Source organism: Sphingobacterium alkalisoli (assembly GCF_005049105.1).
Classification (GTDB): domain Bacteria; phylum Bacteroidota; class Bacteroidia; order Sphingobacteriales; family Sphingobacteriaceae; genus Sphingobacterium; species Sphingobacterium alkalisoli.
In genome coordinates this window covers 1-230,686 of sequence record NZ_SUKA01000002.1, presented here as the reverse complement: position 1 = coordinate 230,686, position 230,686 = coordinate 1, and the positions used below count along the sequence as shown (strand labels likewise).

The 230,686-nt window shown below is 40.9% G+C and carries 192 protein-coding genes and 1 tRNA gene (1 of these 193 cut by a window edge); 80 read left to right on the top strand and 113 right to left on the bottom strand.

The genetic code is table 11. The features are described 5' to 3' along the window. The 5 genes from FAZ19_RS06635 to FAZ19_RS06615 all read right to left on the bottom strand — a co-directional run. A protein-coding gene (locus tag FAZ19_RS06635; RefSeq protein WP_136819942.1) for an alpha/beta hydrolase crosses the window boundary here: on the bottom strand, positions 1 to 432 show its 5' portion. It extends 432 nt beyond the left edge of the window; the window shows 432 of its 864 coding nt (coding positions 1-432); the start codon lies at positions 430 to 432; the stop codon falls past the left edge of the window. A gap of 37 nt (positions 433 to 469) precedes the next feature. Beyond that, the gene (locus FAZ19_RS06630; protein WP_136819941.1) at positions 470 to 1,444 is read right to left on the bottom strand and encodes a transketolase family protein; all 975 of its coding nucleotides are present in this window, start codon (positions 1,442 to 1,444) and stop codon (positions 470 to 472) included. 159 nt (positions 1,445 to 1,603) lie between these two features. Continuing rightward, positions 1,604 to 2,455 (bottom strand): transketolase, encoded by an 852-nt coding sequence (locus FAZ19_RS06625; RefSeq protein ID WP_136819940.1) that lies wholly within the window; start codon positions 2,453 to 2,455, stop codon positions 1,604 to 1,606. A gap of 16 nt (positions 2,456 to 2,471) precedes the next feature. Continuing rightward, positions 2,472 to 3,137: a fructose-6-phosphate aldolase gene (gene fsa / locus FAZ19_RS06620; protein ID WP_136819939.1), complete on the bottom strand. Its 666-nt coding sequence runs from the start codon at positions 3,135 to 3,137 to the stop codon at positions 2,472 to 2,474. Positions 3,138 to 3,321: 184 nt separating this feature from the next. Then, positions 3,322 to 7,437, bottom strand: a complete 4,116-nt coding sequence (locus FAZ19_RS06615) for a hybrid sensor histidine kinase/response regulator transcription factor (protein ID WP_136819938.1) — start codon at positions 7,435 to 7,437, stop codon at positions 3,322 to 3,324. Between the two features lie 560 nt (positions 7,438 to 7,997). Here FAZ19_RS06615 and FAZ19_RS06610 point away from each other — a divergent pair. The 11 genes from FAZ19_RS06610 to FAZ19_RS06560 all read left to right on the top strand — a co-directional run bounded on the left by FAZ19_RS06610 (position 7,998) and on the right by FAZ19_RS06560 (position 24,003). Then, a complete protein-coding gene (locus tag FAZ19_RS06610) occupies positions 7,998 to 11,153 on the top strand; it encodes a SusC/RagA family TonB-linked outer membrane protein (RefSeq protein ID WP_229707419.1) in 3,156 nt (1,051 codons plus the stop codon). Positions 11,154 to 11,164: 11 nt separating this feature from the next. Then, positions 11,165 to 13,054, top strand: a complete 1,890-nt coding sequence (locus FAZ19_RS06605) for a RagB/SusD family nutrient uptake outer membrane protein (RefSeq protein WP_136819937.1) — start codon at positions 11,165 to 11,167, stop codon at positions 13,052 to 13,054. A 24-nt stretch (positions 13,055 to 13,078) separates the two neighbouring features. After that, positions 13,079 to 15,913, top strand: a complete 2,835-nt coding sequence (locus tag FAZ19_RS06600) for a SusC/RagA family TonB-linked outer membrane protein (RefSeq protein WP_136819936.1) — start codon at positions 13,079 to 13,081, stop codon at positions 15,911 to 15,913. Positions 15,914 to 15,937: 24 nt separating this feature from the next. After that, positions 15,938 to 17,710 carry a RagB/SusD family nutrient uptake outer membrane protein gene (locus FAZ19_RS06595; protein WP_136819935.1) on the top strand — a complete coding sequence of 591 codons (1,773 nt, stop codon included), beginning with the start codon at positions 15,938 to 15,940 and terminating at the stop codon, positions 17,708 to 17,710. A gap of 24 nt (positions 17,711 to 17,734) precedes the next feature. Next, positions 17,735 to 18,796, top strand: a complete 1,062-nt coding sequence (locus FAZ19_RS06590) for a DUF5627 domain-containing protein (protein WP_136819934.1) — start codon at positions 17,735 to 17,737, stop codon at positions 18,794 to 18,796. 27 nt (positions 18,797 to 18,823) lie between these two features. Then, positions 18,824 to 20,524 (top strand): endo-1,4-beta-xylanase, encoded by a 1,701-nt coding sequence (locus FAZ19_RS06585; RefSeq protein ID WP_169305587.1) that lies wholly within the window; start codon positions 18,824 to 18,826, stop codon positions 20,522 to 20,524. A gap of 119 nt (positions 20,525 to 20,643) precedes the next feature. Then, positions 20,644 to 21,942 carry a peptidylprolyl isomerase gene (locus FAZ19_RS06580; RefSeq protein WP_136819932.1) on the top strand — a complete coding sequence of 433 codons (1,299 nt, stop codon included), beginning with the start codon at positions 20,644 to 20,646 and terminating at the stop codon, positions 21,940 to 21,942. Between the two features lie 65 nt (positions 21,943 to 22,007). After that, positions 22,008 to 22,358 (top strand): hypothetical protein, encoded by a 351-nt coding sequence (locus FAZ19_RS06575; protein WP_136819931.1) that lies wholly within the window; start codon positions 22,008 to 22,010, stop codon positions 22,356 to 22,358. A gap of 27 nt (positions 22,359 to 22,385) precedes the next feature. Continuing rightward, the gene (locus FAZ19_RS06570) at positions 22,386 to 22,754 is read left to right on the top strand and encodes a hypothetical protein (RefSeq protein ID WP_136819930.1); all 369 of its coding nucleotides are present in this window, start codon (positions 22,386 to 22,388) and stop codon (positions 22,752 to 22,754) included. Between the two features lie 86 nt (positions 22,755 to 22,840). Further along, on the top strand, positions 22,841 to 23,683 hold the full coding sequence (locus FAZ19_RS06565) for a sialate O-acetylesterase (protein ID WP_136819929.1): 843 nt from the start codon (positions 22,841 to 22,843) through the stop codon (positions 23,681 to 23,683). Positions 23,684 to 23,820: 137 nt separating this feature from the next. After that, a complete protein-coding gene (locus FAZ19_RS06560; RefSeq protein ID WP_136819928.1) occupies positions 23,821 to 24,003 on the top strand; it encodes a hypothetical protein in 183 nt (60 codons plus the stop codon). 105 nt (positions 24,004 to 24,108) lie between these two features. Here the strand turns inward: FAZ19_RS06560 and FAZ19_RS24080 are convergent, their stop codons facing one another. Next, positions 24,109 to 25,125, bottom strand: coding sequence for a hypothetical protein (locus FAZ19_RS24080; protein ID WP_211245449.1), 1,017 nt, complete (start codon positions 25,123 to 25,125; stop codon positions 24,109 to 24,111). A 357-nt stretch (positions 25,126 to 25,482) separates the two neighbouring features. Here FAZ19_RS24080 and FAZ19_RS24075 point away from each other — a divergent pair, with 357 nt between their 5' ends. Beyond that, positions 25,483 to 25,749, top strand: a complete 267-nt coding sequence (locus FAZ19_RS24075) for a hypothetical protein (protein ID WP_211245448.1) — start codon at positions 25,483 to 25,485, stop codon at positions 25,747 to 25,749. A gap of 105 nt (positions 25,750 to 25,854) precedes the next feature. On the opposite strand, the gene FAZ19_RS06550 is transcribed toward FAZ19_RS24075, so the two are convergent. The 3 genes from FAZ19_RS06550 to FAZ19_RS06540 all read right to left on the bottom strand — a co-directional run bounded on the left by FAZ19_RS06550 (position 25,855) and on the right by FAZ19_RS06540 (position 32,182). Continuing rightward, positions 25,855 to 27,522: a RagB/SusD family nutrient uptake outer membrane protein gene (locus FAZ19_RS06550; RefSeq protein ID WP_136819926.1), complete on the bottom strand. Its 1,668-nt coding sequence runs from the start codon at positions 27,520 to 27,522 to the stop codon at positions 25,855 to 25,857. 20 nt (positions 27,523 to 27,542) lie between these two features. Then, complete coding sequence (locus tag FAZ19_RS06545) at positions 27,543 to 30,914, bottom strand: TonB-dependent receptor (protein WP_136819925.1); 3,372 nt, start codon at positions 30,912 to 30,914, stop codon at positions 27,543 to 27,545. 248 nt (positions 30,915 to 31,162) lie between these two features. Next, on the bottom strand, positions 31,163 to 32,182 hold the full coding sequence (locus FAZ19_RS06540; RefSeq protein ID WP_169305586.1) for a FecR family protein: 1,020 nt from the start codon (positions 32,180 to 32,182) through the stop codon (positions 31,163 to 31,165). Positions 32,183 to 32,287: 105 nt separating this feature from the next. Here FAZ19_RS06540 and FAZ19_RS06535 point away from each other — a divergent pair, with 105 nt between their 5' ends. Beyond that, positions 32,288 to 32,815, top strand: coding sequence for an RNA polymerase sigma-70 factor (locus FAZ19_RS06535; protein WP_136819923.1), 528 nt, complete (start codon positions 32,288 to 32,290; stop codon positions 32,813 to 32,815). Positions 32,816 to 33,242: 427 nt separating this feature from the next. Here FAZ19_RS06535 and FAZ19_RS06530 read toward each other — a convergent pair whose 3' ends face one another. From FAZ19_RS06530 to alaS, 12 genes are all read right to left on the bottom strand, one after another. Beyond that, positions 33,243 to 35,618, bottom strand: coding sequence for a glycoside hydrolase family 127 protein (locus FAZ19_RS06530; RefSeq protein WP_136819922.1), 2,376 nt, complete (start codon positions 35,616 to 35,618; stop codon positions 33,243 to 33,245). 11 nt (positions 35,619 to 35,629) lie between these two features. Continuing rightward, on the bottom strand, positions 35,630 to 37,378 hold the full coding sequence (locus FAZ19_RS06525) for a glycoside hydrolase family 43 protein (RefSeq protein ID WP_211245446.1): 1,749 nt from the start codon (positions 37,376 to 37,378) through the stop codon (positions 35,630 to 35,632). Between the two features lie 37 nt (positions 37,379 to 37,415). Continuing rightward, positions 37,416 to 39,356 carry a glycoside hydrolase family 97 protein gene (locus tag FAZ19_RS06520; RefSeq protein WP_136819921.1) on the bottom strand — a complete coding sequence of 647 codons (1,941 nt, stop codon included), beginning with the start codon at positions 39,354 to 39,356 and terminating at the stop codon, positions 37,416 to 37,418. A gap of 1 nt (position 39,357) precedes the next feature. Continuing rightward, a complete protein-coding gene (locus FAZ19_RS06515; RefSeq protein ID WP_136819920.1) occupies positions 39,358 to 40,902 on the bottom strand; it encodes a hypothetical protein in 1,545 nt (514 codons plus the stop codon). Positions 40,903 to 40,926: 24 nt separating this feature from the next. Beyond that, positions 40,927 to 42,963, bottom strand: a complete 2,037-nt coding sequence (locus tag FAZ19_RS06510) for an alpha-glucuronidase (protein WP_136819919.1) — start codon at positions 42,961 to 42,963, stop codon at positions 40,927 to 40,929. Between the two features lie 6 nt (positions 42,964 to 42,969). Then, positions 42,970 to 43,986, bottom strand: coding sequence for a glycoside hydrolase family 43 protein (locus FAZ19_RS06505; protein ID WP_211245445.1), 1,017 nt, complete (start codon positions 43,984 to 43,986; stop codon positions 42,970 to 42,972). A gap of 3 nt (positions 43,987 to 43,989) precedes the next feature. Next, positions 43,990 to 45,135, bottom strand: coding sequence for an endo-1,4-beta-xylanase (locus FAZ19_RS06500; RefSeq protein ID WP_136819918.1), 1,146 nt, complete (start codon positions 45,133 to 45,135; stop codon positions 43,990 to 43,992). Positions 45,136 to 45,171: 36 nt separating this feature from the next. Then, positions 45,172 to 46,584, bottom strand: a complete 1,413-nt coding sequence (locus FAZ19_RS06495; protein WP_136819917.1) for an MFS transporter — start codon at positions 46,582 to 46,584, stop codon at positions 45,172 to 45,174. Positions 46,585 to 46,656: 72 nt separating this feature from the next. Continuing rightward, complete coding sequence (locus tag FAZ19_RS06490) at positions 46,657 to 49,149, bottom strand: glycosyl hydrolase 115 family protein (RefSeq protein WP_136819916.1); 2,493 nt, start codon at positions 49,147 to 49,149, stop codon at positions 46,657 to 46,659. A 226-nt stretch (positions 49,150 to 49,375) separates the two neighbouring features. Next, positions 49,376 to 50,065 carry a response regulator transcription factor gene (locus FAZ19_RS06485; protein WP_136819915.1) on the bottom strand — a complete coding sequence of 230 codons (690 nt, stop codon included), beginning with the start codon at positions 50,063 to 50,065 and terminating at the stop codon, positions 49,376 to 49,378. A 106-nt stretch (positions 50,066 to 50,171) separates the two neighbouring features. Next, a complete protein-coding gene (locus FAZ19_RS06480) occupies positions 50,172 to 51,269 on the bottom strand; it encodes a TlpA family protein disulfide reductase (RefSeq protein WP_136819914.1) in 1,098 nt (365 codons plus the stop codon). A 10-nt stretch (positions 51,270 to 51,279) separates the two neighbouring features. Beyond that, positions 51,280 to 53,892, bottom strand: coding sequence for an alanine--tRNA ligase (gene alaS / locus FAZ19_RS06475; protein WP_136819913.1), 2,613 nt, complete (start codon positions 53,890 to 53,892; stop codon positions 51,280 to 51,282). A 192-nt stretch (positions 53,893 to 54,084) separates the two neighbouring features. Between alaS and FAZ19_RS06470 the strand changes: the two genes are divergently transcribed. The 3 genes from FAZ19_RS06470 (at position 54,085) to FAZ19_RS06460 (ending at position 57,291) form a co-directional block, all read left to right on the top strand. Then, positions 54,085 to 54,936, top strand: coding sequence for a universal stress protein (locus tag FAZ19_RS06470; protein ID WP_136819912.1), 852 nt, complete (start codon positions 54,085 to 54,087; stop codon positions 54,934 to 54,936). A 14-nt stretch (positions 54,937 to 54,950) separates the two neighbouring features. Beyond that, positions 54,951 to 55,802 (top strand): universal stress protein, encoded by an 852-nt coding sequence (locus FAZ19_RS06465; RefSeq protein WP_136819911.1) that lies wholly within the window; start codon positions 54,951 to 54,953, stop codon positions 55,800 to 55,802. Between the two features lie 133 nt (positions 55,803 to 55,935). Further along, positions 55,936 to 57,291: an OmpA family protein gene (locus FAZ19_RS06460; protein WP_136819910.1), complete on the top strand. Its 1,356-nt coding sequence runs from the start codon at positions 55,936 to 55,938 to the stop codon at positions 57,289 to 57,291. Between the two features lie 90 nt (positions 57,292 to 57,381). Here FAZ19_RS06460 and FAZ19_RS06455 read toward each other — a convergent pair whose 3' ends face one another. Continuing rightward, complete coding sequence (locus FAZ19_RS06455) at positions 57,382 to 58,857, bottom strand: amino acid permease (RefSeq protein WP_136819909.1); 1,476 nt, start codon at positions 58,855 to 58,857, stop codon at positions 57,382 to 57,384. 264 nt (positions 58,858 to 59,121) lie between these two features. Here FAZ19_RS06455 and FAZ19_RS06450 point away from each other — a divergent pair, with 264 nt between their 5' ends. Next, positions 59,122 to 60,930: a DEAD/DEAH box helicase gene (locus tag FAZ19_RS06450; RefSeq protein ID WP_136819908.1), complete on the top strand. Its 1,809-nt coding sequence runs from the start codon at positions 59,122 to 59,124 to the stop codon at positions 60,928 to 60,930. A 99-nt stretch (positions 60,931 to 61,029) separates the two neighbouring features. Here the strand turns inward: FAZ19_RS06450 and FAZ19_RS06445 are convergent, their stop codons facing one another. The 4 genes from FAZ19_RS06445 to FAZ19_RS06430 form a co-directional block, all read right to left on the bottom strand. After that, positions 61,030 to 61,626, bottom strand: a complete 597-nt coding sequence (locus tag FAZ19_RS06445) for an HPP family protein (protein ID WP_136819907.1) — start codon at positions 61,624 to 61,626, stop codon at positions 61,030 to 61,032. 19 nt (positions 61,627 to 61,645) lie between these two features. Next, entirely contained in the window at positions 61,646 to 62,419 is a 774-nt protein-coding gene (gene rlmB / locus FAZ19_RS06440; protein WP_136819906.1) for a 23S rRNA (guanosine(2251)-2'-O)-methyltransferase RlmB, read from the bottom strand. Between the two features lie 73 nt (positions 62,420 to 62,492). Further along, the gene (locus FAZ19_RS06435) at positions 62,493 to 64,283 is read right to left on the bottom strand and encodes a DNA polymerase III subunit gamma/tau (RefSeq protein ID WP_136819905.1); all 1,791 of its coding nucleotides are present in this window, start codon (positions 64,281 to 64,283) and stop codon (positions 62,493 to 62,495) included. 106 nt (positions 64,284 to 64,389) lie between these two features. After that, on the bottom strand, positions 64,390 to 65,115 hold the full coding sequence (locus FAZ19_RS06430) for an MIP family channel protein (protein ID WP_136819904.1): 726 nt from the start codon (positions 65,113 to 65,115) through the stop codon (positions 64,390 to 64,392). Positions 65,116 to 65,297: 182 nt separating this feature from the next. Between FAZ19_RS06430 and FAZ19_RS06425 the strand changes: the two genes are divergently transcribed. Beyond that, positions 65,298 to 65,954, top strand: a complete 657-nt coding sequence (locus FAZ19_RS06425; protein WP_136819903.1) for a class I SAM-dependent methyltransferase — start codon at positions 65,298 to 65,300, stop codon at positions 65,952 to 65,954. Between the two features lie 43 nt (positions 65,955 to 65,997). Here FAZ19_RS06425 and FAZ19_RS06420 read toward each other — a convergent pair whose 3' ends face one another. Both FAZ19_RS06420 and FAZ19_RS06415 read right to left on the bottom strand, forming a co-directional pair. Further along, on the bottom strand, positions 65,998 to 68,427 hold the full coding sequence (locus FAZ19_RS06420) for a TonB-dependent receptor (RefSeq protein ID WP_136819902.1): 2,430 nt from the start codon (positions 68,425 to 68,427) through the stop codon (positions 65,998 to 66,000). Positions 68,428 to 68,605: 178 nt separating this feature from the next. After that, complete coding sequence (locus FAZ19_RS06415; RefSeq protein WP_169305585.1) at positions 68,606 to 69,409, bottom strand: helix-turn-helix domain-containing protein; 804 nt, start codon at positions 69,407 to 69,409, stop codon at positions 68,606 to 68,608. On the opposite strand from FAZ19_RS06415, the gene FAZ19_RS23810 reads away from it, so the two are divergent. Both FAZ19_RS23810 and FAZ19_RS06410 read left to right on the top strand, forming a co-directional pair. Next, positions 69,400 to 69,540 (top strand): hypothetical protein, encoded by a 141-nt coding sequence (locus FAZ19_RS23810; protein ID WP_169305584.1) that lies wholly within the window; start codon positions 69,400 to 69,402, stop codon positions 69,538 to 69,540. The two genes, FAZ19_RS06415 and FAZ19_RS23810, sit on opposite strands and share 10 nt — an antisense overlap. 539 nt (positions 69,541 to 70,079) lie before the next feature. Further along, positions 70,080 to 70,538 (top strand): DinB family protein, encoded by a 459-nt coding sequence (locus FAZ19_RS06410; RefSeq protein ID WP_136819900.1) that lies wholly within the window; start codon positions 70,080 to 70,082, stop codon positions 70,536 to 70,538. A 138-nt stretch (positions 70,539 to 70,676) separates the two neighbouring features. On the opposite strand, the gene FAZ19_RS06405 is transcribed toward FAZ19_RS06410, so the two are convergent. Genes FAZ19_RS06405 through FAZ19_RS06395 form a run of 3 tightly spaced genes read right to left on the bottom strand, consistent with a single transcriptional unit; the run spans position 70,677 to position 72,893 of the window. Continuing rightward, positions 70,677 to 71,411, bottom strand: a complete 735-nt coding sequence (locus FAZ19_RS06405; RefSeq protein WP_136819899.1) for a metallophosphoesterase family protein — start codon at positions 71,409 to 71,411, stop codon at positions 70,677 to 70,679. Between the two features lie 17 nt (positions 71,412 to 71,428). Then, positions 71,429 to 72,508, bottom strand: coding sequence for an ACR3 family arsenite efflux transporter (arsB, locus tag FAZ19_RS06400; protein WP_136819898.1), 1,080 nt, complete (start codon positions 72,506 to 72,508; stop codon positions 71,429 to 71,431). Between the two features lie 55 nt (positions 72,509 to 72,563). Then, positions 72,564 to 72,893 carry an ArsR/SmtB family transcription factor gene (locus tag FAZ19_RS06395; protein ID WP_136819897.1) on the bottom strand — a complete coding sequence of 110 codons (330 nt, stop codon included), beginning with the start codon at positions 72,891 to 72,893 and terminating at the stop codon, positions 72,564 to 72,566. A 100-nt stretch (positions 72,894 to 72,993) separates the two neighbouring features. Between FAZ19_RS06395 and FAZ19_RS23805 the strand changes: the two genes are divergently transcribed. From FAZ19_RS23805 to FAZ19_RS06380, 4 genes are all read left to right on the top strand, one after another. Continuing rightward, positions 72,994 to 73,137, top strand: a complete 144-nt coding sequence (locus FAZ19_RS23805; RefSeq protein WP_169305583.1) for a hypothetical protein — start codon at positions 72,994 to 72,996, stop codon at positions 73,135 to 73,137. Between the two features lie 544 nt (positions 73,138 to 73,681). After that, positions 73,682 to 73,945: a helix-turn-helix domain-containing protein gene (locus FAZ19_RS06390; RefSeq protein WP_169305582.1), complete on the top strand. Its 264-nt coding sequence runs from the start codon at positions 73,682 to 73,684 to the stop codon at positions 73,943 to 73,945. A 213-nt stretch (positions 73,946 to 74,158) separates the two neighbouring features. After that, complete coding sequence (locus FAZ19_RS06385) at positions 74,159 to 74,401, top strand: hypothetical protein (protein WP_136819895.1); 243 nt, start codon at positions 74,159 to 74,161, stop codon at positions 74,399 to 74,401. Between the two features lie 145 nt (positions 74,402 to 74,546). Beyond that, the gene (locus FAZ19_RS06380; RefSeq protein WP_136819894.1) at positions 74,547 to 74,945 is read left to right on the top strand and encodes a hypothetical protein; all 399 of its coding nucleotides are present in this window, start codon (positions 74,547 to 74,549) and stop codon (positions 74,943 to 74,945) included. A 53-nt stretch (positions 74,946 to 74,998) separates the two neighbouring features. Here FAZ19_RS06380 and FAZ19_RS06375 read toward each other — a convergent pair whose 3' ends face one another. Genes FAZ19_RS06375 through FAZ19_RS06365 form a run of 3 tightly spaced genes read right to left on the bottom strand, consistent with a single transcriptional unit; the run spans position 74,999 to position 81,458 of the window. Beyond that, positions 74,999 to 76,372 (bottom strand): RagB/SusD family nutrient uptake outer membrane protein, encoded by a 1,374-nt coding sequence (locus tag FAZ19_RS06375; RefSeq protein WP_136819893.1) that lies wholly within the window; start codon positions 76,370 to 76,372, stop codon positions 74,999 to 75,001. 4 nt (positions 76,373 to 76,376) lie between these two features. Beyond that, the gene (locus tag FAZ19_RS06370) at positions 76,377 to 79,607 is read right to left on the bottom strand and encodes a SusC/RagA family TonB-linked outer membrane protein (protein WP_136819892.1); all 3,231 of its coding nucleotides are present in this window, start codon (positions 79,605 to 79,607) and stop codon (positions 76,377 to 76,379) included. 9 nt (positions 79,608 to 79,616) lie between these two features. Continuing rightward, positions 79,617 to 81,458, bottom strand: coding sequence for a TlpA family protein disulfide reductase (locus tag FAZ19_RS06365; RefSeq protein ID WP_169305581.1), 1,842 nt, complete (start codon positions 81,456 to 81,458; stop codon positions 79,617 to 79,619). A gap of 24 nt (positions 81,459 to 81,482) precedes the next feature. Here FAZ19_RS06365 and FAZ19_RS23800 point away from each other — a divergent pair, with 24 nt between their 5' ends. The 3 genes from FAZ19_RS23800 (at position 81,483) to FAZ19_RS06355 (ending at position 85,250) form a co-directional block, all read left to right on the top strand. Beyond that, positions 81,483 to 82,067: a hypothetical protein gene (locus tag FAZ19_RS23800; protein WP_169305580.1), complete on the top strand. Its 585-nt coding sequence runs from the start codon at positions 81,483 to 81,485 to the stop codon at positions 82,065 to 82,067. A gap of 815 nt (positions 82,068 to 82,882) precedes the next feature. Continuing rightward, positions 82,883 to 83,158, top strand: a complete 276-nt coding sequence (locus FAZ19_RS06360; protein WP_136819890.1) for a hypothetical protein — start codon at positions 82,883 to 82,885, stop codon at positions 83,156 to 83,158. 889 nt (positions 83,159 to 84,047) lie between these two features. Next, the gene (locus tag FAZ19_RS06355) at positions 84,048 to 85,250 is read left to right on the top strand and encodes a hypothetical protein (RefSeq protein ID WP_136819889.1); all 1,203 of its coding nucleotides are present in this window, start codon (positions 84,048 to 84,050) and stop codon (positions 85,248 to 85,250) included. Between the two features lie 134 nt (positions 85,251 to 85,384). Here the strand turns inward: FAZ19_RS06355 and FAZ19_RS06350 are convergent, their stop codons facing one another. Next, on the bottom strand, positions 85,385 to 88,207 hold the full coding sequence (locus tag FAZ19_RS06350) for a TonB-dependent receptor (RefSeq protein WP_136819888.1): 2,823 nt from the start codon (positions 88,205 to 88,207) through the stop codon (positions 85,385 to 85,387). Positions 88,208 to 88,290: 83 nt separating this feature from the next. After that, on the bottom strand, positions 88,291 to 89,517 hold the full coding sequence (locus FAZ19_RS06345) for a hypothetical protein (protein WP_211245443.1): 1,227 nt from the start codon (positions 89,515 to 89,517) through the stop codon (positions 88,291 to 88,293). Between the two features lie 213 nt (positions 89,518 to 89,730). Here FAZ19_RS06345 and FAZ19_RS06340 point away from each other — a divergent pair, with 213 nt between their 5' ends. Genes FAZ19_RS06340 through FAZ19_RS06330 form a run of 3 tightly spaced genes read left to right on the top strand, consistent with a single transcriptional unit; the run spans position 89,731 to position 92,311 of the window. Further along, positions 89,731 to 90,372, top strand: coding sequence for an ABC transporter ATP-binding protein (locus FAZ19_RS06340; protein ID WP_136819887.1), 642 nt, complete (start codon positions 89,731 to 89,733; stop codon positions 90,370 to 90,372). 8 nt (positions 90,373 to 90,380) lie between these two features. Continuing rightward, entirely contained in the window at positions 90,381 to 91,829 is a 1,449-nt protein-coding gene (locus FAZ19_RS06335; RefSeq protein WP_136819886.1) for an ABC transporter permease, read from the top strand. Between the two features lie 2 nt (positions 91,830 to 91,831). Further along, on the top strand, positions 91,832 to 92,311 hold the full coding sequence (locus tag FAZ19_RS06330) for a hypothetical protein (RefSeq protein WP_136819885.1): 480 nt from the start codon (positions 91,832 to 91,834) through the stop codon (positions 92,309 to 92,311). On the opposite strand, the gene FAZ19_RS06325 is transcribed toward FAZ19_RS06330, so the two are convergent. The 9 genes from FAZ19_RS06325 to FAZ19_RS06285 form a co-directional block, all read right to left on the bottom strand. Further along, positions 92,308 to 93,021 (bottom strand): 16S rRNA (uracil(1498)-N(3))-methyltransferase, encoded by a 714-nt coding sequence (locus FAZ19_RS06325; RefSeq protein WP_136819884.1) that lies wholly within the window; start codon positions 93,019 to 93,021, stop codon positions 92,308 to 92,310. The two genes, FAZ19_RS06330 and FAZ19_RS06325, sit on opposite strands and share 4 nt — an antisense overlap. 5 nt (positions 93,022 to 93,026) lie before the next feature. Next, positions 93,027 to 94,343 carry a hemolysin family protein gene (locus tag FAZ19_RS06320; RefSeq protein WP_136819883.1) on the bottom strand — a complete coding sequence of 439 codons (1,317 nt, stop codon included), beginning with the start codon at positions 94,341 to 94,343 and terminating at the stop codon, positions 93,027 to 93,029. 7 nt (positions 94,344 to 94,350) lie between these two features. After that, a complete protein-coding gene (locus tag FAZ19_RS06315) occupies positions 94,351 to 94,893 on the bottom strand; it encodes an inorganic diphosphatase (RefSeq protein ID WP_136819882.1) in 543 nt (180 codons plus the stop codon). A gap of 7 nt (positions 94,894 to 94,900) precedes the next feature. Next, positions 94,901 to 95,554: a DedA family protein gene (locus FAZ19_RS06310; RefSeq protein WP_136819881.1), complete on the bottom strand. Its 654-nt coding sequence runs from the start codon at positions 95,552 to 95,554 to the stop codon at positions 94,901 to 94,903. A 37-nt stretch (positions 95,555 to 95,591) separates the two neighbouring features. Then, entirely contained in the window at positions 95,592 to 96,005 is a 414-nt protein-coding gene (locus tag FAZ19_RS06305) for an HIT family protein (protein ID WP_136819880.1), read from the bottom strand. Positions 96,006 to 96,140: 135 nt separating this feature from the next. Next, complete coding sequence (gene greA, locus FAZ19_RS06300) at positions 96,141 to 96,614, bottom strand: transcription elongation factor GreA (RefSeq protein WP_136819879.1); 474 nt, start codon at positions 96,612 to 96,614, stop codon at positions 96,141 to 96,143. A 136-nt stretch (positions 96,615 to 96,750) separates the two neighbouring features. Continuing rightward, positions 96,751 to 97,443 carry a response regulator transcription factor gene (locus FAZ19_RS06295; RefSeq protein ID WP_136819878.1) on the bottom strand — a complete coding sequence of 231 codons (693 nt, stop codon included), beginning with the start codon at positions 97,441 to 97,443 and terminating at the stop codon, positions 96,751 to 96,753. Positions 97,444 to 97,446: 3 nt separating this feature from the next. Next, positions 97,447 to 99,120, bottom strand: coding sequence for a sensor histidine kinase (locus tag FAZ19_RS06290; protein ID WP_136819877.1), 1,674 nt, complete (start codon positions 99,118 to 99,120; stop codon positions 97,447 to 97,449). Further along, positions 99,121 to 101,004, bottom strand: coding sequence for a S9 family peptidase (locus tag FAZ19_RS06285; protein WP_136819876.1), 1,884 nt, complete (start codon positions 101,002 to 101,004; stop codon positions 99,121 to 99,123). Between the two features lie 138 nt (positions 101,005 to 101,142). Between FAZ19_RS06285 and FAZ19_RS06280 the strand changes: the two genes are divergently transcribed. Continuing rightward, positions 101,143 to 101,448 carry a DUF4286 family protein gene (locus FAZ19_RS06280; RefSeq protein ID WP_136819875.1) on the top strand — a complete coding sequence of 102 codons (306 nt, stop codon included), beginning with the start codon at positions 101,143 to 101,145 and terminating at the stop codon, positions 101,446 to 101,448. Between the two features lie 11 nt (positions 101,449 to 101,459). On the opposite strand, the gene FAZ19_RS06275 is transcribed toward FAZ19_RS06280, so the two are convergent. Genes FAZ19_RS06275 through FAZ19_RS06255 form a run of 5 tightly spaced genes read right to left on the bottom strand, consistent with a single transcriptional unit; the run spans position 101,460 to position 105,008 of the window. After that, positions 101,460 to 101,720, bottom strand: coding sequence for a hypothetical protein (locus FAZ19_RS06275; protein ID WP_136819874.1), 261 nt, complete (start codon positions 101,718 to 101,720; stop codon positions 101,460 to 101,462). 33 nt (positions 101,721 to 101,753) lie between these two features. Continuing rightward, complete coding sequence (locus FAZ19_RS06270; RefSeq protein WP_136819873.1) at positions 101,754 to 102,458, bottom strand: RluA family pseudouridine synthase; 705 nt, start codon at positions 102,456 to 102,458, stop codon at positions 101,754 to 101,756. Positions 102,459 to 102,471: 13 nt separating this feature from the next. Then, entirely contained in the window at positions 102,472 to 103,470 is a 999-nt protein-coding gene (locus FAZ19_RS06265) for an MlaD family protein (RefSeq protein WP_136819872.1), read from the bottom strand. 5 nt (positions 103,471 to 103,475) lie between these two features. Beyond that, positions 103,476 to 104,249 (bottom strand): ABC transporter ATP-binding protein, encoded by a 774-nt coding sequence (locus FAZ19_RS06260; protein ID WP_136819871.1) that lies wholly within the window; start codon positions 104,247 to 104,249, stop codon positions 103,476 to 103,478. Positions 104,250 to 104,252: 3 nt separating this feature from the next. After that, positions 104,253 to 105,008, bottom strand: coding sequence for an MlaE family ABC transporter permease (locus FAZ19_RS06255; protein WP_136819870.1), 756 nt, complete (start codon positions 105,006 to 105,008; stop codon positions 104,253 to 104,255). Between the two features lie 228 nt (positions 105,009 to 105,236). Between FAZ19_RS06255 and FAZ19_RS06250 the strand changes: the two genes are divergently transcribed. The 3 genes from FAZ19_RS06250 (at position 105,237) to FAZ19_RS06240 (ending at position 108,623) form a co-directional block, all read left to right on the top strand. Then, positions 105,237 to 106,613, top strand: a complete 1,377-nt coding sequence (locus tag FAZ19_RS06250) for a DUF6600 domain-containing protein (protein WP_136819869.1) — start codon at positions 105,237 to 105,239, stop codon at positions 106,611 to 106,613. A 137-nt stretch (positions 106,614 to 106,750) separates the two neighbouring features. Then, on the top strand, positions 106,751 to 107,929 hold the full coding sequence (gene pncB / locus FAZ19_RS06245) for a nicotinate phosphoribosyltransferase (protein ID WP_136819868.1): 1,179 nt from the start codon (positions 106,751 to 106,753) through the stop codon (positions 107,927 to 107,929). Continuing rightward, the gene (locus FAZ19_RS06240; RefSeq protein WP_136819867.1) at positions 107,922 to 108,623 is read left to right on the top strand and encodes a class I SAM-dependent methyltransferase; all 702 of its coding nucleotides are present in this window, start codon (positions 107,922 to 107,924) and stop codon (positions 108,621 to 108,623) included. Before pncB ends, FAZ19_RS06240 begins: the two co-directional genes overlap by 8 nt. Positions 108,624 to 108,690: 67 nt before the next feature. Here the strand turns inward: FAZ19_RS06240 and serS are convergent, their stop codons facing one another. Beyond that, on the bottom strand, positions 108,691 to 109,962 hold the full coding sequence (gene serS, locus FAZ19_RS06235; protein ID WP_136819866.1) for a serine--tRNA ligase: 1,272 nt from the start codon (positions 109,960 to 109,962) through the stop codon (positions 108,691 to 108,693). A 278-nt stretch (positions 109,963 to 110,240) separates the two neighbouring features. Between serS and rsmI the strand changes: the two genes are divergently transcribed. The 4 genes from rsmI (at position 110,241) to FAZ19_RS06215 (ending at position 114,472) form a co-directional block, all read left to right on the top strand. Next, positions 110,241 to 110,906: a 16S rRNA (cytidine(1402)-2'-O)-methyltransferase gene (rsmI, locus tag FAZ19_RS06230; protein ID WP_136819865.1), complete on the top strand. Its 666-nt coding sequence runs from the start codon at positions 110,241 to 110,243 to the stop codon at positions 110,904 to 110,906. 36 nt (positions 110,907 to 110,942) lie between these two features. Beyond that, positions 110,943 to 111,629, top strand: coding sequence for a PH domain-containing protein (locus tag FAZ19_RS06225; RefSeq protein WP_136819864.1), 687 nt, complete (start codon positions 110,943 to 110,945; stop codon positions 111,627 to 111,629). Between the two features lie 67 nt (positions 111,630 to 111,696). Continuing rightward, positions 111,697 to 113,304: an apolipoprotein N-acyltransferase gene (gene lnt, locus FAZ19_RS06220; RefSeq protein ID WP_136819863.1), complete on the top strand. Its 1,608-nt coding sequence runs from the start codon at positions 111,697 to 111,699 to the stop codon at positions 113,302 to 113,304. Between the two features lie 40 nt (positions 113,305 to 113,344). After that, a complete protein-coding gene (locus FAZ19_RS06215; protein WP_136819862.1) occupies positions 113,345 to 114,472 on the top strand; it encodes a cysteine desulfurase family protein in 1,128 nt (375 codons plus the stop codon). A 6-nt stretch (positions 114,473 to 114,478) separates the two neighbouring features. Here the strand turns inward: FAZ19_RS06215 and FAZ19_RS06210 are convergent, their stop codons facing one another. After that, on the bottom strand, positions 114,479 to 114,844 hold the full coding sequence (locus FAZ19_RS06210; RefSeq protein WP_169305579.1) for a copper resistance protein NlpE: 366 nt from the start codon (positions 114,842 to 114,844) through the stop codon (positions 114,479 to 114,481). A 148-nt stretch (positions 114,845 to 114,992) separates the two neighbouring features. After that, on the bottom strand, positions 114,993 to 115,322 hold the full coding sequence (locus FAZ19_RS06205) for a tetratricopeptide repeat protein (RefSeq protein ID WP_136819860.1): 330 nt from the start codon (positions 115,320 to 115,322) through the stop codon (positions 114,993 to 114,995). Between the two features lie 220 nt (positions 115,323 to 115,542). Between FAZ19_RS06205 and FAZ19_RS06200 the strand changes: the two genes are divergently transcribed. The 4 genes from FAZ19_RS06200 (at position 115,543) to FAZ19_RS06185 (ending at position 119,416) form a co-directional block, all read left to right on the top strand. Beyond that, a complete protein-coding gene (locus FAZ19_RS06200; protein WP_136819859.1) occupies positions 115,543 to 116,283 on the top strand; it encodes an electron transfer flavoprotein subunit beta/FixA family protein in 741 nt (246 codons plus the stop codon). Between the two features lie 21 nt (positions 116,284 to 116,304). Then, positions 116,305 to 117,279, top strand: coding sequence for an electron transfer flavoprotein subunit alpha/FixB family protein (locus FAZ19_RS06195; RefSeq protein WP_136819858.1), 975 nt, complete (start codon positions 116,305 to 116,307; stop codon positions 117,277 to 117,279). Positions 117,280 to 117,385: 106 nt separating this feature from the next. Then, entirely contained in the window at positions 117,386 to 118,021 is a 636-nt protein-coding gene (locus FAZ19_RS06190; RefSeq protein WP_136819857.1) for a bifunctional nuclease family protein, read from the top strand. Between the two features lie 9 nt (positions 118,022 to 118,030). Then, on the top strand, positions 118,031 to 119,416 hold the full coding sequence (locus FAZ19_RS06185; RefSeq protein WP_136819856.1) for a nucleoside permease: 1,386 nt from the start codon (positions 118,031 to 118,033) through the stop codon (positions 119,414 to 119,416). Between the two features lie 6 nt (positions 119,417 to 119,422). On the opposite strand, the gene FAZ19_RS06180 is transcribed toward FAZ19_RS06185, so the two are convergent. Both FAZ19_RS06180 and FAZ19_RS06175 read right to left on the bottom strand, forming a co-directional pair. Further along, positions 119,423 to 119,839: a hypothetical protein gene (locus FAZ19_RS06180; RefSeq protein WP_136819855.1), complete on the bottom strand. Its 417-nt coding sequence runs from the start codon at positions 119,837 to 119,839 to the stop codon at positions 119,423 to 119,425. Positions 119,840 to 120,045: 206 nt separating this feature from the next. Further along, positions 120,046 to 120,630, bottom strand: a complete 585-nt coding sequence (locus tag FAZ19_RS06175) for a C40 family peptidase (RefSeq protein ID WP_229707425.1) — start codon at positions 120,628 to 120,630, stop codon at positions 120,046 to 120,048. Positions 120,631 to 120,701: 71 nt separating this feature from the next. Here FAZ19_RS06175 and FAZ19_RS06170 point away from each other — a divergent pair, with 71 nt between their 5' ends. Continuing rightward, the gene (locus FAZ19_RS06170) at positions 120,702 to 121,598 is read left to right on the top strand and encodes an EamA family transporter (RefSeq protein WP_136819854.1); all 897 of its coding nucleotides are present in this window, start codon (positions 120,702 to 120,704) and stop codon (positions 121,596 to 121,598) included. Here the strand turns inward: FAZ19_RS06170 and FAZ19_RS06165 are convergent. The 4 genes from FAZ19_RS06165 to thrA form a co-directional block, all read right to left on the bottom strand. Then, on the bottom strand, positions 121,595 to 122,779 hold the full coding sequence (locus FAZ19_RS06165; RefSeq protein ID WP_136819853.1) for a class I SAM-dependent rRNA methyltransferase: 1,185 nt from the start codon (positions 122,777 to 122,779) through the stop codon (positions 121,595 to 121,597). The two genes, FAZ19_RS06170 and FAZ19_RS06165, sit on opposite strands and share 4 nt — an antisense overlap. Before the next feature lie 158 nt (positions 122,780 to 122,937). Beyond that, the gene (gene thrC / locus FAZ19_RS06160) at positions 122,938 to 124,245 is read right to left on the bottom strand and encodes a threonine synthase (RefSeq protein WP_136819852.1); all 1,308 of its coding nucleotides are present in this window, start codon (positions 124,243 to 124,245) and stop codon (positions 122,938 to 122,940) included. Positions 124,246 to 124,390: 145 nt separating this feature from the next. After that, positions 124,391 to 125,374, bottom strand: coding sequence for a homoserine kinase (locus FAZ19_RS06155; protein WP_373287725.1), 984 nt, complete (start codon positions 125,372 to 125,374; stop codon positions 124,391 to 124,393). Between the two features lie 106 nt (positions 125,375 to 125,480). Next, positions 125,481 to 127,928 (bottom strand): bifunctional aspartate kinase/homoserine dehydrogenase I, encoded by a 2,448-nt coding sequence (thrA, locus tag FAZ19_RS06150; RefSeq protein ID WP_136819851.1) that lies wholly within the window; start codon positions 127,926 to 127,928, stop codon positions 125,481 to 125,483. 489 nt (positions 127,929 to 128,417) lie between these two features. Here thrA and FAZ19_RS06145 point away from each other — a divergent pair, with 489 nt between their 5' ends. Both FAZ19_RS06145 and FAZ19_RS06140 read left to right on the top strand, forming a co-directional pair. Continuing rightward, positions 128,418 to 129,005, top strand: coding sequence for a C40 family peptidase (locus tag FAZ19_RS06145; RefSeq protein ID WP_136819850.1), 588 nt, complete (start codon positions 128,418 to 128,420; stop codon positions 129,003 to 129,005). An 87-nt stretch (positions 129,006 to 129,092) separates the two neighbouring features. Continuing rightward, positions 129,093 to 129,608 (top strand): phosphoribosyltransferase family protein, encoded by a 516-nt coding sequence (locus tag FAZ19_RS06140; protein WP_136819849.1) that lies wholly within the window; start codon positions 129,093 to 129,095, stop codon positions 129,606 to 129,608. Between the two features lie 15 nt (positions 129,609 to 129,623). Here the strand turns inward: FAZ19_RS06140 and FAZ19_RS06135 are convergent, their stop codons facing one another. From FAZ19_RS06135 to FAZ19_RS06115, 5 genes are all read right to left on the bottom strand, one after another. Further along, positions 129,624 to 131,057, bottom strand: a complete 1,434-nt coding sequence (locus FAZ19_RS06135) for a LysM peptidoglycan-binding domain-containing protein (protein ID WP_136819848.1) — start codon at positions 131,055 to 131,057, stop codon at positions 129,624 to 129,626. A 166-nt stretch (positions 131,058 to 131,223) separates the two neighbouring features. Continuing rightward, positions 131,224 to 131,436 carry a twin-arginine translocase TatA/TatE family subunit gene (gene tatA / locus FAZ19_RS06130; protein ID WP_136819847.1) on the bottom strand — a complete coding sequence of 71 codons (213 nt, stop codon included), beginning with the start codon at positions 131,434 to 131,436 and terminating at the stop codon, positions 131,224 to 131,226. 73 nt (positions 131,437 to 131,509) lie between these two features. After that, complete coding sequence (locus FAZ19_RS06125) at positions 131,510 to 132,775, bottom strand: murein hydrolase activator EnvC family protein (RefSeq protein ID WP_136819846.1); 1,266 nt, start codon at positions 132,773 to 132,775, stop codon at positions 131,510 to 131,512. A 97-nt stretch (positions 132,776 to 132,872) separates the two neighbouring features. Continuing rightward, on the bottom strand, positions 132,873 to 133,646 hold the full coding sequence (locus FAZ19_RS06120) for a DUF4292 domain-containing protein (protein WP_136819845.1): 774 nt from the start codon (positions 133,644 to 133,646) through the stop codon (positions 132,873 to 132,875). Further along, positions 133,636 to 135,345, bottom strand: a complete 1,710-nt coding sequence (locus tag FAZ19_RS06115) for a tetratricopeptide repeat protein (protein WP_136819844.1) — start codon at positions 135,343 to 135,345, stop codon at positions 133,636 to 133,638. The genes FAZ19_RS06120 and FAZ19_RS06115 overlap by 11 nt, the downstream gene beginning before the upstream one ends. A 217-nt stretch (positions 135,346 to 135,562) precedes the next feature. Here FAZ19_RS06115 and rplM point away from each other — a divergent pair, with 217 nt between their 5' ends. The 8 genes from rplM to FAZ19_RS06075 all read left to right on the top strand — a co-directional run bounded on the left by rplM (position 135,563) and on the right by FAZ19_RS06075 (position 141,974). Then, positions 135,563 to 136,006 (top strand): 50S ribosomal protein L13, encoded by a 444-nt coding sequence (rplM, locus tag FAZ19_RS06110; RefSeq protein ID WP_136819843.1) that lies wholly within the window; start codon positions 135,563 to 135,565, stop codon positions 136,004 to 136,006. 11 nt (positions 136,007 to 136,017) lie between these two features. Continuing rightward, positions 136,018 to 136,404 carry a 30S ribosomal protein S9 gene (gene rpsI, locus FAZ19_RS06105; RefSeq protein WP_136819842.1) on the top strand — a complete coding sequence of 129 codons (387 nt, stop codon included), beginning with the start codon at positions 136,018 to 136,020 and terminating at the stop codon, positions 136,402 to 136,404. Between the two features lie 18 nt (positions 136,405 to 136,422). Beyond that, positions 136,423 to 137,241 (top strand): 30S ribosomal protein S2, encoded by an 819-nt coding sequence (gene rpsB, locus FAZ19_RS06100; RefSeq protein WP_136819841.1) that lies wholly within the window; start codon positions 136,423 to 136,425, stop codon positions 137,239 to 137,241. A 249-nt stretch (positions 137,242 to 137,490) separates the two neighbouring features. Continuing rightward, complete coding sequence (gene tsf / locus FAZ19_RS06095) at positions 137,491 to 138,327, top strand: translation elongation factor Ts (RefSeq protein ID WP_136819840.1); 837 nt, start codon at positions 137,491 to 137,493, stop codon at positions 138,325 to 138,327. Between the two features lie 135 nt (positions 138,328 to 138,462). Next, positions 138,463 to 139,512, top strand: a complete 1,050-nt coding sequence (locus FAZ19_RS06090) for an AI-2E family transporter (protein WP_136819839.1) — start codon at positions 138,463 to 138,465, stop codon at positions 139,510 to 139,512. A gap of 221 nt (positions 139,513 to 139,733) precedes the next feature. After that, positions 139,734 to 140,477: an SDR family NAD(P)-dependent oxidoreductase gene (locus FAZ19_RS06085; protein ID WP_136819838.1), complete on the top strand. Its 744-nt coding sequence runs from the start codon at positions 139,734 to 139,736 to the stop codon at positions 140,475 to 140,477. Between the two features lie 47 nt (positions 140,478 to 140,524). Continuing rightward, on the top strand, positions 140,525 to 141,388 hold the full coding sequence (locus FAZ19_RS06080) for a methylated-DNA--[protein]-cysteine S-methyltransferase (protein WP_136819837.1): 864 nt from the start codon (positions 140,525 to 140,527) through the stop codon (positions 141,386 to 141,388). Beyond that, the gene (locus FAZ19_RS06075; RefSeq protein WP_136819836.1) at positions 141,375 to 141,974 is read left to right on the top strand and encodes an alpha-ketoglutarate-dependent dioxygenase AlkB family protein; all 600 of its coding nucleotides are present in this window, start codon (positions 141,375 to 141,377) and stop codon (positions 141,972 to 141,974) included. Before FAZ19_RS06080 ends, FAZ19_RS06075 begins: the two co-directional genes overlap by 14 nt. 95 nt (positions 141,975 to 142,069) lie before the next feature. Here FAZ19_RS06075 and FAZ19_RS06070 read toward each other — a convergent pair whose 3' ends face one another. The 4 genes from FAZ19_RS06070 to FAZ19_RS06055 all read right to left on the bottom strand — a co-directional run bounded on the left by FAZ19_RS06070 (position 142,070) and on the right by FAZ19_RS06055 (position 145,041). Next, a complete protein-coding gene (locus tag FAZ19_RS06070) occupies positions 142,070 to 142,516 on the bottom strand; it encodes a PepSY-like domain-containing protein (protein WP_169305578.1) in 447 nt (148 codons plus the stop codon). Between the two features lie 30 nt (positions 142,517 to 142,546). Continuing rightward, positions 142,547 to 142,990, bottom strand: coding sequence for a PepSY-like domain-containing protein (locus FAZ19_RS06065; RefSeq protein WP_169305577.1), 444 nt, complete (start codon positions 142,988 to 142,990; stop codon positions 142,547 to 142,549). A gap of 96 nt (positions 142,991 to 143,086) precedes the next feature. Then, positions 143,087 to 144,367 (bottom strand): sensor histidine kinase, encoded by a 1,281-nt coding sequence (locus FAZ19_RS06060; protein ID WP_136819833.1) that lies wholly within the window; start codon positions 144,365 to 144,367, stop codon positions 143,087 to 143,089. Positions 144,368 to 144,369: 2 nt separating this feature from the next. Beyond that, on the bottom strand, positions 144,370 to 145,041 hold the full coding sequence (locus FAZ19_RS06055; RefSeq protein WP_136819832.1) for a response regulator transcription factor: 672 nt from the start codon (positions 145,039 to 145,041) through the stop codon (positions 144,370 to 144,372). A 456-nt stretch (positions 145,042 to 145,497) separates the two neighbouring features. Between FAZ19_RS06055 and FAZ19_RS06050 the strand changes: the two genes are divergently transcribed. The 4 genes from FAZ19_RS06050 to FAZ19_RS06035 all read left to right on the top strand — a co-directional run bounded on the left by FAZ19_RS06050 (position 145,498) and on the right by FAZ19_RS06035 (position 154,543). Continuing rightward, complete coding sequence (locus FAZ19_RS06050; protein WP_229707426.1) at positions 145,498 to 150,660, top strand: translocation/assembly module TamB domain-containing protein; 5,163 nt, start codon at positions 145,498 to 145,500, stop codon at positions 150,658 to 150,660. Further along, the gene (tamL, locus tag FAZ19_RS06045; protein WP_136819830.1) at positions 150,635 to 152,965 is read left to right on the top strand and encodes a translocation and assembly module lipoprotein TamL; all 2,331 of its coding nucleotides are present in this window, start codon (positions 150,635 to 150,637) and stop codon (positions 152,963 to 152,965) included. Before FAZ19_RS06050 ends, tamL begins: the two co-directional genes overlap by 26 nt. Before the next feature lie 90 nt (positions 152,966 to 153,055). After that, entirely contained in the window at positions 153,056 to 153,994 is a 939-nt protein-coding gene (locus FAZ19_RS06040; RefSeq protein ID WP_136819829.1) for a malate dehydrogenase, read from the top strand. A 105-nt stretch (positions 153,995 to 154,099) separates the two neighbouring features. After that, entirely contained in the window at positions 154,100 to 154,543 is a 444-nt protein-coding gene (locus tag FAZ19_RS06035) for a retropepsin-like aspartic protease (protein ID WP_136819828.1), read from the top strand. Here the strand turns inward: FAZ19_RS06035 and FAZ19_RS06030 are convergent. Next, on the bottom strand, positions 154,514 to 155,752 hold the full coding sequence (locus FAZ19_RS06030; RefSeq protein WP_136819827.1) for an MFS transporter: 1,239 nt from the start codon (positions 155,750 to 155,752) through the stop codon (positions 154,514 to 154,516). The two genes, FAZ19_RS06035 and FAZ19_RS06030, sit on opposite strands and share 30 nt — an antisense overlap. A 252-nt stretch (positions 155,753 to 156,004) precedes the next feature. Here FAZ19_RS06030 and fsa (FAZ19_RS06025) point away from each other — a divergent pair, with 252 nt between their 5' ends. The 7 genes from fsa (FAZ19_RS06025) to rpsJ all read left to right on the top strand — a co-directional run bounded on the left by fsa (FAZ19_RS06025) (position 156,005) and on the right by rpsJ (position 163,637). Then, entirely contained in the window at positions 156,005 to 156,664 is a 660-nt protein-coding gene (gene fsa / locus FAZ19_RS06025) for a fructose-6-phosphate aldolase (RefSeq protein ID WP_136819826.1), read from the top strand. 87 nt (positions 156,665 to 156,751) lie between these two features. Beyond that, positions 156,752 to 157,213, top strand: a complete 462-nt coding sequence (locus FAZ19_RS06020) for a Fur family transcriptional regulator (RefSeq protein ID WP_136819825.1) — start codon at positions 156,752 to 156,754, stop codon at positions 157,211 to 157,213. A gap of 543 nt (positions 157,214 to 157,756) precedes the next feature. Beyond that, the gene (gene rnr / locus FAZ19_RS06015) at positions 157,757 to 159,886 is read left to right on the top strand and encodes a ribonuclease R (protein WP_136819824.1); all 2,130 of its coding nucleotides are present in this window, start codon (positions 157,757 to 157,759) and stop codon (positions 159,884 to 159,886) included. Positions 159,887 to 160,045: 159 nt separating this feature from the next. Beyond that, on the top strand, positions 160,046 to 160,459 hold the full coding sequence (gene rpsL, locus FAZ19_RS06010; protein ID WP_002993550.1) for a 30S ribosomal protein S12: 414 nt from the start codon (positions 160,046 to 160,048) through the stop codon (positions 160,457 to 160,459). Positions 160,460 to 160,478: 19 nt separating this feature from the next. Continuing rightward, complete coding sequence (rpsG, locus tag FAZ19_RS06005) at positions 160,479 to 160,946, top strand: 30S ribosomal protein S7 (RefSeq protein ID WP_136819823.1); 468 nt, start codon at positions 160,479 to 160,481, stop codon at positions 160,944 to 160,946. Positions 160,947 to 161,082: 136 nt separating this feature from the next. Further along, positions 161,083 to 163,206 carry an elongation factor G gene (fusA, locus tag FAZ19_RS06000; RefSeq protein ID WP_136819822.1) on the top strand — a complete coding sequence of 708 codons (2,124 nt, stop codon included), beginning with the start codon at positions 161,083 to 161,085 and terminating at the stop codon, positions 163,204 to 163,206. 125 nt (positions 163,207 to 163,331) lie between these two features. Next, a complete protein-coding gene (rpsJ, locus tag FAZ19_RS05995) occupies positions 163,332 to 163,637 on the top strand; it encodes a 30S ribosomal protein S10 (protein ID WP_002993539.1) in 306 nt (101 codons plus the stop codon). Between the two features lie 154 nt (positions 163,638 to 163,791). Here rpsJ and FAZ19_RS05990 read toward each other — a convergent pair whose 3' ends face one another. Both FAZ19_RS05990 and FAZ19_RS05985 read right to left on the bottom strand, forming a co-directional pair. After that, entirely contained in the window at positions 163,792 to 164,430 is a 639-nt protein-coding gene (locus FAZ19_RS05990; RefSeq protein WP_136819821.1) for an OmpW family outer membrane protein, read from the bottom strand. A gap of 373 nt (positions 164,431 to 164,803) precedes the next feature. Next, a tRNA-Met gene (locus FAZ19_RS05985) sits at positions 164,804 to 164,877 on the bottom strand. Positions 164,878 to 165,131: 254 nt separating this feature from the next. On the opposite strand from FAZ19_RS05985, the gene FAZ19_RS05980 reads away from it, so the two are divergent. The 4 genes from FAZ19_RS05980 (at position 165,132) to FAZ19_RS05965 (ending at position 169,880) form a co-directional block, all read left to right on the top strand. Further along, complete coding sequence (locus FAZ19_RS05980; protein ID WP_136819820.1) at positions 165,132 to 165,509, top strand: START-like domain-containing protein; 378 nt, start codon at positions 165,132 to 165,134, stop codon at positions 165,507 to 165,509. 68 nt (positions 165,510 to 165,577) lie between these two features. Next, entirely contained in the window at positions 165,578 to 167,035 is a 1,458-nt protein-coding gene (locus FAZ19_RS05975) for an LptF/LptG family permease (RefSeq protein ID WP_136819819.1), read from the top strand. A 75-nt stretch (positions 167,036 to 167,110) separates the two neighbouring features. Beyond that, the gene (locus FAZ19_RS05970) at positions 167,111 to 168,325 is read left to right on the top strand and encodes a bifunctional 3,4-dihydroxy-2-butanone-4-phosphate synthase/GTP cyclohydrolase II (RefSeq protein WP_136819818.1); all 1,215 of its coding nucleotides are present in this window, start codon (positions 167,111 to 167,113) and stop codon (positions 168,323 to 168,325) included. A 124-nt stretch (positions 168,326 to 168,449) separates the two neighbouring features. Continuing rightward, positions 168,450 to 169,880 (top strand): NAD-dependent succinate-semialdehyde dehydrogenase, encoded by a 1,431-nt coding sequence (locus FAZ19_RS05965; RefSeq protein ID WP_136819817.1) that lies wholly within the window; start codon positions 168,450 to 168,452, stop codon positions 169,878 to 169,880. 25 nt (positions 169,881 to 169,905) lie between these two features. Here FAZ19_RS05965 and FAZ19_RS05960 read toward each other — a convergent pair whose 3' ends face one another. From FAZ19_RS05960 to FAZ19_RS05935, 6 genes are read right to left on the bottom strand one after another with little or no spacing between them, the layout of a single operon-like run. Then, positions 169,906 to 170,415, bottom strand: a complete 510-nt coding sequence (locus FAZ19_RS05960; RefSeq protein WP_136819816.1) for a hypothetical protein — start codon at positions 170,413 to 170,415, stop codon at positions 169,906 to 169,908. Between the two features lie 20 nt (positions 170,416 to 170,435). Next, positions 170,436 to 170,987 (bottom strand): CopD family protein, encoded by a 552-nt coding sequence (locus FAZ19_RS05955; RefSeq protein ID WP_136819815.1) that lies wholly within the window; start codon positions 170,985 to 170,987, stop codon positions 170,436 to 170,438. Between the two features lie 52 nt (positions 170,988 to 171,039). Beyond that, on the bottom strand, positions 171,040 to 172,074 hold the full coding sequence (gene hemE / locus FAZ19_RS05950) for a uroporphyrinogen decarboxylase (protein WP_136819814.1): 1,035 nt from the start codon (positions 172,072 to 172,074) through the stop codon (positions 171,040 to 171,042). Next, the gene (locus tag FAZ19_RS05945; RefSeq protein ID WP_136819813.1) at positions 172,074 to 172,589 is read right to left on the bottom strand and encodes a tetratricopeptide repeat protein; all 516 of its coding nucleotides are present in this window, start codon (positions 172,587 to 172,589) and stop codon (positions 172,074 to 172,076) included. Before FAZ19_RS05945 ends, hemE begins: the two co-directional genes overlap by 1 nt. Before the next feature lies 1 nt (position 172,590). Continuing rightward, positions 172,591 to 173,313: a response regulator transcription factor gene (locus FAZ19_RS05940; protein WP_136819812.1), complete on the bottom strand. Its 723-nt coding sequence runs from the start codon at positions 173,311 to 173,313 to the stop codon at positions 172,591 to 172,593. Then, positions 173,303 to 174,178: a sensor histidine kinase gene (locus tag FAZ19_RS05935; protein WP_136819811.1), complete on the bottom strand. Its 876-nt coding sequence runs from the start codon at positions 174,176 to 174,178 to the stop codon at positions 173,303 to 173,305. The genes FAZ19_RS05940 and FAZ19_RS05935 overlap by 11 nt, the downstream gene beginning before the upstream one ends. 209 nt (positions 174,179 to 174,387) lie before the next feature. Between FAZ19_RS05935 and FAZ19_RS05930 the strand changes: the two genes are divergently transcribed. Beyond that, positions 174,388 to 175,089: a YjjG family noncanonical pyrimidine nucleotidase gene (locus FAZ19_RS05930; protein WP_136819810.1), complete on the top strand. Its 702-nt coding sequence runs from the start codon at positions 174,388 to 174,390 to the stop codon at positions 175,087 to 175,089. 40 nt (positions 175,090 to 175,129) lie between these two features. Here the strand turns inward: FAZ19_RS05930 and FAZ19_RS05925 are convergent, their stop codons facing one another. From FAZ19_RS05925 to FAZ19_RS05915, 3 genes are all read right to left on the bottom strand, one after another. Beyond that, positions 175,130 to 175,942 carry a 3-keto-disaccharide hydrolase gene (locus FAZ19_RS05925; protein WP_136819809.1) on the bottom strand — a complete coding sequence of 271 codons (813 nt, stop codon included), beginning with the start codon at positions 175,940 to 175,942 and terminating at the stop codon, positions 175,130 to 175,132. A 99-nt stretch (positions 175,943 to 176,041) separates the two neighbouring features. After that, on the bottom strand, positions 176,042 to 178,489 hold the full coding sequence (locus tag FAZ19_RS05920; RefSeq protein WP_136819808.1) for an outer membrane beta-barrel family protein: 2,448 nt from the start codon (positions 178,487 to 178,489) through the stop codon (positions 176,042 to 176,044). Positions 178,490 to 178,584: 95 nt separating this feature from the next. Continuing rightward, positions 178,585 to 178,866: an ATP-dependent Clp protease adaptor ClpS gene (locus FAZ19_RS05915; protein WP_136819807.1), complete on the bottom strand. Its 282-nt coding sequence runs from the start codon at positions 178,864 to 178,866 to the stop codon at positions 178,585 to 178,587. A 74-nt stretch (positions 178,867 to 178,940) separates the two neighbouring features. On the opposite strand from FAZ19_RS05915, the gene FAZ19_RS05910 reads away from it, so the two are divergent. After that, complete coding sequence (locus FAZ19_RS05910; RefSeq protein ID WP_136819806.1) at positions 178,941 to 179,987, top strand: 3-oxoacyl-ACP synthase III family protein; 1,047 nt, start codon at positions 178,941 to 178,943, stop codon at positions 179,985 to 179,987. On the opposite strand, the gene FAZ19_RS05905 is transcribed toward FAZ19_RS05910, so the two are convergent. The 7 genes from FAZ19_RS05905 to FAZ19_RS05875 are packed head-to-tail and all read right to left on the bottom strand — an operon-like array spanning position 179,956 to position 189,143. Beyond that, a complete protein-coding gene (locus FAZ19_RS05905) occupies positions 179,956 to 181,503 on the bottom strand; it encodes an AMP-binding protein (RefSeq protein ID WP_136819805.1) in 1,548 nt (515 codons plus the stop codon). The genes FAZ19_RS05910 and FAZ19_RS05905 overlap by 32 nt on opposite strands. Then, complete coding sequence (locus FAZ19_RS05900) at positions 181,487 to 182,461, bottom strand: hypothetical protein (protein ID WP_136819804.1); 975 nt, start codon at positions 182,459 to 182,461, stop codon at positions 181,487 to 181,489. The genes FAZ19_RS05905 and FAZ19_RS05900 overlap by 17 nt, the downstream gene beginning before the upstream one ends. After that, on the bottom strand, positions 182,458 to 183,135 hold the full coding sequence (locus FAZ19_RS05895; RefSeq protein WP_136819803.1) for a diacylglycerol/polyprenol kinase family protein: 678 nt from the start codon (positions 183,133 to 183,135) through the stop codon (positions 182,458 to 182,460). Before FAZ19_RS05895 ends, FAZ19_RS05900 begins: the two co-directional genes overlap by 4 nt. Continuing rightward, positions 183,132 to 184,217: a DUF3419 family protein gene (locus tag FAZ19_RS05890; RefSeq protein WP_136819802.1), complete on the bottom strand. Its 1,086-nt coding sequence runs from the start codon at positions 184,215 to 184,217 to the stop codon at positions 183,132 to 183,134. Before FAZ19_RS05890 ends, FAZ19_RS05895 begins: the two co-directional genes overlap by 4 nt. A gap of 3 nt (positions 184,218 to 184,220) precedes the next feature. Continuing rightward, positions 184,221 to 186,836 carry a PEP/pyruvate-binding domain-containing protein gene (locus tag FAZ19_RS05885; RefSeq protein ID WP_136819801.1) on the bottom strand — a complete coding sequence of 872 codons (2,616 nt, stop codon included), beginning with the start codon at positions 186,834 to 186,836 and terminating at the stop codon, positions 184,221 to 184,223. Positions 186,837 to 186,877: 41 nt separating this feature from the next. Continuing rightward, entirely contained in the window at positions 186,878 to 187,852 is a 975-nt protein-coding gene (locus FAZ19_RS05880; protein WP_136819800.1) for a UbiA family prenyltransferase, read from the bottom strand. Between the two features lie 10 nt (positions 187,853 to 187,862). Beyond that, entirely contained in the window at positions 187,863 to 189,143 is a 1,281-nt protein-coding gene (locus tag FAZ19_RS05875; RefSeq protein ID WP_136819799.1) for a hydroxymethylglutaryl-CoA reductase, read from the bottom strand. A 267-nt stretch (positions 189,144 to 189,410) separates the two neighbouring features. Here FAZ19_RS05875 and FAZ19_RS05870 point away from each other — a divergent pair, with 267 nt between their 5' ends. The 8 genes from FAZ19_RS05870 (at position 189,411) to FAZ19_RS05835 (ending at position 195,386) form a co-directional block, all read left to right on the top strand. After that, on the top strand, positions 189,411 to 189,770 hold the full coding sequence (locus tag FAZ19_RS05870) for a hypothetical protein (protein ID WP_136819798.1): 360 nt from the start codon (positions 189,411 to 189,413) through the stop codon (positions 189,768 to 189,770). Continuing rightward, a complete protein-coding gene (locus tag FAZ19_RS05865) occupies positions 189,767 to 190,264 on the top strand; it encodes a hypothetical protein (RefSeq protein ID WP_136819797.1) in 498 nt (165 codons plus the stop codon). The genes FAZ19_RS05870 and FAZ19_RS05865 overlap by 4 nt, the downstream gene beginning before the upstream one ends. Next, the gene (locus tag FAZ19_RS05860) at positions 190,261 to 190,881 is read left to right on the top strand and encodes a toxin-antitoxin system YwqK family antitoxin (protein WP_136819796.1); all 621 of its coding nucleotides are present in this window, start codon (positions 190,261 to 190,263) and stop codon (positions 190,879 to 190,881) included. The genes FAZ19_RS05865 and FAZ19_RS05860 overlap by 4 nt, the downstream gene beginning before the upstream one ends. After that, positions 190,848 to 192,128 (top strand): hypothetical protein, encoded by a 1,281-nt coding sequence (locus FAZ19_RS05855; protein WP_136819795.1) that lies wholly within the window; start codon positions 190,848 to 190,850, stop codon positions 192,126 to 192,128. The genes FAZ19_RS05860 and FAZ19_RS05855 overlap by 34 nt, the downstream gene beginning before the upstream one ends. Beyond that, positions 192,125 to 192,511, top strand: a complete 387-nt coding sequence (locus FAZ19_RS05850; protein WP_136819794.1) for a type II secretion system protein — start codon at positions 192,125 to 192,127, stop codon at positions 192,509 to 192,511. Before FAZ19_RS05855 ends, FAZ19_RS05850 begins: the two co-directional genes overlap by 4 nt. A gap of 250 nt (positions 192,512 to 192,761) precedes the next feature. Further along, entirely contained in the window at positions 192,762 to 193,256 is a 495-nt protein-coding gene (locus FAZ19_RS05845) for a prepilin-type N-terminal cleavage/methylation domain-containing protein (RefSeq protein WP_136819793.1), read from the top strand. Positions 193,257 to 193,261: 5 nt separating this feature from the next. Beyond that, on the top strand, positions 193,262 to 194,407 hold the full coding sequence (locus tag FAZ19_RS05840; RefSeq protein ID WP_136819792.1) for a type II secretion system F family protein: 1,146 nt from the start codon (positions 193,262 to 193,264) through the stop codon (positions 194,405 to 194,407). A 70-nt stretch (positions 194,408 to 194,477) separates the two neighbouring features. Then, positions 194,478 to 195,386, top strand: coding sequence for a hypothetical protein (locus tag FAZ19_RS05835; protein WP_136819791.1), 909 nt, complete (start codon positions 194,478 to 194,480; stop codon positions 195,384 to 195,386). A 119-nt stretch (positions 195,387 to 195,505) separates the two neighbouring features. Here FAZ19_RS05835 and FAZ19_RS05830 read toward each other — a convergent pair whose 3' ends face one another. The 22 genes from FAZ19_RS05830 to FAZ19_RS05725 all read right to left on the bottom strand — a co-directional run bounded on the left by FAZ19_RS05830 (position 195,506) and on the right by FAZ19_RS05725 (position 225,764). Continuing rightward, positions 195,506 to 195,703: a hypothetical protein gene (locus tag FAZ19_RS05830; protein WP_136819790.1), complete on the bottom strand. Its 198-nt coding sequence runs from the start codon at positions 195,701 to 195,703 to the stop codon at positions 195,506 to 195,508. 29 nt (positions 195,704 to 195,732) lie between these two features. Beyond that, positions 195,733 to 196,134, bottom strand: a complete 402-nt coding sequence (locus FAZ19_RS05825) for a hypothetical protein (RefSeq protein WP_136819789.1) — start codon at positions 196,132 to 196,134, stop codon at positions 195,733 to 195,735. A 22-nt stretch (positions 196,135 to 196,156) separates the two neighbouring features. Beyond that, positions 196,157 to 196,441: a hypothetical protein gene (locus tag FAZ19_RS24070; RefSeq protein WP_211245442.1), complete on the bottom strand. Its 285-nt coding sequence runs from the start codon at positions 196,439 to 196,441 to the stop codon at positions 196,157 to 196,159. 780 nt (positions 196,442 to 197,221) lie between these two features. After that, the gene (locus FAZ19_RS05815; protein WP_136819788.1) at positions 197,222 to 198,136 is read right to left on the bottom strand and encodes a pentapeptide repeat-containing protein; all 915 of its coding nucleotides are present in this window, start codon (positions 198,134 to 198,136) and stop codon (positions 197,222 to 197,224) included. A 7-nt stretch (positions 198,137 to 198,143) separates the two neighbouring features. After that, positions 198,144 to 202,103 (bottom strand): RHS repeat domain-containing protein, encoded by a 3,960-nt coding sequence (locus FAZ19_RS05810; protein WP_136819787.1) that lies wholly within the window; start codon positions 202,101 to 202,103, stop codon positions 198,144 to 198,146. A gap of 8 nt (positions 202,104 to 202,111) precedes the next feature. Beyond that, entirely contained in the window at positions 202,112 to 202,543 is a 432-nt protein-coding gene (locus FAZ19_RS05805; RefSeq protein WP_136819786.1) for a hypothetical protein, read from the bottom strand. Between the two features lie 10 nt (positions 202,544 to 202,553). After that, entirely contained in the window at positions 202,554 to 208,217 is a 5,664-nt protein-coding gene (locus FAZ19_RS05800; RefSeq protein WP_136819785.1) for a carbohydrate binding domain-containing protein, read from the bottom strand. An 8-nt stretch (positions 208,218 to 208,225) separates the two neighbouring features. Then, positions 208,226 to 208,828, bottom strand: coding sequence for a hypothetical protein (locus FAZ19_RS05795; protein ID WP_136819784.1), 603 nt, complete (start codon positions 208,826 to 208,828; stop codon positions 208,226 to 208,228). Beyond that, positions 208,828 to 209,373, bottom strand: coding sequence for an OmpH family outer membrane protein (locus tag FAZ19_RS05790; RefSeq protein WP_136819783.1), 546 nt, complete (start codon positions 209,371 to 209,373; stop codon positions 208,828 to 208,830). Before FAZ19_RS05790 ends, FAZ19_RS05795 begins: the two co-directional genes overlap by 1 nt. A 326-nt stretch (positions 209,374 to 209,699) precedes the next feature. Then, positions 209,700 to 210,188: a hypothetical protein gene (locus FAZ19_RS05785; protein WP_136819782.1), complete on the bottom strand. Its 489-nt coding sequence runs from the start codon at positions 210,186 to 210,188 to the stop codon at positions 209,700 to 209,702. Beyond that, a complete protein-coding gene (locus tag FAZ19_RS05780) occupies positions 210,175 to 211,425 on the bottom strand; it encodes a hypothetical protein (protein WP_136819781.1) in 1,251 nt (416 codons plus the stop codon). Before FAZ19_RS05780 ends, FAZ19_RS05785 begins: the two co-directional genes overlap by 14 nt. A gap of 10 nt (positions 211,426 to 211,435) precedes the next feature. Next, on the bottom strand, positions 211,436 to 213,397 hold the full coding sequence (locus FAZ19_RS05775; RefSeq protein ID WP_373287727.1) for a secretin and TonB N-terminal domain-containing protein: 1,962 nt from the start codon (positions 213,395 to 213,397) through the stop codon (positions 211,436 to 211,438). A gap of 2 nt (positions 213,398 to 213,399) precedes the next feature. Then, positions 213,400 to 214,824, bottom strand: coding sequence for a GspE/PulE family protein (locus FAZ19_RS05770; protein WP_136819780.1), 1,425 nt, complete (start codon positions 214,822 to 214,824; stop codon positions 213,400 to 213,402). A 12-nt stretch (positions 214,825 to 214,836) separates the two neighbouring features. Continuing rightward, positions 214,837 to 215,337: a hypothetical protein gene (locus FAZ19_RS05765; RefSeq protein WP_136819779.1), complete on the bottom strand. Its 501-nt coding sequence runs from the start codon at positions 215,335 to 215,337 to the stop codon at positions 214,837 to 214,839. Then, positions 215,337 to 215,759 (bottom strand): type IV pilin protein, encoded by a 423-nt coding sequence (locus FAZ19_RS05760; protein WP_136819778.1) that lies wholly within the window; start codon positions 215,757 to 215,759, stop codon positions 215,337 to 215,339. Before FAZ19_RS05760 ends, FAZ19_RS05765 begins: the two co-directional genes overlap by 1 nt. 440 nt (positions 215,760 to 216,199) lie before the next feature. After that, on the bottom strand, positions 216,200 to 216,784 hold the full coding sequence (locus FAZ19_RS05755) for a hypothetical protein (protein ID WP_136819777.1): 585 nt from the start codon (positions 216,782 to 216,784) through the stop codon (positions 216,200 to 216,202). 16 nt (positions 216,785 to 216,800) lie between these two features. After that, positions 216,801 to 217,007 carry a hypothetical protein gene (locus tag FAZ19_RS05750; RefSeq protein WP_136819776.1) on the bottom strand — a complete coding sequence of 69 codons (207 nt, stop codon included), beginning with the start codon at positions 217,005 to 217,007 and terminating at the stop codon, positions 216,801 to 216,803. Between the two features lie 124 nt (positions 217,008 to 217,131). Beyond that, positions 217,132 to 217,593, bottom strand: a complete 462-nt coding sequence (locus FAZ19_RS05745) for a DUF4279 domain-containing protein (RefSeq protein WP_136819775.1) — start codon at positions 217,591 to 217,593, stop codon at positions 217,132 to 217,134. 69 nt (positions 217,594 to 217,662) lie between these two features. Next, complete coding sequence (locus FAZ19_RS05740; protein ID WP_211245441.1) at positions 217,663 to 218,049, bottom strand: DUF4279 domain-containing protein; 387 nt, start codon at positions 218,047 to 218,049, stop codon at positions 217,663 to 217,665. A 144-nt stretch (positions 218,050 to 218,193) separates the two neighbouring features. Then, entirely contained in the window at positions 218,194 to 222,054 is a 3,861-nt protein-coding gene (locus FAZ19_RS05735) for a DUF6443 domain-containing protein (RefSeq protein WP_136819773.1), read from the bottom strand. A 22-nt stretch (positions 222,055 to 222,076) separates the two neighbouring features. After that, positions 222,077 to 224,938 (bottom strand): hypothetical protein, encoded by a 2,862-nt coding sequence (locus tag FAZ19_RS05730; protein WP_136819772.1) that lies wholly within the window; start codon positions 224,936 to 224,938, stop codon positions 222,077 to 222,079. 118 nt (positions 224,939 to 225,056) lie between these two features. After that, positions 225,057 to 225,764, bottom strand: coding sequence for a tail fiber domain-containing protein (locus tag FAZ19_RS05725; RefSeq protein ID WP_136819771.1), 708 nt, complete (start codon positions 225,762 to 225,764; stop codon positions 225,057 to 225,059). 889 nt (positions 225,765 to 226,653) lie between these two features. Here FAZ19_RS05725 and FAZ19_RS05720 point away from each other — a divergent pair. Together FAZ19_RS05720 and FAZ19_RS05715 are read left to right on the top strand one after the other, a co-directional pair. Then, positions 226,654 to 227,928, top strand: coding sequence for an aminotransferase class I/II-fold pyridoxal phosphate-dependent enzyme (locus FAZ19_RS05720; RefSeq protein WP_136819770.1), 1,275 nt, complete (start codon positions 226,654 to 226,656; stop codon positions 227,926 to 227,928). Between the two features lie 69 nt (positions 227,929 to 227,997). After that, complete coding sequence (locus FAZ19_RS05715; RefSeq protein WP_136819769.1) at positions 227,998 to 228,642, top strand: TetR/AcrR family transcriptional regulator; 645 nt, start codon at positions 227,998 to 228,000, stop codon at positions 228,640 to 228,642. A 66-nt stretch (positions 228,643 to 228,708) separates the two neighbouring features. On the opposite strand, the gene FAZ19_RS23795 is transcribed toward FAZ19_RS05715, so the two are convergent. The 4 genes from FAZ19_RS23795 to FAZ19_RS23790 all read right to left on the bottom strand — a co-directional run. Next, positions 228,709 to 228,873 (bottom strand): hypothetical protein, encoded by a 165-nt coding sequence (locus FAZ19_RS23795; protein ID WP_169305576.1) that lies wholly within the window; start codon positions 228,871 to 228,873, stop codon positions 228,709 to 228,711. Then, positions 228,866 to 229,168: a hypothetical protein gene (locus FAZ19_RS05710; RefSeq protein ID WP_136819768.1), complete on the bottom strand. Its 303-nt coding sequence runs from the start codon at positions 229,166 to 229,168 to the stop codon at positions 228,866 to 228,868. Before FAZ19_RS05710 ends, FAZ19_RS23795 begins: the two co-directional genes overlap by 8 nt. Positions 229,169 to 229,436: 268 nt before the next feature. Next, the gene (locus tag FAZ19_RS05705; protein WP_136819767.1) at positions 229,437 to 229,850 is read right to left on the bottom strand and encodes a DUF5675 family protein; all 414 of its coding nucleotides are present in this window, start codon (positions 229,848 to 229,850) and stop codon (positions 229,437 to 229,439) included. Positions 229,851 to 230,062: 212 nt separating this feature from the next. Next, positions 230,063 to 230,686, bottom strand: a 624-nt coding sequence (locus tag FAZ19_RS23790) for a DUF6266 family protein (RefSeq protein WP_169305575.1), incomplete at its 5' end; no start/stop codon positions are given.

Genomic DNA, 230,686 nt, shown 5'->3' with positions numbered 1-230,686 from the left:
TAATAGATCTTTCTCAAACGTCGCAAATGCCTCAACCTTATCCCTGTCCATTATATTTCCGGTAGCGCGGTCGCCCTTCATGGCACGACCGTTAGGCAATACGACGATCATTTTTTCTAACTTACCATCCGCATATAGATTATCTAGGATAATATGTGGCACTCCATTATTAAACCACTCCTTTTCGTCTCCACCAATGCCGTGCAGTAGATATAAAACTGGATATTTTTGTTCAGGAGAATATCCGGGGGGAGTATATACTAAAGCTTTACGGTTTACGCCGACCGTATTAGATGGATAAGATATCGTATCCATCTTACCTCGTTCAATATTCTCTCTACGGATATCAAATCCAATAGGAGCAGCCTTTATTTGTGCATGAGATCCTGTAGACAAGATCACAGCAAGCGTCAATAACACTATATTTTTCATATCAGGATATGTTAAGTTATATGGTTTATAAATAATTTTATAGCTTCTTTTTCGTCGTTCTACTTCTTAATAGTACTTTCTGGGTCGCAATAAGTATGGCTTCGGCATTCAATCCGTATTTTTCCATCAATTGGGTAGGCGTTCCCGATTCACCAAAGCTATCATCAACAGCCACATATTCTTGTGGTGTTGGCAATTGCTTAGCCAATACCTGCGCCACACTATCTCCCAGCCCACCTATACGGTTGTGTTCTTCGGCCGTTACCACACATCCAGTTTTCTTTACGGAAGCCAAGATAGCCTCTTCGTCCAATGGCTTAATGGTATGGATATTAATAATTTCCGCATCAATTCCTAACCGTTCCAATAATTCTCCAGCTTTTATAGCTTCCCAAACCAAGTGGCCAGTAGCAATAATGGTCACGTCTTTTCCCTTGTTAAGCATTACCGCCCTTCCAATTTCGAACACTTGATCACTCAGTGTAAAAATGGGGACAACAGGACGTCCAAAGCGTAAATAAACCGGTCCCCGATGTTTAGCTATTGCAATAGTAGCAGCTTTAGTCTGGTTGTAATCGCACGGATTAATCACTGTCATGCCCGGAAGCATTTTCATTAGGCCAATATCTTCTAAAATCTGATGGGTTGCACCATCCTCTCCAAGGGTGAGCCCGGCATGAGAAGCCGCTATTTTTACATTCTTATTGGAATAGGCTATAGACTGTCTAATCTGATCGTAAACCCGTCCTGTTGAAAAATTAGCAAATGTTCCAGTGAAAGGAATTTTACCTCCAATAGTCAGACCTGCAGCAATCCCCATCATATTCGCTTCAGCGATACCAATTTGAAAAAAACGTTCTGGGAACGCATGGATAAAATCATTCATTTTTAAGGATCCAATCAAATCCGAACATAATGCCACGACATTTTCGTCCTGTTTACCAGCTTCCAGCAACCCCGCACCAAAGCCTGAGCGCGTATCCTTCGATTCTGTATAGGTATATCTTTTCATCCGTATAATTTTTGGAAGCTATCAGATTTATTCATCCCGCTGCGTGGTCTTAAAAAACCCTGATGGTTTCATTTTGCTTTTATAGTATTTTAGATGTTAGCGATTCAGATTCAGAAATTTAAAAATCTTATATCTAGCATCTCATGTCTTATATCTAAATTAATAATCCCCTAACGTTTCGGGCAATTGCTCCAAGGCTGTTGCAAGCTGTGCATCATTTGGTGCCACGCCATGCCATTTGTGCGATCCCATCATAAAATCTACGCCACTACCCATCTCCGTGTGTAGTAAGATCATCACCGGTCTTCCTTTTCCCGTGCGCGATCTAGCCTCTTCCAGTCCCGATATCACCGCAGCCATATCATTTCCCTTTTCTATTGCCAGTACATCCCAACCGAACGCTTCCCATTTTTGTTGCAGATTTCCTAAGGACAAAATCTGCTCCGTCGGTCCATCAATTTGTGCGCCGTTGTAGTCGACTGTCGCGACAAGGTTGTCTACTTTATTATGCGGAGCGTAAAGTGCCCCTTCCCAAATTTGTCCCTCCTGTAATTCACCATCCCCCATTAGTACATAAACAAGGTGGTTATCTTTATTTAATTTTTTGGACTGGGCAGCGCCAATGGCAACCGACAAACCCTGACCCAGGGAGCCCGAAGCAATACGTATACCCGGAAGCCCTTCATGCGTTGTTGGGTGTCCCTGCACCCGGGAATTAATCTTCCGAAACGAAGCCAATTCACTCGGATCAAAATAACCCATACGTGCTAAAACGCTGTAAAAAACAGGAGAAATATGGCCGTTTGACAAAAAGAATAAATCTTCACCAATTCCATCAATATGGAAACCAGCCCTTCTGTCCATAATCTCAAAATATAAGGCTACAAAAAAGTCAGTACAACCTAAAGAACCACCAGGGTGGCCCGACTGGCAGCCATGCACCATTCGAACGATGTCACGCCTCACCTGAGAAGCTATTGCCTCTAAATTGTGAATACTATATTTGCTCATTACCATGCGTGTATGTTTAATTATTTCCTTCCGACACCCGTTTATGATCCGCAAGAAATTGTGCTAGACCAGAATCCGTCAGTGGATGCTTCAAAAGGGCGGTAATGGCCGATAACGGCGATGTGGTAACGTCAGCACCAAATTTGGCACAATTCACGATATGCATCGCGTGCCGCACGGAAGCCGCTAATATCTGCGTAGGGAACTCATAATTGTCATAGATAAGACGAATATCGCTGATGAGTTCCAAGCCATCTGTCGAAATATCGTCTAGACGTCCCAAAAAAGGGGATACGTAGGTCGCGCCCGCCTTAGCCGCCAGCAAGGCTTGTCCAGCAGAGAAAACTAGTGTACAATTTGTCTTAATACCGGCGTTCGAAAAATACTTGATCGCTTTTATCCCCTCTCTAATCATCGGAACTTTGACCACAATCCGGTCATCCAGCTTAGCGAGTTCCAGTCCTTCACGAATGATTTCATCATAATGAACAGCAATAACCTCTGCACTCACATCACCATCTGTAATGGCACAGATCGCTTTATAATGGTCGACGACATTTTCTGCTCCGCATATACCTTCCTTAGCCATCAGTGAAGGGTTGGTGGTAACACCATCCAATACGCCCAGATTTTGTGCTTCCTGTATATCTGCCAAGTTAGCTGTATCAATAAAAAATTTCATATTATTTGTTATATAGTTTATTTGGTCGTGTCCATTGGCCACAGTTTCAAAACTATAAAAACAAGTGTGGAAAGAAGGGTAAGAATAATGAAAAAACTAGAACAAATGTTTAAAATACACTCATAGTCTCCTCAGCTCATCGTATACGATAAAAAAACAGCATTGGTTGTTCAAAAGCGTCGACTTAATTCTTGAACGCCTGCACATATTCGGAGGGTGTCCGTTGATACTTCGCTTTGAATACCTTGGTAAAATAGTTTGGGTTGGCAAAGCCTGTTTCGTAAGCAATTTCCGCAATCGTTTTATCGCTTTTTTCCAACAACACGACTGCACGTTCCAACTTCGCAGAGCGTATAAAATCGACGGGAGACATGCCGGTGTAGTCGAGTAGCCTGTTGTAGAGCGAGGCCCGGCTGATAGAAAGGTGTGCGCTCAAATTTTCGACCGACAGTTGCGGATTATTCATATTGTCATAAATATAGGCTAAGATCTTTTGCAGAAAAAGATCCTTTTCAGAAACTACTTCTATTTCGGGTGCCACGACCGATACCTGCCGCGTATAAGCCTCTTTAAAGGCTTGGTTTAACCCCAATAAACTATTAATTTTAGCCTGTAATACTGCGACATCAAATGGTTTGGTCATATAATCGATGGCACCCGCCTCCAATCCACACACCAGTCCATTTTTCACTTGCGCAGCCGTTAGCAAAACAATCGGAATATGTTTCGTCCGTTTATCCTGTGTAAGCTTCTGTGCAAGTTCCATACCGTTCATAATAGGCATTTGCACGTCGCAGAGTATAATATCGGGATGATGAAAAAGTGCCTTTTGCCAACCTTCTTTTCCATTCGCCGCCTCAAACACTTGAAAGGAAGACAACAAACTATCTTTCATATAAAAACGAAAATCATCATCATCTTCCACGATCAATATGGACGGTTGTCGGCGTACATCAAAAGTATCTACATTCGTAGCATCACCCCCAGCATCCGCGACCTCATGCATTGCCGGAATAGGCTCTGCTCCCTTTTCGGTTCTGGCACTGGACCGTTCCATACGTAGGCTAAACGAAAAACAACTGCCTTTGCCCTCCTCGCTTTCCACTGAAATTTCGCCGTTATACATCTTCACAAAAGTCTGGGCAATAGACAGCCCTATGCCCGTACCCTGATTAATGACAGCTCCGGCCGTATCATGTTGAAAAAAGCTCTCAAAAATACGTTGCTGAACATCCCTCGGTATACCAATACCCGAATCCTTAATAGTAATGCACGCGGTGCAATAGGTTGCATCGGAGGCTATTTCACTGGTTGCCAGATGCACGGCGATGTTTCCACCTTTAGTCGTAAATTTAAATGCATTCGACAAGATATTGAAAAGAATACGTTCTATCTTATTTTGATCAAACCGAACCTGTAGCTTCTCCACTGCACTTGTAAAGGAATACGAAATACCTTTCTGTTGTGCCATATCGGTAAATGAGTTACTTACCTCCTCAACGAAAGAAACCAGTTCACCATCGGCATCTTGCAACCGCAGCTCCTGTTCTTCCATTTTGCGAAAATCCAGCAACTGATTCACGAGGTTCAACAAGCGCCGTGCATTTCGCTTCACCAGACCCAACTGCTCAGACGCCTTGATATCTTTTATTTCGTTCATCAGATTATCAACGGGACCAACAATTAGTGATATCGGTGTTCGGAACTCGTGACTTAAGTTTGTTAAAAATTTGATTTTCAGCGTATCCAACTGGTGTAGCTGTTCCGCCTCCTTGCGTTGTTGTGCTATCAGTTGTTTAGCTTGTATCCGTTCTTGTTCTAACGCAAATTTTGCTTGTAGTTTTTGTATTCCCCGATGTCTAATGTAGAACAACCCACCCACAAAGACTACACAATAAAGGGAATAAGCATAGATTGTGCGCCAAAATGGAGGTGCTACATAGATGGAAATAGATCTAACTTCTTCATTCCATATGCCATCGTTATTACTGGCGCGTACATGAAAAGTATATTTTCCAGGATCCAAATTCGTATAGTAAGCACTATGCGCTACACCTCCCGGAATCCAATCTTTATCAAAACCCTCCAACATATACTGATATTGATTCTCTTCAGGTATCGTAAAATTTAACGCCTCAAATGATATGGAGAAGTTTTGCTTGTATTGGAGGTCAATTCGATCAGCCAATAGTAATGAAGTACGTATAGCTCCTTCTTCAGATGGTCCAATCACTTTGTTGTCAATTTTCAGTTCCGTAAACACGACATTAGCTGGATTGGAGTTTGTTTTCAGCTGCTTGGGGTAGTAGTGGTTAAAGCCATTTTGCCCACCAAAAAAAAGCTCGCCGTCCGGCATGCAGATACCCGCTCCTCGCATAAACGCGCCAGACTGTAATCCAGCGAAATAGGAATAATTTTTAAAACGCTTTGTCTTTTGGTCATAGCAACTCAACCCCTTGTTAGTACTGAACCATATTTTGCCCTCCACGTCTTCAACAATACTTTGTACAACTCCATTAATCAAACCATCACGTTCAGAAATAACATTGAATTTCTTAGCCCCTTTTTTCAATAAACCCACACCACTTCCGTTGGTTCCCACCCAGATATTACCTTCCCGGTCTTCCTTTAACGAAAGTACGTAATCACTGGGTAGATCATGTGTGCTTTTATTAAAGAAGGAAAATGTGTCTGTCCCTTTACGGAATACGCATACACCAGAACCAAAGGTACCAATCCACATGTCCTGATTTCCATCCTCTTCAAATGCGCGTATAAAATTGCTGTTCGGCTCCGGACCACCATCTCCCACAGTAGTTTTGCGCATATATTTTCGCACAGTCCCATCACTCGCCTGCAATACGTTGATACCTCCACCGTTGGTACCTATCCAAAGGTTACCTTCAGAATCTTTTTTTAAACAGAAAACATCACCATTGTTAAGCTTGTCTGCACCATCCCCTATGCCATACTGAAAACTTTTGCCGGTGTTCCTGTCATAGTAAAACAGTCCCTCTTTATAGGTCCCCAGCCATACCTGATGGTCATTTTTTTCTTCGAGCGCCAGTATGGTCAAGTTATGACCGCTATGTTCCTTACTAGCTGTTAGATCTAATGCTGTTGTCACATCCCGCTGTCGGTCGTAGAGATGAATACCTCCACCGTCGGTACCGACCAATACATTATTTCTATAGATCAATAGCGAAGTAATCATACGCGAATTCAAGCCGTATTGATCTACTGTACGAATATCTTTTAACCTGAATTGACTTAAGTTGGTATCAAACTTATTTAACCCGCCCTGAAACGTACCGACCCAATAAATACCAAACTTATCAACCAATATAGATCGGATAGATTGATGGCTTATGCTCTGCGGGTCGCGGACATCCGGCTGATATGTTTTTAAGGTATAAGTAGACACATCCAGCACCTCCAGCCCCCTATCTGTCCCAATCCATAAACCACCCTTTTTATCCATTGCCAAGGCATAGATCCGCCCACTTAGGGATCGCATGGCGGGATAGTCGTCAAATCGCTTAACGGTCCTACTTTGCTCGTCAAAAACATAAAGACCTGACAATGAACCCACCCATATCCGATGTTGTGCATCTTCAATAATAGAAGTGATCAGGTTATCTGTACGTTCACCTCCCCCCTTCTGAAATATGCCGTATCGTGACACCTGCTTATAGTTATCCGAATACATATAGAGTACGCTATCTGTGGCGATCCACATCCGTTGCTTGCTGTCCTGAAATGTAAAACTAGATACTTTTCCAAGAAAGCTAGTACTTATAGCAGTATAGTGATCGTCTACATGCATACCAAGCTGTTGCACATTAAGCACAAATAGCCCACCGTACGATGTAACCCATAGTTGTCCGGCATTATCCATTGCAAGAGAAGTAATCGCGGTACTCAACCAACGTTTGTCGGGTGCTTGTTCGTAGTGAACGATTTTATCTAATTTGCGGTCATAATAGCTAAGCCCCCCTCCGCTGGTTCCAATCCAAATTCTACCCGCACCATCTTCAGCTAAAGCGGTGATGTGATTTACTTTTAACGTTCCCGTGATATCCGGATTATGTCGGTATACCTTATAATTAATCCCATCAAATCTATTTAAGCCGTCTTCAGTTCCGATCCATAGAAAACCAAAACTATCGCGGCACATGCTAAATATGGTGTTCGATGAAAGGCCGTCTTTGGAATAGTACCGTTGAAAGTCCGTGGGATATTCTTGCGCAAATGCAAAACATATCTTAAGAAATAAAAGTAGAAGTATATATCTAATCATTACGGCATATAAAATTACGATTGGCTAGCTGTCTTTCCCTAGTTGAATTACTAAGGTATAAAAATAATATTATTTTATTTGCAAATATAGCTTTAGCAGAGTAATTATTGTTAAATGGACAATTATTTGTACAGTACAGATAAATAAACTGTCTAAATACCTCCCAATTCTCCATTATTTATATTTGAATTCACTTACAAAATAGGCCTTAATCGTTCGATAAAGGCGCTAACGAGCATATTTGACATTCTTACCTATCATTTAGACATTCGTTCTATTCATGTAAAATATTCATTACATACCTTAGCATAAATTATAAACGATAATGTTTTCAGCGCGAATCTAATTCAGTTTGAAAACAGCATGCTTAACCATAAATAAACTATATAACATGAAAAAACTGATTAGAACTTAACCGTATCTTACATTTCGACCGGCACTAATGCAATCGCTTGCATACTATTCGCATCATTGCACCTGATCAGCATGTATACAGTGTATATGCTTTCGCCAGACATTAAGAAATAAAAGTACATTTAACCATTTTATATTATTAAACTATGATGCTAACATCTACATGTTCTCTTTTGAGACACTGGAAGAAACTTTGGGGCTTAACGAGTCGCTCATCACTATTAATTATTCCTATCCTCTTATTTATTGGCAGCATGCCAACGCTCAGGGCGCAGCAATATCGTCAATTAAATGGACTGATTCTAGATCAGCAGAATACACCTGTAGAGAATGCATCTATTTCGGTCAAGGGTGGAAGTGCCGCGACCTCTTCGGAAGCAGACGGAACATTCTCCTTAAGGGTACCTACTACTTCTCAGACGCTTGTGGTAACTAAATTGGGTCATGAACGAGTCGAAATTGAGATCAGGAACCAAGATCAGCTTCGCATTATCCTTAACAATAATAACATTGAAATTGAAGAAACAGTAGTTGTTGGTTACGGCAAGCAAAAGAAAGAAAGCTTAACTGGTGCTATCGTACAGACCACCGGAGAAGTTCTTCAACGAGCCGGAGGAGTTACTAACCTCGGTATGGCACTTACAGGTAATCTTCCAGGTCTAGTGACAACATCGTCCACAGGTATGCCGGGTGCTGAAGATCCACAAATGCTAATACGTGCACAGACGTCGTGGAATAACAGTTCTCCACTTATACTAGTCGACGGTATTGAGCGATCTATCAGCTCAGTTGACATTTCCTCCGTAGAGACAGTTTCCGTATTAAAAGATGCATCTGCCACAGCCGTATTTGGTGTTAAAGGAGCTAACGGAGTTATTTTAATTACAACTAAGCAAGGTAAAAAGGGGAAAGCCAATATACAGCTCCGATCAAATATGACGACAAAAATGGCTTCAAAGCTTCCTGAAAAATATGACTCCTATGACGCGCTGTCTTTGAAAAATCAAACCATAGAGCGGGAAATACTAATCAACGGTGGCGCATGGACATCATACCTACCTGAAGAAATCCTTAATAAGTACCGGAATCCCGCCAGTGAGCAAGAAAGAGATCAATATCCTAATGTGGACTGGGAAAAAGAACTATTTAAAGATTATACTATGTCGCACAATACCAGTGCAAGTGTATCAGGAGGGTCTGACTTTGTAACCTACTTTGCTAATGTTGATTTTGTCTCCGAAGGCGATTTATTCAAGACCATTCAAAATGGGCGTGGCTATGCGGCTGGTTATGGTTATACACGTACTAATGTACGTAGTAACTTAAATTTCAATCTAACTCCCACGACAAAATTCTCCACCAAACTATTTGGTTCAAACGGTGTACGTAAATTACCTTGGGGAGCAGCAGATGGTGATACCGGCTACTGGGCATCAGCCTATCGCACCTCTCCTGACGCGATGTGGCCTGTCTATTCGGACGGCACTTGGGGTTACTATGAGCCAAAAAACGCGGACGTACCTAATTCCGTGTACATATTAGCTATGTCGGGCGTAGAGAAAAAAACCAGAAATCAATTAACTACCGATTTCACATTAGAGCAAGATCTCAAGATTTTTCTCAAAGGTTTAAATGCTCGAGCTAATTTTTCTTTGGACAATACTTTTCAAGAAATTGACAGAGGCATAAATGATTTATACAACAATGCGCAACGTAAATGGATAGATCCAGAAACAGGAGTTGTATCGTATGAGGGAAAAGTCGATCTAGGTACACAGCTAGACTTCTCCGATGGCGTAAGGTGGTCTACAGAATCCGGAGCAGTAGATATCGGAGCTACGTATAGAAGAGTGAATTACTCTTTTCAGTTAAACTATGCTAACAAGTTCGGAGATCATGATGTTTCTGCTATGGGCGTATTTATGCGAGAGCAGCTTGCTACCGGGAGTATGTTTTCTAGGTATCGCGAAGACTGGGTCTTCCGTACAACCTATAATTACGCTATGAAATACTTTTTAGAAGTCAACGGTGCTTACAACGGATCTGAGCAATTTGGGCCAGATTATCGATTTGAATTCTTTTCAGGACTATCCGGCGGGTGGACACTATCCAATGAAGAGTTCATGAAAAATATATCCTTTTTAAGTCTATTAAAATTCCGCGGTTCCTGGGGTAGAATTGGAGATGACAACGTTAATGGTCGATGGCTCTATGCAGATCAATGGTCATACGGAGGTAATACAGTAATGGGAGATATCCCTTCTAATACCCCATATACATACTATAGCATTACGCAATTAGGTAATCCTAATATATCTTGGGAAACAGCAGAGAAAAGGAATCTAGCACTAGAATTTGGCTTTTTTAAAAATAAAGTGACAGGTAGTATTGATTTTTTTAAGGATCATCGAACCGATATCATTATCGGAGGAGGTTCTCGTGCTATTCCTTCTTATTTTGGTGTCAGCGCCCCCAATGCAAATCTAGGGGAAGTAAAAGGAAAGGGTTATGAAATTGAGTTGGGTATAAACCACACTTTTAGCAATGGGCTTAGATTATTTGCAAACACTAACATGACACATGCCGTCAATACGGTTATATTCAGAGACGACCCCAAATTACGGCCTACCTATCAGCAAAATGCAGGTTATCCATTAGGGCAGAATAGAGCATACTTGGACAACGGATTTCTACAAAGCTGGGATGATGTCCTCGGTAGCACACAACGTAATGTAAATAATGATGATAAATTACCAGGTGACTACAATATCGTCGATTATAATGCTGACGGCGTTATTGATAATCAGGACGTAGTACCATATAAATATTCGTCTTCTCCACAAAACACCTACAATGCTTCCATCGGATTTGATTGGAAAGGATGGAATCTGTTCCTACAATTCTATGGTGTAAACAATGTGACCCGTGAAGTATCGTTCCCAACATTTCATTCGACTTCCAATGTCGCTTATGTCGAAGGCACTTACTGGAGTGTAGATGAAGGGGGAGATATACCTTATCCAAGATGGTCTACCACTGTTGGACCAGAGGCATCTGGTACACGCTATCAGTTCGACGGATCCTACATTCGTCTTAAAAACGCAGAGATAGGCTATACATTACCCAATCACTTTACAAATAGATTTGGCGTCAACTTGTGTAAAATTTATCTGAATGGAAATAACTTATGGCTATGGACTCGAATGCCTGATGACCGTGAATCAAACTTTAGCGGTAACTCAAGCTTTGGAGCTTACCCAACCATGAGACGTTTTAATGTAGGATTAGACATCACCTTTTAAACCAATTGAAGATGAGAAATTATTATAATAAAACACTATTATTTACCCTATGCATTATGTTGACCTCATTCGGGTTAAGCTCTTGCAAAAAATATCTGGACAAGGCTCCAAATAGTGATATAGAAACTGAAGAAGTTTTTAAGAATTTTAGAAATTTTCAGGGATTTACGGAAGAACTATACAATAGTATCCCCCTAGTCAGTGCCTCAGAATATCACAACAACTGGAACTATGGCGAAGAAGAATATTGGGAAATAGGTGAGACACGGCTGATGGCCAATGCTGTAGATCAAGGTGACTCTTGGGGCTGGAACACAAGGTATTACAGCTGGTTTAAAACAGGTGGATCAGCTTCGTCAACTTCTCGTTTTGAAAAAGGCAAACTTTGGGGATTGTCTTGGTATGCGATCCGTAAGGCTAATGTGGGCATAGCAAATCTCGATCTCATGGTCGATGCAACACAGGAAGAAAAGAATCTTATAGCGGGACAACTTTATTTCTTTAGGGCTTGGTTTCATTTTATGCTTATGCAGTATTGGGGAGGTCTTCCTTATATTGACAGTGCCCTTCCTACCGATGAAGTAATCGAAGTACCAAGACTCAACTATCGTGAGACAGCGGAAAAAGTCGCAGCGGATTTCCAAAAAGCTGCTGAGCTTCTCCCGATAGATTGGGATGCAACTACCGCAGGCAAACAAACTTTAGGTAATAATAATTTCCGCATCAATAAGATTATGGCATTAGCATACGCTGGTAAGAACTATCTTTGGGCCGGCAGTCCGCTGATGAATCAAGAATCAACTGGAGCTAGCGGATATAATACAGAATACTGCAAAAAAGCTGCTGATGCATTTGCCGAAGCCCTAAATTTAACGGAATCGACTAACAGATATGAATTAGCAAGCTTCTCGCAGTATACACAAATATTTTATACCTATAATCAAAGTGGCAAGATACCTGGGCTAAAAGAAGCCATTTTTGTGGAAAATCTGATCGAAAGTGGAGCTAGATGGCGTTGGAACCAAGTCAATGATTACCGTCCGCCCACAATTAATGCTTCTGGTATTAAAGTTTACCCTACGGCAAATTATGTAGACTATTATGGTATGTCAAATGGACTTCCTTTGCCAGCAGATATTACTCAGGCAGATCCCGAGTCTGGATTCGACCCACAGTATCCTTGGAAAGATAGGGATCCTAGATTCTATCATGATATTATTATTGACGGAGAAAAATGCGTATCCAGAGCAGGTAGTGTTGGAAACGATGAATATAGACAATACGCGAGCTTATTCACGGGTGGGTTATACAGGACAGCCAATCCGGCAAAAGCGGTGTTGACCGGATATATGAATTCTAAGTTCACGAATAAGCTCGTGAATGATTACGATGGATATCAAGACAATAACGTATTTGTTTTAAGCTTCATGCGTTTAGCAGATGTTTATTTAATGTATGCTGAAGCAACATCGATTGGCTATGGTTCGCCGCAAGGCAAAGCTGCCACTTATAACCTCACGGCAGCAGACGCAGTTAATAAAGTCAGAGAACGTGCAGGAATTGATCCAGTACACAGTAAATTTTTGGGGTCTACTGATGCTTTCCTGCACGAGGTCAGACGAGAACGTGCCGTAGAATTAGCCTTTGAAGGGCATCGATTTATAGATCTTCGCAGATGGTTGCTATTAACCGAACAACCATACACACTAAAAAAAGCTGTTCAATTCGATCGCGGAATGTCGAATGATGATGTCTATGCAGACCCAAAAAACGCAAGGGTATTGAACTTTAGAGAAACGGTCTTAGTGGAACGCAAGCTTGAACAAAAACACTATTGGTTTCCGTTCCTTCAAAGTGATGTAACCATGTATGAGGGTTTTCAACAAAATCCAGGTTGGTAATTCATAAAACATAAGAGAACAGTAATGAAAAAAAATAAGAAAACATATAATATTCTCTTTGCATTGCTATTAAGCGGCTCTCTGAGCTTATATGCACAAGAAAGTAAAGACAGTCTGGTGAATGTAGCATTTGGCAAAACTGCAAAAACAGATCTCTTAGGAGGTGTATCGAGCGCTAGTATAACCGAAATACTAACTAAAAGCTATGGTACATATAGCTTAGATAATCTAGAGAGCTTTGTCGGAGGATATACGAGTAATGTTTGGGGACAGAGCCCGTTGATATTGGTAGATGGCGTACCTCGTAGTGCCGGAGATGTCCGTATGGTTGAAGTAGAATCTGTAACCGTATTGAAAGGCGCAAGCAATGTTGCACTTTATGGTAGCAACGCAGCCAAAGGGGTAATATTGATTACCACCAAAAGAGGTGTGGTAGAGCCCATCAGCATAGATGTCCGAGCAAATACCGGTTTATATTCGCCTAAGCGTTATCCTACCTATTTGAATGCAGCAGAATACATGACGTTTTTCAATGAAGCATCACGCAACGATGGCATTTCGGAAAGATATACAGCAGAGCAAATCTACCATACTTCCACTGGCGAAAATCCTTACCAATATCCAGATGTCGATTTCTACTCATCCGAGTACCTTAAAAAGGTATATTCAAGATCAGATCTTACCACGGAGATTTCAGGAGGAAATGAGCGCGCGCGTTATTACACAAATTTAGGATTATCCTATGATAATGACATCTTAAAATATGGCGATACAAAAAATAATAATGCACTCAATTTCAATGTTAGAGCCAATGTAGACATGAATCTAACAAACTGGCTCACGGCATCCACAGACGCTGTAGCTATCGTTTCTGACACATATAGAGCAAGAGGAGATTTTTGGGGAGCAGCCGCTACGCTTCGTCCAAACTGGTTCTCTCCTTTGGTTCCGATCAACATGTTTGACCCCGAAAATACAACTTTACAAACTATCGTGCAAAGCAGCAATAATATAGTCGATGGTCAATATTTATTGGGAGGAACTTCTAATGATCAGACTAATACCTTTGGCGACATGTTGGTAGCAGGTTACATTAAATCCAAAAGCCGACGATTTATGTTTAACGTAAACGCCAACGCGGATTTAAGGGATATAACACAGGGACTATCCTTAAATGGAGGTTATAGTCTGGACTACCAAACTTATTACAATGAGGCCTTTAACGAAGATTATGCTGTATACCAGCCAACTTGGTCCAATATTGATGGCAAAACAATGATTACCTCGCTAACCAAATTTAACAACGACGTTAATTCTACTAATGAATACATTGGTGAGGCCAACTATAATCAAACGATGTCATTCAGAGCGCAATTAGATTACGACCGAACATTCAATTTTGATCATAATATAAACGCTTCGCTATTGGGTTGGGGATATCATATCCAACAAGCCAAAGATGCGAACCACGATGGCAGCACATATCAACCTGTAAGAAATGCCAACCTAGGTCTACAGGTCGCTTACAATTACAAGCATAGATATTATGTGGACTTTACGGGTGCGGTAGTACATTCGGCGAAACTGGCTCCTGGCAATCGGACAGCCCTCTCCCCAACCATCACACTGGGATGGCGTATAAGTGACGAAACCTTTTTCAAAGAAAATATTTCCTTCTTCGATAATCTGAAGTTAGCGGCTTCTTATGGCTCGTTAAATCAAGATATCGATATCAGCAATTATTACATGTACCAAGGATATTTTGTAAATGATGGTGGCTGGTATCAATGGCGAGATGGCGTGGCGGGTGGTTGGACGACTGGTTCCCGACAGGGGGAAAATTTAGGCCTTTCCTTTATAAAAAGAAACGAGTTTAGGATCGGGCTAGATGCAGCTATGTTCAATAACCTGATTACAGTAGATGCCAACTATTTTAGACAGGATACAAGAGGATTATTAACACAAGGCTCAACAATATTTCCATCGTATTTTTCAAATTGGGATTTTTCCTTCCTTCCTTACTTAAATTACAACAATGATCGCCGATCTGGTGTCGATTATTCCGTCAATTTAAACCATAAAGTTGGAGAATTGAATTACTCAGTTGGGTTGACTGGCATGTATTTCAGCTCTCGGGCTACCCAACGAGACGAAGTATATGAAGATGATTATCAATACAGATCAGGGAAAGCACTTGACGCCTACTGGGGTTACATCAGCGAGGGCATATTTATGAACCAGGCGGAGATCGACAACCATGCAAGACAGACCTTCGGAGAGGTGTTACCTGGCGACATCAAGTACCGGGACGTCAACAACGACGGTCTGATTGATTCCAGAGATCAAGTGGAGTTGGGTCAAAATGGATGGGCCGTATCACCATTTACCTACGGTGTCAATGTGACTTTAAAATGGAAAAACGTTACACTTTTTGCTCTAGGAAATGGTCAATCGGGTGCCATAGGGTTCAACAATACAGCCTATCATTGGATTAGAGGTTCTAGCAAGTACTCAGATGTCGTCTTAGATCGTACAACAATTGAAAAGAACACAGCTGGCGAATGGGAAGTCGACGATCTAGGATCATATCCGCGACTAACAACGACTTCTAATAGCAACAATTTCCTAAACTCTACCTATTGGATGTACAAAAATAATCGATTCAACTTAAGTAGAGTACAACTGACATACGATTTTGACAAAAGCACGCTCAACAGTTCGTTTCTACGTGGCCTAAGTATATATGCCAACGGGGATAATTTACTGGTCATCTCTAAAGAAAGTAAAATGATGGAAACCAACATTGGATCAGCTCCTCAATATCGCTTCTATAATATTGGATTTAAAGCTTCCTTTTAATTAATTCATTTAACAACGTACATTATGAAAATTAGAATATTAATACTTGGGTTGTTTCTCTTTATTCTATCCGGTTGCAAAAAACTTTTGAATCCTGATCCTGAAAATCTAAAAACAATCGAACAGATGTATACCGATGCGGGCTATGCGCAAGGTTTTCTGGTGAATGCATATCGCTCCATCCCGACTTATTATGACAATAGTGAGTATGCCACAGACGATGCTGTAACCAACCAGAAAGACAACGATTATCTCAAAATGGCGACCGGAACTTGGACCGCTGCCAACAATCCAGTTAATCTTTGGCAGACTGCATTCGGCGCCATACAATACCTAAATCTCTTTTTAGAGAATGTAGATAAGGTAAAATGGGCCGAGGACCAAGAAGCAGCCCAATTATTCAATATGCGTATGAAAGGTGAGGCGTATGGCCTCCGCGCTTTATTTATGTACTATTTATTGCGTAATCATGCAGGATTTACTAGCGACGGCCAATTATTGGGTGTACCTATCGTTACAGCTTTCCAAACTATAGATTCGGATTTCAATCAAGGTCGAGCTACATTCGCGGATTGTTTAACACAGATTTACAGCGACTTAGATAAAGCACTAGAAAACCTCCCCTATGAATATAATAATTTAAGTTCGTCGACGCAAATCCCTGAAAAATTCCGTGCAGTTACGAGTAATTTGGAAACTTACAATCGCGTAATGGGCGAATACTCACGTCAATTGTTCAATGGGCTAATTGCAGACGCTTTCAGGAGCCGCACAGCTTTATTGGCTTCTAGTCCCGCCTTTCAAGACGCCGGTAATTCAACAAGTTGGGCCGAAGCAGCAAATTATGCTGCAATCATCATCAACTACAAAGGCGGAGCAGATGCGTTACCAAGCAATGGCATGAGCTATTACACCAATCAAACGGAAATTGATGGGTTGAGTGGCGGCGTTAACCCTCCCGAAATTATCTGGCGGGAAAACTTATCCACGAATAACACGACACAGGAAGCACAACACTTTCCGCCTTCCCTGTTTGGAACAGGTTTTATGAATCCCTCGCAAAATTTGGCTGAAGCTTTCCCTATGGCCAACGGCTACCCAATTACCGATGAAGACAGTGAGTATGAAGCAACAAATCCATTCGTTGGGAGAGATCCACGACTCGCGCGATACATAATCTACAACGGCAGTACTGCAGGGGTAGAAAATTCTGTCATTTACACAGGTACGGCTACAGGAATGGCAACTGGAGATGGTATCAATATTAGAGAAACCTCTACCCGTACAGGTTATTATATGAAAAAACGTTTGCGTATGGATGTCAATGTCAATCCTTCTTCGACTACAGGAAAGACGCATTATAACCCCAGAATTCGCTATACAGAGATGTATTTAATATATGCCGAAGCTGCCAACGAAGCATGGGGGCCGACCGGTAACGGTGGGAACGGGTTCTCAGCCTACGATATCATTAAAGCTATCCGTAAAAGAGCTGGTGTAGGAGGCACAAATGATCCCTATTTAGAAAAATGTAAAGCTGACCAAGACAAAATGCGGGAACTCATTCGTAATGAACGTCGTTTAGAACTGTGCTTTGAAGGATTCAGGTTTTGGGACTTGCGTCGTTGGAAAGTAAACTTAAATGAAACGGCCAAGGGAATAGATATCAATGGAAATTCTATTGTTCCGATCAATGTAGAAAACAGGTCGTTTCAGGATTATATGTACTACGGACCTATTCCTTATTCGGAAATCCTTAAATATAATAATATACAACAGAACAAAGGTTGGGATTAACCTAGTTATAATGAATATAAGCATATGAAAAAGAAAAGAACTATATTAGGAATTCTGGGTGTACTTTTGTCTACCTTGTTCTCATGTGGAAATCAAGAGATCGTACATCCGGATTTTGACTATCAAACTGTATATTTTGCATCACAATATCCGATCAGGACACTGGTACTGGGAGAAGATTCGCAGGTTGACAATTCGCTGGACAACGACCACAAAGTCAGTATAAAAGCGGCTCTAGGAGGCACACGTAATAACACCAAGCAAATTGAAATAGGAATAGCAGTCGAAGAGAGCTTAACCGACCACCTATACTTCACTAATGGTGTAACCAAAGTGTTGCCCATGCCATCTTCTTATTACAAATTAGAATCGGATAAAATCGTCATCACGCCCGGAAATATTCTTGGTGGTGTAGAGGTACAATTAACCGATGAATTCTTTGCAGATCCACTTGCAATACAAAGTAACTACGTTATTCCTTTAGTAATGAAAAACGTTACAGGAGCTGACTCCATCTTACGCGGAAAATCTACATTGAATGATCCAAACAGATATATCGATACCGATTGGCAGACAAGACCCCAAGATTACGTACTGTATGTTATTAAATACGTCAATACCTGGCATGGAAACTATCTTCGCCGAGGCGTTGATATAATGACCGGAGATGTATCCAGAAACGTCACACGCCATGCTGCTCATGTCGCAAATGACGAAGTAAATTTATTAAGCACTAAGTCCCTTAATTCGATTGAATTTCCTATACAGCTTAGGGATGCGGTAGGTGGAAACATTTTTACGTGCACATTGCTATTGAATTTTGATGCTGAAGGCAACTGTACTGTTTCTACAAATTCTCCGGGATATACGGCTACAGGAACAGGTTCATTTGTGAAGAAAGGAGACAAAAAGAGCTGGGGAAATCAGGATAGGGATGTATTGTATCTCGATTATCAAATCATTTATAATAATATTGCTATTGGGAATAACCCAAATACAATTAGTGGTCAAATTTTGACAAAAGATACCCTGGTGATACGTGATAGAGCTGTTGTTGCCGATTATTTCAACCCTATACTTAAATAACCCCCATTTTACTAAGCTATTATGAATATGATAAGTAAACAAATTTCCAGAGGAATTGCATTCTATTTTGTGACCTCACTTCTATTCAATAGTTGTGCTAAATTTGAAACAAGAGAACAATATATTGATAAGCCCCAAACCATTATTGATCAGGAAGAGCTAGATGCTTACAATGAGCTAAAGACATACATAGATTATAGTAGCCAGCCCAATTTCAAATTAGGCGCCGAACTCAGTTTAGCAGACGTTGCGAATAATAGTCTGCTATACCGATTAACACAACGTCATTTCGACGAAATCGGTTACACCGAATTACATCACATGAACTTTATACAGGCAGATGGTAGTATTTTCATAACAGATCTGCAGGCCGCATTAGAAACTAACAGTGCCGTAAGTATGCCTATACATGCAGGACATTTGCTTTGGCATGAAAATCAACAAGCAAACTATCTGAACGGACTAATAGCAGATATTATTATTCCCGGCGAATCTGGAAAAGACATCGTTGAAAACTTCGAAGAAATTGCATTAGGCTCATCCTTTCCAGTTAGAGGTTCAGGCAGTAACATTGTAGTGAATGACCCAGATGGCAAAAGCGGAAAAGTATTAAATATGAAAGGAGCGCAGACATTTCCGCAGTTCCAGATCAATCTACCCGAAGGACGCAAATTAGGCGATTATAAAACTGTTACAATTGATTTTAAAGGTGGCGGATGCTGTGGTCTATATGGAGCTGGTATGCGTATGGCTATTACGACAGCGATAGGAGATGTAACCTTGAACAATTTCAATAGCCCATCCAGTTTTGGGGTAGGAGATAATGTTTGGGGGAGAGGTCTGATTACATTGCCGCTAGCTAATCTTAATTTGACCCCGGCAATGAAAGAATTCACGAGCTTTGTTCTTACAATAGGTTCTGCTACCGGATCGGCAGATTATCTCATCGATAATATCACTATGAACTGGGAAAAGATCGGCGAAATTATAGTAAAAACCCCCGAAGAACGAACACAGATATTTACCAACGAGTTAGATAAGTATATCAAGGCTATCGGCGAAGCTGGTAAAGACAAAATTAAATCATGGAGTGTTGTTTACCAGCCTATTGATGAAGCCAATCCTTCTAAATTACGAACCGGAATCGGTACCACACCCCCTGCAAACACCTTTTACTGGCAAGATTATCTGGGAAAAGATTATGCGGCGATGACCATTGAAAAAATTAAACAATATGCAAGCGCGGACGACAATATATTTTTTACGGAAACGAACTTATTTAATAATCCAGCTAAAATACAGGGATTAATGGACTTCATCACCTATACGGAGGAAAAAGGCGTAAAAGTCGACGGTATTGCAACAGAGCTCGCGTTAAATTTGGATGCTGATAAAGCAAAAATAGAGGCTATGTTAACAAGCCTAGCCGAAACGGGAAAGCTTGTAAAAATAACAGGGTTGGATATCGGTACAGGTACCAGTACAACACAGACTACCTCAGTCATGTATCAGCAACAGGCATCAATGTATAAATGGTTTGTTGAAGCCTATTATACGATAATACCTGCCAACCAACGGGCGGGTATAACATTCCGTAGTCCAATAGATCAAGCTAGTAACTCGACTTGGCGGCCAAATGAGCCCTTAGGCCTATGGACAAATACAGCAAACTATTTGCGTAAATTATCTTATCAGGCTGTAGTAGAAGCTCTGGAACAACAAAAATAACATAATTAGACCTGTTGTTTATTTATTTAACTGAGGGGAGTGTTGAAGAAATTATAACCTCCCCTATTTTTTAAACCCTATATGATCCCATCTTCTCCCATATAATCACTGCGAGCTTTATGAAAAGAGTAGTAATATACACGTATCTATTGATTTTTTTGATTAGCTGTAATGATGACACCTCACCAAAAGAGGGTGAAAATACTATCTTACATGTAGGAGCATTTTCACTTAGCCAGGACGAATATCTATATCTAAAAGAAAAGCAAAAAAGAAATAATCTGGATTCGAACCAATTACAGGCGCAAATACGGGATGAAGCTTATATCCTGGCCTTCGCAAAAGATAATCGCTTTGACACAATACCCGAACTCAATAAACGTCTAGATTATGCGCTAAAATTTTATGTATCCCAAGTTGACGGCTATCTTTGGAACAAAAATATAAAACCGAAGCTAGAAATCACGGATAGTCTACTCAATACAGCATATAGAAAACGAGACCACATCTACCACCTTGATCTTCTCCGATTACCAAAAACTAGTGCATCAAAGGAAGATAAATACAATAAAAGTGGATTCGATGACCTCAAAAAAAAGATAAATAAAGATCAATTTTATCAAATAAGCTTATCTTACCCATTCTTCCCATACGGATCGTTTACAGATCAACTTGATAACGCAAAGTCTGGCGATATTATCGGGCCATTTGATACCGACCAGGGATCGTATATGATTTATATACGAGACGTAGAAATTACCAGCCGTCCCCCCTTCGAAGAAATTAAAAACACGCTACATCAGCAATTAACGTTGACGTTGACGAATAAATATATTTGGGAAAGCCAACAGCATATCAAGATACAGACTCGTCCCAATTTTCATGTTTCGGCTATCGCAGACCTATGCAAGCAATATAAAGATACGGAACGTGAATGGCCAAATACAATGGACGACTCACTCCTAATGGAATATACGCTCAACGGCCATAGAGTGCAATTTTATGGAAAAGATTTTCGGGAATTTATTCGATATCAACCTATGTTTGTGGGATCTCTTAAGCACACAGATGATGTGATGAACATGCTTGAGACTTATCTGATCAATCAGTTCTTATATGAAGAAGTGCAAAAGCTCGAGCCCGAAAACGACAAAGAATACACGCTATTTGTAGGGTGGCTGCGAAACCGCTTTTATTTGAATTATTTCCGAGAGAAATACATACATCCTGCTATTCAAGTGAGTGACCAAGAGGTCGTGTCCTATTATCATACTCAAAAGGATAGTCTGAAATCTTTTGAGCAGGTAAAAGACATACTAAAACAACGATTGTATACAGATAAGGAAAAAGAAGAATATATAAGACAACTGGACCTTCTAAAATCCATGTATCGGGTTAAGGTAGATAAAATAATCTAGCAGTGGCCATTTTCGAAAAACCATTATAAATTATCCATATTTAATCATTTGTAAATTTAAAAATCATGAAAAAAATCATTTTAATCGTCAGTTTATTTTTTGGCAGTTTTATTTCTGCCTACGCGTACAATTCGCAGTATGTGACAGCTATTGCTAACACACCCAATAGTACTGCACATATGGTAGTAAATGTTAACCAATATTGTAACCTACTACAATTTAATTGTGTCTGGGAAACGGGAGCCAGTGGCAGTGCCGTAGCCTATGGTGACATCTTAATCGGTGAAGTTTACGGGGTAACCAGCGGCAGCTACTCTGCAACAGTGTCCAATAGATATTGGGATAATATTACGGTCTACATAAGTGTATCTGGCGCCACAGGCGCAGCAGGAACTGCAACTATTAGTTGGGGGTAACAATTTCTAAATTCAAAATCAAATACTATGAAAAAAATCATTTTAATCTTAAGCTTATTATTTGCTAGTGCAACAATGAGCTTTGCTTATACCAATGGTATAGGCCTAATGGCATCAACAGTACCTGGTATGTACCCTTCCAGCAACAGTCAAGTTGTGTCGATAAATAGCTATTGTGAAATTGCATTTCGATGTACGTATACCAACGGAGGCGAACCCGCATATATACCCACTTCTGGTGCGGGTTATCTAAAACATGGTAGCACATTAATTCACGACTACAACTTTGGAGCTTCCACAGGAGCTTATCAAACCTTTTTAGGTCATTGGTATGCTATCGAAGTCGGAATTGTCTGCTATTCCAACTCTATTGGATTAGTTGAATTTATGTGGTAAACTGTAGCAAAAACACAGGGTAATTTATTTGGCAAAAGAGAGGGGGAAATCCCCCTCTTACTTAAAAAACACTAATAATCGACACGATGCAAAAAAAAGTACTTCGACTCCATTTCTTATTCTTGTTTTTGTCTTTTTATATGCTGGGGTATTCCCAAGACAAAAACTTTCATATCTACTTGTGTTTTGGGCAGTCCAATATGGAAGGTCATGGCAAATTTGAAGATCAAGACACTGTCGGCAATGACCGCTTCTATGCGCTTCAAGCCGTAGACTGCCCTGATCTTGATCGCAAAAAAGGAGAATGGCATCTTGCACAGCCTCCGATCACACGTTGCACCAATGGTCTTACTCCCGCTGACTATTTTGGAAAAATCTTGGCTCAAAACCTACCCGATAGCATTCGCATTGGCGTGATCAATGTATCGGTGGGCGGATGCCACATACAGTTATTTGACAAAGACAGCACGGCTAGCTATGTAGCGAAAGCGCCTAACTGGATGAAAAGCATGCTGGCAGCCTATGGCAACGATCCTTATGGGAGACTCGTTGAAATGGCAAAAATCGCGCAGAAAAGTGGTGTGATTAAAGGGATCTTGCTACATCAAGGGGAATCTAATACAGGAGATCGCGACTGGCCAAACAAAGTAAAACGGGTTTATGATAACCTCTTGAAAGATTTGACATTACATGCTACAGAAACGCCCATCTTGGCAGGAGAAATGCTATCGGCCGAGCAAGGTGGGAAATGCGCCAGTATGAATACCATTATTCAAGTCTTGCCACAGACTATTCACAATGCACATATCGTTTCGTCCGAAGAGTGTGAAGGAGTACCTGACGGATTGCATTTTAGTGCCGCAGGCTACCGACAGCTCGGAACCAACTACGGAAAAAAGATGCTACAGGTTATGGGGGCCATTCGCTAAAAGCCATTGTCCATACCTGTAACACCTAGGATCAACTGAACATTTCGCACTGCCAGCTGTAACGTAGCGTTAGAAAGCGAGGGGATCAAGTAATACATTTATGTGTTGTCAATCATCTTCGAAAAAACACTGGCCTTATGTTTCGTCAATCAGTGCAATGCCCTGATCAAACGCTATGCGGAATCGGGAAAGTGGCACGAAGCTTTGTTTTTACTTTGGTTACCCAAACAAAAGGTAAGTACACAACTTTGGATGGTTATTCCTACTTAACCAAACGGACGTTGGTACCAAAGGCTAAAGCGGCTGAAGACAGCTCCTAAACTGTATGTCATTACGATATTCCACCAAAAAGAGGCTGCCCAATTCAAAACTTAGACAGCCTCTTGGTGATTAACCGGTAATAAAAACTTCGGCTAGGTATTGGGTCATCGATGGGTAGCGATGATAATCTGGTGGCGTTTTGGTATGATGCGGAATGCGGTCCCTAACTCATCATGGACTGGTTCAAACGTCCCCTTCTTGCTATAAAGCGCATATGAAAAGTCACGGAAAGTAGCATCAATCTTTTTCTTGTGGATGGCTTGAAAAGGGAACGCCGTTGGTTTTGGTCCCCGAAGTTCTAACTGCCACAACAGGTCTTTTTCTTTTGGCGAACAGCTGATTTCGATATGCGACTCATGGAACTGGATAGTAAAGACGTTTCCTTGATCATCTGCGCAGCGTACCTGGAGCTGATCCGCGGCTATTTCGGTGACTTCTGGATCATCGATCAGGACTTCAGACGCCTGTCCTTTGCCGTCCAATCGCATAATACGAAGGCCTGCACGATCATCGGACGTACTCCATTGAAAGCCATCTACTACCGGCAATGCATAGTAAAAAAACTGGTTGCCCGTACCGGCTGCCTTTAGATAACTCGACACAAACCGCTCGTCGAAGAGGTGGATATCACGGAAACGGAACGTGCCTTTTTCCCAAAGGAGGTTTGCCCGGTAGAACCGGCTGTTGTACCAAACCGTTTTCCGCCCCTCACCCCGCACATCGGACAGCGCAGTGACCGCCGTGGCCGGTGTTACCGAAAACCGCTTCTTAAACCACAAGCCCGACTCGGATAGGGTCTCTAAACGAATCTTATTTTCCCGCCGAAGCGAGTCAAACAAGGGAAACTGCATCAGTAGTCCTTTTTTCATTTCCCGCCACGTAAAGGAGTTTTCCTGCCCGGCTTGGGCATAATTAAAAGCTAGGCTGGGTTGGTTCACGATGGCATCTAAGTAATACTCGACCCAACGTTGGTCCATACCCGACTCGTGGTAAACTGGTTCGAGGGAGATTACGCCCTGCCGGCTACGCCCCAAGCCGATATCATACTGGTAGATGGGGTCGCTCCCGAGCATACGGAATATGGGTACCGGAATCTGGGATTCGGCATGCTGGGCTGGCATATAGGCGTTGTGGCGACTGGGGTAATAGGCTTGATTCCAATAGCCTCCCCATAGCGTATAACCGTCCGTGCCGATTTGGTCCTTGCAATTGCTTGAAGCCACGATGCCGTACTTCTCATAAAGGTAGGCCAGCGTGTGCGAGTCGATGAACCAAGATCCCACAGAGCGTGGGAAAAACCCGTATATTTCCTTAAACTTAGCCATAAACACATCCGCCAGTTTCTCGCGTTCCTCCGGGGTATATCCGGTGGTGAAGGCAATATTGGCGTGGGATACCCACGTATGTTCGCCTCGCCATGGTATACCCGCAGCTTCTACATGAGGTTGGGTGATTTCCCACCAAGCGCCAATCTCACAATGGGCGTTGAGCTGTGTTTTCATCAGCTTCTGGTAAGCTGGATTAATCAGGGCATCATATTGGAAGAGAAACGTGGCCGGAAAGTTATACTGATTGACAAGTTTGATCTGCTCCTCCACCACCTCGAACAAAAGACTGTCTGCGTGCTGCACACGGTAATCCGTTTGCCGGATAAAATTGACGATGTTGATGATACGGGGAGAATCGTCGACTTGTCCGTATGCCATGCAGGAGATGAAACAAAAAAGCAAGGCAGGTATGTTTAAAGACTTCTTTACAGGTAATTTCATGTTATTTTTTAGCTTAATAAATAGGTAATAAAGCTGCCGGAAAATCCGGCAGCTCGATAGTTATTCGCCAACGAGGCTTTGTTATTGCCATCCAGGATTATTGGGCAGCAAGTTTGGGTTGAGATAGGTCTCGTCCAACGGTACCGGATAATAGTAGTGTTTCGGGGTGTCAAAGAATCGCGCGCTTGCTGGATCGATAATAAGGAAGCCCTCACTATCCACCACACCGGGATTCCCTGAATTTAGCACCTGTAAATCCTCATACTCGGTACCTTGGTATTTGATTCCCCTTAACGCCGGTTTCAACTCGGTTTCCGCAGTTTTCCAGCGCCGGAGATCGTCACGGCGAAACCCCTCAAAGGCCAGTTCTACGGTGCGTTCCCGACGGATTTCGGTAAGCATATCCAAACCATTTGCTATGGCAAAACCGTTGGTAAGCGGAGGCATTTCGACACCCACACGTGAACGGATCACATTGATGGTCTGCTGGAGTAGATCATCGCTGATTAGTCCGTCTTTCTCGTACGTGGCTTCAGCCCAAATGAGCAACACTTCGGGGTAGCGAATGATATGGTAATCGTAGGACGCATTGTTTGACTCTTTCATCAACTCGCCCATAAACTTCCATAGCTTGTACCCCGTACGGGTTTCTGGCCGAGTGGTGAATGCAGCCACACATGAATCGGGACCGTGCTGGGCATTGATATAATGAGTACCTGGCATTAGGATGGTCTGTGTCATCCGTGGGTCGCGGTCGGTGAACTCATGGGCAATACGCTCATATCCGTGGAAACCTGAGCCCGGGTTTTCAATGGGCAAACCAGTACTTTTGCTCAAGTACATATCGGCCAACTTTTTGGTAGGCGTACCCCGCCAGCCCCAGAAGACCGAATGCGCCGTAGAGTGCATCCGGATGTCTGTAGCAAACCGGCTGGAGAAAATGGCCTCTGGCGCGTCATCGCCATCGTCAATGAAGAGCTTGCGGTAGCTTTGGCTTCCAGCTCCTTCAAACAGGCGGTATTCGTTGCTCTCAGCCACGCGCTTGGCCGCGGCGATAGCTTGATCCAACAATTGTACATGGTCAGTGCGGTGTTGGTGGTATTTGGCCCACGTGCCCGCAAACAGAGCTACCCTGGCTTTCAACGCTAGAGCCGCCCCTTGTGTGACCCGGCCTAGGTCGTCGGCAATCAGCTCACTTTGCTTGGGAAGTGCAGCAGCAGCGGCTTCCAACTCGGCCAAGATGAAGTCTTCTACGACTGGCTGCTCATCGCGGCTGGCGTAAAGCGCCGGCGACTCCGTCGTGAGTACCTCGGTGATGAGGGGGACATGGTTAAACCGCCGCAAAAGCCGCCAATAATTGTACGCCCTAAAAAAACGGGTTTCCGCCACAAAACGAGTAATGTCAGCCGCATTACCGGCATACGACTGGCTGCTTTCCAAAATTTTGTTGCAATCACGGATATCGGTATACCGATCGTTCCATTCGCCGTCAGAATTTGGTGCATTCCATGAACCGTTACTTACATTATTGGCGCTCATTTCAAAACCGATATCACTGTCAGTATCTTTGGTACCGTGCACTTCCGTACGGCTATACAATCGGTTTACTGCCTTCATGTAGTCACTGGGATCGTTCCAGAATAGCCGATCGTCCAAATCGTCTTTTGGCGTCAGATTTATATCTTGGCAACCGGAGATGACCACCATGACCATGGCCACCTTGCATATCGAAACTAAATATTTTTTCATCGTCTTCTCTTTTTAAACCATTAAAATACCAAACTGACACCTAGGGCGTAATTACGTGCGAAGGGGTAACTGACATAGCCCCCACCTTCTTCAGGATCCCAACCTCCGGGGGCATTATGAATCTCGAATAAATCTTCCCCACTAAAGAAAAACCGGATTTTCTCGATTTTCATCCGTTGTGCAATACTGCTGGGAATCGTATAGCCCAACTGCACATTCTTCAATCGGATATACGCAACATTATGCGTGGTATTGGTCGAGACTTGGTAGTTGTAATTACGCTTTCCGGTCATGGTGATAGCGGGATACTGCGAATCGGTCCGTTCGGGTGTCCATGTTTTGCCATACCAATACTCGGCCGACTGGAACCAAGGTTGGTAGAATGGCATGCTGGCCTCACCTGAAAGCACGATGGTGCGGCTGCCCACGCCTTGCACAAACCCGCTCAAGTCAAATCCCTTATACGATGCATTGAGGTTCAAACCGAAGGTGTAGCGGGGGTTGGTATTGCCTAGGTATACGGCATCACCGGCACCTTCACTACCATCGCCGAGTGCGGTAAGCCTACCGTCTCCGTCCAGATCCTTGTACATGGCATCGCCAATGGTGACCTCTGTCTGGATAGTCCCTTCATTGGGAAAACGGGTACGGTAGTCAGCCAGTTGTTGTTCGTTTTGGATAATTCCATCAAATTTATAACCGAAATAGGAAGACATTGGGTAGCCCAAGGGCGTATCGTTCAAACCAATACCGATGAGGTTATTGCCGATGCGGCTCGCTACGGTATTCCGTGCATCCCCTACATTTGCGCGCACCGAGTAACTTAATTCTTCTGCTTGGTCCCTCCACCCCAAGGAAGCTTCCCAGCCTTTTACTTCCAGTCTGCCACTATTCGTCGCCGGAGCAGCCATCCCGAGCATGGACGGATAGGTGATCGGAATCAACATATCTTTATTGACCTTCCAGAAATAGTCAAAAGATCCGAATAGCCGTCCGCGGAGCAAGGTGAAATCGGCACCAAGATTCTGCGACACAACGGTCTCCCAAGTGCGGGATAACGAAACCATATTGTCCTGCCGAGCCATTTGTCCGCGGAGTCCACTACCAAACGGGTAATAATCTGTAGCAATAGCTACGCGCTCGATGTAGTCATAGTAGCCAATACCGGTTTGGTTACCGACTTCACCGTATGACGCCCTGAATTTCAGGTCATCAAAGATATCCAGGTTTTTCAGGAATGGTTCTTCACTGGCCCGCCATGCGAAATTGACACCTGGGAAAAACCCCCATCGGGTACTGGGGTCAAACCGCGAACTGCCGTCTGCGCGCAGCGTGGCTTCGAAAAGGTATTTGCCTGCAAATGCATAGTTGACCCGGGAGAAAAAGGAATTGATGGTCCATTGGTTGCCCGAGCCTTCAGCCACCTGGTCTTCTGGACTTCCCAAACGCAACGGCATAATAGCCTGCTGGTCAAAGTTAATACGCCGTGCCAGGAATGTATCATAATCCGACGACTCATGCGCCGTACCGACCATCACACCAATGTCGTGTTGCCCTAGTGTCTTCTTGTAATCTGCATACAACGTAAAATTCCGATATAACGTTTTAGCATAGTTGCGTTCTGCACTGTTCGGATTCCTAGACACCCGATGATTTACATTGTCCCAGTTATAGCTGTATAGCATTTTCTGCATGATGTAGCGGTCTTCATCAAACTTACGGACAACAGCACGGCCTACTAGATTAAGATCCTTGAAGACTTTCCAAGTCAATTGGTTGTTAAAGGTAAAGTTTCCAGACAAGCGTTCGGACATACCACCTTCCTCTAGCACCTGCGCGGGGTTGTCAAACCCCTCAAACGTATAAAAGTTGCCAGCAGGATTGCGCAATGGCGCCCAGCTACGGGTTTTGTAGATGAGCTCCCAAATATTTTGGCCATGTTCAATGGCGGAGGAATAATTTCGGTTTGCTGCCTCATATGAAAGGTTAAAATCATACTGCAAGTTCTGGGAAAGGTCTATAGTCGACTTGGCGCGCACGAAGTAGCGTTTATCATTGTCTGTACCAAACTTAGGTAAGCCTTGTTCCACGGTGTGGCCTAGCGATACCAAGTACGTGTGTTTCTCACCGCCGCCGGAAAGTCCGAGGTTGTAATTCTGCAGGCTTCCGTTTCCGATGATCATGTCATTCCAATCCTGATCCTTATAGAATTTGGGGTAACCCGACCACCGGCCCCAGCTAGAAGCAGGAAGCACCTGATCGCTACCCTCTTGGATAAACTGCAATTCCTCCTGCGTATATTCGATGGGAAAGGAGCCATCCCGGATTTCCAAGGCCATCTCTGCATGTTGGTAAAGGTTAGCCGCCTGCCTGAGCATTGCCGGCGTCTTGACCGATTGAAAGGCGTCAAACGTGATTCGGCGATCTTGATTGCGGTGGGCACTCCGGGTGGTGACCAAGATGACGCCTGAGGCGGCCCGTGCGCCATAGATGGCGGCCGTACCATCCTTGAGCACCGAAATATTCTCAATATCTGCGGGGTTGATCTGGTTCAGGTCGCCCTCGGCACCGTCAATTAACACGAGGGGAGAACCTTGGTTGATGGAAGCTACATCACGGACACGGATCGTCGGACTACTGCCCGGGGCACCACTGGTGCGGATCACGGTGAGGCCAGGTATTGCACCCTGCAAGGCATTAGCCGCATTACGCACGGGTCGTGCTTCAAACGTACGCCGATCTATCGAACCCACGGCCCCGCCCAGATTGGTCCGTTTGACAGTGCCATACCCGATGGCCACCACCTCTTCCATTTCCATAGTTTTGCCGCTTAGCACCACATCAATACGCCTGCGCTCACCTACAGCCTCCTCACGGGGGGTGTAACCCATGAATACAAAAATCAAGGTAGCACCCTCATCAGGCACGGTAATCGCGTACTTGCCCTCGGGGTCGGTGACGGTGACCCCGGATTGTCCCTTAAGCAGTACGCTGACGCCTTGCATAGGTACTCCTGTGTTTTCATCGGTGACCAAGCCCGAAACCGTATGAAGCTGCTGGACCAATTGTGCACGGATTCCGGGAAGTCTATTTTTTGGAGTAAGGATCACGTCTTTGTTTACGACCGTATAAGTGATATCCGAACGGGAAAATAATTCGTCCAAGATATTAAAGACCGGCTTCCTTCTAACCTTAACGGAAACATGACGCTCCACATCCACGAGCTCGTTATTGTAAAAAAATTGGAATTCGGATTTTTTTTCAATTTCTCCCAATACATCGGCTACTCGTTTGTCCTCAAGGGATAGGCTGAGCATGGTGCGCTGGGCATAAGAATGGTCGCATAGTGCGATATTGATCGATAATAAGGTGAACGCCAATATTAATTTCATTGTCATCAATATTTTTCTCCAATGGACGAAACGACAATCGTCACTCCAAACAAATTGGAGACGAGTAACTTTTTTCATAATTTTGTAATACTTTAATAATAAATAAAGAGAAACTATTCACTAGTTTTTTTTGCACGGAGATATGCTGGTAACATATTTCCGTGTTTTTTTGATGGATTATTTTATCATAAGCGCTGTCATTTAGATATAGGTTTACAACTTCAGTTTATGCTACCTCCCCCGTGTAGCTAGTTAATTTCGCAAGTCACCACCGGCTTGTCGCCGGGGCTTTCTCTCTTTATCGAATATTTCATCTTGGACGATATTTTCATGTAGTTCAGTACATCGTCAAGGGTTTTCCCCTCAAATGAACCCGTAAACTTATAGGTGTGAATAACAGGGCTTTCGATTTTGAATACCACATCGTAAAACTGGGCAACCCTGCGTAGCACTTCATCCATGGGTGTATTTTTAAAAACCAATCGGTCTTTACGCCATTCGATCTCGTCGCTCACATCGACGGTTTCTAACTTGAGCTTGTTGTCTTTCGGTGAAAAAAGGGCTCGTTGTGTTGGCTTCAGAAAAATTTTTTCCTTGACGCCCGGCACTTGCAATTGTACACTCCCGGATACCAAAGTGGTCCGAATCATCTGTTGACCAGGGTAGGCATTGACGTTAAACACTGTTCCCAGCACGCGAATGGTCAACTCATCGTGGGCGGTACGGACCAAAAAGGGTCTGTTGGCATCTGCAACAACCTCAAAAAATGCTTCTCCTGTGATCGAAACCAGTCGATGGTTTTCGGCAAATGGCTTGGCGTAGGTGAGCTGGCTGCCAGCATTGAGATATACAATCGTTCCGTCTGGCAGTGAAATTGGTGTGCGTAAGTGGTCTTTTGCATATAGTGTGACCATCGTGGTATCTGCGATGGCATTTCCGGATTGCTGCCGTGGAAAAAAGTAGATGCCAATGGTAAGGATGCCGAACAGGATGGCGGCTGCCACAGACACCCGCTTCAACATACGCACTAAAGATCTTCTTTTGATTTGGTGTGTCAGTTTCATCAATGCGAGCTTCGGATCACGGCCGGAGATGCGCACAAGTGTTTGTTGAGCGTGATCAAGCAACGCTAGTTTGGCGACAATCTGCTTATTTTCAACACGTTGATCAATCCACGCTTCCACTTGCTGGGCTTCAGACGGCGACGCGTGGCCCCGCAGATAGCGGATCAATACTAATTCTTCTGGCACTGTTGGCTCCATCATCATTGTTTTATTTGCTATACGACACATAGAATTTGAGTAACCCTAAACATGAAAGCTTTTTTTTTAATGTAATGGAAAAATCTATCTTTGTTAAGTTTTGACCAAAATATGAATAAGCGGAAAAGGTTTGAAGAGCTATTTTTGACATACTATTCGCCGCTCGTTGAGTACGCGTACCAATATGTGAATGAAGATGATGCCCAAGAGCTGGTGCAGGATTTGATGATGCATATGTGGGAAGAGTACGAACGGTTGATCATAACGACTTCTTTAAAATCTTATCTGTTCGTCTCAGTCAAAAACAGATGCCTTAATGCCATACGCAATCAGAAATACCGCCAAAGGGTACGGGCCAAACTCTACGATTACCTTAGTGAAAACCAGCTCGATGACCCAGATTTTTACATGGTAAACGAGCTCGGCGAAAAGATTGACCGAGCCATCCGTGAGCTTCCACCCAATTACCGAACCACGTTTGAAATGAGCCGACTTGAGGGAATGTCCAATGCACAGATCGCAGAGGCGCTTGAAATTTCAATCAAGACGGTAGAATACCGAATCTCGCAGTCATTGAAAATACTGCGGATAAAACTTAAGGATTACCTACCTGTTTTATCATTTTTGTTTTTGAGATAACCAAAATTTGACCAGCATCTTTCAGTCCGGCTAAAGCTTTGTATGCATCTAAGATATACTGGTAATAAGCGTCTTCCTTGATAAAAATGCTCCACTATACCCTGGTAACTGATACGTTGCACTGCATCGTACGCTAGTCCTTTCCATACGCTTATCCCACTTTATTGCTAATTATCAATTCAGAGGGATTAATTCCCAGTTCAGATAGACAACAGGTACCCAGCGATTCGAGCGCGAGACCTACTCCATATTTTCCAGCTGTATCAAAGACAACTGATCATTGCATATGCACACCACACTCTCTTACAATGGGCAACTTAGTCTCATGCGACACTAATTCGTACAAATTACCGAGGCTACTGTCATAATAGCTGTTTGTTTTTCCATCATTGACACCAAAGCTAATGAGAAGATCTACATAAAACAGTTACTGCTCCATCAAACGCACACTAAAAATTCGCCCCGCTTTGTTTCCTTTCTGTGGCCGAAATTTGACAGTGATCTGATCGCGACCCTTGAGGAGTGTTTGGGGGATGGGATAACTGACATCGAAAAAACGGCTTTGTTGCCATTTTTTTGAAAGATTTTCGGTGGTCAGAATTTGGTCATCGATCAAAATATCGAATGTCCGATCGCCCGACTCGTAACCCCAATAATTCACCAAAAGCGATAGTTCTTGCTTACCGGAAGTCTGCATATCCATTGTAAAATATCCGTCTAGATCGGCTTCACGCCAAGACTGCCCGTCGTGTATACCTCGATGTGTATTATGTTCTTTGAAGTTGTGATCTACTTCCGGTTGTTGTTCGCCCAACTTAACCACATCTACGGTAAGCTTATCCAATTGTAGTTTCAAACGTTCCTCTTCTTGTTTCTCTTTTTGTAAGGAATCAAATTCTTTTTCTGACAACGCCAACCAGTACATCATATAGCGACTGTCGTGAATCTGGTAGAACGGCTGTAAGGTGATATGCGCAAACTTACTGTCGACAAAGGTTCCGGGAATGGGATACTTTAGGGATTCACCATTCACAGCTTTTGTTGTGTTTAGAGTGGCTAATAGCTGGTCACGTTCACCTAATAAAATTGGTGTATCGAACAGGGATACCAGTTGTCCACTAGCAATATGTCCCCACCTATGATCACCAGCTACTAGACCATGTAGATCCGGTCCATCTACTTTCGCGCCCATTAAAATTGGCCCTCTAAATATAGAAATGTATTCGGGATGGTTTTTTAGCTCCTCCACATCGAACTCCATAGCCATAGCCACATGGATTTTGTCTCCTTTCTTCCATTTTCGATCGATCGCGACATATGACCCTGGTGTTGCGTTCTGGGCATAATTTACACCCGCAACCGAAATATTCATCTTACCCCTCGGTACCCATCCCGGATACCTTACCAATATCTTAAAATTCGAAGATTTCGCCACGTCAACGGTGATAACACTATTACCCTCTTCTGGAAAGGAAGTCTGCTGGATGAGTTTAACATCTTTTTCTTCCCAATTTAATTCGGAGGGCACGAATAAATTAACATATAATGAATCGCTGACATGACTATAAATTAGTTCCCCGTATTTACCATGGTTTTCCATCCCAGTTCCAACGCAACACCACATCGCACTGTTCGTTTGTGAATAAACACGGTAATGGGCAGGCCTCGCTGACGTAAAGTAAACGTAACCTCCGTGTTCTGGATGCTGGGTAGACAAAATATGATTATACATAGCCCGTTCATAATAGTCTATGTACTTTACATCTGGCTTCATCCGAAACAAACCACCGACTAACTTAAGCATGTTGTTGGTATTACAGGATTCGGGCCCCTCCCTCTCCTCCATATAACTCAAGAGGTCATTTTCCGAAGGAAAATGCTCCCTTCGGCTATTTCCCCCTACAGCAAGTGACCTGTTATTAACCACGGTTTCCCAAAAAAAATTCGCCGCTGTAACGTAATCCTTGTCTTGAGTAAATTCAGCTACCCGCTGATATCCAACAGCTTTAGGAACCTGTGTGTTAGCGTGTTTATTATCAAGATTATCTTGCTTACTGGCCATGTTATCAAATATTTCCTTGTGCGAAAAGCGAATCGCCGCGGTAAGGTATCGTTCATCACCAGCTATTTTGTACGCATCGGCATAAACCTCATTCATGCCACCAAATTCGCTTGCAAGCATAGCTTCCATCTGCTCTGTACTCAACTTTTCGATCAGATTTACGCCCCAGTCGCATAACTTGATAAACATCTCCTTAGCTTGTTCATTATTACCGTATAACCACGCATCGCGTAGACCAGCATAGGTTTTATGTAAGTTATACCAAGGCACCCAATATTTGAAAACGATACCAACATTTCCATTTTCAATTTCTTTCCAAATATTTGCACCATTCGGAACACCTCCTACATATCCGTTACCGTGTTTGTCTTGACACTTCTTGAGTTCTGCAATCATGTATTCCATTCGTTCTTTACACCTAATATCTCCTGACGCCGCATAATGAATTGCCAGTGCTGTCAAGTAGTGTCCGCCAACATGACCATCGAGTGCTATCCAATTGGGAAAACTAGGGGCTTTAGGTGTTAGATTTGCTTCTTTAAGGTATGGTGCTAAGAGACGGTCTACGTCATATTCCAAAAGCACATCAATGTTGAGATCGCGAGCATGTTGAAAGGGACTTTCTAGTAGCTTTATATCCTGCAACGCAAAAGTATTCTCGTAGATCTTATCCTGCGCATTAGCTGCAAGTGCCATTGCTATAAAAAGAGCGGCAAATGCAAGGCGATGTCTGTCTATCATATGTTGTTGTTTTATAGTTTCATATTATTTGCGGAGGTGCTATACAAGCCAATCATCGACCCTGTAAATCCACCAGCCACGTCCGTAGAAAGAATGTCACCGGACACCGTTCCACCTATATTTTTATAATCCGAATCGGTTGAAGCATAGGAAAACTGATAATTATCGCCTTCTGCTTGAACACGTAATTTAATTTTACCGGATTCGGTGAGCTTCTCCTTCGCCACTACTTGCGCACTTCCTTTTTCCGTGCGTTCTAATACCAAGTAATAGTCGTTACCAGATCTGGTCACGCCAAATACATAATTGAATGCTTCACTTTGCAGGCAAGTAATACCAGCCAAATCGCTTTCAGACCTTGGAGTATAGTCCATCTCTACCTCGGTCGTAAATGCCCTATGTTGCTGCCGGTAGAAAAGTGCTGAAATCGGTTTTTGTTCCCTTATACTTACTTCAAATGGTTTAATGGCCAGTCCGGCCTTGCCCTCCAAAACAAACTTCTCACGAGGTCCGCGCAGTGCAATCCAGCGCAAATCCAAACCTTTTCCTTCAAATTTATCTATAAACGTAAAGTTGCCATTCGCAAAATATGCCCCTGTATTCATTTCGTTCTTCACGCCTTTGGGCATACGAATCGATGGTTTAAGTGGTTCCATTCCGCCTTCAAATACAGGCCATTCGCCCGACCAATCTACCGGTAAGATAAAGGTTTCACGTCCCGTGTTAACCCGTTTTTTTTCGTTGGGTCTAACCGCCAAAAACACCCCATACCACTCCCCTTCTGGAGTTTGCACTAAATCAGCGTGCCCTGCCCAATCTACTTTATTCGATCGGTCTTGTGGAAGATGACGTTGCGAAAGAATAGGATTCGTCGTCGCGGGGACATATGGCCCCATAGGATTGGTACTGGAAAAAACCACCTCGCTGTGATTACTCCCCGTTCCTCCTTCAGCACACATCAGATAATATGTCCCATTTTTCTTATAAATATGTGGTGCTTCAATCCAAATCGGTTTTGTCGAAAGATCCACACCGCCATCAACAATAATCTTACTGGTACCGGCGACTACCTGATCTTTATCAACATCATATTCCCATATTTTAATGACGCGGTGCCCTTGATACAACTCTTTCCCGTCATCAGGGGCATCGTTGTGCACCACATACGCTTTGCCGTCATCATCAAAGAACAGCGCAGGATCGATACCTCCAAAGTTCAGCTGTATGGGGTCTGTCCAATTTCCTTTTTGCGGATCCTTGGTTTTAACGACCATATTACCAATACCAGACGCGATCTGTGTAGTGATCATGTAAAAAGTATCATTGTATGGGTTGTACATAATATCAGGAGCATATATCCCCTCACTAATACCCGCTGTTCCGACTTTCAACTGTGATTCCCGGTCAAGTACATGCCCGATCTGTTTCCAATTTACGAGGTCTTTCGAATGAAAAATGGGTACACCCGGAAACATCACAAAAGAGGAATTTACAAGATAAAAATCATCACCCTTTCGTGTAATACTTGGATCGGGGTAACAGCCTTGTAAAATAGGGCTGTAAAACTGTCCCGCTGTGAGTGGATTTTCATCATATATCTTGTCGTTTCCGCTGTATTTGAAGTTACTGTATATAGGTTCTCCATCTACTTTTTCATCAGCAGCACGCATCGATTGGCATGAATAAAGTAAAGTAAGAGCGAGCAGACAGGATCCTATCCCTATTTTCCGCTTTGTTCTTTGTTTTGTTTTCCGCATCATATATATCGTTGTTGAGTAGTTTAATTTTTATATTTTCCTAATAAATGATCACACCGCCATTCGGCATGATGTTTACTTCAAGCTCTCCGGATTTGTTAACAGCGACATTTGTTAACACCGTTTCCCCATCTGATTTGTCCGTAATCATGCGAAAACTTTTGTGCATTGATAAGGGAAGCCTTAGCCGTAGCTTCAAGGATTCGGTCTGTGCATTAACACCACCGATGTACCATTTATCCTTATGCCTTCTGGCAAGGACTACATATTTCCCAGGTTGCCCTGCTAATAATCGCGTCTCGTCCCAAGTGGTTGGTACTTCTTTTAAAAAATCGATTTCAAACAGGGGTACTTCACTCAGGTTATTAGGCGTTAAGGCAAAAGGTTGTACGGGATTTTGGAATAATATTGCGGTTGCCAATTGAAAACCGTTTGTCGTTAACCGCTTATTCCGATCGCGATTTTCGCGGGTCAAGTATTTATTTAACAAGACGCCACCAAATTCCATACTTCCGACCGCATTGCGGATGAAAGGATGTAAGGTGGCATAAAACGCTTCATTTTCGCGTGCATGCTGCGAAAAGATCAACATTTCGGATGCGATCACTGCTTCGCTACCAACAAAATTCGGATACATCCTTTCCCACCCTCTAGGTAATGTCGCACCATGAAAAATAATCATCAAACCATAGTTATTCGCATCAGACAAAATATCTTCATACATTCGCATGGTTTCTTGTTTATCACCGCCAAAAAGATCCACTTTTAATCCTTTCACGCCAATATCCTGAAGCCATTTCATCTCATGTTTGCGCACTATCGAGGTGTTCATCCTATTACGGGGCCCTTGAGGTGCATCGTTCGCTGATCCATTGGAGTTATACCAAAGAAATACGTCTACTTCTTTGGAATTGGCGTATGCAATAAGATCCTTTATTCGATCTCTACCTATATTGGTATCCCAAAGTGCATCAATCAAGATGTATTCATAACCAAGGCTAGACGCCAGATCAATGTATTTGACCTGATCATCCCAATTCATACTATTATCCTGCCATACGATCCAACTCCAGGTAGATTTCCCAAATCGATAGGCTGTTGATGCTTCATAGAGCGGTTCAACAACATCAAACGGAATCGTGGTCTCGACGATGGGTTTAAGATCCTGGCCGACCGTAATAGTACGCCATGGTGTCACAGCAGGCAATGACAATGCTGCGCCGGTACTACCAAAACCATTATTTTCTTTTATATCAGGATAGGCTACATGAAACAATCCATCTGTGCTAATCGGGCTAAGATGCGAAGCACAGTATAAGCTCGTTACACCGGTTTCGGACAAGAGTACCCAACCATCTTCACCAATTTTAAACAGTGCGGGAAATACATAGCCGGTTTTGCCTTTTGCTTCGAGAATTGGAGCATCTGCACTATATCCACTCTCATAACTTGGAGCCGTTCGCGCAAAACCGGTCATGGGCGTCATCACACTGGAAAGGTAACTCGTTGCTTTAGCGGGAAACCGGTAACCAGTAGCCTCGCCTTCCACAACCACACTACCTCGGTCTTTCCACATAGGTAATTCATATCGAAAAGCTATGTCATTATTGCTCACCTGAAAAACAATAGATATTTCCTTCTCATCAGGACGCTTCAATATGGTTTTTAACGTATTTGCTTTATAGTATATTGAGGATTGCTTTATTCTGTCTTGTTCATACTGCTTATCAATCTTTCCTCTTTCCGAACCGACATAGATCAAATTCTGGTTAAAATCGCCCTCATTAGTAGTAAGTCCAAGAGGCGACCTTTGTAAAATAGACATTCCATCGTACCCAACTGTATATGTAGCTTTTCCTCCATTGAAAAAAATGTCTACTCTCAATCGCTTATCAGGACTTTCTACTGAAATATCTTGAGCCATTAGATCCAAGCTGGCGAATGCCAACGATATAGATATAATCAGTCGAATACAATACATACTATTTAATTAATTTTATAGAAATAATGGACATCGGTAGCACATTAACTACTAACGAATTTTTCGCTAGAGATAGGGCGACGTTTTTTTTACGCATATTTTGACTTTCGCTAGTTTCGATAGCTTCTAGGCTATTGACAGCTACAGGAAGATCAAACTGTACCGCAGGGATGGAATTTATCCCGTGGTTCTGAATAATAATAGTATAGTCCTTATCTCCCTCATAAGCAGTAACTAGAAAATCGTTATTATCCGTAATTTTACCGACCGCAATCCGCTGCCTCCCTGTAGCATACTTCGCGTAATGTGCCATGACATAGCCTCTTTTTTGAATCGCTCCGTTAGGTGATCCATACTCGCCATCTCCCAGCATGCTATAGTGCCTTTTGAGATACCACCACACGTAGGCATTAAAATTAGCTTCCATACAATCGTGTACTTCTTTACCAAATATCATGGCATGCTGCCACGAATAATCGTCTGCGCTATTTGTATTCATCAGATGCTCTGTCATCCAGATTTCTTTGTTGTGTTGCCGGGCTAGTGGATAATCGGTAATACCGCCGCCATACAAGTGCGTACCGATAATATCTAGATTATTGACCGCCGTGGCATCACTTAACGTGGGATCTGTATAGATTTTTTTAAAATTCACGGCTTCAGCAGCAATCACCTTCACCTTAATCGCTTGACCATGATCTCTGATAAAATCACGGATTTGTTCTCCCGTCCATTCACAGCCGTCATACTCAGGGCTCCAGTCCGGTTCGTTTTGAATAGACACCGCTTCGATGGTAACTCCACGTGCAGTCATGAAATCAACAAAATCATTTAAGTGTTTGGCATAGGCCGCATAATGCGCTGGCAGTAGATATCCGTGCAAATTACTGTTATTACTCTTCAAAGCGCGAGGGGGTGTCCAAGGAGATGCAAAAATTCGGGCACCCAAAGACTGGGCTTTTAAAGCCACGGCGACATCTCTATCCCATTGCGTTGGATCTTCGTAGATCATCATTCGCAGCATATTATACCCCAATCCTGTCATAGAATAGAGCTGCTGAATCTCGTCGGTAGTTAACTGATTATTGCCTTGCCACAAAGCTGGGTTCAACATACCACCAAAACCAGTGACGTACTGATATTTTACAGCTGAATTGAACGATAGCACAACTGGCGGCTTTGTCGCCTGAACAACTTTAACAACCTGGGTCGCTCCGGTAGCAACATTTTTAATTACAATTTCCTGGATACGTTCTTCTACTGTATTGTTTTCGGTATAATTGAAACTAACCCGTGTGGTATTACTTTGATCGGCACTACCTCCTTTTCTATACGTAAAATCCGTTAAGAAACCGTTCTGGGCCGTTTCTAGTTCCCATTGCGCATAAGACCATCTTACTGCAATTTCGGCCTTACCGGTGGTATAAGTAACGGATATCTCCGTTTTGTCGACCTCGATAGCAGACACTTTTGACTCCTCACCGTCTTTTTTACAGCTTATAAGTGCAAAAAGACACAACAAGAATAAATGGACGACTTTTCTCATAATTTATTATTGGTTTATATTTATCTAGTTATGGTATGACATATTCAATTTAATCTTCTTAAGGTCTTCCAGTTCGTGTATGGGTCTCTCGATATCATAAGGAATAGGTTGTTTGGAGAACGTCTGAAAATAAAGCAGGCAGGCATCCTTCCACCAAATAGCGTCTTGAGCTTGGATCCTGAGCTTCGACTGTACAGCTGCAAACCGCTGACTGTCGACGTGGGACTCTAACCCATCCCAAACTTTTTGAAATTGACGTACTTGCTGTACACCTTCATCGTATTTGTAGCAAAGCTCTTCCCACATGGTATGACCATTTTTCATCTTATGAGACCAAGGCACCTGATGAAACCAAAGCAATAAATTCTCTGGGCAGGTTTCAAGATCGCCATATATACGATCCAGAGGTGGAAAATACTGGGACACGGCGTTACTTCCAGTGGCTGATCGGTCAAATCCGAGACCTGCACTATTCGCATTGTGATAATACCATGGCATCCAATCTGGCCTTCCCCCTTGGCGATCGCCCCAAGGTTCGGGGCCATAGTGATGATCGAAAGCAAAAATGTGGTGTAGTCCTAATGGCATCATATAATTAACCGCAGCTTCGCGCGATGTCATCATCATATGGATCATCGGCTTTAAAAATTGTTGCTCATCTGTAAAAGTCTGCTTTAGCCATTCTTCAGCAATCTGCTCCGAGGACAACGCATGATTCCATGCCAATCGACCAAAGGCGTACCAGTTTGCCTGTGCAAAATGGTGTCCTGTCCAATTCTCATCTTCACCAATATTAGCTACACCAGCAATAGCAGTCTTGTAGGCTGGTCGTAGCGTCCCGTCCGTGATCTTAGCTACGGTCGAACCCGATCCGTCTGCATATGTATCACTATCTAATGTTTCTTTGAAAAGTGGCGCCAGATAGACCAAATGATTCGAAAAACCTAAATACTCTTGTGTTATTTGAAATTCAACCATTCCGGCCGTTTGGCGCATAGCCCCGAATAAAGGGGTAAATGGTTCGCGGGGTTGAAAATCTACAGGACCATTCTTAATTTGGATAATCACATTATCCCTAAACTGTCCGTCTAATGGCATGAACTCCAGATAGGCTTGCTTTGCACGGTCTTCTTTCGTAGGACTATAAACGAATGCGCGCCACATAACAAGTCCGTTATAGGGCTTCAATGCATCTGCTAACATATTAGCACCATCAGCGTGTGTCCTACCATAATCCTGCGGTCCGGGCTGGCCTTCAGAATTTGCCTTGACAAGAAATCCTCCGAAATCCGGAATAAGTGTATAGATCTCCTTAACTTTACTTTTCCACCAGCGTTGCACCTCCTTATTCGACGGGTCAGAATTTTCTAATCCATCGAGAATCTTTGGGGAAGAAAAATTTATCGATAAATATACTCTTATGCCATATTTCCGAAAAATATCCGCTAAAGCTTTGACTTTAACAAGATAATCTGAATGTAAAATCTGCGGAGAAGCATTGACATTATTCAATACGGTCGCGTTTATGCCTATCGATGCATTTGCGCGCGCATATTGCGCATATCGCGGTGAAATCGTACGAGGCAAGTCCTCCCATTTCCACAGGGATTGGCCGGCGTATCCACGCTCAATGGAGCCGTCTAGGTTATCCCAATGATTTAGCATGCGCACGTCATAATCTGGAATTTCCTCGATAGCGATGCGTTGCAGATCTTTTCCTTCTTGCTGCAAACGCAACAAATGATAGGCGCCGTACAGTAGACCAATTTCTTCTCCGGCACAGATTGTCAAACCTCTGCCGGATGAACTGATGGTATAGCCGTCTTTAAGTTTCTTTAATTTCTTATCAACAATTAATTCTACCGAAGAACCGGCCCAGTATTGCTCGAGCTCTTTACTAGCTAACCCTACGACTATCGATTCCGAATGGATGACGATCTGTCGTTTGGCAGCTACCTCAGCGCTTACCGCTTTACCACGCAACCATAGCTTACTCCCATCCTCTGCAGACACAAGAAAAGAAACCATTAAAAAAGCACAACAAATAACCATCTTATTCATAGTATTTTATTTATTTTGAACCTTTCCTTCGATCGTCTTTATCAACCCGTTGTCATCATACGTCAATTCCACAACCTTCATACTCCGCAGCCAGGTTTTACCACCTGAAGGCACGGAGTCGTGATAAAAAAGATACCATTTACCTTTATATTCAGTTATACTGTGATGGGTAGTCCATCCGACGACGGGAGTAAGGATCACACCCTGATAAGTAAACGGGCCGTAAGGATTGTCACCAGTAGCATAGCATAGTAAGTGCGTATCACCTGTCGAATATGAAAAATAATATTTGCCTTGATATTTATGCATCCACGAAGCCTCAAAGAAACGTCGATCGGTATCACCTTGTGTTAAGGGCTTCCCATTTTCATCTAAAATAACTAATTCATGGGGGGCTTCCGCGAACTCTAACATATCGTCGGATAGGCGCGCTACCTTGGCAGACAATGCATTTTCATGAAAATGCGGAACGTCCGCCCCGGCTACCATCTTGTTATCTCTATAAAATTGTAACTGCCCTCCCCATATCCCTCCAAAATAGAGATAATGCGTTCCGTTATCATCTTCAAAGGCACAGGGATCTATGCTGTAACTTCCTTTTATGGGGTTATTTTGTGGCACAAACGGCCCATAAGGCGTATTACTCACCGCCACGCCGAGCCGGAAAATGTCCGTCTTGTCCTTCAATGAAAAATACATATAGTATTTCCCTTTCCGGTGCGCGACATCGGAATCCCACAATTGCCTGCCAGCCCAAGGAATGTCTTCTATGGACAGGACTTTACCATGGTCTACGACTTCACCGTCCACTTCCTCCATTGAAAAAACATGGTAATCCCGCATATCAAAATGATCCCCGTTATCGTTCTCTGCGATCCCGCTTTCCCAATCGTGAGACGGGTAAATATATATTTTCCCATCAAAAACGTGTGCAGAAGGGTCTGCCATGTAGTCACTAGGAAACAAATATTTTGCTTGGTTCATCTTCTTAAAGATCGTTTGATGTGCATCGATATCATTCATAAGTCAGTCATTAGTATGTTGTGTAAGTGAAATAAGATCTGCAACTACAGACTTAGGTTTATACTCCCGGTCAAAAAGCAGTGGATAATCTGTTCTTCCTCGCATGGGCCATCCGTTGCGCCAGGAATCACCATCTCCCACACCCCATACGGTAACACGGCTAATTTTATCTTGATGTTTTAAGTATAGACGAAAGAAATCTACATATCTGCCATTCAATTCGCTGAGCTTATCGTCAGGCAATCCATCGGGATAGGGATTCATTTCCTTGTTATAGGTAAAATTCTCACTGATTTCAGCCCCAATATTGCGTCGTGGTGATGGTAGCACCGTAATATCCATCTCGGTAACCATCACGCGGACCCCTAAGCTAGCAAACGCCAAAATCGTATTCTCAACCTCTCGCACAGAGGGGTTATCCAATTGATGATGTTCTTGCATACCGATTCCGTCTACACGAATACCCTGCGTAATCAGATCGCTAACCATATTGACGATACCGTCACGTTTTTTGGGTACTGCTGTGGAATAATCGTTGTAGTACAGCTCAGCTTCCGGATCAGCCGCGTGTGCAAATTCAAAAGCAAGTTTTATAAAATCTTTTCCGATAATCTTGTAAAATTTACTGTCGCGCCATTCGCCATTATCTAGTATGGCCTCGTTCACCACGTCCCATCCTTTGATCCGGCCCTTATAACGCGACACCACAGTAGTGATGTGCTGACGCATCCGCTCGATCAACACATCCCGTGAAACCTCATTTCCCTGTTTGTCCGTGAAAAACCAATTCGGAGCCTGCGAATGCCAGATCAAGGTATGTCCTACGAGGTGCATATTGTTCTTTTCACCAAATTCGACAAATTGATCCGCGTCTTTAAAATAAAACTCTCCCTCGCGAGGTTGCAAGTACATACTTTTCATGCAGTTCTCTGCTACAATAGAGTTGAACTGCTCTTTCACGACTTCGACCGCCGCGGCGTTACGCTCCCAAATTTGATCGAGATTCAGGGCTGTGCCGATGTAAAACTTATCTTTAAATGCGGCCTTCAATGTAGCCGTCTCCGTCTCATTCTTAAGACCAGCCTGCGAGGAGCACGCGAGTAGTGCACCTATCGTGCAAACAATTAGTAGTGTGTTACGTATTCTCATTCGTGTTTAGTATTGTTATTGATCCCTTTACTATTATTAATTTTTATGTCTCGCTTCAATTTCAAGATTAATTTTATCGATTAGATCATCTTCCAGTTCATATTTAGAGATGACAAACATCGCTACAATCAGCAGCAGCGCCGGAATAATAGCCACCAGCCATAAAATTCCTTGTTCAGCAAATGCGGACTGTACCGTCGTGTTATCCTTATCAAAACCGACGTAGGCCAAAACCAATCCTGGTACAATACCTCCCAACGCCATTCCTGCCTTGTAGAAAATACCGGTTAAGGCATTGACAATACCCGAAATACGTTTACCTGTAGCGTGTTCTCCGTAAGAAATCACCTCTGGTACTAGCGCCCACATATATCCTGTAGCAACGATTACTCCCGTTGATTTTACAAACTGTGCCACCAATACCAACCAAATCTGAGTTTTTAAGGCCGGTACAACAGAAATAATGTAAAGCATTGCCATTCCAGCGATGGCAATGGTCAAAAACACGTAGAACATCTGCTTCTTTCCTATTGCACGTTTAATAGCAGGAACCAAAGGCATAAAAATGAAAGCGGGAATAGATCCCAAGGCCATGAAATAAGGTAACATATCTGGAGCTTGCACGTTATAAATCATATAATATGATCCAGCCGAATTTCCTATTGCCATCATCGCGAATGCGGTGATAAAAAAGAATGCAAGCACGCGCAACGGGCCATTATGTTTAAATTCAGTCCATAAATCGGAAACCTTTACGTTCTCGGTCTCCTTTTCGTTCATCACCACACGTTCCCTGGTCTGTGTATAACAAAAAATCAGCATCGCCAAGCCCACGACAGCATATATCGTCATTGTAATAAACCATGCTTCTCCAGACTCTTTGGAGTTAATCTTTCCATCCGGAGAAAAATGTTGAACAACAATTGGCACCCCATATCCAACGGCCAAACCACCGAGGTTTGCCATAAACATCCTTACAGCTGTCAGCTTCGTAATTTCATCTGTATCACGCGTTAATGACGCGTTCAAAGCACCATAGGGGACATTGATTAGCGTGTACAGCATAGAAAGGCCTACATAAGTTATATAAGCGTAGAGCAGTGAGCCCGAAAAGCCGTTCCAAAAACAAAGTATAGCAAAGCCGGTAAGTGGTACGCCTCCTAAAATAAGGTAAGATCGATATTTACCCATTTTTGGGTTACTCTTATCGACAAATGCCCCTACAATCGGATCCCAGATTACATCTACTATCCTTACTACTAAAAACATGACACCTGCGGCGGCGGCGGATATCCCAAATACATTGGTGTAAAAAATAAGCAGGTACATCGAGACAGTTTGGTAAATCAAGTTTTGAGCCAAATCCCCCGAACCAAACCCGATGCGTTGCACTTGCGAAAGTTTATAAAAACCTTTCAATTCATTTGATATTTTCGTTTCAGCGTTCATTATATCGGTTAAGTTATTCTCAGATTATTGCTAGATGGATTCGCCATCGGATACATGCAATATTGAAGTCAGCTACTTCAGTGCACTTTGTGGCGGGCCCAAATAAGACGGTTTTAATCCACCTAGATCCAACAACAATTTCTGTATCACGATACCATGCTCCAAGGGGCGTATACGAATAGTATATTCACCTGCTTCCTTGAATTCATGATCTGTTTTGCTCGCTATTATACGGTTAGCCTGCCACCTCCCCAGTTCACCTTTATAATGCCCGTTGATATTAACAATCTGCTCCGGTTCGTCGTTGATTGTAATCGCATAACGTAAACCCTTATTGGCATTAAAATTCAAGGTAGGTGATGTCAACACAGTGAGCTGTCCTTTTCCAGACGTTGCGACATCTACTTTGTACTCGACATATACCTGTTCATCCAGTGCTGCAGTTACCGGCATGGTTGTCAGCGCCGATTCAGTCTTTCCTAGATTAGGTATCTCCGTCCATTTCACATCTTTTGAATCATGTGCCTCCGCATAGTTCATCACTTCTATAGATACATAGCCATCATTTTCCACAAAAACTTTTTTCGCTACCTTCACCGCCCCAGAATCTACATAAGTTACGCTTGGTATAATACTATGCGGTGGATTGTTCCAACTTTTATACCCAATCCTCACCTGATCCATCATGTGTTTCCATTTACCATCCGCTATGCTATTGAAATGCTGGGTCAACAACGAATCACGCTGGAAACCTTCTTTCACTTTATCGGCCCAATAGTTTGCTTGAACATCCTTCTTTGAAGCATGATATTCATTTTTAGCTTTTGCATAATATAGATCATACAGATTCGACATACCGTTAATCGGAAACAGCACCAATTGATCAAAAGCGTCCTTATATTGATTCGGGATGATGTTGTATAGGCGCATCGCGTCGATTAGCAAGCTGCGATAATCGGTTACTACCCGTTCAAATTCATCATAATGCTGTAGGCTAAATGTTCTGTGGTCTAAAAGTTCTGGTGTAATACGATGATTATACTTCGAATAGGTATCGATAAGGCGAGCAGCCTCCTTCGCATATTTCTCTCCAAATTGCTGTGCACACCATTCCTCTGTATGCGTCAATAAATTGGAAGGATTAAATTGATTGGGATTCCAAGCCATATCCAAAAAAAATGAAATCGGATATTCCATCGGTTTCAAATCACCGACATTGACGATCCATATTCGATCTACTCCGTGTTGATAGGTTAGGTTCATCTGTTCCCACACCCGCTGCGTCTGAGTTACATTTAACCACTTTGAATTGCGTGGCGCACCTACATAATCAAAATGATAATACATGCCATAACCACCTTTTCTCTTCTTCGCATTCAGCTCTGGTAATTTTCGTACATTTCCCCAGTTGTCATCGCAAAATAGCAAGGTCACATCGTCGGGTACGCGCATCCCGGCATCATAATAATCTTGCACTTCTTTATATAGGGCCCATACTTGAGGTGTTTCCTCCGCCTTTTTGCCGGTTACCTCTTCAATTATCTTTCGTTGATCTTTTACTATTTTCTCCAGCAGTCCTATATTCTGGTCTTCACTCATCGGCTCATCGCCATCTCCTCGCATCGCAAGGGTGATAATGCTTTCCCAATCTTTCGTCCGTTGCATTCCGCCGCGCCAAAATTCCTGCAGTCCTTTTTCGTTCTTACCGTAGTCCCACGCACCTGCATTTCCGTATCGTTTCCATTCCTGTTGTGCACGTGCCATAGGTTCGTGATGCGAAGTACTCATTACAATCCCTATTTCATCTGCCAATTCACCATTACGTGGGTCATCGTCATAAAAAGCATTTCCCCACATTGCGGGCCATAAAAAATTAGCTTTTAGGCGTAGCAAGAGTTCAAATACCTTTTCGTAGAATTGATGATTGTATCCTCCGAAAGTAGCTCGTGCCCAGCCACTAAGTGCCGGTGCCTCGTCATTTAAGAAGATGCCGCGGTATTGCACAGCAGGTTCGCCCTGCGTATAGAAACCAGGTTTCACGTACAGATCAGAATGCTTTTCGACGGGTACATCTGCCCAATAATACCACGGCGAGACCCCAATTTGTGCTGATAATTCGTAGATACCATATATGGTACCCCGTTTATCACTGCCGGCAATGACCAAGGCTGAATCAATTCCAGTCGTTGGGTTGGCAATCGTCTGGATAATAAATTTCTCATTCTTTCCGTGTAACGATTCCTTTTCTATTTTTTTCTCTTTAATAAGCCTATCGATCATGGACGAGTGCCCTACAGTTCCGATAATAATACTATAGCTATATCCATCTTCACTTGGATAATTGTTTGTCACCCGCTTAAAATCTTCTTTGAGGTTGTCTATCGCTCTGATAACACCCTTGTGATCATTCGAGTCATATATAAAAGGGATTGGTATCCCATTCTTTGCCAACGGCAAATAACCCGGAGTTCTAAACGTCTGGACGAAGGACTGGATTTGTTGGCCATGTACGTCAAAGGTCGCACATATAAAAGCAATGCCCCATACCAAACTCTTAAATAGCATCAGCAAAATTTTCATTACGATTTATTACAACAGTTTATAATTCCATACGAATAGCTTAAATACTACATCGTACAAGGGTAAAGGTAGGAAGAGTTGCTTTGGAAAATGTGATACAGATGTTTTAGAAAACAGTAAAAATGTTTACAAATGGCTGTTTTTAGGTAAGATTTTCACCCACAAAAAAAAACCACCTCTAAGGAAGGTGGTTCTCAAGTAGTTTATGTTTCTAGTTTAAATCGAATTTATATCCGACACCTTTTACGGTGGAAACGTAGTTTTCGCCTATTTTTTCACGTAGCTTCCGTATATGTACATCTATTGTTCTATTCGTCACCACGACAGAGTCTTCCCATATCGCCTTCAAAATCTGTTCTCGGGTGAAGACCTTGTTGGGTTTCGATGCCAGTAGATAAAGAAGCTCAAATTCTTTTTTTGCTAAAACAATTTTTCCAGCACCACGGTAAACGACGAACGAATCCCGATCAATGACCAAGTCCATGATTTCAAGTTTATCCGTTTCGTCTTCTACGGACTCTGAGGTATTTCTTCGTAGTATGGCATTAATACGAGACATCAATGCACGTGGCTTAATTGGTTTTGCGATATAATCGTCGGCGCCCACATGGAAACCCGCAATTTCAGAATACTCCTCGCTTCTCGCTGTCAAAAACACCATAAATGTATGTTTGAATTCAGGCAAAGAACGCATAATGCGACATGCCTCGATGCCATCCATTACAGGCATCATAACGTCCAAGATAATCAAATCAGGATTGACTTCTTTAGCCCTTTCGATCGCTAACTTTCCATTAGCAGCCGTATAAACCTGATAACCTTCTCTTTCTAAATTGTAAGATACCAAATCCAAGATGTCTTTCTCGTCATCTACCACAAGTATTTTCTGCTTGACGCTCATATTTGTTTTTTTATTAAAAGTATGTACTTTATGGTAAGATAAAGTTAACAAAATGTTATGAAATTGTTAAGCCTTAAAATAAACTTAATAAATTAATAAAGCGTCTCTAATTTAATGCATTATCTAAAAAAACTTCCAGTTCTTTACCTCGTAAGTTTTTAGCAACTATATTTCCGTTCGCATCAACTAAAACAGATGCCGGGATTGCTTTTATCCGGTAGGTGATCACGAGATCTGAACTCCAAGCCTTCAAATCTGAAATATTTGTCCATATTAGCTTGTCTTCTTCGATGGCTCGTATCCAGGAGCCTGGATTATTATCAAAAGAAACACCCAATACTGTAAATCCCTTATCCTTATACTGATTGTATAAACGTACGATATTTGGATTCTCTTTACGACAGGGTACGCACCATGATGCCCAGAAATCTACCAATGTTAACTTGCCTTTGTAATCAGACAGCTTCACGACTTTATTATCCGGTGTATACGCCTCAAAATCGGGCGCCCGTTGCCCTACGGCGAGTAACTTTAACTTAGCCGCCTCTTCTTTGAATTGGTTTACATATCTATTTTCGGTAAATTGATCGTCTATCTGTTCCGCATACGCAATGATTTCCTGCTCTGCGATCTCGGGATCCAGGGTGCGTATAGCGTAGAATCCTGCTAGGTTTTGATTTTGACGCGCAAAATCGACAACGCTCTTCGTATAGTAACTCAGCTCTTGCTTAAAAGACGCCAGGTATTCCGCGCGCAAATTTTCAATTTCAGTTTCCGATTTTCCGGCGGTAGCTTTGACAAAGGAAGCCTGCAGGGAGTCCTGAATAAACTCTTTTCGACGTTTGACAGGTGCAAATTCCCGTAATTTTAATGACAGTTCAGATCCAACAATATCATATTGTTCTGGGTCTTGAAGATCCGTTACAAATTGCACCTTTTCACCGGGACTCAATATAATAGGATATCTATTTTTCCCTACTTCGACAGACAAAAGTCTCGGTTGCGTCGCTGCCCGTTCAAATTTAAACTTATTCTGGTCGCCTAAGAAGACAGAATCCAATTTACGATCACCTTCATAAAAAGCAACTACCTTCGTATTACCCGGATTATTTATTTGTCCTGAAATGGATATAACATCCTGTTGACCACAACTCCATAATGCGAAGAGTCCTACTAAACCTACCACAAATCTCCTTGCTTTCATCCTTATATGATTAATCCACAAACGTTCTTGCCCGTTGGATAGCTTTATCCAATCCTGATGCATCCTTCCCTCCCGCCGTAGCGAAAAAAGGTTGCCCACCGCCGCCGCCTTGTATATCCTTAGCCAGATCTCTAACAACATTACCCGCGTTCCATCCTTTTTCCTTCGCTAATTCATCCGAGATAACTACAGTCAAACTTGGCTTCCCTTCAAAATTTGCACCCAGCACCAAAAACAAATTACTTATCGCTCCTTTCAAGGCATAGGCTAATGTTTTCACGGCCTCGGCGTTCGGAAGATCCACCACGGTAGATAAAAAACTAACGCCGTTTATATTTTCGAATTTTGCTTCAAGATCATTTTTCAGGGCTAACGACCGCTCTCGTATCGTATGTTCGATCTCTTTTCGCAACGCACTGTTCTCTTCCACGATTTTACCAATAGCCGACACAAAATCTTTGGGGTTATTTAAAAGATCTTTCACATGTTGAAACAGTTCAAAGTGCTCCCTAATTACCGCAGCAGCTTTTGTACCTGTAATTGCTTCGATACGTCTTACTCCGGCTGCTACTGCCGATTCAGAAACAATCTTAAAAAATCCAATCTGCCCTGTCGCTTTCACATGTGTACCCCCGCAAAGTTCTTTAGAAAAGTCGTCCTCAAATGTGATGACGCGTACATAGTCTCCATATTTTTCACCAAATAAAGCGGTAACCCCAGCGTTGACCGCCTGCTGATAAGGTACCTGCCTTTCCTCTTTCAGTACGATATTTTCACGAATCTTGGTATTGACTATATCTTCAACTTGCTTGATTTCCTCCTCGGTGACTTTTGAAAAATGAGAAATATCAAATCGTAAAATATCAGGAGAGACTAAAGACCCTTTTTGGTTTACATGTTCACCCAGCACCTGCTTCAACGCAGCATGCAATAGATGTGTAGCAGAGTGGTTACTCTCCGAATCCAATCTTTTATCCCTATCTACACTTGCCTCAAAAAAACCTTCGAAAGATGCTGGCAATTTATCCACGAAATGGATAATAAGGCCATTTTCTTTTTTCGTATCTGTCACATATATCGTCTCACCTGATTCGGAAACAAGTACTCCTGTATCTCCAACCTGCCCACCGCCTTCGGCATAAAAAGGTGTAACCGATAACACCAATTGATACTGATCTTTCCCTTTCGCGGTGACTTTACGGTATTTGATGATTTCAGTTTTTGCAGTCAGCAGGTCATAGCCAATAAAATCCACATCGGTTTCCTCTCCGACAACAATCCAATCTCCGGCATCAATAACCGTGGCCGCTCGAGACCGGTCCTTTTGTCTGTTTAAGGCTACATGGAATGCGCCCATATCTACCGAGATACCTTTTTCGCGCGCCAGAAGATCTGTTAAATCGATGGGGAATCCATATGTATCGAACAATTCAAATGCAAAATCGCCATCGACTGATATGTGGTCTGCTGCATAGTTTTCAAAACGTTGGATGCCTGTCGTCAATGTACGTAAGAACGAAACTTCTTCCTCTAATATTACTTTCGCTACAAAATCCTGCTGTTGGTAGAGTTCGTCAAATACACCTTTAAATTGGTCTGCTAACAGGGGGACCAACTCGTGAAAGAACGGATTTTTGAAGTTTAAGAAGGTATAGGCATAGCGCACCGCACGACGGAGGATTCTTCGAATAACGTACCCCGCCTTATTATTGGAAGGTAGCTGTCCATCTGCAATAGCGAAGCTCACGGCCCGAATATGATCCGACAGGACCCGCATTGCGATATCGGTTTTTTCGTCTGTACCGTATTTTATATTTGCTTTATCTGCTATATAAGTTATCAATGGCTGAAAAACATCCGTATCGTAATTGGAGGTTTTGCTCTGTATGGCACGCACAAGCCTTTCAAACCCCATACCGGTATCAACATGCTTTGCCGGAAGAGGTTCGAGATTTCCACTTTTCAAGCGATTAAACTGCATGAATACCAAGTTCCATATTTCAATAACCTGCGGATGATCTGCATTAACCAGTTCTTGTCCGCCAATCAATGCCCGCTCTGCATCCGGACGCATATCGTAATGAATTTCGGAACAAGGTCCACAAGGTCCGGTATCACCCATCTCCCAAAAATTATCCTTTTTGTTCCCTAAGAGAATACGATCCTCCCCTATATGTGTGCTCCAAAATTCAAAGGCTTCATGATCACGTTCCAACCCTTCCGAAGCATCACCTTCGAAAATGGTGACGTATAATTTGTGCTTATCCAGTTTATATAATTCTGTAAGCAACTCCCAAGCCCAAGCAATAGCATCCTTTTTAAAATAATCACCGAAGGACCAGTTCCCTAGCATTTCAAACAAGGTATGGTGGTAGGTATCTATCCCCACTTCTTCCAAATCGTTATGTTTTCCGGAAACCCTGAGGCAGCGTTGTGTATCTGTAACACGCGGATATTTAACGGCGGCTTCTCCTAAAAACAAATCCTTAAACTGATTCATTCCCGCGTTGGTAAACATCAGTGTGGGATCATTCTTTACTACAACAGGTGCTGATGGCACAATATGATGGGATTTACTTTTGAAAAAATTCAAATAAGCCTCGCGTATTTCTCTACTGGTCATGAACTGTATCTATTTGATAAACGATGCAAATCTACTTAAAAATGATTGCTCTTCCAACGGAAAATCCACGATCGTACAGGGGTATAAAATGCGGATAAGGTAACGACGATACAACTAAAACGTAACAATAGTCATTTATTAATCATTTATTTTTAGTACATTTATATGGATCATACGTATAGATAAGATTTCATGAAAAACAAGATTTTAGTTCCTACAGATTTTTCCGAGAATGCATTATTCGCTGCACAATATGCCTGCAAACTGGCGCAGAAAAATGCTTCAATTGTCACCTTATATCATTGCTATACGGCCTTATCGTCCAATTTTGATTCAGAAGAGCTGGCGGAGAAATTTGAAGACGATCAGATTTTTAAAGCAGACCTCTTAATTGAAGAATTGGGAAACAACCTTAGGGAGGAGTTCGCTGGCATCGGTATAGAAACACAATGTGAGAGAGGTCTTTTAATAGAAACCCTCCCCGGATATGCAAGACGAGAAAACGTCGGACTTATTATAATGGGTACAACAGGCCGGGGAAGTAATAAATCGTTTGTATGGGGAAGCAATACAAGTCAGATTAGTGCCCAATCCCCTGTTCCCGTAATAGCCATACCCAATAAACATACGAATTTTAAGCTGGAGAAAGCCGCTATTTTAACGAATTTTAAACCGGAAGAATTAGAGACGCTTAAGGACTTCTTAGACGTATTCCAACAGGTCCGACATCTTGAAATCATCCATGTGGTAAAGGATGAAAAAGATATAGACCAACGTAAAGAAAAATTGGCTTCCTGGTTATTTATCATTCAAGAACTAAATGGGATAGAAGAGGTATCAAGCACATTGGAATGTATTGACGAATCGGACAAAGAGTTAGATACCGTTGCAGAAGTGATCAATAACACAATCAATAGAGAAGATTTTGATATGATAGTAGTTACCAAAACACGCAAAAGCTTCTTTGAACGCCTATTTAAAAAGTCGGTTTCAAAAGAGCTTACGCTCAACCTCAGGAAGCCTACATTCTTTGACAACAATTAAAAACTCATTAAGCCATGACAAGTAAAATACTCATTCCCGTCGATTTCTCCGAATATTCCCAAAATGCTATTGAAGTGGGCTGCGAAATTGCTAAACAAACCTATCACGATATAGATTTGGTCCATATTTTCACGGACCACACAAATATCTATAGCAATGCGATTGACACACCAGATTTAATCGACCCTCGGGTTGGTATGGCAAAACGGGATATGCAACATGTGATTTCAAGAATAATAGAAAAGTATCCACAAGTAAACATAAATACCATCTTTAAAGATGGAAACTTATATGAAGAAATCAAAAAGCTAACGCATTCAAATGCGTATGATGCTATTGTTATGGGCACGAAAGGTTCCTCTGGGCTTGATGCGCTATTAATCGGATCCAACATGTATGATGTGTTCCAGAACTCGATGACCCCGGTGTTAGCGATACCTTTAAATTCAAAGAAATTTAAAAAAGATAAAATAGGCTTGCTATGTAATTTCAAAGACGGGGAAATAGATGCATTAAAGCAGGCGATAAAAGTATTTAATACCGATTTCGAATTAATATTGATACACATCAATACCGATAATAGCCCTATGTCTAGCATAGACAAAAAATTCGACTCCTTTATACCTCAAATCATCGAAGAGACCGGCATAGACAATATTTCCTATGTCGTGAAGAATCAATCCTTCTTTATTCAATACAAAGAAAACATCTCATCCGCTATCGATTCGGTCATCTCCGATGAGTTAATAGACATCCTGTTGGTTACAAAAAGCAAAAAGAGTTTCTTACGACAGATTACATCAGAGAATATTGTCAAAAGAATGGCTTATCAAATTAAAATACCGAAATTTTTCGCCAAGTCGTAGCCTACCGAAGAATGCAGATATTGTAGCGTATCGGCTACAGATAACTATTTTTTATGCATTGTTAGCACTAAAAGTTGGCGATGGAATAATTTGGCAGCAGATTTGCCATAGACTTTGTACTAAATTAAATTTTATGGAAATTAAAAGTTTACAAAAAGTATCTATGTTGATTGCTGCGGGTATGATTACCACTGCATCATTCGCCCAAGAAAGAAACAAGACTTCGATTGAAGGCACTTCTCCTCTGGGTTCGACTTCAGAATACAGAACATGGTCTGTAGGGATCAATGCTGGTCTTCTGAATCAATCCAACATCTTTGGTTTTAACCGCGATGGTTTTGATAAATTAAACCACAACTTGGGATACAGCGCGTATATCAAAAAACAAATTTCTCCCTCATTTGGATTAAAAGCACAATATATGGGCGGAAAAGTAGGTGGTGTAAATGAAAATGAAATATCTGCCCTGCCCGGTACAGTTGCCGAATTTGAAACCGAAATGCCATGGTCTGCAGCCTTGTCTGCAGAATGGACCATGGCCAACACCAATTGGCGGTTTTTCAATAGTTTTATCAAACCTTACGTCGCTGTCGGACTAGGTGGACTGAACTTTGAAACCACCACCAAAGATGTAGGCGGCAATGAAACCATGCACGAATCGCAGACAAAATTGTATGTACCCGTAGACGCAGGATTTAAGTTTGCCATCGCAAAAGGCATCAACCTTGATTTAGGATACCAATTAAATTGGGCTAATCAAGATTTTGACGGCAAACCCGGTGGAACGTTTAAAAATGATTTGTTCTCTTACGCGCATGCCGGTTTAGAGATTGCTTTAGGAAACGGAAACAAACCTTACTTAGGCAACAGTAACCCCGTCGCTACCTTGGTGGATGATTATACCAAAAAGTATGATGAGCTGAAATCGGAGCGTGACGCACTGGTCGCTTCCAATAATGAATTAAAATCTCAAATGAACACGTTGAATGACGCGTTAAATGATGATGACGGAGACGGTGTAGCAAATAAATTTGACAAATGCCCCAATACTCCTGCAGGAGTTAAGGTAGATGGCTCAGGTTGCCCACTTCCAGAAATGAAAAATGAAACGAAAGTAATCGAGAAAATTGTCGTTACCGAAGAAGATAAAAAGGTAGTAAATGAAGCGATCAAAAATCTCGAATTTGATCTTGGCAAATCTACGATCCGCTCTACGTCATTTTCCTCTTTGGATCGCGTAGCCACATTATTGATTGAGAAAAACTTCAGTTTGAAATTAGCTGGTCATACAGACAACACGGGCTCTATGCAAACCAACTTACGTTTGTCAAAAGAGCGTGCAGAGGCGATAAGAGCTTATCTAGTTTCTAAAGGAGCTAACGCATCCCGTATAGAAGCTACAGGCTATGGACCAAACCAACCAATTGCTACTAATGCAACAGCGGAAGGCCGTCAACAAAATCGTCGAGTAGAATTCACACTCTATTAATAAAAACGCTATGTCGTGAAAAGGGAGCCCTCGAGCTCCCTTTTTTATTTTAAACCATATTGTTATAGCAATACGATCGTACTACGGAGTTTAGTCTCCATCTTCAATCTCCTTGCGAAGTACGCTGTGTTTTTTTCCGTACAAGAAATAGATAACCACACCGATAATCATCCAAATGGCAAGACGTTCCCAGCTTTCGAGCGGAAGGGAGGCCATCATCAGCACACAAACAATGATACCCAGTACAGGTATTAACGGAACTAACGGTGTTCTAAAAGGACGCTCTGCCAATGGATCTTTTTTCCTAAGCACCAATACGCCGATACATACTAAGGTGAATGCGAGTAGCGTTCCAATACTTACCATATGCCCTAAATCGGACACAGGCACAAAACCGGCGAAAATACTAACGAAAACCATAAATATTAAGTTTGTTTTCCACGGAGTCTGTCTTTTAGATAGATCAGAAAATATTTTTGGCAATAAGCCATCTCTACTCATGGTGTAAAAGACACGACTCTGCCCCAGCAGCATCACCAGAATAACAGAAGTATACCCGGCAATAATCGTAATGATCATAGCCGTGTTCAAAAAATGATAGCCTGTATTCTCAAAGGCAGTAGCAACAGGTTTTGCATCTCCCTTAAAATCTGTGTACGGTGCTAGGCCAGTCATCACGTAAGAAAAAAGTACATATAAGATTGTACATATGATAAGTGATCCTATAATTCCAATGGGCATTCCCTTTTTAGGATCTTTCGCTTCCTGTGCTGCAGTGCTAACCGCGTCGAACCCGATAAATGCGAAGAAAACAACCCCTGCGGCACGTAAAACCCCACTAATTCCATAGTGACCAAAATACCCATCTTTGAAAAAATCAAAGAATCCTATTTCCCCGTTTCTAAGTAAAGTCTCTCCTTCGTTTACAGGGATAAAAGGAGTATGGTTTGCAGGATCTATAAATTGCCAACCCAGCGCGATAAACAACAATACAACTGCAACTTTAAGCACAACTAGAATATTATTTACAAAAGATGATTCCTGCGTGCCGCGCATCAGTAATAAAGACAGCAAACAGACAATTACAATGGCCGGAAGATTTACCATGCCGCCTTCCCATGGGCCAGTTAGTAATTCCGCCGGCAGTTCTAGCCCAAAGATGAGCAACAATTGATTGAAATACTGAGACCAACTTGCCGCTACAGTAGCCGCGGCTAGTGCGTACTCCAGTACCAAATCCCATCCGATAATCCACGCCATGAACTCCCCCATTGTCGCGTAAGAATAGGTATATGCACTTCCTGCTACCGGTATCATAGACGCAAACTCGGCATAACATAGCCCTGCAAATGCGCAACCCACCGCCGCAATAATGAACGAAAGCATCACCGCTGGCCCTGCATGATCCGCTGCGGCTATCCCTGTTAGCGAAAACAACCCTGCTCCGATAATTGCGCCAACCCCTAGAGCGACCAGTCCTCTGCTTGATAGGGTTCGCTTCAACGTGCCTTCGCCACTTTGCTCAGCCTCCGCGACCAATTTAGAAATCGATTTTTTATACCACATAATTAAGATTAATATATTTACAGACTCAAAGCTAAAAAAAAATAAAAAAAACCAATGGCTTATTGAAAATTTAACAATTCTACCAGCAAATAGCCCTCCATGCTATTAATTACAGCTAAGACGTATTGCAGTTACCTTCGGTGTATCCTATTTGTACCACAAGATGTTTTTATAATTATAATATACTGAACACTAGGATTATTCATTTAATGTTTTTATCTTTGCATCGCCTTAGGCAATAGAGCCTATTGTATAATTTATTTCATGAACCCATTTTTAGAACTGGGAATCCGTCATGAGGTTGTTAATGCCATCACAGAGTTAGGTTTTGAAAAACCTTCCGAGATTCAGGAAAAAGCCATTCCTGTTTTATTGACTGGCAACGATGATTTTGTCGGATTAGCCCAAACCGGCACAGGTAAGACAGCGGCATTTGGTCTTCCATTATTAGAGCAATTAGACTTTTCTCAAAAACACCCACAAGCCTTGGTCTTATGTCCAACACGTGAATTGTGTTTGCAAATCGCAAAAGATTTAGAAAAATATGCTAAGTACATCGACAACGTGAATGTTGTGGCTGTATATGGAGGTGCAAATATCAGCGACCAACTACGTCAGATTAGACGTGGTGTGCAGATTGTAGTAGCGACCCCGGGTCGTATGTTGGATATTATCGGTCGTAAGGCGATTGATTTTTCCCAAGTGAATTATGTTGTTTTAGATGAAGCGGACGAAATGTTGAACATGGGTTTCCAAGAAGACATCAACAACATTTTGTCAGAGACTCCTGACACTAAAAAAACATGGTTATTCTCGGCCACCATGCCGACTGAAGTTCGCCGTATAGCTAAAAACTATATGACCGATCCAGTAGAGATGACAGTAGGTACCAAAAACACAGGTAACGCAAACATCGAGCACAACTATTATTTAATTAGAGCAAAAGATAAATACGCCGCCTTTAAACGTATCGTGGATTCTAATCCAGAGATCTTTGGTATCGTATTTTGTCGTACAAAAATTGAAACGCAAGAAATTGCCGAAGCCTTAATTAAAGATGGCTACAATGCAGATTCGCTTCACGGAGATTTATCTCAGCAACAACGTGATAAAGTAATGAAACGTTACCGTGATCGCAGTTTACAATTGTTGATCGCTACAGATGTTGCGGCGCGTGGAATTGATGTTAACAACGTAACACACGTCATTAACTTCTCATTGCCTGATGAAATTGAAAACTATACTCACCGTTCGGGTCGTACAGCCCGCGCTGGTAAGACAGGTATTTCAATCTCTTTAATAAACCTTAAAGAGCAGAGTAAAATCCGTCATCTGGAAAAAGTAATTGGCAAATCATTTGAGCGTAAAGAAGTTCCGCAAGGTTCTGCAGTCGTTGAAAAGCAATTATTAACTATTGTTGATAAAGTTCAAAATGTAGCAATCAACGAAGAACAAATCAATCAATTCTTACCTGCTATCATGGAAGGTTTTGAATCTTTATCTAAAGAAGATATCGTGAAAAGATTTGCTTCTCTTGAGTTCAACCGTTTCTTAGAGTATTATAAAGATGCTCCTGATTTAAATATCGATGCACGCGATACAGGAAGAGGCGATCGTGATTTTGATAGAGGAGAACGCAGAGAACGTGGTGGTTCTAAAGGATTCACACGGTTATTTATGAACTTAGGTTCAGTAGACGAATTCAATCGTGGGGAGATCTTAGGCTTCATCTGTAACACAACGAAAATATCCGGAAAATCAATTGGTAAAATAGATTTAAAAGGCGTTTATACTTTCTTTGAAGTACAAGATGCTGATGTAGATAAAGTAATCCAAGGATTTAAAGGTGTTGATTTCAACGGCAGAAATGTTCGTATAGAAGTATCGGGCGAAGGCGGTTCTTCGGATCGTGGTGGCCGTTCACGTAGTGGTGGCGGTGAACGCAGCGGACGCTCACGCTTTGGTGGTAGCGCCGGAGGCGAACGCCGAAGTGGTGGTGAACGTAAAGAGCGTAGTAGCGGTGGTTTCCGCGACTTCTCTGGCAAACGCCGCGAATCTAAAAGTAAATACTAGTAATTAGCATTACTACTTTAATACTAAAAGCTCCCTCGATAAAGGGAGCTTTTATGCATTACAGACTTTAATATCCGTTTATTATTTCGAAAGAGATTATTAAAATCTTTTACGCAATTGCCTTCTCCTTGACAGGCGCAGGCGTGAGTTTTTTGCCGGATAGTGTCTATTTTTGGTAATATTATTAAATAGCAAGGCTACAAGAAACAGAATTAGTGCTCCCGATAACACTGGATTCAGAACATACCAGTATCCCATCGAAGCAATCTTTGTTCCACCGGTTACAGCTATTAATGCAGTTGCGCCACCAGGTGGATGTAACGTACGGGTCACCTGCATTACGACAATAGATAATGCAACTGATGTAGGAGCAGTTAGCCATAAGATATCGGGCATAATCTGTGCAACCGAAACTCCAATCAGAGCAGAAACGACATGACCACCAATCAAATTACGCGGTTGCGCCAACGGACTTTCTATAGCCCCATATATCAATACACTCGACGCGCCAAAAGATCCTATCAAAAAAACATTCTCAATACTTGGGAGACTCAATGATTGCATAAAAGCGATGATACTTATCCCTATAAATGCACCTACGAAGGACCAAAAGTGCTCTCTGGGATCCACTAAGGTCTCTCTATAGAACACTATGCGATAAACTCGTAATTGCCTTTTGAATTTTTTGGGCGACATTCTTGTACTAATATTCACATTATTTAGTACGTTGACGGATTGCTTCATACATTACAACAGCCGCTGAAACAGATACGTTCAAAGAAGCAATTTCGCCAAACATCGGTATTTTGGCCAGCTTATCCGAAATGCGAATCAAGTCGTCTGAAACGCCTACATCTTCTGCACCCATTATGATACAGGTCGGGCCCGTATAATCAATACCGTAGATGGAATCCTGTGTTTTTTCTGTACTTACGACCAACTGAACCCCCGACTCTATCAAATAGCGTCCTACCTTACCCAAACTGTCTTGTCGACAGACAGGAATTTTATATAACGCTCCCGCAGATGTCTTAATTGCATCTGGATTAATCTCCGCCGAACCTTTCCGTGGCACTATGATCGCGTGTACCCCCGCACATTCCGCAGTACGTGCTATCGCGCCCATATTACGCACATCCGTAACGCCATCCAGCATCAACAAAAAAGGTGTTTCACCTTTCTCATAAATTGTAGGCAGCAAATCTTCTATCTGATGATAAACAATAGGTGAAATGACAGCAATAACACCTTGGTGGTTCTTCCCTGTAATACGGTTCAGCTTTTCGATCGGAACCTGCTGATAGCCTAGATTATGTTCCTTGAGTAAGGATTTCAGCTCTAAAAACAGACTTCCACTTAAGCCACGCTGTACAAATAGGGATTCAATTTCTTTTCCACTATCTATTGCCTCTATAACTGCGCGGATACCAAAAACCATCTGGTTGGTTTCTCTTTTTTCACCCCTGTTGTCTCTAATATGGAAAGCCATGTTACTCCTTATAATAAAAAAATAGCCACCGTATTGTGCTATTGTGGCAAAGATAAGAAAAGAAATTTTGGTTTTAACTTAGTCCTAAGTTAAAGGTTTTACGCAAGGTTTCTAATGCAGGATTCTTTGTGGCCATTACCTGATATTTCTCCTGCGAGGTATACGGCTTTCGAATTTTAGATTGTTCTATTTGAATACCCTCCAGGTCTAACGAAAAATTCCGTAACGCTACCCGAAGATAATTAAGTATATCTATCTTGCCTTCTCTAAGCTGATCCATCTGTACCGCATTTTCTACATCAACTTCGATTAGATTTCCATTCAAACGGGGCTGACTTGTCGTCATAATCGTATAAAGGGTGATACGATTTCCTACTTTTAGATTTTCGGCTAACACGTTCCATTTTTCCAAGAAGCCATTAAACGTGATTTCAAGAAATTCATCTCCTTTTACCAGTTCTTCTTCATCTTCCTCTAAGGCCTTCTCTTCAAAAACCGTATTTAAACTTGGGATAGTCGTTGAGGGCTTATAGCTTCCCCATCCTTTTACCGGTGTGCCCGATTTGACTGCTGTCGACGATGGAACAGAAGGGGCTGGCACATTATTCGCCGTGATCGCGGAACTGGCAACAGTGCTGGGCACGACAGGGGAAGGAATAGTGTTATTGGTGATATTAGGAGCGTTACTTTCAGCAACCTTTACTGATTCAGGGAGTTTTTTTTTTAATTCAGCACTTGATGCTGATATACCGTTTGTGCCTAATTTGATGGCGGAAGACAAATGACAGAGTTTAAGCAAGGTCAATTCCACCTGCAATCGATGATTCTTACTGGTGCGATAGTTTACTTCACATTGATTTGCAATATTCAACGCCGATAACAGTAAACCGGTGTTAATTTTCTGAGATTGGTCCAAATAACGCCTTTTTATATTATCGCTTACTTCGAGTAGCTGAAGGGTTTTTGGATCTTTTGTGACCAATAAATTTCGAAGGTGCGAAGATAATCCGGCAATAAAATGCCCTCCATCAAAACCGCGATTCAAAATATTATCAAAAATCAATAATGTATCAGCTGCATTTTCTTCGGCAACGGCAGCCATCAATTGAAAATAATAATCGTAATCCAAGATATTGAGATTATCGATTACAGCTTGATAAGTAATCTGTTTATTCGAAAAACTAGCAATCTGATCAAACATCGATAACGCATCCCGAAGACCGCCGTCCGCCTTTTGCGCAATAATATGTAACCCATCTTCTTCGTAGCTGATGGATTCTTTTTGCGCAATAGTCGCTAGATGCCCAGCCATATCCTCTACTTTGATTCGATTAAAATCAAAAATTTGACAGCGCGATAATATCGTCGGTAATATTTTATGTTTTTCTGTTGTAGCGAGAATGAAAATTGCATATGCAGGAGGCTCTTCCAAGGTTTTAAGAAAAGCGTTGAAAGCCGCCTGGGAAAGCATGTGCACCTCGTCAATAATATAAATTTTATATTTACCTACCTGGGGTGGGATACGTACTTGCTCTATAAGACTCCGGATATCTTCGACGGAATTGTTCGATGCAGCGTCTAGTTCATGGATACTAAATGAAGCCCCATTTTGAAACGACTTACAGCTTTCGCATGTACCACAGGCTTCAGACGATGCCGATATATTTTCGCAATTTATTGTCTTGGCCAAAATACGCGCGCACGTAGTCTTACCAACACCCCGAGGTCCACAAAACAGAAAGGCTTGAGCCAGTTGATTATTATGAATCGCATTCTTTAGGGTATTCGTCACGTGCTGCTGCCCCACGACAGAATCGAAGGTAACAGGGCGGTATTTACGAGCAGAGACAATGAAATTATCCATTGCTACGAAGATACGGATTTTAGGAAGTAAAAGTAAAAATTAAAAAGTAAAAAATCGGAACCCCGCATTTCAGGATCCCGATTTTCTACGATCAAAAAGAAAAAGATTAATATACCGTTTCTTTTGGTTCGATTGCCTTCCAAACAACGGCAGCAAGTATTGCTCCGGCCACTGGAGCGACGATGAATAGCCACAACTGCGACAATGCCTGTCCTCCAGCCAATAAAGCCGGACCGAATGAGCGAGCTGGATTCACCGAAGTGCCCGTGATAGGAATTGCAACTAGGTGAATTAACAACAAGGTAAAACCAATGGCTAAACCAGCCATTGTGGCATTACCGACCTTAGAAGTCGTTGCTAAAATCACAAACAAGAAAATAAAGGCCAAAACGGCTTCTGTTAGAAAAGCAGCCCCGGTACCATATTCATTTTGATACCCCTCTCCCCATCCATTCGAACCGTATGCCCACTCTCCTGCTGTGAATCCGGCCAATTGCCCACTCAACAAGGTTTGCAAGACAAAAGCACCTAATAATGCTCCAACAAGTTGCGCTACAATGTATATAGCAGCATCTTTCGCGGATATTCGCCCAGCAACGAGAACGCCGATTGTAACGGCGGGATTAATGTGGCATCCCGAGATACCACCAATTGCATAAGCGAATACCACAACGGATAGACCAAAAGCGACAGAAATACCCAGTAATCCTAGCCCGGCTGTACCTGCTAAAGTGGCACCCCCTGCTACTGCAGCGGCCCCACATCCAAACAATACCAAACCAAAAGTTCCAATCAGTTCAGCAATAAATTTTGATGATGTTTTAATTTCCATTACATAGTAAGTTTTATAATACACTTAAAATTAGTAAATTTTAAGCAATCACACTAACAATAGAGTAATTATTTAATCTAAATTATATATTGGGGTCATATTTCTGCGTCTATCCCATTTTAAACGACTATTTTTCATACCATTTTCAACCAATATTCATACTTTTACATAAAAAGACAACAATGCCAAATGAACAAGAACTAAGTGAGTTGGCTGCCCAATTGAGGCAGCCACACGGAGAAAAGGGAATTGAAGTAGCCAGTATGATGAATGAAACCAATAAAAAGATGACCCGCCATGCGATCGATCTGTTAAAAATTGGTCCCCGCGAAAACGTACTGGAGCTTGGCCATGGAAACTGCGGACATCTTTCCTATTTGCTTCATCAGCAAAAAGACAGCACTTATTATGGTCTAGAAATGGCTGAGCTAATGACCGAAGAAGCGCAACGAATTAATCGAGATTTCATCGATTGTGGGCGAGCCTCTTTCCATTTATATGACGGTGTGAATATCCCCTTTTCAACCGATTATTTTGATAAAATTTTCACGGTAAATACGATTTATTTTTGGACAGAACCTACCGCATTGTTTGTCGAGCTGTATCGGGTTACCAAACCGAACGGCATCGTTAACATTACGTTTGCGCAGCGAGATTTTATGGAAAAACTTCCCTTCACCCCCTTTGGGTTTGAACTATACGACACGAACAAAGTGACCAGTTTAGCTGAACAAAGTGCCTTTAAAATTAGCGATGTGCAGTCGTTGCATGAACAGATCAAAAGCAAAACGGGAGACTTGGTAACAAGGGAATTTACTACAGTTACACTTTCTAAATAGCAAGTACCAACGTTTGTTTAAAAGATCTATGTTGGCCATTAAGCTAAAATTCAATTTTATAACTGATGTTAGGGATTAACAGCCGATCGTATTTTGTATCTACTGTCTTTGTTTTTAGGTTGTAAAAATCCATTACGTATTCTTCGGTACCGGTAGCATTAAGTATCTGAAGGGACCATAATGATGAATATTTACTTCTGTTGAGCCGGTATGAAAGTGTTAACGAAAGTAAAGGAAGATCCCTACGCTTTTTGCTAAAAGCGATATTTTCTTCCGTCTCACGATACACTACCTCTTTGCGTTGCAGGGAAGCTTCCCTATCGATAGGTTCTATACGGTCTCCTCCTAAATAATTCAGCCGGATGTTCGCGCTGAAAATATTATTTTCGCGAAGTCGCCACTCTTTTCCCCCTAAGATATTAAAAACAAAATTCCTATTGTACAGCGTATTTCTTTTAATGCCATCTGCCCCAGTATAGTTAGAATCGAAAAGAGAAGCGGTAAACATACCGTAGTAGCCTTTGCTTAGGTGTTTTTCCAGCGTAAAATCAACACCGATATTCCTCCCCTTCCCTTCGCTTACAAGCGCCTGGTTAAAGAAAAGATTATTGCTATTGTTCAATGTTGAAATATAGCCCTTTGAAGATACAGGCACACTACTTAGATATTGGTAATAGGGTTCGATGTTTAGACGTAGGTTATCGGCGATCTTCACTTGGTATGAAAATACATAATGCGCAGATTTGGCAAAATCAAGACTCGTATTGGGATAGCTGCCTTGTACAGATGCAAAATAAACAGACAGTTGCTCCATTCTACTGTGGAGACCATAGGCAAATCCAAGGTTCTGTTTGTCGTTGATGTGGTATTTCACACCCAATCGAGGCTCGACAGAAAGAGCGTTATTAAGTAGCAGATATTGCATATTGACACCTGCATTGAGCACCAAGCGTGGTGTTAAATTAAACTTCGACTGAGAGAACACTTGCATAAATCCGGTATTACCTGTTTGATTTGTAATTGGGATAGGCGGTTCACCGCTTGCAAGCGACTGCCCTACATCTAGAGAAAAGTAGTTCTGGCTATAACGTATTCCTGTTTTATTAGCGTGTTGTTTATGAAAGTTTGTGGTAATTTCGCTTTGTAAAGTAATAGTGCTCGTATTGTTTCTTGCTTTCGATTGCGGATGTGCCTGCATCATATAATCCAGCCAATCTTCAGAAAAATCCAATCCGCTGCCTGTGACAGAAGCTATTGTTTTAAGGAATGCATTACCAGGTAACATCGTTTTATGAGACAATGCCAATGCATACATATACATGGCAGTTTTTGAATTGGTCCGCTGAGAATCCGACTCCCACTCAGCACTGTCAATAGCGTTATTCTTTACGCCATCCAGGACACCTATTCCCCAAATGGTAAATTGGCCAAGTTTTTTTGTTGGAAAATCGGTTTTGAAGGAGAGATCCTGATATTTCAAAATACCAGCATCGCTAGGTAAAAGTGGGGCAAGTAAAGCCATTGTCGAATTACGGTAATTGATAATATATGTGCCATCTGCATTTTTTCGAAGTGGCCCCTGCGTCATTGCTTCAACCCCCAATACCCCAGCTTTAAATGCAGATTGGCATTTGTAGCGGTTACCTTCCAGCAGTTTTATATCAAATACACCCGACACAGCATTACCATATTCTGCAGGAAATGCCCCCGTAAAGAAATCGCTATTGCCCATCATTTGGCTGCTAATGGCCGAAAGCATGCCCCCTCCGGCTATGGAAAGGTTTGCAAAGTGGTTAGGGTTTGGTACTTCGACTCCTTCAATCCGCCACAAGAGCCCGTCAGGATTATTGCCGCGTACCGAAATTCCATTGTCACTGATGGATGGATTGGCCACCCCTGCAAACGATGCTGCCAATCGTGCCGGATCGTCCATACCCCCTGCATACCGCTGCGTTTCTTCTACAGTAAATGGGCGGCTGCTTAGCGTAGCCATACTATTTAAAGGTGTGAATTTACTAACCCGAACCACCACTTCATCAAGCTGATTATTGCTGGGCTGCATTCCAACCTTCAAATCAACAACCTGCCCTGAGCCTACCAATAGTTCTTCAATTACATATGTATCGTATCCAGTTATTGAAAATGAAAGGGTTTGACGTCCTAATTTTATCTTTTCTAAGTGGAAACGCCCGTATGTATCCGTTACCGTTACGACTGAAGGGTTTGTATTTTTTAAAATGACGGTTACCGACGGCAGCGGATTATTGGTTATCGCATCATACACTTTTCCACTGATACTTGTGGTGATCTCCTGTGCAAACAATCTGGTTATAGTTCCAAAAGAAAGCATCAAAAAAACAACCAAACTAACCCAAAAACGGATATCTAGTCGCTTATTGAAAAACCGGGCTTCTATTCTACAAAGAAGAGATGTGATAATGTTGGTGTTCGCTTTAAAATTATTGATGTTCATGATTTCTGTATTCTGAAATATTTATAGCGCAAATATTCTACAGAAATCTAAGTACATCGCCCTAACGTGAAAGACTAGACGTTTAAAAGTATACCCCTATAGGACAGGACATGTTAGTCACTCGTTATCAATACATTGAAGGGTTTTATTTTAAAAAGAAATTTTGCTAAATATCGCCCTAATCCTTCCGTTTAGCTAAATATTGGGAAGGTGTTTCGGATTTAAGCTTCTTAAAAACCGAGTTGAACGCTGATTTTGAGTTAAAACCTGAGTCAAGGGCATGAGCGAGAAGGCTAAAATTAGTATTAGAGTTCGCCCTTCTTATAAACTCTTCCACCCGGTATTTATTAACAAAGTCATAAAAGTTTACTTGTTCATATTGGTTGATTAATTGTGACATATTGTTGGGCGACATTTCTAAGCGATGCGATAGTTCACTTAAAGTAAGTTTTGGATTGATATAAGGTTTTTCATTTTCCATCACGCGCAATAGCTCTCTGTGTTTGATGACGGCAATATCTTCTTTTAGTCCTGATTTTTTATACCCACTTTCCGCATTCACTAGTTCATGTCCGCTTTTTAGGTTGTTTGAAAACAGGTCTTGCTGGCGAATCCCCGAATATCCAATAAAAACAACAAACCCAACAATGATCGAATAAAATAAAATATCGGCATTAAAAGGAAAGCTAAATCCAAGTCCTTCACGGAATATGGAAACCAGTGCTGCCATTATAAAAACAAATGCAATTGCTAAAATTGAATACCGAAGCCAGCTGAGACTAATGCGGTTTTCATATGAAAAATTATCCAAAAGCAGATTTTTTCGCTGATGCAATTTTCTGTACGAGATGATGGAGTAAACCAAGCCGGAAACAATAAAACCAACAAGTAAAATAGTAGAAAATACACTATAATCATCAACAAGCCCTTTATCTACCGCTACCTTTTCATATGCTGAATAGGAAAAATAAAATGGCAACATATACAAATACGATAAGACTGCAGGTACAAAATGCAGGTAATCAAGAGATTTCAATTGATGGCTGTTCTGTGTCGAATAAACAAGGTAAAGGTATAAAAATGGCCCATACAAGAGTGGAATCGGCGTTGTAATCCCAATTAAGTGTGGATAACGTTCCCAATATCCTTCGAGATTCAAAAAATACCCCGTTAGATGAATGCCGATAGTAGCTAGCCACAACGATAAGATATTGTCAGTAAGCACCTTGTTCTTTTTGGAGAACAAAAGAATACCCAGAAAAAAAGACAATATAATCCCGATGTTTAAAATTACTGACATTGTTTCCTATATATTTTTTAGAAGAGGTGTACCTCCTATCTCTTACCTAAGCCAGCAATAACTGGCGATCTCAGCGGATAAAATTACGGAAATTTTCTATTTTATCGTTGTCAGTACATTTACCAAATTACCTTACTTTTTAAGATATAGTAAGCAACACGGAGCCCATCATGAGTTAATTGAAATGCACTACAAGGTTTATCATTCTAAATAAAGGCTGGAATATCTGTTCGATCGAAGCTCAACTATGTTTCGTCCAAGGTACCATGCGTCTGCACTTTTATTCAATGGGATTATAATTGCATCTAAGCAAATTTATCTAAGTTTGTGAAAGGTTAATAAATAGATGAAAATGAAAACAAAAACAGAATTGTTACTTGAACTTTGGTTAGAAGCCCGAACACGATTTTCCAACCAGTTAGACAATCTCACTACAGAAGATTTAAAAAAGAAATTGGGTAATTCGCCTAATTCGGTAGGGTTTTTAATTCGTCATATTGGAGAAGTAGAGCTATTATTTGCCAAAAACGTTTTTGGCGATAGCACGGTTAAAGTAACCGCTAAGACCGTTATCGAAAAAAGAGACTCAGGCGAATGGTTAGATTTAGTTGCTTTGAAAAACTACGTTTCTGAATCGCTTGAAAAACTCAAAGGTATTGTCAAAATACAAACAGACAGTGATTGGGAAGCCATAATTACAACCAAAGAATTTGGCACCAAGACCAAAGCAGAAGCTTTCGGACGGATTATTTCCCACACCGCCTATCACGCAGGACAATTGGCGATCGTGAACAAATACGGAATAATTTAAACATATTTTGGGGAGTCAATGATCCAGACCAAGCAGCACCTTCTTAAAATTTAGTGTTATATTGTATAAACAAAGTTTGGCATATGGGATACCTACCAAAATACGCCATATGTAATATCTACCTAATTGAACGAATGATCAGTATGCATCCCTTAACATATCCGCGAACTCATTTGGTAGAGGACTCGCTTCAATCGCTGCTATAGCAGTCCGAAGGTCGTAGTCAAACCTGATAAACTCTACCTTGATGGATTCAGGTTTTACTAACGTAGTTTGCGATGATAGTTCTAAAATAACATAGCCTCCCTGTGGATTGCCATCTTTTGGCTTTCCGACCGACCCCGTATTGATAATATGAACACAATGCTGATCTTCCAATTTTATGATACGATGATAGGGCTTATGCGAGTGCGCTACGCATAGTATCGACGCGCCGGCCTCCTGCATCATTTGGAGCACCTCTGACTCGGGCGTATCAGACAGTACATATTCGTCATTACGTCGCGGACTACCATGAACCATCAGTAAATTAATTTGCTCTTTGATCGAGCGATATTCAAGTCTGATATGAGCCGGTAGATCGCGAAGATAGCTTGCGTTCTCGTCATTGATAAGGTTATATGCGTAATTTTTTTCAGACGGTTCCTTTTCTCCCCTCGCTTTTATTTTTTCCACTTTTGCATCATGGTTTCCTGAGATTACAGGTATCCGTCTTGCGCGGATAAGTTCGATCACTTCATTGGGCCATACGTGGTATCCAACAAGATCACCGAGGCAATATATAGCGTCGACTTTTCTATCGTCAAGATCTGCAAACATGGCGTTAAGTGCTGGCAGGTTCGCATGTATATCTGAAAAAAGTACTATTTTCATTTACAATAGTTGTATGTTTACTTTACGGCCTCGGTGCCACTATAATATTTCCTTCTAAACCAAAAGGCGACATTGACCAAAGCAATCAATGCAGGCACCTCAACAAGGGGGCCAATTACTCCGGCAAAGGCTTGTCCGGAATTAATACCGAATACACCAATAGCAACGGCGATAGCCAGTTCAAAATTGTTGCCTGTGGCCGTGAAGGCGATAGCGGCGTTTTTTGAATAGTCGGCTCCAAAACGCTTTCCTATAAAAAAGCTAAAGATGAACATCAGTGCGAAATAGATCACCAATGGGATAGCGATCCGCACCACGTCCATCGGGATCTGAACAATTAGTTCACCCTTCAAGCTAAACATGATAACGATGGTAAAAAGTAGTGCAATTAAGGTAAAAGGAGAAATAATGGGAACAAACTTTTCGTTAAACCAACGCTCACCCTTCAGCCCAATCAACGAATAGCGTGTGATAAGGCCCATCGCAAAAGGTATCCCTAAATAAATGCCAACACTCTTGGCTATCTCACCAATGGTAATATTTACTTCTGCACCTTCGATACCAAATAATGGAGGCAGCACCGTAATAAAAATATAGGCGAACACGCTGTAAAAAAGAACCTGAAATATACTATTCAGTGCTATTAAACCGGCGGCATATTCCCGATTACCCTCTGCAAGCTCGTTCCAAACCACTACCATCGCGATACAGCGGGCTAAACCGATCAGGATTAATCCCACCATATACTCCGGGTAATCCCTCAAAAACGTAATAGCTAAGAAAAACATCAGTAATGGCCCTATAACCCAGTTAAGTATCAAAGAAACGCTTAATACCTTCACGTCCTTAAAGACTTTTCCTAGATTTTCATATTTCACTTTGGCCAACGGAGGATACATCATCAAGATCAAGCCGATAGCCAATGGAATATTGGTCGTACCACTACTATAGGAATTAATAAAAGTAGCCGAAGAAGGCACAAAATGCCCCATACCAACACCGAAAGCCATCGCTAAAAAGATCCAAAGGGTAAGATAGCGATCTAGAAATCCTAGTTTTTTGCGCTCGGATGCTGGCGCACATTTATTTGTAGACATAGTAGTTGATTTAATCTATTATATTGCAATTTAACGATGATTTAGTTTAAAATTTTTATTTACAATCTTTCGCCACCTGGTATGCATTTAAGAAATGGCCTAGCTGTTTACAAAGCAACTGCCAATTTTCGGGTTGGATACAATAACACACACTTACCCCTTCGACTGTTCCTTGGATAAGGCCTGCGTTTTTCAACTCTTTTAAATGCTGCGAAATGGTAGCTTGGGCAAGACCGAGTTCACTCACCAGATCGCTATTAATACAAGATTCGGACGACATAATTTCCTGTAAGATGGCGATACGTGCAGGATGCGCCATCGCTTTTAACAGCACTGCAAGTTTATTCTGCTCTTCTGAAAATATATCTGTTCTTGTTACGCCCATTTTTTGCTTCCCTTTAACATCGCAATACTACGATAAATAAATTATAAATACAAGGCATATTGTACATAATATGTAAAGGAAATTAGAACGGAGAAAACGTATGGAAAATATCAGCAATAATACCGACAAGATGACGAACAAGGTGCCCGGCTTATCAGTGCGAATGACAACAGAGGAAACTCTTGACGCACTGTATAGCTATAATGGAGAGCTATCGACAAGAGTACCTCGATCCGCTGTATAACAAGTGTAAACGTCTGAGACACATGTTGCGTCTGTGCCCTTTTCAGACCGAATCGGTGTCAATCTTGATGCACCAAGACAACAACTTGGTGCATCAAGTTTAGATGAGGGCCGCAAGAGTTTCAAACTTGATGCATAAAGATTCAGCCCGGCTGCGTCCAAACTGAAACTTGATGAACCAAGTTTCAGACATGCGTGCAAAAGTTGCAAACTTCATGCATCAAGTTTCGAAGAGGATGCACCAAAAACCAAACTTTCCCCATCAAGTTTTCATCCGGTTAATGCCCGATCGAAACCTGATGCCATAAGATTCAAACTTCCCCCATCCTCCGTCATACTTGTGTATGCCTCCTTCACACTTGATGGATCAAAAATGGCCAACTGTGCCCCCTCCGGGTTAATCCACTAGTCTCATAGAGGCCAATTCGGGGCATCATAAATAAAGTTACGCTCCAAAAAGGACAACAACTAGGGGTAAAGCACAAAAGCAGCTCAATAACGAAGCTTTTATCTACGCTAAGCTGATCCAACTGATCGAACTCTCTTTGCAAAAAGTTGGGCATTTAAAGCTCGATTCGGATACCATAAGCCGGTCTCACAAGCGCTATTTTGGAACGACCTTAAGCGACCTACGAGAAGAACTATTAGTGGAAAAAGCAAAAGAATATCTCCGCGAAGGTCAGACCGCTACCCAAACTGCTTACTCCCTCAATTACAGCTGTCTTGATGCATTCTCCCGATTTTTTAAAAAGCACGCCGAGATGCGTCCTAGTGAATACTTACGTCAATTGCTGGAAAGAAACGAATAAAAAACGACGTCACCTTGAGGGAAGCATGACTGAAGCGATCTTACTAAACGAAATACGACTACGTGCTGGCACAAGATCCTCTTTAATTACCTAAAACCTGTCGTGTCAAGAAATCGGAATCTGTCGGTTCTGCTTATAAGCTGTGCTATACCTTTGTTTTAGACAATCGGTACTAATTAAGTAACCGTATCTAGAAAAAAAGATATAGCAAAAATGAAAACAAGAAAAAGACATATAATTCTTTACAGCCTGCAGATTTGTCTGATGATCTTTTGGCTGTACGTTGCACTGGATAAATTGTGGGGACTAAAAGACGTACGCTATAAAAAATCCATCAAGCTGTTTTGCACCTTCCTATTGTTCGTCTCGATACCGGTCTACCATATTGTTTTAGTCGTTCATAAAAGGTTTCCAAGAAAGTTTGCGCTGTTCCCGGGCAGGCCGGTATGGGAATAAATTATGATACGTGCTGATATACCCCGTAAAAAGTATATCCGGGGCTTAATGATCACTCCACCCCGCTAAAGATCGAAGAGAGATCAAACTTGACATAAAGTTTTTTGAGGCAACCTTTTTTTGCTATTATAAAAAAGACCATAAGATGAATAAATTCATCAAAACACAATTTTTAGCTATCGCAGCGGTAGTTACAATACTCGGATTCTCAGCTTTTAAAATGGTTGATCGAGGAACAAAAACATTATTAGCACCCGTAACAATTTACTTTCATGGGGATTCAACAGATCCCAGTGAAGTACAGGATGAGTCGTTCTGGACGGATCAGCCGAACGGGCAACCTTGTAATACAGGAACAAATAATGCTTGCGCGATGATCGTAGAGGATAGTGATCTGATTCCAAATCCGGCAGATCCAAGCGAAAGGGAATTGAATCCCACAGCGTTTCAACTTGGAGCGCAGGAAACAACGTCCGGCAACTACGTGCCGACCAAAACCGGAGGTTCGAGTTCCACACCTCTGAATTCGCAAAACAGGAACTAGATTGTTCTTCAATTGCCATTACAGCCCCCATCTCCGGGGGCTGTTTTGTTCTTTTACCTTTCATTCTGCGGTATTCCCGTTATCGTGATGATATCTTGCGGAAGAGGCAACGCGTAGCGCAGGTCATTAGGTTCTAGTGTATAAATCTGTCCTTTCATCTTTCGGATCATGGTAATTTCCGGCGCCATCAGATTCAGCCTTTTGATATCTATCCATCGTAAACCGCGCATCAACAATTCTTTCCTCCTTTCCTGCAAGATAACATCGATGACTGCTTCTTTGCTATCTACTACATAGGGAACATACGTACCGGTACACCACCTTGTGACCAGTAAATTATTTAGATCAGCTAAAGCACCTTCGGTGTCGCCCAGACGTGCGCTGCATTCGGCACGGACAAGATAAAGTTCACCTGTTGTGATACCTGCAAAAAGATCTGTTGTATTGCTATAGCTCCCCTTGAAACTGACGTACCCATCAATTCCCCTGTTAAAATATAGCGTTTTGCGTAAATCGCCGTCCTCATACGAATCGTAAAGCGCACTGTCGATCAGTCCATAAAACGGATTCAGATGTGGATAGGTGTTTGCAAGCTGCACATAATAGATCGTTTCCGCATTAAACCGGGAGAAGGGGAATGCAGCCGTAGGGTTGATTTCAGCGCTGCCATTGAAATCCAATAGTCGACTGTTGATGTCCAGCGCTTTGTCCGCGTAGTGGTATGCGGAATCAAACTGACCCATCGAAAGATAGGCCCTCGCCAGCGAACCATACGCCGCAGCCTTCGACGGGCGCATGACGTGCGCAGCGCTAGTTGGAAGATGTTCGCCAGCCGCCTTGAGATCCTTGAGGATAACATCGTATGTTTGCCCGATTGTAGCACGCTCCGATGGTACATTCGGATCCGATGTCTCACGTATGACGATGCCGAGATCAGTAGCAGCGGTCGCTTCTGTATAGGCCTTCCCGAACACCCATACCAGACTCAGGAACTGACTGGCTCTGACGTAAAGTGCCGATCCGTACACCTGATCCCACAACAGCCCGTTATCAGAAGTTCTGCCAACATCTTTTAGACCATCCAAAATCAGATTGGTCGTATATACCGGAATATAAGCTTTCGCCCAATCGTTGTTGTAGACATAGTTCTCGTTACGCCATAAATAGATATCCCGTGCATCCTCACTGATCATGTCATACGATGTCTCCTTCAGGAAATAGTCATCCGCCGACACCTCCCCATTGGAACACATATTCACGTTTACAAAATAGGAAGCGTCCAACAATTTCTGGAAACTTTCGAGTGTATTCGGCACCTGCAGGCCACTGTTGGACTGCACATCGAGATATTTGTCGCAGGATTGGAACATACCTACGGATAATGCCAACATCGTGGCAATGACTGTGTGTAAAAGCTGTTTTTTCATAATATTATAGATTAGCTTTGATACCAAATGCAATAACCCGTTGAGGCCCCATACGGTATGGGAATTCCGGGTCTATTTTATTTCCATTTTTACGCCATATGATGCCTAGGTTGCTCATGTTCGCATATAGCTGAATGGATCGCGTATTGCGCATAAAATTAAGCATCGGGGAATAGGATAGATTAATGTATTCCAGTCGGATATGGTCGCCACGTAAAACGTTGATCTCCGAATTCGCATAAAAATTATCGCGATTGCTCGCGCTTGGATATACCAATGAGGGAACAGCTGTGTGCCCCTCGTCGCCGGGCTTTAGCCATCTGTCTTCAAAATCGGGATATGCTATGCCACGGGAAAACAGATTTGTATACGAGGTTGTTGGTTTCCTAAAGTAATAATCTCCTTTAAAACTAAAATTGACCGAGAGCGTGACCTGATTGTACTGGAACGTATTTATAATAGATCCAAAGATCTGTGGTTTGGCCGAACCGTAATAAATGATACCCTCGTCGCTAGCACCTTCCTCCGCAGCCTGCCGGCGTATCCCGTTATAGTCGACGCTCGGTTCGCCATCTAGATACCCCATCGGATTACCTAGATCATTTAGCCCGGCCCATCTGTATGCGGCGAGGGCATTAAGTGGCTTGCCAACTATCGGTGTGATTATATTTCCGTCAGTGAGAAATGAAGTGCTGCCGCTCGATGTTGCATTGTAGTATGCGGTCGTCTTGTTCCTGTTCTGACTGAACAGCACAGCGGTCTGCCAAGAAAATTCTCCCAACAAATTATTCGAGTTCAGCATTATATCAAACCCTGTACCCAGCATCGATGCCGTGTTTTTTGTGATCGTTTGCTGTACTCCCCAAACCGTATAGTCGTAAAGGTCCATACCATAGAGATCCGTGCCATTTTTAATATAATAGTCGACATTTCCGCTGATACGGTTATTTGCTAATGCGAAATCAAGTCCAAAATTGGTTGTAGCAACTTTCTCCCATCTTAGGGTGGGGTCGTTGAGGGTTCCTACAACCAGGGCAGGGAAATTGGTGTACATCCCACTGGTAACATTCGCGATGGGCAGCGGCGTTTTCCGCAAATCAACGTTTCCGCTCCTGCCGTAAGTGCTTCGAAATTTCAGCATCGAGAAAATCTCTTTTGGTATAAATTTTTCTTCCGATATGTTCCAAAGCATACCCATAGACCAGAAGGGGTTCCATTGGTCGTTCGTCTGTGCACCGAAAATATTGGCGCCGTCCCGCCTTAAACTTAGCGAAACCCCATATCTCTTTTGGTAGAGATAGCTTAAGTTACTGTACATCGACACGAAGCGGTTCTGGGTCTGCGAATACCGTGGGTCACCCGTAATACGCGCAGCTCCATTACCCGGTATCGTCGGATGTACCGTCGTATAGTCTACCGGTACGGTCTGTAATGGTAGTGCGGAATATCCATAAACCGTAAAGGACTCTCCTTTATTTGCATTTTCTCTGATCTCACTTCCAAAAATCCCGATCAGATGGTGGCTGTTCCACTTCTTATCCAAATTTACCTGAGAGCGCAGGGTATACGAAGAGACTTCGCTACCTGTATTGCTTCTCACCCCGCCGACCGGAACCTGGTGGACCACGGCCCCGGTTGTAGGGTTTACACTCGTAAACTGGTTGACCAGGAAACGTGCTGCATAACTCTCGGCTTCATCGGTCTTTAGCGACACATTCTTCTGATACTGATATTGCCCGCCAACATTGATATCCAGAAAGGGCAGGATTTTGTACGATAGATTGACCGTAGGATAAAAGTCGGTTAGATTCGTCCCCGTGGTCGACTGTTTATAATCCTCCAACGGATAATAGCTCCAGTCGAGAAGCTTTCCGGTCATGTACGAATCCAGAAAAGCTTCCCTATAGGCCGTATAAAAGGGCAATCCATTTTGGTTTTCGTCCCGGAAACGAAGGTATGGCACCTGCTTGCCGGCATAACTAAAAGAAGAATAACTGGGCATGCCCGAGTATCCCTTTTGATTCGTAAACATGACGTTCAGATCGAGGCGAAAATTTGCAAACGGCCGGAACGAATTGCCCATCAGCACATTGATCTTATTCATACCTGCCGCATTTTCATTTCTGTCACTGGTGTAACCAAACCCAAAGTTGTAAGCATTCAAGCTGCTGTTTCCAGTGATATTTGCAGCATACTGCTGCACGAGCGGCCTTCTGAAAAATTCGTCGGCGTATGCCGCCCTGCCATCCTGCGCGATGAGCTGATGCATGGCGGCGAGCGAATCTGCAGAAGATATCAGGTTCTGCCGACGCTGATAGAGGATTTCCGTCGCCGGTGTCAGTGCAAGGTGGGGTGTCCGCGTGATCTGCCGGTCATAATACCCCGATTTGAAGAGCATCTCTTCCACAGCGATATAATCTGCGTTCTCCGGCTGGTAGAGCGCGTACAGATCAGGGATTTGTCTGAGCGATACCGTACTGTTAAAAGAGACACTCGGTTTCTCCCCGGCTTTTCCTTTTTTGGAGGTGATCACGATCACGCCGTTACCTGCACGGGCTCCCCAGATCGAAGCTGCCGCAGCATCCTTTAAGATGCTGATGTTATCGATTGTGTTGGGATCAATATTCGAAATATTGCCCTCGTAAATAAATCCATCCAAAACGATCAGTGGATCAAGGTACCCATTTATTGTACTCAGACCGCGTACGGAAACATTGGTTTTCTGCAGATCCGTATTATTTATAGCCTGATTGTCAAAGCGTACAGCTGTTGCGATATTGTTGATCCGCTCAAGGATATTGATCCCCACCTGCTGATTTAGCGCCTTATTGCCAAGTACCTGCACCGCGCCCGTGACTTCGTTGGCCCGGAGCGACTGGTAGCCGGTATTGATCGCTACTTCTTCGATCGTATTTACTTTTTCCATCAGTACAACTTCGATCGCATCATTGACCATGGCAGATGTTGTTGGCATAGAAGTCGGTTCATGACCGATATGGTTAAATACCAGCGTATCGCCGGGCTGATCGACCAGCAACCGGAACTGCCCCTTTAGGTCTGTGATGCCTAGCTGCCCACTGCACCTGGCCGATACCCGCACGCCGGCAACGGGTCGATCGGTAACCGCGGATATCACGATCCCGCGAACGGCAGACTGCGCGTTGGTGCGTTGCGCATATAGATTTTGTACAGCTGCCATGCTACATAGCAGTAGTACCAATATTGTCTTTTTCATACCGTAGCGCTAGTTATTGTAAAATTTACGGAAGACGGCCAGCTCGACCGTTCTCTTTTCTTTTGTCAGAATTAAACCCTTGTCTGCATAAAAGGCTATAACAGCCTCTTCGGGCATCGCTCCCCAATTTTCAGGAAAGTATAGATCCACGTTCATCCGGGGTATGTATTTGACAACTATCGGAAGCGAAACATGTCGTCTCATATCATTAATCTGGGATTCGAGTGACACGTTTTTGATGTACTGGCGTCCAAGAGCGGGATCCCGCTGTATTTCTTTGATGCTTCCCTTCGTCTTTATGGCTGCGATATGTTCGTCCGCTTCTACGACATAAACTTCTCGCTCTTCGACCTTTCGCTCCACCGTCAGATTGAGTATATGCTGGAGATAGGCACGGAGAAATTGTTCCCCCTCAGTTGCTGTCAACATGGATCGTTTTGCTACCTGAAAGCAGTACATATCATAGGGAAGCGGATTAAGTAACTTCTGTTTTAGTATAGGATCGAATGCATCATCAAATACCTGTAATGTGAGCTCCACATCTCGCAATTCTTCACTGAAAGCTAATGCGCAGAGATAATTCAACTGGTTGTTTGTTACCTGATATAGCGTGTGGTTATCTAGGACGGATATGCTACCTGCATCCTGTCGAAGACCTTCGACGTAAGGTTTCAGTGCAGAAGCAGCGAATACATCGGTGGTGTCTACAAACAATTTTGGTCCATCCGCGAGTGTCCGGATTTTCGTTTTCTGATGGATTTTCCCCGCTCTGCCGTTTATTACATTTCGGATGTTTGCGACATTGACTTCATTGGGATGTGTCACCGCTTTCAGCTTGCCAGAGGGATCGATCCATACGAAGTGTGGGATCGCATCATGCGGAAATAATTGCTGAAAGATTGTATCGCCGATCAATAAAGGATGGCTAGGTACATACCCAAAATTTGCTTTATACCGTTCGAAAAACTTTAGGACGCCATCGTTGGTATCTTTGGTCTGTGCGCTATTGACCAATAGGAACTGTATGTCCTCACCGAAGGCGGCTTTCAGCTTGTCCAGCTTAGGGAACCCCTCAATGCAGCTTTTACACCAGGTCGCCCAAAAATCAAGGATAATCAACTTTCCCCGATAATCATTTAGCGTTCTGTTGTCCCTTATGCCGTCTGCATCGCTCACTTGGAGAGGCATTTCCCAAAGCTCTTCGGGCACCCTATCCCCTATTTCCAAAGGCTTGATCTTGTTTAGCCCTTCGGCAGCCCGCTCTCCAGCGAACTGCGCCTGGGCATCACTAAACAACACAACGAAACACAATATAAACACACAGCAGACTGCTGATCCCTCGCTTAATAACATTCCGCTGCGTCGCAATGAGGCTACCGTTAAGCTACCAAATGCATGTAAATTATCAGAGGCATTCCGGTACAGAGCCACTAGCTTGTTACCGACTTCCCGGTATCGGGTTGGTAGCTTTTTAGTAAGTCTCTGGTAAGTCTTTAGTAAGTCTAGGGTATACTTTTGGTAAGTAACCCGTATACTAACAGTAGCTTTTTGGTATGTCGACCATAGGTAAACCGTATTTTTTTCGCTCGTAGTTCTGACTTTCTTTTGCCTTTCTTCTCCCCTTCTTTTACTTGTTTTCTGCATTTTCAGCTGCTGGCAACCTTCCGGCTTCAGGCCCGCTTCGGCCAGGAACGTGGCACGACCGAAGTCCAATCGAAGCCGGCTCCAAGAGATGTAGGAAATGGGGCGAAGAAAGGACGAAGTTGACTGGGAAACGGACAGAGCAGGTCCAACAGATAATATGGCATTTTCGCGGTTGCGTATGCGCGGCTCACGTTTGCTTTTACGCAACTCGCAATTGCGAATGCTGCTAACGTGTTCACGAATGCCGCTAACGTGTTCACGAATGCCGTGTTTGTGTTTGCTTTTGCGGCACTTTGGTTTGCAAGCCACGTTTTTGAAAACCCATGTGCCGCTTTTGCGATTGCTAATCACGCTGTTCCAACTGCATATGCGGCTAATGCGTTTGCAAGTGCGGCTAATGCAATTGCTAACGTCGTATTTAGGTTTGCAAATGCCGCACTCGTGTTTTCTTGTGCCGCTTTTGGGATTGTAAGTGCGGCTAATGCAATTGCTAACGGCGTATTTAGGTTTGAAAATGCCGCACTTGTGTCTGCGTATGCCGCTTTTGGGATTGCGAGTGCGGCTAACGCAATTGCGAATGCGGCTAACGTGTTCGCAAATGCCGCACTCGTGTTTGCTAACACCGCTTTTGGGATTGTAAGTGCGGCTAACGCAATTACTAACGCCGTATTTAGGTTCGTAAATGCCGCACTCGTGTTTGCGTATGCCGCTTTTAGGATTGTAAGTGCGGCTAATGCAATTGCTAGCGGCGTATTTAGGTTTGCAAATACCGAGTTTGTGTTTGCGTTCCAGTTCCTTTTTCCCGTTCAATTTTGATACCAAGCTCTCTTTTAACCAGCGAGTATTCGGGACTTCTTTAATATTAAAGGATTCTCGTCCTTCTAATATGTTGTCATTTGTCTTTGGGAATAGGACATACCTCTCCCCTTTGCGTAATTTTCGCATTCTTTTAATGGTTAGTGTAAAGGTTTATAAAGAGCAGCTCGGCTTAGACGCCTATCACCTAACTCCTAGAAGTTCCTTTACAGTTAAAAAAATAGTTTGTAAAAAATCCGAATGCGGTTTGAGCGGTATTCATAATCAGGTTACACGGTTTGATTTCTCGCATTAACGGATGGCCAAATTGGCGTTTTGCGCGCGAGTTACTCCGGCGCGGCGATGATGTTTTTATACAGTTGTTTTTTTCTTTTCATAATGGCTTTGTTTTTTACAAAGCCCCGTATAAGCAGGTACCAACCCCGAGGGGCCCAAACCTATCTTGCAACGCCAAACGATCCCGGGTAGGAGCCGGGGAAATCTAGGCAAAGCCTAAGTTTCAGAAGCTAATCACAAGAAGGTCTGGTACCTGAAGATAAACCACAGGATATCTTACCAGACGCTCACTTGCCCTCTATTAGCTTCCAACAAATTTCCTACGTTCGTTCGGCTGTTTCTGAGGCAATTGTTAAGTGAGCACCTATTTATTCCGATTAAGGTGCATCAAAGTTATCTAATCATATTCATTATCTATTGATTACTCATCAAAAATACAAATAAAATTACAAAAACAAAATTTATATTTACGATTAGTAAATATTTAAGATCTTATCGTATATAAAAACAAATATTTACTCCATAAAAATTTACAATTTATGGAGAAGAAGAAAAAATCCAAGGACATCGATTCTGATTTCCTGTCAATCAAATCTCTATTTGAATCAGGCATAATAAAGTCCATGAGGCTATTGGAAAGCCAAGCTCCTACTAATATGGCAAAAGCTTTGGGACTTAATTACAACTCGTATTTGGATAAATTACAACACCCTGATAAGTTCACTTTTCGCCACATTTTTAAAATGGCAAATTTATGTAATTTAGATGCTGATTTGATATACGAACTTATCAAAAAGCAAACGAAACATTTATAATATGTGCGCTTGTCTTTATATAACCCAACGAGCACATTCTAGAACGATGTTTTAAAGCTACGGCTAGTGCTAACTTTGTAAATAGTACATCAAAACAACAGCTATTTCAAGTTATATAAGCAAACGATCCTATTTACGAAATAATAAACAGCCGCTCGGGATAACCGAACGGCTGTTTATTTAATATCTGTCAACTCTACTGCCATAACCGTTCACCGAACACTCGTGGTGTCTTTCCCCTTGATTGTACTTTGTGACATCTAAATTTAGAAATTAATCCTTAAAAAAGCTCCAGTCAAATGTTATCCTTTTTAATAAACACCAGAAAAGTGTGATCTCTCAAACTTTTATCAGCAACTACTGGCACCTTCAAAGTCAACTTATTCTCATTAAATCTAACATTGTTATGATTTGACTCCTCGAAAACAGCCTCTACCTTTTCACCATTGCCATTACTATCATCGATCTGATCGTTTTTATTACATGCGATCGCTGTCAACACAATCAAGACATTTAAGTAGAATAGGTTACTTTTCTTTATATTGTTACATTTATTGATTAATTTTCTTTATATATTTTATAGGAATAACTATAAAATACTATTTCTTAATTTTGCTTGGCACCTACTTAAATTCATCTTTAAATACTCTAATGCCGTTTGCACAATTTCAATATACAAAATAATAAATATGATATTATCCAACAGTTACCCAATTATTATCAAAATATAAATTTATATTTATGTTATATTTGGGTTAAGGAATGAACAACAAGAATCTGTTACATCATCGATGTACTGATGTTCGCAAACATAATATTATAAAAAATCAAATCAAATTCCAGTTTTATTTGTTTCATCTATAAACAATAGCATCTTAAATGGTAAAAAATGAAAGCGTTGACCACATATATTGGCTGTATCCTGACAGCTGCATGGAGCATCGTCTTTCTTCCATTGATAGGTGCAGGACAGGTACGGAGTATTGAGTTTTACACTGGAAACCTCCAATTTGAAGCAGACAGCAGTATAGACATACCGTTCTCGGATACGCTATCAGCGAGTTCGATACGACAATTTTATACGAAAATGAATACGGGGAGCTACCAGAAGGTGGTCAACGCCCTTCTTACCTATCAAACTGAACACCAATTGAATGACTGGCTATATTATCAGTTGGTACGAAAGGTTGCCCAACATTTGAGCGCGAAGTCCGAAAATTACGCACGTTATACCCTATACAAATGGTTTTTGATGAGCAAATCCGGTTATGATTCTCGCATTGCTATTCGTGATGATCAGATTATACTTTATATCCGAAGTGACGAGGATATCGCTGAGCTGCCTTATTTTACTATAGACAAGGGCACCTATATTTGTCTCAATTACCACGACTATGGTAAGCTTTTTAATATACATCAACCGTATTCGCTGGTCGATATTTCAATACCTGAAGTGTACAAAGGCTTTTGTTACAAAGTAACACGATTACCAGAATTTAAATCCGAGAAATATGTCGAAAAAGCGATCTCTTTTAAATATAAAGGAAAAGGATATCATTTTAACGTGAAAGTGAACCAAGAGGTGAATGATATATTTGCAAACTATCCGATTGTTGATTTCGGCACTTATTTTAATATACCCCTAAGCGAAGAGACCTACAAATCCTTAATACCGGTACTTCGCCAGTACGTACAAGGCCTGTCTCAAGAAAAAGGCGTGGAATATCTTATGCGTTTCACACGATATGCCTTTTTATATGAAGATGATCGACTGATTTTTGGTAAAGAAAAACGGCTTTCTCCTGAGCAAACTTTAATGAATAAGGCTAGTGATTGCGATGACCGGGCGGCGCTCTTTTTTTATCTCGTCAAGGAGATCTATAATCTGCCTATGATTGCATTGCGGTTTCCGACACACCTTACAATTGCTGTACAGTTTGACCGTCCAATAGGAGAGCGTATTCTATACGAAGGACATTATTATTCGGTATGCGAGCCCACTCCTCAAGCCACAAACTTGAAACTGGGTGAAATATCGGAAAAGCACAAACAAGAACAATACGATGTGGTTTACCATTATACCCCGCATTGACATATGTATTAACTTCTAGTTTTCGAGAACATTATTCTCAAGTCAATTGCTGGCACGCTGGTTTTGTTATATTAAAATATAAAGCTTCCCTACGAAAATATTTCGTAGGGAAGCTTTGTCCTTGTATTAGTCTATTAAAAATTATAGCTATACCCTATAGAAAAAGTACGACCGGGAGCTCTAAATAAAAACTCTTGTGTGTTGGCTTTATACGACTCATATAAACTTTTCCGTTCTGCCCCGAGTATATTCTCTGCTTTAACACTGATCGAACCGTGTTTGCTTGCGCCAACTCGTTTGCTGAAATTAAAGTTTAGACTGTTAAATGGCTGTACATATACATCCGGGTTTTTTCCAAATCCGACGACATCCAACGTCTTTCCTTGAACATTATAAAATACCCCAGCTTCTAAACCATTTTCAGTATTGTTATAACTTAACCCCGCATTAATTAGATACGGTGATTGTCCTTGCAGTGAACGCGTATCCTCGATCTCTTCGTCGGTTCTTGCAAAAGCTTGTCTAGATTCATATTCGCCTCCTACTACCTTACTCATCTCTATGACTGAATGAACTAAAGAAACATTGGCATTCAAACTCAGGTCTTTCAATCCCTCATGCACAAATTCAAAATTCTTTCTAACTTCAAATTCTACACCATACACCTGTGCTTCGGAAGTATTTCTAGGTGTAAAATCATTAGGCGCTGCTGAAGAATAAGCGACAATCTCAATTGGATTTTTAAATTGCTTATAGAACGCGCTTACGGCAAACATCTGGGCACGATCCCCATACATCTCATAGCGCAAATCAAAATTGTTGATATAGGCAGGCTCCAAATCGATATTACCTAAAAAGTTGACTCCAGTCAATAAATCAGGAATTTGTACAATGGAAAGCTCTTTAAAGGATGGGCGGGCAGTAGTTCTGGAATATGAAAGACGTATATTGTTTTGAGCATTTAATCCGTAAATCAAGTTAAGCGACGGAAATAGATCCAACTTATCAATTGTTTTCTCGTTATCATATACCTCGGTACCGCTATTATTTTGACCAGTAAAATAAGTCATAAATTTCTCGACACGCAAACCAACAATTGTTCTCAATTTTTCAATAGGCTTGAATTCCGACGACACATACGCCGCTGCTGTATGTTGAGCTGCATCAAAGGTATTCTGAGCTTGAAAATCACCTCGTATAAAATAACCTAAATTAGTTTCAGGTGTCCAGACATTTTCATCTTTTAAAATATTATTAGGATCTCCTTGAAGATCGCGTGTTTCTACACCACGAGTTCCGATATCATAGTTATTTATACTGTAATCACGCTGTTTGTAACTATATAAAGCGCCGAATTTCAAAAATGCACTGTTATCAAAAAGTGTGTGCTTTTTAGTAAAATCAACCTTGTTAACCGCATTTATTTCGTCTAGATTACGCCACAAACGGGTAGGAAACCCGCTATCAGAGTTTATCGTAAATGTTCCATCCGGCTCCCTCTTGAAACTGGTGAGACGCAAGTCTTTATCATTGACCTTTGAAAAAGTAGGAGACAGCTTCCATTCGGTTAAAAAGCTTGCATCCGCATTACTGTGCTTACCGCTTACTAAAATATTGCTAATGGAACGTTGTGTATACTCCAGGTTGTTCCGAACGACATTAATATCATTTGATATTCTTGTCTCTTGATCAAAGATTGCCGCTCTCGATTCGCCATTTTGGACATGTAAAACGTTCAAAGTATATTTTGCACGATCTGTTTTGTAATTCAATCCTAACAATGCAGAACCGAGTACGTTATTAAGTCCTAGACTACCTCTTTGTCTACGATCGACTAAAATTTCGTAATCGGTACGCTCTTCTGGCTTTTGGTAAATACCGTTACGAAAGTCTTTATAATACTCCGTGGTATTTCTGTAATCTATGGACGCGATAACCCCTAACTTATTATCACCTAACTGATATTGATTACCAAAATTAAATCCCAAAGAAAAATTTGGCAGACTCGTTTTTGTATTCGCACCCAATATGGGGTCAAATGATCTGGTAATACCTTCGAGCGAATTATTATCGGACGAAGCTGGTAAAGGAATAGTTGCATTTGGTGAAATCGGCAACTTGCGTGTTCCATCGTCAAATCCTAAAAAATCTGTCTTCCCCCCGCTGTAAGTCAAGTAATCGCTATTAAAATTCATTGCCGGATTTGCTCCTAAGGAAAAATTGATACCGACCTGCTTTCTTGAAGGAAAGTCCTTGGTAACAATATCGACTACGCCACCCGTAAAATCGGCCGGTAGCTCAGCTGACGCAGACTTGGTAACAACAATATTCTCCAAAATACTTGTTGGAAAGATATCCATCTGTATGGTATTTTTATCTGGATCTAATCCTGGAATATCTACTCCATTCAGAATTGATTTTGTATATCGATCTCCCAACCCCCTAACATAAATAAATTTACCTTCTTGCACCGATACCCCCGGCACAGTGCGGATCGCGGAAGCAATATCAGAAGCACCGGATCGCTTTATGCTTTGCGCCGATAATCCATCCATGAGTACACCTGCACTTTTCTGCATATTAAGAATAGAGGCTTCCGTATTCTTTCTAGCCGATACCGAAACGACCACCTCATCCAATACATCGGATTCCGGCAACAGTGTAATATCCAATTCGGTAACTTTGCCGCTTCGCACAGCGATATCTTTTATCTCTTTTGCTTCGTAACCTACGTAGCGAACAACAATGGAATAACTCCCCTCTGGTAGCTCTAAACTGTAATCTCCCTCAAAGTCGGAACTAGCAGACACCTTCTGCAACGAGGAAACTATACTTGCGTTTGCTAGTGGCGAGTTATTTGATTCATCTTTGATCTTTCCTGTAATCTTACCAGTTTGTCCAAACAAGGCAGTTCCGCACAAGATCGACACCAAAAAAGAGACTAAATATTTTTGCATTTTCAATTGAATATTGATTATTGTTTTTATATAAAATGTCCATCTTCTCACGAAGATGGACATCAACGAGTCGCATTCTTTAATTAAAACGCGCTTTTAGATTTTGCATATGTCCAACCAAATACGGAAACATTAGCTCCTACTGTAGCTTGAGAAGCTGATGTAAGTACTGCAGCATTGGTCACAAACTTCGGTGCATTGACTCCAGCACCAGTGATCAACTCAGTAAGGGTTGTAGTCCCAGGTACAACAATCTCCCATTTTGAGAATTTAATGCGATCAGCAGCTAATTCCTTCAACGATTCTTCTCCATTTACCTTCACAGATGATCCAGCTGCAATATTATAGACAAAAACATTGTTTAAGTTAGCTATTAGACCATCTCGCAAATCAGCGATCAAAGTAAGTTTATTATTACCATTAATCGTAATATCCTGTAACGTAAATCCATTTTCGGTAGCTGCTGAACCTTCTGGCCCGTCCAATTCCAAAGCCGAACCAGACTCATTTCCCTGAATAATCAATGCATTTTTAGCAGTTCCAGAATATGACATATCTGTATCCAAACCATCGTCTCCACATGCCCAAACCAAAAGATTGGTTGCATTTACAGAACCACCAAACCATTCTATTCCATCATCTTGGTTGGCAACTACCTCAATGTTTTCAATAACAGTTCCTGTTCCAACACCGCCCAACGTCAATCCATTAATTTCGTTATCTTGACCAATTAATATACCGCCGTGTCTAATAGAGATGTATTTCAATGACCCAGAGTTGTCGGCAACGTTTGTACCACCGTACTGACCGTAGGACTCATTCGCAGGAATGCCTTCTATTTGTTTCGTTTCTAAATCACCTGAAACAGAAATAGGCGCTCTTCCTAAAACGATAATACCGCCCCAAAGACCCATATCTTCAACCGTCAAGTTTGTTCCAGCTTTCTCACCATGCTTAATATTATCTAAAACCGATGTAAAAATAATAGGCTTGTCAGCAGTACCATTTGCCATAAGCTTACCTCCCTGATCAACAACTAACGCTGACGCATTCGCTTCCCTTCCTTCAGCACCTTTGATTATTGTTCCGGCTTCTATTGTAAGCGTAGCGCCTTCGGACACGACCACTTTTCCATCTAAGATGTATACATTATCGGAATCCCATGTTTCGTTAGCAGTAATAAAACCACTTTTTTTCACTTCTGTGCCCTGTGGGGTTTCATCAGGCCCGCCGTTATCATCATCAGAACAGCTGGTAGCAAACCCAAGCGAGGCAATCGCAAATACGGAGAATAAAAATTTTTTCATCATTTAAATCGTTATGTTTAACATTACAAAGATTCGGGTATATTATTAATACTGTGTTAACAAACGATTATTAAAACATTAGCAATAGGTTAATTTAATGTTAACAACCGAATGGCGTCCTGTATCAATTTCGTTAATTCACAAAGTCAACGTAGATTTGATTCCTACAATCAAATCATAATGATTAATTTGCATGCGTAATCTTGCTTAAGTGACATGAACGAAACTATTCTAACAGCTAAGGACTTAAAATTCACGTACCCTACCAGCAATCTGGAATTAATTTTCAATAACATACATATTAGTATAGGGGAACACACCCTTCTATTGGGCGATTCCGGAACCGGAAAAACAACACTATTACACCTCCTTGGTGGATTATCTAAACCTACATCGGGTGATGTGCATATCGGTAGCCAAAATCTGTATAAATTGTCCGAATCCAAGCTAGACGCCTTTCGGGCAGAAAACTTGGGCTTTATATTTCAAGAGGCACATTTGCTGAAAAACCTTACTGTTAGTGAAAATATCCAGTTGGCGCAATCTCTCGCAAAAAAAGATGTGGATAAAAATAGGATCCGGGAGGTATTAACAAAGCTCCAGCTCGACGATAAAGCGGATGCGTATCCCAACGAACTCAGTAGAGGCCAGCTCCAACGGGCGGCTATAGCACGAGCAATCATCAATAGACCCCGCTTGCTACTTGCCGATGAGCCTACGGCAGCCTTAGACGATAAAAACACGACACATGTGCTAGACCTTCTATTGGAAACGGCCCAAGATTACAACGCCACCTTATTGATCGCTACCCACGATAAACGCATTAAGGATCATTTTTCAAATACGTATCAGTTATAATAAACAGAATGAATACTTTACAATTGGTTTGGAAAAACATAAGCAGACAATTAGGGACCACCTCCTTAAGCATATTGCTAACTGCCTTCGGAGTGGCCATCCTTACCGTTATATATATAACCAACGATACCTTTGAAAAGCAGCTGAGTAATAATAGCAAAAACATCGATCTCGTAATCGGGGCAAAAGGTAGTCCGCTCCAATTGATATTAAGTTCGCTGTATCATGTGGATAACCCCACGGGCAATATATCATTGGCGGAGGCGGAAAAAATTTCGCAAAATCCATTTGTACAGCTGGCAGTACCCATATCCTTAGGCGATAACTATAAAGGTCACCGGATCATCGGAACGGATACGTCATTTTTATCGCTGTACGAATTGCAAATAAAGGAGGGTCAAATCTGGACGAAAACATTTGAAGTGGTTATCGGCCAGGAGGTGGCGCGCAAACAGCAGTTAAAAATCGGCGACCAGATCCACAGTGCTCATGGCTTATCGGCAGACGCACATGTACACGATGAACACCCTTTTACCGTTGTTGGTATCTTACAACGGTCTAATAGCGTAGTAGACAATTTGATGTTATGTAATCTAGCCAGTATTTGGGATGTGCATGGTATAGCCCACCAAGAAGATCATCATCATGAAGACGACGACCATCATGATCACGCTGGACATGATCACGCTGGACATGATCATGAAATACATGACCACGAGCATGAAGCGGAATCTCCTCATCACGAACATGACGATGCACACGCTGGGCACGATCACTCAGGTCACAGTCACTCAGATACGGTAATATTAACAGATCACGAACAAACAAATGCATCAGAAGAAGAGTTGGTAACCGAAAAACCGCAACCGGAAGGATTTATAAAAAGTATAGGCCAAGACATGATTGCTGATCAGGGTGTTGAAATCACCGCCCTGTTAGTCAAATATAGTTCACCAGCTGCTATTGCCACGATCCCACGACTTGTGAATCAGACCACGAATATGCAGGCTGCATCGCCGGCAATTGAAAGCTCGCGTATCTTCTCTTTACTGGGTGTAGGTCTTGACTCCTTGGCCATTCTCGCTTATATCATCATGATTATAGCCGGACTCAGTGTGTTCCTCAGTCTGTATAATGCATTGAAAGAACGAAAATATGATATGGCAATTATGCGTACTATGGGCGCTTCGAAGACTAAACTTTTCGGACTGGTATTAGTCGAAGGATTAATTATTACATTGTTGGGCGGAATCGTTGGGCTATTGCTAGGACATGCGGCTTTATATTATATCAGTAGCCAAACATCTCAAAGCGCAGATTTTATTGAGGCCTTCCAATTGCATCCCAACGAAATCTGGATTGTATTGGCAGCAACAGCGCTAGGCTTGGTGGCAGCACTGATCCCCGCTATTAAAGCTTACAGAACAACCATATCAAATACATTAGCATCAAAATAAAAATGAAACACGTAATCATATTTTGCTTTAGCCTCTTTTTTCTATCCGCTACACATGCACAGATCGGTTCTTATCCGAATATGAATGCGCCGGACCATACTCCGATGATGAACAGTACCTGGGAAGCGGTAGACAAAATGATGTACAAAGTTAGTACAGAAGGAAATAAAAAGGTCTATACGCCTCATTATCCAGCAGAATTGAAAAAACTGGAAAACAAAGTAGTCGAATTACCGGGCTATATGGTACCGTTGACCAGCGGCCGCAATCACAGTACATTTATGCTATCGGTACTACCTATTACACAATGTCAGTTTTGTGGTACAAATGGGATACCGCCCATGGTAGAGATCTTTATGAAAAAAGGAACCGTTAAGTTTACAGATGAACCGATAAAAATAAAAGGGAAGATGGTATTCAATCCCGAACCGTTAAAAGGAAATGCTGAAATTCAAATCGTGGATGCCGTGCTCTTAGATTAACGATTAAGCAACGATATTTCCAGTACGGAGGCCAATGCTGCAGTTTCCGTACGTAACCTCGCCTCGCCTAATGATAATGGCGTGTAGCCAATATGTAAAACCTGTTGGATTTCACTTTCTGAGAAGTCTCCTTCAGGACCTACCAGAATCAAATAATTTCCTTCTTTCGAGAAAGAATTCACGATGTGCTTTTTATCGCCGTCTATACAATGTGCAATCGCCTTCGTAGATTGCATATCTTGTTGGCTATCGACAAATCTGGAAAAAGAAACTGCAGGATTTATTTTGGGAAGATAGGCCTTTAGGGATTGCTTCATCGCAGCCACGGCTACTTTTTCCAACCGTTCTATCTTTACCTCCTTACGCTCCGAATGGGCACAAATAATGGGGGTAAACTCCTGTAGACCTATTTCGGTCGCTTTTTCTAAAAACCATTCGATCCGATCTATATTCTTTGTAGGCGCTACCGCAATATGAAGGTGATAGGTACTCGGTTTATAATTTTCTTCCACATGAAGGATTCGAAGGCTTGTTCTTTTGGGATGTGCTTCGATAATCTCAGTTTTATACCGGCCTCCTCTTCCGTCTACCAAATGGATAATGTCTCCACTGGAGAGGCGCAATACACGTACGGCATGTTTACTTTCTTCTTCGCTCAATAAAAAAGAGGTATGATGGGGTTGTATTTCAGGTGTATAAAAAAGATTCATCGTTCTTATCGCTCGTCCTCCTCGTCATGAGCTGTTTCGACTAAATCCAATTTTACAAACTCGATATTCTGCTGTGTTTTTTTCATAATGGTGAAGTTATACCCAAATTCTTCGGTAGTCTCCCCCACATCTGGGATTTTATCAAAAACATGGCTTACCAAGCCCGCAATAGTATCGTAATCCGAGCTTTCAGGTAATTCTAAGGGAAGGTGACCGTTTGCATCATGCACACTTGCTCCAGCGTCTACCATATACTCTGTGTCCGAAATCCGCTCTACCACCGGTGTTTCCTCATCGTACTCATCTTGGATTTCACCGACCAGCTCCTCTACAATATCTTCCAATGTAACCATACCTGCTGTTCCGCCAAATTCATCCAGCACAAACGCAATCTGTATACGTTTTAATTGAAACTCCGCCATCAAATCATTGATTTTCTTTGTTTCTGGAATAAAATACGGTTTACGCATGATGTTGCGCAACACGACATCTTTGCCTTTTACAATCAGCGGAAGAATATCTTTGGTGTGGACAACGCCCACAATCTGATCAATATTGTCGTCATAAATCGGAATCCGAGAATAGCCCTCTTCGGTAACCGTCCGGATAAATTCATCAATCGGATCATTAACCTCAACGGCAACTATCTTTGTACGGGGTACCATGATATTTTTAACGATTCGCTCGTTAAAATCGAATACATTTTTAATTAATTCATGCTCCGAATTATTCAATGCGCCGCTTTCCTTTCCTTTTTCCAACAAATACTGCAATTCTTCCGAAGAGTGGTTTGCTTCGCCGGAATGCGTTTCAATACCGATAAGTCTTAATAAAAAGTTCGCGAACCCATTGAGCAACCAAATAATCGGTCTAAAGAGATAGTAAAAAAACTGAAGTGGCAACGCAATACGCATAGTCGTCGCGACTGGCTTTTGAATAGCGATCGACTTAGGCGCCAATTCGCCAAATACAATATGTAAGAAAGTAATAATAGAGAATGCAAGTATATGTCCGGAATATTTTGCCCACCATCCAACTAATTCAATATGGAACACTGCAAACAGATTGTGTACTATTTCCGTCATCACGCGCTCTCCTACCCAACCTAGGGCAAGGGAAGCTAACGTGATACCTAACTGTGTAGCAGCCAGGTATCCGTCCAAATGTGCGGTAATATTTTTTGCTATTTTAGCAACATTACTTCCTGATTTTGCCTGAAGCTCAATTTGAGAAGCCCTTACTTTGACAATAGCAAACTCTGCAGCAACGAAAAATCCATTTGCAAGCACCAAAAATACAGTCCAAAAAATATCAAGCCCCATCTACTTGTTATAAGTTTCCAAATTCTTTCTTATACAGTTCGATACTCTCTAAAATGACATTTTGAGCGTAAGAGCGTCCGTATAAATTTTCGATTGTGACGTTTTTTTCTTCTAAGGCTTTGTAATCTTGGAAAAAGCGTACAATTTCTTTCATCGTATGCGGAGGAAGTTCAGATAAATCATTGATATAATTTACAGACATATCATTATTCGCTACTGCAATAATTTTATCATCCTGTTCGCCACCATCAATCATATGCATTACGCCTATTACCTTTGCTTCAATTAAACTCATTGGATACACATCCACTGAACATAATACTAAAATATCTAATGGATCTTTATCATCACAATATGTTTGAGGGATGAATCCATAATTAGCAGGGTACATAACGGAAGAGAATAAAACTCTATCTAACTTTATTAAACCACTGTCTTTATCAATTTCGTATTTCGCTTTTGAACCTTTGGGAATTTCTATAATCGCATTTACAGAATTTGGCAGGTCCTCGCCGGGAGAAACTTGATGCCAAGGATGTTGTGTACTCATTAATTTTTTACTGTTTGTTATGTTTATTTGTTTTTCTGTTTTTAAGCCATCTTTTTAGCAGTGCAATTGCTATAGGTAAAAATGCTATAGCTATAAGCGCTACAATTATGTATTCGACATACTCTATTATCCAGGGGAACTGAATCCCTAAAAAATAGCCCATAAGTGTCAATAAAGAGACCCACAAAACTGCGCCTATTACATTGAATAGCACAAATTTCCGAAAATTCAACTTGACCACTCCGGCAAATATCGGCGCAAATGTACGAATAATAGGAACAAACCTACCTATAACCAACGCTGTTCCACCATATTTCTGATAGAATTCCTCCGCCATGATTACATACTTCCGTTTGAACAGAAAGGAATCTTGCCGCTTGAAGAGCATAGGCCCCGTTCGATAGCCAAACCAATAGCCTACAAAATTACCCAATATACCCGCAGCTAATATTCCGAAATACATGGTCGTAATGGTAACGTCAATTTTTCCCAATGCACAAAACAAGCCTGCAAGAAACAATAAATAATCACCAGGAAGGAAAAAGCCAAAAAACAAACCGGTCTCCGCAAATACAATCAGACAAACAATGTAAAATCCACCATGACTTAATAGGTACTCGGGATCCATCAATTGCTGAAAGGACATTAAGAACTCTTGCATATTTATTTTTTAAATTCTCGAATAGTTGATTTCAAACTTAATTGGAATTTGTAATACGAGCGATAGATTCGCGGATATCCTCTGCAATCTTATTCATTTCGTCCGCTGGTAGGGAAAGCTTTGGCTTTTCAAAATTCATGTCATGTACATGATTTAAGGGGATCAGATGTATATGTGCATGTGCAACCTCCAGACCTACTACAGCAATCCCCACCTTACGGCAAGGGAACACACTTTTTATACCTTGGGATACAATTTTTGCAAAAATCCACATTCCAACATATCCCTCATCCTCCATTTCAAAAATATAATCTGTCTCCTTCTTCGGAATGACGAGAACGTGTCCTCTCGTTAAGGGATTAACATCTAAAAAAGCCAAATAATCATTACTCTCTGCAACTTTATAAGCAGGGATTTCTCCCGAAATAATTTTTGAAAAAATGGTAGACATATATCTAGCAATGTTAAAATAAGTAACAAATATAGCAAAAAGATATCAGCAAAAAAGGAGCTCCATTTTTTAGAGCTCCTTTTTCTGTTATTGATGAGCGGTTATGGCAATACCGCTCATAACCTAATCGTCTAATTATCTTGAAATATCTAATACTTCCAATTCTATTTCGCCCGCCGGCACAGATACTTTAGCGACATCGCCTACCGAAAGACCTAATAACCCCTGGGCAATTGGCGATTTTACAGAGATCTTACCTGATTTTAAATCAGCCTCTGTCTCCGAGACTAATTGATAAGTCATCTCCGCGCCATTTTTCTTATTTTTAAGTTTCACAATGGAGAGTGCCAATACTTTTGACGTATCCAATGTAGATTCATCAATCAATCGCGCACTTGACAACACTTCTTCTAGCTTAGCAATTTTGGCTTCGTGCAGACCTTGTGCTTCTTTTGCAGCATCATATTCTGCATTTTCCGATAAATCACCTTTGTCTCGTGCTTCAGCAATTGCGTTTGCTATTTTAAGCCTCCCCTCAGTTTTCAAATACTGAACCTCTTCTTTTAGCTTTGCTAATCCTTCTTCTGTGTAATAAGTTACTTCTGCCATGATATTAATTTAACTTAGTTATTTTTCAATTTCTTTTAAAAAAAGAAACAAGACCACATTATCCACCGAAGGACAATATGGTCTTGCTCTCTTTACGAAGATAAGAAAGTTCTTTTACATTTCCAAACTCACAGTACTAATCTTCGTCGACGAATTTATACCCCAGTCCCCTTACCGTCTGTAAGTAAGTAGGCTTATCTGGATTGTGTTCTATTTTTTTTCGCAGGCGCACAACATGCATATCCAATGTACGGGTATTCACATTAGAGCTGTAGCCCCACACGACTTCCATCAACTCTTCGCGTGTTATTTCTTTCCCCATATTCTGAAGGAAGTGCAACAAAATTCGATTTTCCAATATGGTAAGTTCGATTTTCTTACCATCTCTTAGCAGCGAATGGATTTGTGGATGATGCTCGGTACTCCCAAAGTTGTAGATATCTTTGCTGCTTTTCGGCACGAAAAAGCGCACCTTATTCTCAATCATAGCAACTAGGACATCCATATTAAATGGTTTAGTGATATAATCGGTAACACCGTAGCTATAGGCGTCGATTTTATCCACATCCTGGGATTTGGCGGTCATCATGATAATGATCTTCTCAAACCCTGCTTTACGCACAGCTTCACATACTTCGATTCCCTCCTTCCCCGGAAGCATCCAATCCAAAAGTACTATATCAGGCTGTTCTTCTAGAATCATCTTTTCGGCTTCCAAGCCGTTGCCGCTCTGAATGACATAATAATTCTCAGTTTGCAACCTATGACTGACCAAAAATCTTAAATTTTCGTCGTCTTCTATGACCGCCACTGTAATATCTCTATCCATAAATTAAAGTTTTTTAACATCTAATGGAAACGTAAGTGTAAAAATCGTACCAATACCAAGTTGGCTCTCTACTTTTATTTCTCCACCCATAAATTCAGTTATCTCTTTACAAAAAGCTAAACCTAAACCAATGCTTCCTTGTTGATTGAATTGGTTCTTTACGCGGTAAAATTTCTTAAAAATACTATTAAATTCCTTTTTATCAATACCAATTCCTTTATCTTCAAAGGTAATAACAAAATTTTTCTTGTTTTGTTGAACCACAACTTCCAAAACTTTCCGATCGACCGGCGAATACTTATATGCATTGTCGATTAAATTCTGAAATACACTATTCAGCAATACCGGATCAGCATACAATTCGTTTTCTACCTCAATGGAATAATCAAGCTTTAAATCCGAATATTTTAATTTAAATGCATCGAACACACGCTCACAAAATTCCTTCACATCGATATACTCGCCATTGAATTTCATCGACTTATTTTCTATCTGTGCAAAGGAAAGGAGTTTATTCATTAAACTATTCAATTTATCGGCTTCCTGATCCAATATTCGTCCGTACATTTCCCGCTCCTTGATCGAAAGGTTTTCAGCACTCTTAATGTTGTTGCCTGCGATCTTAATTACGCTAACAGGTGTTTTAAACTCATGGGTTAGATTATTGATAAAATCGTACTGAAGCTGATACAGCTTGCTGTTAATCATCACATTGCGATATATCAAGTATCCAATCGACAACATAATAAGGTATAAAGCGGATAAAGCTGCTATTACCGGAAAAAAGCGCTTGTTCACCTCTCTTCGGATATATTCACGAGACGTATCAAACTGCAATTTATAATCCGACAGTGCACCAGGCAATGGAAGCTCTGTACTGAGGTAGGGCTCACTTTCCATCACACCTTGTTCTACGATAGGCTTTATATAAATATCTTCATATAGGTTTGGATACTTATTTACAATTTTAATTTTCGTTGGGTTAATGGAGAACACAAACATATCCTGCTCGTATGTGCTTTTAGGTAAGTTTGCCTCTCCCATCATTGCTTTGTAAGCGACCAGATCCGAAATTCGTGGAATATTCATATACGTAATTTTACCTGGCTGTACGGAATAAAACACTTTATAGATTTCATTATCTGTAAGGCGGATAGAATCGGTAACCCGATCTAAATAGCCGACAAGTTTTAATACCATATTATTAAATTCGTCTGAATAGCTACGGTACTCATCTATATTCTGACGTTCGCTGATAAGCTTGTTATCTTTATTCAGGTAATAATCATAGCTCGATTTTGAAGAGATCACCAAATTATTAAATTTCACTCCCTTGGTCAGCGAATCTTTATTTGTGAAGATAATATCGAAGAACACTATTTTATCGACGAACGGAAATTGGCGTAAAACCGAACTAGATAACCCGGAAGCCTGAGTGGAATCAATATATCCTTGAAAATAAGAAACCTCCGGTATTTTTGTACTAAAAAACTCATTAAAGGGTTTAATGGATTCGTCAAATACTTCTACTTTACGATTGTTGAAATCGGTCTCCACAAAATTGACCGTCATGTTACGGGCTAGAAAACCTGACACAACAAACAATGTCGTCACCAACAGCAAAAATGCAAGTAGCAAGCCAAGATTTTTCCGATATCTAAAATCGAATTTATTCATTTAATTTAGATATGTAGCTAAAAATGCTTCCACTTCTTGGTAGTATTGAATTATATTTTCGTCCTTTCTAAAACGCTTACCCTCTTCCTCTTTATAAATATAACGAACAGGCACATCTCTATTTTTTACTTTTTGAACAAATTGATTAGCATCCGTCACACTACTATGCCTATCTTTTCCACCTTGAAAAAACAAAATTGGAATATTGACCTTTTCAGCGTGAAATAAAGGTGAGATCGCTTTAAATAGTTCATATTCGCGCGTGGGATGACCAATGATCTGATGGTATAACTTAAGATACTGTTGGTAATACGGCGGTATTTCTTTAAAATAGGTAAACAAATTGGTATATCCCGAGGAAGAAATAGCGCATTTATAGAGCGTAGGATTAAAGCAGGCTGCGTATAATGCGGAATATCCCCCAAATCCAGACCCCATAATTGCTATACGGTCTTTGTCTGCAATACCTTGATGGATAAGCCAAGTTACGCCATCCGATATATCATTTTGAATCTCGCCCCCCCATTGTTTAAATCCCGCGGTAAAAAATTCTTTTCCAAATCCTGTTGATCCCCTATAATTTACCTGAAAAACAGCATATCCTCTATTCGCCAAAAATTGAGCTTCGGCATTAAACCCCCAAACATCTCTCCGATTTGGGCCATCATGTACCAAAACAACAATAGGATATGATTTTTGTGCTTTTAATGGATAAGTCAGATAACCCTTTATTGTTCTACCATCTCTCGAATTAAAAGCAACCTCTTCCATTTCTCCGAAAGATCTTTCCGTCAACTTTGGATTTTGGGTAGTCAGCTCTACGATCTTGTCTTTATCCGCATGATAGTAATAGATGCTTCCTGGATTACGATCTGTATATGTCTTAAAAATAAGTGTATTGAACATAGAGTCAACGTCCAATATGTCTATACTGTAGTCGTCAAACTTCTTTTGGATACGATGGTAGATCCGCGCTAGCTTGGGATTATGAACAGTGACTTTCTTATGGTTTTTATAAACAGCGCTAAATAGAGGCTCTTGGTTAGAAAAAAAATACCCTTCTCTATTGACATCCGCGTCTTTATCTTCGAATATAACTTTTGTTTCCTTACCATGTTGAATCTCCATCTCTACCAAAGCAAGCTTATCTCGCCCCAGATTGGATAGGGCATACATACTGTTCACATTTCCTTTTACAGGGCCTAAAGGAAAAACGGTTGATTCAAAGTCAGTTTTGATTACACTGTTAAAAGGCATTCCTTCTTCCGTACGATGCCAAAAGGTCTCTTCCACACTGTCGCTACTCATCACCAACCGAACCTTGCCGTCATTTGACGCAAACCACGACGAAAAATTTCCTGGATTCTGATCGATCAATGTGGATCCTGCTCCGTCCAATCGAATACGGTATAAGTCAAAAACGGAAGAATCCCTTTTGTTCATCAAAGCCAAGATCGTACCGTCGAAAGAACGCGTGGTATTGAGCCATCGAATTCGATGGTCATCAACGGGGATCAACAGCTTTGAAAGCTCATATCTGACATCTATGGTGTACAAACGGAGACTGTCTTCAAATGACTGCGAATTGGAATAGACAATAGAATCATCGGTCGCCCAAAAAAAGTATTGCACATTCATATTGTCTTGGTAGGTCAACTGTTTGGAAGAATCGGGGTTTACAATATCTAGTACAAAAATATTCCGGCAGTGATCTTCCAATCCCAAATACGCGATCTTTTTTCCGTCGGGAGACAGCTTAAAGCTACTTTTCTCGGTTTTCTCAAAAAAATCTTGTATCGGTATAGTCCTTTCCTGAGACCCACCACAGGAACTAAGGAAAAATAGTATGTAAATATAAATAGTAAGTTTATTCGTCAACCACATCTTAAACACCTCTTATCCTCCAAATATTAGAAAATTTTAACACTTCTATTGCATTGCAACCTTAATTTTACAGCAATCTATAGGCTAAAGATAAAAAAACACGAAACCGAAAAGTAAAAAATATTGTATTTTTACGGCATGTACTTATACAACATTTCTATTATCGTAGACGACGAGAACCATCAACAGCTGATAAATTGGGTAAAAACAACTTGGCTTTCGAAAATCGAAAACGAGGTGAAATTTTTAAAAATGCTAGATACACCGCACGAAGGTTGGACCTACTGTGTACAAATTATTACCGATAATAAGCAAGCTATTCATTCTTTCCAACAAGACCACGTATCCTTACTTCAAGAACACATCGCGTTAAACTATCTAGAAAAAGCATTTATATTCGACAGTATTATGGAGTATATCGTCGGTAACAGCGAAAGCAATTAAAATAGAAGTCATTAATGTTGGAACGGGGACACTCTTTCTTCTTTGTTACGGTATTTTTTGTACCATAACACACCAACGCCAGCGCCTACAATAAAAGGAATCGATAACAGGAACAAAATACCATCATTTAGCCCTTTGCCTTGTGTGTTTTCACCCTGTGTGCTATTTTCCGCATTCAATGAACACATGGCACATTGTGCAACCGCTGTATTCGGCTGAATAGTTATTGCAAAATAAACTAAAAGAAGAACTAATAATATCGATCCCTTCATGATACAAACTTACAAATTAAAACTCAATTGGTATTACGGACTAGTTTTTAAAAGGACATCGAATTTCTCCCAAAAACCATCTATTGGCAATGGCGCTGTTAACATGACGGACTCTTCTTTTATCGGATGAACAAATTCCAATGACCTGGAGTGCAAACAAATGGTACGACGAATACTGCCTCGAGGGTACCCATATTTGTTATCTCCGACAATAGGGCATCCCATATAGGCTAGCTGACATCGAATTTGGTGCGTACGGCCGGTAAGTGGTTTTACTTCCAATAAATAATATCCTTCTAAGTGCCCGACAATCCGATAATCCAACTCTGCATAAGTTCCATTTTTCACTTCACGATCATACGCTTTGGTAATCATTTTTTTACGATCCCGGAGCAACCAATTGGTCAGCTTACCGGAGATTCGCTCTGGCTTATTCTTCACTAACGCCAAATAGGTCTTTTCTATTTTCCTATCGTGAAAAAGACGGTTCATGCGATCCAGTCCTTTGCTTGTTTTAGCCAGCAAAATCATACCACTAACAGGACGGTCTAAGCGGTGAATAACCCCGACAAAAGCTTCATTCGGTTTGCTATATTTAATCTTTAGATACTCCTTTACCATTTCTTCGAGCGATTTATCGCCAGAAGGATCTACCTGCACAATATCACCACCCCGTTTATTGACAGCGATATAATGATTATCTTCAAATAAGATGTCTTTGTCGGTAATTTTTTCCATTGCCTCCATGCCGCTACTTCCCTTCCTGCAGACTATCTAGCGGCTTTGCTTCCTCCTTTGCTTTTTTCTTAAAGAATCCTCTTAGCAAAAAGTTACTTTGTAAGGCTTCCATATTCTGATCTAGCTTTTGCGTACTCAGATTCAGATTTCTTAAAATTTGCTTGATCTCATCGGCGGCAGCAGGATCATTTGTCAATACACCAATTGCATTATCCGGACTATTTAACCTTGCCGAGGTTTCATTCAGGTTATTCATCAAAGCTGTTGCAGTCTGTGTAACACCTTGTAGTTGAGCAGCGGACTCCCTTAGACTTGCAAACACTTCGGTATCCGTTGTCAAATCATGGATTAAGCCTTCGTTATTGTTAAGCTTTTTCGTCAAGACTGCCAAGTTTGCAGAGGCTTGACTGGCATCAGACATTACTTTATTCAAACTATTGAGTGACCCAGCTAACGATGCAGTAATAGTTGAATCGGTAAGTAAAGCGCCTACAACCCCTTTTCCCTCGACCATATCTTTGGATATCAATGCAAAGTTTTTCGTGATTTCCACTAAATTCTCATTGTTGGTCTGCAATGTGGCGAACATCGCTTCCGTATCCGTTCCTTTTTCAGAATCGATTACATCCTCATTTTTAATCGGCGGAGCTTCGTTCGATCCTCCAACAAGGTTTACGATAGAATTACCGATTAAACCATCTGAACCCAATTTAGCGACTACGTCTTCACGGATAAACTCACTGGATTTCTCTTCGATATGCATTACGACTTTCACATCGTCGATACTTTGAAATTTAATCTCTTTCACGATACCGACCTTCACTCCCGAAAACCACACATTATTCCCAACCTTTAATCCCTTGACATCATCAAAATAGGTGGTAACGACTAGATTCTTACTGAATTTATTTTGTTGCGTACCTAAAACAAGTATTCCTGCTACCAGTATAACTAACCCTAATAACACAAATAATCCTACCGTTATCGACCGCTTTTTTTCACTTGTACTCATATGTTTTATACAATAAAATTATAATCATAAAATGGCTTAACACGTTCATCTTCCGTATCAAAAATTTCTTCAAACGTACCCTGTCGTTCAAATTTTCCGTCAAGTAACATAACCATCCGATCCCCAACCATCTTCGCACACGCCAAATCATGCGTAATGATAATCGATGATGTATTATACCGTTCCTGAACTTCGTTTATCAGGGAATTGATATCCAGGCAGGTTATTGGATCCAAGCCAGCAGTAGGTTCATCATACAGCATAATATCGGGTCGCAAAATTAACGTCCGTGCGACGCCAATACGCTTGCGTTGTCCTCCCGAAAGCTCTGAGGGCATTTGGTTGATCGCTTGTGAAAGCCCGACGCCTTCCAACACCTCCTCTACTTCCTTATCAATTTCTGCCCGCGTTAAGTTTCGCTTATTTCTGACCAACGGAAATTCAAGGTTTTCACGAACAGTCATACTATCATAGAGTGCACTATTTTGGAACGAGAATCCGATACGTTGACGGAGCGTTCTTAACTCCCGTTCATCCAATTTATTAACCAGCTCCCCCAATACCATAAGATCGCCTTGATCGGGTTTCAAAAGACCAGAGATTAATTTAATCAACACAGACTTTCCGGTTCCAGATCGACCCAGTACGACTAGGTTTTCGCCATTATAAAGCTTCAAATCTACGTCACGGAGAACATGCAAATCGCCAAATGATTTACTGACCTTATCCACATGGATGACTACATCTTCGAAGTTTATGTTTTTAATCGCCTTTTCCATGGTTTAAAAGAAAGATAAAACTTGTACAATTAGTAGCTCTTCAATGAAAACCAAAAACATGGAGGATACAACTGCGGAATTCGCTGCTTTACCAACACCCTCGGTTCCTTTAGAAGAATAATAGCCGACATAACAACTTGCAAAACCGATTGTAAAACCAAATACGACTGCCCGTATTACCATCGCAAATACATCTTTAACGGCTATCGATTCAAAAACCTGGTTAAAGAAGCTCAAAATACTGATATCATCCTTGGCTATAATACTGAGGTATCCACCAAATAACCCAATACCTGCAACATAAAAACATAGTACAGGGATCATAGTGGTGGTTGCAATAATCCGACTTACAATTAAAAATTTGGTTGGATTGGTACCAGACACTTCCATAGCGTCTATCTGTTCCGTCACATTCATCGAGCTGAGCTCTGCTCCGATTTGAGAGCCGACCTTTCCAGAAGCAATCAACGCCGTCACTAAAGGAGCCAGCGCTCTTACAATAGCAATTGAAATCAAAGAAGGCAACCACGAGGTCGCCCCAAACTCTTCCAAGGAAGGACGTGATTGTTTAGTAAATACGAAACCAACGATAAATCCAGTCAAACTGATCAGTGGAAACGACTTCCAACCAATTTCATAACATTGCCTTATGATCTCTTTAAATTCAAAGGGAGGAGTAACCAATTCACGTAAAAATCGAATAAAAAAACGATGTATTCTCGCGAATTCAATAAGTAGACTTTCTATTTTCCTTCCCATTAATTTTCTGAAGTTAGTATTTTAACTAAATATAATCACACAAAGTTGGGCAAATGTACAAACTTTTTATGTTCTTAATGAAGGCATTTAAATGATTAAACAACTTAAGAATATCAATTAAAGGTAAAATGTTTTATGATTGTACAAAAAAAGCGCATTAAACCTTCTCTCTTATTTTGTGGTCATATTAAGAAAACAGAGATTATTTATTTCAAATAAAAGGATATTATGGACACTCGGATAACAATACAGCGGATTCTCGTAATCGTCTTCCTAATAATAGGCACCTTCTCCGTTAACAAGATTAAGGCGCAAGGATATGGAGCAATGTCTTTAGACGTATTTTACAATGAACTATCACCTTATGGATATTGGGAAAACGACCCATCGTATGGAGACATTTGGTTTCCCGATGCCGGCTCAGATTTCCGTCCTTATAGTTCCAATGGATATTGGACGATGACCGAGTATGGTAACACGTGGGTATCAAACTATCCATGGGGATGGGCTCCTTTCCATTATGGCAGGTGGGTCTACACCAATTACAGAGGGTGGGGCTGGATACCCGGATACGAATGGGGACCAGCTTGGGTAGATTGGCGTTCGGGAGACGGTTATTATGGATGGGCTCCGATGGCGCCACGTATCAATGTAAGCGTGTCGATCGGTTTACCTGTAAATTTATGGATATTCGCACCTACCCGTCATATTTTTGCGAGAGATATGTACAGATATTGTTATCCAGGAAGATCTAACTTCTTTAACCGCACAACGATCATACACAACACCTACGTTGTCAACAATCATCACTACTATGGTGGCCCTTCACGTAGGGACTTAGAGCGTAGACTTGGTCGTCGCGTTGCTGTGCGGAGCGTACGGCATTCAGATCGCCCGGGAGCTTCACGTACCGACAGTCGTTCGGTCTCTATCTACAGACCTGATCGTGACAACAGCAGAAGCACACGCTCTTCGTCGCGTAGCAATACAGTTTCCGGAGATAATAGCCGTCGTCCGGAAGCAAACACTTCTCGCACGAATGGTCGCAATAATACTGCTGGACGAGTGGAAAGTAGTAGGACACCGAATCGTCAAGATGCAACCACGGGTCGCACTAACGAATCGAGGACAAATAACACACGGGAAATGAGGATAGACCGAAATGGGAATGCAACAATTACAAACGGAAACAGCCGCAGATCCAGCAACACAGCAAATCAGTCTGCACCACGAACGGAACAGTCAAATCGTGTTGGCACAAATACAAACCGGAATGCTCCCGTTCAAAATCAACAACGAGCTAGCAGATCGGAAAAAGCTACAACTACTCCTCAACGGGAGGTTAGGGAGCAGAATCGGTCATCCGCGGAGCGGAACAATAGGCAGCAAGCTACACCTCCGGTTCAGCGTCAGCCACAACAGAGAGAGCAACGGAGTCAACCTCGCACCAACCAAAATACTCCGCAAAGAGTACAACAGGCGAGTGTGCGTGAATCGCGTCCGTCTCCTACTCGCGTGCAAAAAAGCTCAACGGTGAGCCGCCAGACCACATCTTCCAATCGCAGCAATAGCAATGAAAGAAGCAACGGAAGAGGACGTCGATAGTATTACATCTTAATAATTTAATTGAAACAAAAGCGGGCTGGATATAATTCAGCTTGCTTTTTTCGTAAAAAATCGTTATTATTAGCTAAGTTTGTGTGTGATTCATTCGCGGATAAAAGTATAGCATAGCTTAATATATGGCAAAATTCAGTTCCATTTTAGATAATGACTTTTATAAATTCACCATGCAATATGCGGTCGTGAAATTGTTTCCCAAAGCAAAAGCGAAATATCAATTCATCAACCGCGGGAAACACAGGTATCCTACTGGATTTGATATACTGCTTCGTACGGCAATAAATGATATGGCACTCCTGAAGCTGACCAAGTCTGAAAAAGATTTTTTTTCGCAAACTTGCCCTTACATCGATCCGACCTATTTTGATTTCTTGCAAGGATATCGATATAATCCAGATGAAGTTGTCATTCAGCAAAATGGAAACGAGCTCACGGTAAATATTGAGGGCTACTGGTACAGAACAATACTATGGGAAGTCCCTATTCTTTCTTTGATAAGTGAATTATACTACGAAGCCACAGGTACCATCCGTGTTTCGGATGAGGAAGTAAGAGGTATCGTCGAAAATAAAATGGACAAATATGATAAACTCGATATCACAATTGCTGACTTCGGAACCCGCCGCCGCCATTCGTATGACGTTCATGACCTGGTAATCAAAACTTTGAAAAAGCACCAATCCACTACCTTTATCGGAACCAGTAATGTTCATCTTGCCATGAAGTACGATACAAAGCCCATTGGTACACATGCGCATGAATGGTTTATGTTTCATGCGGCCAAATACGGCTATAAAATGGCAAATCTATTAGGGCTTGAAAACTGGGCCGACGTGTATCGTGGCGACTTAGGAATAGCACTATCCGACACCTATACAACGAACATATTCTTCAAACAGTTTGACAAAAAACTCACTAAACTTTTTGATGGGATACGTCACGACAGTGGTGATCCAATCGAATTCGCAAAAAAAACAATAGATCACTACATACGTAAAGGAATAGATCCACTATCCAAGACCATTATTTTTTCGGATGGTCTTGACTATAACAAAGTAGAGAAAATTGTAAAATACTGTTCGGGCAAGATTGGTCATTCATTTGGTATTGGCACTGATTTCACCAACGATGTAGGATTGGAACGCATGAACATTGTATTAAAAATGACGGACGCGCTCCCAGATGAAGGTGAATGGACTCCGGTCATCAAGTTATCTGACGAACCATTCAAACATACTGGGGCTCCTACTGAAATTGCAATGGCCAAGAAGTATCTTCAAATCGACGAGCATGCATAGAGACGTATACGGAGAAGCCCTATTTGATTTCCATACAAATGGAGCTTTGAAAAACCCACTTTTACTGCATAGTAGCTACGGCGATATTGAAGAAATGCCGGTAGAAGTTTTTTATCGTGACGAAGAAGACTTCCCCGAACTTGAATTCATTGCCTTATCACTTTGCGATGGCAGGGTATTAGATGTGGGCGCAGGTGTTGGTTCCCACGCATTGTTCCTTCAAAAAAAAGGTTTTGAAGTAACGGCACTGGAAGTTTCAGTTACGGCCTGCAATATCATGCGCGAACGAGGTGTACAGCATATCCTACAGGACGATTTTTTCCAATTAAAAAATCAGCAGTTTGACACGTTGCTCTTCTTAATGAATGGAATAGGACTCGCAGGCAACACAGATGGCTTTCGGAACTTGCTACAGCACAGTAAATCATTATTGAGCGAGAAAGGTCAACTTCTATTTGATAGTTCCGATATTTCGTACCTTTATGAGGAATACCGCATTCAAAGACCAGTCCACTATTTTGGCGAAATCACTTATCAATACGAATATAAAGGGAATAAGGGAATACCGTTCAACTGGTTATACCTTGATCAAAAAATGCTTATAGACATCGCTAGAGAAGAGAATTGGGTTGTGCAGATTCTTTTCGAAGATGATAGCGACCAGTATCTGGTACGGATGGAACCTAGGAAGTAATTGTATGGTGCGGGTATTTATATGAAGTAGTGGGGCGTATGCATCGCCCCACTACTTAAGTTTGTCTTTAATCAATATAAGCAAAGCCTACATACGGCACCAGTACCTCAGGTATCTTGATTCCTTTATCGGTCTGGTTATTTTCCAACAATGTCGCTACGATACGTGGCAAAGCTAATGCAGACCCATTCAAAGTATGCGCCAACTGCATTTTTCCGTCTTCATTTTTGAATCGCACTTTCAAGCGGTTAGATTGATAGGTTTCAAAATTAGAAACAGACGACACTTCTAACCAACGCTTCTGCGCACTACTATATGTTTCCATATCATACGTTAATGCGGATGCAAAGCCCATATCCCCCCCGCAAAGACGCAGCACGCGGTACGGCAATTCCAACTTTTGCAATAACGATTGCACATATTTACTCATCTCTTCCAATACGCCATACGATTTATCGGGATGAACGATCTGAACCACTTCCACCTTATCAAATTGGTGCAAACGGTTTAAACCCCTTACATGGGCACCATATGATCCTGCTTCACGACGGAAACAAGGTGTGTACCCACAGTGTTTGATCGGAAAATCTTCTTCCTTCACAATCACATCGCGATAGATGTTCGTGATAGGCACCTCTGCGGTCGGAATTAAGTATAAATCGTCTTGCGTTACATGATACATCTGGCCTTCTTTATCCGGTAATTGGCCTGTCGCATAAGCAGATGCTTCATTTACGACAATAGGAACCTGCACTTCCTTGAAACCCACTTTTTCTGCTTCGTCCAAAAAGAAATTAATCAAGCCCCTTTGTAGACGCGCTCCTTTACCCTTGTAAACCGGAAACCCTGCTCCTGCTACTTTTGTTCCCAACTCAAAATCGATGATATCATATTTGGCAGCCAACTCCCAATGCGGAAGTGCATCATCTTTTAAATCAGGAAGGGCGCCATGCTCAAATATGGTCTCATTATCCTCTGCAGCTACACCCGTTGGCACCGAAGCATGGGGTAGATTGGGTAACTGAAGCAGTTTATCATTCAATTCCTTTTCCGTAACTTCTAGATCGGCCAACAGATTCTTTATTTGCTCTTTATATCCTGATGATTTCGATTTTACGGCCTCAGCTTCTTCCTTCTTTCCTTGGCGCATCAATTCCCCAATTTGCTTTGCGGAAGAGTTGGCCTCTGCTGATAATGCGTCTGACTCACTTTGAATCTTGCGACGTTTCTCATCTAATAAGATGATTTCGTCGACTAAATTCAAATCCTTGAAATTCTTAACGCCCAATCTTTCGATTACCGTATCCTTGTTCTCACGGATATAATTTAATTGCAACATAAATATATATTTTTTTATAGGCACAAAGATAAGAAGACAAAGCGAGAAAGTTAATATAAAAACGAACCCTCCAACACCGGGCGGTGAAAGAGGGTTACCAAACCAATTATTAACCTAAATATTTATCATCAAAACGCATGCCAAAAACAACCTGATTCACATTTTATTATAATTTATTTTTCAGTTTAGTAATGTCCTATCATAACGGCATTCCATAGGGATCGTTTTTACTTTTAATACACTGATCGTATAATCCGCACTATTTATTACCTTTGGCTATGCTATACTTAGTCCCTACACCTATTGGTAATTTGGAAGACATGACGTTTCGTGCTATTCGTATTCTGAAAGAATCAGATCTGATCTTGGCGGAGGATACCCGCACGAGTGCCCCCATGTTAAAACATTTTGGCATAGACAAAAAAGTATTTTCTCACCATCAGCATAATGAACACAAGGCGGTTTCCGAAATTATCCGGTTCTTAAAAGAAGGCCAACAGATCGCACTGATTTCAGATGCCGGTACACCTGCCATATCCGATCCCGGATTTCTTTTGGTTCGGGAAGCCATTAAAGAAGGGATTACTGTGCAGTGCTTACCTGGGGCAACAGCTTTCGTGCCCGCATTGGTCAACTCCGGTTTACCTAACGACAAGTTTTGCTTTGAAGGATTCTTACCTGTAAAAAAAGGCCGACAAACTCGCATGAAGATGCTCGCAGCGGAAAAGAGGACGATGATATTTTACGAATCGCCACATCGTCTCTTAAAAACCATTGAAGAATTCATTCAACATTTTGGAGCAGACAGGCAGGCTTCCATATCGCGGGAATTGAGTAAACTGTACGAAGAAAACGTGCGTGGCACACTCGAAGATCTAAAAAATCATTTTGAAAACAATCCAATAAAAGGCGAATTTGTATTTTGTGTAGCTGGTTTAGAATAAGTAAATTTACAGAAGGATAATTACAAAATCACAGCGATGCAAATAGACAAATACATACAAGACGGTCAAGACCCAAAAGTAATTGAAAAAATATACACCAAGATCATTGACATGCTCACGCATGGCGAATCGATAAACTACATCGCTCTGCAAAAAAAACCTGCAGTGACATTATTACCCGACAGTATTACCATCAGTAATAAACGCATTTTTTTAGGTGAGTTTACCAGACTCGGCTTAGCGACCAATTTTGAAATTTTCTCATGGCAGGACATCAAAGATATTGCGTTCAAGGAAGAAATTTTTGGATCTAAGGTTACCGTTATTCCATTTACGGGAGAAAACCTCAGTATCGATTACATCCCAAAAATACAAGCTCGCAAGTTGTATCAATTAATTAAAGATGCACTGGAAAGCAGTAAAAATCCAGCGGAAAAAAGCACTCCTATCGTAAAAACTTCAAACCCTTCCAAATCCAACACATTTACGGAAACAACAGCAGACAGACCACTGTATACAGATACTTCGAAAAATCAGGAGCCTGCTGTCCCTCTTTCTACAGCGACACCGCCAGCGCCTTCAGTTCCGCCGACCCTGAGCAAACCAGAAGAAGAAGATGAATTAACATTGAAATTGAAAAAGTTGAAAACGCTTTACGACAAACAGCTGATAACGCAAGCGGAATACGAGACAAAAAAAGCGGAAATCCTGTCGAAACTGTAGCAAAATCAACATGGAAGCGGCCTTAGTGAAACCGAGGAGCCCGGTGTATAGATGATAATAACAACAGATGAAGAACAACTATCTTTTGGCCCTGTTAAGTGCCTTTATTCTTTGGTTGGCCTGGCCACCGATACCATTTAGTAGTATATTTCTTTTTATAGGCTTTGTTCCGCTATTGATTGGCTGCGAAAGAGTCATGCGTAGTACACTTACAAAAAAAGGCAAAAAGATCTTTACACTGGCATTTATTACCGGCTTTTTCTGGAACACGGCCTCTATATATTGGGTATTCAATGCCATGAATGCGTATTTACCTACATGGATATCCATACTAATTTCTTTAATTCCATTCGGACTGGCACCGCTGTTGATGGCCATTGTGTTTAGATTGTACTATCAATTACGCAAACGCAATTCGATCTTTTTAAGCTCTTTAGGGTTAGTATCTTTTTGGATAACCTATGAATACCTCCACCAAATGTGGGATCTTTCTTTCCCATGGATGACCTTGGGCAATGGTTTTGCTAATTTTCATCAACTGATACAGTGGTATAGTATCACCGGTGTATATGGTGGTACATTGTGGATATGGCTGATCAACCTACTTGTTTTTCTTGTGGTATGGCAGCGTATCAGCAAAACAACATCCGTATCTACTAAAAAACTCCTTATTTCCATTTCCGCTGCGATCTTAGTACCGAGTGTACTATCTATCATACAGTATACAACATACGAAGAACATATCAATCCTTCGGAAATTGTTGTCGTACAACCCAACATCGATCCTTACGGTAAATTCGGATCGATCCCCCCAGAAGAGCAACTACAAAATCTAATCAGCTTGTCAGACCGTGTAGCAAAACCAAATACAGAGTACTTCATCTGGCCGGAAACGGCTATCTCGGCCCGGGGAAGAATTGACGAAGAAGAATTCAGAACACACGCGGCTTATGACCAGATCACCAATTTTCTGGAAAAGTATCGGAATGGAAATGTGCTTTCGGGCATTGAAAGCATTCGTAGGTTTGCGTATCAAGCTACCCCGACAGCACAACCTTACGGAAACATTTTTATAGATAGCTACAATGCGGCTGTGCTCGTTGATGGCTCATCCAAGCTCCAATTTTACCATAAGTCGAAATTAGTACCGGGAGTCGAGCGGATGCCATTTGGCGGTGCATTATCATTTATGAAGCCTCTGTTTGATCATTTTGGGGGAACTACAGGTGGGTATGGCAGTGACCCAGCTCCTACAGTTTTCTATTCAGCTAGCGGCATCGGTGCCGCTCCGGTGATTTGTTATGAATCAATTTGGGGAGATTATGTTGCACAGTACGTAAAACAAGGTGCTCAGTTTATTGCTATTGTAACGAATGATGGATGGTGGAAGAACACGTCCGGCAAAGACCAACACCTGCAATATGCTAAGCTTCGTGCTATTGAGAATCGACGCTGGGTAGCGCGATCTGCTAATACAGGGATTTCTGGTTTTATCAACCAACGTGGCGACATTATCCAAAAAACAGCGTGGTGGACCCCTACCGCTTTGTCTCAGGAGATTAACTTAAACGAAGAACTTACCCTCTACACTAAATTGGGCGACGTACTCGTGTATTTATCTCTAATTGGCAGTTTATTGTCCGTTGTCTTGCTGCTCAAACCAAAAAGCAAATAAATGGTATTAAAATTACTTTACATTACTTAAATTTGCGCCCATGCACGTATATTTAGATAATGCCGCTACAACACCTTTGGATCCTGAGGTACTTGAAATAATGGTAGAAACCATGAAAAACGATTTTGGAAATCCTTCTTCAATTCACGCTCACGGACGCCAGGTAAAAACGATAATCGAAAAAGCAAGAAAAACCATAGCAGGCTTGTTACATGCCTCTCCTTCCGAGATATTTTTTACTTCTGGGGGGACCGAAGCGGATAACATGGCTATTGTACGCTCGATCGAGGATTTCGGCATTACGCATGCAATCACCTCTCCGATAGAACACCATGCGGTACTGCATACATTAGAAGAACTCGAAAAAATAGGAAAGATACACTTGGATTTTTTGCAGCTGGACGAGAAAGGCAATATCGATCTGTCTCACTTGGAATCACTCCTTGCTACTAATCCACGGACTTTCGTCTCTATTATGCATGCCAACAATGAGTTAGGCAATTTAACGGATATCACGCGTGTCTCAGAAATCTGTGAACAATATAATGCCATTTTCCATTCAGATACAGTGCAAACAATGGGACATTACGTACACGACTTGTCCGAATTGAAAATTGATTTTATTACAGGAGCCGCGCATAAATTCCATGGTCCCAAAGGTGTGGGTTTTTTATACATCAATGGGAAGAATAAAATCAAACCATTTATCTACGGTGGGGCGCAAGAACGTAACATGCGTGGCGGAACAGAGAATGTATACGGCATTGCGGGGCTGTCCAAAGCATTGGAAATAGCTTACCGCGATATGCACGAACACCAATTATATATTCAGGAGCTAAAGGATTACATGAAATTGGAATTACAAAAGGCCATCCCTCTTATCAAATTCAATGGAAATACAGAAGCTGACAAATCACTATATACTGTATTGAACGTCTCTTTACCCTACTCCGATATGAATGATATGTTGTTATTTAACTTAGATATCTCTGGGATATCAGCGTCGGGAGGAAGTGCTTGCAGTTCGGGATCTGACATTGGTTCTCATGTATTACGTGGCATTAAAGCAGATAGTTCACGGCCTTCGGTTCGGTTTTCTTTCAGCAAGAACAACACTAAGGACGAAATAGATTTTGTGGTGACGAAGCTTAAAATGCTTTGTGAATAAGTTGTATTATTTTACTTTTTCGAGTTGATAATTTTCGGCTAGATCCCCAATTATGGTGTTACCTGCTAAATCAAGTTGCCAAAGTACACCATCAACGATCTTATATTCATAGTCCAGCCCCTCTAGAATGAGGTTATTTTTTTCTATTTTCCAGTTTCCGTTTTTTATAAACTTATCAGAGGATTTCCCTACGTAAGTGTAGACCAATTCGTATGAGTGATCTTTACCTAATTCTAAGACGGTATTGATAGCTTCACAATCCGCGCAAGGTAATTTACCCGAATAGTGACCAACAACATTTGCAGAAAGAAACTCTAAATTTTCCTTTTTGTCAAGGGTGTTGGAAGACTTCTTATTATTTATACAGCTCATAAATAATAAGAAAGCGCCTAGTATAGAAAACAATATCGTTAAAAATATACGCATTTACTTCATTTGCCTATACCATTCAAAAAGAATACCAAAGTTTAGTAAAAGCATGATTTTTCCGCTATAAACGGAATTCACCCACATTTAGCCATTAGTAATCATCATCTTCAAACCCCAATGCCAGATTGTACGCGTTCTGTAATTCTCCCAGAGCGTGCATATTCCTCATTTCACGAGCCACTAGCATTCCCTGCTGATAGATATTTAGCGCCTCCTCTTTCTTGTCTTGTTTTTCCAAAAACTTCCCATAATGATAATATGTCCCTACATAATCCGAAAAATTTTCTACCAAATCTCTAAATCCCTGTCCTGCTTTTTCCATATCCTCGACTTTCAGGTATTCCATAGTAAGTGCATATCTCAAGAAAGGATCTTGAGGACTTTCTGCTACAAACGACAACAGTTGTGTTAATCTATCCATAAAATATAATCTCTACGATGTTCGCAAATTAACTTAATCCAATATAAAAACAAAACGACGATTGATGAAGTATTAAATCAGGCAGATTTGCAGAAGGACGGAATTGAACTAAACTACTTTTAGAAATTACTATGCTAGCATACAAAATGACAAAAAATTGACGTAGACAACGAAGGTAAATTCGGATAAAATAGTAGGTTTGTATAAAACGCTATTAATTATGAAGATATTAGTTTGCATCAGCAATGTTCCCGACACAACATCTAAAATAACTTTTACAAATAACAACAGCGAATTTAATAACGCTGGCATTCAATACATTATCAATCCATATGATGAAATCGCACTTTCTAAAGCTGTAGATCTTGTGAATGGAGGAGCAAACGGAACAGTTACCGTAATCAATGTAGGTGAGGCTTCGACAGAGCCCACCATACGTAAAGCGCTTGCCATTGGTGCTGACCAGGCAATACGTGTAAATGCGACGCCTAAGGACGCCTGGTTTGTCGCCAACCAAATTGCCGAATACGCAAAGAAGAATGATTTTGACTTAATTTTAACCGGACGGGAGTCGATTGACTACAACGGAGCACAGGTACCTGCGATGGTCGGCGAGCTTCTTTCCATTCCTTCAGTGTCCATTGCTAAAAAGTTGACTATTGAAAATAAGGAAGTAACTATCGAACGCGAGATAGAAGGTGGGAAAGAAGTTTTGACGGCAAGCTTCCCTGTTGTTGTCGGTACTGCCGAGGGGGTTGCCGAGCCAAAAATCCCGAATATGAGAGGCATTATGGGCGCTCGTTCGAAATCGTTGGAAGTGATCGAACCGATCGCTGTAGAAGCCTTAACATCCTTCAGTAGTTATGAAACGCCACCCACCCGTGGTAGCGTCAAATTGATAGAAGAAAGCAATGTACATGAGTTAGTAAACTTATTACATACCGAGGCAAAAGTTATTTAATCACGTAAATTAAGAATCGACATGTCAGTAATAGTATATATCGAAAATACAGAAGGGTTACTAAAAAAATCAGCTTTTGAGGTGGCATCCTATGCGGCACAAATAGCCAATCTACGACAAGTACAAGCCATAGCTATTTCCATAGGAGATGTCTCCAATTCCGAATTGCAAAAGCTGGAAAACTACGGAATCAGTAAAATCTTAACAGTGACGAGTGATAACCTTAAATCGTTTGTCAATCAGGCATATGCTTCTATAATTGCCGTTGCTACACACAAAGAGCAAGCAGATACTGTCGTATTATCTAACTCATTTACTGGAAAAGGTCTAGCTCCGCGCATCGCAGCAAAGCTGGAAGCGGGGTTAGTATCCAATGCAATAAGTATCGCCGCTTTTAACGGTGAAGCAGTGGAGATCAAGAGAACGGCTTTTTCAAGTAAAGCGATCGTCACGGTAACCCTGAATTCGCCAATTAAAGTGATTACCTTATCTCCAAATTCATTCGAAGTAGAAGAGCGTAAAACGTCAGCACAAATAGAAAATTTTGTTCCTGACATCGCAGCGACAGATTTTAACACCGTAGTAAAAGAAATCGTACGTGCTACGGATAAAATATCTCTTCCTGAGGCGGAGATTGTTGTTTCTGCAGGACGGGGACTTAAAGGCCCGGAGAATTGGGGAATGATAGAGGAGCTTGCAAATGTACTAGGTGCAGCTACAGCATGCTCCAAACCCGTGTCTGACGCTGGATGGAGACCACATGCAGAACATGTCGGTCAAACCGGAATAGTCGTAAGTCCTAATCTTTATATTGCAATAGGCATTTCAGGGGCAATACAGCACCTTGCTGGCGTAAGCTCCTCCAAAACAATTGTCGTGATCAATAAAGACCCTGAGGCGCCATTCTTCAAAGTAGCGGATTATGGGATAGTTGGCGATGCTTTGGTTATCGTACCCCAGCTTATTGCTGCGCTTAAAACACACAAAGGAAATTAGCATACGACGTTATAATAATTATGGAGAGACCTGCGCAAAAAACTGCCCAGGTCTTTTTATTTGCCACGAATATTTTACATCTTTGTAGTACCGTAAGGTGTTTAGAATGAAGAAAATTAAGCTAGATATTGTAGGCTTGTCATATAGTCAGACACAGTCAGGCGCATATGCGTTGGTATTGGGAGAGGTGAATGGTAACCGTAGACTACCTATTATTATTGGAAGTGCTGAAGCGCAGTCTATTGCAGTCGAAATAGAAAAGATGACACCAAGTCGTCCGCTCACGCATGACCTTTTTAAATCCTTTGCTGAAACTTTCGAAATCAATATCAACGAGGTATTAATTTACAATTTGGTGGATGGAATCTTTTTTGCCAAAATCAGTTGTGTAAGAGATGGAAAGACGACAGAAATTGACGCACGTACGTCAGATGCCGTTGCCTTAGCGGTACGCTTTGATTCTCCTATTTTCACTTACGACTTTATCATGTCTTCTGCCGGAATCGTCATAGAAAGCAACGATTTCGCTTTTTTGGAGAACATCAGTTCTCCGGCAGAGGCAGTTACACCTCCGACACCAAAAGAAAAACAAAAGGAACAACCGCTTAGTAAGCCTGAAATATCCCCCTACGCCTCTCTAACTGACGAACAGTTAGAAAACACACTCCAAAAAGCTATTGAGAATGAGCAGTATGAAACTGCAGCTAAGATTCGAGACGAAATCGACCGTAGAAAATCATAACATATATATATGTCTATAAAGTTAAGGCTGACCATCATGAATTTCCTGCAATTCTTTGTGTGGGGAGCTTGGTTAATTACAATAGCAAATTATTGGTTTGGGACAAAGCAATGGGACGGAACACAATTTGGAGCTATTTTTTCCACCATGGGGATTGCCTCACTTTTCATGCCCACATTAATGGGTATTATTGCAGATCGATGGGTCAATGCCGAACGCCTATATATAGTACTCCATTTTTCATATGCCTTATGCCTGATCTACCTTACACAGATTGACGATCCTTCGACATTCTTTAACATCATGCTTGCAGCCATGTGCTGTTACATGCCTACCCTAGCGCTATCCAATTCTATTGCATATACGGCGCTAACACAAGGTCACTATAATCTCATTAAAGCTTTCCCTCCTATTCGAGTATGGGGAACGATAGGTTTCATCGTGGCGATGTGGATAACCAATTTAACTGGAAATAAGGCAACTGAATATCAATTTTATATCGCAGCAGGGGGATCTATTACGCTCGCTGCCTATTCACTTTTCTTCATCCCGAAGTGCCCTCCTCAACATCTGACAAAAGACAACGCAAGTATCGCCCAGTTGCTTGGCTTGGAAGCATTTAAATTGTTCGGAAATTATAAAATGGCTTTATTTTTTATCTTTTCCATGTTTTTGGGGGCGGCTCTACAATTAACCAATGCATATGGGGATGTTTTTCTCGATGAATTTAAGTTTTACCCGAAATACGCGAATGCTTTTGTGGTGAAGTATTCCACAATTATTATGTCTATTTCTCAGATTTCGGAAACACTATTCATCTTAGCGATCCCTTTCTTTCTACAAAAGTTTGGAATAAAACACGTGATGCTTATATCGATGGTCGCCTGGGTACTAAGGTTTGGGTTATTTGCTTACGGAGATCCCTTTGATGGATTATGGATGATTATCATGTCCTGCATCGTATATGGGATGGCATTCGATTTTTTTAATATTTCAGGCTCTCTTTTCGTAGAGACCACAACAGATTCAAAAATAAGGTCTTCTGCACAAGGCTTATTCATGATGATGACCAACGGATTTGGAGCCGTATTTGGGTCGCTCGTATCGGGATGGCTTATTGATAAGTATTACACCTTGTCTTTTGCTGATCTCAGCTCCATATCACGCTACCTTGATACCACAGCCGACAATCCCAATTTATTAAATTTCATCTCTTCAAGAGGTGTAAGTATTTCAAATGGAAATGGCGCGTTTGATCGCGCCATCCACTTAAAAGATTGGTATCATATCTGGATTGCATTCGCTATCTATACGCTTGTGATTGCCATTGCATTTGCAGTGCTATTCAAACACAAGCACCAACAAAGCGAACAAATTGGCAAAACCCATCACTAATACTGCTTATCTCGCCTTCACTTCTGCGAGCATAGTCATTAAATGATCAATAGTGGACTTAGCGGCATCTTTCATTTTCGGATTACCTTCGTAATCTGCATCTAAAACAACTTCTTTTGATTTATCTTTATAGGTGAACTTTAAAATGTAACGAGGTATACTTGATCCTGGATTATCAGCATCCCGCTTAGTCGTCATATCGTCGTCTACGTTCCAGAATCCTAATTCCTGAGCCTTACGATGCAGATACAATAAATCATCGTCTCTCATCTTCAACGTATCCTTTACGAGCTTGTTATCATTTGTCAAATATTGATAGTCACCACTTTTAGAATCGAAGCTATTTAACAAAGAATCTGTTGTACCGTAAGTCAATTCGATAGATTCAAAGTCAGAAAAGCGAAAGGGTGCATTTTTGATCATTGAAGAATAATAAACGACACAGTACACAACAAAGGGCACTATGATACAAATAGCTAAAAAAATTCTCTTGGTTTTATCCGACATAACTAAAATATATTGTATACAAAGCTACGATAAAGTATTTAGATGTGAGATGTTAGAGTTGAGATATTAGACTTATTGAATAGCTCCTAAGATAGTAGCAGCATTTCAGACGAACACAGTCCTTAAATACTGGGTGTACCGCAACGTGTTAGATACTTATAATACCAAGCCTCTTTTAAATTGGAAATCATCACACCCTTCTTCGTAGAAACATGGACAAATTTCCCGTTGTGCAAGTAAATCCCCACATGATCTATATTCTTTCCTCCAAAGGAGAAAAACACCAGATCTCCCTCTCGTAATTGATCATCATATTTACGTTTTATTATTTCCGCCATATCTCTAGAGGTGCGCGGTAGATTCTTGCGATACACTTCCTGATATATCATACCTACAAAAGCCGAACAATCCACACCATTTTTACTCAATCCCCCTAGACGATGTGGTATCCCCATCCAATTATCGATAAATGAATACAGGGAACTGTTCATCTCTCTGGGATTCACTCCCAATACGTCTGCGTAATACGACAAAGTATTTCCCGAGTGTTTTGTATCCCTCGGTGAGGGTTCTGTAGTATTTCGACCTGTCGGAGGTTTTCCATAGGAATACGTTTTTTTCCTAGCCCCACAAGAGCTCACCAATATACAAAGTATAACACATGCCGCAATAAACGTAATTCGTTGAATCTTATTTCTATTCATCATCGCAAATGTATTGGCTCAACACGGAGAATAAAACTGTCTTTTTTCCACAATTGTTATTTAATTTAGCAGACATGGAACAATTTAAGGGTGCTATTGCTGTTTTTTTGGGAGCGGCTAGCTTTGGAATTTTGTCTACTTTTGTTAAGCAGGCCTACGCTCAAGGCTTTTCATTAGCTGAAGTTACAGGAATTCAAGCTGTTTTCGGCATGTTATTTTTGTGGGCATTACATTTTATCACTCGCCGATTCTCCAGAAAAATCAAACTGTATTCAAAAAAAACGAACTACTGGAAGATCATTTTTGCAGGATTTTCCACGGGCATGGTCAGTATTCTATATTATAAGTGTGTAGGGCTCATACCTGCTTCCGTAGCTATTGTCTTATTGATGCAATACATTTGGATCAGCGCACTCATCAACCTATTGATCCTTAAGCAAAAGCCCAGTCAAAAAGAAGGTATTGGGATCATACTAATCCTTTTCGCAACATTATTCGCAACAGGAGTTTTTCAGGATACCGTCGAAAAGCTGGATCTTGCGGGCGTAGTCTATGGACTCTCGGCAGCTACAGCATATGCCATTTTTATAATCGTAAATGGTAAGGTAGGAAACGACTACCCCCCTATCCAGAAGAGTGCACTTATGGTGACGGGTGCATTTATTTTAATTGCGCTAATACTACAACCCATTTCACTATTGCACTCTTCCACCGACATATCAATAGTTCAATATGGCTTACTTTTGGCTTTCTTTGGCACCATTTTTCCACCTGTACTGTTTGCATATGGCATGCCCAAAACGGGTGTATCACTAGGTAGCATACTATCTGCCGTAGAGCTACCTGTAGCAGTAGGCATGTCTTTTTATGTATTGCATGAACAAGTAAGCACCTTACAATGGGCCGGGGTATTGGCCATTTTAGGCATAATTGTCTGGATCAATATCAGGAACAAACCGCAGCATAATTAAACCACTCGCACCAATAACCCTTTAAGATATTCCCCTTCTGAAAATGAAGCTCGTACCGGATGGTCTTCGGGTTGATGGAATTGCCTGATAAACTGTATCTCTTTGCCAGCATCTAAGGCTGCCCAGGCAAGTACCTGTTTGAAGGTATCGATATCCATTGCCCCAGAACAGGAAAACGTGGCCAACAGTCCTCCACTTTCGAGGAGCATCAGCGCTCGCCGATTCAAATCTTTATAGGCTCGGGAAGCTTTTTCCAACGCAGATCTCGAAGGTGCATATTTAGGCGGATCAAGTACAATAAGGTCAAACCTTACCTTATCTTCTCCTAATTGACGTAAGTATTTATTAACGTCGGATTGAACAGCAGTGTATTGAAGGGCATCAAATCCATTCAATTGTATGTTTTGTCGTAGGGTATCGATTGCCAGCGCTGAGCTATCTACTGCTGTAACATGAGAGGCTCCTCCACGTAGCGCATTCAAGGTAAAACCACCTGAATACGAAAAACAGTCTAAAACATCTTTCCCTTTTACATACTTCGCCGTAAGTAATCTATTATCACGTTGATCACAATAGAATCCCGATTTTTGCCCTTCAAGAATATTGACCTGATATTTAATCCCGTTTTCAACGATGGCAACAAACTCTGGAGGCACTGTTCCATACAACAGACCGTTACGGTCGGACAATCCCTCGTGCTCTCTGGATTTGAGATCGCTTCGCTCATAGATACCGTTCGGTTTCAGCAGCTGAACAAGCTCATCGATAATAATTGCCTTTACCTGTTCTAGGCCGGCCGCATGAACCTGCACCGATATATAATCAGCATACTTATCTGCAATTAATCCAGGCAGAAAATCTGCTTCTGCAAAAATCAAACGCACGGTATCATTCTCTTCGGATAACAAATGCAAACGGCTATTTACAGCATTGCGCACGCGATTACGCCACCATTCTTCGTTAATTTCGCGGTCTGGATGCCATTCCAATAAACGCACAGCCACCCTGGAAGTATTGTTATATATACCAAATGCTATAAACTCGTCCTCGTTATTATACACTGATACCACATCTCCATTTTTTGGCTCTGCTATAACTCGGTGTACTGCTCCGGAGAACACCCAAGGATGCAACTGCCAAGCAGCTTTATCTTTTCCCTTATTCAGGATTACTTTTTTCATCCGTAAAAATTACTTCGTGAGCTCGCAAGCTCGGTTTATTTATCCCACTGTGTAATCTGAATAATCATGGTGGTTTCTTCGACACAAAAGTAGGATATGTTTTTATCTCAACCAAATAGCTTTATAATGGGTGGAAAAGTTCCCACCCATTATAGTATTTAGTTATTTTCAAGGAGAAAGCTTTTAAAGCTTTCGTAGTCTACTTCAAGTTCCTCTACAAGTTTCTCTTTACCGTATAAGGATTTTGCCCCTTCTGGAAGTTCTATTTCAGAAAAAACGGTCTCTGATATCGCATCTGGAAATTTACAAGGATGAGCCGTCGACAAAAATACGGATGCATACTCTCCATGGTTTTCGATTTTATACGCTTTGGAGGCTAAATAAGCGATTGCGGTATGAGGACACGCGATGTAATTGTACTTCTCATATAATTCATCCATAGCCTCCTTGGTTTGTTGGTCATCATAGGTATACGAGGAGATCATTCCTCTCAGCTCGTCTAAATTACCTGCAAATAGATCTTGTATTCGTACCCAATTACTTGGATTGCCCACATCCATGGCATTCGCCAGCGTCTGGATAGAAGGCTTTGGATCGTACATACCTGACTTTAGGAAGCGGGGAACCGTATCATTTACATTGGTAGCTGCCACAAAGTGCTTAACGGGAAGTCCCATTTTATACGCCAACAGACCTGCACCTATATTCCCAAAGTTACCACTTGGTACGGTAAAGACAACATCTCTCACTCCCTGTGCCTTTAACTGCGCATAGGCCCAAAAGTAATAGAACGTCTGTGGAATCAAACGAGCTATATTAATGGAATTGGCGGATGTCAAACGTAATTCTTCATTTAAGGATATGTCATTAAAGGCCTGCTTTACCAAGGCTTGGCAGTCATCGAATGTTCCGTTTACTTCTAACGCCCTTATGTTTTGTCCATTGGTAGTAAGTTGTTCCTCCTGCACTTTAGACACTTTCCCTTTAGGGTATAAAATGGTGACACGTGTACCCTCTACACCTAGGAAACCTAATGCTACTGCGCCGCCAGTATCCCCGGAAGTGGCGACTAAAACGTCTAATAGTTTTTCACCTTTCTTCGAGAAGTATGCCATCACACGACTCATAAAACGTGCACCAAAATCTTTAAAAGCGTAAGAAGGTCCGTGAAATAACTCCAAGACAGCAGTTTCTGCGCTGAGGAATTTTACAGGGGCATCAAAATTAATGGCATCTTCGACAATGGCTTTCAAATCGCTCTCGGGAATATCATCACCTATTAAGGCATTCGCGATATAAAATGCGATCTCTTGCAATGAGTATTGTTGTATATCCCTGATAAATAAGGGATCCAATCGCGGTATTACCTCTGGCATATAAAGTCCGTTGTCTACTGGCAATGCATTGAAAACAGCTTCCTGAAAAGGAACGCGTAAATTTTTATTGTTGGTACTGTATAGTTTCATTTTTAGTTATTTTACTCATATCAAATAAAAAAGCAGCTGGTTCCAGAAAAGAACAACCACTCCGTAGGAATACATCTTTTTAGTAAAAAGATTGCGTCACCATCGTGCCTCCTGTTCGCAATGACGGTGCTATAAGTACATTTACTTATAGTAAAACCTTCGGTCCTTCTACGTTAACAGAAGAAACATATTTAAAGCTATCGATTTCGTTTTTTGTCAAATGTTGCTGGATCTTTTCAGTAATTCGTTCCGCTATAGCCTGTCCTTTGGTAATAGCTACTACAGAAGGTCCTGAACCCGAAATACCAAAGCTTAATGCGCCTTCCTCTAGCGCAATACGTTTCATTTCGTAAAATTCGGGAATCAGAATGGCGCGGGTAGGTTCTATAAGTACATCGTGCATACTCCGACTTATCAGGGCATAATCAGATTGATATAAACCAGAGATAAGGCCGGCGATATTACCCCATTGAACAACAGCATCCTTTAGCAGAACTTTTTCTTTTATGAGCTGACGTGCGTCCCGGGTCGGCACATCTACTTGTGGAAAAACAATGCCTGCGTATAAATCCTCCGGAACGGGAAGCTTGATGACATCGAGCGGGTCATACCCACGAATCAGGGTAATACCGCCCATCAATGCAGGTGCAACATTGTCTGCATGCCCATGCCCACAGGCCAAGCGTTCACCTTCTACGCAATAGGGCATCAACTCCTCTTTAGTTAGCGGATTGCCCAATAGCGCATTAATAGCGAATAATCCGGCCACCGTACTCGCCGAACTAGAGCCTAATCCGCTTCCTATTGGCATATGTTTTATCAAATCGATCTCAACACCGATTTCTTTATCAATACCCAAATCCACCAGTAATAGCTTAACACAGGCACTTACTGTATTCTTGTCTGCATCAAGTGGCAATCGTCCATCATCTCCTTCTATAGAGCGAATGCGCACTCCAGGCTCGTCTACACGATACATTTTAACTTCGTCTCCAGGTTTGTCTACTGCAAATCCCAGTATATCAAACCCACATATCATGTTCGCTACAGTCGCGGGAGCAAAAACTCGAACGTTGTCAAGAATTTTAGCAAAATCTATTTTTTTATCTACTTTATTTTTGCTCATCATTTTTACAATTATACAGACTGATATATTCCATAACTACTTACTTTTTCAGACAAAACAATTTTGCCCACACATCTAAATACTCGCTAATAACTACTTAACACTAAATCTAAGCGCCTACATTGACTAAATCAGCAAACACTCCCCCTGCTGTAACTTCCGCTCCTGCACCAGGACCTTTTACTACCAATGGTCTATCTTTATAACGTTCTGTCGTAAACGAGATGATATTATCACTTCCTGACAATGCGTAGAAGGGATGCTTTTCATCCACCATCTGCATCGAAATACTTACCTTTCCATTTTCCAGCTTTCCAATATAGCGAATAACTTTATTTTCTTGTAGCGCCTTATTTTTTAAATCATTAAAATACTGTTCTGCTTTCAATAGCTCGACATAGAAATCATCAACCGAAGTAGCATGAAGGCAAGCTTCGGGCAGAATATTCCCCAATTCGACCTCACTTGGTTCAATCACATTTCCAGCATCTCTAGCGAGGATCAGCATCTTACGCATAAAATCTACTCCACCCAAATCATCACGTGGATCAGGTTCGGTATACCCCAGTTCTTGTGCCTTTTTGACCACATCATAGAACGAAGCATCTCCAGTAAAATTATTGAAAATATAGGATATTGTACCTGAAAGGATGGCTTCAATTTTCAGCAGCCGGTCACCACTCAGCATCAAATCTTTTAAAACACGTACAATGGGTAATCCCGCACCAACATTCGTTTCATAAAAAAAGTCTACGCCATGTCTTCGAGCAGTATCGTGCAATAATTTATATTGTGCGTAATCCCCTGAATTAGCAATTTTATTACATGTTACAATCGATATATTCGCTTTGAAAATCTCTTCATAATACGTAGACGGCAGCTTGCTTGCCGTATTATCGACAAAAACACAGTTTGGTAAATTCATACCTTTCATCCGCTCGATGAATGTAGAAAGATCGGCAATTTCACCATCTGATTCCAATGTATCTTTCCAAGTGGCCAAATCAATACCATTTCCATCAAATAACATCTTTCGAGAATTGGAGACACCAACCACTTTAATCTCAATATCATTACTATCTAAAAGGAAATCGTGCTGCTCATGCAACTGTTTGAATAGCGTAGCACCAATATTGCCCGTTCCGAGGTTAAATACATATAATGTTTTATTCAATTCAGCGAAAAAGGCATCATGCACGGCATTCAACGCTTTGGCGAGGTTATCCTTCTTGATAATAACCGAGATATTAAACTCAGACGAACCTTGCGCTATAGCGCGGACATTGATTCCATTCCGCCCCAAGGCATAGAACAGTCTTCCCGCCATTCCGGGCGTGCGCTTCATATTCTCGCCAACAACAGCAAGAACAGAAAGATTCCCTTCGATTTCCGGCAGATCTAACTTGTTCGCTTCTAATTCGAGTTCGAATTCATTCTTTATTAATGCTAACGCCTTCTGCGCATCATCGGGATGTACCGCAAACGTGATACTGTGTTCGGAAGATGATTGTGTAATTAAAACGACATTAATCTGCTCACGGGCCAATAACGTGAATAACCTTCCGCTAAAACCTGATTTACCGATCATGCCGCTTCCCGACAAATTAATCACTGAAATATCCGAAATGGATGAAATACCTTTTATCGGGTAATCGGATTTTCCGGAATCGAATTGTATTACCGTACCCGCAAATTCAGGTTCAAACGTATTACGGATCACAATTGGAATCTTCTTTAAAAATGCGGGAATCATGGTTGGCGGGTAGATTACTTTAGCGCCAAAGTATGAAAGCTCCATAGCCTCTGTATACGACAAAATAGGAAGAGAAAATGCTTTTTTTACAATCCGCGGATCAGCAGTCAACATGCCATTCACATCTGTCCATATTTCTATCGCACTTGCATTTAAGATTGATCCAAATATAGCCGCGGTATAGTCGGATCCACCTCTGCCCAAAGTAGTCACCCTGCCGCTTTCATTAGAACCAATAAAGCCCGTTACAAACAACAATTTATCAACGTGTGTATGCGCCAGCGCTTGCACGAGTTGATTTGTCAATACTTCATTTACATGCGCATGTCCAAAATTTGAATCGGTCTTAATGTAATGGGAAGCGTCTATAAAAGTTGATTCTGCAATATATTGTTCCATTATCTTAGAAACCATATAATTGGAGAAACGCTCTCCAAAGGAAACGATCAGATCCTTACTTTGATGACTTAGTTCTTTTAGCGCAGAGACACCCTGCAAAATTTCCTCTAATTCATTGATAAGGAGTTTTAACTTTGTAAAAACAGGATTCTGAAATTTGACAGCTATTAATTTCCTGACAACATCAAAGTGACGCTCTTCTAATAATTTTAAATCTGACTCAAATTCCTTCCTTTCTGCAGCATGCTCTGCCATGGATGTTAACAGATTAGTAACGCCAGACATGGCGGACAAAACGACTAACGGTTTCTCTCCAGCATCGTATGCCCCCTTAACGATGTCTAAAACAGATTTTATGCTCTCTACCGAACCGACTGATGTTCCTCCAAATTTTAAGACTTTCATTATTTATTATATTATGTTTTAGTTTGTTTTCCTAATTAATGTAAACTAAAAAAGACCTTCCCGAATGGAGGAAGGTCTTTCTAATATTTACTGTACACTTTTTAAGACAACAGATTACCTCCTCCGAAAACTATAGCCGGTGGTAATAATAATTATTGAATTAATTGTGCTAAATCGCATACTTATTTATAAATTTTGCATAAAGATAAGACTTTACTTGCGAAATGACAATTTTTTTTAAAAAAAATAACACGTCTTCAATCCAGATCATTCAAAGAGGTTAAAATTGAGTATAAATCTATTTCAAACCCGTAGTAACGCGCTACCGTCTCCGTAATAACCATGGTCTTAAAATGTTAAAAATGTTAAAAGTATGTTAAAAAGAGACAAAATGAGTTGCGTAGTATAAACAGATGTAGTATCTTCGCTACAGTTGATGTACAAAATACAATACACCAACGCATTAAGTTGTAAAATTATAGCGATTAAATGAAAACAAAGAAACTAGTAGCAGGAATGCTCTTCATAGGCTTATGTCTAGTGTCGCAAGCACAAACAACAAACAAAAACAAAGGCACATCTGATCCAGATAACCTAGCAAAAGAATACTTCTCTCAAATCATGGGAGTTGCGGTTTCAGCAACTACTAACACCAAACTTTATCAATTTGTATACGACTGGCTTGGCACTCCATACCGATTAGGAGGTTCGTCAAAAAGAGGCATTGATTGTTCTAAGTTCTCTCTTGCCCTATATGAGAATGTATTCAATACAACAATAGGCTATAACAGCCGAAACCAGTATGCTAATGTAACCCCTATACGTAAGAATGATTTACAGGCTGGAGATCTAGTTTTCTTTAAAATTAGAAGTAGAAGCATTACACATGTAGGTGTTTATCTGGGTGATGATAAATTTGCACATGCTTCTTCGAGCAAAGGTGTAATGGTAAGTAACTTAAACGAGCCTTATTGGAGCCGCTATTATTATAATGGAGGACGTCCTAAGAAAGACGAAGTAGATCGTATCATGACTGCTGATATTAATAACACAAATAAAGATAATAATCTAAATTAATCAAATCTTTTAATTTAGAGATTGAAAAGTCCGGATGCTATGCACATTCGGACTTTTTCATTATTTTTACATAGATAAGAAATGACTATGTCGACTAAAAAAACATTGATACTAAATAAGGAGCAGATTAAGCAAAAATCAAGACGTATTGCCTATCAAATTCTGGAGGACAACTTTGAGGAAAAAGCCATTGTCTTAGTAGGGATAGCAGATAGAGGATATGTCTTTGCCCAGCGGCTCTACAGTATTCTTTTAGAGATTGCTCCGGAAAAGGACATCCAACTTATTAAAGTCACCATTGAAAAAAACAAACGAAATTTAGATGCCAATACAGATACTCCAATAGAAGTCGCTAAAAATAGTGTAGTAATTATTGTAGATGACGTATTGAATAGTGGCCGGACCTTAGCCTATGCACTTGGTGTGTTCATCAATGTACCCTTAAAAAAGATGCGTACAGCAGTTTTAATTGATAGAAGCCACCATATATTCCCTATATTCAGTGATTACTATGGTACTAAACTATCTACCATCCTGAAAGAACATGTAGAAGTGGTACTGGAAGAGTTTGATAAAGAAGAAGATGCAGCTTGGCTATCCTAACTGCACCTCTTCCTTTTATCCCTTTTTTATCTTTAATTTCATCCCTGGCTTGATAAGCGAGCTTTTCAAGTTATTATCGGCTTTTAGCTTAGACACGGTAACACCTTTATATTGATTGGCTATTCTATCTAATGAATCTCCTCTCTTTACCGTATATACAATCGTAGTCGTAGCAGCTCTCGAAGAAGAAACTGCTTTTACGTTTTTGGCTAGTGTAGAATTAACCGGCTTTTGGATAAACAATGTCCTGCCTGAAATGGAACTCGCCGTAGAAAGTCCATTCCATGCTCGTAAATTCTGAATAGAAACCCCGAATTTCTTTGAAATAGTAGACAATGATTCGCCACGTTTTACTTTATATCTCTTCTCATCCACATTGGCTAAAGCGAAATTGTCGATATCATGACTAATAGATAAAGAAGACGGCGCATTTAAAGCTAGGTACAACAAGCTGTCGTTAATATTTTCGGTAACAGGAAGAAGAAGTCTTTTTGGCTTTTCAGGCGTACCATTCACAATACCCTTTTTATAAGAAGGGTTAAACTTTCTCACCCGTTCTAATGGCATATTTATCGCTGAAGCGACTTGTCTCAAGTCGACCTGCTTATCAACCATTAATATTTTACTTTCTAAATCCAAGTCGGTTTCCGTCGGTACCAATCCATAATAATCAGCGTTACTAAGCACATAGGTCATCGCGATATACTTAGGGATATAATTTTGTGTCTCCCGCGGCAGGTAAGGTGAAAGTTCCCAAAAACTTGGCGCAGCAATGCCGGAGCGTTGAATCGCACGCATTACACAGCCCCTCCCACAATTATAGGATGCCAATGCCAATAACCAGTCTCCAAATTGATCATGCGCTTCCTTGAGATATTGAGTTACCGCATAACTAGATATATATAAATCCTTGCGCTCATCCACATAATTATTCATATCCAGATTGTAGGACTTGGCCGTAGCATACATAAACTGCCACGGACCAACTGCACCAGACCTGGATACTAAATGTGGGTCCAAGGAAGACTCGACAACAGAAAGATATTTTACTTCTTCCGGCAGTCCCATTTCATCAAATACTTGTTCATAAATCGGAAAAAAGTGATTACTCAGGCCCAATAATTTGTTCATGTAAGGAAGGTAATTTTTCGACGTATATTTATCGATAAATGACTTCACCTGTGAGTTATAATCTAAAGGAATAGTCTTGACAGTTCCATGTAGACGTTTTAGGATTCCAGCGTCCTCTAATCCATTTCCAGTATCCGGATCTATAAATTCACGAATAGAATCTAATTGGGAAAAAGCCTGTTCTTGACTTATGTCGATAAGTTCTATCATGGAATTTTGGATTCCAGTCTTGTAATCTTCGAGTAAAATCTCCTGAGCCATGACGGGCAAGCACGGAATACAAAAAACCAAAGATAACAGCGCATTGTATTTTATCATACTTTCGATATTAAGTAAAAACCTTCCTGACGCATAATGAAGCGAACAGTAATGAAAGTCTATTGAAGGTTCTTTCTGCCCATTGAGATACACAAATCCAGAAAAAACAAAAGAGTTTCATTAAGATTTTAGCTTAGTGAAACTCTCAAACGATCAATGTTATTTTTTATTGATTGTTAACTTTTTCATTGGTATCTCGCGCATCTTTATTTGCGATATCGTCTTCCTTTTGTCCATCTTTGAACTCCTTAACTCCACGTCCCAATCCACGCATCAATTCTGGTATTTTTTTACCTCCAAACAGTAGAAGTACGATAACAAGAATAATGACAATCTCTTGTGCGCCCAATCCAAATAATAATAATCCTGATGTGTACATATCTTAATTTTCTAGCTCACCTAACGTGAGTGTATCTCACAAATATAACTACTTATTTCTATAAATTATAATTTTAACGAGCTATCCATCCGGAAGGGTTCAACTCCCGCGTTCCTTGGAATACACCAAAGTTGACCACTGGATAACCTTCATCTGGGTCGTCACCCGCCACACCAATCTGTTGTCCACGACTCACTTTTTGACCTCTGCGTACCGATACACTTTTCAAATTTGAGTAAGAGGTAAAATACTCTCCATGTTTGATTACGACATATTCGCCAATCACTTGTACTACCTCACCTTCAAAAACAGCTTTTACTGCGGCATTAGAAGCCGTCCGTATTGCAACATCCGGATTATCAGTCACGACACCGTTGACCGAGGTACGGCCAAATTCTTTGACGATATTACCTTGAGACACCGGCCAAGGAAGACGACCTCTATTGGACTGGAAATCGGCAGACAGTTTCGCAGCTTCCGGGGTCGATCTCAATATCTCACTATCCGTTTTTTTAGGCGTTGTCTTCTCTACCTCTGCCACTGTTTTGCCCGTACGTTTTGCTTCTTCTTCCGCCGCTTTTTTTCTCGCAGCCTCAGCCCTTCTCCTTTCTTCTGCGATCTCGCGCGCAATAGCAGATTTGATTGCCGCATCAATACGTTTCTTTTCTTGCTGTTTCTTGGTTAACTGCCCTTTGTAAGAGCGCTCTTCTTTAGCCAACTTGCTTAATTCACTAGCATGAGCTGATCGATCTTTCGCTATCTTGTCACGCTCTCCCTGTTGCTCCCGAAGAAGCGTATTTTGCGTTTTTCTATCTTGCTCTAATTGCGCGATCTTTAACTCTATTTGCTTTTGGGTCTCTTCAATTTCAACTGCTTTAATTTTTCGCGCATCGCTAAACTGCTGCAGATATTTGACACGTTTAAAAGCCTGATTAAAATCTTTAGAAGCAAAAATGAACATCATTTTATTGTATGCGTTCTTATTCCGAAACGCAAACATGACCATCTTTTCATAATCCTGTCGCATCTTCTCAAGCTCCGCCTTCAATCCGCTTACGGCCTTCGTGTTAGAAGAAATCTGATTGTTGATAAGACGCAGCTCACTATTAATCGTACTAATCTTATCTTCCCGCAGATTCAACTGTCTGCTTAGCGCATTGACCTCACGTTGTGAAAGAATTTTTTCCTGGGTCTTCTCACGCAATATCTGATTCAATTGCGTTATTTCCGCGTCAATTTTCTCACGTTGCTTTTTCAGTTCCGCAGAGCTTTGACCGAAGGCGAAGTTTCCGCAAACAAATATAATGACTATACCAAACAGTATTTTTTTTAAATCCATGAAGGGACAATTTCTTTATTTGATTTTTTCGAACTTCCAAAAATAATCATATCTACCTTTCCTGCCTAATAAAACCATCGATTTAACAGCTTTTCTATCAATTTATCACTTTATATCGATTAGGGGCAGTAAATGGAGTCTCAATAGATTGATTAAACTCTACTTTATTATAATCTAATAAAGCTTCTACTTTAATAGTCTGTGCATTTAATGTCAGCTGCTGGGTTTGAGGAAACTCATAGCCCTCAGTAGATACAAAACGTCCATAAACTGCTTCTAGTTTCCCATTAGCACCAATCGTATTTAACCGAAAAACTTTGGGTCTGTCATTTTGGTTCAGGCTGTAATGAAACGCAAGATTATCTTTCACACCTATGAGTTGTACCTCATCCTCGCTACTTGCGACAGTTAAACTTTCTGTTTTTAGCAAGGGAAGCGAAACATTTGCCAACAGTAAATCTTGGAGTGTTGAAAATGTTACGCCTTCGGTAGTATACTTATATATATAGCTAAAAGGTTTAACAATGTATTCACCTTGCAACTTATTCAATATCTTCACACTATCTGCTGTAATCAATATACGGGCAACTTCAATACCCAATAGGGCCGTTACAGAAATCCAAATCGCTTTATCGCGCTGAACTCGAATATTTAGGGTAACATCCTGACTTGAATCTCCAAATAGCACTTTAGTCTTTGCCTTACCAGAAAACGTGTGAAAATCTAGATTATTCAACGTGTAATTGCTATTTGCTGCTATTTTTGTATCTGTTCCGGGATCATCAACGTTCGATTTTGCTACTTTTTTTTTGGTACCACAAGCAGAAAAAAGCGTAAGGCACAAAAATCCAATTATCCATTTATTCCACATATCTCTTTTCTCTAATTTTCATTTTCACTTTATTGCTGTCTGTTCCCGTATCCGAAGTCAACGTCAATGCTTTTTCCCATTGTTTGACGGCTTCTTTAATATCTCCAACCTTACTCAATATATCACCATAATGTTCGTAAAGAACAGCCGAAGGATTTTGCCCCTCCATTGCTTTCTCAATCCAGAGCAATGCATCTTTATAATGTCCCTGTTGAAATAACACCCAGGCATATGTATCTTGAAACGTCGAAGAATTAGGCTCTATCTCATTTGATAGCTTTGAATATTTAGCCGCCTTGTCTAGATCCTTCTTCCTTAACGACAAATAATAAGCAAAATTATTCATCGCCGATACATTTGTACTATCTAGCCGAATTGCCTCTTCATATGCGACATCAGATGCGGCTTCCATTTTCAGTTGATGATACAGATCGCCTAATGAAGCGTAGATAATGGATTGTAGGTAAGTGTTATCGTTCAGACTATTGTCTAAAGCAAGCTCTAACATCTTACGCGAATTATCAAAATCTTCTTTCACCATATAGGCAAGCCCAGTGAAGTACATCAGCATGGCATTACCAGGATTAACATTTAAGGCTTCCATACCATGCTGTACAGCGATATCAGCCTCATTCAATCCTAGATCAGTATTAATGAGCATGCGCCAAGCATCAATGTGCTTCGGATTAATACCTACCGCGGTCAAAAATAAAGAACGTGCTTCTTGCGTATTCCCTCGTCGCCACAGAATCTCCCCTTTCAACACATGACTATCCGCGGTACGCGGATGCCTTAAAACAAGTTCATTGGCCAAAAGTTGTACTTGATCTAATGAAAATTCTGGATTCTTCGGTGCCATCAGCGTAATTAATACGCGATGTTTATCGAAAAAATCTACTTTGTCCGATTTAAATGCGAGCATCAGGGCGTCAAATGCCAATTTATATTTTTTCGATGCTTTGTGCGCATCTGCTAGGTCCAAATATAAAATAGGATCATTAGATTCATCGATTCCTTTCTGAATAATGGCAATTGCTTGCTTCGGATTTTCCTCTTGTAGATAAATAAAACCAAGCGTACTGTACACCTGCCTTATTTTGGATTTACCACGCCATCGGTTTAAAAGCTGCTTCGCCTCTTCGTTTCTTTTTAAATCTACTAATATTTCCGCTTTTATCACATCCAGCGTATCCGAAGACGGTGCTTTCGCTGTCAGTTCATCGTACACGATCAGGGCATCCTGTGATTGTCCGGCATTATGCAGGGTCATGATGAGTTCCCTTGATATATTTGAATCATTTGGATTTTCTGCACGCAAATGCCTCAACAGTCCGATTGCCGCGGGCATATCGCCATTCGTTTTATGCAGCTCTAGTAAAAAATTAGCATAAACTAAGGTAGGCTCTTTATCGTAGGCTAATTTTGCATTATCAATAGCTAAATCAAAATTTTGGGTTTGCCCATATAACAATGCCTTAGCATAATAGACTTCCGCGGCATCGGGATACAGTGAGGTGATTTGATCTAAATCTTGAATTGCACCTCCAAAATCCCCAACTCTTAATTTGTTCTCAACTTCGTTAAGTTGATTTTTATACGGCTTAGCTTGCTCTTGGCCTACGGTAATCGATAAAAACACCCCACAGCACAGACACATCAACAAGAGGCGTAAAGTATAACTTTTAGTTATTTTACTCATTAAATCTTAAATATTCGTTTCTACTAAGGTACATATTGCCTTCAAATAAATGATAGTTGTAAGCCACAAAAGTTTAAAATAAAAAATCCTAAATTATGTTAAACACAAAAAAGCAAAATGCACTTGATTATTTGTAAATAAAAATTGTACCTTTGCAATCCAATTGTAGTGATTACAAACGGAGAATAAATAGTATTAATAAATTAAACAAAAGCAAGTGAATACGTTAAGTTACAAAACTGTCTCTGCCAACAAGAACACCGTTAACAAAGAGTGGATCGTTGTTGACGCTGAGGGCGAGATCTTGGGGCGCTTGGCCAGCGAAATTGCAAAAGTAATTCGTGGCAAACACAAGCCTACATTTACCCCACACGTAGACTGCGGTGATAACGTGATCGTTATTAATGCAGACAAAATTAAGTTGACAGGAAACAAATTAGGCGACAAAGTATATGTTCGCTACACGGGCTACCCAGGTGGTCAGCGTTTTGTTTCTCCAAAAGAATTAATGGCTAAACACCCTGAGCGTATCATTGAAAAAGCGGTACGTGGGATGCTTCCTAAAAATCGTTTAGGACGTGAGTTATTTAGAAACCTTTTTGTTTATGCCGGTTCAGAGCACAAACATGAGGCACAGAACCCAAAACCAGTTAAATTTTAAGGAGATCAACCATGTCAACAACTAATACTTCAGGAAGAAGAAAAACCGCTGTTGCCCGTATCTACTTAGGTGCTGGTAGCGGAAACATTACCGTAAACGGTAAAGATTACAAACAATATTTTCCAACATTGCCTTTGCAATACATCGTTACGCAATCTTTAGCGGTATCGGAGTCACTAGCAATTTTTGATGTGAAAGTTAACGTTCATGGTGGTGGCGTTAAAGGTCAAGCAGAAGCTGTACGTTTAGCAATCGCTAAAGCGCTAGTAGAACTTGACCCAGAAGCAAAACCAGCATTACGTGCGAAAGGTTTAATGACGCGTGATAACCGTATGGTTGAACGTAAAAAACCAGGACGCAAGAAAGCACGTAAAAGATTCCAATTCAGTAAACGTTAATCAAAGGAGGATCAAAAAATGGCAAGAACAACTTATCAAGATTTATTGGATGCAGGTGTGCACTTTGGTCACCTTACACGTAAATGGGATCCGAAAATGGCTAAGTACATTTTCATGGAACGCAACGGTATCCACATTATTGACTTGAACAAAACACTTACGAAATTAGAAGAAGCTTCTTCAGCTATCAAACAAATCGTAAAGTCAGGTCGTAAAGTTTTATTCGTAGCAACGAAAAAACAAGCTAAAGAAATCATCGCACAACAAGCTAGAACGGTAAACATGCCGTATATAACGGAGCGTTGGTTGGGTGGTATGCTTACAAACTTCGCAACAGTGCGTAAGTCTATCAAAAAAATGTCTAACATTGACAAAATGCAAAAAGATGGTACATATGATGTATTATCTAAAAAAGAAAAATTGATGATTCAACGGGAGCGTATTAAGTTAGAAACACTTTTGGGTGGTATCGCTGACTTAAACCGTTTGCCAGCAGCTTTATTCATCATCGATGTAAAAAAAGAACACATCGCTGTAGCTGAAGCTATTAAATTGAACATCCCTACATTCGCAATGGTAGATACCAACTCCGATCCTACTAATATCGATTTCCCGATCCCTGCTAATGATGATGCGACAAAATCTATCAGCTTAATCGCAGAAATTATTGGTAAAGCGATACAAGAAGGTTTGGAAGAGCGTAAACGCGATAAAGAAGAAGATGCGGAAAAAGAAGCAGCAGCAGCAAAAGCAGCTGTAGATAACGGTGGTGAAGCTACTGAAACGACTGAAGCTAACGCTGGAAAACGCACTCGTAAAGCAAAAGACGTAGAATAATATTCTATATTAAGCCGGAATGACAAGTGTTGGTTTCTGGAAGAAATGGCTTCCTTAACCTATCATGTCTTTCCGGCTTTTTTCTGAAAGTGTCTGTATTCGATGGCCATCAAGAACCTTCATATGAGTTTTAGGGCTGTCGGTGTTAGCACAATCATGAAAATTTTATTAAAAAATTAACAAAGGCTTTATATACTATATTGCCAGTGTTAATGTATCAATTGTAATTTTATAAAAAAGAAAAATATCATGTCAGTACAAATTTCTGCATCAGATGTAAACAAATTGCGTCAACAAACAGGCGCAGGTATGATGGATTGTAAAAAAGCATTAGTAGAAGCTAATGGCGACTTCGAAGCGGCTGTTGATTACTTACGTAAAAAAGGCGCTAAAGTAGCAGCAAGCCGTCAAGACCGTGATTCTAACGAAGGTGTAATTATCGCTAAAGCTACGGCTGATGGCAAATCAGGTATCGTAGTAGAGGTAAACTGTGAAACTGACTTTGTAGCAAAAAATGCCGATTTTATTGCTTTTGCAGAATCAATAGCTGACGTAGCTCTAACGAATAGTCCCGCTTCTTTAGAAGATTTAAAAGCATTAGAAATCAACGGTGTTAAAATCTCAGATCTAATGATCGACCAAACCGGTAAAATTGGCGAGAAAATTGAAGTTTCAAAATACGAAACGGTATCCGCAGAGAAAGTTGTTGCTTATATCCATGCCAATTACCGTTTAGGGGTGTTAGTAGGCCTTTCGGCTGATGCTGACAGCGTGGAAGAAGCTGGTAAAGATGTGGCCATGCAAATCGCTGCTATGAATCCTATTGCTATCGATAAAGATGGGGTTGATGCACATACTATTGAGCGTGAAATGGCTATCGCTAAAGAACAAATCATTGCCGAAGGTAAACCTGCGGAAATGGCGGAAAAAATTGCTGCTGGTAAATTGAACAAATTCTATAAAGAAACAACGTTGTTGAATCAAGAATTTGTGAAAGATAGTTCTAAAAACATTTCGCAATTCTTGGATTCAGTGTCTAAGGGATTAACAGTTACTGCTTTCAAACGCGTACAGTTAGGTGCATAATTAGTATGAAGTCCGAGTAGTCAATATGGAGACTTGATACTGCTTAAAAAAACAGCCTGTTCAGTTAATGGACAGGCTGTTTTGTTTTATTCCCGTATTTTTTTTTTGTATTTTGGCATAGAAGTAAATTAACGTATGAGGTACAAACAGATAAATAACAACTCTATTAATCAAATCATGCTGATTTTGATTATTATATTGATTTGTATTTTGATTTTCAAAAACCTGGTATACTATCTACCTGGCTTTCTCGGTGCCATTACTTTGTACATTCTGTTCCGAAATATATATTTTAAGCTCACTATGCATCGAAAATGGAATAAGTCGATTACGAGTATTTTTTTTATTATACTATCTGTCGTATTTATTGTATTACCACTATGGGCAATTATTGATTATTTAGTTCCCAAATTAACTGTTTTTCTCGGAAACCAACAGGACATAATTGCTAAATTCAATACCCTGAAGATATACATGAGTGACAAACCTTTTTTTAAAGATATCGATCTCTCGAATGAAGCACTGCTAGCTTCCCTGCAAAGCCTTACGCGGTATATCCCGAGTGTGCTTAATTCGGTAGCAGAAGTTGGTATAAATATTCTCGTAGCACTATTTGTGCTATATTTTATGCAAGTACATGCTAAAAGAATGGAAACCTATATTTATTCGGCAATTCCTTTATCTCCAAAAAGCAAAAAAGAAATTTGGGCAGAAGTAAAATTAATGGTTAGGTCCAATGCAATCGGAATCCCGATTTTAGGTCTTTGTCAAGGTGTAGTCGCTATGATGGGCTATTGGTTTTTCGATATAGAGAATTATATTCTATGGGGGATTCTTACCGGTGTATCGTCTATTATACCTGTGCTCGGTACGATGACGATATACGTACCAATCTGTCTGATTACGTTAGCTTCGGGGCAAACGACAAATGCCATTGGTCTTTCGATATACTGTTTTCTGCTTGTAGGCGGTATAGATAATATATTACGGTTTACCATTCTTAAACAATTGGGAAATGTACCTCCCTTGATTACCGTTTTCGGCGTCTTATTGGGCTTAAATATGTTCGGAATGCTCGGCCTAATCTTTGGCCCGTTAATACTATCTTCTGTAGGTCTACTTATACGGGTCTATGCAGACGAATTTGGTCGATCGTACGTCGCAGAACAAGAATTTTCAGAGTAGGTTAATATAATATAGTTAAGATTTCCTACACAAAACACGAACTATCACCACACGGTCAATTGCGTTATGTACTGTAATTTCTCAGTCAAAATCAAGACCTTAGGTAATCTCCCCCCTATAAATTAGATAAGTATTTCCGTAACTTGTGTAAATAGGTTGTTAGGAATATTTGAAATGGCCGTTAAAGGTCAAATCTACATAGGAAATAAAATCATAGGATCATGGGAGAATTAAACGATAAAGTTGCTATCGTGACAGGAGGCGCATCCGGTATTGGAAAAGCGATTGTAGAACTTTTTGTAAAAAAGGGGGCAAAAGTAGTCATATCTGACCTCAATGAACAATTAGGACACCAACTAATCAACGAACTTGGCGATGGAAGTACCTTATTCATTAAAGCCGATTCGGCATCTGCAGAAGACAACAAAAAAATAGTGGAAACTGCAATCGAAAACTTCGGAACGTTGCATATCGCCGTCAACAATGCGGGTATAGGTGGAGATACCGCGATCATAGACGATTATCCACTTAATTCTTGGAAAAAAGTAATTGATACTAATTTAAATGGTATTTTTTATGGCATGCACTATCAATTGCCGGAGATAGAAAAAGTAGGCGGAAGTATAATCAATATGGCTTCCATATTAGGCCAAGTGGGGTTTGCACAATCTTCGGCCTATGTTGCCGCGAAACATGGTGTAGTGGGTCTAACAAAATCTGCCGCATGGGAATATGGAAGTAAAGGGGTGCGTGTCAATGCCATTGGTCCTGGTTTTATTGCCACACCTCTTATCAATACAAATCTGGATAAGACAACGACAGATTATCTAGCTACTCAACATGCATTGCAGCGACTAGGGACACCTGCAGAGGTTGCTGAACTCGCCTTATGGCTGGCATCTGACAAATCTTCTTTTGTTACAGGCTCTTATTATCCGGTAGATGGAGGATATTTAGCTAAATAGAGCAAGATTCGGATTTTATCTGTACTTTTCAGTTCCGATATTTGGGTATGACAATAACACAACAGGAGATCAATTACGAACGCATTGCCAAGGCAATAGCCTATATACAACACAATTTTAAGCGTCAGCCTAGTTTGGAAGAGCTAGCGGCCCATGTGCATATTAGTCCGTTCCATTTCCAAAGACTGTTTACCGAATGGGCCGGTACAAGTCCCAAGAAATTTCTGCAATATATTAGTGTATCCTATGCAAAAAATCTGTTAGAAAGCCAGCAACATACTGTTTTCGAAACAGTATATAAAACTGGTCTAACTAGTAGCAGCAGGCTTCACGAGCTATTTATCCACATTGAAGGCATGACTCCTGCTGAATATAAGAATGGTGGTCAAGATCTTACAGTATACTATAGCTTTAGCTTTACCCCCTTTGGAAAAAGCCTAATTGCATCTACTGAAAAAGGAATCTGTTACATGGCTTTTGTGGAAGATACCGTCCAAGGGATATTCAACCTTAAAAGGAAATTCCCCAACGCGACCTATGTCAATAAAGAGTTGGAAATCCACAGCCAGGTCAGTACTATCTTTAGTCGCGAAAACGCTAATTTACCGCAATTGAAACTCCATTTAAAAGGCACTCCCTTTCAATTAAAAGTATGGGAGGCATTGCTAAAAATTCCGATGGGAAGTCTTTCAACTTATGGCACTATCGCTAAACACATTAATCATGAAAAAGCGTCTAGAGCAGTAGGGACTGCTATCGGAAGCAATCCAATTGCCTATCTTATTCCCTGTCATCGGGTGATTCAATCCTCTGGAATATTCGGAGGTTATATGTGGAACCCCACACGTAAAGCAGCAATTATAGGTTGGGAAAATGCGAAATTAAATCCGGAACAAGATGAAATTATTTAACCCACAGGATCCCACAAAAAATCTACTTCCGTATGATGGTACCGTCAACTATTACGGTATAATTTGTAACTTAGCGGACCATTATTACGAACGGCTTATGCATTGCATTGCCTGGAAAAACGATGAGGCCATTATATTTGGAAAGCATATTTATACAAAAAGGAAAATTGCGTGGTATGGTGATCGTGCTTTCGAATACCGTTATTCTGGAATCCAGAAGATCGCACTACCTTGGACCTCCGATCTGCTAACGTTGAAAGAGCTGGCAGAAACGGTTAGTGGAGAAACTTTCAATTCATGTCTGCTTAATTTATATCACAATGGAGATGAGGGAATGGCTTGGCATAGCGACGCTGAAAAAGACCTGAAACCCGATGGCGCGATTGCTTCTATAACATTTGGAGCACAGCGAAAATTTTCTTTTAAACACAAAAAAACGAAAGAGAAAGTTGATATTCACCTTGAACACGGGAGTCTTCTCGTTATGAAAGAGAGTACGCAATCACATTGGCTGCATCGCCTCCCTCCTACCAAAACCGTATTGCATCCACGCATCAATTTGACATTTCGAACAATTGTAAACTAATTCTTAAATCCATGAATTACTTCTACTCACCCTAAAATAAATATTATAAGAAGAGAACACCATCTGCTCCCTTCTTATAGTGGGGATGGTTTACGTTAAGGATCGATACGAAGAAAATCTCCTTGACTATTAAAGACTAACTCCAGTTCGTTCGTCAATTCGACATCAAAGTTCCCATTATCTTTCTCAATACTATTAAAGTCGGCATTTGGGTATTTTTCCGTTACATAATCTACAATAACAGGTAGTATAAACGTAGTTGGAATAGCGATATTATTGGCGCCATCCACGTCTTTCCAGTTTCCGTTCTTATCAAACTTCACTTCCGTACGATTATCTAGTAGCACTTTATATTCCGTACCCGAAAACCCTTCCTTTTCTTTTGTAACACTTAAAACCGTCACATTATTAAAATGCTCTTTCAAAAATGTCGAACCTGTAGCTGGTAGGTCATCTGTTCCAACAATTTTTTCTTTTTCACATGAAACACTTGCAAAAGCGATCGTGAATAATAGCCATACTCCTAAATGTAATTTTCTCATTTTCATTCTATTTATATTTATTTATCGTTTTTAGTCGTCTATGCGTACAAATTCACCCTTTTTATTGTACTCTAAATCCAACCCGTTCGTCAATTCGATTTCGTATTTTCGGATTGATTTCGAAATCTGAACAATATTGTTGTTTGGAAAACTCTTTTTGATATGTGCATGTATCGACACCGGAACAATATTAGGGGGGACAGCATTTAGTTTGGCATCTATTTCTGTCCAACTTCCTTTACCATCGAATTCTATCTTCACACCATTTGCCAATACGACTTTATATTCTTTTTCACTAAGAAATTCACTTTCCAATGTCACATAGGACACTGCCGTTTTGGAATAATAAGTTTTGATAAATAATTGTGCGGGTTGAGGTAATTGCGCCAGTTGAATGATCTTTTCTTGCGTTTTGCCCACTGTAACAACCATAAAGAGAAAGGCTGTCATCATCCATTTAATACTTGTGTTCATATCTGTTTTTTTAAGTAATAGTGCAAGAATCATTCACAGTAGTTCTTACACTTAGTTAACACAAATTTCAGACACGAATTGGGAAAGATTTAGGAATTAAGAATGCATTAATGAAAAAACATGAAAATTATTTTCAAATCGGTAATTGATTTCCAAATTAGGATAGGTCTCTACGATCGATTTGACAATCGACAGTCCTAAACCATTAGATTGACTATCTTGATACCCTTTATGGAAACGTTCAAAAATATATTGTGGATTCAATGCTCCTGAAGTACTGGGATTACGGATCTCCAGTCTATTTGAATTAATCCGTATGTCTATTGCACCAGGAGTGGTATTATATTTAATCGCATTACGAAGTAAATTAGAAATCAATATCGCCGCTAAATCAGGATTAATCGATGTTTTAAATACTGCTTCTTCCGTCATGTCAAATTTTATTCCCTGAAAATCAGCAATATCTTGGACATCATTTAAAAGTTCCTTTGTCAATTTGTTAAAATTTATCTCCTCGATTTCTTTATATTGATGATTATCTATTCTGGAAAGCATCAAAAGAGACTTATTAAGACCTACCATTCGGTGTAGCGACTGTTTCGCTTCTGCTATTTTGATAAGCTGTGGCTCCGAGAGTTCATGATCTTGAAGCAAAAGCTCTAACTTATTAATGGTGATTGCCAAAGGTGTTTGTAATTCGTGGGAAGCATTCTCCAAAAATCGCTTTTGCTCGTCAAATATCATCTCGTTACGTTGGATCATGAGACTTATCTGGCTGTTCAGTTCATTGAATTCTTTAACTTTTGTGGCTACAGGCTGAAAAGAAGATACATATCCAAAGCGGTAATTACTCAGATTGGAAAGAATACGAGTAAATGGAAGCCAAGCTCTAGTTAAAATTAGGTGGTTCACAATCAGAATACTCAAAATAATAACCGTATATAACACTCCTAATGAGATCGCCAAATTAATCAAAAAATCATCTTCTTCTACCGTAGACGTACGTATTTCGAGCAGAAAAGGCTCTCCCTCTTTGCTGTAAAATCCCGTTCTCAATATACGATAAGGCTCATCCTCTTCATCGTAAGGCATATAAATCAACTCATTCGTAAAATGATTCCTGTCTGTAAAGTCATCAACATTTCCGGGTAATATCCGAAACTGATTAATTCCAAATTCCTTGGTATTATGTAGTATCTCGGAATTACCGTACGCCTCTCTGATAATTTCGATTTTTTGATTCTTTAGTCCATCATCTACATTATCATACACTTCATCCATCAATACTGCGTAAAACAACAATGCCCATAATGCCATTACGATCAGTATAGTGATGACGATGTATCTATTTGTATAATTCTTTACTGAAATCTTCATTATTAAATTAATTTATATCCTACTCCATACACGGCTTGAATATCTATTTGAGCATTAGCTTCTTTCAACTTTCGTCTTAGGTTCTTTATTTGTGAATAAATAAAGTCTAAATTGTCGGCTTGGTCGGCATTGTCTCCCCATACGGTTTCCGCAATAGTCGTTTTTTCCATTAATTTATTGGGACGCAGCATCAAATAGTACAACATATCATATTCCTTTCTATTTAATATCACTTCTTTACTACCTACAGTTACCTGTCGTAAATCAGGATTTAATTTGACATCTTTATAAGAAATAACATGATCACCTTGGTGCATATGGCGTCGTACAATAGATTTTATCCGCGCCAATAACTCTGATAGATGAAAAGGCTTAGCTAAATAATCATCGGCCCCGATTTCCAACCCCAACACTTTGTCTTCAACCGAATCTTTTGCAGACAAGATCAATACTGGTTGATCTTTTTTTTCGTTCTTAAGCAAACGCAAAATATCTAAACCGCTTCCTCCTGGCAACATAATATCCAATAAAATGCAATCGTATTGATAAGAAAGCACTTTTACTACTGCGGTTTCATAATTTGTCGCAAATTCTACCAAGTAACTTTCTTGCTCCAAAAACTCCTGCACACTATGCAATAGATCTATTTCGTCTTCTATAATCAATATTTTCATCTGTATACAATTATTTTGCTTTTTCTGTAGGATTATAATTAGTTTAACAGACCTATTAAATAGTTATCGATATTCACAGTAAAATTCAATGCGCTGTTTTCTCTATTAATTTACTTCATGTCTTATCATAAACCGTACAAATCCCTAATGCAGAGTTAGGAAAAAAATCTGTGAATAATGATGGTAAATAAAAATAACGAGGCCTATAGGAAAATGTTTTATGTATTTATTGCAAATCAGCATCAAAAATAACCTAAAACATAAACAATTAATTTATTTTTACGTTATTAAAATTAGTCATCATCGATCAACTTAATATATACACATAAATTGAATAAATTCAGCCGTATTTTTTTAAAAACCATTTTGTGGATTATAGGTTCTGTAATAGCCTTGCTTTTACTTGTTATTTTCTTAATAAGGCTGCCTGCTGTACAGAATTATGTAGTTGGAAAGGTGACAAATTATTTAGAAACCAAAATCGGCACGCCGGTAAACATTGGTTATATCAATATCACGTTCCCCAAAAATCTGGTATTGGAGAATGTCTATTTTGAAGATAGGAGTCAAGACACTCTCTTGGCAGGGGAGAAATTATCTGTAGACATCAATATGTTCAAATTATTTAAGAACACCGTTGAAATTCAAGAACTTGATCTGAAGGGCATCACTGCAAAAATAACCCGTAAAGCACCTGATGGATCCTTCAATTTTGATTACATATTAAAGGCTTTTACAACAGAAAAAGAAAGCACTACTAATGCTGATACCGCGTCGGCATTGGTATTTGACATTGATAAAGTAAATTTCGAACGTATCCGATTTTCCTATAAGGATGATATGATAGGTACATCTGCGGACATTATGTTGTCTCATTTTGAAACTCGCGTAAAGAATTTTGACCTAACTAACAATATGTCTTTTGACATGCCAATTATTCAAATTGCGGGTCTCCGTGCAGATATCAAGCAATGGGCTCCAGCCACGGAAACCACCACTCCTACTGCAGAAAATTTTGGCATTACTGACCAATCTGTCGAGAATTCTTCTCTCCTTCCGAATCTGGCTACGGAGTCGATCATTCTAAAAGATATTTTGGTACGGTATGAAGACAGTTCCTCTGCTATGGATACCAAGTTTGATATCAAGAACCTTTCTGCAAATGTTAAGGAAATAGATTTGAATAAGGAAGTTATTAGACTCAAAGAGATCATGTTAGAGGGTTCGGATTCCTACGTATTCTTCGGAAAGCAAAATAGCGTTAAAGCAGATATCGTCTCAGCAGACACAAGTACGTCGGTTAATTGGGTAGTCTCAGCAGATAAACTTTCGATAGAGAAGACTAACTTTTGGTTTAAAGACGACAATCAAACGCGCACAGAAGGATTCGACTATTCAAATATTAAACTATCCGATCTCGCCGGGGGATTGGATGATCTTTATTATTCTTCAGATTCTATTTCAGGTTCGCTTGCCAACCTTTCTGTAAGGGATCATTCTGGCCTTAACCTCAAACAGTTAAAAGCCGACTTTGTATATTCCGGTACAGGAGCAACGATCGAAAATCTATTAGCAGAAACCGATAAAACAATAATCCGCGATTATATCAAAGTAACTTATCCTTCCCTAGAAACCATAAGCACAAATCCAAGTGCGATGATTATCGATGCGCGCATCAGCAAAAGCCAGATCGATATGTCGGATATACTGTACTTTGTACCCGACCTTGGAAATATGGATGTGATGAAACCGCTGACAACCAAACGGTTTTATATAGATGGACGCATACAAGGCCGGCTAGATGACCTACATATTCCAAAACTGGAGTTTAAAACGCTTGACAATACGCATATTATTGCCAGCGCAGATATTAAGGGATTGCCAGATATGGATCGCATGTATGTTAATCTTAACCTTAAGAAGCTAACCACCAGTAGATACGATATTGAACGACTGGTAGATAATTCGTTGCTGCCTGATAGTATACAATTACCGAACTCAATTTCATTATCAGGAACGCTAAAAGGTGGGATGACTGGCGGAGATGTCAACATGAGTTTGCTAACTGATCGAGGAAATGTTATAGTTAATGGTTCCCTTAACATGAGTCAAAGAGATACTATTTACAATGCGTATGTATCGATAGATGACTTTAATATCGGCCATATCCTCAATCAGGATTCTGTACTTGGGATCATTGCCGCAGAAGCTAACGTAAAAGGGCATGGATTGAACCCGCAGACTATGGTAGCCGAAATCAATGGAACAGTTAATAGATTGGATGCCTTGGGGTACAGTTATCATGGTGTAGTACTTGATATTATTGCGAATGATGGCGATATAGCTGGAAACATCACCAGTCCCGATCCAAATGTTAAATTCAACCTTGATCTCGCGGCAGATATGAGAGGGCAATATCCTAAAGTGAACATGGAGTTGATGATTGACAGTGTTAATCTAAAGAATCTGAATTTGACCACCGACCATATCCGTTATCATGGTAAAATAACTGCAGATTTTGAAACTGCAGATCTGAATTATTTAAACGGAGCAATACATGTTTCTCAATCATCCATTGCATACAACGAGAATAGGTTTGCATTAGATACTGTCTCGGTCATTGCTACCGCCGATACCAGTAGGAATACGTTGGTACTAGCATCTGAATTTTTAAATGCCCATTTAGTAGGAAAATATAGGCTTACGGAGTTGGGAAGTTCCATACAGGATATTGTCCAAGTTTACTACAATCCACAGAACCTCTCCCCAGATACAGCCCGCTATGAGGATCAAAACTTTGAATTTTCTGCTGCAATAAACAATTCCCGATTTATTCGCGACTTTTTCCCGCAGCTTGAAGAGATGCAGGATGTAACATTGGATGGCACTTTTGACAGCAAGACTAAAAGTATCATGGCCAAATTAATTGCGCCAAAGGTCGTCTATGATGGCATGGAAGTAGAAAATGTAGGCGTAGATATCAATACACTAGATAGTACACTATATTATTCGGCCTTGATCAACCGGATAAAAATCAGCAATATTGAATTGATCAATACGGTATTGAGCGGCAAAGTCATCGAAAACAACCTTGATTTTGGCCTATGGATAAAGGATAAACAAGAGAAAGACCGTTATCATCTCGGGGCAAAAATGGCCGTAAACGAAAACAATTACATACTAAGTTTATTTGAAGATGGTCTTATGTTAAACTATGATAAGTGGAACATTTCGCCTGACAACCAAATTTCCTTCGGCATGGATGGTATTCGTGCCCATAATTTCAGACTCTCAAATAACGGACAGGAATTGTTAGTTCAATCACAAGATTCAACGCTGAATGCGCCGATTGACTTGTCGTTTAACAACTTCCGGATTGAAACCTTGAGTAAAATGCTCGAATCCGAAACCTTAAATTTAGGCGGTGGAATAAACGGATCTGCGACCATCTCCCGTTTAGAAAGTAGCCCGGTATTTGTCTCCGACGTCGAGATACAGAAATTTTATTTTGGTCAAGACACCGTAGGTAATGTTCTTATTAAAGTGAATAATGAAATCGAAAATACGTTTGCTGCAGATATTCGCATTACAGAAAACGGAAATGATGTGCAATTAACAGGAGAATATTACACTCCACCCTCCGGTGCATCCAATTTTAATGCCACACTGGATCTAAAGCCTATGAAGCTGAAAACTGTAGAAGCATTTAGTTTGGGATATTTGCAAAATGCAGCTGGGGATCTAACAGGTTCACTCAAAATCTCAGGTACACCGCAAGCACCTAAGATAAATGGTGATTTGGTCTTTCAGCGAGGCAAGCTCAATGTGACTATGTTGAATGCAGATTTTCTAATGGACAATCAAAAAATAACATTTAACAATCAAGGCATACAGTTTAGGCAATTTGAAATAAAAGATCTGAAAGGTAATGCTGCAAAATTAAATGGGACCATACGGACAACTACTTACAGCGATTTTATTTTCAATTTAAATTTAACAACGGCTGATTTTGCAGTAGTAAATTCGACTCGTGAAGATAATGATCTGTTCTTTGGAAAACTATTCGTCACTTCTAACATTCGCATTACAGGAGATCTCAATAAGCCAAAAATTGAGGGAAATGTCAAAGCAAATGAAAACACTGACTTTGTATTCATCGTACCCAATGACAACCCCGGCGTCGCCGAGCGTGATGGTGTGGTAAAATTCGTCGACAAAAGCGACACAGCACGTACAAATGTATTTGCCCAGTTAGACTCCCTGACAACAGCCTCTTCTGTGTTATCCGGATTTGATCTGGCGCTCAATCTGTCTACCGATCGAGACGCTAAATTCAAGGTCATTATTGATGAAGGGTCACAAGATGCGCTTAATATACAAGGTGTAGCCGAGCTCAATACAACGATTGATGCGAACAGTAACATTACCATGTCGGGTACCTATACCGTCGAAGACGGCAGCTACTCCTTTAATTTCGGCCCGGTAAGTCGACAATTTAATTTTCAGAAAGGGAGCACTATCACATGGAACGGCGATCCATTAGATGCTCGGATGGACATCACAGCACTATACAAGGGAAAATTTCCTACATTGGAACTAGTGAGCAACCAAATCGGCGCCGAAAATCAGAACCTTTATAAACAACGTATTCCATTTAATGTCAAATTGATCTTAACAGGGGAATTATTTAAACCTAACATCAATTTTGACATTGATCTGGATGAGAATAATGCAATTGTCTCCCAGGAAGTGGTGAGTAAAGTTAATATAGGTCTATCCGCTCTTCGTGAGGATCCCGCAGAATTGAACAAGCAGGTATTTTCGTTGATTGTTCTGGGTAGATTTATGTCTGCCAACCCATTTGAAAGTCTATCGGGTGGTGGAGGTGTAGAGGGTATGGCACGGAATTCAGTCAGTTCGCTACTAACCGCACAGTTAAATAATCTCGCTTCCGATTTGATCAAAGGTGTGGAGCTGGATTTTAATTTGCAATCAGAACAGGATTATCTGACCGGATCAGGACAGAATCGGACGGATCTCAATGTAGGTATATCAAAAATGCTTTTTGATGACAGGCTTAAAATAACCATAGGATCCAATTTTGAAGTAGAGGGGAATACCCGTCCCGGTGAAAGACCAAGCAACATTGCGGGGGATATTTCCTTGGATTACCAGCTATCCAAAGACGGTCGTTATTTTGCGCGCGTATACCGAAAAAATCAATATCAAGCTACGCTACAGGGGCAATTTGTGGAAACTGGAATTGGTTTCGTGATGACTATGGACTACAATAGGTTTAAAGAACTTTTTATGAATTCCAAAGCTTTGGAAGAATATTACAACACAGATACGAGAAGTTTTCGAAGAAGATTTGATATGGAACGTATGGAAACCGACTCCGTGTATCGAGACAGCGTTCGACTGGTCTTGCGCGACAGTTTGATGAAACATAGCCCCGAATTCCGAAAACGAGTACAGGAACGAGAACAGCAGGAATTGAAACAACAGTCAGATTCAACAACTGAGGATGGTGCCGGTACAGATTCACCAAAAGCGATAAAGGATACGGCAAATACCGTAATAAGAAACGAAGATGAGGAAAGGAATGAAAATGAATAGCCAAAAGATAATAACATTATTAGCCGTTCTTAGCCTTTTCGCAAGCTCGTGTAACTCTACCAAATACTTAGCGGAGGATGAAAAATTGTATGATGAAGGTAAAGTAGAGTTGCAAGTAGATACTGGGGTGGCAAACGATCGCAAAGAAGCTTTCGAAGAACGCTTGGAGTCTATGCTGCGTCCAGAACCAAATGCAAAAATTTTAGGATGGAGATGGAAATTATCGCTTTGGAATATGGGTGGTGGTCCTGACACAACTAAAAACTTTGTTCGGAGATGGCTTAAACGCCAAGGAGAAGAACCTGTATTACTTAGCGATGTAAACCGTGAATACAATGAAAACTTACTCCGAAACCGACTAGAAAATCTAGGCTTTTTTAATGCTACATTTACATCCGACACCACTATACATAAAAAATTAGCAACAGTTACCTATTATGGTATTCCGAGAAACATCTATCGAATTAATTCCGTTAAATTTGATATCGACAGCACGCGCGAAATCGGGAAAGATATATTAGAAAGCAGGGATAAATCCCTCCTACAAAACGGGAAGAATTATAATTTAGATGTAATAGTCAGTGAACGTGAACGGATAGACGATGATCTGAAGAACCAAGGATATTACTATTTCAGTCCTGACAACCTTTTGGTAGAAGTAGATAGTACTATTGGAGACCATAAGGTAGATATGTATGTTAATTTGAAACCTGAAACTTCGGAGAAAGCCATACATCCACAAAAAATCGGAAATATTTTTATTTATCCCAACTATACCTTAAATACCGAAGGGTATCGGCGGCAAAACCGTATCCGTAATTTGGACCTGTTCAATAATAATTATTATATCATTGATCGTAATAAAACCTATCGCCGAAAAGTGCTGGCAAACCATATTTTTTTTGAAAGAGGTGAATTGTATAATCGGCATGACCATAATCAGACTATTAATCATCTTGTCAATTTAAACGCATTTAAGTTTGTCAAGAACAATTTTGAGGACAATTCCGACTCAACAAATACCTTAGATGTGTATTATTATTTGACACCCTTACCTAAAAAATCTTTGCGTTTTGAAGTATTAGGCAAAACCGCAGCGGTATACAACGGGTCAGAAGCAAACGTTACCTGGACATTACGAAATGCCTTTCGGGGTTTTGAAACATTGACGTTGAACTTTTTTGGGGGATATGAAACACAGACGGGGGGCAATGTCAATCTAAATTCTTCCTATTATCGATACGGTGCAGAAGCCGCTATTACATGGCCTCGTCTGTTATCTCCCTATAAATGGGCGCCTTCCAGAAGATTTATTCCGCGTACCTATCTAAAATTAGGATATGAATTTTTAAACAGACGCACGGCGTATACATTAAATTCTACCAGTCTTAATTATGGTTACAATTGGAAGGAAAATGACAGGAAACAACATGACCTGGCCCTTGCAGAAATTATCTATGTACAACCTAGAAATGTGACTCCAGAGTATGAAGCACAAATGGATACTGTCCCTACTTTGAGACACATTATCGAACCTCAATTTTCATTTGGTCCGAATTACAATTTTACCTATACGAACACCATGCAACAGGAAAGAAAACATACCTTCTATTTTAAGGGCGGTATCAACCTATCTGGGAATGTTTTAGGTCTTGTACAGGGTGCCAATGCCCAAGAAGGAAATACAAAAACCTTATTTAATACTGTATATAGTCAATTCATCAAGATTGAAGGTGATTTTAGACATTATATGAAACTGTCTACCAATTCTCAATTGGCATCACGTATTATGATCGGAACAAGTTACTCTTATGGAAATTCACGATCACTTCCCTATCTGAAACAATATTTTACAGGCGGTCCGAATGGATTGCGTGCGTTTCGAGCAAGATCTATTGGCCCTGGATCTTCTCTTCCTGAAAATCTAGGTCAGGATAACTTTTTTGCAGACCAAACTGGCGATTACAAACTCGAACTGAATACCGAGTATCGCGCTAAAATAGCAGGTTTTTTGCATTGGGCAGCATTTGTAGACGCCGGAAATATTTGGTTGCAAAGTAGAGATGACAATAAACCTGGTGGCAGGTTATCAAAAGAGTTTCTATCGGAACTCGCCGTAGGTGGTGGTGCCGGTCTACGATTCGATTTTGATTTTTTAATTTTAAGAACAGACTTTGCCATTCCATTTAGAGTTCCCTACAACGCCAAGTCTGACAGATGGGTCTTTAAAGATATTGATCTGGGTAGTGGAAGATGGAGAGAAAATAACCTAATTTTCAATTTAGCGATAGGATATCCATTTTAAAAGTCAAATCCGAAGAAATTTCTTCGGATTTTGCGTCTATATCATTCGCATTTAGTAAATTTAGCAAGACAACAACTCAAAATAGATGCTATGAAGTTAACTGTTATTGGTGCTGGTGCTGTAGGAGCTACAACAGCAGATAATCTAGTCAGAAGAAATATCGCCCAAGAAATTGTTCTTTTGGATATTAAAGAAGGAGTAGCCGAAGGAAAAGCACAGGATATGATGCAAACCGCGGCTTTATTGGGATTTGATTCCAAAATCACCGGGGTAACCAACGATTATCTACAAACGGCAGGCTCCACCGTGGCTGTGGTTACTTCCGGTCTTCCACGAAAACCAGGTATGACCCGTGAAGAGTTAATTGGCACCAATGCCGGTATCGTTAAGAGTGTTGTTGAAAATTTAGTTAAACATTCTCCGGATATCATTATCCTGATTGTATCAAACCCAATGGATACAATGACTTACTTAGCTTTTAAATCGAGTGGATTACCCAAAAACAGAATAATTGGAATGGGTGGGGCGCTAGATTCAGCACGTTTTAAGTATCAGTTAGCCACAAAACTCAATGCATCTCCTAACGATTTGAATGCGATCGTCATCGGAGGCCATGGAGACACCACAATGATTCCTCTAATTGATCATGCCACGTGGAACAGTATCCCGGTTACCAACTTCTTGAACGAAGTAGAACAAGAGGAGATTGTTAAGAAAACGATGGTGGGCGGCGCTACGCTAACCGCACTGATTGGTACATCCGCTTGGTATGCACCTGGAGCAGCAGCAGCGGCGATGGTAGAGAGCATTGTATTGAATCAGAATCGACTGTTTACTGCCTCTGTATATTTAGAAGGTGAATTTGGAGAAGAAGATATCAATATCGGGGTGCCCGTTCTTATCAATAAGAATGGCTGGGAAAGAATTGTACCTCTTCAACTAAGTGACCGCGAAAAAGAACTTTTTAAAGCAAGTGCTGATGCCGTACGAAATATGAATACGGTTTTAAAAGAAAACAATTTAATATAGAGAACAGATCGTATATACATTAAACACAAACAAACCTATTGGTTTCTGTTTTTAATACGATGGGCTTGTTTACGTTTTTAACACAGAATACAGAAATTATTTTAAATGCAGATTATACCGTTAGAAGCGCTCAATTTAGAAGGAGATGGAATCCACATTATCATAGACGTGACAATTTTTGACAAACCATTTAAAATGGTAGTAGATACAGGGGCTTCCAAAACGGTTTTAGATAAGACTACACTTTTAAATTCGGGAATCGAAGAAAGTAAATTTCAAAATACTAACATTTTATCCAGCGGTCTAGGTACGAACAACATGCAAAGTTTTATATTGGATCTTCCGCTATTTCGTATTCGCGACTGGGCGATAAAGAATCTTCAAGTGGCCGTACTAGATCTTTCCTCTATCAATTATGCCTATGAGCAGATGAATTTCGCTCCAGTGATCGGTGTTTTAGGTGGAGACATTCTGTTAAAATATGGTGCCGTGATCGATTATAAAAAATGTACGTTGCGCTTACGATCCAGAGCCTCTCGACTTAAATAGACGGCGATGGATATGAAACCGTAGATAGGTATAGTAAGCAATTGAGATCAGTACCCCCATTGCCCCCATAAAATACAGTGTGGCTTTAATTCCCATCATCTCCGCAACGCCCCCTATTAGTAAGCTTCCGACAGGGAATACCCCTTGAAAAGCCATCACATAGTAAGACATAATACGTGCGCGATAAGAAGATATCGCATGTGTTTGAATATAGGTATTTATACTTGAGTTCTGCATCATCATCGCAAATGACACACAGGCAGTAAACACAATGGCAGAAAGCAGAAAATGCGAAAAAGCAAGTAAAAGAAGTGAAATCCCCATCATTAAGGCTGCAAAAAGCACGCGATAACGCAGGTTATCACCTGATTTTAACCTCGCCATATTTACCGCACCTATCATCGCCCCTAGTCCGGCGGCACTTTCAAACCATGAAAAAGTCGTTTCATCTCCCAAAAAAAGGTCTTTAGCAACAGCAGGAAGCAAAGAGGTGTATGGAATGACAAATAAACTGGAAAAAACCATAATTACAATTAAGGAGCCAATATGTGGAGATCGTCTAAGATATTCAAATCCATCCACTAAACCTTGCCAATTCGAAATACTTTTGAGATTGGCATTAGATTCCTCTGTTACTTTCATCAATAATAAAGTGATAATAACCGGTATAAAACTCAGAAAATTAACAAAAAAACAGAGCAGTTCGCCGTAATTACTCAACAATATACCACCTATTGCCGGCCCCACCATCCTGGCAGCATTGAATACCGAAGAATTTAATGCTATTGCATTCGGTAGGTCCTTCTTGCCATTTACTAACGAAACAAGTAAAGCCTGTCTTCCAACTACATCGAAAGCATTGATCACCCCTTGGACAAATCCTAACACACTGAGCCAAAAGACAGATTCCTTACCATAAAAAACAAGTAAAGTCAGTAAGCCTGCCTGAAGCATCAGTAAGCCTTGCGTATTGAGTACCAACTTATATTTAGGTCTTTTGTCAATAAAACTCCCTATAAATGGGGTCAAAATCAACGAGGGAAGTAAAGATATAAACGATACAAATCCTAATAAAAAAACCGATTCAGTCAACTCATACACCAGCCAGCTAATTGCAATACGTTGCATCCAAGTACCTAAAAGCGAGAGCGACTGACCAATAGTATGTAATCTGAAATTAGGATGTTTTAAGGATTTGAAAATCTCCATTTACAAAGATAACGAGTCTTTAATTTATATATAGGCTGATTTAGCGCTAAAATTTTATAGTTATAAAAGAATATAACTACCTTTGTAACAGCTTTAAAAACATAAAGTTTTAACAACTTTCATAAAACTGATATTCAATATTATACGAACCATATATCTAAAACAATTTATCTACACATAAGGTGTGCACAATGCTAAAAATACAGTATACGTGGATATTCCGTATGAAAACTAAAAACAATTTATATACATATGAAATTTTTTATTGACACAGCCAATTTGGCTCAAATCAAAGAAGCACAAGATCTAGGTGTTCTTGATGGGGTTACGACCAACCCCAGCCTAATGGCGAAAGAAGGTATCAGCGGAGAGGATAACGTGATTAACCATTACAAAGCAATCTGTGCCATTGTCGACGGCGATGTAAGTGCAGAGGTAATTGCTACTAACTACGAGGATATGATCAAAGAAGGGGTAGCTTTAGCTGCTTTGGACAGCAAGATTGTGGTTAAAGTTCCTATGATAAAAGATGGTGTCAAAGCAATCAAATATTTCAGCAGCAAAGGCATCAAGACTAACTGTACATTGGTGTTCTCAGCAGGCCAGGCTTTATTGGCAGCAAAGGCAGGAGCAACTTATGTTTCACCTTTTATCGGCCGTCTTGACGACATTTCTGTAGATGGGCTAGGGCTTATAGAAGAGATTCGCTTGATCTATGACAACTATGGTTTCACTACACAAATCTTAGCTGCATCCGTTCGTCATAGTGCACATCTTTTAGGCTGTGCGAAGATCGGGGCCGATGTAATGACCGGCCCATTATCGGTGTTTACGGCTCTATTAAAACATCCGCTAACAGATAGCGGGCTTGCTCAGTTTTTGGCAGATCATGCCAAAGCAGCAGGTAAATAAAAGCCAACACTTTTTAATAAATAGCCCGTTCTGTATCGGATATAGAACGGCTTTTTTATGCTCTAAATTTTACGTAATTTTGCTACTATGGACACTCAAAATAACAGCGCAAATACGCAAACAGAGACCGAAGATTTTGCACATCTTTTACGATCAAATAAACTTAAAGTGACACAGCCTCGACTACGGGTTTTGGAGATTGTATCGACTAAGACCGCAGCTATTTCGCAACCTGAATTAGAGAAAATTTTAGGAAACGAGATTGACCGCGTAACGCTATATCGTATACTTGCTAGCTTTGAAGAAAAAGGAATTTTGCATAAAATTTTTGATCTCCATGGCACCGCTACTTATGCGATCTGTTCCACTAAATGCAGTGCGCATCACCATCATGATCAACACGTCCATTTCATCTGCTCGGTCTGTAATAGCATCTACTGCCTGGATGAAATTTCGCTACCACAGATTAACCTACCTTCCGGATTTTCCTTATACTCCATCGCGATCAATGCAGTTGGATTATGTAAAAATTGCCAGTCTACCCACTAAGGAATCAAGTTATTTCACGCTAATACCCTAAAAGTTAAAGAAGCTATTCTAGGACTTATTTGTTCAAAAATTCATATGCTAAAAAAAATAAAACAGACAGCTAAAGTTTTACCGAAAAGAACATTACATTCTATATTACAAATACTTAACATAACATTAGTAATCTAAAAATTAAACAAAGTATTTTTAGCAAAACAGTTAAAATCCGTAATTTTCTAACGCACCAAGCTTTAAACGCGATTTAGAGCACATTCATATTAAAATATTTTAGCAAAAAATAAACATATACAATTAGTAAACAATATATTATAAAAGCTAAAATAGAATACAACTACAGAATGACTGAACGCCCCATATTCCTGTAGCCGCTTCATCAATTGTGATATTAAATTTGATTTTATATGAATTATAATTGCATATAAAATCGAATTTATCTAAGTTTAAAGAAAGTACATGAAACAAGCATTCCACATAAATGTTATGCACATGTAAGTAGAGCAGCTTACTCCTACTTCAACGGAGTGCCATTAAAAAAGTAAACGAATGAGATCACAAAAAGAGAATCCTTATAAGGAAGTTTTAACACGAATGATTGTCGATATTTTCGAGAAATCGGACAATCAAAAACTCAACTACAAACAAGTCGCTGCAAAACTCAACATATCCGATTCGGAATCAAAAGTTGCCGTAGCGGACATCCTCAACGACGCATCAAAAGCAGGTCTTTTTGTCCAACCCGAACGTGGAAAATTTAGACTGAAACAACTCAATGTATACGTGACCGGAAAGGTCGACATGACAGCCGACGGATCTGCCTATATCGTACCCACTGACGAGATGGAAAATGACATCTTCGTAGCCCCTCGAAAGCTTCGTCAAGCCCTTCACAATGACATGGTAAAAGTACACGTTTACGAACGTGGCAAGGGCAAAAAAAGAGAAGGGGAAGTTGTCGAAATTATCCAACGTGCTAAGACCGATTTCACAGGCACGATCGACATCTCGCAAAACTATGCCTTCTTTCTTGCTGATGACCGAAAAATGAATCATGACATCTTTATACCATTAGACAACCTGAATGGAGCGCAAGATGGAGAAAAGGTTGTGGTATCCATTATCGAATGGCCAAAGAACGCCAAAAACCCCATCGGAAAGGTAAAGAACATCTTAGGCAAAAAAGGCGAGAACAATACAGAGATGAATGCGATTCTAGCAGATTTCGGTTTTCCGCTCGACTTTCCGAAAGAAGTGGAAGCAGCCGCAAACCACATCTCCGGCAAGATCACCAAAGCCGAAATTGCCAAACGTCGTGATTTTAGAAACATCCTTACTTTTACGATAGACCCCGCGGATGCAAAGGACTTTGATGATGCAATCTCTTTTCAGACATTAGAAAACGGGAACTACGAAATTGGTGTCCACATCGCTGACGTGTCACATTACGTCATGCCCGATACCGCACTAGACAAAGAAGCTTTTGATCGCGCGACTTCAGTATATCTGGTCGACCGGGTCATCCCTATGCTTCCCGAGCGCCTGTCGAATGACCTATGCTCCTTACGCCCGAATGAAGACAAGTTGTGTTTCTCGGCCGTCTTTGAAATAGATGAAAAAGCGACTGTTATCGACCAGTGGTTTGGTCGCACTATTATACACTCCGACCGTCGCTTTAGCTATGAAGAGGCCCAAGAAATCATAGAGGATAAAGAAGGGCCGTTTTCAGCGGAACTCTTGAAGCTAAATAAGCTTGCTTACATCTTACGTGAACGCAAATTCAAAAATGGTGCAATCAGTTTCGAAAGTGAAGAAGTAAAATTCCACCTAGACGAAAATGGAAAACCATTGGGTGTATATACGAAGGTGAGAAAAGATGCACACAAGCTGATTGAAGATTTCATGTTATTGGCCAACCGCAAGGTGGCCGAGTACATCGGAAAACAGGGGCGCGGAAAAAATAAGCTGGCATTTGTATACCGTTTTCACGATGTACCCAAACCGGAGACCTTAACGAACTTCTCACAGTTTGCACTCCGCTTTGGGCACAAGCTAAATATTAAATCTGATAAAGAGACGGCCAAATCGCTAAATGCATTGATGACAAAGATCGAGGGGTCAAAAGAGCAGAATCTATTAACCTCCCTTGCCGTACGTTCTATGGCCAAAGCCATTTATACCACTAAGAACACCTCGCACTACGGTCTGGCTTTCGATTATTACACCCATTTCACCTCCCCTATCCGTCGTTATCCAGATGTGATGGTACACCGCTTGCTACAATTTTATTTAGACGGAGGAGGCAAGGTAAATGCCGAGCACTACGAAAAAATGGCCGAACATTCCTCGCAGATGGAAAAAAAAGCGGCAGAAGCTGAGCGCGCTTCAATCAAATACAAGCAAGCCGAGTTCCTACTGGATCAGATAGGCGTAGAATACAAAGGCCTGGTATCCGGCGTAACAGAGTGGGGTATGTATGTAGAAATAGCCGAAAATAAATGCGAAGGCATGGTACGCCTTCGTGATATTACCGATGATTTTTATACGTTAGACGAAAAAAATTATGCCATTATCGGTCAACGAAAAAAGAAGGTATATCAACTTGGAGACGAGGTGCAAATCAAAGTAAAGAAAGTCGACTTGGAAAAACGACAGATCGATTTTACACTAATATCGTAATTTAGGTTAAAAATCCTTTCGCATTTACAAATCCGAAATCTTCTACCAGTAGAATAAATGAAAAAAATTAACACTCAACACTTTATACTTCAATATTTTCTAGTTATCTTTGCACACTTTAAAAAATTAATTTACATAAATTAAAAACAGAACAGGTAAATGCCTACTATTCAACAATTAGTTAGAAAAGGTAGAGTAGCTCTGGTAGACAAGAGTAAGTCTCCAGCGTTGGACAGCTGTCCACAGCGAAGAGGTGTATGTACACGTGTATATACTACTACCCCTAAAAAACCAAACTCAGCAATGCGTAAAGTAGCTCGTGTACGTTTAACAAACGGCAAGGAGGTCAACGCTTATATCCCCGGAGAAGGTCACAACTTACAAGAGCACTCTATCGTATTGATTCGTGGTGGCCGTGTAAAAGATTTACCAGGTGTACGTTATCACATCATTCGTGGTGCATTGGATACTTCAGGTGTAGCAGGTCGTAACCAACGACGTTCAAAATATGGAACTAAGCGTCCTAAACCAGGACAAGCAGCTGCAGCTCCAGCAAAAGGTAAAAAGAAATAATTAAACGGAGGGAAAGAAAATGAGAAAATCAAAACCAAAAAAGAGAATCATTTTACCTGATCCAAAGTTTAACGACACTCAGGTAACACGTTTTGTAAACAATATGATGTACGATGGTAAAAAATCTATCGCCTATTCAATTTTTTACAACGCAGTAGAATTAGTAGAACAAAAAACACAAGAGAACGGCCTAGAGACTTGGAAAAAAGCGTTAAACAACGTTATGCCAGCTGTAGAGGTTAAATCTCGTCGTGTCGGAGGGGCCAACTTCCAAGTTCCTATGGAAGTACGTCCTGAACGTAAAATTGCTTTGGGTATGAAATGGTTAATTTCTTACTCACGTAAACGTGGTGAAAAAACAATGTTCGAAAAATTAGCAGGAGAAATCATCTCAGCTTCTAAAGGTGAAGGTGCTGCTGTTAAGAAGAAAGAAGATACGCACAAAATGGCGGAAGCTAACAAAGCGTTCTCACACTTCAGATTCTAATTTTGAAAACAAAGAATCAAATATGATTACACCGGCTCCCGATAACAGAACTTTTCCATTATCGGAGTCGGTGTACTTATTTTTACAAACATTGCAATTAAAGAAAGTCTTAAAAGGCTAAGTGCATAAAAATATTATGGCAAGAGATTTAAAATTCACTAGAAATATCGGTATCGCTGCGCACATCGACGCTGGTAAAACGACTACAACTGAACGTATCCTTTATTATTCAGGTGTAAACCATAAAATTGGTGAAGTTCACGAAGGAGCTTCTACAATGGACTGGATGGAGCAGGAAGCGGAACGTGGTATCACGATTACTTCTGCTGCAACAACTGTATTCTGGCAGTACCGTGGCAACAAATACCAAGTAAACGTAATCGATACACCTGGACACGTGGATTTTACCGTTGAGGTAAACCGTTCACTACGTGTATTAGACGGGTTGGTGTTCCTATTTTCAGCAGTTGATGGTGTAGAACCTCAGTCTGAGACGAACTGGCGTTTAGCCGATAATTATAAAGTTCCTCGTATCGGATTCGTTAACAAAATGGACCGTTCTGGAGCAGATTTTCTAAAAGTCGTTGGTCAAGTAAAATCAATGTTGGGTTCTGATGCCGTAGCATTGCAATTGCCTATTGGTGCCGAAGATTCTTTTACAGGTGTAGTTGATTTAATCAATAACCGTGGTATCGTATGGAATGAACATGATAAAGGCATGACCTTTACTGAAGTGCCTATCCCAGAAGATATGCTTGAAGAAGTTGCCGAATACCGCGAAAAACTACTAGAAGCTGTAGCTGGATACGATGAGTCCTTAATGGAAAAATTCTTCGAAGATCCAGATTCGCTAACGGAGCGCGAAATCTTAAATGCATTACGTGCGGCTGTGTTGGACAACTCTATCGTGCCTATGGTCTGTGGTTCGTCTTTCAAGAATAAAGGTGTACAAACCATGTTGGATCTAGTGATGGAATTATTGCCTTCACCAATGGATTCAGAAGGTGTTAAAGGTACCCATCCTGATACAGGTGCAGAATTATTGCGTAAACCAGATGTTAAGGAGCCTTTTGCTGCATTAGGTTTCAAAATTGCCACTGACCCTTTCGTAGGTCGTTTGTGTTTCATCCGTGCTTATTCAGGTAAATTAGATGCTGGTTCTTATGTCTTGAACACGCGTTCAGGCAATAAAGAGCGTATCTCTCGTATCTTCCAAATGCACGCTAACAAACAAAACCCTATCCCATTCATTGAGGCTGGTGATATTGGTGCTGTTGTTGGTTTTAAAGACATCAAAACTGGTGATACGTTATGTGATGAAAAACACCCTATCGTATTAGAGTCGATGAACTTCCCTGAGCCAGTTATCGGTTTAGCTATTGAACCAAAAACTCAAGCTGACATTGACAGATTAGGTATTGGTCTTGGTAAATTAGCTGAAGAAGATCCTACATTCGTAGTAAAAACGGACGAGGAAACTGGTCAAACAGTTATCTCTGGTATGGGTGAGCTTCACTTAGAGATCTTGATCGATCGTTTGAAACGTGAATTCAAAGTTGAGGTTAACCAAGGTGCTCCTCAAGTATCATACAAAGAGTCTATTAACGGCACTACAGAGCACCGTGAGGTATTCAAAAAACAATCAGGTGGTCGTGGTAAATTTGCGGACATTAAAGTTGTTATTTCTCCAGTAGACGAAGATTTCGATTTAAGTAAATCACCTCTTCAATTTGTAAACGAAATCGTTGGCGGTAAAATTCCAAAAGAGTTTATCCCTTCAGTTCAGAAAGGATTTGAAACATCATTGAAAAACGGTGTATTAGCTGGATATCCATTATCTGGCATGAAAGTTCGTTTGATTGATGGTTCATTTCACGCTGTCGATTCAGATTCCCTATCTTTTGAATTAGCAGCTCGTCAAGCATACCGTGAAGCATTACCAAAATGTTCTCCAGTGTTAATGGAACCAATTATGAAAATAGAGGTTTTAACACCAGAAGAAAATATGGGTGATGTAATGGGAGACTTAAACCGTCGTCGTGGTCAAATGCAAGGTTTGGACTCACGTAATGGTGTACAGGTTATTAGAGCATTAGTACCTCTTTCTGAGATGTTTGGTTACGTAACACAATTACGTACGATTACTTCAGGACGTGCTACTTCTACAATGGAATTCGATCACTTTGCTGAAGCACCTCGTAATGTTGCTGAAGAAGTAATTGCGAAATCAAAAGGCAGAGTAAAAGGATCTGTAGAATAATATTGATTGATTAAAGATCAGGGAGAAAAGATGAAGGACATGGAGTCTTTCATCTTTATTCCAAAGATTAAACCGACCGTTGGTTGCGAATAGCTCTAATCAGGGGTCATCTTAAACAAATAAAAATGAGCCAAAGAATCAGAATCAAATTGAAATCATACGATTACAATTTAGTTGACAAATCAGCTGAGAAAATCGTAAAAACCGTAAAACCTACGGGTGCAGTAGTTAGTGGTCCTATTCCATTGCCTACAGAGAAAAAAATCTACACCGTTTTACGTTCACCACACGTTAACAAAAAAGCACGTGAGCAATTCCAATTGTGCGCGTACAAAAGATTGTTAGATATTTATTCATCTAACTCTAAAACTGTTGATGCATTGATGAAACTTGAGTTACCTTCGGGTGTTGAAGTTGAAATCAAAGTGTGATAGGATTTCAGTACATGAAAAAAAGGCTTCTCGTAAAACAGAAGCCTTTTTCTGTTATAGTACATATAGCGGTTTGATGATCACGCATAAAAAAGGGGGCGAGCAAAAAATTTGCCCGCCCCTTTTTTAAAGCTAATTTGAATTACCTATCAACTTAAAATTTGAATGTCAATCCAAATGTAGCTTCGTTAAAGAAATTATTGAACACGTTAACATTTGTGTTAAATGAAGTTACGGACTCAGCTCCGTCTACATCAGCTTTAGTAGAACCGAAAGAAATTACATTTGCAAAAGCAAAATTAACTGCGATTTTGTCTGTCAAGAAGTAGTTTGCACCAATACCTGCATTTGCGCCGAAACCATTAACTTTAGGAAGATCTTCAGATTCTGCTCCTACCTTAGTTTCTCCGGTTGTATTTACATAACCCGCTCCTACTTCAGTATAGGTTTTAAAACGAGAACCGACCTCTAAAAAGTAATAACGACCAAAAGCACCAATACCAAATGCTTTTTCAGTATCGACAAGTTTAAGGTCATCATTTTCGTAATCAGTTTCTTTGTTTTGTCCAAAAGCAAGTTCTAAACCAACGGCAATCTTATCGGTAACAAAATAACCCGCTTTAGGATTAAAATTAAATGTCGCTGTTTTTTCTTTTGCATTTTTGTCATTCGTATTTGAAGAATTGAAGTTACCCTCAACAAGGAAGTTACCTTTTTCAAAACCAAATTCTTGTGCATTCGAAGCAAATGTCAACCCTGCTACCGCAGTCATAGTAAGTAATAATTTTTTCATATTTTTTATTGTTTTAAATTAAACTGCTGCAAATCTAAACTTTTTGACTATACAAGCAAAAAAATCAAATTAAATTTTAGTCATAAAATTGCAACAATGAAACAACCTCTTAATGGTCAGTTAATTATAATCATTCAATCGAGAGAAATTATTATTTCATCAAACAAAATGAGATTTTTAGCTAGGTATTGAAATAATTCCACTCACACTCAACATATTATCCAATTCTAGGAACATCATTAACAACCTTGCTAATACAAATAAACTTACTTTCAACGGCGAGGGAAGCACTATAAGGGGTTTATGATGGCTATCCTGAACAAAAAAAACGTCAGAAAAAAAAAGCTTCAAAATACTTGAAGCTTTTACTGCGTAGCGGGGAGCAGGATCGAACTGCCGACCTCAGGGTTATGAATCCTGCGCTCTAACCATCTGAGCTACCCCGCCGATTTTCGGTATGCAAATATAGCAATAAGGAATTACTTTCAAAGTAATTTTCGTAAGATTTTAGGAAGTAAAATCAATGCAAAAAAGCCTTGGCAGACAAATTATTAAAAATGAAGGAAATAGATGTGTAAAAAGGCTATAATGTGAATAAAAATATAGCAAGTCATTTTACAATGACACAATTAATATGTATAATTACAAAATACAGTATCATATAACTATACAACTCTTATTGATTATAAATACGTTTAGATATGGCAGAAAAAACCAAAATATCCTTAGAATATATTATAAACTCGTCACCTCGCATCTTATACCCTTATTTGGTCGAGCCGAATGAACTCGCCCAGTGGTTTGCCGACGACGTCAACTACCACGATGGGGTTTATGAGTTCATCTGGGACGGTGAATCTTTTAAAGCTCGTCTCGCCGCTTCCAAAGAGAATAAATCCGTTAAATTCAAATGGATAGACGACGAGCCAAATTTTTTCGAAATGGAAATAGTACAAGACGAACTAACCAATGATGTAGCCTTAGCTATAACGGATTACGCCAAAGATGAAAACGTCGACGACCGTAAAATGATATGGGACAATTCTGTAAGCTATTTGCAAAGCGTAATTGGTGCTTAAAAAATCTTATCTTTGTAGCGTATTATCATACTTCTCGTTTTTGACGTTATAGGAATGGATTCGCTGATATGAAGAAAGTTCACTTATTAATTTTACAAGCATTTATAAAGCCCTTTTTAGTCACATTCTGTATTGTGATGTTTGTGCTATTAATGCTTTTTCTGTTTAAATACATTGACGACTTAATCGGTAAAGGATTTGAATGGTATGTAATTTTAGAGCTCATAGGTTATCAATGCGCTGTACAGCTGTCGATGGCGTTGCCGCTATCGATGCTTCTGTCGTCTATTATGACCTTTGGGAATCTCGGTGAAAGCTACGAATTGGTGGCGATCAAAGCAGCAGGTGTATCCCTACGTAAAGCGATGACCCCGCTGTTTGTACTAGTGGGTATTTTCAGTATGTCGTCATTTCTTTTTTCCGACTACATACTACCTATCGTCAATTTGAAAATGGGCTCTCTTTTGTACGATGTCCGTCAGAAGCAGGCCGATTTTTTGATCAAACCTGGTGTATTTAACAACACTATTCCGGGTTATGCCATACGTGCTAAAAGTAAGAGCGAAGACGGTAAAACATTATACGATCTTACGATCTATGACCATAAAAGTGGGAATGCGTCAAGCAATGTTATGATAGCAAAAGAAGGCCTTATCTACAATTCCCGTGACCAAAAATATATGATCATTAAATTGATAGACGGGGTACGTTACGAAGATGCTAGGGTTAAAAATGCCAAACGATACGATCCCCGTCAACAATTTACACGTTTTTACTTTAAAGAAACCGAACAAAAATTTGACATGGAAGCGTTTAATTTTAAACGCACCGATGAAAATCTATTCAAGTCTCATCATCAAATGATGAACATTCGGCAATTAAAGTTAAAAACGGATTCGAATAAAATGGAGATGGATAGCATGCATAATGCACTTGTAAGGGAATACAATCACTATGTTTACTATAACGCACCGTATTACAGACAGGCAGATGTGAAGCCAGCACAAGTTGATTTTAACGGGGATATTTTGACGTACACTTCAAAAGACACAAAGCGAAATATTATCAACAACGCTTTGGGGCAAGTACAACAGATCACAGATATTAACACAAACAAATTATCCGATTTCAAAATACTGAAAGATAAAGACATTCGGTATAAAATTGAATACCACCGCAAGTTCACGCTCGCCTTTTCCTGTTTACTCTTATTTGCCATTGGAGCTCCTCTCGGTGCTATTATTCGTAAGGGCGGATTGGGCGCTCCAGTAGTCATGGCAATCATCTTCTTTCTGATATATCACATCATTGCTACAGTAGCCGAGAAATCAGCAAAAGACGGTGGTCTAGACCCATTTTGGGGCATGTGGATGGCTATAGTCGTCTTAAGTCCTTTAGCCGTATTCTTAACTTATAAATCAACTACAGACTCCGCCTTGTTTGATGTAGATCAATATAAAATAAAAGCTCTATCGCTTCTGAATTGGATAAAAGAGCGATTTTCTTCCGCGAAGCAACGCTTCTGACCTTTTATGACTTCTTAATTATAGAAAAAAATAAAAACTAATTTACTTTTGTAAAAGAATAAAATACAGATATCAATGGATATTAGATTGAATAAGATTGAGGAAGCGATAGAAGATATCAAAGCCGGTAAAGTAATTATTGTTGTTGACGATGAAGACCGCGAAAACGAAGGTGATTTCGTAACGGCGGCTCGAAATGCCACTCCGGAAGTCATCAATTTCATGGCGACCCACGGCAGAGGGTTAGTCTGTGCGCCATTAACGGAGCAACGTTGCAGAGAGCTTAACTTAGCTCCTATGGTCGGACAAAATACAGCTGTTTACGAAACCAATTTTACGGTATCTGTCGATTTGCAAGGTTATGGCTGCACAACGGGTATATCTGCTTCCGACCGTTCAAAAACGATAAAAGCGCTAATCGACCCCAATATCGATCCGGTAGAGTTAGGCCGGCCAGGGCATATTTTTCCGTTGATTGCAAAAGATGGAGGCGTATTAAGACGTACTGGGCATACGGAGGCATCTGTAGATTTAGCGCGCTTGGCAGGCTTCGAAGCAGCCGGAGTATTGGTCGAAATATTGAAAGATGATGGTGAAATGGCTCGTCTTCCTGATTTAATGGAAGTAGCAAAACGCTTTGATCTTAAAATAATAAGCATTGAAGACCTTATCGAATATCGCTTAAAACACGATTCATTAATTAATGAAGAGGTGAATGTAAAGATGCCGACCGAATGGGGTGATTTTCAGTTAAAAGCTTTTACTCAAAAAAATACGGGAGAGCAACACATTGCCTTGTATAAAGGGGAGTGGGAAGAAGACGAACCTATATTGGTAAGAGTCCACAGTTCATGTTTAACAGGCGACATATTTGGGTCTTGCCGATGTGACTGCGGGCCACAGTTGCATAAATCGATGGAGATGATTCAGCAAGAGGGCAAAGGTGTAATCGTTTACATGAATCAGGAAGGACGTGGCATCGGACTTATTAACAAACTACACGCCTACAAGTTGCAAGAAGAAGGAGTAGACACCGTAGATGCTAACCTTCAGCTCGGCTTTAAAGCCGACCTTAGAGATTACGGCGTTGGCGCACAAATACTTCGCCATATGGGCGTCAGTAAAATGCGGTTGATGTCTAATAACCCTACGAAACGGGCTGGATTAATTGGCTATGGATTAGAAATTGTAGAAAGTGTGCCAATTGAAATTGAACCCAACTCCTTTAATGAAACTTATCTAAAAACTAAAAGAGATCGGATGGGACATACCATATTAAAAAACTTATAAAAATAAAAAGAGGATAGAAATCCTCTTTTTATTTTTATAACAAACATCCTTCCGCTTTTTCTGTTTTCTACATAAAACACGATGTACTATTTCCTTATGGCCATCAAAGGACAGATATATACTTATGAAAAACACATTACTCATTGAGAAAGCATACATTAATGGAAAATTCATCACCACAGAAAACACATTTGATGTTGTTAACCCCTCAACAAATAAATTAGTTGGCCGACTTCCAAATTTATCCGCTACTGATTGCCAAACAGCAATCCAAGTAGCTGACCACGCGTGGAAGAGCTGGAAGAAAACTTCGATTGGTGATCGAACTGCAATCGTGAGAAGACTATTTGAAGCGATACAAGCACACAAGCGCGAGCTTGCAGAGATCATGACCTTAGAAAGCGGAAAACCATTGTGCGAATCGCTAGGAGAAGTAGATTATGGCAACTCCTTTGTTGAGTGGTTTGCTGAAGAAGGCAAACGTTCTTACGGGGAAACCATTCCTTCATTAAAGAACGGATTACGTCTGAGCACAATTAAACAGGGCGTAGGCGTAGTTGCAGCGATAACACCTTGGAACTTCCCATTAGCCATGATCACCCGAAAAATTGCACCGGCACTCGTTGCCGGGTGTACCATCGTGTTAAAGCCTGCCTCTCAGACACCCTTTACTGCTATCGCACTAGCAAAATTAGCAGCAGATGCCGGTGTGCCAGACGGTGTCTTCAATGTTATTACCTCAAAGTATAGCAGCGAAATAGGAGAAGAATTGGCTACGAATCCATTAGTGCGAAAAATAACATTCACGGGATCTACCAAAGTGGGTCAAACACTCATGATGCAGGCCGCAAATACCATTAAAAGAGTTTCTTTTGAACTAGGAGGCAACGCCCCTTTTATCGTATTCGACGATGCTGATATCGATAAAGCGGTAGAAGGTGCCATTGCCGGAAAATTTCGAAATGCCGGACAGACCTGCGTTTCTGTCAATAGATTCTATGTCCAAGATAGCATTTACGAAATATTCGCGACCAAACTGGCCTCCGCTGTATCTGATCTTAAGGTAGGCGACGGCATGCAAGAGGGTGTTCAGGTGGGGCCTTTAATAAATGAAAATGGATTGGAAAAAGTGAAAGAGCACGTTGCAGATGCTCTGCATAACGGAGCTAAAATATTAACAGGAGGCAAATCGATAGAAGGCAATTTCTTCGAGCCAACTGTACTTTCGGAAGTGGCGCATCACAGTTTAATTGCTAGCGAAGAAACATTCGGCCCTATTTGTGCACTTTTTAAATTCAAAACAGAAGAGGAAGCACTAAGATTAGCTAACGACACACCATTTGGATTGGCGGCTTACTTCTACAGCGATAATATTCACCGTTGCCACCGTATTGCTGAACAAATTGAATCCGGCATGGTAGGAATTAACACCGGTCTTATTTCTTATGCAGGCGCTCCATTCGGAGGGATCAAACAATCTGGAATAGGCCGTGAAGGATCAAGATATGGACTTGATGAGTATTTAGAAATCAAATATTTATGCTTTGGAGATTGATTTATCACCCAAACATAAATTATTATTACCAAAGGTGATAACGAATGCCCAACATTACATAGCTAGGCGAATAGGATTCGTCCTCGAAAGTAAATTTGGCTTTATAACCAGAATACAATGAAAGGCCAACCGCAGGAAAGTAATAGCTCAATCCAACTTGCCCATTTCCTATAAAAAGATTTTCTCTAGGCTGCAGCGTTGTGGGCTCGTCCGTATCAAATATGTTATCCGAATCGATGTAGAACTCTTCACCTATACCTGCTCCAAGGAATAGATTAAAATTATTCGTCGTTTTATCAAAAAAGGAAAATAAGTAATCTCCTCCCAGTGCAACTAAACCGCTTCGGCCATACACTTGGGCTTGTACCGCATGTCTATTGGCAAAATCGTATTTTCCTTGTACACCAAATGAACGTGCATAATTAGGATCTTCTAAATGCACGTCGCCATAAAAACCAAACGCCCATTTGTGATCCTGTCCATAACTCACAAAAAACCATGTTGTCAAAACCAGCGCTAATGTAATTTTTTTCATAATAATTTCTATTAAATCAGTTAGTCTACTTTCTCACCTTTACTTTTCCGATATTTTTTATACGCTTTGATCAACAGCATCAATACAACTGTTAATCCCAATAAACCTAATACACCAAAAATCCAATTCAACGCCGACTTTAGGACGACAACAAAAACAATTGCGAACAGAAGTATCGTAGAAACTTCATTCCACATTCTCAACCTCGCAGAAGTCCAGGTTGATCGCTCATCCCGTAATTGATACATCATGTATTGGGTCTTGAAATGATAAAATATCATCCCTCCGACAAACAACAATTTCATATGCATCCACCCCATTGACAACAGCCCCGGATTAACATATAGCATCACCAAAGCCGATACAACAGTAATATACATCGATGGGGTAGCAATCACCCACCAAAGCCTACTTTCCATTATACTAAATTGCTTATGCAAAACCTGATACTCATTATCCACCCTACTTTTGGCTTCAGTATGGTAAACAAATAATCTAGGCATATAAAACAACCCCGCCATCCAACAAATGACGAAAATAATATGGATGGCTTTTGCATAGAGGTAAAGCATGGCTAAAATTAAAAATCCTGCATTGTCGCGCCGTAAGTGCCGTATATATTACTTAGTATCTAAATTCCTTGACCACATCAATCGCATATTTTACGTTATCAAATGGAATATCCGGCATTATTCCATGCCCCAAATTAAATATAAATCCATTTTCGCCACGCATTCGTTCAAATAGCTGCAATATTTTCCTCTTAATCACTTCTTTTTCTGCATATAGCACAAATGGATCCAAGTTACCCTGCACTGCTATTCCCTCTGGAAGCATATTTTTGATGTTTTTCAGGTCCGCATTCCAATCTACCGAAATTACATCCGGGTTAGCTTCCGCCATTATAGGAGCGAAGACTGAAGAGCCTTTACAAAAGGATATCACCGGGACTGTTCTATGGATTCTAGAAAGGATATATTTATTGTACCGGTGCGAAAATTCCTGATAATCATTCCAAGAAAGAGCAAGAGCCCAACTATCAAATAGCTGAACGGCATTCACACCGGCTACTATTTGCATATTTAAATAATCAACAGTCACATCAGCGATTTTCTGCAGAATGGCATGTGCTAGCTGAGGTTCATTGTTTAGCAATAGCTTCGTGAGCTTAAAATCTTTGGACGAACCGCCTTCGACTAGATAGCTTAAAATGGTAAACGGCGCACCTGCAAAACCAATCAAAGGAATTGTTCCATTGAGGCGCTGTTGAATTACCTTTATCGCATCCGCAACATATTGTAATTTATCCAAACAGTCCGTAGACAAGCTTTCGGCGTCTGCGACAGATCGCACTGGATTCGAAAAACGCGGACCTATCCCCTGTTCGAACGAAAGGTCCCCTCCCATTGCTTCGGCCGTTACCAAAATATCGGAGAAAAGAATGGCAGCATCAATTCCCAAAAGATCGACAGGTAGCATGGTGACATCCGCTGCAATTTCGGGCGTTTTACACATTTCTAAGAACGAATATTTATTCTTAATTTCCCAATATTGCGGCATAAATCTTCCTGCCTGACGCATCATCCATACCGGAGGTCGTTCTGTTTGCTGTGATAAAGCAGCTCTAATTAATAAATCGTTCTGTAAAGTTGTACTCACTAACTATGTTTATTTACTTCGTTTTTAATTTTGTCCACTATACTTTTCTGACGAGTCGTCAATATCAACTTATCTGCTAAATCCAGATAGGCAAGCACCCTGTCATACTCTTTTTTACGTAAATTTATATTTGCTAAATTGATCAACACCATGCCCTTTTCATGATCTTTGCGCCAAGGTAGCCGGGAAGCAAGTTGGAAGTGATATTCTGCCTCCTCTATATGTCCCTCATGCATTGCAATATTACCTAACATAAACTCGTAAAAATTTCGACGCCCCTTACGTAAATGATCCGGATTTTTTATTTCTTCCAACAATTGCTTGGTTTTTTCATAGTCTTGCTTATGAAATGCCTGAGTTGCCAAAAAAACAGTACCATCTCGATATTGGGTCCATATGATAAAACCGATAAAACCCAATAGGTATACACAAAGGTAGTAATGCGCTGAAATCACAGCATACGCTAATAAGATTACTGCGATCGCAATCAGTATAAAACGAAACCTTGTGTTCATTTTATTGTTGAGGTTGCCCTTCCGGATTATCTGTAAATTTATACCCTACCCCACGAATAGAATGAAAATATATAGGATGCTTTTGATCGGGTTCAAAATATTTACGGAAAGTAAGAATAAAATTATCTATCGTACGTGTGGACGGATAAACATCATAATTCCATACTGTTTCTAAGATCTGTTCACGTGATACGGCCTCATTTCGTCGTTCAATCAACAATTTTAGCAACATGGTCTCCTTTTTTGTCAACGAAGTGATACTGCCATCTGCTTGGTGCAATTCATACGAATTAAAATAGATAGTTTTATCACCGATCGTGTAGGAGTTCAATTCTTTCAAATCATCTCCTTTCATACCTCTACGGACAAGGTTGCCCACCCGTAAAATAAGTTCTTCCAGATTGAAAGGTTTGACAAGATAGTCATCAGCTCCCTTCTTTAAACCAGTGATGCGATCCTCACTACTATTTTTGGCTGTCAAAAACATAATAGGGACTTCGGTATTCTGAAGACGAATGGTTTCCGCAACTTGAAACCCGTCGATTTCCGGAATCATCACATCAAGAACAACAAGGTTGAAACGTTCTTCCTTAAAAACTTTCAGTGCTTTTTTTCCATCGGTAGCGGTCGTAACACGGTAACCTTCCAATTCGAGATTCAACTTGATAGCCTCTAGCAAGTGTTCTTCATCTTCGACTAATAATATTCTTTGCTTACTTTGCATAATTGTAAAATGTTACTTCAAAAATGCTCCCTGACGGATGATTATCTTTAACCCTAATAGAAGCATTATGTTTTTGCAATACTGTTTTAACTATATATAACCCTAAACCTGTACCTTTAGTTTTGCGAGTAGATTCATTTCCTACGCGATAAAACTTATTAAATATAAGCTTTTTCTCTTCATCGGAAACACCAATTCCATGATCCGACACAGAAAAGACCAATGAATTTTCTTTCGGAAATAGGTTCACCTCAATATGGGCACATGGTGGAGAGTATTTGACGGCATTTTCGATCAGATTCGTAACGACATTCGTTATCGCAAACTTATCGGCATATAAGATAACATCCTGTTCGACATGCGGTTTAATGATCTCTGTTTTACAGGCATTCTTCTGCAGCCTATCCACTACATCTGCCACAAGTTCAGACATGTTGAAATCCTCTTTGGGAAAACTAAAGCTTCTATTTTCCAGCTTTGTAGCCAATAATACATTCTCCACCAGATAGTCTAATCGCTCAATATCCTTTAGCGAGTTAGATAGAAACATCCGTTGTTGCTCTCGGTCCAAATCACGCTTCTGTATCGTCTGTAAGTACAACTTAACGGAGGCTAACGGTGATTTTAATTCGTGCGTCACGGCTAACAAAAAGTTTTGCTGTTGCTGATGTGTTCTATACTCTTCTTTAAATTGTCTTTTAAGGCGCAAGGCCCCCCAAATGAAAATAAACATAAAGATCATCCCCTCCCCAAAAATCATCCCCTTGCGTTCAGGCTCAAAATTAACTAACATATACCCCCACCATATTAACTGGGCAGATGCATAAAAAACAAGAAAATAAAATAAAAATAAAGACTTTTTCATTCTGATTATCAACACCGACAAAAATACTTAAATACCACCTCATTCTAAAACAGCTCGCATTTTATGACACTAATAAGATCGAAGGATCGATACATCTTTAGCCTCTTGTAGATTTGTATTGTAATAATAAGTTTCCAGAGACGCAGAAGTGCCTAGCCTAATTAACGAAGGTATAATTGCATTTAACAACAATTTATATAAGTTTGCATATGTTTAAGGCAAAAAAAGATATCTTCTTTGATCTAGATCACACCATTTGGGATTTTGACAAAAACGCAAAGGAGACACTTCATGATTTATATTTCAAGTACCGATTCCCTGATTTATTCAATCAGCACAATCCGGATTTATTTATTGCAGCATACACGCAGAATAATCATAGGCTATGGGCCTTATATCACCAAGGTAAAATCGATAAAGCGACCTTACGTAAATCCCGCTTTGCAGACACCTTTTTAGCATTGGGAGTAGCACCTGAATTGTTTCCAGAAGATTTTGAAAATGAATATATGGAAATTTGTCCGACAAAAACCAATCTATTTCCGCATGCGCATGAAACATTAACCTATTTAAAAAGCAAATACAACCTGCATTTGATATCCAACGGGTTCAAGGAAGCTTGCGAGAAAAAGCTAGCACACAGCCAGCTGAACTCGTATTTTAAAACTATTGTTATTTCTGAAATATTCGGCATCAATAAACCAGATCCGCGCATATTTGAATATGCTATCTACAATGGCCAAACGCAAAAAGAAAATGCGGTTATGATCGGAGACAGTCTGGATGCAGATGTAAGAGGAGCCCTTAACTACGGGATGGATGCTATTTTTTTCAATCCTATCCGTGCCGACAAACCGGATGACATTCCATTAATGGTACATGGTCTTGAAGAACTGCAGACTATCTTTTAAAAAGTCTGCAATTCTTTTTCTTTAGGCAAACCTTAGATCCTTAGAGAACCTTTACGGTGATATTCCTCAGCCAGACATCATCTCCGTGATCTTGAAATCCAATCACACCAGACTTCGAATCGCCGCCCACATTATTCAACAATTCAAAAGCTAATGGCCATTTTTCTTTGCTAAATTTACTTGCCTGTAATATTTCTGTCCAAGCCGGTGACCAAAGTTCATATTCGACTACTTTTACGCCATTTTGGTAATGAGATACCTTACCCTTCTTCACTACTATTTTCGAACTATTCCATTCGCCAGCAGGTTTAGCATTTTGCGGCTTTGCAGGGATCATATCATAGAGCGAAGCTGATTTCCGGTTGTTGTCCACACCGAGCTTTGCATCTGGATGTCTTTCGTTGTCCAACAACTGAAATTCAGGACTCGAAACATAAATCGGCTGGTCTTTTATTTCTTTTGCCAAAAAGAACACCCCTGAGTTGCCTCCTTCAGATATCTTCCACTCAAATTCCAGTTCAAAATTTTTGAAGTCATGTGCAAAAATCAAGTCCCCTCCTTCCGGAGAACTTACATTAGGTGCTTTTGAGAATTTCAACGTACCCTCATCCAACCCCCATTTATTAGGAATGTGATCCTTGTTATAACCTCGCCATCCCTCTAAGGAAGATCCGTCGAATATGACGTATGCTCCACTTGCATTTTTCTTAAAATTTTTAATATTTACTTTCGGAAGATCCAGCAGTTCGTAGTTTATTTTATTTTCCACAGCATCTGTATTTTTTTGTGCTTTACAGGCAGAAATCGAAAGGACCCCCGCAAGTGCACAGGTTAAAATAGAAGTTTTTTTCATTTTTATTTTTTTTTGTCTTAAGATAGATAATAAAGATAGTAAAAAGAAAAGCCAAATTTCAAATGAAATTTGGCTTAACATTGTATTAACAAACTAAAATTAATATTCTCCTCCCATGTCATCACCTAGCATCTCATCGCCATTTTTCTTATTTCTATTCAAATCCTGAATTCCGAATCGATACGAAAACGATAAGGTGAACATGCGCTTCATCCATCGATGTTCAAAACTTGAATTGACCTGCGGCGTGAACGTTTCTGCTCCAAAGCGGCGTGTATCAAACAAATCGCGCACATTAAACATGATGCTTCCTTTCTTATTCAGAATATCTTTACGAAGTGCGACATCCACGCCAGTCATATATTTTGATTTCCCCTGGGCCATAATTCTAGGCGCGAAGTAGTCGGCACGAGCTTGTATAGCAAGCGTATTTGTAAACTTCAAATTACTTGTCAAATTAGTATCCCAATTAATTCCCTCCTGTTCTTGAATATTATATTCGGGATTACCCTCGAACTTGTTGTACGATAAATTGCCATTCCAAGTTGCATCAAGCCAGCTCGCAAAGTTGATCTTACTGATCAACTCTAGCCCAGCTACATTAGAATTTGTTAAATTTTCCCATTTGCTATAGGTCACACTTGTTTCCTCGTCTACGCGATAAATATAGGGTTGCATCACATCGTTCATTCGTCGATAGTAAGCTGATGATATAAAATTCCATTTCTCATAAAATTTTGCATAGCTCAACTCCATTGAATGAATGTCTTCCGGCATTAGATTTGGATTTCCTTGACGCCTATTCATATCGTCCGATACATTTTCAAATGGATTTACTTGCCATCCCCGGGGTCTTTGAACCCTTCTGGTATAACTAAGCTGTACCTTATCTTCCTTTTCACCAATTTGGTAAGTTAAAAAAGCACTTGGATATACCCTGAAATAATCCAATTTGCCATCCGTAGCAATTTCATCCTCGGGCACAGTAGGATCTTTTGAAAAGTATGTTGTGTTCAGGTCGGCTTGTTCCGCCCGGAGACCAATCTGATACCCTATTCGCTGCGTCAGCTTATCCTGATAATTAACGTAGAGTGCATGCACTCCGCTTCTCATATCAAAATCATTACTAATTGAATAATCAGGCAAATAGCTGTTATCAATGGTGTTCAACGTATCTGAAAACTGTGTGTCAAACGAATTACGGATAATACCCCGATAACCCGATTCAAACTTACGATCCTCTCCTAAAGGAAGTACATAATCGAGTTGTAGATTTATATTCTCACCGTCTTCTGATGTTTTGTTTATCCTACTTGACATTGGGTATAAGTCAGAATAAGTTTGTTCAAAGTCATTTACACCATCTTCCGTGTCACTTCCATAACTAAAATTAGCCGTTAATTCAGATCCCGCTTCATTCAGTTTACGTGAAAAATCAAAATTTATATCATAGCCAAGATCATCTTCGTTTTGCGCGGACAATCTATTGCTGGTACCCGTGAATTGTGGATTATTGAAATAGGTATAGAACAACTCCGAAGTCCTATTATTGTCTCGTATGCTCAAATTACTCGATATACTAAACGTGGTCTTGTCATCCATGTAATAATCTACACCTAGCTTTATCGTATTGTTTAATCCTATTCGAGAAGACTCTTCCGTATTATTGATTTGACTGTTATTACTGCGATAAAAATTCTCGCGCTTGCCAGAACCTACATTATTCCGTCTGTTAAAATTATAGCTCCCGAAGTAATTAAATTTACTGTCTCTGTAATTCAGCGTTGCACCAGCCATATAGTTATGATAGGATCCACCGGAAACATTCACATTCCCGTTTAAGCCGGTACGGATGTTCTTCTTTAATATAATGTTGATAATACCGGATTGCCCTTCTGCATCATATTTTGAGGAAGGATTTGTAATAAGCTCTACTTTGTCAATTGCATTTGCAGGTAAAGATTGTAACAATGAATTGATGTCACTTCCGGCCATTGCAGACTCCTTACCGTCGATTAAGATTCTTACCGAACTAGATCCTCTTAGCGAGACCGATCCGTCCATATCCACCTGTAATGTGGGTACATTCGCAAGCAGATCCGACGCCGTCCCTCCCACACTTACCATACTCTGCGAAGCATCAAATACCTTTTTATCAATATCTAATCGCAATTCAGGCACCTTTCCCTGTACCACCACTTCTTTCAGCCGTTGCCCATCAGATAACATTGCCAGTGTTCCTAATTCAATTGAAGTCGATTTATTCGTAATCACGATATTCTCATGCATGTAGTTCGTTAATCCCACATAGGTAACACGTAGTGCATAGGTACCCGGACCTACATCCTCAAAGTTCAGTTTACCCCCAGCTTCGGTCTGTTGACCCCGAATATAAGCCTTAGTCGATTGGCTCAATAGGGCTGCGCTAGCACCTACTATTGGCTGGTTCGTCTCAGCATCAATCACGATTGCATTAACCTGCGCCTTTTGGGCAAAAGAAATTGTTGGAATAACAATTAATAAAATAAAAAAAAGTTTAAATTGCATATTATCTAATAGTTCCACGTCTTACAAAAGTGGTCATTTTTGTAATAGCAACGGACAACGTAACTGCAATATTACTCGTAGAACAAAAGCGAAATCTACTCTACAGAGACGGTAAGACCTTCTGCTTTAAGGATTTTTCGGTAGATCTCCATCTCGGTAAATGACCCCTCTAAAATCGCACATTTCCCGTCATTGTGTACCTTCCAGGCAATGCGTTCGGATTCTGTTTCAGTATATTGTAGATGGTGGATTAAGCAGTAAATGACATGGTCAAATGTATTGGTTTCATCATTCCACAAAATCAATCTATTGGACTCTTTAAAAGAGGCTAAGATCTCTTCCAATGTAAAGGTTTCTTCTGCGGTTTCGACACTCATACTGCAAAAATAACTTATTTTTCAAAAAAAGCGTAATTTTACCTATAATTGATTACGAATTACGATATAAACTTATGTTTCAGTCCACGATAGCAGGTGTAGGGTATTATGTACCTAAAAACATTTATACAAATACCGATCTAACTCGTTTTATGGAAACAAGCGACGAATGGATCCAAGAACGTACAGGAATACAAGAGCGTCGTTATGCCGACCGCATCGGAGAGACCACCACCACAATGGGGATCGAAGCCGCAAAGATCGCCATAGAACGTGCCAACATTGCAGCTCAAGATGTAGATTTCATCGTATTCGCTACGCTCTCTCCTGATTATTATTTCCCCGGCTGTGCCGTATTGTTGCAACGCGAGATGGGCATGAAAGAAATTGGTGCGCTGGATGTCCGTAATCAATGCTCAGGCTTTATCTATGCACTATCCATAGCAGATCAATTTGTCAAAACCGGTATGTATAAGAATGTACTTGTCGTAGGATCTGAAAAACATTCCTTCGCTTTAGATTATTCTACACGCGGTCGCAATGTATCTGTCATATTTGGCGACGGCGCAGGCGCAGTCGTTATTCAGCCGACTACCGAGGAGGGTAGCGGCATATTGAGTACACACCTTCACTCCGACGGTGCAGATGCTGAAAAACTGGCCATGTATTACCCTGGAGCTTCGGGCGGTATATGGTTAGAAGATCAGCCCAACTGGCCGGATCAGGAACTGGGAGGTATGTTCATGACGACGGAGATGCTAGAAGATGGCACCGCTTTCCCCTATATGGACGGACAGGCCGTATTTAAGAAAGCAGTAGTCAAATTTCCCGAGGTAATCGCCGAAGCCTTAGCCAAGAATAATTTACGAACGGATGAGATCGATATGTTGATTCCACATCAGGCAAACTTGCGGATTTCGCAATTCGTTCAGAAAACATTAAACTTGAGTGACGATAAAGTTTTTAACAATATCCAAAAGTATGGTAATACTACCGCAGCGTCCATTCCTATTGCCCTGTGTGAGGCCTGGGAGCAAGGACGTATCAAAAAAGGCGACCTCGTATGCTTGGCAGCATTTGGAGCCGGGTTTACCTGGGGATCGGCGTTGATTCGTTGGTAAGGGAAAGCAGTTTATTGTACTCAATCTTAGAATGATGTCTCGGATCACGGGGCAACTTACAAAAATGCACTTTATCAATACACAACGGTAAAGAACGAATGGCCTTCTCAACAGGCCCACGTTGCACGCGCCTATTTTCCAGCTCTACAAAAGCGATCAATTGCCCATTTATGTTCAGTATAGTCCCCAGCGAGACGCCATGAATAAATTGCAGGTAATTTTCTACAACAAAGGGAGATATATACGTACTTCCACTTGGAATAAGGGTCTGGCAACGGCCCGTTAAATACAACACTCCTTCTTTCAGGTAACCAGAATCTCCCGTTCGGTGCCAATACACACCGTCCGTAAATATCTTCGTTTTACGGAGGGCTGTTTCATTTTTAAAGTAGGCACTCAAAACATGAGGGCCGGCAACAATGATTTCGCCCCACTCGCCCTCTTGACACTCCATCAGGTTTAGCTGTGCAGGGGTGATATCAAAAAGTAGCTGATCTGTTATTTTTATAATTTTGACCTGTGTAGCCCAATAAGGCCTCCCTACACATAAACCGGTATCATTTCGATAGGCAATATTTTCTTCTGCTATTTGATGGGCATCAATCGAACTGATAGGTTCCGCTTCGGTAGATCCATAAACAATTTTTATCTCCTTATCCCCGAAAGCCTGCGTAAACAAGCGTGCCTCTTTCTGAAAAACCGGTGCCCCTCCAGTAAAGATGCTCCGAAGATGAGGCAGTGCACGAGGATTTGACTTCATCTCTTCAGCCAGCCGCTTGATAAAATAAGGAGAAGCGACAATACGTGAAACACGGTGCACCTCTAACTGATCGATAATCCGTCGGGCATTCATTTTCGTCGGCTTGCTTGATTTAAAATCGGCAATAATAGAAGTTGATCCGATCCCCAGATTAATCAGTAGCACAATTGGCAATACAGACATATCCACATCGGAATCATGAGCCTTAATTTTATCTTCAAGTGCTCTGAACTGCTCGAAAAGAAATCCATGCGTACGTAAAGCCGCTTTTGGTATCCCAGTGCTGCCAGTCGTAAACGTGATCAAAGCTGGATCCTGCGGTTCTGTATCGGATAGAAAAAAGCCATTATCCGCCTGAAACCGTATGGTAAGCTTAATTGGGATTTTTCGTATTTCGGGCGAGAACAGACGTAACAAATGCGCCTTCCAAGTTCCCACAAATGCGTTGCAGTCGGCTATCTGACAACAAAGGTCAAGTCGCCTTCGATTAGTCCATTCGTCCAGAAAGACCACCGTGGCACCCATATAAAATAAAGCCAATACAATACGGTATAGATCTATTCCCATCGGCACGAATACCAACACCCGGTCTCCCTTCTTAATCCCTTTCGCCGCGAAATAACAAGCCGTTCTTTTCATGTCATCACACAACTGCGCAAAGCTTATTTGTGACCGCTTACTCGCAATAGCTACCTTATCCGGATACATTGCCGAAGCACTTAAAAATAATTCGGTGATATTAAATTGCCTTTCCATACAACGAATATGTTTTAAATGGCGTACCAAAGAATTTTTTAGATATAGGCGTAGAGGTACCGTTTTCTTTTAAAAAAGCATGGATAATGCGAGTATATCCCCGTGCATTAGCTGTTTGATATACCTGAGCCGCCATTACATGGCCTAACCCACTATACAGGGGAGCTGGATCACGCGCGATCGTTTTTATAATCAGGGTCTTTTGGGCCTGGTCCAAAAAGTCTTGCACACAAAAGAACACGCCTACCGTTCTTTTCCCATGTTTAGCGAGCAATACAAAAGCAGGATCGAGATATTTTTGTAGAGAAAGATACTTTTCTTTAAAAGAAGTAGCAGATAGCGGTGAATAAAGAAAATTCGACGCAAATGCATTCAGCAGAAAAGGGTATAAATTATCTAGCTCCTCTTCATAACGGCTTAATTCAATAGAATGGATATGAATACCCTCTCGGGCGAGACGGGCTCGATTGGCAGACACAGCCTCGTCATCGTGCTGTAGTTCGAAACTTTCTGACGAATAGTACGATGAAATCGGTCGAAAACCACTTTGCATCCACAGCGTAGGATAGTAGCCGGGGTGTTCCATTTCCATCAGAAAAAGTGGTAGCGCCGGACTATCGTGATATCGATAGTTCTCCCAGGTAGATCCGTCCATGGGGCCGATCAGAAAATTTAAACCTAGTGCTTTTGCGATCTGTTCGATTTCTGCGAACAGTAAAGAAACCCCTTCCGGATTATCCTCCGCCTCAAATGCCCCAATGAATCCCGTTATCTTATCCTCAAATACAATATCCGTGTTCAGATATAATACCGCACTGGCCAATGTGCGATCAAGTGCTTTCACCAAGACACCGTGATAGAAATGTGCTTTTGGTGGTATTTCGGTTGCGTTACGCAGGCTAACGAATGTATTAAAATCTGGCAAGCTATCGCTAAACCGCTGGATTTCCATCATCATACGATCGATCTGGTAAGTACTAAACCAAGAATTACAGAAAGCGGGATTGTTAAATTATCGTAACCATCACGACTAACTGCTTCCGCTATGGTGGCTAGCGAGGCAACGACAAGAACCGTAACAAGAAAAGAAGAGTCGACTACGGCATGACAAAATAGAAACAAATATAATGTAATAAGGAGCATAGCCGAAAGCATGAACATCAAGGAACCCATCAACGTTTTATTTGCTCCAGCAATACGATATGCACCGAGCGGCCATCGTCTTCCGGTTAGCCCCGCAATGGGATCACATATGGCCAAGATCAATATAGGAAGATAATAATATACATAGTGGTTATCGTATAGATGATAGGTTAAATAGCACCCATACACAGAAACCGGATAGGCCAAACTACCTATAGACTGTCGATCGATCGCGTTAATAGACCGGAGCAGATCAAAGCGTAGGCTCACGATCAGGATACCTGCAAAAAGTGTACAAAGCACCAATACACACCAATGATTGGCCAAGAGCAGCGGAAAAGACAAGGCCAACAAGCCCGTTCCTATGTGAACGATTTTACGCGTAATTTCCGCCTTAATCTTAAAACAATAATAAAGAAGCTCTCCCAGTGTGAAAAGCAACAAGTAGCATCCCGCTAAAATAATCGCATTTAGAACAGTTGGGGTCATTTTTGATCGACAATAAACTGGTTGTAAAAAAATCCATTGTCTTCTTGGCTCAATTGTGCGGACAACGTGTTTAGGTATTGGATTTCCGACGGAAAAATTCCTGAAACCCGTCGAGGAACCATCAGGTTCCAATACCCCATACGACCGTTTGCCTGTAAACCTTTTAACAGGCGATCTGCTGTTTTTCGAAAAACATCCTTATCCATATATTCAAAGATATTAGATAAATTCATAGCATCAAAACACCCAAACTCGTCGATGGTCTCCTCTGCAAACCCTCTTCGCAAAATGAGCTTATCTATATTTTGTTTAATACCCTGATAATTATCGGGTTGTAAATAATGTGGTAAAAGATCGCCAAATGTACCGGTAAGATTATAACGTAAGAACGGATTTGTCTGCGCTTGAACTTGTTTCAAATGCCTTTCGGCCTTCTTAAAAATATAACCGCCGACACCTACCCCCACTTCCTTTAAAAACTGTGGATCTCTACCTAATTTTCCCATCACGATCTTACTAAAGAAAATCTTAAATAGAAATCGCCAACGCCAGGTATTCCATCTCTCTTGATAATACTGCGCCTGCGCGAGCCCGTCCTTAATTGCCAACAGGTCTTCGACATCCCGTCGCGTATGGATAAAAGGAAGTACTTTACTTGAAAATAGCTGAAAATATCGCTCAAATTTACCTTGATTAATAATACCGTTCTGGATCTTATCGATGTTATTCGTCCAATATAATTTAGCTTCTGCACTTAGGTGGTCTTTACACTGTTTAAATAGCTCCTTCCGATCCATCCCTTGGCGAAAGCCCAGAAAATGCAGCACCTCATCGTATGCCAGATTTTGAATTGCCTGCTTCTTTAACTCAATAAGATGTAACTGGATCGGATTGACATCCACTGCGACAACAAGAGCCGGTGCTGTCGATAACAGCGAGAAACTATTGTCGCCCGCAGATCCTATCGATAAGACCTTAGATCCCACTGCTGGAGAAAGACCTTTTAACAAAACCTGGGGATCTTCCCAACAATTTGCATAGCGGATGATATTAAAATCAACCTGTGTACTGATATCTGCCATGAATTATTCTTGCGGATCCAAAATTTTTATTTCACCAGTGCTTCCATCCATCTCTATCCAGTCTCCAGTCTTCAATGTCTTCAACAGCCCCGTAATTCCCACAACACACGGAATTCCCATCTCTCTGGAAACAATTGCCGAATGGCTCAACAGACTGCCTCGTTCCACCAAAATCCCAGCAGCACTAGGGAACAGGGTTACCCATCCTGGATCGGTACTACTGGTTACCAAAATATCACCATTCAGGGTCTTGGTTTCACTGGGATTCAACACAATTCTGACTTTTGCGGTCACACGCCCCGGACAGCAACCGATACCTTTCAAATCGCCTTCGATAAGTTCGGTCTTACTATCGCTAAAAAAATCGTTACTCTGATAAACAGCACCATACGTTGCGATCCGTTCGGAAGGTGCCTCCATACGTCGGAAAAGTTCAAACTCATCCTTACGTACCGCTACCAATGACTTTAAATCCTGATTAACACTTCTTCCTTCTATATATGCAAATATCTCGTCTTTTGTCAGGTAAAAAATATCCCGTTCAAATTCGAGGATATCTTCCTCATAAAATCGCCTGCCCATATGGGTGAACAGCTCCCTGACGATCCCGAATGCACGTGTACGCTCGTACCGAAGGTTTTCTCGCGCACTAACCAGCTCCCTTGTTTTCTTTAATGTCTTTTTAAACAACCATTTCTTAAACGGTTTTCGACGCAATACCCCTTTCATCTTTTCTTCTGCATTGCGTCGTAGCTCCTCTTCCACGGTATTATTCGTTTTTGCAGTGGTTATACCCGCTTCGACATACGATTTGATGATCTGTACAAATTTTGTTGGATCCTGCGAATAAGAAATCGTTTCCAGCTTCAGCTCACCCACGCAGCGCTCACCAAAATCAGCGAGATATTGTCGGATCTGTGTCAATAACTTTTCGCTTCCTTCGCGTTTATCATGTTGAACTATTCGCCAGATATCCTCCGGATCTTCCGCTTCAAAAATTGCGCGTAGATAATCAACCTCTTGAACGAAGGTAGCAATAGCTATACTACGATGTATCGGCTGTGTAGAGATAATATCGGCGCTGCCACACAGTAGATCATTATGAATGTTCGGGTATTGGCCATCGGTATAATCTTCCGTACGTTTTTGCAGTAAGCCAAACCAGATCATCGCAAAAAAATCATTGAGCAAAGGAGCTTTCCATTGATTCAACAGTTTTCGCTCGAAATGCAGGTACAGCTGCATCAGTTCGTTTGCGTTCTTACGCTGAAAATCTATCTGCTTATATTTCGCAATGGTCGCATCCAATAGTATTTTAAACGCCGTACGCTTTTGGGGCAGCTTTTTATATCGCCTATACATTTGCAGTAGCATCCATAGCATACTACGCCAGGCTTCTCCGGCAGAAAGTTGATAACTTTTCGGTACGTCAAACTGTTCCTTTACCCCCATCATCTTTTCCATAAAGCGTGCGTTGAGACTATATCCTGGCAGCATAGCCAACATGTGGTACCAACTCTTCAAATTATAGTATACGCGGCCGTTAATTAGACCGAGTGTATTTGCGAATACACGTTCATTTCTACGGATGCTGTCTTCCGATACGCCTAAAAAGGAACAGAAAAGTTTATAGGCCCCTTCATAAGATTGGCTGATAAACGAAAACGTCAATGGTGTCGTCACACCTGGATACGATTCGATAATATTGCTATTATCCCAAAGCACATAATCACCTGAGATATCGGGTACCTTGTGCAGGCTGGTAATCGGGCGCGCCTGCAGGATATATAACGTTTCCTCTTTGATCGCAAATTCGACATCCTGAAAAAGATTATATTCCGCTCTCAACCTATCCAAGACCGAATCCAACTCATAGAGATATACATCTGGAATAGACTGGTCATTCTGATTGACACGAGGTATGTCTATTTTCATTGCCCCTCCTATCCCTGCCGGATTAAGTATAAATTTTTCCTTTTTTCGCACCACCTGTCGGTCGATCCTGCCTTTAAGAATCGTAAAATTATCGGCGTCCAAATCTCCCGACACAAGGCCTTCGCCTACACCAAATACACCAGAAATCAGTTTTTCCTTTCGGTTACCCGAAAGCGGATTCATACCAAAAGCGACCCCAGAGGCATCCGCATCGATCATTTCCTGTACGATCACCCCTATTCCTAAACCGACCCCCAGACTATTGGCTGCACGATACGAAAGAACACGTTCGGAAAAAAGAGATCGCCATACATCTTTGATACGCGCGAAGATATCCTCTTTACGTACGTAGAGATACGAATCAAATTGACCGGCAAACGAATGCTGACGGCCGTCTTCATCAATTGCCGATGAACGCACTGCAAAATAGGCCGTATCCGGAAAGGTGGTTTCGATCTGAGTACTCGAAAAAGAAGGAAACCGATATGCATCGATTGCGCCCAATAGATCATTTGCATTTTCGATAGATGCGACATCTTTAAAGACTTCCGCTAAATAATCGGCTGGCAACACGATCCACTTGGGCACGGGAAGATTAAGCTGACCTAACTTCAGCAGGTTCCTTGCTTTGCCTCCAATGGCGGGATTCATTATATGTTGATATTGGTAATCTTTAATAAACATATCGTAATATATTAGCTTTAGCCTATCGTTGTGTACCTATATCAAAAGCCTCTCCAAAATTGTTCTAGCATCGGAATTCCACCCAGGCTCAAATACATAGCAATAGTCCAACCTGCTGATGACCATTCGATTGCTTTCGCATATTTAGGCACATGTCCGTTCAAAAAAAGCAATGCAGGTACACAGCAGATCAAAAAGATCGAACCCAAGATGGCGTATGCCATCCAACCATAGCCTGCATAGTACGATGCAGCCATACTCAGTATTAACGTAACAAAAAGAACCGCTATCCAATATTTTACAGCCTTGCCAGCTCCCAACATACTCGAGTAGGTCAACACGCCAGTCTGTTCATCCTGGGGACTGCGTATCTTGCGGCCTATCTCGAGCACAATACCGTTCATATACGACACCCCAAAAAAGAAAACAAGTCCGTGGGGTGCGCCGACCTCCGCTAAAAGCCAGTCCAAGCCACTGGCATAGATATCGATCAACGGGATAATAAACATATGGGAGACGACATACCAAAATTGATGCTTCTTCAACCAGGACGGTATAAAAAACTCTTTGCCCATTAAGCACAGATAAAAGATGACCACTACGTACAGAAAAAGCATTTTCGGAAAGAAGAGCCCATTCAGTACTATCTGCAGTATGGCAAGCACAATGCCGATCATTTTAAGTTCGCCCAAAGAGATTAAACCACGCGGTACGGGAAGCTCCTTTCTATACCTTGCATCATCCTCGGCATCTTTAAATTCATCAAATATACGAACCAAGAAAAACAAAGAGATGGTGGTAAAAACGCCGACCAAAAACGTTGTCCAATCCACAAATCCTTCGGCACCGCGGCATATCCGGCTATAGGAAATCGCAGAAAAGCTAAAAGCCGCGACCAATATGCCATGCCCGAAAAAAGGGAAACGTTCCTTTTGGTAAATCCAAAGACGCTTCGCGAAAGAAGAATTATTCTCATCCGGATTACTGTATTTATTTTCTAGTATACCTTTGCGCATGTAGATCAGCTTATTTTTTACGTCCGAGTTGTTTATGCGCCTGTGTAAAGTGACCGGCAGAGAGCGCTGCGGCTATGGATAGCTCCCCTGCCAATATGAGGGCTCCACAGATTTCGGCAAATTTACGCGCCTTGCCTTGTCCATAGCAATCCATCATTTCCAAACATTCCCGTTGCGTAGGCAGATGTGTCCCTCCGCCTACCGTACCTACAACCAGATTTGGCAATGTAACACTAGCATACAGCGAGCCATCCTTGTTCATTTCCATCCGAGTTACCCCCGTGGCAGCCTCTGCTACACACGCCACATCTTGCCCTGTTGCTAAAAATAATGCCGCCAATCCGTTAGCATAGTGTCCATGCGCACCAATAGCCCCACTTTGGATGATCCCCATGGTAGACGACCTCCAATACTCGGCCATGAGGTCGGGTGTAGTTTTAAGCACGTTGTGTACAATTGCTTCAGATAGTACAATCTCTGTGGTTACTTTCTTCCCGCGTACATTGGAAAAAGACAGTGCTGTCGCCTTTTTATCGCCCGAGTAGTTGCCTTCGATAAACCATAATGTTGGCTTGGTCGGACATTGCGCAATGATATAACGGCATATGGCGTCTGTACAAATAGTAACCATATTTTGTCCCGCAGCATCGCCCGTATGAAATTCAAATATCACAATAAGGTGATTTCCTTCAATCTGGATTTTAACATCCATCAATTTGGCATACCGACTTGTTTCACCCACTATTTCCTTAAATCTCTCCACTTGCGGCAATAGCCAGGCAACAAACAAGCCCAGGTCTGCAATATTTTCAAACTTAAAGACAGGACTTCGCTGTACGCCCTCCATTAAACAGATTGAAATTGCACCGCCGGCTAAATAACAAGCCTTAGCACCACGGTTATACGAGGCGACGAGAGCCCCCTCCGTTGTCGCCAGGGGAACGTAAAAATCTCCCTGCGCCGAAGAGCCTATTATACGTAGCGGACCGATCACCCCAGTAGGAACACGACTCATTCCTATAAAATTTTCTATATTTCCGTTGAGCGAATCATAGTCCTCAAAGGCCTTATTATCGATCAGATAAGGGTAATCCTTATTCGTTTTTTGCAGAAGGAATGATCTCCGCTTCTGCATACCGTCTTCGCTTACCTGTTGTTCTAAAGGAAGCGCGTCTTCTTCGAGAGAATTCCATGATTCCTTATCACGAATATGCTCGATTATTGTTTCCATCTGCTGTACCGTATTAATGATATGCAGTGCGGTGCTTGCCTTTTCTAGTGAAGATGCCATATTTAGTAAAGATAGATTTATTTAAGAAAACGACAAAAGGGACAATCTCGCGACTATACCAATAAAACTAAACCTATCCTAAGCCGTTGTACCGTATCAAAGATGGTCGCTTCCAGATTATTGAAAATGCACTAATTATCTTTAAAATGGTGAAAAAACCATTTTTTTACTTAATTTGGTACGCAGTACAATTTTCGGAATTGGCATGACTATGTCTCCATTGAATATTCCTAAATTGAACTTACGATATTGAAACAATTAATTCCAATGAGACAACACGTACTGGTATTTTGGTCCATTTTACTATTTAGTTCCTGTGCCGAATTCATCGAATACCCACTGGAAGACGAACAGGTTGCGTTGGTTGCTCCGATGGACCATCTGGAAACGACAGACTCCGTTATTGCCTTTTGGTGGGAACACCATGAAGATGCCAAATACTACCGTTTTCAATTGGTGTCACCTGATTTTACGGCAATCCAGTCGGCACTGATCGATTCGTCGACCTACGACAATAAAGTCGAATTCACGCTGAAACCCGGAAAATACAGCTGGCGCGTACGACCGGAAAACGACGGCAGTGTTGGCGAATACCACTATCGAGAACTTGAAATAGTTGCTGAATGAATAACAAAGCCCTCGTTTATATTTTGTTAGCCGTCGTTGTCGGCGTGTGGGGCTATGTTATCTATCGGGTATTTAGTGCCGTATCCGGAGACGAAGAGCAAATAATTACGAGCAGCAGACCCATTTCCATCGCCCCACAGGATCTCGAATACTATACCATCAAAGACAGTGCATCCCTTTTACTATCCTACCGGGATCCCATATACAATAGCACAGATGTGCTGGATGAGGAGATTTTAGAAACAGAAACTATCGATCCCTATACATCCGATCCATATGCCGTCTATGTGGAGCCCGAGCCTCAGATCGATATCAGTTATCAGGGTTTTATTGAGAATGAGTCCAACAAGAAACGGATTGCGATGGTTACGATAGCAGGTCAGCAATATATGATGGCAAAAGGCGATCGGCAGCAGGAAATTACTGTTCGTAATATACAGGCCGACCGCATCATTATTACACACAAAAACGAAACAAAAACGATATTTAAATGAAGTTTACAGGAAGTCTTATTTTCTTGATCACATGCTGTACCCATTTATGGGCACAAGATTATTTGGGTGTCATGGACAATAATAAGGTGACCATCCATACGGAAGATCATCATAAAATTATCTTCCAGACGAAAGAAATACACAAAAAGACCTCGCCCGACAACACTTATTTCTGGTATGCTTCCCGCAAAATCCATGAAACACAGGGCGACTATTCGGGTAAATTACTGCATGGAGACTACCTGCGTTATTACCCGGATAATGATCTGGCGACCAAAGGTCAATTTAAGAAAGGCCTAAAAACCGGAACCTGGACCGAATGGAATGCTACCGGCATCCTCAAAAAACAAAGCCAGTGGAAAAAAGGCAAAGAGACCGGGGCATATAGTCTATACGACGACAAAGGCAATACTTCGGAAATGGGGCAGCTCAAAGCCGGCAGACGAAATGGAAAAGTCGTTATGCGTTTACCGCAGGATAGTACATTTTCTACCACCTACTATCAAGAAGGCAACGAAATCTCCAAAGAAGCTTACATCGATCAGAATATCTTCCGACGGTCAGCTCATTATCTCGGACAGCAATGGCAAAAATTGTTTTCGAAAAAAAACAAGTAAGTAAAAAGCTGACTGCTTCGGCGCTGCAGCTTACATTGATCATCTCGTTGATCATTACTATTATCCTTGGTTCGCTGATCTATCTCTATAGCTTTTACCGGCAAGAAGATAGCAAGATCCAGCATCAGGACCGTTTATTAAACCTTATTACCTCGGGTTTCGAACTTTCCAAATCGGTGTATCTTTCTCCCAGTGACACCGTATGGGCCGATGTGCTGTATGCAGGCGACAGCCTGCGTGTGCAGAAAGAAAATTGGGGGCTGTACGACAGAGTAACTTTGACGGCCATTTATCAGCACGACAGCATTAAGCGTGCTTTCCTGCTCGGTCTGGAAAGCATCGACAGTACCGTACTGTATGTTTCTGATGAAGACCGTAACCTATCAGTAAGCGGCCGTACCACGATTATCGGCACCGCTTACCTGCCTCAAGCCGGCATCAAACCCGCATTCGTTGACGGCAAGTTTTTCGATGGCAAAGAAGAAATTATCGAAGGCAAAAAGAAGTTCAGCGAGCGTGCTTTACCCGCCATCGATAAGCAACGCTTGCAGCCGTTAGCCGAAGGATTGGATAGCAGCACTTTTTTGAGCCCTTCGATGCTACAATTTCCACAGCATTTTCGTTCCTTTAAGGAGCCTACGCAATATGTTTACAGCGAAGCAGCGCTATTGCTTTCTAATCAAGCAATAGAAGGCAATATCATGCTATCCAGCGACACGCTGATCCATATTACTGCCGACTGCACCCTAGAACATATCATCTGCATCGCCCCTACCATACGAGTCGACAAGGGCTTTCGTGGAAGTGTACAACTCTTCGCTACAGACTCCCTTATTGTGGGCGATGAAGTACACCTCTCGTATCCATCTGCCTTGGTATTATTTGCCGAAGACGAAGAGTTCCGCAGAGCGTTAAAGATAGGCAAAGATGGCTCCATCGCTGGGAGTGTCCTGCTTTATGAAGAAAAGCGGAGTTCCGTACCCCACATGCTGAGCCTAGGCGAAAACAGTTTAGTAACTGGCGAGCTCATTGCATTTGGGATGCTCAAATACACGAAACCCTTAACCGTAAGAGGCAGCACGTACTGTTATCGTTTTATTACGCAGACCCCCAGCTCCCTGTACGAGAACTTCCTGATCGATATCAACCTTGATCGATCAGCACGCCACCCCTTCTTCCTGCAGAGCTATGCCTGGCAAAAAGAAGAAAAGAATATTCCGAATAGTATACTAACCTGGCTGGAATGAAGACGATGAAGATAACGCGACGAAGATTAAAAGCCTCTACGTTGGTCGAGGTACTAATTGCGATGGTCATCCTGCTCAGTGTGTTTGCCGTAGGCATGATGATCTTTGCTAACTTAACCAGCAGTACCCAGTCCCGGGAATCCAAAACCATTCAGGCCCAGATGCAGGATATCCTATTTCAATACCGACAAGACGAAGACATTCCGCCTACCCAGACGATCGGTAGCGTGGTTTATTACCTCGAAGAAGAACCTCTCACGGCATACCCCGACCTCACAAAAGTAACTGTCTACGCCGAACGCCTCGCCGACCATGCCGTGGTCGACAGTCTTATCGAGATTCAACTTAGATTGCCACACCTTCGTACCTCAGGTTCGCAATGACGCGGAGATTGTACGTCTTCACTAACACTATCATCGTCATTGCGAGGAGGTACGACGTGGCAATCTTTCTGGCAAAAGCACAGATTGCCGCGTCGCCATGCTCCTCGCAAAGACGTGCTTTTTAGCCATCGTGTCATCGCAAGAAGATACCATCCCTACGTTCATTGCGAGGAGGTACGACGTGGCAATCTTTCTCGACGAATGAAAACAAAAAAACTTTAAATTACACGCTTTATATTTATTTTTACGCATGCGACACCATCGACATCAATTAGCAGCCTTTACCCTACTGGAAGTAACCATAGCGATGTTGCTTGTTGCGATATTAAGCGCATTTGCCTATTACGCCTTTTCAACCTTTAACCGCTTACTATCCGATCAGCAGATAAAAAAAAGAGATCAATATTCCGTTGACCTTTTCCGACACCGAATCAAGGTAGACAGCTATCGTGCCGACAGCATATTTTTAGATCAGGCAGTGTTACGTCTTAAAGATTCCGTAGGATACATCGATTATACGTTTTTAGATTCCCTTATCCTCCGCGAGCAGTATGCATTGCGTACCGATAGCTTTCTGATCAGCTATGACATACCCCAGTATGATTTTGTAAACAGCGGAAATTTCGAAAGCAACCTGATCCAGTCGTATACCATCCCATTGCAGATCGACGATAAAATCGTACCTTTACATATATACAAACAATATTCATCCCTACAGTTAACCGGAGTTATTCCCATCGAGTAGAGCCTATGTCGCAGATTGATATTTCATCCTATAAAAAGAAGAAAGCAGTTTCGTCCGAAAAGGCGCCTTCGTTTGATCTGTTGGCATTGCTCAATAAAGATATCAGCTTTGGCAGCAAGCAGCTGGGCGACCGAAAGAAGGAAGAGTTCTACATCGAGCTAAGTATGCTTTTATTATCCGGGGTCGATCTGAAGACCGCCTTCGAATTGGTGCTTATCGATCAAAAAAAGACAAAAGAAGGGCAGCTCTTCCATGAAATCCGGGAGCAGGTATTGCAGGGCGATCCCCTTTCCGAGGCCTTACGCAAAAAAAGAGGGAAATTTAGCGATTACGAATATTACGGCATACAGATCGGTGAAGAAACCGGAAAGTTAGGCGAAGTGCTCAAAGAGCTGGCCGATTATTATAAAAATAAGATTGCGCAGCGACGCAAGATTATTTCCGCTCTCACCTATCCGCTGATCGTGTTGTGTACCTCTATGGGGGCCGTATTCTTTATGCTCAAGTTTGTGGTACCGATGTTTGCCGATGTGTTCACCCGATTTGGCGGGGAGCTGCCTTGGATTACCGGCTTTATCCTCGATGTATCCAATTTTTTAGATCAAACCTTTTGGTGGGCCATGTTGTTCTTTGCCGTAATTGCCTTTGGACTATACAGCAGCAGAAAGAAGGTATGGTACCGCAAGTGGTCATCTACCATACTCCTTAAGCTTCCCGTTGCTGGCGATATTATCCGTAAGATCCATTTGGCTCGCTTTGCCAATACGATGCGGCTGCTGGTAAGCACAAATACCCCCTTGTTGCAGGCCATACAACTGGTACGGCAGATGTCGGATTTCTATCCCATTCAACAATCCCTGCTGCAGACCGAAGATCTTATCCTTCACGGTGAGAGTTTGCACAACAGTTTGGCAAAATTTGATTTCTATCCCGGTAAGATTGTGCAGCTGATCAAAGTAGGTGAAGAAGTAAACCGACTGGATTTCTTTTTCGATAAGATTGCTACCCAGCTCACCGAGGAAGTGGAATACAAGACCTCCACTATTTCTACGGTGCTTGAGCCATTGATCATTATTTTTTTAGGACTGGTTGTGGGGTTGATTTTGATCGCTATGTACCTACCAATGTTCCAGATGAGTAATAGTTTTTAGAACAAAGTATTGACGATATATAAAACACAAGCTTGTATACTTATTCATATCACAACATCAATAAAAAAACATGAAACTAAACATTGTATTATTATTTTTTGGCCTAGCGCTAGTCACAAAGGCGCATGCACAAAGCAGTGCAGATTATTTAGTCACTAGCGTTACCTTTCCAAGTGATTATCAAGTCGGTGATTACATTGAGTTTGCCAAAGCAACTCCTATCGCAGTAGGAGCGTCGGGGCATTATGAAATCTCTATTGCTTATACCAGGGGGAACATCGCTGCCGCTGCTACTCACATAGCCTCTTCGAAACATTCCAATCCTAACCGCTGGCTTGAGGCGGGCAGAATAAATAATAATGTATATACGGCAAATGGTGTAAATTTTACTGTCGACCATAACACATCAACCAGAGCATTTCGTATACGTGCAATTAATACGTTGGGTATTAATACGAATTTAAAAGTAGATATTAAGATACGTTCTATTAATTTCAATACAAGTTTTTCGACCTACAACATTACGGGAACAGAAACCCAATCGGTGAACCTACTACCCATGACTTTTGATTGGGACCTTATCGTTGGTAATACGTCTATAGACGGTAGCGGTAAATTGGCCATAAAGGTCATCAGCAATGGCAATGTAGGAATTGGAACAGCTACTCCTACAGAAAAACTTTCCGTTAAGGGTAACATCAGAGCACAAGAAATTAAGGTAGAGACTGCCAATTGGCCAGATTATGTTTTTGAACCCGAATACAAGAAAATATCTTTAGATAGTTTGGAACAGTTTATTTCAACGCATAAACATTTGCCAAATATTCAGCCAGCTAAAGAAGTAATCGATAACGGTATCGCACTGGGTGAACTCAATAAAATCCTTGTCGAAAAAATTGAAGAGCTGACCTTATACCTCATTGATCAACACAAACAAATCAAAGCGTTACAAGAAGAAGTTAATGGATTAAAGAAATAAAAAAGCTTTATAGTCTTCGACTGATCGTTTATACTGAATAACACCCCCCCCTAACACTTTGTTATTCAGTATAATATTTAACCCAAACCTCATCCCTGAAGGCTTCTTAAAAAATAGCTCTAAAACATCACTTTATCAAAGGGGATGTTTAACGGAAGGTACTCGACATCTTTAGAACCTGTAATTACAATATTGTTGTCATCTATTTTTATTCCTTTATACATTTCTAGAAAAAACTCAATACCTTTTTTGCTTTTGTCAATATTCTTGTCAAAAACAACTATTCCATTCTTTTCCAATGTGAACTTCGAATACATACAAATTCTCCAATTTTTAAGATAATCCATTAACTAAACTCAATAAAAATATTTTCTTCTGCTTCCCGCTGTCTCACTAAGCACTTCATCAATATATCTATTGCATAAATAGCCCTACCGATATGGTTGATCCGATAATCAATTTTGTAATTTCGATTGTTATGAGATAAAACAATATAATTGGATCTTCGCTTGATAAATTTTTTCACTTGTGGTTCGACATACCATTCTTTAAGAATACCGTCTATTACTTCTTCTAGAGAAATAATAATATCTTCAATGCTACTTCCACTTATTAAAACACTATCCGTTATGGGTATGTTAAGTTTTGTAAGTGTTCGAAAAATATTATAAAAAATTAAAGAAGACCAGAAATCCTCCATTATAAATTCTTCTTTACTACATATGAATTTTTCAATTTTATATGCCATGATATATCCTATCTATAAGGTATTACGTGCTTGATGATTTCTCCTTGCTGGGGCGGGTTTGTAACCTGTGCCAATATTTCCCGCTTCTGAAGTTCTGCCAATTCAAAAAACCTTTTCCTCCGCTATAATCTATGGCACTACTATACTTCCAATAATGTGGTTTCGAAACAACCTGATCAACAGGATTATTGGGAATATAGTCAACTTTTTGATCAATCACATCAACGCTCCAAAGCTCAATTGGTTTGTTGTGCTGTTGCCAAAATTGATAGTCCTGTCCGATTTTCCTACCCGATCGACCCATCATCCAAAGAATCTATTCTTTTCTACTCTCCTGCGGATTTTCCCGAATGGCTGACTATAGACTCTTAGCTGTAAAACGCCTAAAATCCAGCAATATTAAATATTAAATGTACATAGCTTGGCATGATGCTCCATGCATACAACAACATCCCTTTCTCCTTTATACAGTATCGCAAAGAGTTTACCAACTCATCACAGTAAATTTCACGTACAAATACATCTATCCAATTTACTGTAGCAAAACTCGTAAAGTACATACCTTCCGGATTATGAAACTTGCATTTTCTGGACATTTACCTAAAATAATAAAAACGCACGATAATTAAAAGTAAGAGGCAGCTGGAAATGAGGGAAGAAACATAAAGCACCGGAAACATTCCAGCGCTAGCCTTGGAATCCACGCTCGAACCTTGCTCCATCCCCCATCTGGATCAAATCCGCTAACCGGATTATTACCCATGCCTACATACGGCGAATAGTACTGTCCTGTCCATACGGATCGACACTTAGCCAACGTCCTATCGCAGGATCATAATTACGAAGATAGAAATTATTCCAACCTGTTTATTCGGAACGTGTCTATTTTTAATTGCCCTCATGAGCCACTCCGTTGGTTCACCATCTTTTTCAGCATATTCACCCTGATAGCCATAACGCGATGGTATACTGTAGTTCGCTACCAAATGGATAGTAACAAAGCACGAAGCGACGAAGCCATGAGTGGCTTATAAACACATATTAAATACACTAATAATCGATATTGCACATCATATCGGCAATTACTTTATTGAAAGTTATTTAAGTGATTAATAATTTTTAAAGCGATATCCTTTCCATGATCTCTTTCAACATCCTCTCTATTTATAATATGCCACTCTTGATTTTTAGCATGAACCAAATAGGTATTCGCAAAAATTTCGGCTTCTTTTTTCTCTTTATCACTCCAGTTACGATCCTCCATCTTTAAGAATTCAAGCCTTTCTTTCCACCTTTCATATTTATAATACTTATCAGAAGATTTAATTTTAACAGATGACAAATCACAATTATCACTAAATGTCAAATCTTCTAATTCTGCATTTACAAATGAAACATTTTTCATTTCATTTCTTTTAGGTATTCCATAATTAGAATAGTCAACCTGTAATGGAAATCCGCCTCTGAACCAGATATCCTTCAAATTCCCTTCAAAACAGCAACTTTCAAATGATGATCCAAAAAAATCTATGCTGTTAATCTTGCAATTTTTAAAAGACACCCCTACAAACTCAGGTCTAATAAAAATTGTTTTAAAAAAATTACAGTCCTCAAAGACACATTCTGAAAAGCTAGTACCTCCATCACCTAAGGATGCATAATTAAATTTACAATTCTTGAAATAACATTCCTTGAAAATATTTTTATGATCTGAAAATTTTGAAAAATCTACTTTTTCAAAATTGCATTTTTCAAATAAAGAATTCTCAATCCAACAATCTTTAAATGAAGAAAATGTAAGATCAGCATTTTGAAGTTCTAACTTTGCAATCGTTCTTTCATTTATAATGATGCCTCTTAAATCAAGTTTTCCGTCAACAAATTCATATGTATTAATTCGTGATTGAACATTTCCACCTTTTAATAAATCATTAATCTTATTGAGGATAAACCTCAATTGAGGTTCCACTTCCCATCTTTCAATTAAATATTTTTTTGTCATATTGTATTTATTGTGTCAATAAAAGTGTTCCTCCTGACCCGTATTTGTTAACATGATTTTGCCACTCGCCTAGTGTAGTTATATCCCACCATTGTAATGTCTTAGGATCAACGAAATCTGCACCTCTTGAATAGTTGCTTTTAAGGTGTTTTAATGCAGGATCATTTACAATATAACCTCTGGCTCTTACATCAATACGATTTCCCCTGTACATTGGCCTTAGATTTGGATGTCGCTGAAGAGCTTTTAATTGTCTTATAGTAAATGCAGCATCTCCAAGCGCATCTACTTCTTGAGCAGCTCTTGTGACATGAGCTTGCAATCTAGATGTTACAGTCTTAGTGGCAACATTTTTTGAGAAAGTTTGTAGAACAGCATTAGCGATTTTGGAGGTTTGATCATATGCGATCATGTATAACTCTAATCCACTTTGTACAAAATCTATCGCTGCACCGCCATAATTTCCTGCTACAAGTTTATCACCACTTTTTAAACTAGTACCAACAAAAGGAGTGTTATCAGCAAACTGCCGACCTAAAGAAACTCCTCCAGTATAATGTCCCCTGATAGTACCGTCGTCAGAAAGAGTATTAAATCCCCATTCACTACCGCTCTTCATCAACCTAGAGGGGCTTTCGCCTGCTATCCAGGAATCCATACGACGAATCCACGCCCCCACCTTGCTCCATCCTCCATCTGGGTCAAATCCACTCACCGGATTATTGCCCATGCCTACATACGGCGAATAGTACTGCCCATATGGATCGATACTCAGCCAACGTCCTATCGCAGGATCGTAATTACGAAGATAGAAATTATTCCAACCAGTTTCACCATCTTTTTCAGCATATTCGCCCTGATAGCCATAGCGTGATGGTATACCTGCAGTCTGTAACTCGCTTCCAAATGGATAATAGTCTGCCGAATACACGACATCTGCTGTGCCGTTGCTCAGTTTATTGCGGTTAATGATAGCCCGCACCGAACCCACATGATCGGTTAGCTGATAACGGTAGACATTCCCGCTACGGTAAAAGATCCCGGACGGGATGGGCTGTTCGATCAGCTGGCTACCGTTGTATACGTTGCCATCTACATACCAAGTCGTGACATTCTGCAGGTGATCCTGTTTCTTAATACGGTTACCACCCTCATCATAAACAAAACTCAGGACGGCATTGGTTTTCGCTGCATCGCTATAGATTTTAGTCACCTTGCCGAAGGCATCATAGTCCAGGTACTTGCTCAAGCTACCTTTGGTTTCACTCGCCAGTTGTCCCAGGGCATCGTAAGTATAGGATGCGTAATTGCTTACACTAGCAAGTTTGTTGGTATTGGCCGTATAGTTGTACTGATAGTTTGCCAATACCGACCCGCTCGAATTCGTCCGTGTCAGGGTCTTAATATTTCCATGTGCATCGTATGTTAAGTTTTTCTCCTGATTGGCATTAGCTGTAGCGGTAAAAGAACCTGCCGTAAAATTCGGTGCTCCCCAATTGTTCTGCATCAGTTGATAATTGCTATCGTACACATAGGTGTTCATCACAGGATTATTTGGTCCGGCTACCGAAGATGGTTTCAGGGAATGCCAGCTTATGCCATTCATTAAGCCCGAGTAACGCTGTGGTGTACCTCCTGTTTGTATGCTAGTTATATTGGTGTTCGCCCGCTTGTAATCACCCGTATGATATTCAAGGTTGAAACCAAAAACATCTGGAGCAAAATCATTGGCCGATCCATCTTTTCCCGGATCTTTACTTTTTTCTGCATGGTTAACGGTTTTTAATTTACCATCAGCAGTATAAACGTAGTCTATACCCTGTAAATTACCCGCTAGTTCAATACGTTTTAATGGGCCATGCAAATAATACTGGTATTTTGCATGCACCAGCTTAGAACTGGGATTATCTACCGTATTGGTGTATACGGTGGCCAGTCTCCGATCTTTATCATATTCATAATAGTAAGCCATGAACTCGGCAGGCACATGCCTTTGGTAAACTTGTTTGATCATGGCGCCAAATTCGTCGTAGCTGAAATCGGTGGTTTTGTACCCTAGGCCGTTCACATATTTGATCTGCCAGTCCAGCTGTCCTTCTGCGTTGTAATTGAACCAACTCCTGCTGATCAGATTTTGTTCGCTCGCTGTATTATTTACTATACTGCTATATTTTTCCGAGACACTTACCGCGCCTCTGAGGTAATAGCTATCCTGCGCGTAATAATTGCTACCATGTGTGGCATCAGGGACATCATACCTGTAACGCACTACATCGTATTTCGTACCGTTTGGTAGTCCGCCATAGACGTCTGTGGCTTCCAAAATATTACGCATCGCACTGGCCGTACTCAGATCGGCGTTGAAAGCAAGCGTGGTACCAGATGGCTTAAACTCACCTACTTCGATCAGCCTTCCCCGAATATCATAATTACTGTAGCTAAATCTGCCATCTGCCCGCTGTTTGGCATTCTGCGAAAAGCGAATGTTTCCATCCTTTCGGTATACAAACTCACTGGCACCTGCTTCGTCGGGATTTTTCTGCCAGACCAAACGGCCCTGTCTATCATATCTGTACAAGGTAATGAATGGAATTGTCTCCCTGTTTGCAGGGCTATAGCTACCGATACCTCCTGCAATGAGTTGTTTAACGCCTTCTGGAGCAATACTAGCCACAAGCTCACCATGCTGGTTATAAAAATTGTAACTCAAATCCTTGAATCCGAGGCTGGTCTGTATTACTATTGGATTTCCCGATCTGTTCTTAAAACTATACCAACCTGGCATTATATTATTCCCCGCTTGTACATAATTAATCTTTTGACCTGTTATCAAATTGTCAATTTCAACATCTACAGGTTCGTTAAAAACAGGAAAAACCGAAATGGAACCATTTTCAGGTAATCCGAAATAATTCAGACCAGAAGTAAAAGTGTTCTCAACCATAAGGTCTGAACCAAAACTTCCTGATACTAAAACAGATCCACCCAAACTAATCGTAAACGAGGACTTGCCGTCAGCATCTACGGCTACGGTCATTTGTGCCGGTTGGCCAGCACTACCGTCTAAATTTTGCCCTAGCTCAGTCTGGTCAAAAATCTTCTTTCGAACTGACCAATAATGGCTCAACTCATTGTTTACAGGCACAGAATATATATATCCTTCATGCCCTGCTCCCATTCTATATGCATCGCCTGGACCACCAGATCTGGTTGGTATCCCTGAACCATCGTACGCATACGCTTGCCGACTGTACGGATAATCTGTAACATCATTAAAAGGCTCCCAGGAATTGTTAGGTCCGTAATACCACCCGAGTGTTCCAACGGTGTTCTTGCTTCCGACAGGATCGGGTTGGTGGATTTTATCAATATAGGGCCCTCCACTTTGGTAACGGTCAAAATTCTTGAAATCATAAGCTGTTCCCGACGTATTCTGTACAAAGTCTGCCTTGTAGGCAAATTCAGAATTATTGGTCGGCGCCGTCAGGGTTTGTAGCGAAGCTCTACCCGCAGCGTCGTAGACAACCTGCGAGGCTAATACATGTCCTTTCTCAGTTTCCTTATATTGAGCTTGCAAGGCTCTGCCGTTATTGTCATAGAAGGATTTTTGTTCGGATATGACTAACCCGCTTGCGTCGAAACCACGGGTTTGAATCCAATTCATATCCAGATTAGAAGCTGGATTGCTCGGAGCTGACGGTATAGTATAAGAGTTTTCTATTTTTAAATTGACCAGACTTCCCTGCTGAAAATGGGTTCCCGTCCTGAGGACAATAGATTTCCCGCTAACCGCATTAAAAACTTGACCTTGGCCAATTACCAAAGAAGTGGCTGGTGCAGCCGGAAAAGTTAGCGCCTCGGTACTTTTTATATTCTGGCCCCATACTGGTGAAAGTATAGAAAGGCATAGCGAAAAGATTAAAATCTCCTTCCAATCTCTCAAAATTCTTAGTTGTTTTAAAATCATACCAATGCTTACTGATTTTGATCTAGAACTGCTCCCCTCATTTGAGAAGGAAATCTTTTATTCATCTGATCATTTGTCTTACTTCTTGAAGTGTTGGCTGCCCTTCTTTTTTTTCCTAGATTTACCCACACCCTATATTCATCATCAGTCAATAGGCGCTGTATAGATTCGTTCTGCTCTTTCATAAGAGAAATGGTTTTATTTTGCTTCTGCTTAGGAGAAAGTGAAGAATCGGCTGTATTCGCTTGAATACTTTCTCCAAAACTAGTTAAGATGTCTAGTAGCTTTCCAGCTTTTTCTGAAGAAATAGCAAGGTCTGCCTTGATACGATTCACAACGTTGGCATTTGACTGCTTGGGGGAAGTCTGCGCTACAAGTTTTACACTTTGAAAAGCCAGCGTGAAAGCGACAAAAATGATAATTAAAAGCTTCTTTTTCATATTTTCAGAATTAATACTTAGTAGCTAAAGGAGTATAATAACCAGGGCCTGAAGAATTACGCGATAGCAGACGGTAATCGTAATTATACACTTCGGTTCCTAACCCAATAGTATGGTTTTCCCAGTAAGAATACTGTTCATAAACTATAATTTGTGGTTCGACTAAAACGGAGTTTACCCCTTGTGAAGCAATAATATTTATTGAACTTTGACCACCCCAAGAACCATATTGATCTTGTGAAGTATAACTATTTTCATAGGTCAATGGTAAACTGGAAGGCAACTGTGCAGGCGATGTACAGGATATATCCCAGTAAAAACGTATGTAGATATCCGCCTTTGTACCACTGGAACCTTCATTATATGGAGGATAAGTATTGTTATAATAGGAATAGTTTTCAATTTCTACACGCGCATATACTGTGTAATTATCCGCTTCTACGGGAATCGGTTTACCATAATTATACAGGTATTCCGAAGTCTTGAACGCCCCCATTCCCATTTTCTCCATATAGGTCGCTTTCAATCGTCCCATCTGATCGTACTCGTATTTCGTGAAAAGATTATTATTATCCAATACATACGTCAATTCTCCGGAAAAATTATCGTAGACATAGGCTGTCGACGACGCATCTACAGGCTGAAACCTAAAATCGTCCACGTATACTATTCCGGAAGCATTGTTCTGCACATATACAGCTAGATTTCCCGAACCATCGATATCTTGAGCTTTTATATTTAAAGTTAACAACGTCCAATCGCCTGACTTTTTTGTCGACTGGGATGAAGATATAGAACTTACAACAGGGCCTCCGTTTGCTTGGTAATATAACCTGGTATCTGAAGACGTTCCGGCTTTTACCCAGACCGACGCGGAGTAAGCACGTCCTACTGTCAACTTACTTATCGGGACAGTATATTGAAACCCACGTTGGTTTGTTCCCAGTAAAAGACTCTTTGTGCCCGAATGTGCGGCATCTGACGTCACTGTGGCACCCGATCGCTGTACCTCCAATGGATTATTACTGCTTACAGTCTCATCTTCTGCACCGCTGAATGCTAGTTCAGTATATTTCGCAGACCCTCCAGTAACATATACCTTACTAGACTTTGTCCCCATACGCGTCGCGCTATAGTTTCCATTGATATCAATACCTTCCAATGGTTTAGAATACGCATCATAGAGTGTGATAGCTCCAGTCCTTTGCCAGTTTGCATGTGAAGTTGAAGGATTGTCCCAAATGAAAGCATTAAACTGTGTGATTGGGGTTAATCCGTCTGACGTCCTAATACTCTGTAGCCAAGAATAACTGTCAGACATTCGCCACACATCTCCTGTACCATTCCAGCTACCATTGTCTTGTAATATTGTACTTCCGTCCGATAAAAGTACTGGTATCTTATTACTCCACGCCTGTGCCGTTGCATTCACCACAGCTACTTTGCTATTGGATTCATTTACTTTATAAACCACAGTACCCGCGATCTGACTTAGCATATTTGCATTCGCATTACCTGATGTATTTATCTTTAAACCCATTTTCGGATACACACGATATGCAGGCATCGTCTCAGTCAAAAATCGATTTCCATACCCATCCTCAGTTAAAACACCCGTCACGCTTCCGTTATAAAAATCAAAACTGAGATTCCGCGTCACCGTAGTTACACCGCTTATTAAATCTCGTACAGTTGTTCCTGTTTGTATACAGGGATATTCTTCTTTACCGTTAAACACAACGTATCTATCGAATGTATTTTCATTATCCTTTGGGTATAGCCGCTTACTCTCAACGACCCTTTCCTTTAATAGTCCTTGGAAATTATAAGACGCTAGTCTAGATTCATACTGCGACATAAAGCCTTCGAAAGGTTGATTATTTAAGCCGTCATGTAAGTAATGGTTAGTCACTTCATTGAGCAACTTATTATTCTCACCATAAGATCTTACAGTCATCAAATTACCTATAGAAGATAAAAATCTTTTCATGCTCTGCATCCTGCGATACCCCTTTCCTCCGACCGAAGTTGCGTCTGTATTCGTTAAGATTTCATTTTTAACAAGTTTTCTGCCTACCATATTTGCCCTTAACACATCGAAAGTATATTCTGTCTTACCCGAATAGGACCTCATAGTCATATCCCCGTTTAATACCGACGAGGAAACTGTCACATTTTCATACATAACTGCTGGAGGAGGGAGCTCTCTTGCTAGAATATATAGTTTTTCGAACCCTTGATACAACCATTTCCTATATGAATCTTTTGCTTTTCGTGTGAATCCATCCCTCAACTTCGTATTATCAAGACTGGGTAAAATAGTTGGTAGATAGGATGTGGTTCCGCTGCTTACCGCTGAATTAAATTTAGCAAACGAATATGTTGTTCTTGTGATTTCGCCGATAGTACTTGCATTCTCTATCGCAACAACTCTAACTCCACCGCCATAATTTGTTTGTATCGGATTCTTAAATACCATATTTCCAGTTACAAGCTTAAAAGTACTAGCGATTCCTTCAGGATCTGGCTTGATAATCGATGACGATCTAGCTCTTATCACATTTCCATTTTTTTGAAGTATTTCTAATTGATTTATCAAGATATTATATCTTTCGTTGACCGTCATCTCGGTAATAGTTCCCGGAAAAATCTTTCGATCTAATTGATAATGTAAAATCCCCCTATACTTACTTCCAATCGGAATTTGATCAAGAATATCGATTATACTGCCGTTTACAGTAAATTCTACCGTATAATCGTCGATTTTAATAGGATTATTCATTATCAAAGAAATATCTTCGCTAAATACTGCTTTTTCATACGTATCAGATTCATATTCTATTTTAATAGAATTTCCTATAGCATTCTTTATTTTACGTAAACTCCACGCATCTGTACCAGAAGCAGAAACCGATGTAGTTTGCTTACCCATATTATAGTTCTCTTCGACCTCTTGAGAACTATAGTCGCTTTTGTAATATCCCCAATGGTCTTTATGGGATTGAGCATAGGGTGGATTTTTAGTTTTCCTAAGAGAAATATTTTGTCCGTTTGAATGAGAAATAGTCGAATTTTTTATTTTGAAACTGTAAAATGCTCTTCCTAAAGGGTCACTAGGTACGGGATTCTCTTCTGTAACCGATTCTATTACACCTGCGAACCTTTTATCAGCACTGTATAACATATCACCCTTATTGAATATTTTTTCATAGCTTGTAAAGACAGACCCAGATTTGAATGTTACATTGTGTAATGGTGCTTCCTGGTCTGTGAAGTCATATTCAAATTCAGTTAACGGCAATAATCTGGCTCCCCCCTTACCACGCATTTCGTAACCATTCAAAGTTAATTTTCCATATTTCGAATTAGGAGACATACCGTCAAAACTATTTGTAGTATTTGCTGCTAGGCTATAATCTTGATGAAAATCAATAATTCGAACAGCTTTTTCTTCAATATTTACCCTACCTACAATATCGATATCATTTCTGTCTATAACATGCTGTAGAAACTCACAGTTCGAACAAGTCGAACTAGTAGTTGAATTGGCAGAGTTCGATAACACTGCCGATGAGTCGGAGGCATTTAACAGATAAATCTTGTTCAGCTTCAAAGAATGAACTGAATTGGTCCCATATGAACCTGCGTTTGAGCCCTGATTTGATCGTTTAGTGTAACTATCTGACGAAACGCTTTTCCCATCCAACCGAATGTCTTTTTCAAAAAGCGCAATATGTGACCGAGTTCTGATCGCATTTAAATAGTAGACCTCCTTAGTTCCAATACTCATTCCCTTAAACTCATTATCCTCATCTTGGTGAAATCCGATATCCGGATTTCGCCATACGTACCGATCCGAAAAACGTCCATACTCAAAACTTACCCAGTATCCCCAATCATTTTCATCAACTATACCGAAGGGTGCCCTATCCCTGTAATCAGGCCCAGTAATCGCTGTTAGATGCCAGGTGTAAGCATAAGGCTCTGTCTTTGTTTGTCGATTGAAAGCAAATCCTTTATCTTGTGGAATACGTTCCTGATAACTTTCCTCTTTATATGAATATGCCGGTAAGGAGAAATGATACGTCACTCCAGATTCATTGGTGATAGAGAATCCTCCTGTCAACCCCGAACGTACCGTAGATGCAGCCGAATTTCCATTTACTTCTATTCCCTTTACCCAACTTGTGTTATAACCTTTAGCATTTCTAGGTTTAATGGGAACATTATCTAATGTATAATACTCAATATGCTTTGACCCTGCCAATTTATTTCCCCCTCCATATCCGGTATTACTATCATTATTTCCGTAAATCGGGTTTGGGTCTAACGGAACAGATTCTTCATTTTGTCTAAATGAATTGGAAAAATCATTAACAAATCTAAAAAAGGGTTTATCGTTATTATACGGCGCATCAGTAGCACTTACGTCATAAGTTGTATATCTCTTACCGTTTTTGTGAATATTCTGTGATTGAACATATCCTCTAAAAAAGTATGGACGGATATTTCCTCCTAATCCCTGAGCGTTGACAGAATAAAGATCAAAATCCATATAACTCCCCCCTAGAGTTCTACGCGGGTCGGGCTCATCAACTATGCTTTTGCCTGAGGTTTCGTCAAGTAAACTATAAGAATCAAACGAACGAACATATAAATATGTTTCCATGATAGAAGGGTCTAAACTACCACTTACAAATTTACCCATGCTTTCGTCCGACCAATATCTTTGTTTGCTATATCCTAACTGCAAATTAATCCCATACCAAATAGGTATACCAAATGAAAAACCATTACTTTTTGTTGAAATATTTCCTGCATTTGAATTGTGCACCGTACTAGCTAATCCTCCTAACGAGAGTGATGGTTTATTTCCCCCACTTGAGATTGTTGCACCTAAAAGTGACCCACCCAAAGTACGTCCTGATTTAGTATGGCCTGCACCTACTCCAACACCCGCTGAGAATCCTGAAGATATTCCTGCATTTGAAATCTCCATCCCCGCATTCAAATTTGCTCCGACACTCATATTTTCAGTGACTCGCGATCCAACAGATAGCCCCACACCAACGTTTGCATAGGCATCCCCATAGGGTGAAACTCCTAATCTCATTTGTAGTCCTAACGGACTGCCCTGGGGCGCCAAGACGCCACTCACAGAATACCCTACTCCAAAACCTCTGTATGTATCATTTGAAAAATCCAATCCCACACCTACATTGCCTACCGGACCTGACAACCCTACGCTTACCCCTACACTATAATTTGTAGATGTGCCACCCTCCCAATAATCGCGCGCTACTTGAACCTGATTTTTCCAATCATCTGGATAACCGTTTACGCTTCGATTTAAGGCTCCGGGATTTAATGTCCACCCTAAGCCTACCCAACTCGCATCTTCCCCAGGGAGAATACCTGCATGATAAGATAACGATAAGGGATATCCTCCCTCAGGCCCAGGTACCTCCAACAGAGGTACATTATAGGTAAAGTCGCCTGTCTGTAGATTGACCATATCGGTGGTATCTACAGGCTCAAAACTTGAAGTCTCTGGAGTAGTAGGGCCAGATGTCAAAGCTAATGCTACTGGCGAGCTAAATAGCTCTGCAACAAATATGGTCAAGAAACATACCGCAAGCTTCTTATACCCCAGTTTTCGAATACTATTAATCATTATATATCTTAATTCAGGATGTTAACGTTAGATAAATAAGCTATGTCTTTGCTATCAAAATTGAACTTGATTTCTGCTGTTTGTAATCCGAAATCATTGATAACTAATCGAAGTTTTCTCCCATTGAGAATTTCAGATCTTTTAAAAACTACCAAGAGATCATTACTATTTGTCATTTGATAAGTCGGCTGAAAACTAGTCATGATGGGTTTAATCGCCTCTTTACTATCATCGATGAATGCACTGATAAACCGATCCATTCCGAATGAAAAGGTTTGAACGAAAGCACCATATTCTCCCTGTGGCAGTTGAGATAACAGCTCTTTGCCATTTCTAGAAAAACTCAGAATTAGATAAAGATTGCCTTTAAAACTTTCTTTATCCTTTGCTTCAGAAAGGATTAAATCATTGGGCACGAATAATGGAGTTATCTTTACTCCATTCGGGAATTCGGCCACCATTTTTAGACCATAATCTAAATCTTTAACATACTCCATAAAAGATGCTTTATCTTCGAAGGAATCCTGACGAAACGTACTGTGGCAAGCGGAAAGGGAAGTAAGCAGAGTGAAAAGTCCTACACCGCTTTTTATTCGATTGATCAATTTCATTAATTCTCCTTATTAAGTTCTTCTAAAACCTCATCAGTTTTATCCGTACCCTCTTCTGCATACGCAATGGTACCCACCTGATTCGCGATCAAAATGAATCTATATTTATGCTTCTTTCCATACTCTGTTAAGAACTTGTTTACCTTGGATATGGTCTCTTGACTCAATTTATTATTTTCTGTAACAGCATTTTGTTCTATTGCCATCTTATAATCCTCTAAGCTTTTCTGTTGCTTTTTAAGTACCTCTCGTTGGCCTTCTTTAAGGGCAGGACTTAGTGTCTTTTCTTCTCTTTCAAACTTTCGATAAGCCTCATCAAATTCCTTCTGTAATGTATCTATATTGCTTTTCCACTGTTGCGCCTTTTTCTCAAAGCTTTCGCGCGCTACAGCTGCACCTTTATATTCTTGCAATATCCTGCCTGCATCTACATACACTATTTCAGATTTTTTAAAAAATAGCATCCAAACATTCATTAACAAGATAAAACCAATAAGAACAGCTAACCTCCAAATTACTTTTGGATTAATTAATTTATTATTCATTTTTACTTTTTTATTTTTCAATTTGACACCCGGAAAAAACTCTTAAATAACTAAAATTCAACACCCCACATCCGTTGTCAATTTTAGCATAGATAAAAGTTATTTTTTTGATCTTTTGACCTTAAGTTCTGCTCACGTTACACAAGACAAACATTTTTTGAAGCACTAGTACTGAAAATTTGACTCAATAGTCGCAATTAATAATTTGGCTTAAAAATATTCAAATAAAACGGTGTGGACAAGCATTTGTCCAAAAAATAATCGACTTTCTTCTTTACATCAACAACAGCACTATCAGTTCGCAGTAATTTAACCAAATTTTTCAGCTACTCCCTCACCCTCCCCAGCACCACCCTGTACCCTTCTTTCTGATACACCAACCCACCTACAAAGTAAACTTTCTCCAAAGCAGCTAGCGCTTTGATGATGTCGCTGTATTTTCCTTGTAGGATAATTTCCTTTTGCAGTACCGACGCTGGCTTTTCGGTTGGTTGCTTGCTGCCATCGTAACTGAGTTTGACGGGCAGGCCTTCGATCGCAAGGCTTACATCCCGTAAAAAATTATTCTCGAATGCAATTGAGTCCATGCTGTAATGCTGGATAAGGGTATCCAGTTTGGCTGCCTTCTTTTGCAGTTGGTAGGCTTGGTCGCCTTGTACGCCTGAAGCACCTACAGCCCGGGTGAGCTGATTGTTTCTGCTTATTTCCGAAAAGGTCTTCGAAAACGACAGCCACCAGCAGATGATAAATACCAGCACGGCGGCCGCTATCAGCAACTTATTTTTGGATCTATAGTTTAGCTTATCCCACATCATAGCTAAAGATTATTTCCAACGAAAACACCTGCTGCTCATCGTCAAAGACCTGTGATTCGGTAAACTGGGTGATCTGCACCTGATCTACCCATGGCTCCTGATTCAGCTTCCGCACCCACTGGTTGAGGCCATCGAGTGTAGCACACTTCCCCTTCAGTACAATCTTATTTCGATTATCCTGTGTCGATACCTTTGCTCCCCTTCTACGTTCGGGTTGCGGGTTGATACGGATATCGGTAAGGGATACATAAGGCGCCTCATTAAGCGACACCCCCAATTGATCCAATAACCAGGTCTTGCTTACGCCCCCGTTCCAGCCAAGCTCCTTGAGTACGGAATCCTGCTGCGCAATTTCCTGCTGTAACTGTTCCACATCCTTCTGGGAAGAAGCCTGCTGCGTAGTCCTAGCCGACAACACCTCATTCTCGCTATAATAGTAACTGTACAACACCGTGCTAAGTACCAGAAGAATAAAAGTCGTGGCTAATAGCAATAACCCATTGTTCTTAAACTGGATCTTCGCCAGCGCTTCCTGAAAACGTTCAGTCAACCTGTCAATGGACAGGCTTCGGTCGCTTACAAATTCGTGCATCAATGTATTAAAAGCAGCGGCATAGGATCCGATGTACTGTGCATCTATGGGTCTATTACCAACTTTAAGCTGAAACTTGGCCTGCTGCTGTATATCGTACCGATAGGCATTCCATACACCTTCTTCATCCGTCTGTATGGCATGCCCTGCAAATAGGTAATGCTTATTGTAGGTATTCACCTGCTTGAGGATGGCGTCGAATACAAAAGGTCCAATAAAAAGCTGCACCACAGCAATTTGTCTTTCTTCAAGTTGAAGAAGGATCCCATCTACCCTATCCCGCTTAGCGATAGCTACCCAGAAATATTCAGTCCCTTCCAAATAGGAATAGTAAAACTTATCGGCTGAAAAATGAGGAAAAATCTGGCTAATCAGTTCTTCATCCCATTTAGTATCAGCGGTGCGCGGAATTTCCTTCACGAGAATACCCTTACCTTCGAGGTAAAGGCTAACCGGAGTAGCCGGTTCAGCAGGGCAATACGATGCGAGGTCTTCCAGCTGCGCGAAGGATTCTGTCGACACCAGGTCGATACCTTCCTTTCCAAACCGTAAATGTGAAAGCGCATAGGTATCCGCTTCCGATCCCAAGGTAGCGGAAATGCCGATAGCGGCCGGTATTCTATAATGCTTGCGTATCGCTTCCATCCCTTAAGCGCTAGTAGATTATCGTTGGCTTAATAAATACAACAGACACCACTTTGTTCATCGTTTTTTTCTTGCTACTAAATATCCAGCGTAGTACCGGGATACGCGACAGGATTGGGATACCAGAACCTGAGTCACTGTTCTCCAATCGTTCGATCCCTCCTAATACAATCATATCTTCATTCCGTGCCCGGATAATCGATTCAAATTTACTGGTCGATGTGGGTGGAGGCCTGTTTTCTGCCGGTGTACCAATAAAATCTGTAATATCAACTTTGATGTTAAGGGTGATCTGGTCGTCTGCCGATACCACCGGGCGGATGTCTATCTGTAAGTTAGCTTCTACTTCGGTAAACTGCTCGGTAATGATATTCTGCGATTGCAGTGATGGTATCACATTCTGCGTCTGCGTCCGGTAATAGCGCTTACTACCAATACTCAGCGATGCTTCGTGTCCATTCAGCGTTGATAGCTTCGGCACCGAACGCATCTCTACATTTTCATTTGCTTCGAGTGCCTTCAGCGTAACATAGAAGCTTGGTGCCACCCTGCCGAGATTGAACGAATTATTATTTCCAATTTGTGATAAAAATCGATTAATGGAACCTGCACCGAAGGTAAAATCCATACCCGAAAGCAGTGTACCTCCCGTATTTATGGAATCCGACACACCTGCTGTAATACCCGTCTCCACTGTTGTTCCTTTTCGTATATCCATTAAGGTCACCTCGATCAGCACCATCGGCACAAGTCTGTCCAGTTTGTTGATGAGGTTTTCAATTTCATTAATCTGCGGACCGGAGCCAGAAAGCAAGAGCATATTCTGCTCCTTGAATTCCTTAATCTCTACATCCCGTTTCCAGTCCATCGGAATCATCGCTACCAGTGTATCAATAGAGCGATTCTTCACATGGATAATCTTGCTTGAACGCAGTCCTTCTACCTTACGATCTCCAATCAGGTAAGTACCGTTTTCGATCCGGTAGGTATATGGAGTGCCCTGAAAGATCGACGACAGGAAACTATCAAAGGTGATGTCCTTCACGCTGGTGCTCACCTGCCCCTGTATATCCGAATAGATAAAGTAGTTTATACCGGCATCTTCCGCCGCGCGCTTAATAAGGTCAATGAGCGATGAGCGCGTTGCCTGTATGGTAAAGAGTTTACCCTGTGGGCCGCTATTTCCCTGTTTGTAAACGGTAAAGTTTCCGCCCCCCTGTTGCATGCCACCCATGCCAGGTTGTTGTCCACCCATCCCTTGTGTGCTATTGCCCCGGTAGCGTACCGCTGTCTCCTGACTGTCGTTGATAAAGAGCTCTTCGCCCGGCACCAGCGATTCGAAAAGATATATGCCATCAGTCGTCTGATGATAGCGAAGGCTATTGGCATACGCCAGTTTTTCCAGGGCCACATCAAACGGTGACGCGGTCATATAGCCCGAAACCGTCTTCCCTTGTAAAGAGACAGGAACCACAACATTCCTACCCGATATTTCCCCGATCTTCTTGGCTACATTGGCCAACGTATCGTTATTCAGCTCATAGCTCAGTGTATTATCTGCCGCATTATAGGAAGCTTTAATCTCCCGCTTGGGAATAACAGGAGCTGCATTGCGCATGGCAGAGATACTCAAGATCGATCCGATCACATTGATATCCAGCTGATAAGTCTTGCTCAGGAACAGCAATACATTAAGTGCCGTTTCACCCTGAAAATTATTGACAATCTGATGGTTGATATTTGGATCAATATTGATGTTCAGTCCGTTGGATTCGGCAAGTGCGCGTACAAACTCCTGTAGCGAAGCTCCGGAAACCGACAGCTTCACCTTCTCCTGCAATCCCGGTACGGAATAGCTGAGCGCATTTAGCCGTTGTTCCACCTGCCGATATTGATCATCGACACTTTGCGCACGGACGAAAACAGTGGCAAATAAGCATATACAAATAATAAAAAATCGCGTCACAAACATGGTTAATAATTAAATAGTAGCGGATAAATTTCTTCAATACTGGTCTCTTGATTAGCAAACAGGTCAAATGCATTCTCCCCAAGGGTCTTGATTTGTCGTTCGCGCAACAGCTCTTCCACTTGCATATTTCCTTTCTTTACCTCCATGGCCAAGTCCTGATCCAATGGGATAATCTCGTAAACTGCCTTCCGTCCCTTATAACCGGTATAGTAACAGGCTGCACATCCCTTGGGCACCGCATGGCGATCCACGGCATAATACGGAATAAATTGTTTGGGATACAGTCCCTTTTCAATGGGCTGCTCCTCCTTGCAATTCGGACACAGTAAGCGCACCAAGCGCTGTGCCACCGTCGTGTTGAGGGTATTCGCAATCAGGAAGCCGGGAATCCCCATATCCATGAGGCGCGACACCGTACCCCAAGCCGAGTTGGTATGTATCGTCGACAACACCAGGTGACCCGTCAATGCCGCCCGGATAGCCATATTCGCCGTATCCGGATCACGGATCTCCCCCACCATAATGATGTCGGGATCCTGACGTAGAAAGGTACGCAGCGCTGCACCAAACGTAAGTCCGATGTTCTCGCGCAATTGTACCTGATTGATACCTTCCAGCGTATATTCGATGGGATCCTCTATCGTGAGGATATTCGTTGTCTCTTTATTGAGATGTTTCAGTGTAGCGTAGAGTGTTGTCGTCTTTCCCGAACCTGTAGGACCCGAGATCAATACAATCCCGTTGGGCTTTTTGATACCGTGCAGGTAATTGGCATAGTCATCGGCGGACATACCCAACTTATCCAGGAACACATCCCCTGCATTGTTATTGAGCAACCTCAACACCACTTTCTCTCCGTGCAGCGTAGGCAACACCGATACGCGGATATCAAACTGCTCTTTGCCCTGCGTATAGTTGATACGTCCATCCTGTGGCAGGCGTTTTTCGGCAATATCCATATTCGACTGGATCTTGATCTTATTGATCAGGGCAGGATAATCGGTTTTGGATAAGGTATACCGCTCCACCATCATGCCGTCGATTCGGATCCGGATACGTCCCTTTGTTTCAAAGCTTTCGATATGGATATCACTACTTTTCAGCTGTTTGGCCTCCATAATCAGGCGATCCAAAAAATCAGCATTAAAGGCAAGTACTTTCGTTACCGCAGATGCACCTTGGGTTTCTTCAAAATAATATTTCTGCAGGTAGGTATCCAGTATTTCGGGCTCCACCTGCTGTAGCTCGTACGGCATATCCAGCACCATATTCAGCTCCTCTTCCAGTGGTCCGGTCAATACCGCATCCGTACATAACACGAGCTTGTCCTGATCCAACCCAATAGCAGCGATACGGTAATGCCGAGCCAAGGCCCGTGGGATACGGTTGGCGATTGCAGAATCTATGTACGGTACTGTGATGGACATTTGGTCGATATACTAGCTAAAAAGTTTAACGGTTAATACGCTGTCTAAAGATAGGAAATTAATCCATTCCAGAAACAACAAAATAATCAGGAAAATTGCCTGTAGTCCGGCCAATGGCACAGTGGCTGTCTGCTTACGCATACCGATTACATAAATCAGCAAGGCAAACCCGATCGAAACAATCATAAAGATGATAAATCCCGGCAGATCCCATAGTAACGCTACACAAGCGATAAACACGACATCTCCCCATCCCAGGTAACGATCAAAAATCCAGATCCATTTCCGTTCCTTCAAACAAAAATAGACATTGAGCAGGGCTAACTGTAACACACAAAAAACCATATTGACAGCAAATCTGGAAGCTACCTGATCGAATGCTTCCGACTCTAAGACCATCCCTAGTAAGCTACCGAACAATCCGATAAACCAATAGATATGAACCGAACGGTTCTTAAAATCTTCATAGGCTATACCGAGCAGGCAACCGACCGTTAAGATAGTCGCAATCACTAGTCGGCGGTCACTTCCCGTAAATTCTTGTCCTGGTCGATTTCCCAGACGTTGAACGTACCATCGCCATCGAAATCCACCACCGCCGTAGCCCGTGCCACGAAGGAATTATGGTCGGCTTTCACCACGTCTATACGGTAATTTGCTTTGCCGTCATTGCCATCTGTACTGAGCTTTTCCTGTATAAAGCCAATTTCTTCCAGGTTAGCACTGTATTTCGATTTTTCGTAAAAATGGTTCTGCTGCAGTGTCTGCACATGTTGCAGTTGCATCTTAGCTTCCGTACTTTTCGCTTTGGTAATCAGAGGAAGTAGATTGGGGAGTGCCAGGAGAATCAAAATCCCGATGATAACCAACACTACCAATACCTCCGTAAGTGTATAGGCCTTAAGTTTCAGCTTCCTAAAATCTGTCTTATTCATAACTAACGTTAATAGCATAATTACTGCAAACGAAGATAGGAAAAAATGTAAAGAAGCCTAAACAAAATATCACGAAAAACGGCCTATTTTAGTAAGGCGTTCTAAATTTGGCAAGCGCTTCTTTTCCAATCACGAGGTTGTTCAGAAGCTGGCATTGTTAACGCCCATATAGCGATTCTATTTGCTATTATAACTTCCGTATCGATAATAGGATTCAATACGGTTATCGGCAGAAGAAAAGCAAATATTCAGGTTGAATTTGACATCGAGCTCCCGTATAAAAGCGTTATATCGCTTATCAAAATGTATCCATGGAGCGCTTTCTTCACGAGTGTTTAAAAATATCCCCTGATAATAAAGCTAAGATTAATGTAATTATCTGCAACCATACCCTGTAATTTTATCTCCATGAGATCAACCGAATCTTTTTAATTGCGTAATTAATTCCATATCTCGCTTCCCCAATATTCCTTGATGACAAATTTTTGCGAGTATTCATTCACTAACGATCTTAATATAAGCTTATCAGTAGAAATAAAATCGATATTCAAATGACCTGATATCTTGATTATAAGCGGTAGCTCATTGTGCGAAATATCTAAATTTTTATATAATATACCATCTTCATCAAATACTTTATAAGGATAAGAAATAATGTCTTCGGAATAAACGATCAAGTCCTCTCCTGTAAAAGTTAAATACCCTTTGAAATTATTCGATATGTTATTTTGCTTAAACAGTAAACGTAAATTAACGAGAGTTTTGGCATTAGTCGGGAACCAAGGCATATCTTTATCATCATGGTTTACAATCCATCTATCTTCCCTACCAAACCTTATTACCACATCTTCAAACAATGAACGATAGGTATTGAGAAACTCTGTAAAAGAACAGTCTCTATCTCTATATAATTGAAAAGAAATACCTTGCCAGTGAGAACTAATGTTATCATCGTTTAAAAAATCAATATAATATGTTCGATCATAAGGTAGAACTGCCAGGGTATCTGGAATAAAGGATATCATATCAAGAATTCATCTATCACTTCACCTCATAACAAGAAAGTTCATATAAATTGTTTTCAAAATCTAAAGACAATGGCTTATCTAAAAATGGAATTAACTTTTTAACCTGACTTTCTGTTAAGGTATAGGGGTCGTAAATTTCATCTGGAAAATCATCTTCATTTAGAATTAAATCGTCTAATATATTGAGTATGCCATCCGCGTCAAGTGATATAATATACATATCTATATTTAATTCATCGTTTTTCCGATATACTTGTATTGCTCTTTGTATTTTCATCAACTTTACTTAAAAATATAATAATAAAAACTATATCCAGATTGATTTACACGTCCATATAGCGATTCTATTTGCTATTATAACTTCCGTATCGATAATAGGATTCAATACGGTTGTCGGCAGAAGAAAAGCAAATATTCAGGTTGAATTTGACATCGAGCTCCCGTATAAAAGCATTATATCGCTTATCAAAATGTATCCATGGAGCGCTTTCTTCACGAGTGTTTAAAAAAATTAAACCTAAAAATTCACAATGATATTTTTGTGTATAAACTTTTAAAATAGACGTTTTAGGTTCCAATGCATCCAAAATTTTATTCATTTGTACTTCAAACGGATCCTTATTAGAAAATGCCATACCAAATATCCAACCATTGTACTCCGCTAAAAGCGGCGGGTCCCCGTCTATTAACAACCCTTTGGTATATACTTTTTGAGGCTTTAGAGCCAAGGACGCGGATATAATCATATCACTGACATCTTCGTAGCCCCAAATACAAAAACTTAGATTCACATAATTTTTATCCATGTATTTATAGTAACTTTTAAAATTTTAATAAAATCCAAAAACTGATGCAAGGTCGCGCAGATGCATTTGCTAATCTTCTTCGTAGACAATATGACTTTCATCAAGCAAAGGAGGGTAATAAATATCAAAATCGAATTCTGCATCTACTTCTCTTACGAAATCATTGTACCTTTGATTGAACTTTATAACTGGATTACTTGGCAGATCTTCCAATAAGAAGATTGCGCACGAAAATTCACATTCATATTTTTTTGCATATCCCTTCAATATAGACATTTTGGGCTCCAACACATCTAAGATTTTATTCAACTGCTCCTCAAAACTAGCCCGATTATCATAGGATGTTCCGTAAATCCATCCATTGTTTTTAGATTTTCTAGGATTATTTATGCTCATCGGCTCTCCTTTGACATAAACCTTCTGAGGATCTAGCTCCAAAGATCTCGAGATTTCCATATGACTTAAATCGTTGTATCCCCTGATAATAAAGCTAAGATTAATGTAATTATCTGCAACCATAACCTGTATTAAATTCTGTTAAATAATAATTTCTGACGGAGACTAATATCTATAACCATTCTCTTTTATACCTTTCGCCAACTATAATTTACCACCTTGTTGATATTGAGAACGTGGGTCGAGATTCATGATTGTTATGTTCATTATAAAAGGTGTTGCAAATCTATTAAATTGATTCAGTAGTTTATATGTTCCATAAAATAAAGAAGCTCCTATACCAACCTGTACTGACAAATTTTTGAGATTATATCCTGTCCATTCTCCCATTACACCTTTACCATATTTAGGTTTTTCATAGACATTGCCTTTTTTATCTACCCATAAATCGTTACGTCCTCCTCCTCTACCATTCATACTTTTATCCCCATGTCCCCATCCTTGTCTTTGGATTTGCTTAATTTCACCAGGAGTCAAAGGTCTGTCTTGATTAGGATTTCTATTGGGATTAGGGTCATCTCCTTCTTGCTGACTGGTTGGATTATGCAACAAATGATTAGCCCCAGCAACAATTGCTCCGGTCGAAGCACCTTGCCAAAAGCTACCACCTGACAATCCTGACGCAACTCCACCCGATACTGCAGAGGTGAGGATTTGACCAGCCGGAGATATACCCGAAGTTGCACCAGCAATAATATTACTAGCCGCGCCGGTAATTGCCCCCGTCCAAAAACTCCCCCCATTTATGGAAGAAACAGCTCCGTTCCATGCGCTATGACCCAACGTTTGAAAAATAGCACCTCCAGTTTGTCCAATAGCACCACCAATAGCACCAGCAGCGGAACCGATTCCAAAACTGACCGCACCGGAAGCAGCACCTATAGCGACACTTTTGCCGAACTGCCCCCAATTCCAGTTGTCAAATCCTCCGTCACTCATAGATGTTTCTGCTGCATAACTAAGCGCGCTCATCCCAACTCCTATTGCGATAGCTTTAGCCAAATATGCTAATGCAGGAATAGCAAAAATAAACTCCCCATTCGGATCTACATACAACGCAGGATTATTCCCCATTGCCAGATACGGATTCGCAAACTGTGTCGCCGGATCCATTGCAGACCAACGCCCAATAGCAGGATCATACATCCGTGATCCATGGTCAAACCAATTTAACCCACCCTGATCATACAATTCCTTGTCCGAATATAAGAATTTACTTTTCTCTCCCGAAATATATGATAGATGGAGATTAGCATCACCGTACATTGGCAGTCCGTAAGCATAATAACTGTTCTGCTGTATAACCTTGGCAACCGTTTGGTTAACATTTGCCGGATCAGGTATAAAGGTAACACGCACGTTATTCAGATGATCCTTGATATCATATTCATAAGTGTAAGTTGTGCCACTCAGTCTGGCCCTGCCTTCTCCTGTATGGATAAAAGCGATCTGCCCTTGCTGGTACTGAATCCCATCCAAATAGTCAATTGTATAGACACTTGCCCCATTCGTATACTTTGCTTGTAGTTTTTTTCCAGTACGATCATACAGTATCTCCAGCTTGTGATTTGTACCGAAGCTCACCTGATTGATCAAATTAAAATCATTGTAGGTAAGACTGATGGCTTTATTGAGGTCCTGTATCATGTTGCCCTCGGCATCGTAAAAATGTTCTTCAGCCACTTTTACCTTATCATCGTAACCAAGCTGTTTACTCGCCGACGTACTGAGGTCATCGATCTTTTTGGTCCGGTAGCCGTCATAAGTAAAGGCCAGGTTATCGATCTGCTGAACAGAACCTCCCGTAAAAGCATTGCGCTGTAAACTGTTTATATTACCGTTAATATCATACGACAAAGTTTCATTATGCGCATTATCCACTGTACCTCCCTGTTCAGATATCGCCGATGTCATCCTATTGAGATCATCGTAGCGGTATTGGTATCCCATTTTTGGTGGGGCTACGGATTGCGCCGGAACCTTACTGGTCTTCCAGCGGATATTGGCAATATTTCCGTTGTATTGTGGAGCAATAGGGTCTTCATGGTAAGCGATCTGCAATCCAAAGAGATCCAGATTACTGTCATTATCCCCGTCATTGAGAGCAGATGTGCCAACCAAATCAGGATCATTAATCGATTTGAGCTGCCCCTTCTCGTTATAACGGTAGTCTATACTTTGTAGGTACTTGGTTTGCCCCTGCTTCTGATGGAGCTTCTTGTCGACCACCTGTCCAAGTTCATTGTATGTATACGCAGCCAAGGTAACCTGATCCTGTGTATTGATTTTCTGCTTGACGTTAAGCAAGCGGCCCGTAGGGTCATACTCGTGTGTATTCTTAACCGTCAGCAGTAAAGCAGAACTCGGATTGTAGTGTGTTCTTTCGGCACTAATCAATTCGCCAACAAAATTATAGCTATTGTTAACTACCTCGCGCCCGCCGAGGTGATTCCCTGCCTGCATTTGAATTACCTGCCCATTTAGATCATAATAAATCGCAGACCAGAGTGCCGTAGTGGTACTATTCATTGACCAAGTTTTACTGCCCGTTAGCATACCGGGCGCCTTGGTGATCTGTACATTTCCTGTATAGCTTTGGAATGCGAAGTTCGCCGGTAGGCCAGCTATATCATATGTGTCGTAGTAATTTATCAAATCATAAGATGAAGTATTCGTAGGCCACGATATGTTTGTATATCCGTGCGTACTTACATTTGAATTTCGCGACTCCCAAAATACCGTCTGTCCGTCTAAAACAGTCTGAAGTGCAATACGTGATATCGCCAAATTATTATTTGTCCACGTACCTGTAGAGATTACCCTTCCATGAGCATCGTATTTATTAACCTTCCACTGATGTAAATTGCGTTGATTGGCCCCTTGCGAGGCTACCAATTGATGACGTTTGTTATACACAAAATATTCAACCCCTTTTCCAGGTTGTTTCACTTCTACTTTCCGTCCATAATTATCGTATTGGTAGGAATATCCAAAAGTACCAATCTTATTTGCATCAGGGGTACTGGTGTCGGGATCGGTTCCCGGCGGCAGTATAAAGGTTAACCTGCCCCAGTCATCATATACATAATAAGTGGACAGCGTGACCAATGTAGTTCCGGTTTGCGTAAACGCACGTTCCAGTATCACCCTTCCACTTTTGTCCGTGAACTTTTCAGTAGTTCCAATCTTTCCATCCCCAGTTGACCAATTTTGATCTTTTACAATATCAATCACCAATTGATGATGCCCGTAGTCACCATTCTTGACCAAAGAAGGCGTATTTGATGGATCCAGAGAAACGATATATCGTGGAATACCGGCACCGTTTACCATGCCTTCAAATTTTACAGTATGCCCTGACCCTGGAATACTGCCACTTAGCGGTTGCCATTGGGCACCCGGTGTCCCCTGCTCTTTAACCCTCGCCTGGGGAGATAAATCATACACCGTTGTTGAGTAGGGATGGCTATTTGTCGACTGCCCAAAAATACCTGCGGTATAAAATGCCTTTTGTTCAGTGACCGCATTAGTCTTGAAGAATCCATTACCGGCACTATTTGTTGTATATGGAAGATAGCCGGTTGATGGCCTACCGTAGGTATCGTAAACAATGGGAACCACTACATCCTTATTTGTCACCGACCCTTTTATAGCGATCTGTTGTGCAGGCCGGCCGAAACCATCGTAGTAGGTTATCTGGCGTGAAGCCTGCTGTACCGTAGGATCAGCAACCGAAGTCGCCACAGGAGTATTGTAAGCGGTCGTTAATACATAATTCCGATCACTTGAATACGCATTACTACCGTTATTTGGCGTAACATGAATAAGCACACTATAGCCCAATGGAATCCCGAAACCAGCCGATAGGGTGACACTTTGGGTGCCGTACAGTTCGGATTGTCCACTATAGCTAGTAAAAATTGGATTTGTTCCTTGAGCCGCGATCTTCCCTGAGATCAAGCTTAATAAAGCTATTAGGCGAAAACCTATATATATCCTTTTCATAGACTACTAAAGTTATACGCTGTTAATTAATTCGATAGTTGTGTTTGTATTCCTCAATGATATACCCGTTATTATCCCGAATACGCAGCAGACGCAGTAAACCATCATATTCATATGAAAGTGTTTTCCCCAGCGGGTCAGTTTTGCTTATAACGCCCACAGCAGGTTCATAAATACTGGTTGAGACGAGAGCGGAAGCAAGTGCCGTGTTGGTACGCAATGGTGCTAAAAAAGCGGTAACCTGTGCCGGTGTGGGCGCATAATTCGCTGCAAAATTATTTACACTAGTTTCACCTCCTAAAGCTGCTACTACCGTTGCATAACTTGCATTGTGGATTTCTGCTATAGGATAGGTATTATTATAACCATAAATAATCACCGTCGGCACGTCATATTGCTTCTGTGAGGAAACCAGATTTTCTATAGCATTGTATGTATAATCAATCTTGTCCACTAGTGTGCCACCTAATCGGCTTTCCGTACTGGTTAAACGTACTTTAAGAGGGCTTGTACCGGCAACCCTACTATACTTGTTTTCCGATTTCGTCGTTTTACCATTCAAGGTTACTTCTTCGGAATATGGCGCAGCAAGCACGTTAGACTGTCTGTGTGTTAAATTTGCTTCATAATCCGCTAGATTACTGGCGTCGGGTAGCAGGGTTATCGGATCTGCACTATAATAAGTTGTCTTCGTTATTAAATTTCCCTTTGAATTTATGGTCGATGTCGAGCGCGGTAAAAAATAAGCATTGGGAGAATATGTATATTGCATACTGGTAGATATCGAATTATTATTAGAAGGGTCTATATCGACACGTGTTACACCTTGCAGCCTATAGTTTTCCCTCCATGTCCAGTAGTTATATTTTATCCAACGGCTCAGGTCATAGCCTGGCCACTGGAAGTAAACCGGAAAAACCTGAAAACCAAAAGAATGCTTACTTCTTACACCGCCGAAAGTTTGGTAGTTATAAGATTCGTCGCTTATAATTGCGCCCGCTTGATTAAAAGTTGTTTGCGAGACCAAAAAACCTCGCTTATAAGCTGAACTGGTAATTCCTAAGACATTCGGCGGCATCATTGGTCCGGAACCGGCAGAATAGCTCCAGTTTGTAACTATGTCCGGAAAGGCATCAAATGTATTAAAAATCGATTCAACATAGCCTCCGGTGGGAAGTATGGTCTTCACAAATAGATAACCGATAAATACGCCGTTAATATCGTATACATTGGATAGTGATTCTGAAAGATTTAACAGCAAAGGCGTGCTGCCATACATCGATTCAACCGTCAAATTACTCCAAGAGTCCGTGGACGCCTGCCCGAACGATCGCCAGTTGGTTTCGTTTTCGTAAATATAGGATGTAACCATTGCTTGACTAGAGGGATCATTTCGTGTAATAGATTCCACGCGTAACCCTCCCCCACTGAATTGCCTATCTAAATTGAAACTGTAGTATTCGTTTAGTTCATAATTTATGCTTGTACTGAGTCCTCCAAGATCATCGATCCTAGTGAGGATATTCGCTTTGTTACGATCTGTATTTGGATTACGAAGAGATGTAAACATTAAAGGGTCTGCTCCACTCGCCATATTGTTATAATATCCCCAATAATCGAAATGGTCAGACTTACGCGATGGCAATTGATAGGTATTAAAGTAAGTAAACGTTTTGTAGGGCAGGCCTCCGACAGGCGTATTCTCTCCACCAATCAGCTTAACATTATCTAGACGCAGCCTTAGAACGTTTCTATCTGTAGAAGGTGCACCAAAATAGGATGTGTTGAACTGGTAGGTATGTAGTAGCTTCGTTGTCGTGGGCCCCGTACGGCTACGCACCTGAATAGTATTCAACCTTCCCGCGTTAGGAATATCCAAACGGTCGAAGGTATACAAAAACGCGATCTCGCTGATCGAAGTTTGGATTTTGGAAATTAATTTTGGAGAATGAACCGTAGTTGTCGTAGAGTCGTCTCTCCTAGCCTGCCACGCGGAACCGACCTGTAACTTCGAAGAATGATAATGCTTCTTAATCATATTACTTGGTGATGCCTGATAGATAAATGTAATTTCTTCACGGTTATTATAAGTAATGATCTTATTTAGAAACCATGTACTCTTAAATGTATAGGAATTACCGCCCAGTAGTTTAGCTGTTGTTAAGTCCTGATACGCCGATGTGCCGCCAAACAGGTACTTGTTGCCGTATTCGTCAATAACGGTAAAACCATAGCCCTCCGGAGAATGTACAGAATTGAAAAAGATATGCGGAGTTACCGAAAGGCCTGAGGAATTTGAGAAAATTGCGTTTCCGTCTTTATCGAAAACAAATTGTGCACTAAAGAAAGGCGTAGAGATCATAAATAAGTCCGGTTCACCATCCGCAGTCGGATAGTACACACCCCCGTCTATATTAGATGGCAACGAAGTACCGTAGGTTCCCCAATTAAACAGCTCGTCCGCCCAACCATTTCCAGTCCCCCCATAACTACCTAAATAGCCTACCGTATTCAAATCATCAGGGGCACCCCTGACGACTCTCGAAATATTACAATTAGCGGAAAGCTGCCAACCCAAACCGACCTCCGAAGCGTAATCCTGAACCCTAACACCCTTTCCTGCTGTATAGTTCAAAGAGACAGGGATAGCAAGGTCTCTCCCCTGAACCGATCCCACCGGTACGGAAGCTTTTAACATCCCTGTATAAAGATCAACGTCTGTTTGGCTAGTAGCGTGTCCAGGACCACCACCTGCACCAAGGAACGAAACCGGAGGCTGCTGCGCTCTCACCAATGTTGTAAAAACGACGATCACTGTAAGTGTAAAAAAATGCACTCTTGTCATCTGTCTCAGGCGATCTCGTAAATTTATTGATAAACTCATCTTATATTAGTTTGTTCGTTATCACTCCTAACTTCAAATAATTGGAGCATGAGTCCCCATTGGAATATCATGAAGTTTTTATAATGTGTGATCGTAAAAATCCCACAAAAGACGGATTTTATTTCTTCGGTTCAAGCGCTGCAATGTTCCGCTGCAGACTTGCATCTTCTTTTCTTGCTGCACTCTTACCTTCTACCTGCTGCAACCTGCTTTTAAGTTCTTCTATAATAGCCTGCTGTTCCTTGATCGCCTCTACCAGATAAGGTACGATCTGACCGTAGGACACCGATTTCAGTTCGGTACTGTCATTGTTCGTTTGAACTACCTCCGGGATCTCCTTTTCGAGCTCCTGGGCTAGAAAGCCTATCTGGTGCTTGACTGGCTGGCCGTTGCGTTCACTGCTATTAATGTCTTGTTTCAGGTCATAGATGTAACCGTTTAAGCTCAAAACCACCTCAAGAGGCGATTTTCTGGCAGTCAGATGTCCGTCGTTGCTCGATAGTTTCTGGATATTGGTTTTAAGCCTTTCATCAGACATGGTATTAAAAGCCGACGCTTGTATCGGAATGTGCCCCGTTTGAGCGGTATTATAAAAAACAATTTTGCTATTGCTACAGATCCTTGGATCGGAGCTCGCAACAGTTACATAAAGCGGTGCATTGGAAGAGTAGTTCAGCTGGAAACGGCTCATGTTGATATGCAGCGGGTGGACAGGGTTTTCGGTCCCCATTCCAATTGAGCCGTTTGTTACTATCTTAATCTGTGACTGTGCGACATTAGCAGATCCGACAGCCAGCGCCAGTAGAGGTAAGAGAAAGGGTTTCATAGTATATGTAATTAAAATTTAGTTCTTCATTTAGATACCGTAATTCATCTCAATAGCTACGCCCAACTCGATTAAAACCAACAACTGTCAAATTCTCAAGATCAAAAAAAGTACTGCTTACAACATGACTATCAGGTTATTTAGATTAATAATTAACGTCCTTCAGTTGTCTACCATAAAAGTAAAAAATATTTTCATAAAAAAAATAATAATAAAAATATTTTTCCTGTAAATAAGAAAAATATACATCTACTAAAAATAAACATCAACTTTTATCAACAACAAAAACCGAAGAAAATATCATAACTAACTATATAAAAGGTATTTATAAAAACAACAGGCAAAATATAGTGACCCTAATATTTATCCACTTTTACAAGAACTGATATGTCATAATTAAATAACATTAACAATATTACAACATTAATATCCCCTTAATATGAAATTATTGATATTTTTACAGATAACTTGCAACGTTATAAAGATATTCTCGTACGCTTAACACGATAGGACAGCTAGCACGGACAAAAAAAATCCAGAAACACAAGAGGTCAATATGCTACGTATTATAAAATCAATTAACAATTACAATCTGCAACTTACGGCGATCCTTAGCTGCCTGGTTATTGCATTAAACCTATGTCTACTTATTTTTATTTTACTCGATTACCTGTATGTCGATTTGTTATTTTGGACCACCACATCCTATTCACTGGCGTGGCTGATCTACCTGCTGCTTACGCACAGGCATCGATTTCATAAAAAAGTTAATTGAAAAAGATTGACCAGGTTATAACCAAAATTATTTATCTTACTACCTTAAAATTCTATTACCGTTTCACATTAGAAAACACAATAAATTAAATTATTACCCTAAAAATCTATTTCTATGAGCGCTGATCACAATATTGATTTTGCTAAAGCCAGTTTCAAGGAATTCGAGAGCATTCCTGATTATGATATGCTGAAAACATCCGAGACTTTCAAGGAATTTATGGACTATATGGAAGAAAACAACCATATGAACTTTCGCTTTATTACTAAAGGCTGCGGCCCCATAGTAAACGTGACCACTCCTTTTTTGAAAAAACCGACTGACTGTATCAGTTTGGTTTCAAATGATTACCTCAATTTCACACAACACCCCAAGGTAAAGGCTGCAGCGATAGAAGGAATACAGAAATACGGTACCGGAGCCGGAGCATCTCCGTTAATAGGCGGACATCATGAATACCATGTAATGCTCGAAGATAAACTATCGGCTTTTTTCAACAGGCCGAAGGGGTCCTCTATTGTTTACACAACGGGATATACAGCAAACAGCGCCACGTTATTGACCCTATTAAAAGAAGAAGATTGCGCAATTGTTGACATGGAAGTACATGCAAGTGTCTTTGAAGGGTTGTTTAACACAAACACCAAACGTTTTCCGCACAATAACATGACGTATCTGGAACGGGCATTGGTAGATGCACAATCTAAATATAGGACCAAACTTGTTATTATTGACGGTGTATATTCACAGAATGGCGACTTAGCGAATATGGATGAAATCCATCAACTTTGCCAACAGTACGGCGCTTACCTAATGGTAGACGATGCCCATGGAATCGGTGTAATCGGAGAAAATGGAAGAGGTGCGATCGAGGTGTATAACCTGCTGGATAAAGTGGATATTATTTCAGGCACATTGAGCAAAGCCTTCGGCCATATCGGTGGATTTGTTATATCCTCCCCCGACATTATTAACTTTTTACGGTACCAATCGAGACAACAGGTATTTTCGTCCACCTCCACCCCCGCAATAAACGGACTTTTAAAAGCAATAGATCTGATAGACGAGGAACCACAGTGGCGTATAAAATTAGCGGAGAATGTAGCTTATTATAAACAGGGGCTTCTGGATCTCAATTTAAATATTGGCGATACTGCATCCGCTATTATCCCGATAAAGATCGGAGATCCCCATAAAACGGAACAGGTAGCGCGTTTACTGCTCTCGGCCGGTATATATGCCAACTGTATCGTTTACCCGGGGGTTGCAAAAAAAGATGCACGGATCAGAACCAGCTTGATGGCTACCCATACACGGGAAAATTTAGACATGGTATTAAACGCCTTTGAGGATATAGGTAAAAAGATAGATCTGTCTAAAACAAGATAGATAGCAGGTTTTTTCACATGCCGAATATAAATGGTTAACTTTGCGTTATTAATTAGTTAATAACTAACGATGGCGAGAAAAACATACAAAGGCGAGAAAAACGATAAAGAGCGGACGATGAACAAATTAATTCAGGCCGTAGGAAGCGTCATTGAGAAATATGGCTACACTGGATTGAACATCGCCAATATATCGAACGAAGCAGGCGTAGACAGAAAACTTATCAGTCTTTATTTTGACACCGTGGACAATCTTGTTGAGACATACATCAAAGGTAAGGACTACTGGGTTGCCGCTTCGGTTGGCGCCATGGAAATGCTCGCTAAAACCGCCAATGCCGGTTCTCGGGAGTTTTTGGAAACCTTGCTGATCAATCAGATCGACCACTTCAGTAAAGACGAAGAGATGCAAAAAGTTGTTCTCTGGCAGATAAGTGAAAAGTCAGATATCATGTCGCATGTAACCCAGTCGAGAGAACGCCTGAGCTCGTTATTCTTTCCTTTTTCGGACAGAGAGCTAGCGGGGAAAGATGTGGATCTGAGAGCCGTATCAAGTCTACTCGTCGCCGGGATTTATTACCTGGTTCTTCATGCAAAATCCACGGACAGCACCTTCTGCGAAATAGATCTTACTACTGAAGAAGGAATGGATCGCATTAAGAATGCTGTAAAGACAGTACTGAAACAGACTTACGACGGTGCCAAGGACAAGTAATCAAAAACGCCCTACCTTTTCAAGTAGAGCGTTCTAAATTTGGCATGCGCCTCTAATCCCTGTTCCTTACTTCCGCTTTCTCTGCAGTAGCCGGGTTAACAGATAGCTGACGAGTGTACCGACTACAGCCAGTATTACTGTTTGTAGCAGGTTGGTCCAGGGGATAAGCCCCATAATGCTACAACAGGTACCTCCCAGCATCGGAAACAAACTACCACTGTGGCTATTCATCGCTTTCCTTTTTTCCCTCGTCTTCTTCTGATTCCTCGCCGACATCGATGTAACCAACGATCACTTTATCGCCTTTCCGGATTTGCTCATCGCCTTCGGCTTTCTGCGACATGTCGTCTGGCACCTCCTGATCCCGGATTTCCGATTCCTTCTCCCCTTTATCCAGTACAGATTCGATAATCCCCAGCCCCACGGCTACGTATTTTAAAATGTTCACTGCCTTTCCTGGCAATTTAATTGGTGCCAGCAGTACCACTTGTAGTGCCCGGCTTATTTTGTTTATAATGTTTCTCATTTTGTTTTAGATGTGAGATATGAGATATGAGATATGAGATATTAGATTTGAGAACCGGAAACGGAAATCAGAAATCCGATTCCCCTTCTCGGCTACCCGATTCCCGCTGCCCGATCACTAGCTACCTAACCCCTAACTCCTAGTCACTAGTCACCAGTTACGGCCCTAGCTCCTAACGCCTCTAAGATTGCCGCGTCGCTATGCTCCTCGCAAAGACGAGAAAAACAGTCTAGTCTCTGACTCCTAGCCCCCAATCACTAGTCACTAGTCACCAATTACGGGGCCTAATCACTAAAAACACTTCTGCTTCCATATCCCACAGGCTGTACACCAGTGCTTTCAGCTTATCCAAAGCCTTGCGACTGTCGTCGCCTGTACCTTCCCCAGTGAGCGTCGTAACCGGAGCAATACAACCATGTAACTCTTTCATCGCGCTGTTAGCAGCATGGACCAGTATCGCCTCGCGACCAAGCACCGCCGGAATTCCGATCTGCTCCCCGTGCTTATAGTACTTTGTCTTCTGCAGTTTGTAACGGCCTTCCGGAATACAGCTCAGCCGTTGCAAATTATTTCGCCATGGTAACTCGATCGTATGGCAAATGTGTTCACCGTTATAGGTGATGGTTCCGTTTGTGCCCTTCTCTCCGTATTTCCGTCGGAGATAGAGTGTATGTGTATTCATTTAGTATTGAGTATTAAGTATTAAGTATTAAGACCTAAACCGTCATTGCGAACCGAAGCTTGGGGATATGAGGTGGAGTGAAGCAATCCATAAAAAGATTGCTTCGTCGTTCCTCCTCGCAAAGACGAGAAGAAACATCTCCTAACCTCTAATCACCAGTCACCAATCACTAGTTACCAATCACCAGTTACCAACCACTAATCACCAGTCACTTAACTCACTGTAATTTCGCCTAGGTAGTAGCTACCGGATGTTTTCACGCCATCTCGATTTCCTGTGAATACCCATCCCACGACATTATCCCCTGCATACACTTCCGGAAAGGTCAGATTCAGCGAACCGTCTGCACGTGTACCCGATTCCAGGATACTGAAGAAGGATTTTTCCTTGTTGTACATCAGGAGGATCACCACATCGTCCGAAAATGCGTTGAAACGGTTTGTTTCTATCGTCCAGCTTAGGGATACCTCCCGCGGTGCGGTCTCCTGCCAGCTCACCCCCATCAGGTTCGATAGCCCGCCTTTAGCGATCACCACCGCTTCATAATCCAATGTCTGGTTTGGATAATCGCCCATGATACCATTCGCCAGCAGATGCTGCAGCGCTTTATTGTATCCGGTTGAGCGCCCCTGCAGGGCATCCGAATAGCCCAGATTGAGCAGATCCTTGATCGGTGACAGAAAACTTACACCAAGTGCAAATTTCGCACGCTGTGCCAGTTGATCCGCCGACGCGGGTTTGTTACTTCTTTTCGAAAGGGAGCGTACATAGTCTACATTTCTCCAGCTGCTTCCGATTACGTTGCCTACCTTACCTGAATAGGCGCCGTTGATTCC

Bases quoted from the DNA above. Each gene is read 5' to 3' on its own strand.
- FAZ19_RS05790 (WP_136819783.1), bottom strand. From the start codon at position 209,373: ATGAATAATAAATTAATTAATCCAAAAGTAATTTGGAGGTTAGCTGTT.
- FAZ19_RS06035 (WP_136819828.1), top strand. From the start codon at position 154,100: ATGCAGATTATACCGTTAGAAGCGCTCAATTTAGAAGGAGATGGAATC.
- FAZ19_RS06200 (WP_136819859.1), top strand. From the start codon at position 115,543: ATGAAGATATTAGTTTGCATCAGCAATGTTCCCGACACAACATCTAAA.
- FAZ19_RS06385 (WP_136819895.1), top strand. From the start codon at position 74,159: ATGAAAACAAGAAAAAGACATATAATTCTTTACAGCCTGCAGATTTGT.
- FAZ19_RS06360 (WP_136819890.1), top strand. From the start codon at position 82,883: ATGGAGAAGAAGAAAAAATCCAAGGACATCGATTCTGATTTCCTGTCA.
- FAZ19_RS06425 (WP_136819903.1), top strand. From the start codon at position 65,298: ATGCCAAATGAACAAGAACTAAGTGAGTTGGCTGCCCAATTGAGGCAG.
- rsmI (WP_136819865.1), top strand. From the start codon at position 110,241: ATGCTATACTTAGTCCCTACACCTATTGGTAATTTGGAAGACATGACG.
- greA (WP_136819879.1), bottom strand. From the start codon at position 96,614: ATGGCAGAAGTAACTTATTACACAGAAGAAGGATTAGCAAAGCTAAAA.
- FAZ19_RS06575 (WP_136819931.1), top strand. From the start codon at position 22,008: ATGAAAAAAATCATTTTAATCGTCAGTTTATTTTTTGGCAGTTTTATT.
- FAZ19_RS05960 (WP_136819816.1), bottom strand. From the start codon at position 170,415: ATGAAAAAAATTACATTAGCGCTGGTTTTGACAACATGGTTTTTTGTG.
- FAZ19_RS06545 (WP_136819925.1), bottom strand. From the start codon at position 30,914: ATGAAATTAATATTGGCGTTCACCTTATTATCGATCAATATCGCACTA.
- fsa (WP_136819939.1), bottom strand. From the start codon at position 3,137: ATGAAATTTTTTATTGATACAGCTAACTTGGCAGATATACAGGAAGCA.
- FAZ19_RS05885 (WP_136819801.1), bottom strand. From the start codon at position 186,836: ATGTTTATTAAAGATTACCAATATCAACATATAATGAATCCCGCCATT.
- FAZ19_RS06180 (WP_136819855.1), bottom strand. From the start codon at position 119,839: ATGATCAAAAATGCACCCTTTCGCTTTTCTGACTTTGAATCTATCGAA.
- FAZ19_RS05740 (WP_211245441.1), bottom strand. From the start codon at position 218,049: ATGGAAATCTCGAGATCTTTGGAGCTAGATCCTCAGAAGGTTTATGTC.
- FAZ19_RS05850 (WP_136819794.1), top strand. From the start codon at position 192,125: ATGAAGACGATGAAGATAACGCGACGAAGATTAAAAGCCTCTACGTTG.
- FAZ19_RS06125 (WP_136819846.1), bottom strand. From the start codon at position 132,775: ATGGATTTAAAAAAAATACTGTTTGGTATAGTCATTATATTTGTTTGC.
- FAZ19_RS06415 (WP_169305585.1), bottom strand. From the start codon at position 69,409: ATGTTGCCATTTTATTTTTCCTATTCAGCATATGAAAAGGTAGCGGTA.
- FAZ19_RS05760 (WP_136819778.1), bottom strand. From the start codon at position 215,759: ATGAATAAGACAGATTTTAGGAAGCTGAAACTTAAGGCCTATACACTT.
- FAZ19_RS06290 (WP_136819877.1), bottom strand. From the start codon at position 99,120: ATGAATAAATTCGATTTTAGATATCGGAAAAATCTTGGCTTGCTACTT.
- FAZ19_RS06610 (WP_229707419.1), top strand. From the start codon at position 7,998: ATGATGCTAACATCTACATGTTCTCTTTTGAGACACTGGAAGAAACTT.
- FAZ19_RS06450 (WP_136819908.1), top strand. From the start codon at position 59,122: ATGAACCCATTTTTAGAACTGGGAATCCGTCATGAGGTTGTTAATGCC.
- FAZ19_RS06510 (WP_136819919.1), bottom strand. From the start codon at position 42,963: ATGAATAAGATGGTTATTTGTTGTGCTTTTTTAATGGTTTCTTTTCTT.
- FAZ19_RS05795 (WP_136819784.1), bottom strand. From the start codon at position 208,828: ATGAAATTGATCAATCGAATAAAAAGCGGTGTAGGACTTTTCACTCTG.
- rpsJ (WP_002993539.1), top strand. From the start codon at position 163,332: ATGAGCCAAAGAATCAGAATCAAATTGAAATCATACGATTACAATTTA.
- FAZ19_RS06380 (WP_136819894.1), top strand. From the start codon at position 74,547: ATGAATAAATTCATCAAAACACAATTTTTAGCTATCGCAGCGGTAGTT.
- FAZ19_RS06630 (WP_136819941.1), bottom strand. From the start codon at position 1,444: ATGAAAAGATATACCTATACAGAATCGAAGGATACGCGCTCAGGCTTT.
- FAZ19_RS06505 (WP_211245445.1), bottom strand. From the start codon at position 43,986: ATGAATGATATCGATGCACATCAAACGATCTTTAAGAAGATGAACCAA.
- FAZ19_RS06470 (WP_136819912.1), top strand. From the start codon at position 54,085: ATGAAAAACAAGATTTTAGTTCCTACAGATTTTTCCGAGAATGCATTA.
- FAZ19_RS06250 (WP_136819869.1), top strand. From the start codon at position 105,237: ATGGACACTCGGATAACAATACAGCGGATTCTCGTAATCGTCTTCCTA.
- FAZ19_RS06115 (WP_136819844.1), bottom strand. From the start codon at position 135,345: ATGAGTAAAATAACTAAAAGTTATACTTTACGCCTCTTGTTGATGTGT.
- FAZ19_RS05880 (WP_136819800.1), bottom strand. From the start codon at position 187,852: ATGCGCAAAGGTATACTAGAAAATAAATACAGTAATCCGGATGAGAAT.
- FAZ19_RS06350 (WP_136819888.1), bottom strand. From the start codon at position 88,207: ATGCAAAAATATTTAGTCTCTTTTTTGGTGTCGATCTTGTGCGGAACT.
- pncB (WP_136819868.1), top strand. From the start codon at position 106,751: ATGGCAAAATTCAGTTCCATTTTAGATAATGACTTTTATAAATTCACC.
- thrA (WP_136819851.1), bottom strand. From the start codon at position 127,928: ATGAAAGTCTTAAAATTTGGAGGAACATCAGTCGGTTCGGTAGAGAGC.
- FAZ19_RS06355 (WP_136819889.1), top strand. From the start codon at position 84,048: ATGAAAGCGTTGACCACATATATTGGCTGTATCCTGACAGCTGCATGG.
- FAZ19_RS06315 (WP_136819882.1), bottom strand. From the start codon at position 94,893: ATGAGTACACAACATCCTTGGCATCAAGTTTCTCCCGGCGAGGACCTG.
- rpsL (WP_002993550.1), top strand. From the start codon at position 160,046: ATGCCTACTATTCAACAATTAGTTAGAAAAGGTAGAGTAGCTCTGGTA.
- FAZ19_RS06600 (WP_136819936.1), top strand. From the start codon at position 13,079: ATGAAAAAAAATAAGAAAACATATAATATTCTCTTTGCATTGCTATTA.
- FAZ19_RS05890 (WP_136819802.1), bottom strand. From the start codon at position 184,217: ATGGCAGATATCAGTACACAGGTTGATTTTAATATCATCCGCTATGCA.
- FAZ19_RS05965 (WP_136819817.1), top strand. From the start codon at position 168,450: ATGAAAAACACATTACTCATTGAGAAAGCATACATTAATGGAAAATTC.
- rnr (WP_136819824.1), top strand. From the start codon at position 157,757: ATGAGATCACAAAAAGAGAATCCTTATAAGGAAGTTTTAACACGAATG.
- FAZ19_RS05735 (WP_136819773.1), bottom strand. From the start codon at position 222,054: ATGAAAAGGATATATATAGGTTTTCGCCTAATAGCTTTATTAAGCTTG.
- FAZ19_RS06305 (WP_136819880.1), bottom strand. From the start codon at position 96,005: ATGTCTACCATTTTTTCAAAAATTATTTCGGGAGAAATCCCTGCTTAT.
- FAZ19_RS06170 (WP_136819854.1), top strand. From the start codon at position 120,702: ATGGAACAATTTAAGGGTGCTATTGCTGTTTTTTTGGGAGCGGCTAGC.
- FAZ19_RS06430 (WP_136819904.1), bottom strand. From the start codon at position 65,115: ATGGAAATTAAAACATCATCAAAATTTATTGCTGAACTGATTGGAACT.
- FAZ19_RS05915 (WP_136819807.1), bottom strand. From the start codon at position 178,866: ATGAGTGTCGAAACCGCAGAAGAAACCTTTACATTGGAAGAGATCTTA.
- FAZ19_RS06075 (WP_136819836.1), top strand. From the start codon at position 141,375: ATGAAATTATTTAACCCACAGGATCCCACAAAAAATCTACTTCCGTAT.
- FAZ19_RS06550 (WP_136819926.1), bottom strand. From the start codon at position 27,522: ATGAAAAAATATTTAGTTTCGATATGCAAGGTGGCCATGGTCATGGTG.
- FAZ19_RS06285 (WP_136819876.1), bottom strand. From the start codon at position 101,004: ATGTGGTTGACGAATAAACTTACTATTTATATTTACATACTATTTTTC.
- FAZ19_RS06190 (WP_136819857.1), top strand. From the start codon at position 117,386: ATGAAGAAAATTAAGCTAGATATTGTAGGCTTGTCATATAGTCAGACA.
- FAZ19_RS23805 (WP_169305583.1), top strand. From the start codon at position 72,994: ATGGAAAATATCAGCAATAATACCGACAAGATGACGAACAAGGTGCCC.
- FAZ19_RS05805 (WP_136819786.1), bottom strand. From the start codon at position 202,543: ATGAAAAAGAAGCTTTTAATTATCATTTTTGTCGCTTTCACGCTGGCT.
- FAZ19_RS05715 (WP_136819769.1), top strand. From the start codon at position 227,998: ATGGCGAGAAAAACATACAAAGGCGAGAAAAACGATAAAGAGCGGACG.
- FAZ19_RS05845 (WP_136819793.1), top strand. From the start codon at position 192,762: ATGCGACACCATCGACATCAATTAGCAGCCTTTACCCTACTGGAAGTA.
- FAZ19_RS06145 (WP_136819850.1), top strand. From the start codon at position 128,418: ATGAAAACAAAGAAACTAGTAGCAGGAATGCTCTTCATAGGCTTATGT.
- FAZ19_RS06265 (WP_136819872.1), bottom strand. From the start codon at position 103,470: ATGAGTACAAGTGAAAAAAAGCGGTCGATAACGGTAGGATTATTTGTG.
- FAZ19_RS06020 (WP_136819825.1), top strand. From the start codon at position 156,752: ATGGACACTCAAAATAACAGCGCAAATACGCAAACAGAGACCGAAGAT.
- FAZ19_RS06585 (WP_169305587.1), top strand. From the start codon at position 18,824: ATGATAAGTAAACAAATTTCCAGAGGAATTGCATTCTATTTTGTGACC.
- FAZ19_RS05975 (WP_136819819.1), top strand. From the start codon at position 165,578: ATGAAGAAAGTTCACTTATTAATTTTACAAGCATTTATAAAGCCCTTT.
- FAZ19_RS06325 (WP_136819884.1), bottom strand. From the start codon at position 93,021: ATGAATCTTTTTTATACACCTGAAATACAACCCCATCATACCTCTTTT.
- FAZ19_RS06455 (WP_136819909.1), bottom strand. From the start codon at position 58,857: ATGTGGTATAAAAAATCGATTTCTAAATTGGTCGCGGAGGCTGAGCAA.
- FAZ19_RS23795 (WP_169305576.1), bottom strand. From the start codon at position 228,873: ATGAATAGCCACAGTGGTAGTTTGTTTCCGATGCTGGGAGGTACCTGT.
- FAZ19_RS05945 (WP_136819813.1), bottom strand. From the start codon at position 172,589: ATGAACACAAGGTTTCGTTTTATACTGATTGCGATCGCAGTAATCTTA.
- FAZ19_RS05750 (WP_136819776.1), bottom strand. From the start codon at position 217,007: ATGTATATTATATCACTTGACGCGGATGGCATACTCAATATATTAGAC.
- FAZ19_RS06185 (WP_136819856.1), top strand. From the start codon at position 118,031: ATGTCTATAAAGTTAAGGCTGACCATCATGAATTTCCTGCAATTCTTT.
- FAZ19_RS05755 (WP_136819777.1), bottom strand. From the start codon at position 216,784: ATGATATCCTTTATTCCAGATACCCTGGCAGTTCTACCTTATGATCGA.
- FAZ19_RS05980 (WP_136819820.1), top strand. From the start codon at position 165,132: ATGGCAGAAAAAACCAAAATATCCTTAGAATATATTATAAACTCGTCA.
- FAZ19_RS06260 (WP_136819871.1), bottom strand. From the start codon at position 104,249: ATGGAAAAGGCGATTAAAAACATAAACTTCGAAGATGTAGTCATCCAT.
- FAZ19_RS24070 (WP_211245442.1), bottom strand. From the start codon at position 196,441: ATGATGGGTCGATCGGGTAGGAAAATCGGACAGGACTATCAATTTTGG.
- FAZ19_RS06500 (WP_136819918.1), bottom strand. From the start codon at position 45,135: ATGAGAATACGTAACACACTACTAATTGTTTGCACGATAGGTGCACTA.
- FAZ19_RS24080 (WP_211245449.1), bottom strand. From the start codon at position 25,125: ATGCCAGCCCAGCATGCCGAATCCCAGATTCCGGTACCCATATTCCGT.
- rpsI (WP_136819842.1), top strand. From the start codon at position 136,018: ATGTCAACAACTAATACTTCAGGAAGAAGAAAAACCGCTGTTGCCCGT.
- FAZ19_RS06210 (WP_169305579.1), bottom strand. From the start codon at position 114,844: ATGAGCTGTATAAATAATAAGAAGTCTTCCAACACCCTTGACAAAAAG.
- FAZ19_RS06405 (WP_136819899.1), bottom strand. From the start codon at position 71,411: ATGAAAATAGTACTTTTTTCAGATATACATGCGAACCTGCCAGCACTT.
- FAZ19_RS06175 (WP_229707425.1), bottom strand. From the start codon at position 120,630: ATGATGAATAGAAATAAGATTCAACGAATTACGTTTATTGCGGCATGT.
- FAZ19_RS05940 (WP_136819812.1), bottom strand. From the start codon at position 173,313: ATGCAAAGTAAGCAAAGAATATTATTAGTCGAAGATGAAGAACACTTG.
- FAZ19_RS06040 (WP_136819829.1), top strand. From the start codon at position 153,056: ATGAAGTTAACTGTTATTGGTGCTGGTGCTGTAGGAGCTACAACAGCA.
- FAZ19_RS06485 (WP_136819915.1), bottom strand. From the start codon at position 50,065: ATGAGCGTCAAGCAGAAAATACTTGTGGTAGATGACGAGAAAGACATC.
- FAZ19_RS06335 (WP_136819886.1), top strand. From the start codon at position 90,381: ATGAATACTTTACAATTGGTTTGGAAAAACATAAGCAGACAATTAGGG.
- FAZ19_RS06435 (WP_136819905.1), bottom strand. From the start codon at position 64,283: ATGGATAATTTCATTGTCTCTGCTCGTAAATACCGCCCTGTTACCTTC.
- FAZ19_RS06330 (WP_136819885.1), top strand. From the start codon at position 91,832: ATGAAACACGTAATCATATTTTGCTTTAGCCTCTTTTTTCTATCCGCT.
- FAZ19_RS06480 (WP_136819914.1), bottom strand. From the start codon at position 51,269: ATGAAAGCAAGGAGATTTGTGGTAGGTTTAGTAGGACTCTTCGCATTA.
- alaS (WP_136819913.1), bottom strand. From the start codon at position 53,892: ATGACCAGTAGAGAAATACGCGAGGCTTATTTGAATTTTTTCAAAAGT.
- FAZ19_RS06070 (WP_169305578.1), bottom strand. From the start codon at position 142,516: ATGAGAAAATTACATTTAGGAGTATGGCTATTATTCACGATCGCTTTT.
- FAZ19_RS06535 (WP_136819923.1), top strand. From the start codon at position 32,288: ATGAATAAGCGGAAAAGGTTTGAAGAGCTATTTTTGACATACTATTCG.
- FAZ19_RS05870 (WP_136819798.1), top strand. From the start codon at position 189,411: ATGAGACAACACGTACTGGTATTTTGGTCCATTTTACTATTTAGTTCC.
- FAZ19_RS06340 (WP_136819887.1), top strand. From the start codon at position 89,731: ATGAACGAAACTATTCTAACAGCTAAGGACTTAAAATTCACGTACCCT.
- FAZ19_RS06310 (WP_136819881.1), bottom strand. From the start codon at position 95,554: ATGCAAGAGTTCTTAATGTCCTTTCAGCAATTGATGGATCCCGAGTAC.
- FAZ19_RS05800 (WP_136819785.1), bottom strand. From the start codon at position 208,217: ATGATTAATAGTATTCGAAAACTGGGGTATAAGAAGCTTGCGGTATGT.
- FAZ19_RS06465 (WP_136819911.1), top strand. From the start codon at position 54,951: ATGACAAGTAAAATACTCATTCCCGTCGATTTCTCCGAATATTCCCAA.
- FAZ19_RS06615 (WP_136819938.1), bottom strand. From the start codon at position 7,437: ATGATTAGATATATACTTCTACTTTTATTTCTTAAGATATGTTTTGCA.
- FAZ19_RS05840 (WP_136819792.1), top strand. From the start codon at position 193,262: ATGTCGCAGATTGATATTTCATCCTATAAAAAGAAGAAAGCAGTTTCG.
- FAZ19_RS05835 (WP_136819791.1), top strand. From the start codon at position 194,478: ATGAAACTAAACATTGTATTATTATTTTTTGGCCTAGCGCTAGTCACA.
- FAZ19_RS06255 (WP_136819870.1), bottom strand. From the start codon at position 105,008: ATGGGAAGGAAAATAGAAAGTCTACTTATTGAATTCGCGAGAATACAT.
- FAZ19_RS06295 (WP_136819878.1), bottom strand. From the start codon at position 97,443: ATGGATAGAGATATTACAGTGGCGGTCATAGAAGACGACGAAAATTTA.
- FAZ19_RS05935 (WP_136819811.1), bottom strand. From the start codon at position 174,178: ATGAAAAAGTCTTTATTTTTATTTTATTTTCTTGTTTTTTATGCATCT.
- FAZ19_RS06065 (WP_169305577.1), bottom strand. From the start codon at position 142,990: ATGAACACAAGTATTAAATGGATGATGACAGCCTTTCTCTTTATGGTT.
- FAZ19_RS06120 (WP_136819845.1), bottom strand. From the start codon at position 133,646: ATGTGGAATAAATGGATAATTGGATTTTTGTGCCTTACGCTTTTTTCT.
- FAZ19_RS06410 (WP_136819900.1), top strand. From the start codon at position 70,080: ATGAAAACAAAAACAGAATTGTTACTTGAACTTTGGTTAGAAGCCCGA.
- thrC (WP_136819852.1), bottom strand. From the start codon at position 124,245: ATGAAACTATACAGTACCAACAATAAAAATTTACGCGTTCCTTTTCAG.
- FAZ19_RS05990 (WP_136819821.1), bottom strand. From the start codon at position 164,430: ATGAAAAAATTATTACTTACTATGACTGCGGTAGCAGGGTTGACATTT.
- FAZ19_RS05930 (WP_136819810.1), top strand. From the start codon at position 174,388: ATGTTTAAGGCAAAAAAAGATATCTTCTTTGATCTAGATCACACCATT.
- FAZ19_RS06565 (WP_136819929.1), top strand. From the start codon at position 22,841: ATGCAAAAAAAAGTACTTCGACTCCATTTCTTATTCTTGTTTTTGTCT.
- FAZ19_RS06165 (WP_136819853.1), bottom strand. From the start codon at position 122,779: ATGAAAAAAGTAATCCTGAATAAGGGAAAAGATAAAGCTGCTTGGCAG.
- tsf (WP_136819840.1), top strand. From the start codon at position 137,491: ATGTCAGTACAAATTTCTGCATCAGATGTAAACAAATTGCGTCAACAA.
- FAZ19_RS06530 (WP_136819922.1), bottom strand. From the start codon at position 35,618: ATGATAGACAGACATCGCCTTGCATTTGCCGCTCTTTTTATAGCAATG.
- FAZ19_RS06140 (WP_136819849.1), top strand. From the start codon at position 129,093: ATGTCGACTAAAAAAACATTGATACTAAATAAGGAGCAGATTAAGCAA.
- FAZ19_RS06490 (WP_136819916.1), bottom strand. From the start codon at position 49,149: ATGCTATTTAAGAGTTTGGTATGGGGCATTGCTTTTATATGTGCGACC.
- FAZ19_RS06605 (WP_136819937.1), top strand. From the start codon at position 11,165: ATGAGAAATTATTATAATAAAACACTATTATTTACCCTATGCATTATG.
- FAZ19_RS05810 (WP_136819787.1), bottom strand. From the start codon at position 202,103: ATGATTTTAAAACAACTAAGAATTTTGAGAGATTGGAAGGAGATTTTA.
- FAZ19_RS05895 (WP_136819803.1), bottom strand. From the start codon at position 183,135: ATGACCCCAACTGTTCTAAATGCGATTATTTTAGCGGGATGCTACTTG.
- arsB (WP_136819898.1), bottom strand. From the start codon at position 72,508: ATGTCTACAAATAAATGTGCGCCAGCATCCGAGCGCAAAAAACTAGGA.
- FAZ19_RS05865 (WP_136819797.1), top strand. From the start codon at position 189,767: ATGAATAACAAAGCCCTCGTTTATATTTTGTTAGCCGTCGTTGTCGGC.
- FAZ19_RS06515 (WP_136819920.1), bottom strand. From the start codon at position 40,902: ATGAGAAAAGTCGTCCATTTATTCTTGTTGTGTCTTTTTGCACTTATA.
- FAZ19_RS05925 (WP_136819809.1), bottom strand. From the start codon at position 175,942: ATGAAAAAAACTTCTATTTTAACCTGTGCACTTGCGGGGGTCCTTTCG.
- FAZ19_RS06080 (WP_136819837.1), top strand. From the start codon at position 140,525: ATGACAATAACACAACAGGAGATCAATTACGAACGCATTGCCAAGGCA.
- rpsB (WP_136819841.1), top strand. From the start codon at position 136,423: ATGGCAAGAACAACTTATCAAGATTTATTGGATGCAGGTGTGCACTTT.
- FAZ19_RS06460 (WP_136819910.1), top strand. From the start codon at position 55,936: ATGGAAATTAAAAGTTTACAAAAAGTATCTATGTTGATTGCTGCGGGT.
- serS (WP_136819866.1), bottom strand. From the start codon at position 109,962: ATGTTGCAATTAAATTATATCCGTGAGAACAAGGATACGGTAATCGAA.
- FAZ19_RS05775 (WP_373287727.1), bottom strand. From the start codon at position 213,397: ATGTTTGTGACGCGATTTTTTATTATTTGTATATGCTTATTTGCCACT.
- FAZ19_RS06370 (WP_136819892.1), bottom strand. From the start codon at position 79,607: ATGAAAAAGACAATATTGGTACTACTGCTATGTAGCATGGCAGCTGTA.
- FAZ19_RS05875 (WP_136819799.1), bottom strand. From the start codon at position 189,143: ATGGCATCTTCACTAGAAAAGGCAAGCACCGCACTGCATATCATTAAT.
- FAZ19_RS23810 (WP_169305584.1), top strand. From the start codon at position 69,400: ATGGCAACATATACAAATACGATAAGACTGCAGGTACAAAATGCAGGT.
- FAZ19_RS06525 (WP_211245446.1), bottom strand. From the start codon at position 37,378: ATGATGCGGAAAACAAAACAAAGAACAAAGCGGAAAATAGGGATAGGA.
- FAZ19_RS06420 (WP_136819902.1), bottom strand. From the start codon at position 68,427: ATGAACATCAATAATTTTAAAGCGAACACCAACATTATCACATCTCTT.
- FAZ19_RS05825 (WP_136819789.1), bottom strand. From the start codon at position 196,134: ATGGCATATAAAATTGAAAAATTCATATGTAGTAAAGAAGAATTTATA.
- FAZ19_RS06085 (WP_136819838.1), top strand. From the start codon at position 139,734: ATGGGAGAATTAAACGATAAAGTTGCTATCGTGACAGGAGGCGCATCC.
- FAZ19_RS06345 (WP_211245443.1), bottom strand. From the start codon at position 89,517: ATGATGAAAAAATTTTTATTCTCCGTATTTGCGATTGCCTCGCTTGGG.
- FAZ19_RS05705 (WP_136819767.1), bottom strand. From the start codon at position 229,850: ATGAATACACATACACTCTATCTCCGACGGAAATACGGAGAGAAGGGC.
- fsa (WP_136819826.1), top strand. From the start codon at position 156,005: ATGAAATTTTTTATTGACACAGCCAATTTGGCTCAAATCAAAGAAGCA.
- FAZ19_RS05905 (WP_136819805.1), bottom strand. From the start codon at position 181,503: ATGGAAAGGCAATTTAATATCACCGAATTATTTTTAAGTGCTTCGGCA.
- FAZ19_RS06240 (WP_136819867.1), top strand. From the start codon at position 107,922: ATGCATAGAGACGTATACGGAGAAGCCCTATTTGATTTCCATACAAAT.
- FAZ19_RS05725 (WP_136819771.1), bottom strand. From the start codon at position 225,764: ATGAAACCCTTTCTCTTACCTCTACTGGCGCTGGCTGTCGGATCTGCT.
- FAZ19_RS05900 (WP_136819804.1), bottom strand. From the start codon at position 182,461: ATGATGATGGAAATCCAGCGGTTTAGCGATAGCTTGCCAGATTTTAAT.
- rpsG (WP_136819823.1), top strand. From the start codon at position 160,479: ATGAGAAAATCAAAACCAAAAAAGAGAATCATTTTACCTGATCCAAAG.
- FAZ19_RS05860 (WP_136819796.1), top strand. From the start codon at position 190,261: ATGAAGTTTACAGGAAGTCTTATTTTCTTGATCACATGCTGTACCCAT.
- FAZ19_RS05720 (WP_136819770.1), top strand. From the start codon at position 226,654: ATGAGCGCTGATCACAATATTGATTTTGCTAAAGCCAGTTTCAAGGAA.
- FAZ19_RS06215 (WP_136819862.1), top strand. From the start codon at position 113,345: ATGCACGTATATTTAGATAATGCCGCTACAACACCTTTGGATCCTGAG.
- FAZ19_RS06280 (WP_136819875.1), top strand. From the start codon at position 101,143: ATGTACTTATACAACATTTCTATTATCGTAGACGACGAGAACCATCAA.
- FAZ19_RS06625 (WP_136819940.1), bottom strand. From the start codon at position 2,455: ATGAGCAAATATAGTATTCACAATTTAGAGGCAATAGCTTCTCAGGTG.
- lnt (WP_136819863.1), top strand. From the start codon at position 111,697: ATGAAGAACAACTATCTTTTGGCCCTGTTAAGTGCCTTTATTCTTTGG.
- FAZ19_RS06520 (WP_136819921.1), bottom strand. From the start codon at position 39,356: ATGTATTGTATTCGACTGATTATATCTATATCGTTGGCATTCGCCAGC.
- FAZ19_RS05785 (WP_136819782.1), bottom strand. From the start codon at position 210,188: ATGATGTGGGATAAGCTAAACTATAGATCCAAAAATAAGTTGCTGATA.
- FAZ19_RS05970 (WP_136819818.1), top strand. From the start codon at position 167,111: ATGGATATTAGATTGAATAAGATTGAGGAAGCGATAGAAGATATCAAA.
- FAZ19_RS06205 (WP_136819860.1), bottom strand. From the start codon at position 115,322: ATGGATAGATTAACACAACTGTTGTCGTTTGTAGCAGAAAGTCCTCAA.
- FAZ19_RS05815 (WP_136819788.1), bottom strand. From the start codon at position 198,136: ATGACAAAAAAATATTTAATTGAAAGATGGGAAGTGGAACCTCAATTG.
- FAZ19_RS06445 (WP_136819907.1), bottom strand. From the start codon at position 61,626: ATGTCGCCCAAAAAATTCAAAAGGCAATTACGAGTTTATCGCATAGTG.
- FAZ19_RS05955 (WP_136819815.1), bottom strand. From the start codon at position 170,987: ATGCTTTACCTCTATGCAAAAGCCATCCATATTATTTTCGTCATTTGT.
- FAZ19_RS05920 (WP_136819808.1), bottom strand. From the start codon at position 178,489: ATGCAATTTAAACTTTTTTTTATTTTATTAATTGTTATTCCAACAATT.
- FAZ19_RS06060 (WP_136819833.1), bottom strand. From the start codon at position 144,367: ATGAAGATTTCAGTAAAGAATTATACAAATAGATACATCGTCATCACT.
- FAZ19_RS06135 (WP_136819848.1), bottom strand. From the start codon at position 131,057: ATGATAAAATACAATGCGCTGTTATCTTTGGTTTTTTGTATTCCGTGC.
- FAZ19_RS05830 (WP_136819790.1), bottom strand. From the start codon at position 195,703: ATGTATTCGAAGTTCACATTGGAAAAGAATGGAATAGTTGTTTTTGAC.
- FAZ19_RS06560 (WP_136819928.1), top strand. From the start codon at position 23,821: ATGTTTCGTCAATCAGTGCAATGCCCTGATCAAACGCTATGCGGAATC.
- FAZ19_RS06595 (WP_136819935.1), top strand. From the start codon at position 15,938: ATGAAAATTAGAATATTAATACTTGGGTTGTTTCTCTTTATTCTATCC.
- FAZ19_RS24075 (WP_211245448.1), top strand. From the start codon at position 25,483: ATGGGCGTTGAGCTGTGTTTTCATCAGCTTCTGGTAAGCTGGATTAAT.
- FAZ19_RS06030 (WP_136819827.1), bottom strand. From the start codon at position 155,752: ATGGAGATTTTCAAATCCTTAAAACATCCTAATTTCAGATTACATACT.
- FAZ19_RS06395 (WP_136819897.1), bottom strand. From the start codon at position 72,893: ATGGGCGTAACAAGAACAGATATATTTTCAGAAGAGCAGAATAAACTT.
- FAZ19_RS06155 (WP_373287725.1), bottom strand. From the start codon at position 125,374: ATGATGAGCAAAAATAAAGTAGATAAAAAAATAGATTTTGCTAAAATT.
- FAZ19_RS06580 (WP_136819932.1), top strand. From the start codon at position 20,644: ATGAAAAGAGTAGTAATATACACGTATCTATTGATTTTTTTGATTAGC.
- FAZ19_RS06270 (WP_136819873.1), bottom strand. From the start codon at position 102,458: ATGGAAAAAATTACCGACAAAGACATCTTATTTGAAGATAATCATTAT.
- tatA (WP_136819847.1), bottom strand. From the start codon at position 131,436: ATGTACACATCAGGATTATTATTATTTGGATTGGGCGCACAAGAGATT.
- FAZ19_RS05770 (WP_136819780.1), bottom strand. From the start codon at position 214,824: ATGTCCATCACAGTACCGTACATAGATTCTGCAATCGCCAACCGTATC.
- FAZ19_RS06590 (WP_136819934.1), top strand. From the start codon at position 17,735: ATGAAAAAGAAAAGAACTATATTAGGAATTCTGGGTGTACTTTTGTCT.
- FAZ19_RS06495 (WP_136819917.1), bottom strand. From the start codon at position 46,584: ATGAACGCTGAAACGAAAATATCAAATGAATTGAAAGGTTTTTATAAA.
- FAZ19_RS06090 (WP_136819839.1), top strand. From the start codon at position 138,463: ATGAGGTACAAACAGATAAATAACAACTCTATTAATCAAATCATGCTG.
- FAZ19_RS05855 (WP_136819795.1), top strand. From the start codon at position 190,848: ATGGCAAAAATTGTTTTCGAAAAAAAACAAGTAAGTAAAAAGCTGACT.
- fusA (WP_136819822.1), top strand. From the start codon at position 161,083: ATGGCAAGAGATTTAAAATTCACTAGAAATATCGGTATCGCTGCGCAC.
- FAZ19_RS06055 (WP_136819832.1), bottom strand. From the start codon at position 145,041: ATGAAAATATTGATTATAGAAGACGAAATAGATCTATTGCATAGTGTG.
- FAZ19_RS05745 (WP_136819775.1), bottom strand. From the start codon at position 217,593: ATGGATAAAAATTATGTGAATCTAAGTTTTTGTATTTGGGGCTACGAA.
- FAZ19_RS05780 (WP_136819781.1), bottom strand. From the start codon at position 211,425: ATGGAAGCGATACGCAAGCATTATAGAATACCGGCCGCTATCGGCATT.
- FAZ19_RS05910 (WP_136819806.1), top strand. From the start codon at position 178,941: ATGTTTCAGTCCACGATAGCAGGTGTAGGGTATTATGTACCTAAAAAC.
- FAZ19_RS06375 (WP_136819893.1), bottom strand. From the start codon at position 76,372: ATGAAAAAACAGCTTTTACACACAGTCATTGCCACGATGTTGGCATTA.
- FAZ19_RS06320 (WP_136819883.1), bottom strand. From the start codon at position 94,343: ATGGGGCTTGATATTTTTTGGACTGTATTTTTGGTGCTTGCAAATGGA.
- FAZ19_RS06225 (WP_136819864.1), top strand. From the start codon at position 110,943: ATGCAAATAGACAAATACATACAAGACGGTCAAGACCCAAAAGTAATT.
- tamL (WP_136819830.1), top strand. From the start codon at position 150,635: ATGAGGAAAGGAATGAAAATGAATAGCCAAAAGATAATAACATTATTA.
- rlmB (WP_136819906.1), bottom strand. From the start codon at position 62,419: ATGGCTTTCCATATTAGAGACAACAGGGGTGAAAAAAGAGAAACCAAC.
- FAZ19_RS06540 (WP_169305586.1), bottom strand. From the start codon at position 32,182: ATGATGATGGAGCCAACAGTGCCAGAAGAATTAGTATTGATCCGCTAT.
- FAZ19_RS05730 (WP_136819772.1), bottom strand. From the start codon at position 224,938: ATGAGTTTATCAATAAATTTACGAGATCGCCTGAGACAGATGACAAGA.
- FAZ19_RS06570 (WP_136819930.1), top strand. From the start codon at position 22,386: ATGAAAAAAATCATTTTAATCTTAAGCTTATTATTTGCTAGTGCAACA.
- FAZ19_RS06275 (WP_136819874.1), bottom strand. From the start codon at position 101,720: ATGAAGGGATCGATATTATTAGTTCTTCTTTTAGTTTATTTTGCAATA.
- FAZ19_RS05710 (WP_136819768.1), bottom strand. From the start codon at position 229,168: ATGAGAAACATTATAAACAAAATAAGCCGGGCACTACAAGTGGTACTG.
- FAZ19_RS06195 (WP_136819858.1), top strand. From the start codon at position 116,305: ATGTCAGTAATAGTATATATCGAAAATACAGAAGGGTTACTAAAAAAA.